This window comes from Bacillus sp. JKS001846 (genome assembly GCF_900176455.1).
Classification (GTDB): Bacteria; Bacillota; Bacilli; order Bacillales; family Bacillaceae_G; genus Bacillus_A; species Bacillus_A cereus.
Window position 1 is genome coordinate 4,967,501 of record NZ_FWYG01000001.1, and the last position, 230,686, is coordinate 5,198,186.

Here is a 230,686-nt window from a genome sequence, read left to right on the forward strand (position 1 = left end):
TCCATTATCTATTTTATTAACACTCTTTTTACTACATCAATCTAACATTACGCTTAACATTTTAACCCTCGGTGGTTTAGCTGTTGCGGTTGGACGTCTCGTCGATGATAGTATCGTTGTCATCGAGAATATTTTCCGCCGTTTACAAAAAGATTCTTTCTCTAAAGATATCATTCTCGATGCAACGAAAGAAGTCGCAGTCGCAATTACTTCTTCTACTTTAACAACGGTCGCTGTTTTTTTACCTATCGGCCTCGTAGCGGGAGCAATCGGAAAATTAATGTTACCTATGGTATTAGCAGTTGTATATTCTATACTATCATCCTTAATCGTTGCACTAACAGTTGTTCCACTTATGGCTTTTTTACTACTCAAAAAAACAAAGCATCGAAAGCCAAATTCTTCATCACGATATGTCGCTACATTAAAGTGGGCTCTTTCTCATAAATTCATTATTCTACTTACTGCATTTTTATTATTTGTAGGATCAATTGCAGCTTATATATTACTACCGAAAGCAAACATAAAATCTGAAGACGACACAATGTTATCTATTAACATGACATTTCCAGCCGATTATAATGCTGAATCTCAAAAACAAAAAGCATTTGATTTTGAAAAGAAATTACTTTCTAATTCAGATATAACAGACGTTATTTTACGAATGGGATCTAGCGCAGAAGATGCACAATGGGGGCAAACAACTAAAAATAACCTCGCTAGTATATTCGTAGTCTTTAAAAAAGGTTCTGATATTGATCAATATATTAAAGAGTTAAAAAAGGAAAATAAAACTTTTGAGCCTGCTGAACTTGATTATATAAAAACAAGTTATTCAAGCTCTGGCGGCGGCAATAACTTACAATTTAACGTAACAGCTACTAACGAAGCGGATTTAAAAGAGGCGGCTACTATCGTTGAAACAAAACTAAAAAGCATGGATGATCTTTCTAAAGTAAAAACAAATTTAGAAGACTCTAAAAAAGAATGGCAAATTCATATTGATCAAACAAAGGCTGAACAACTAGGTTTAACACCAGAAATAGCTGCGCAACAAGTAGCATTCCTTATGAAGAAATCACCTATTGGCGAAATTACAATTAATAACGAAAAAGCTACTATTATGATAGAACACAAAAAAGAAAACATTAATAAACAAGAAGATATTTTAAATACAAACATACTATCACCTATTAATGGACCAATACCTTTAAAAGACATCGCAACTATTTCAGAAAAACAAACGCAAACAGAAATTTTCCATAAAGACGGAAAAGAAACAATCCAAATTACAGCCGAAGCTTCAAATGAAGATTTGAGTAAAGTAAACACAGCAGTAAATAAAGCGATGACTGACTTAGATTTACCTAGTGGTGCAAAAGTAAATATCGCAGGAGCTACTGAATCTATGCAAGAGAATTTTACAGATTTATTCAAAATTATGGGGATTGCAATCGGGATTGTATATTTAATTATGGTTATCACCTTCGGGCAAGCACGTGCTCCTTTTGCAATCCTATTCTCCTTACCGTTAGCTGCTGTCGGTGGTATTTTAGGATTAATCATTTCACGAACACCTGTTGATGTAAATTCCTTGATCGGCGCATTAATGTTAATCGGGATTGTTGTTACAAACGCTATTGTATTAATAGAAAGAGTCCAACAAAATCGGGAACACGGAATGGAAACTAGAGAAGCCTTACTTGAAGCAGGTTCTACTAGACTACGCCCAATTATTATGACAGCTATTACAACAATCGTTGCTATGCTCCCACTCCTATTTGGCCAATCCCAAGCAGGAAGTATGGTATCAAAAAGTTTAGCCGTCGTCGTCATCGGCGGTTTGGCAGTCTCAACTGCTCTTACATTAGTAGTCGTTCCAGTTATGTATGAACTATTAGATAAAATCGGGAGAAAAAGACGCTCCCGTAGGAAAATAAGCACTTCTACAGAAACACCTGATATTTAAAAACAAAAGGCGTTACCTTCACAAATGAAGATAACGCCTTCTCTCTATTTATTCATAAAATCCATCATTTTTTCCACATATTGCTCTATAGGTTTACTAGAATCCACAATCCAAATTACATCTGTTCTTCTTTATAATTAATCACAAATTCAACAATCATTACATCCATTCCTTCTATATTAAAATACAAAAGAACCCCCTACCTATAAATAGAGAGTTCTTCTTTATAATTTATGCCGCTTTTACCTTTTTCGTTGTTTTACTTTTTCTTTTCGTTCCTGTAAAGCGCTTGTGTAATATAGATGCTATCAAGCGTGAAATAACATTGAATAGTAATACCATAATAATTAATACAGCTGCAGATTTTGTCGCAATCAACTTCGCATCTGGAATAACTCCTTCAGAATTTAATTTCCAAATGTGAACCGCTAATGTTTCAGCTGGTCTAAACGGATTTAAAGGATGCGCAGGACTTGATAAATCCGCTGCTGAATTTAAAATCGGGGATGTTAAACCCGCTGTGTAAATTAATGCTGCCGCTTCCCCAAATATACGACCCGCCGCTAAAATAATCCCTGTAATAATTTGTGGTAATGACGATGGGATAATAATACGAGCGATTGTTTGCCACTTCGTTGCACCTAATCCAAGACTTGCCTCTTTTACATTATGAGGAACTTCTGAAATCGCATTTTCACAAACACGCGTTAAACCTGGTAAATTTAAAATAGTTAAAGCAAGAGCACCACCCATTACTGTGTATCCCCAACCTGTCATTGTAACGAACACTAACAAACCAAATAAACCAACAACAATAGAAGGTAAAGACGCCATCGTCTCTATACATAGACGAACAAAATTTAAAAAACGTCCTTGTTTTGCGTACTCTGCTAAATATATTCCAGCACCTAATCCAAGAGGAATAGATATAATAAGCGTTATAACAAGCATGTAGAAGGAATTGAATAACTGCGGACCAATCCCACCACCAGCTCTTGTATTGCTTGGTTCTCCAAACAAGAAATTAGGATCCCAAAATCCCCATCCCTTTTGTAAAATTTCAAATACTAAGAACACTAGCAAAGCTACAACTAAAGCTGCAACCGCATAAAAGATACCTGTCCAAACTTTATTTACCGTTCTTGCATTCATTATTATCGCTCACCTCTTTGCCCAATCGCTCGAATTACTAAAATAAACAGGAATGAAATAACAAGTAAAATCATCGCTAAAGTCCATAGCGCATTGTTCCAAGCAGTTCCGTTCAATGTATTCGTCATGTCCATTGTTAAAATACCAGTTAACGTCGCTGTCGGACTATATATTCCTTCTGGTAATTTAATCGTATTCCCGATTACCATTTGAACCGCTAGCGCTTCACCAAAAGCACGCGCTAAACCTAAAACAACACCTGTTAAAATCCCTTTCTTCGCAGCAGGAACAATTACTCGGCTAATCGCTTGCCATTTCGTTGATCCTAGACCATAAGAAGCTTCTAAATAATCAAATGGAACAGAACGTATTGCATCAGAAGCGATACTAGCAATAGTAGGTAAAATCATAATACTTAATACAACAATACCTGCAATTAAGCTAAAGCCTACTCCCCCAAACGAATCACGTAATAGTGGTACTAAAATCGTAACACCTAATAATCCGTATACAACCGAAGGAATACCAACTAACAATTCTAGAACAGGCTTCAATACTTTATTTCCAAACTTTGGCGAAATTAAATTCATGAATATAGCAAGAGCTATAGCAATTGGTGCACTAATAATAACCGCACCTAACGAAACCACCGTTGAACCTACAATGAAAATTAAAGCCCCGAAGGATCCTTGATCAGCATTTGGATTCCATTTTGTCGATGTTAACATCTCAGTAAATGAGATACCACTTTGTGTAAAAGATTGAATACCTTTCCCACAAATAAACGCAATAATAGCTAATGTAATTAAAACAATAAAAATACCACAAAACGTAACAAGTGATCTTCCTATATATTCACTTTTTACGTAATTAATTTGTTTTTTCCCCTTCATCACAGGACAGACCCCACTTCACAGATTGAAATGAACAGGACTGGCCTTGCAGCCAGCCCCATAAAATTTTATTACTTATTTAATTTAGACATTGGAATGTAGCCCATATCTTCTACTTGCTTTTCAAAATCTTTACCTTTTACATAATCGATGTAAGCTTTCGTCGCTTCCTTCGCTTCACCTTTTGTTACCATATATTCGTAAGACCAGAATGGATATTTACCAGACGCAATGTTTTCAACTTTCGGTTCAGCACCATCAATTTTCACTGTTTGTAGTGCGCCTTTTTTCTCGCCGACCATGTAAGACATTGCTAAATAACTCACCGAACCAGGAGTAGAGTTAATCGCTTGCTCTACTGCACCGTTAGAATCTTGTGTTGTACCAGTTCCATCATTAATTTTCGCGTCTTTCATAATCGTTTTTTCAAATGTAGCACGTGTACCAGATGAAGCCGGACGATTAATTACATTGATTTTTTCATCTTTTCCGCCTACTTCTTTCCAGTTTGTTACTTTTCCAGTGAAGATATCTTGTACTTGTTGCATTGTTAAGTTATCAACTTTTACATCTTTATTTACGACAAGAGCGAATGCAATACCCGCTACCTTGTTATCTACTAATTCTTTCGCCTTTTCAGCATCTTTTATTTTATCTCCGGACGGAACATCCGAATTACCAATTTGCACTGCACCAGATGCTACTTGGTTAATCCCAGTTCCACTACCGCCACCTTGAACTTGAATAGAAACTTTTGAATTTTTCTCCATGAATTTCTTTCCAGCTTCCTCCGCAAGAGGTAGAAGAGCTGTAGAACCAGCCGCTGCAATCGTACCTGATAATTCTTGTTTTGTATTATCGCTTCCTTTAGCAGTTTCTTTACTAGTTGTATCTTCTGCTTTCCCACAACCAACTAATGCTCCTGCTACCACTAAAGCTGCTAAAGAAAATTTAATACCTTTTTTCATAACCATGTCTTGTACCCCCATTTGGATTATCACTTTTCGAATTCATTTTCTTTCGAACACAAATTCATTGTAGGACAACAATATTATGTGAGTGTTAAGCAATTTTTAATTTTAAGTAAATGACGATAATAATCCTTAAAAGCTAGAAATCCCAACATTTATAGTTAAATAACCCAACAAAAACCACACTAACTACGCTGCAATGTAAATATATTCTTAACAATGTAAATTCAATGTAAATGTTTTTCTCTCTTTTTCCCTTTTCGTTAAAGTTACATTTACAATTCCGCTGTATTTTGTAATTTTTACACACCTAATTTATGCACATTAAAAATAATTTCAGTAATATTTTTTAGTACAACTAAATAAATTGGAACAATTCTAAAAATAAATGAATATTTTTAAAGTACTAATTGACAACATAATCCAATGTAGTCTACTATATTACTAACAAAAAGTTTACCTTAGGAAACTTTTTAAACTCAAACTAAAAATATAGAGATGAGGTAACTTTTATGGTATCGGCTAATATAAAACCACTTTCCGAATTTAAAATAGGAGAGTTTGTACAAATTGAGAAGATACAATTAGAAGGAACTATGAAACGACGCTTATTAGATTTGGGATTTATCCCGGGGGCGACGATTAAAGTATTGCAACGCAGTCCACTTGGAGATCCGGTCGCTTATCAAGTGAGCAACACAACTATTGCACTGCGTAAAGAAGAAAGCTCCCTTATTTTCGGGGTATTAATAGGAGATGATTTCAGATGAGCAAACATCGTATCGCTTTAGCTGGTAACCCGAATACAGGGAAAAGTACATTATTTAATACTTTAACAGGCTTAAAACAACATACTGGAAACTGGACGGGAAAAACTGTTTTAAAAGCTGAAGGAGAATATGAACATAACGGAAGTAATTATACATTAATAGATTTACCGGGAACTTACTCACTATACTCAAATTCCGCAGACGAAGAAGTAGCGAGGGATTATATTATATTTGAAAAACCAGAAGTAACTGTAGTTGTTATAGACGCAACTGCTATGGAAAGAAATTTAAATTTAGCACTCCAGGTGATGGAGATGACAAATAATGTAGTCATTTGCATTAACTTAATTGATGAAGCCGAGAAAAAAGGGATTGTTATCGATGAAAAGAAATTAGCAAAATCACTTGGTGTACCTGTCGTTAAAATTTCAGCACGTAACCGAGTAGGTATTGGTCATTTGCTAAATGTTATTGCAAGAGTAGCAAATAAAAAACTAATTCCAACACCAATTAAAATTACTTACAGCGAAAAAATTGAAAATATGATTCAGGAATTAGAACCACAAATTTATAAAGTGTTCGGTGATACGTATCCAGCACGTTGGATTGCGTTACGTATATTAGATGGAGATAAAAATTTCTTAACTACACTTCAAAAACACCATAATGAACCACTTGTAAGGGAGGTCGTAATTAATGGAATCTCACTCAGCCAGTAAAGGTCTTCCATTAGACTATATTATTCAACATGCACAAACACTTTTAAAAGAAGATATACGAGATGATATAGTCGGAGATATTTACCGAACATCTGCAAGCATATGTAAAGAATCTGTCCAATATACAAATACTGATAAATTATATCGTTCTGAAAAACTAGATAAAATTTTCACATCTCCAATCTGGGGATTCCCAATTATGCTCGGTATTTTATCTATTATTTTTTATCTTACAATTGCAGGCGCTAACGTACCATCTGATATGATTGCCGAATTCTTCGGATGGGCCGAAGGATATTTAACATCTTGGTTCCAAGCAGCGCATGCACCTGAATGGTTACATGGCATTTTAATACTTGGTTTGTTCCGTGGTATCGGTGCTGTTATTAGCGTTATGTTACCACCTATGGCAATCTTTTTCCCTATGTTCGCGCTATTAGAAAACTACGGATACTTACCACGTGTCGCGTTTAATATGGACCGCTTATTCAAACGATCCGGCGCACACGGGAAACAATCTTTAACAATGGCAATGGGATTTGGTTGTAATGCAGCAGCCATTATGTCAACACGTATCATTGAATCACCACGTGAACGTATGCTAGCAATTTTAACGAACAACTTCGTTCCTTGTAACGGTCGCTGGCCTATGTTAATTTTAATGGCTTCACTATTTATGGCTGCTGGTTATACAGGCAGTATGCAAACATTGGTTACTGCTGGCGTTGTAGTTGGAATGGTTGTAATTGGTGTTATTATGACATTAACTGTTTCTTGGGTACTATCAAAGACAGCCTTAAAAGGGATTCCAACTCACTACACACTTGAGTTACCTCCGTACCGCAAGCCAAAAGTTTGGAATACCATTGTTCGCGCAACACTCGATAAATCAATCTATGTTTTAAAACGAGCTATAGTTGTTGCTGCCCCTGCGGCTGCATTAACTTGGTTACTTGCTAACATTTTTATCGGTGACACAAGCTTACTTATGTATTTTGTAAACTTCCTAGATCCATTTGCTAAAATGTTAGGACTTGACGGGTTTATTCTAGCTGCATTCATTCTTGGACTACCCGCTAATGAAATTGTAATCCCAATTTTATTAATGTCTTACTTATCAACTGGGGCTTTAACTGAAATAGATGATTTTAATCAAATTAAAAATCTATTCCTAGAAAATGGTTGGACTTGGTTAACAGCGTTAAACACAATGTTGTTCTCACTTCTTCATTTCCCGTGCGGAACAACACTTGTTAATATATACAAAGAAACAAAAAGTGCAAAATGGACATTCTTATCGTTTGCAATCCCTACCGTTATCGCCATTGTTGTTACATTCCTCTCTACACAATTGGTACATTGGTTAGGGCTTGTATAAAGCAAAGCATACATAGAAGGTATCCCCCTTCACATATGCTTTGCACGAAAGAAACCTGAAATTATTCAGGTTTCTTTTTTTGCACATCAGTATTCCACGGCTGTGCTCCATACGTTGTGAGTTTTTTATGAATAAAATATATAGTTCCTGGAAGAACTGCCATTAATATCGTGCAACTAATTCCTAATCCAGTAAACAACTTTCATCACCTTATTTCACTCTTTTCGGTAAAGCTGAACCTGAATGTTCAATTGTTGGATGAACATGAACAGTAATTTCAGCATTACTAAAGTAATTTTCGCCTTGATCCCAATTCTTACTTATTTTTGTCCACTCTTTATAATTATGTCGCTTATACACTTCCCCTAACTCTAATACATCTACCTTATATTTTTTTTGAACAAGCTTAATCGATTTTTGAATACGCTCCTCCATTTCTTCCGATATATCCTTCTCTAAACGCTTTTCATTCAAAACCTTTTTATGATCACTGAAATGCAACTCAGCCAATGTGCCTTCCAGAGATAAATGAATATCAAACTTTGGTTTTGTAGCATTCGTTGTAGATACTTTAATTTTTCGACGCAACTTATGAATTTCATATGTAATAAGTTGATTTTTTTTACGAATCGTAAAAAAACCTCCAATTTTTTTGCCTATTATATAATTCATCCCTAATGTTTCTTCCCCACTCAAATTGCCTACACATTTATTATCCTTTCCACGAAACAATGCTGCACCGTTCATTTGTACCCCTTGTTTTGTCAGTTCAAGAATAGGTAATACAAAACTGCGGTTAGAGATCATCTTCTCCTGTACCTCCCCAATTCTTGCAGCCTCAATCATTTGGGCATTTTTCGGAGGGTGTTCAGCTAACATATCAATATACTGCGCCGGTAAATTTTCAGGCTTGGCACTTTGTTTTAAAATAGCTTCTGCATTTTTCTTAGAAACGAACAAACGAATATTTCTTCTCATTTCATGATCGCGAATATATACATCTAACGTATTTTGTAAAATGTATGGATGTGAAAGTAATTCTTCAGAGAAAATAATCACTTGTATATGAGGGAAAAATAATGTACGGCTAATTTTTTTAGCGATTATTCTTATTTGTTCAAATACACTATCTGCTTTTGCACTAACATTAATATAATTTTCGCTATCCCCACCCCCTTGTCCACCCTGTTGAGACAATTTACTGGGGAGTACCATCTGATAGGTCCCTTTCATAATTGGATTCGCTTTCTTCTCCTTCACGATATCGTAAGCCGCTCCTACTACAAATCCTCTTTCTTCTATCTCTTCTAACTCAGAACACCCACTCATAAATCCAGTTAAAGCCATAACCATTATAATTTTAAGAAGGTGTTTCATTTCCACCATTCCTTCTTTTTATTTTATATACAATTAAAACAAGCAAAGGTGCTAACACAACACACCCCATATCTATCCAAGCTAAATAAGTCCCATAACTTGATAAAGCATTCAAACTACTAGGTATCATATTCGCCATAAAAATAATTGGGGCACTTACGAAAATAAAAATATGTTTCTTCACTTTCGGAAACATAGCACAAAACAATAAAGATGCGACATCATAGTACATTGCTGTCGTGTTATAAATAGTAATAATCCAAGTCGTAAAAAAAATCGCATCAAACCTTTCTAAAAATCCTCCACCAATTTCAATTTCTTTCCCTAATTCAATTGTTGGATATGTCAATCCACGTGTTGTCATATACGTAAAAACACTAATACAAGTTACATAAATTAAAATGTATGACAGCACGTTTACCATCACCGCTTTCGCGACTGCCATCGGCGCTTTTTTCGCTGTCTTATCATTCAGCAACACCGCATAAAATAAAGCTACTTCAAATCCAATAAACGTAAAAATAGAATTTTTAACTCCAACAGCATATTGACTTACTTTCGTTTGAAAAGCTGGTAGTAAATTATTTATTTCCATTAAATTTATATTCAATAAAGAAAGAAGTACTATCGCAATTAAAACAATAGGTAAGAATAAAACATTTAACCTTAATAAGGCTGCTCTTGATCCTGCTATTCCATAAATAACAACTAATAAGAAGAAGAAAGACAGTAGTTGTATTGGTGTATCACTAAATAAATACGTTTGAGAAATAACTGAAATCATTCGCGATTCATATGCTGTCAAAGCAGCAAACGTTAATACTAAAATACAACTAATTGTGTATGCAACAGGCTTCGTCAAATGCGCACTCGTATATTGAACAAAATTTTGTTTTGGAAATAAGATAGCCACTCTCGTCACAAACCAGCCTAAAACTGCGCAAATCAATCCACCCAAAAGCAAGATAATCCAACCGTCCGAAAATAAAGTTTGGTTAGCGATATCTCTCGGCATAGACAATGCCCCTATACCAATAATGGTCGATGATACCGCAAACCCAATTTCCCGAGATCCAATCTCTTCATCGCCATACTCAAATGGTTTCACTTATTTTCGCTCCTTTGGACGTATTGTAGAATCTTTTGTTTGTAAGTACTCTGGTCTATCTTTCAACATCGATTTTGGCATGCGAATAAATTCTTCTTTCCAATCTTTATAAAATGCAGGAGCAATGGGAGTTGTATACGGTATACCAACACTTGTTAAATTTGTAATATGAATAGCAAGTGCAATCAGAGCTAGAATGATCCCATACAGTCCAAAAGCCGTTGCAGCTAATACAAAGACGAAAAGTAAAATTCGGAACGTAATCGTAATACTATATACAGGAAGCGAGAACGTAGCAATCGCAGTAACTGCAATAATAATAACTAAAAACGGATTTACAATCCCTGCATTTACCGCAGCTTCTCCAATTACAAGACCTCCTACAATCCCTATCGTTTGTCCCATTGGTTTGGGCAATCGGATTCCAGCTTCTCGTATTAATTCCATAGTCAAGGCCATCATTAACGTTTCAATATATGCTGGAAACGGAACACCTTCCCTCGCACCTGCAATTGAATAAGCCAGTTTAGAAGGAATAAGTCCTTGATGATAAGATACAAGTGCTACATACATAGCTGGTAACAAAACCGCGATTATACCTGAACCCATACGTAAAAATCTTAGTAACGTTCCAATCACCCAGCGCTCGTAATGATCTTCTACAGATTGAAAAATATCAACAAACACAAGCGGTGCAATAAGAGCAAACGGAGATCCGTCTACTAAAATGGCCGCTTTTCCCTTCGCTAATGACGCTATAATATTATCTGGCCTCTCTGTATTCAAAAACTGTGGAAATGGAGATAAATTATTATCCTGAATTAATTGTTCAATCGTACCTGTTTCCAAAATAACATCTGTCACTATTGATTGAAGACGGCGATCTAACTCTTTTACAATGTGAGGATTAATAATATCTTCTATATATACTAGGGTTACTTCTTTCTGCGATCGCTTCCCCATAATATAAGATTGGAACCTCAACTTTGGATCGCGTAAACTGCGTCGGATTAACATTTTATTCACATTAATATCTTCATTTAATCCAACTCTTGGTCCGCGTATTAAATCTTCTGTCACTGGTGGCTCTAAACTTCTCTTCTCCCAAGCCCTACTATTAATAACGATAGCAGTTTGAATATTATCAATTAATATAACTGTATCTCCCGCTAAAATCGCATTTATAATATCCGGAAACGTTGTCTTCTTACCCACTTCCGCAATAGAAATAAAACGATCCAATAACGTCTGAACGACAGCCGCTTCATTTTGCACTTCTTCATATTGAAGAGTACGAACTACATATTTATAAACATTATCCTTGTCTGTTAACCCACATAAAAACACAACCGCACAACGTGTAAAACTCCCAGCAAGAACAACTTCTCTAATTGTTAAATCATTAGGTGAACCTAACTCATCCCTAATTTCTTTCATAACTTCAAATAAGTTACCTTCAAGCTCTAACAATTTCCCCACCTAACTTCCTTTTCAACAAGTTTTTAGTTAGATTCCGCTAATTGAAGAAAATATATACAAAAAAGAGCTATCTCTTTTCAAAGATAGCTCTAATAAAGTAAAACTTTAATCAGCCCTCACCAATCGGACTTTTACAGGCAGCAGGGCCCCTACCTAACTTCTTTGCTTCCGCTGAATTTTGAGTTGAGGGTCTTACTGCCCGTTAATGCGGGATAAACGAATTACTTTTCTACTATTATATTGTTTTTCTTTATAGATACACTTTTTGTAAATCCACTAACTACAAACATCACAATCATATTAATTAACAATGCGACTATGCCTACATTCAAATCTTTTATATACTGCGGGAAACTCGGAAACATTGTGGCTATAGTTGAACCAGATAAGGTAATATATGCGACCACTAACAGCCCAACTCCTATTCCTGCAATCGCTCCTTGCTTCGTAATAATTTGGCGTGGAAACAAGCTACATACAAGTGCAGGGAAAAGTTGTGTAACAATACTGTATCCCATTAATAGAAGCGCTCCTATCGTTTCTCCTCCTTTAAATGTAAATAAAACTGCCACGAGCGTTACTACAGGCACAAATAATTTTGCCATCTTAGCAACTTGTCTATCTGAAGCAGATGGAACTATCGTTCGATAAATATTTTTCGCTAACAGTGTAGAAGCCGCCATAACAAGCATCGAACCCGGAACCAATGCCGTTAATACTCCCGCACTACCAATAATTCCAATAAACCAAGGATCAAAAGTTTGTAAAGCAAGACGGAATAACGAAAGATCTACATCCGCTCCCTTTAACCCAGGAACTTGCAATATAGCAGCAAATCCTGCAAAAAATACGAAAAGTAAAACTAAAGAATACAATGGCATAATTGCTGCATTTTTACGAAATACTTTTTCATTTTTTGCAGAAAAAGCAGAAGCAAATGTATGAGGCCACATATAAAAACCGAGGGCCGTTAATATAATAGTAGAAACAAACCAAGAAATACTCATTCCTTCTTCAGGTAAAGATAAAAATCCCGGTTTCGCTGCCTCTACAGCCTCAAACATCGGCTGAAATCCTCCATAATAATGATACGGTAAATATATACCTAAAAACATAACGATAAACAGTATCATAATATCCTTCAAAGCAGCCGTCCAAGCCGAACCATGTATACCTGAAACCATTACATATATAGTTATAACAATAGCACCAATCCAAACCGCAACAACAGGTGACACCCTTCCGTAAGAAGCTTCTGAAACGATAATTCCCAGTCCTTTTAACTGTAAAACAAGATATGGGATGATGGAAACAACACCAACAATTGAAACAATAATCCCAAGCGCTTTACTTCTATATTTCTTCGCAAAAAAATCCGACTGTGAAACAAGGTTATGCTCTTTCGCATACTTCCAAATCGGTGGCAATAAAAAATACGATAAAAGATAAGCTAAAGCGCCATAACCTAAAATATAAAAGGTAGGTGCTCCTTTGCTATACGCCCAGCCACTTCCTCCCAAAAATGTAAACGTCGTATAAATTTCACCTGCCATAAGGAGAAAAACAAAAATAGTGCCAAACCCTCTTCCCCCAACTGACCATTGCTCTAAATTCATATCTTTTCCATGTTGTGCCCGAATCCCTAAAAATAGTGCGAGAAACAAAAATAAAATAATGATAAGTAATGCAGTCATTTTACATCCTCCTTATTAGCAGGATCAAACACGTACACAAGCCCCATACAAAAAGATGTAATAAACACTGATAATAATACCCAAAATAATAAAAATGGCATCCCTAATACGTAAGGAGTAACTGAATTCGCAAATATTGGCCCAACTACTAAACAAAGAACTGGGATAAGCGCTAGAATGTGTATTTTCTTCATCTCATTCTCCTTTACTTATAAAGTTCATAATGGCTGATACAAAGACTTCCACTCCAATCGGTAATGCATCTTCGTCAATCGTAAAACGAGGGTGATGGTGAGGATATATAATACCTTTCTCTTTATTTCCCGCTCCGATAAAAAAGAATGTCCCCGGTGCCTTTTGTAAAAACGCTGAAAAATCTTCTCCAGCCATCGTCGGCTGTAAACGAACAACTCTATCCCTTCCATAAAGTTGTAATGCCGTTTGTTCAATAAGCTCTGTAGCTTCATAGTCATTTACAACTGGTCGATACCCATATTCATATGAAAATGTATATTTCGCTCCGTAAGATTCCGTAATATGCTTCACAATCCGCTCAATCTTCTTCTCTGTTTCACCTCGTAATTCATGTCTTAAACTTCTCACTGTCCCTTCAATCTCGGCTTGCTCTGGTATTACATTATGAGTTGTCCCCGCATGAAATTGCGTAACAGATATTACGAGAGAATCTAATGGATTCGTGAGGCGAGATATAATTTGCTGAAGTTGCGAAACGACTTGTGTTCCGATTGCAATACTATCCACCGTTTCATGAGGGATTCCAGCATGTCCACCTTTTCCCTCTATCTTAATTTTAAAAACATCCGGTGCAGCCATTGCAGGACCATAAATAACACCTATTTTCCCAACCTCTAACGACGCCCAAAGGTGAGCACCAATAATATAATCCACACCTTCCATTACACCTGCAGCAACCATCTCCTCTGCACCACCAGGAAAATTCTCTTCAGCATGTTGGAATAGAAAACGAATCTCTCCTTTAATCTTCTCTCTTTCTTCTATTAACTTATGTACAACCCCAAGTAATATCGCTATATGTCCATCATGACCACATGCATGCATTACACCTTTATATATAGAAATAAAATCAAACTCATTTTCTTCATGAATAGGAAGAGCATCCATATCGGCTCGAATCGCAACTGTTTTGCCCGGATGTTTACCTACTAACTTTGCCATCACACTATATTTAGTCGGCCGTGACACTTCTAAATATGGGAATTTCCGAAGTATATCGAACACAAACTGCGATGTTTTCTCTTCTTGAAAAGATAACTCTGGATACTTATGAAAATGCCTTCTCCACTCAACTAACTGATTTTTTGACAAAACAAGTTCCTTTGCAACATCCATTTCTCTTCTCCCCTTCTTCACCAAGTTAAATGTTATTATAACGTGAATTGTTAACTTTTAAAAGAATCTTCTGAATTTTCAGTTATGATAAACTAAAAAGAAAAAGCCATCCAAAAGATGACTTTTTCATTATTATAAAATAGTAATTGCTTGTTTTCCCATTTGCTCCCAAGCTTTCTCAAATTCTGCTCGCGGAACAGCCAAGCGCGGATTATTTTTAAGAGGATCATTTACATATACAAAGTTTTGATCATATCCAATTACTACTGCACTATGCTCATAATATGTAATTTTCACTTCGCCTGAACTCGTATTCCATGTTTCAAAACTACTTTCAGCTAGCGGCTTAAACGTCGTATTAATAATGACCCATACCGGAGAACCAGAACTAATTACTTTATATATATCTTGCATGTCTCTACCTGTTAAATTAATTACTTTTTCAGGAACATATTTTTCTGCTAAATCAAAGATTGGTTTATTGTATACACCATATCCAGGCTCTGCCTTTGTATAAATATTTCCCACAAATCCCTCGTAAGGATTTCCACGCAAACCATTTTGTTCAAATGAAACACGATGAATTTCGCTAGCAAGTTGCATCTTATCTACTTGTACACCTTTATATTGCAGCAACATAGCTAAACTTGTCACTTCACATCCTCGAGGTAATTCTGGTAATTGTTTAATAAACGGAACATCTTCAATCATAGCTGCTTCTTTCATTTCAGATAGAAACTCTAAGCGTAGAACTTGCGCCTTTTGCATGATTTTATCTTTTCCTATAAAAAATGCAGCAGCAAGTATAATTCCAAAAACAAAAAGATATTTTAACTTTTTCATTATAAACAAAACTCCATTAATTATTATTTTACAGATACATCTCTTATCATTGTACCCTTCTTCTTACTAGTTTGCTAGAAAGATCATGTGAATTATCGCTCATAGAATTAATTATAAAAATTCTAATTATTTTTAATAAAAAGAAAAATAAATATACATTTACAGAATATTTTGCTAAAATAAAAATTGTTAACATAGTGAAGATATCACCATGTTAACAAACATTCTTAGAGTATTTAGTCATAGTTCGTTTTTTACATACTCCATTCATTTCATAGCAAATAAACCGAGTGTGTTTTGCATCCCCCACTAATGATTAAAAACTCAGAATAAAACGAAGTTTACACATTCAAGAAAATACGGGGTGAGGGGCATATGAATCAACAAATTGAACAAACAGATTTAAAACGAACAATGAAAAGTAGACACCTATTTATGATTGCACTCGGCGGTGTTATCGGAACCGGGCTATTTATGGGATCTGGTCAAATCGTCCATAATGCCGGACCTGGTGGTGCTATTCTTGCATTTTTAGTCGGTGGATTTGTTATGTATTTAACGATGTTATGTCTTGGTGAATTATCCGTTGCTATGCCAGAAGCAGGTTCATTCCAAAGTTATGCAAGCAAATTCATTTCACCTGGTTTTGGATTTGTTGTCGGTTGGATGTATTGGTTAAATTGGGCTGTTACAGTTGGCGTAGAGTTAACAACTGTAAGTATTTTAATGAAACGCTGGTTTCCAGACGTTTCTTCCTGGATTTGGTGCGTTACATTTGCAGCAGCACTCTTCCTCGTAAACGCTTTATCAGCAAAAGCATATGCAGAAGCAGAGTTTTGGTTCGCAAGTGTAAAAGTCGCGACAATTGTCATTTTCATCGTGCTTGGTGGCGCTGTTATGTTCGGTCTACTAGACTTTAATGGAAAGCCAGCTCCAATGCTTCATAATTTCACTGAAAATGGCGGGCTATTTCCCAACGGTGCATTAGCTGTTCTTCTTACGATGATTACAGTAAATTACTCCTTCCAAGGAACAGAATTAATTGGAATCGCTTCAGGAGAAAGTGAAAATCCTGAAAAAACAATTCCAAAAGCAATAAAAAATACAATTTGGCGAACTCTCTTCTTCTTCGTCTTAGCGATATCAGTTGTTGTAGGTTTACTCCCATGGCAAGAGGCTAATCTAGTTGAAAGTCCCTTTGTACTTGTATTTGATGTAGCCGGTGTCCCATATGCAGCAGATATTATGAACTTTGTTATTATTACAGCTGTATTATCCGTTGCTAACTCTGGTCTATATGCAAATTCTCGTATGCTGTGGGCGATGGCAAAACAAGGAATGGCAAGCCCAGCATTTACGAAATTAACTAAAAAAGGTGTACCGCTAAATGCATTAATTTTCAGCCTAATTTTCGCTAGCCTGTCCTTACTAACAAGTGTATTTGCGGCAGATACTGTCTTTCTAGTTTTAACATCTATTGCAGCAATGGCTGCCGTTGTCGTTTGGATGTCAATCGCCGCTTCACAGTTTTTCTTCCGTAGAAATTTCGTGAAAAATGGTGGCAACATAAATGATTTAAAATATCGTACACCGCTCTATCCACTCGTTCCAATCGTAGCGTTCTCGCTCAATTTCATTACATTTGTTAGTTTGGCTTTCATTCCAGATCAAAGAATTGCTCTTTATTGTGGCATTCCATTTATGATTATTTGTTACATTTTATACCAAGTTAAATATAAAAAAATTGTCACACGTGAACAGCCACGAACTGTCACACGAGAAATAAACTAAATATACAAAAAATTCAGCTATCTTCCTTATCATAAGATAGCTTTTTTCTATTTCTTGGATATCCTGGTATAACTTTATTTATCTTAAAATTTTCACAATCACGTTTTTCTCTGGAAAATAGTTTACAATGTAATCAAGTTACAAATGATATTCACCTTAAAAAGTGTGCATTTGTGTCTATTTTTTAACAATATATCAAAAACTATTGCCTTCTATAAATTAATAGGTTTATATTGTTTTATTGGCATAGTTTCAATCCAAGGAGAAAGGAGATTTTCAATCGTGCAACTAAAGAAAGCGTTTTGGAAGTTGGCTTCGCTTCTTCCGTTATCATTACTTCTGTTCCTCGGTGGCTGTGATAAAAAACTCGCAGTATTAAATCCGCAAGGACCTGTTGCAAAAGCACAGTATGATTTAATTGTTTGGTCATTCTTGCTTATGTCATTAATTATCGCAATTGTATTCATTCTGTTTACAGTCATCTTGATTCGTTATCGTGAAAAACCAGAGAATATGGACTATGAGCCACCTGAACAACACGGTAACACATTACTAGAAATTATTTGGACGCTTGTTCCTGTTATTATCGTTATCGCATTATCGATTCCAACAGTAAAAGCAACTTATGCTTCGGAAGAGGTTCCGAAAGAGTCCAAACATATTAAACCAGTTGAAATTTATGTTACATCTGCAAACTGGAAATGGTTATTCAGTTACCCAGAGGAAAAAATTGAAACCGTTAACTATTTAAACATCCCAGCTGGTGTACCAATTCAATTCAAACTGACTTCTGTCGGCCCAATGAATGCTTTCTGGGTACCAGAACTTGGTGGTATGAAGTACACAATGGATGGCATGATTATGGATCTTTATTTACAAGCTGATAAACCAGGTTCTTACCTAGGTCGTAGTGCGAACTTCTCTGGTGAAGGATTCACTCACATGGAGTTCGAAGTTGAAGCGAAAACTAAAGAGAAATATGACAAGTGGGTTAAAGAAGTACAACAAACTGCTGATAAGTTAACAGAACAGAAATACAACGAAATTATTAAACCTGGTGTAGTTGGACGCATGACGTTCTCTAGTCACCACTTAAGTTATGTAGATCCAAAATCACTTGAATATTGTGATTACAACTACTACAAAAACAAAAAATAATAGCTATTATTCCAACAGATTGGAGTGAACACAGTGAAGCTTGATGAATTCTTTGTCACAGGTGACCCGATTATTTACGGTGCAGACGCTTCTATCGTTCTTGTGACATTAGCAATCATTTTCGTACTAACAAAGTATAAAAAATGGAAATGGCTTTGGGACGAATGGTTGACAACTGTTGACCATAAAAAAATCGGAGCCATGTATATTATTTCTGCGGTTATCATGTTATTCCGTGGTGGTATGGATGGTTTAATGATCCGTGCACAGTTAACATTCCCAGAAACAACTTATTTAAACGCTGAACACTATAACGGAATCTTTACAACGCATGGTACAGTAATGATTCTTTTCATGGCAATGCCATTCGTTATGGGATTAATGAACCTTGTAGTACCATTACAAATTGGTGCTCGTGATGTTGCATATCCGTTCTTAAATGCTTTAAGTTTCTGGTTATTCTTTGTCGGAGCAATGTTATTCAACATCGCTTTCGTAATCGGTGGTTCTCCAGACGCTGGGTGGACTTCTTACTTCCCAATGGCAGGTACAGAGTTTACTTCAGGCGTAGGAAATAACTACTACGCAATTGCATTACAGATTTCAGGTCTCGGTACGCTAATGACCGGTATTAACTTCCTTGTTACTATCTTAAAAATGCGTACACCTGGTATGACTTTAATGAGAATGCCAATGTTTACTTGGTCAATCTTAATTACAACAATTATCATTATTTTCGCTTTCCCAGTATTAACAGTTGCTCTTGCATTAATGACATTTGACCGTCTATTCGATGCTCACTTCTTTACGATGGCGAGCGGCGGTATGCCGATGTTATGGGCCAACCTGTTCTGGGTATGGGGTCACCCTGAAGTATATATCGTTATTTTACCGGCATTCGGTATTTTCTCTGAAATCATTAGTACATTCTCACGTAAGCGTCTATTCGGTTACAGTGCGATGGTATACTCAATGGTTGCAATTTCTTTACTAAGTTTCGTCGTATGGCTTCACCACTTCTTCACGATGGGTGCAGGTCCAGCGGTTAACTCATTCTTCTCGATTTCGACAATGGCGATTTCGATTCCAACCGGTGTTAAGATCTTTAACTGGTTGTTTACACTGTATAAAGGACGTATCCGTTTTACAGTTCCAATGCTTTGGTCATTGGCATTTATTCCAAACTTCGTAGTCGGTGGGGTTACAGGGGTTATGCTTGGAATGGCAGCTGCTGATTATCAATACCATAACAGCTACTTCCTAATCGCTCACTTCCACTACGTATTAATCGCAGGTACAGTATTCGCTATGCTTGCTGGATTCACATTCTGGTATCCAAAAATGACTGGTCATATGTTAAATGAACGCCTAGGTAAATGGACATTCTGGATCTTTATGAGCGGATTCAACATCTGTTTCTTCCCAATGTACTTCTTAGGTTTAGACGGTATGACTCGTCGTATGTACACTTACTCTGAAAGTCTTGGATGGGGATGGCTAAACCAAATCGCATCTGTTGGTGCGGTAATGATGGGTATCGGCTTCCTACTTCTTTGCTACAACGTAATTTGGAGTGCACGTCACGGTGAACGTGACACAACTGGAGATCCATGGGATGGTCGTACACTTGAATGGGCAACTCACTCTCCTGTACAACATTACAACTTCGCGAAGCTTCCTGAAATTAAAGAAGCTGATGCTTTCTGGTACATGAAAAAACGCGGAGAAACAGTTACACCAGCAGCAGAAGATATCAAACCAATTCACATGCCAAGTAACTCTGGTGTGCCTATTATTGCGTCTGGATTCTTCGGTCTTGCAGGTTTCGCATTAGTATTTAGCTGGTTCTGGCTTGCAGCAATCGGTGGAGTTGGTATTTTAGCTTGCTTAATCTATCGTTCATTCGATTATGATGAAGGTTACTATATCAGTGTTGATGAAATTAAAAAAACAGAACATATAGCATGAGAGGTGAAATGACATGGCGGCTTTAGATAAAAGCTTACCTTTGGAATATCAATCCGAACAAAGCAGATTGAATATCCTAGGATTCTGGATTTTTCTTGGGGCTGAAATTATGCTGTTCGCAACACTTTTCGCCTCTTATCTAGTCCTTGCTGGTCGTACGGCAGATGGCCCAACACCAGCGCAATTGTTTGAACTTAAAACGCTTTTAATTCAAACATTACTACTTTTAACAAGTAGTTTTACATGCGGTATCGTAATTCATGAAATGCGTAAGCATAACCAAAAAGCGATGCTTGGATGGTTCGTCCTTACATTACTTTTAGGTGCAGGTTTCCTATTCTTTGAGATCGAAGAGTTCATTATGTACATTGGTGAAGGCGCAACAATTCAAACAAGTGCTTTCTTATCTGGATTCTTCGTTCTTCTTGGAACGCACGGAGCTCACGTAACAGGCGGTATCATTTGGGCAACTTGTGTTATTATCCAAATTTTAAAACGAGGTTTAACACCAGTTACAGCTCGTAAAGTATTCATTATCAGCTTATACTGGCATTTCCTTGATCTAGTTTGGGTCTTTATTTACACACTAGTTTACTTGAACGGGATGGTGGCGTAAATGGCTCAAAACAACAATCAAGCAAACGGGCATGCGCATAGCGGATTCCCTTGGTCACACGTTTTCGGATTTATTTTATCGCTTGCATTAACGTTTCTAGCGTTATACGTGGCACTTTACACAACATTGCCACTTTCAACAGTCTTAACAACTATTATCATAATGGCTGTTGCGCAAGCATTGTTACAATTAATTATGTTCATGCATTTAAAAGAAGGAGAAGGAAGAGTTCAAATTCTTACAATGATATACAGTTTCTTCGTTGCAACTGCAACAGTTGGTTTAACTGTATGGATCTTCTTCTCAATGTAATGTACATGAAAAAGACTGCTGAGATTCCTCAGCAGTCTTTTTTTATCCCCTCCCCTATTACATCCACATTACGGAATTAACAACAGAATCATGAAAAATATACTTATTATGACAAATGTTAAGAAAAATCTTTCTTTATGAAATCGAATCCATATGCGTTGCTTTTCTACCTATTATATGGCTAAATAGGTACTATATTTATTTGAAGGGAGAGAACGCAATGGAACATCATACTTCTGTTCTATCACTTATGGTTGTCGTTGCAATCGCGTTTTTCGTTCCCCTTTTGTTACAACGCTTTAAATTAAAAGCACTTCCTGTTGTCGTTGCAGAAATTATTGCAGGAATCTTTGTAGGTAAAAGTGGGTTTAATATTATTGAGCCAGATATATGGCTTCAAGTTTTATCAACATTAGGATTTATCTTCCTCATGTTCTTAAGCGGTTTAGAAATTGATTTTTCTATCTTTAAACAAAAAGGGAAAAAAAATACGACAAACGAGCCAAATACATTTCAAGTAGCAAGCATTATCTTCTTATTTATTTTCATCTTATCTTATGCCCTATCATTACTATTCGTATGGCTAGGATTTGTAGATAATGCAATGTTCATGACTTTAATTATTTCAACTATTTCTTTAGGTGTTGTTGTACCAACATTAAAAGAAAACAACCTAGGAAAAACTGCAATCGGACAAATCATTTTATTAGTTGCTGTTATTGCAGACTTAGTTACAATGATTTTACTCGCTGTTTTCGTCGGATTAAATTCCGAAAGCGGTCAAAGTATGTGGCTCTTACTTATTCTATTCGGTGCCGGTATTGTCATTTACTTTATTGCAAAACGCTTTAAAAACATTCCATACTTAGATAGTTTAAAAGCTGGTAGTGTACAAATTGATACACGAGCTGTTTTTGCACTCATTTTAATCTTAGTTGGGTTATCGGAATCTGTTGGAGCAGAAAATATTTTAGGCGCCTTCTTAGCAGGTGTACTTGTATCGTTATTATCACCAAATGAAGATATGGTGGAAAAACTTGATTCTATCGGCTATGGTTTCTTCATCCCTATTTTCTTCGTAATGGTTGGTGTAAATCTAGAGGTGTGGTCTATTTTCAAAGAACCTTCTAGCATGCTAATGATTCCAATCTTAATTGTAGGACTCTTTATTTCGAAACTCTTACCATCACTCGTCTTAAGAAAATGGTATCCACGTAATATCGTACTTGGAAGTGCAATCTTATTAACATCGACACTTTCTTTAGTTATTGCGGCTGCACAAATTGGTGAAAAACTGGAGATCATCAGTCCAAGTTTATCTGCCTCTCTTATTTTAAGCGCAGTTATTACTTGTATTTTTGCACCTATATTGTTTAAAAAAATGTTCCCAAAAGTAGAAACACCAAAACCAAAAGTAGCTATTATTGGCGCGAGCAGAATTACCCTTCCGTTATCACTAGATTTAAAACGAGAAGATTATGACGTAACGCTATATATGATGCGTCAAAACAAAATAAATGATGAAGAAGCGAAATCACATGACTTCCCTATCGTGAAATTAGATGACATCACAATCGCATCATTAACTGAACAAACAGCATTTGATGCAGATCGCGTCGTTGTTGCAACAAGCGATGATGAACAAAACTTATTATTGGCAGAACATGCAAAAGAGCTAGGTGTTGAACATGTTATTGCAAGTGTAGAAGATCCACTTCTACAAGAAAAAGCAACGCAAGAACATATCGCTGTATTCTCAACAATTAACTCTACACGTATTTTATTACGTGCACTTATTGATAAACCTAGTCTCGTTCGCTTAATTACAACAGCAAACGAAACAGTACGTGAAGTTGAACTGCGCAGCAATAAATATAACGGCGTTGCGCTTCGCCGCCTCCCGTTTTTAGGTGATGTACTTGTCATTCAAATCTACCGCGGTAACAAAGCATTAATACCGCATGGTGATACAAGACTACAACACGGTGACACATTACTTGTAACAGGTTCAAAAGAACATATCGATACACTAAAAAACATATTAGAGTAAAAAAATGCCCCTCACATAATTGAGGGGCATTTTTTTAACTTCATATGGTAAAATGTTACTATCACATATTATGAGGATGGATCACATTATGTCTATTGTAACTTTAGCTCTTTTATTATTAGCAGAAATACTCGTTGCCATTATTCTCATCGGTGTTAGTATTGAGATTTGTAGTTACGGATGGAAAAAATCGAATGGAATAAAATATTCTTGCCTCCTACTTTCACTCCTTCTCGGAACTGCTAGCATACTCGGACTTCTCGCCGCACCTGCTTATTTCTTTATACAATTAACAGAAAAGGCCTTATAAGAAAGGATGTTAATATGATTATCGTGAAAAATATTGAGGGATCTGAAACTTACGTATTACGTCAAAAAATTTTACGCCCCAATCAAACATTAGCAGATTGTAAATATCCTTCCGATTATGAAACAGACACCTTCCACTTAGGCGCATTTATAAACGATGAACTAATTAGTATCGCTTCCTTCTCAAAAGAAATATACCCTGACCTACCAGCCGGTATTCATTATCGTCTACGAGGAATGGCCACATTACCTGAGTTTCGAAACAACCACGCTGGAAGCTCCTTAATTCAGAATGCAGAACAAATCTTACAAGAGCGTCAAGCAAATATGTTATGGTGTAATGGCCGAATTACTGTAACTGACTATTACAAGCGATTAGGCTTTCAGGAGCATGGTGAAATTTTTGAACTTGAACCAATTGGCCTTCATAAAGTTTTGTATAAAAAGATATAAGAAAAGCTTTCCTCAATACGGGAAAGCCTTTCTTATATTTCAATCTTCTCTTTTTATTTTTTTCATATATATGTATATAAACAAACTAGGAACTAAAAAACAAGCAAACATAATAAGTCCTGTCATACTAATTTCCTTTATCGAAATATCTGGTGTTACAACGATACAAATAGCTAAAATCCCAATAATAATACCCACCGGAATGAATAATAGCTTCATAAAATAACGACGCGACACTCCGCCCGTATGCTCATACACTTCCACTGAATTTTTCAGATTTAAAAAGTTAATAATTATTATCCCGCCCATAAATACCATTAATAAATCCGAAACACTTTCATATCCTGCCCCTTGCAAGACATAGCGGTAAAAGACGATAGCTAGTATGACGATATTTTGTAAGATGAAAGCTAATCTAATATGTTTTAACCCTTCAATCATTAAACGTTCATCTTTCACGATTTTCATCCTACCACTCCTTTTCCTCCCAAAACAAATCATTCAACGTTTTATCTACTGCATAACAAATTTTTAAACATAAATCTAAAGATGGATTGTATTTCCCCTTCTCAATTAAACTAATCGTTTGCCTTGTAACGCCTACTTTTTCTGCTAATTGTTGCTGTGTTAAATCTAACTGAACACGCGCGACTTTTATTTTACTTACAGCCATTCATGTTCCTCCTCTATCTATATTGTAACATATATATTCCATTAAGTAATTTATATTTTACAAAACCAATTAAGTTTTCATCTTATCCCGATTGGTGCGGGCTAATACACAGTGAGGATATCCCCTACTGCTCATAGTTTCACTTTATTATACACAAAAAGGGAGCCTCCCATAAGAAGGCCCTCTCCTATATTTATATTATAAGAATAAATGACATCCAAATAAGAATGCAAATAAGTATAGTAATGGATGTACTTCCATCCCTTTACCCTTCACAATTTTCAAGACTGGATATACTAAAAATCCAATTGCGATTCCATTTGCAATACTAGATGTTAACGGAATACCTATAAAAATTAAAAATGCTGGTAACGCATCTTCAAATTCATTCCAATTAATATCTCGAATGCTTTGTGCCATTAAACTACCTACTATAATTAATGAAGGAGCTGTAATAGCGGCTACACTTGATAAAGAAGCAATAACAGGACTAAAAAATGCCGTTATAATTGTTAGACCAACAACTACAATCCCTGTTAATCCAGTTTTACCACCTGCAGCAATACCTGCTGACGATTCAATCGTCGCTGCTGTTGGGCTTGTTCCAAAGATAGAACCTGTAGTCCCGCCAATTGCATCCGCAATAAACGCTTTACCAAAACGCTTCTCTGTATTGTCTGTAATTAAACCTGCTTGTTTAATTAAACCGAGTAATGCACCTGTTGTATCGAATAAAAGTACAAGTAAAAATGAAAATACAACGCCGTATAATCCGTATTCAATTACATCTGAAAAGGCATTGATTGGGTTTGAAACGATGATACCCTCTGGTAAATGAGGCATCGCCACAATTTTATCAGCAAACTTCAATTGCCCTGTAAAGAAGGCAATAATTCCTGTCACAATCATACTAATAAATAATGCACCGCTCACACGCAATGTCATTAATACCGCCGCTAATATTAAACCAATTAAAGTTAAAATAACAGCTGGAGAATGAAAATCACCAATCGTAACTAAATTAGACGGATGATCCACGATAATTCCAGAAAGGCGCAATCCAATAAAAGCAATAAATAGTCCAATTCCACCTGCAATTGCATGCTTTAAACTATCAGGAATTGCTAAAATTAACTTTTGCCTAAACGAAGTAAAAGATAATAAAAGAAAAATAATCCCCGTTACAAATACAGCTGAAAAGGCAACTACATATGTAATCCCTTCTGCCTTCTGTACAACAGAATAAGCAAAATATGCATTCATTCCCATAGCTGGAGCAATAACAATCGGGTAATTCGCGAAAATCGCCATACCTACTGTTCCAACAACGGTTGCAATAATTGTTGCTGTAAACGCTTGGTCAAATGGCACACCTGCATCAGATAATATTTTTGGATTGATGACAAGAATATACGCAAATGTAAAAAAAGTTGTGATGCCAGCTAAAAACTCTTGCTTCACAGAAGTGTTATATTTTTGTAATTGAAACATGCTTATGTACCCTTCCTACACCTGAATTATTATCACACATTCTTTTTCTTACTAGTATGTGAGAAATTATAATACTTAATCTTAACAATCAATAAAAAGAAGAGTCAATATATTCCCTAATAGTTCGAATTTTAAGTTTAAGTCTGACAAGTACAGATGTAGTACAGTTCATTATGATTATTTTTGTAGCATAACAGATAGAAATGTTTTATAATTTGAAATAGTTAAATATTTAGTAAACGCATTCAAATATCGTTCACTCTACAAGGGGGATTCTTCTTATGCAGCACACAAACAAATCTGGAACTTTAAATCGTGGTTTAAAAGAACGACATATTACTTTAATGTCACTGGGCTCAGCTATTGGCGTTGGGCTATTTTTAGGATCCGCTTCCGCCATTAAACTAGCAGGTCCTTCTATTTTGCTAGGCTATATGATTGCCGGTCTCGTTATTTTTTTCATTATGCGAGCGCTTGGGGAAATGGCAATTGAACAACCTGTTGCTGGTTCTTTTAGTAAATATGCATATGATTATATTGGACCACTCGCTGGTTATATTACTGGTTGGAATTACTGGTTCTTATGGGTTGTTACTTGTATGGCTGAAATTACAGCAGCTGGCATTTACATGCAGTACTGGTTCCCTGATATCCCGCGCTGGACTTGGGCATTACTTGCTCTATTATTAATGAGCGCTTTTAACTTCTTATCGGTAAAAGTATTTGGAGAACTTGAGTTTTGGTTTGCTCTCATTAAAATTGTCACAATTATCTGTATGATAGTAGTCGGAGCTGGTATTATTTTATTCGGATTCGGAAACGGTGGTATCGCTACTGGTATTTCAAATCTTTGGTCACATGGTGGCTGGTTCCCAAATGGATTTTCTGGGTTACTACTCTCCATGCAGATGGTACTATTCGCTTATTTAGGCGTTGAATTAATCGGCGTTACAGCTGGTGAGGCTCAAAATCCGAAGAAAACACTCGCAAAGGCAATTGATAACGTATTTTGGAGAATTCTACTCTTTTACGTTGGGGCATTATTCGTTATGATGGCAATTTATCCATGGAACGAACTTGGTGAGAAAGGCAGTCCATTCGTATTAACATTCCAGCAAATTGGTATCGCAAAAGCAGCAGGTATTATTAACTTTGTCGTATTAACAGCAGCTCTTTCTTCTTGTAACGGTGGTTTATTTAGTACAGGCCGTATGCTATATACATTAGCTCAGCAGAAAAAAGCTCCTGAAAGATTTGGTCGTTTAAATAAAAATGGCATTCCAAGCCAAGGAATTGTAGCAACTGCTATCGTTTTACTAATTGGTGTTATATTAAACTATCTTGTACCTGCAAAGGTATTTACATGGCTTACTAGCATTTCAACTTTCGGTGCAATTTGGACTTGGGGCATTATATTAGTCGCTCAAATTAAATTCCGTAAAAGCTTGCCTACTCAAAATAAACAAAAGTTATCATATAAAATGCCTTTATACCCATTAAGCTCATATTTCTCGCTTGCCTTCCTTGCACTAGTCTTATGTATAATGGCGTATTCAGAAGATACACGAATTGCATTGATTGTCGGCCCAATTTGGCTTATCGGCTTAGCAATCGTATATTACATGAAAGGGTTTCATAAGATTGATGAAACACCTAACTCAAAAATTAGTTAAGCAAAACATCCTTTCCTTATTACTTGGAAGGGATGTTTTTATATCTATATAAATATTTCTCAACAAAATTCACGGTATTTTTACAATTTTTTAATATTTTTTATGTTTTCCGTCTTTATTTTTACAGAAAAATAAATTACATTATTAAAGCACATATATTTATTATTAGGGGGATTCTTCTATGAAGAATAAAAAATGGATTACATTTTCTTTAGCAACAGCAATTACACTAAGTATAGGGACCTCGTTCATACCGTCTACTTATGCGGAAAGCTCTGTAGACCCAGCTCCTGAAATTGCTGCAAAAGTTGTAAATCAAAACAATGGGAAGACAGTATTATTCGATAATACACACGGTCAAACTGCTGGGACAGCTGACTGGGTTATTGACGGCGGCTTTTCTGACTTCGGAAACGGCATTGCAAAAAACGGATATCACGTAAAGGAACTTCGTAAATCAACACCTATTACGTACGAAGATTTAAAAGATTACAATGTATTTATCGTTCCAGAAGCTAATATTCCTTACAAAAAATCTGAGCAGGACGCTATGTTACAATATGTAAAAAATGGTGGTAGTATCTTCTTTATTGCTGATCATTACAATGCAGATCGTAATAAAAATCGCTGGGACTCTTCTGAAGTATTTAATGGATATAGACGCGGTGCTTGGGATAATCCAGCAAAAGGAATGTCTAATGAAGAAGCAAATTCACAAGCTATGCAAGGAGTAGAAAGCTCTGATTGGCTCTCTGACAACTTTGGTATTCGCTTCCGCTACAATGCACTTGGTGATGTTTCAGCGAAAACAATTGTATCGCCTGAACAATCTTTCGGAATTACAAAAGGTGTTTCGTCTGTAGCAATGCATGCTGGTTCTACTCTGGCAATTACAAATCCAAAACTAGCAAAAGGACTTGTTTACCTTCCAGAAAATCCATCAAAATGGAATAACGCTGTTGATAGCGGCGTTTATAATGGCGGTGGTATTGCAGAAGGCCCATATGCTGCAATTGCAAAAGTAGGACTTGGAAAAGCTGCCTTTATTGGTGACTCTTCTCCTGTTGAAGATGCTACGCCAAAGTACGTTCGTGAAGATTCTGGCCAAACAAAGAAAACTTACGATGGTTATAAAGAAGAAAACGATGCTATCTTATTAGAAAACATCGTAAATTGGTTATCAAATAAAGAGACATTTACAAGTTTAGATCAAATAAATGGTTTACAACTTGATTCACCTACAGCTCTACAGACATTTGAACAGCCAAGCTTATCAACAGAACCACAACCTGAACCTTGGGGTGCACCAAATGCAGGTTATCAATGGTTTAATACAAATACTTTCAAACCAGGTTCATACGGTTATAACGGTGCGGTAACAACAAGCGACTACGTCGTTACACACCCTAGCATTCTACCAAACAATGAAATTTTCCAAATGAAGATTCAAGTAAACAACTTACTACCTAATACAACTTATAACAACTATTCTTTAGGTATCTTCACTACTGGAGGAACACAAGTGGCTAAAGTACAAAATGCAAACGGCACTTGGCCATCTACTTTTGGATATAGCAGTGCATTTTCTTTCACAACAAACAGCTTAGGCTCTGCTGAGAAAGTTGTAAATGTACAGATTGATTCAAATACAATTGGACAAGCAACGCTTCGTCTACGCCAAAATACAACAACGAAATATAATGAAACTGTAACAATTAATAAGAAATAATAAAAAAGGCAATCCATACATGGATTGCCTTCTTCTCACTTCTCTTCCTTCGAGAAAAACATTCTTGAAATAACGATACCTATACTACCGACGATTAGGAATAACACTGCCCTAATCATCATCGATACCTCTGGTAAGTCAAGTAAGAATAACTTCCCTACCGTTACGACTAAAACGACTAAACCAGCATATAATATTTCATTCATATTTCTATTTCTTCCAAACCAAACCGCAAATAATGCATATACCATCCATAATAACGATACTGATACACTAATTACGCTTCCATCTGTAGATAAAACTTCACCGATTCTCGTAATTGTAATAAATACAATTATCATAAACCAATAGAGCACTATAGAATACATATATTTGCCGAAGCTCGCTAATACTTCTTTCGCTTCTCTCATGCAATAATAGAACGTTCCTATTAAAATAAGATGAGCAACAAAGCCTGCCGAAATAAATTGATCAAACGGGCTAAAAATAGTCTGTATCATTCCAATTGCGTAAACCGTCGCACTAACATACAATTTTATCTGTTGTTTTACTTTAATAGAAGTGACCATGCCGAGGAAACCTTGTAATAATAGTACAATCGCTGCATTCACTAAACTATACTCATATAAAATTGCTAAACTAAATGCTCCCATTGCGAAACCAAATAAGAGATTTGTAAATGTAGAATGTCTATTTTTCCTATATTCAAATACGAACATAGCGGCATGCACGATTGCACTAATAATTAATCCCCATGTTGTAAAATCAGGTATTTTTGAAATAGCTAGTATAAAGAACACTGCATTTGCACTAAATATCGCCAAACGTGGTTCTAGTATAAAACTTCTCTCCGTAAACATATGCCAAAATAATAGTAAATGAATCAAACCATATACAATCGTTAACTGTATTTGCAAGTTCTCTACTAACATTGACATAACAGCAAAGAAAACGAAAAGGACAATGGCTGCAACAGCGTAAGAAATCATATATAAGTATTTATAACGATTTTTCAACGCATACCATAATAAACTAAGTGTTAATACTGTCTCATATCCAAAGAAAATATAAGGATTAGGAGTCGTACTATTTAACAAGAATGGTACGAAGAACGCTCCGACCGCTACGAAAATAGTGAGATATTCCGATTGATATCTTTTCGCTAAATAAATACCTAAAATAACCCATGCAATATTACAGAGAAACGCGACACTTGCCGGAATAAATCCATATAAATAATGTGCTGCAAACGTTGTTAGAACAATCCCGGTAATACTTCCTCCAGCTAATACTAACCCTAACGCCTGCCGCTCTCTTTTAATTTGAATATCTCCTATATAATACAATCCGATAGATAATACGATACCAAACACAATTCGTATCGCTGGTGTTAATAAGCCAGCATCTACCCCTGCTTTAAATAACCAGATCACTCCAAGCAACATAATACCGACAAATACACGCGGTAACCATGTTTGACAAAACTTAATAATATTAAATGGCTCTGGTTTAAAAGCAGATATATCTACTTGTTTTACCTGACGTTCTTGCAAAGGCTCTTTTATCTTAACTATTTCTTCTTTTGGCTTTTCCTCCATTACCGTTTCAATATATTCTTTCTTGTTCTTACTAACATGTTGCTGAGCGTTTTCTACTTCTATTTCCCTTTGCTTCACTTTTAATTCAGCAAGTGCTTCTTGAATTGTTTCAATTGCTGTTTCGAGTGCTTCTATTTTCTTATCCAAATCCTTCTTCATACGCTCCCCCCTCATTTGTAACTCTCATTAAATCTATATATTACCAATTATCTTTATCATACTCTTAGTCTATTCATTTTCAATAGTATTTTTCCAAAAAAAGAAAGGTGTCTTCCCAAAATAGGAAAACACCTTTTTACTCATTTATTCTTATTTAGAAAAATGCTAACGATAAAACCAAGACACATGCCTACAATAGCTGGAACAATCCACCCAACACCTTCTGTATAAAACGGAATGTATTTTAATGCTGACGTCCACTGATTCATCATTACATTTTTATTTAAAATATCAATTGCACTAAATATCGCTACAACCAAAACAGTTACTGCATATACGTATGCATACTTTCCAATATACTGATGGAATAACCCTAGAATAATAAGCGTTAACGCAATTGGATAAATAAATCCAAGAATTGGTACTGATACTTTTAAAATTTGAGTTAACCCTAAATTAGCTAAAATCATACTAACAACGCTTACTATAAATGCCCACAATTTATAAGATACTTTCGGAAATGCACTCGCAAAAAATTGACTACAAGACGTAACAAGTCCAATTGAAACACATAAACACGCGATAGTAAAAATAAGACCTAATAAAACGACTCCGCCCTGTCCAAATAATGTAATCATAACTTGTGCTAACACTTTCGCACCGTTATCGAATGTTCCTAATGAGCCACTAATTGCCCCCACATATCCAAGGATGACATAAATAATCGATAATAATAATCCTGCCCCAATGCCAGCAATACTCATATATTTCGCTAAACCTTTATCATCTTCAATACCCTTTGCACGTAATGCATTTGCAATAACAATTCCAAAGATTAAAGCAGCTAACGCATCCATTGTTAAATATCCATCTAAAAACCCTTGAAACATAGGAGCTTGTCCATAGTTCCCTATTGGTTCTTTCATATCTCCTACCGTTGTAAACATACTCTTTATAAAAATGAGTGCAATCATACATAATAATAACGGCGTCAAGACTTTTCCAAACAACCCCATTAATTTAGATGGAGATAAACTTAACCAGTAAACAATACTAAAGAAAATAACTGTGTAAAACAATAATAATCCGTTTCCTGCTTCAGGGAATAACTGACCTGGCCCCATTTCAAAAGCTAAACTTCCCGCACGTGGTATACCAAGCCCAGGTCCAATAAATACATACACGATACATGGAAAAATAATTGCAAATGAAGAATGAACCCTACCCGCTAACATTTGAAAACTTCCTGCTTTTGCAATAGAGATAACACCTAATATAGGAAGACCTGTTGCTGATATAATAAACCCTACTAATGAAATCCAAACATGTTCTCCTGCTTCATACCCAAGGAAAGGTGGAAATATAAGATTCCCTGCTCCAAAGAACATAGAGAATAACATAAGGCTAATAAGTAAAATTTCTTTTTTCTCTAACAATTTCATTTCTTTCTCCTTCTTTAATTTCATCTTTTATGAAATCAATTTCACATATAAAAAGTACAATAACCCGCTTCCTTACAAAGAAAACATAGTCCATAGTCTATCACAAAAGAAACACCCATTCTATAGCTATTCCTCTTTTCCAATTTCTTCTGAAAAATCAACCTTTATTGACTTATAATAGTTAATAAGGTAAAATATTAAATGTACAAAATTATTAACTTTGTTTTTGTTTGTGTCAGGAGGAAAATAACATGGAATCAGCGATACAACTAGAAAGAGAACAACAAAGAAAAAAGAAACATCCTCCAGGTTTATACTTACTCTTCTTTACAGAAATGTGGGAAAGATTTAGTTACTATGGATTACGAGGATTATTAACATTATATTTAACGACAGCTTTAGTAAGCGGTGGTCTTGGGTTTAGTCCCGCATGGGCACTCTCTATTTACGGATTTTATACTGGAGCCTGTTATTTCACACCAATGATTGGTGGCTACTTAACAGACCGTTTTCTAGGTAGACGAAAAGCAATCACAATTGGTGGTATAACAATGGCAATCGGTAACCTTACACTATTTGCCTTGCAAAACCAATTAGGCCTATACCTCGGATTAGCGCTTATTATTATAGGTAACGGATTCTTCAAACCGAACATCTCTACACTGGTTGGAGAATTATACGAAGAGAACGATCCAAAACGTGATAGTGCATTTACCATTTTCTATATGGGTATTAACGTCGGGTCATTTTTAGCTCCACTCGTTTGCGGATTTTTATCAGAAAATTTATTCAAAACAACAGTTGATGGCGTTGTACATTACGGATTCCGTTACGGTTTCTTAGCCGCTTCAATCGGAATGATCATTGGACAAATTTTATTTACAACACTATCAAATCGCTTCCTTGGTAATATCGGTAAAAAACCAACTCGTGATTTACAAACAGCTGCTGGACAACCATCAGTAGGAGATACACCGTTAACAAAAAAAGAAAAACAACGTACCGCAGTTATCGTCATTTTAACATGCTTCGTTGTCTTCTTCTGGGCTGGCTTTGAACAAGCTGGTAGCTCATTAACATTATATACAAACAAATTTGTAGACCGCTCTGTGTTCGGATGGGAAGTTCCAACATCTTGGTTCCAATCGGTCAATCCATTATTTATTATTTTACTTGCTCCAGTCATTTCTGCATTATGGGCAAAACTTGCAACTCGCAAGCAAGGTGATTTAAAAATCCCAACTAAAATGGGACTTGGTATGATCTTGCTCGGTATCGGTTATATCATTCTCGTTATCGCTACATTAAAAACAGGTAGTGATGAACATAACATTACAGAAAAAGCAAACTTACTGTTTATCGTCTTTACGTATCTTTTCCATACGTTAGGTGAGCTATTCTTATCACCTGTCGGACTATCAATGGTTAGTGCGCTTGCTCCGGTAAAATTAGCATCTTTATTAATGGGTGTATGGCTAGCAAGTTCAGGTATCGCCAACATTTTAGGCGGACAACTTGCAAGCTTCACAACTTCACTTGGATACGCTGAAGTATTCACAGTTATTGGCGCTGTGGCAATTGTATTAGGCTGTGTTTTATTATTAATTTCTAAGAAATTAGTAAAATGGATGGATTAAAAAAGATGAGGAATTTCTCCTCATCTTTTTTTATACTGTTTTACCTTTTTCTATTGCTTGTTCGTACAGCTCTTTATGTTCTTTATATTCACTTGGTACGAAACTCTTATAGAAAAATGAGAACCAGCTATCTCCTTTTTTATACCCTTCTTCTCGAATTTCCGCTGCTTTTTTATTCGATTTAAATCCTTCAGTAAACCATTTCTTTAACAATTCATTTCGTTCATACTTAGCAGGAACTTTTAAATCATAGTTTTCAAATGCATACTTATAGCCAGCCTTTTCTACTGCCTTTTTTGTAGACTTATAGCCTTTTTCATACGCTTTTTCATATGCCTTCACGTATACTTCTTTCTCTCTATTTCCAGGATTCTTTTCAGCTAGTTCTTTCCCTGTCTTTTCCCCTAATTCAGCTTGCTCTTTTTCAATTTTTTCTGTTCTTTCTTTATTCCCTACTTTGAATCCGTCTGCAAAGTTTACCTTAAACTCTGGAGCAACTTGACTATCGTCCATCGTCTCTTGTGCTAAACCTTGTTCTTTTCCTTTTTCAAAATGCGTTTTCTTCTGCTCTTCTAAAGACCATGCGGCTGCATAAGTCGCTTTAAACGCTTGTTTATATGCATCAGATTTTCCAGCTACATGCACTTCTGCATCATTTTTTCCTGCTTTAAAATCAGTTTCTCCATTCTTTTGACCTTCAAGTTGACCTTTTTCCATATCAGCTTGGCGCTGCGCTTCCTCTTGCTTACGTGCCTCTTCAGCTTTTCTTTGTTCCTCGGCTACACGTTGTCTCTCTTCTTCAGCTTTACGCTGTGCTTCTGCAGCACGTTGTTTTTCAGCCTCAGTATTGCGCTGTGCTTCTGCTTGTCTCTCAGCTTCTACAGCACTATTATTATTCTGACTAGGAGCTGGGCTCGTTGCGCCACTACTAGAAGCTGGTTTATTGTGATAATGATATTCCCCGTACTGTAATCCCCACTTCTCACAATTTGTACGACACGTATGTCCGCCATTAGCATCTGTACGCCCTGGATGCGCATAAGCTGAAATTGGAGCTACCAATAACGCTATACTCGTTGTTAAAAGAAGTTTCTTCACCTGTTGTCTCACTCTTGTTCCTCCCAAAATATAGAATTCTAACTTTATTATACATAAATAGAAGAATACTTAAATACGAACCGAAATATTCTATTATTTCTCAACATTAGTAAAAAAGAAGGTGAACTCTTTAAAGAGTTCACCTTCTTTTTTACTTCTTCGCCTTCGTTCCTACTAAATCACCAGCAACAACATAACGCTTAGAATTATCCTTTACAGATACACATGTAATAAGCGTTATCTCATCTTTCCCATGATCCTCTACAACTTCCCACTTATCAGGAGTCACTTCAGATACACCAGTAACCGCATACTCATATTCATTTTCATTGTCATACAAATAAATTTTATCGCCTTTTTTCAAAGAAGCTATATCACTAAATAAAACACCTTTTTTAGACATATTATGTCCTGCTAATGCGTAATTTCCTTTTCCCATAACTTGATTCTCTTTTACTGTCGCTGCACCTGATAATAAGTTTTTTTCAGTAGAAGCTTTTAAAACAGGCAGTTCTACTGAAACACTTGGAATCGAAATACGACCAATTACTTGTTTCTTATCTAATGATGCATTCGCTACTTCCGCCAAGTCTGGTTGATTAATTTTGGAAGCATCTACAAATTCCGTCTCATGCTTTTCATAATCCATCTTTTGAACAGCCTGCACATTTTCAGTCTGTTTCTTTTCAGCCTGATATCCATCATAAAATGGCTTTCCAATTAACACGCCACCTACAACAAATAGCAGAATTGCTACTATACTATAAATTCTTTGCTTATTCATACACAGTTCCTTTCCCTTACAAAATCTTACTCTATATAAAATGATAAAATAATATCGTCATATGTACAAGTATTAGCTGAAAAGAAACCTTCTTGCCGGTGCAAGAAGGTTTCTTTTTAAGCTAATTTATTTCTGTATAGTGATACGTGAAATACTGTCATTTGAATAAAGAAAATAGAAAATAGAATATATAATGGGTATCCAGGAAGATATTCATTAATAATAGGCGAAAAAGTTAAAAATCCAACTGCACAAGGTAACACAAACCATAACGATACAAATGTTGTTCTACAAGCTTTATCCGTAATCGCTTTTTCACGTTCATCTTCTAGTGGAAATAATAATGGATACATCCAAAAAGATAAATTCTTATATTTTTTCTTTTGAATTCTATAAAAAATTGTAACTATAATTGCTCCAATAAATAATAAAATGAATGGTACTCCATTAAACCATACTTCAAACGGGAATTTCTCGTTTTTAATTATATGTGCTAACTCTGTAATAACACTATAAAATTCAACAAATGTCCAACATGCTAGTGCAGTATAGAGTACATTTATAATATAAGAAAAAACAATTCTATTCATCCTCTTCTCCCTCCTTATTTAAAACAAACACATCTTCCATCTTTAACTGAAACACATCACAAATCGTAAGTGCTAATAACAACGAAGGAACGTAATCCCCTTTTTCAATTGCAGCAATTGTTTGTCTCGTTACTCCAACCTTTTCTGCTAATACACTTTGCGTAAAATTAAAACGAGCTCTTAATTCTTTTACTCTGTTTAAAATGGTCAAATTTACCACCTCTCACTATTATTGTATGCTATCCTTAACAAAATGTAAACTCAACTTAACATTATTATTATAAAAAAATCCAACTCTACGTATTGTAAAGTTGGATTACGTGTTAGTTTAAAATTGTAACTTTAACGATTTTTCTTCCCCATTGACTAGAAGACCCTTTATCAGGCATTAACACATCAATTCTGTTACCTTTAATCGCTCCACCAGTATCTGCTGCAATTGCGACTCCATACCCTTCAACATTTACAGTCTTACCTAATGGAATAACATTTGGATCTACAGCAATTAATTTCATTCCTGGGTTTGCAGTTAAGTTATAGTGTCCCCATGCAGAAAATACTTGTTGACCTGGTGCATAACCATTTTCCCCTGGATCAGCTGTATAAGCTGTAGCTTCTACATAAATTTCTTTCCCACCAGCAGTTGGCTTAGAAATTGGTTCAGGTTTTGCAGGTTCTACCTTCGAATTATTATTAGCAACTGGTTCAGCTGGTTTACTAGCTTTTTCCTGCTTTTGCTTTTCAGCAATTTCTGCTTGTGCTTTCGCTAAAGCTTCTTGCTCTGCTTTTGCAGCTGCTTCTGCTTTTGCACGCTCTTCCGCTGCGATTCTTGCTGCTTCTTGCTCACGAGCAATCGTTTCTTGTACTGTCTTCATATTTGATTCAATTTTAGCTTTTTCTTCCGCTGCTAAATTAAGTTGACTTGCAACTTCATTATATTTAGCTTGAACTGTTTGTAAGTTATCTTGACGCTTTTTCAAGTTATCTTGCAGTTCAGCTTGCGCTTTTGCTAATTTTTGTTTGTCTACTACTAAAGATGCTTCTTTTTCATCAATTGTTTTCTTATCTTCTTCAATTTGACGAAGATCTTGTTCTTGTAGACGTAAAATTTCTTTATCAGCTTCTAGAATAGTAGAAACTGCGTTCATACGTTGTAAGAAGTCTGCAAAGTTTTTTGATTCTACTACAACTTCTACTACTAAACTTGTATTTGAACTGTTTTGAACAGAAACCATACGTTTTCTCATAATATCTTTACGAGCAAGGACTTTATCCTCCAAAACGACAATTTCTTGCTTTTTTTGCTCAATCTGCTTATGTGTTTCATCGATTTTACGTTGAATAGCAGCTTGATCCTCTTTATTTTTTGCAATTGTATTATTTAAATTATGTAGTTCGTTTTCGATACCTTTAATTTCTTTACTAACAGCTTGCTTCTCTTGCTCTTTCTTTTGCATTTCTGCATCGTTTTGTTGCAATTGCTGTTGCATGTTGTTAAGTTTCTCGTCGTTTGACTCTGCTTTAACAGCGACTGTACTAGAAAGACCGATAATTCCTGCTAATACTAGACAGCTGATTCGCTTAAAATAGTTCATAATCCGACTCCCTTCTTATACAGTTATACATGATTTATTTTACAGTTTGTTTACAAAACGATTAAATACAGTTTATTTTTCGTGACGAAAAAAAGAGAATTATGAATAAAATGTAATAGATTCTTAAATATTTAACAATTCCTATATTTAAAAAATACAAAAGATGCTAAAATCCAAATATAGAGAAAATATAACTTTCGAAGGCGGTTGAAATAAATACATGTTTACTCAAAAAAAATCACTCCAACATACAATTGCTCAATTACAAGAGCGTATACAAGAATTAGAAGCAGAATTAAAACAAAAAGATATCGAAAAGCAGGAGACTATTTCTACTATCCACGATCGTGTACAAAGCGTTATCCAAGAGCATCAACTTGTAAATAACCAACATAATACACTTCAAAATTTAGTTCAACAATTAAGTTCATGTTTCGAAAATGTTTCAACACGTACGACACATTCCAATGAGTTAAATAATGAAATGTTACAAAAGGAACAAAGCTTAATTCAGTCTATTGCAGAAATTATTGACTGCTCTAATGAAGGAAAAGAATCCGTTCACCGCTTACTTATTGTAATTAATAAATTAGGTGAACAATCTCAACGCACGTCTAATAGTATGAATCATCTAAGCGAACGCTCAAAGGAAATCGAGCAAATTGTAGAAGTCATTCAAAACATTGCAGCACAAACAAATTTACTTGCATTAAATGCGAGTATTGAAGCCGCGCGTGCTGGAGAGCACGGTAAAGGATTCGCTGTCGTTGCCAATGAAGTAAGAAAACTAGCGGAAAGTACAGCAGAAAGTACAAAAAACATCGGCAACTTAACGAAAAAAATTCAAGAAGAAATTGAAAAAGCATATGATAACACAAAAGATAATTTACATTTAGTCGATGAAGGTGTAGAAATGAGCGCCGATACAAATGCTAGAATTGAAAATATTTTAGTTATGATTCAAACGTTACAAAATGGTGCTACAAATGTTATTAAGGCTATCGAAAACCAAAAGTCTTGTAATGATGACATATTACGAGAATTTGCTAACACACAACAAATGTTCCAAAAATTAAATACTACTATTATGAATCATATTCATGATGCTGAAAAAGTCGATGTTCAATTGTCTAAAAGTCTTCAAGGAACAGTGACTTCTTAATTAAAATTAAGAATCCCTTATACTGCTATAAGGGATTTTTATTTTATTTAGAATATTTATTTCTTTTCAATATTCATCCATATCTTTGTTATAATGGAAAAGTTGTTTCTTTCAACTAATAAACAAGGAGGTTATTATGGAACAATTTTACTACGTTTTAAAATATTTAATTCTCGGTCTGTTCCAAGGATTAACAGAACCAATTCCGATTTCTTCAAGTGGTCATCTCGTTTTAGCACAACATTTGCTAGGACTAAAAATAGAAGGGTTTAGCTTCGAACTACTTGTTAATTCAGCTTCATTATTAGCTGTATTACTTATTTATAGAAATGATTTAATTCGTCTAACGAAGAATGGTCTCTCTTATATATTTACAAGAGCAGAAGACGCAAAATCAGATTTCTTCTTTATTATTTATCTTGTTATTGCAACCATTCCAGCAGGTGTTATTGGTGTTTTATTTAAAGATTACATCGATCAGTACTTAAAAGGTGTGAAGATGGTTGGGATTTCCCTTCTTATTACTGCTGTCGGCCTTTGGATTATTAGAAATTTACGCGGTCGTAAAAATGATGGCGACCTTTCTATGAAAGATGCAATCATCGTCGGATTAGCACAAGCTTGCGCACTGATTCCCGGAATAAGCCGATCTGGTGCCACAATCGTAGCAGCAATGTTACTTGGTATGAAGCAAGAAACAGCTCTTCGCTTCTCATTCTTACTATACATTCCTGTTAGCTTAGGTGGCTTATTGTTAAGCATTACAGACATTGCAAATGATCCAAATCTAGACACATTATTCGTACCATATGTCGTTGCATTCATCGCAACATTTATCATGACGTATATTTCACTAAAATGGTTTATGAACATTATGGCAAAAGGAAATTTAAAATATTTCTCTTTCTATTGTATTATCGTAGGTGTACTTACTCTTATTTTCTTATAAAGTAAAACTTACAAATTAAAAGCGAGTCATCTAGTGTAATAGAATGACTCGCTTTTTTATACCTTTATTAAGTTAAAACCTATTATTTACTTATAATTTTCAGAATAGTATAATATTTATCAAGTTCACTATTACAGTAATTCTATCTTTCCTACTATTATCGTAAAAGAGGTGTTTATATGTTTATAGTTACTAAACTCATTCACATTAAGTACGAATATGAAAATGAGCTACTTTATGGGCTTAAACAATATTATCCTTCCCCCGGAACGAACGGTTGTATTAACATAGAGTTTTCACCTGTTCATCGTACAAATGATAAGGCAGAGTATATGATTCGTATGTTATGGAAAACACAACAAGATTACCATACATGGCTTTCTCAAAAAGAAGGCAATGAAACTTTGAAGCACAAAATACAAGGCTATATCCTTTCTTCCAAATCAAATGCTACCTATGTGCATTAATCCTTCTCTTTTTATTCCTTACGAGGGCCAAAATGATAAAGTTAAATTAATCAGCCCTCATCAATTGGGCTGTTCACAAATAACGAGATAAGGACCCTCTTACTTTTCATACTGTAAGAGGGCTTCTCTTATGCATACACTTTCTTCTCTTGACAATACAAACGAATAACATGTTTATTTTGTTGAAATACATCATGCGTCAGCCGAATAATAATAAAGTTTCGTTTTGTTTGATCATCATGAACAAAAATCTGTTCTCCCTCCTGAAAACGCCATGCACTTTCAAAAGTCGTAATATGATCCCCACTTACAGAAAAAAGTTCATATCGCATCTCTTGTACCCTCTCTCAACTTATATAATCACAATATCCTTATATTAAATTTATTATAACTTAATCCCTATCAAATTAGTAATTTTTTCTATTTCGAAAGGTTTTAACTTTGTATTTAAATATTTTTAGCGCTATAATGATAAACGAATTTTTATTGAAAGGAGTTTTACTTTGACTGCATATTTATTTCCAGTGAAAACAGCATTTATTTTATTTCCTTTTTTAGCAATGTTTCTTTTAATCCCTTTTTTAATATTTAATTATCGAAAATACGGTTATTTAAATAAATGGCGCTCATTTATTTTATACTCATTATTACTTTACTTATTAAATGCCTATTTTCTTGTTATTTTGCCGTTGCCACAAACGTTTGATACTTGTAGCCTACAACCGGCTAATACACAACACATGCAACTCGCACCATTTTATTTCATACAAGAGATTAGTAGTCATACATCGGCAGTTTTAACGAAACCAGCTACTTATTTCTACTTATTAAAAGAGTCTGCGTTTTTACAAGTTGCCTTTAACGTTCTATTAACTGTTCCATTCGGTATTTACTTACGTTATTATTTCCGACGTAGTTTCTTACAAACAATTTGCATTTCCTTTTTCCTTTCACTATTTTTCGAGCTAACACAAGTGACTGGATTATACGGTATATACAATTGTGCATACCGATTATTTGATATCGATGATTTGTTTTTAAATACATTAGGTGGCGTAATTGGTTTTATCATTGCACCAATATTTACGTACTTCCTTCCGAAGACAAACGAGTTAGATAGTCATATTGATTTGGAAACGAAACCAGTCGGATTCATTCGTCGCCTTATCGCGATGCAAATTGATTGGATTTTCTTATCTATCGTCGTACCTGTCGTTAAAAACAAAGGAAATTCTTTCTTCGTTTCTAATATGCAATCTTACACCAATATGTATGAACTCATTTTCATTACGTGTTCAATCCTTATTTACTTTATTATTATTCCATACTTTACTAACGGAAAAACAATTGGGAAAGCATTGCTTCGCATTCACGTGAAAGGAAAATCAAATCGTATTACATTAAAAGAACTATTTATTCGCTACGGTATATTTTATTTTGCGTTAGGCGGAATCAATTATATTCTTTCTAGTAGCTCTATTTTAAATCACACAGAGCCTTTAGTATTACTCGTTACATTGTTATTCTTATTCATCATTAACGGCCTATTTATTATTCATGTTTTACTACATGTATTTAGCCGGGATAAACTACTATTTTATGAACATATTAGTCATACAAGAAATGCAATTACACTAAAAAAAGCTGACAAATAATTATTTGTCAGCTTTTTCATATACATAATGTGAAACTTTAATCAGCCCTCCCCAACCGGGCGGTTATCTCCCACCGAATTTTGCGACGAGAGTGTTACTGCCCGACAAATAGCGGGATAAATAACTTTTCTGCATAAGGATTAAAAAACATTCCAAGTTCATCTAGAGATTTCCTCACCTGTAAAAACGAATGAAATTCTGGATATATATATTGTAATTGCTCATACGATAATGTATGCATTTTCCCCCAATGTGGACGCCCTTCATACTTTAGAAAAATCTTTTCCACTTCGCCAAAGTAAGCAGCATATTTCATACCTTTATACATATGAACAGCGATATATGCTGAATCTCTTCCATAGGCCGGACTAAGCCATATATCATCCCCTTTCACATAGCGGCATTCGATTGGGAAGTGCACCTTATACTTTTTCTTTTCAATAAGATTTGAGATTTCTTCTACAACCGTCCTCATATACTTTGAAGGAATGCTATACTCCATTTCATAAAATGGCACCGTACGTGATGTAGCAAATACTTCATAGCTCGGGCCAATTATTTTTGTGTTTGGTACAGCTTTAGCTGATAACCGACTCACGCCTTTACTTATAGAAGGAAACCATTTACATCCTTTAGATAGTAAAGAGAACATCCTATTTTCAAGTAACTCCACCTTTAGTTTATGCCATTTCAAATCACTGCCTTTATTCGTTGTTTCGTTCGTAAGTTTCACTTGTACTTCATCAGAATAAGGAAAAACGAAAAATTCAAAATGACGATGCTTCTTATATTCTTCTAGTTTGTTCATTACAGTGGATAATGACTGTTTTTCACTTTCATAAACGAGTGAATACGCTGGAATAACCTTCAATTTTATCTTTACAATGATACCTAACATTCCAAGTGACAACTGAAACGCTCTCCAATATTCTACGTTCTCAGCTTCCGAACAAACTATACTCTCACCATTAGATAGAACTGCCGTAATCTCTATAACTTGTGTTGATAAACTCCCAAAGGTAATACCCGTTCCATGAGTCCCCGTACTAATCGCTCCTGCAATAGATTGCGAATCAATATCCCCTAAATTTTCTTGCGCATAACCTTTTTCCTCAAGTAACTTCCCTAAATCATATAACTTTGTTCCTGCCCATACTTCAGCAACCATCTTCTCTGCATCAATATTCACAATACCCTTCAATTCATCTAAAGAAACTAAAACTTCTTCCGTTTGCACAAGGGGGGTAAACGAGTGTCCTGAACCGACAACACGAATTTTCTTTCCCTTTTTTCGCGCAAGCCCCACAACTTCTACTACATCTTGTATACTTTCTGGATACATCGTATAATGCGGCGTTCCTTCTACATTCCCTGTCCAATTTCTCCACTTTTGTCCCTTTATAGAAAGCATTGGCCATCCCCCCGATATGTTGAATACTCCCCGACAATCTCTCCTTTTTTAACACGATACAAAAAAGGAAAGCGTTCACATAATTCACCAGCCTTACTATGACGAAACAAAATGGTCTCTCCTATATCCACTCGTTCCTCGCCGTTATAAAAAATTGGCGTTTGTACCTCGCCAGCACCTTCTAAAGCTAATAATTTTGCACCCTTCGGTCTCCAAACTTCAGGCTCTTTATCTTTTCCAACTGCTCCTGAAGCAATATATCCACCACCTAGGCAAGTGTAAATAAACGGGACTGGTTTACGCACAACTGGTAAGGCAAATCCGACCGCTGGATGAAATTTCACCTCTTTATAATAATCAAACAGCTTCGGAGAATAAAAAGCAGAACCTATTGTAATCTCTGAAACTGAATTATCTTTCTCGGTTGTTTTTATGCTTCCTGTTCCGCCTCCATTTACAAACCTTAGCTCAATACCAATGTTTTGTATTGCTTTTACAATATGTTCTCTTCTTTCTTTAACTTCTAGCACTGATTTCTGCTTTAAATACGAAATCACTTTACTTTTCAACCATTGATTCGGTATATAATCGCCCACCCCGGCAATTTGAGCTTCATATCCCATTACACCATCTAACATTAAATATGATGACCTTCTCACCTTTTCTACTACTTTCAACGCATCCTGCACATTTTTTACTGGGGACCTTTGTACACCAAAATGAAATTGAAAGAAACGACTACTCATATCAATATCCAAACAAACACGAAAACATCCTTTGGATTTCTCAGCAATGTTTTCTAAATACACAATATGCTCTTCACAATCCACCATACAAGTTATAATGAAACCTTTCTTTGTTAACAAACTAATTTCATACAGAGCTCTTTCATCGTAAGCAGGATATCCAAGCAATAAATCATTAAATCCTTGTTCTATTAAAAATAAAATCTCTCTAGGTGAAAAGCACATAATACCTTGAAATCGATCATTTGCAGCTAGTATCTTTTGCATAATCGGAACAGAGCGTAACGATTTACTCGCTATACGAATCTTTTTATTTCCGCTTAACTCTATAATTGATTGAATATTTCTATCTAAAGCCACTTCATCCAAAAATGCACACGGTAATGGAACTTCTTTAAAAATTCCTCGATCCACATTTTTCTCTCCTCTTCTCAATATGTCTTATACATATTGGAAAGAAAGTGTGATTTTCCTGTTTGCAAATAAAAAAAGTTTCTTCTTTACGAAGAAACTTTTTGAAACTACTTCATAGAAATAGTCGCCTCTACCGGATAATGATCAGAGTAATCATTATACGTATATTTTTGGAACCATGATGTAACAGTCCATTGTGGAGATTTCGGCTGTAACACCTTATTCTCTATATACGATGGGTTCGCATGGTCTTTACTTGCAATAATATAATCTAAATACTCAGCAGGACTATCAGGGAAATTATATTTTGCAATACTGTTTGTCGTTGCGTCCCAAGTCGCTGTATGTCCAGTATAAGATGGTACAGAAGCGTTCAATGTTTTAAACATAGATGCATACTCTGAGTCATTCTTGTTCTCTGCATTTATTTTATTTACGTTCATATCACCACCAATTAACACATACTCATTATTTGGTATATTTTTATTTTTAATAAAGTCTTGAATTTCTTTTAATTGGTCTGTACGTACAGATGCAGGTGAAGTTTTTCCGCACATACTATCTTCCGCTTGCAAATGCGTACCAATTACATGAACAAAGCGATCATTTTTCTTAATTTTCGTGTATACAAATCCTTTATTCGATAAATTATCTGGCCCGCATCCTTTTGCAAATACATATTGAATCTTTTCAGCGATTGGCCATTTGCTCACAATCGCAACGCCACCATCTTCAGGAGTTGAAGATGAATAGTTTCCTAACGTTTTATCCCATTCACTTCCACTACTACGACCTAATACTGCTGTTTGATTTGGATATTCTTTCTTCAAATTCCCTAATAAACGATCTGATGCGCTATTATCAAACACTTCATTTAATATAACTACGTCTTGATTCTTTATATAATCTGCCGCCCCGATTAAATCAGCACGCTCAGTTTGTCCCCAGTTCGGATATAAGTTTGTTGATAGCATATATACATTATGCGTCATCACTTTTAATGTATCGTTTTGATTTGTAGACGCTTCTGCTTGAGCTGACGTTCCACTATATAAAGCTCCTAGACCAACACCTAAGCTAAGTACACCTTTTAGCAATTTACCTTTCACGTTTCATACCTCCATGTATTGTATAGTGATAAAAAGGCCAAATACTCTATTCTGAGATTTGACCTTTTTTAAATACTTAACGATTTCCGTACGTATCAAACCAAAGCTGAATATATCCAGCAGTAACACGTTGTGCATCCATTAAACGCTTACCTGTCATTGGTGTAACTTCAGCGCGCCATTTATCTGCATATTCTTGTGATACAGCAGCTCTCACGAACCAATCTTTCGTATTATCATTTACAATGCCAGCGTAATCTTGTTTCGCAACTACTGCCGCTCCATGAATCCAATCTTCTGGATTCGTACCTTTCCAGTTCCAATATCCATTTCCATCCGTTACTTTATAGTTATCTTTTATCGTATCTACAAAGTTTTCATATTTAGAATGGAACCCTTGTGGATACGAAAGGTTCGTAAAGTTTGCTGCATGCATCGGTTGGTTTACATCCCCTAGATAATGAAGAGATAATCCTAAATAGAAGAATGCTTGTTTCATATCTTTATTTTTGTAAGACTCACCAGCTAATTTAAAATACTTAGCTCCAGTTTCCTTTGCCTGCTTTGCATACGGAATATAAGTTTTCCCATTGTCAGGGTCATAGAAATGTGAAGCAAATGTGCTATTATCATAATAAGGATTTTCATAGTCAGCAGCATAAATACCGTTCTCTAACTCCGTACGCCATTCATTTAATAGTGCAACTCGATCTTGTTTTACAAGTGTTGTATTACGAGACATAATATCAATTGCACGGTTTACAATCCATAAATGAGAATTCACGCCTTCTTTATGTTTATCTTCAGCAGACCAGCGCGGAATAACTCCAAATCTCTGTCCCCCATCATTTTCATGAGCAAATGCAACACTTTGTAATGGAGCAACTAATGTAATAGCTGCCGCTAAAGCAAGTACTTTCTTTTTCATATAAAATCCTCCATTTTATAATTGAATTATTGTAAACATTTTGTTAGGATCCTATGATGTCGTCCGGTTAACCTATGACTAGAATATCCCACCTTTCACGAAATTTCTATCAATAAATTAAAATATGCAAATGTTCATATCATTATAACTTTATACACAGTGAATATAATGAATGAATACACTTTCATTTTAATAAACTATTATTAAGGCTTGTCTAAACTAATGTAAAAAAAGAGTAAAGCTGGTATTATCCCCTATAGGTAGACAGTAAAAAAAGAGTCCATCTGATATGATGGACTCAATACTGTTTTATCTGGAGGGGATTTTTTTATGGCAAGAAAAGGACAATCATTTCAAAAATATACAGAAGAACTAAAGCGAGAAGCAGTTCGTCTTCGATTAGAAGAGAGAAAATCATTGCGAGAAATTCGTGAACAACTCGGTGTGAAGAGCGATGCCCAGATTATTGAGTGGGTAAAACGTGCGCAACAAGGGGAGTCCTTTGATGATCAACGTGGTGTCTGGAATCGAAAGAATTTTAATAGTCTAGAAGAAGAAAATGCTTATTTGAAGGCACAGGTTGAGTATTTAAAAAAGCGCAATCCAAATCTACACGGGAAGGAATGGTCCTAAAGAAAGAACGATTTTCTCTTATCGATTCATTACGCCAAGCCTATCCACTCCGATGGTTGCTTCAAATCGCGGAAGTTTCTAAGGCTGGCTACTATAAATGGCGGAAATATCATAACGTGCAGCGTTTACGTCAGAAAAGGGATATGTGGCATAAAGAACATATTTTATCTATTCATCGTCAGCACCCTTACTATGGGTATAAACGTATGACTCGTGCTTTGGCTCGAGAAGGAATGGTAATGAATCATAAACGTGTTCGTCGTCTTATGAGAGAGCTGGGTATTCAATCTATCATTCGAAAAAAACGTCCGTTTTATGGAAGAAAAACATCTGTGGTATTTAAAAATCATTTGAATCGAGAGTTTCAAGCTGAAAAGCAAAATCAAAAATTCGTAACAGATATTACTTATGTACGAATCGGAGAACAATTTGCCTATTTGTCGGCTGTGTTAGATTTATACAACAATGAAATTGTTGCCTGGAAGCTATCTTCAAGAAATGATTTAGATTTAGTTTTAACTACATTACGTCAATTAGAAGGGAAGTCATTAACTACTAAGCCCCTTTTCCATTCAGATCAAGGGTTTCAATATACATCTAAATCCTACGCAAAACAGTTAGAGAAATTAGGATTTGTCGGTAGTCATTCTAGACGTGGAAACTGTTTTGATAATGCGTGTATCGAATCATTCTTCTCACATTTAAAAACAGAGAAGTTGTATTTAGTGTGCCCAAAAACATATGAAATGGCCTACCGAGCAATTCAAGAATATATTCAATTTTATAATACAGAAAGATTCCAAGAAAAACTTCACGGCCTTTCCCCGATAGAATATCGGGAAAAGGCCGTGGCATAATACTCTTTTTATTTCTGTCTACTTGACAGGGAGATGACCAAGCATCTGAACGCTTTACTCTTTTTTTCTATTCGATAATATACTTGGCAATTGTACATTAACTGCTAACTTATGAATAAATCCAAACACTAATCCAATCCCAATAAATATGTATAAGATTGTAAATATCTTTCCGAAATCAGTTTGCGGACTAAAATTCCCATCACCGACAGTCGTCAACGTGACCACACTAAAATATAAAGCGTCAATAGGACGTAATTCTTCAACTGTACTATAAAAAATCGTACCCGATATTAAAGTCAAAATTGTTAATACGAATAATACTTGAAATTCTTTATCTTTCCACGCTCGTAAACAGGCTCTTAACATTCGCTTTAAAGTTAACAAAAATGAAAGCATTAGATTCTCCCTTCCAAACAAAAATACATTTAGTCAAAGGAAAGTCTATCACCTTTCAGTATAGAAAAAAAGTAGCCCTCTTCTATTTCTAGAAAAGGGCTACTCTATTCGATTCTATCTTATTTAGGTGAAACAAGAATTTTCACTTGTGTTTTATCTTTTACAAGTGCTTCAAATCCTTCTTCAACAACTTGATCGACTGTAATTTTTTTCGTAATTAATTTCTCTGCTTGAATTTGACCAGAGCTAATTAATTTAATAACAGCTGGGAAGATGTGACGGTATCCTAAAATACCAATAACTTCTTTTTCTTTTAATACTAAGTTATTTGGAGTAATTGTTGCGTCTTTTTCCCATACGCTAACAATTACAGTTTGTCCTTCGAAGCTTGTACTTTCAATCGCTTGTCGTAGTACAACTTCAACACCTGTTACTTCAAAGCTAACATTTACACCTAAACCATTTGTTAAGTTACGAATTTCAGCTAACACATCTTGAGTTGCTGGATTTAATACATAATCCGCACCTGCTAATTTCGCTAACTCTTGACGTTCTTTAGAAAGTTCAACTGCAATAACAGGAGTCGCTCCTGCTGCTTTAGCTGCTTGGATAACAAGAAGTCCAATTGGACCGCAACCAAATACTGCTACAGCTTCCCCTTCTTTTAATTTACTTTGACGTACTGCATGAACTGCTACTGCTGCTGGTTCTACAAGCGCACCTTGTTCATACGTCATTTCATCTGGAATGTGATGAACCATATCTTCTGGTACTACTGTATATTCAGAGAAACCGCCGCCTTCTCCGCCAAGACCGTGGAAAACAAGTTGTTCACAAACATTGTAATGTCCATGTTTACAAGCTTCACATTTACCACAAGAATAAATTGGTTCTACAACAACGCGGTCTCCCACTTTATGAGATGTAACTCCTTCACCAATCTCTATTACCTCACCACTAAACTCATGACCTAAAATAACAGGTGCTTTCACATGTGTTAATGGATGTTCTTCTGTTGGAATAAAAATAGGCCCTGCTAAATATTCATGCAAGTCTGTCCCACAAATACCACACCATTTAACTTTGATTTTCACTGTTCCTGGTTTTACTGTTGGTTCTGGTACTTCTTCTACTCGTACATCACGTTGATTATGCCAAAGTAGTGCTTTCATTTTATACATCCCTCTCTATGTATATACTTAACCTGGTGAAGTTTACAATTCTATTATAATACTTCTATCCATATATTTCAAAAAAACAATCACATCCTTACTAATTTTTTACAAATAACGTTCAATATTTTGTCACTTTGTACTTTTTTCCACATCTGTTAATTCAATTTCATTGCAGGTGAAATTAGCATTGTGCCATAATAGCATAGGAGAGGTGAATATCACTTGAAATATTTTATTTACTTTATCGTTATCGTGGCTTTTTTAGATACATTTTCACAATTACCTATTATGAGTACTTTCGCTCAAAGCCTTGGAGGAACCCCTCTTATTATCGGGCTAGTTGTCGGTATGTACTCATTCGCTAATATGATCGGTAATATTATTGCTGGAGCAGCTGTCGATAAATTTGGTGCAAAAAAAATCCTTTATATAAGCATGGGAATTACGAGTTTCATAGTCTTGTTATACACCGTTGTTCAAAGTGGTGAACAACTATTAGTTGTTCGCTTTATGCATGGATTTAGTGATGGCTTTTTAATTCCTGCTGCCTTTACATTTTTATCAAAACAAACAAATGCAAAAAGACAAGGAAAAGCAATGGCTCTATCTGGTGCTGCTGTTGGAACAGCCGCAATCGTAGGACCGGCTTTCAGCGGTATTATGAAAGCAACAGCTGGCGTAGAATGGGTCTTCATTACTATTTCTATTTTAATGGCTCTTGGTACGATCGTATCTCTATTCTTCTTACCAAATAACGTATCAAGAAAAGATACATCAAGAACGCAAATGATGAACAAAGAAGATATGGTTGAACTTTTAAAATCAGAACCGTTATTACAAGCATATATTGGTGCTTTCACATTAATGTTTTCACAAGGAATTGTCACTTATATGTTACCAGTAAAAGTTGAGGCATTAGCGCTTAAAGCATCCACAACAGGCATGATGTTAAGTGTATTTGGTATAACTGCTATCCTCTTCTTCTTGCTTCCAACAAATCGTATTTACGATCGATTTAATCGTTCGAAACTAATGCTAATCGGAATTGCAGTTATGGCATTCGCATTATCTTTACTCGGATTATTTGCTACAAAAGGTATGCTCTTTATCGTAATGATAATTTATGGAATTGGATTCGCAATCCTCTTCCCGTCTATTAACGCTTTACTCGTTGAAAATACTACAGACGATAATCGCGGAAAGGCATTCGGATTATTTTATGCCTTCTTCTCATTAGGAGTTGTTGCTGGCTCCTTTACAGTCGGCGCAATCGGAGCATCACCTAGCATCAGCTTCATTATCGGGACAGCATTTTTATTAACATTTGCTGGGATGATTTATGTAAGAAGCAAAGTAAAAAAGACAATGATGGGATAATCCATCGTTGTCTTTTTTAAAATGCATATTGATATAATCCGTAATATAATGGAAGCGTTGGAATAATTCCAATTACTTTAAATATAAAAGGTAACGGCTCATCTCGCTCTTCATATAAACGAAAAACAAAAACTGCAGTTAAAGTCCAAATGACGCTAAACAAGAAGATACATTTCCAAACAATTGAGGTTAATATTTGTATATCAAATACAAAACCAAAGAGCCCTATCCACGTAATAATAGAAACTACAAAGTCAAACTTTTGAATTGGTGTTTGAAACATGCCCCTTACTAACGAAATAATAGCTAACATTGCTACAATAACTAAATATATTTTCCAAAGCATTATGATAATCTCCTATTCAATTCAACTTTTAACTTTCAATAAGCCGTATTTAATAAACAATATAGCATTATATTTTTCATAGAAATAATACAATGGATAACAAAATAAGAAGAAAATAAGTACAGTTGGTACATCATCTATAATAGAAAAATATTTTACTAGTAATTCCTTAATACTCTCTCCAATTATAATAAACAGTGGAATGATACAAATTGCTGCTAATATTAAGCACGGTGTGATTCTCATTTCTTTTAACCTCACCTTGCAGTGTGGACATCTGAATGAAAAAGGATGCGGGAGATCAATAATATGTTGCGCAGTAATCTCTCCTTCACACTGTGGACATTCAATTATTTCTTTCATTTAACTCAACTCCTTCCTATCTACAAAAAGAACACTATCCAATAGCGCTCTTTTACTGCCGAATATATTACTTTTGTGTATAACCAAATAACAATGTAAATAAATTGAGCCGTAAAGGCAATAATACATCTCTTCTTTTAAACAGAAAGTTTATAAATACTGACGATACTTCGACAATTTCCTCGGAAATATTTCCTTTCCCCACATAATTTGATACACTACACATGAATAAAAACTTGTATTACATAAACTAAAATAATAACTTACTGTACAAATTAAAAAGCACACTCTTCATATGAAGAATGTGCTTTTATGTTATTAACGTTTAATCCAAACAGCACCTGCCGATTTATCTTCTGCCTGTCCAACAACTTGGAATTTAAGTCCAAGGTTTGGAACTTTTCTTCCTGCGTCTGCAATTTGCTTGTTACTATATACTTTTGAATCATCAAAAGTTGTAACACCTTGTAATCCAGAATAGTTAAACTGACCACGTGTTAATGAATTTACACTCCATGCTGGTGTTTTATCAAATGAAAATGCAGCATCTGCAATTTGCATGCCCGTATTACCGTATGCTGGTTTCCCGTTTAAATTACCAACTAGCGCTTCTGGATGAGAGTCAACAACACCAAGGAATCCTTCACCTGGATGCATCCCAACCCAGTTATCTTTAAAACTATCATCTGCATACCAAACGACAAGACCTGTATTATACACTGGACCTTTTCCTGCTTTTAATCCATTATCTGATCCCGCATAGTTTCTCCATTCTAAGTAGTAGTAATGAGCTTTCTTCTCTGTCCCATCAGAAACAACAAAACCATTTAAATTCATTTTAGACTGTCCTTCTGCATCATCAGAAAATACAACTTGTCCATCAACAGTTACATTTACATTATCCATCGCAAAACCTTTATATGTTACAGCCGGATCTGTAATATAGTCGAATTGTAGTTTCACTTTTTTGCCTTTAAATTGACTTAAATCATATGATTTATCAATCCATTTCCCATCTGTTGTATCTTTATCTCCTTGGACTACTTTTTCTCCAAGTCTATCAATTAACGTCTTCGTTCCATCTTCTGTTACTGCATGTACTTCGACGAAATCGCACTCTGCTTCTAACTCATAATTTGCTTTATAATCGAATTTTGCATTTGTTCCCTTTGTTAAATCAAAGAATGGTGTCTCTAACGTTGTATGCATATCATCGCCTCTTGTACTATAATATGCATGCTTTCCAAACTCCGGTTTAATCGTTTCAACACTTTTACCTGGTAAGTTAACACGTACAACGCCTGGACGATTTGATTTCGTAACACTTTGATCAATATAGGTAGGAACTCCCACACCACTCTTAATTTTATCGTAATCTACTTCTAATATTTTTGCCCAGTTGCCACCCATATTCTTTTGTAAGAAGTCTTTATTTTGTGGTGAAAAACTAGTCGGCTCTGTTCCTGCGATTTTCCCTGTCCAACTACCTCCACTCATTAATGACCAAGCTTCGACTGGTGAACCATTTCCAGTATATTTCGTGTCATATTCATCTGGTAATCCAAGATCATGTCCAAATTCATGTGCAAACACACCTACAGCTCCATCTTCTGGTTCAATTGTGTAATCATGTGCTGCTACTTTACCACCAAAGTAATCTACCTTTGATTTCGTACCTTCAATCGCTACTGGATCTACTGCTAATTTTGAACGATGTGACCAGATCGCATCATCACCTAATTTACCGCCACCAGCTTCTTGACCAACACCAGCATGGATTACCATTAAATGATCAATTACACCGTCAGGTTCATTTTGATTCCCGTCCCCGTTTGTATCATATCTATCAAATTGATCAAACTGGGATAAATCTAGTCCTTTCTCAGCAGCTGCATGCAAAGCTTCTTTCACTAAATCACGTGCACCTTTCGGACCTTTATTATCGTGCCCACTGCTACCATCAGCTCCATAATCAGATGCTTTTCCTGGAACAGTTAGCCACTCCGTTACATATCCATCTGTCGTATAACTACCACCAGACTGCTCTTCATAGTATTGTTTAAACGTTTTTACTTTTGAACCATCAAATAAAGTATACGGCTCATTACCGAACAACATCTTTTGATAATGTTCTCTACTAAAGTCTTTCGAATACATATAACCTGGTGTTTGATCAATATTATTATGTTTATAATCACTAAATTCAACGAGTAGCACTAATACTTTATCTGATCGAACAGATCCCTTATATGGAGCTTGCTTTGCTTTTGAAGTTGGAACTTGCCCATTCAATTGATTTTTATTTGGTTCTGGCTTTTGCTCAAGGCTAACATTTTTTTCAGCCTTTTTTACATTTTCCTTTTCTTCCATCTTTTTCTCTTTTACTTTTTTTGTGAAATCAGACGTTTCTTGTGAGTGAGCATCTGGAAGAATTTCTTTATTCGCCTGATCTCCTTGTTTCTTTTCAATATATTGCTCAACAGCTTTTTTCGTCTCTTCTTTAGAAGATGATGGATTAATTGTTCCTCTTTCTTTCAGTGCTTCCGCTAAACGATCTTCTTGAATTAAATTGTAATCAATTGGTGTTGTAGATACATTATCTTTCTTTTTTGCTGCCGTTTCTGCATATGCTAACGGAGCACTCATTACAGATGTACATCCGATAATTGCCGCAATTGCTAATGATGACAACACTTTAAATGGTGCTTTTCTTCTCATTCCATTTCTCCCCTTTTATAAAACTTAAAATTCAGATAAATTAGTGCGTTTTTGTCGAAATCTCTGTTTACTACCCTCCCTATATAAAAAGACATAATTCTATAAACATTAAGCTTTTTGTTATAGAATCATGCCCTCCAGTTTTCTGGTCAGACCCTCTATCTTTTTATCCCTTGGTTCAATTAATAATCAGTGGGGGGATGAACAAAGCCCCCACTGATTAAAGTTTCACTTTATGTCGAAATATGAAAAATAAAGAGTTATGTGATATATATTAAATATCTTATATAACAAATTTAAAAGACAATATGCAAAATTGCATGAAAATTCTTTTAAATAAAAAAAGAATCCTAGTCAATTAAACTAGGATTCTTGCTTTTCTATTATTTCTCTTGTGTTTTTTCCCAATCAGCTAAGAATTTCTCAATTCCTTGATCTGTTAATGGGTGCTTCACTAATGAAGCAATTACGTTTGCTGGGATTGTTGCAATATGTGCACCGTTTAATGCTGCGTCAGTTACGTGAACACTGTGACGTACAGATGCTGCAATGATTTCTGTTTCGATGCCATGAATTGCAAAGATTTCTGCGATTTGACGAATTAAGTCCATACCGTTATGACCGATATCGTCTAAGCGACCTAAGAATGGTGAAACGTATGTTGCACCAGCACGAGCTGCAAGTAATGCTTGAACTGCTGAGAACACTAATGTAACGTTTGTACGAATTCCTAAATCAGAGAACGCTTTTACTGCTTTTAAACCTTCTGTTGTCATTGGAACTTTTACTACAACGTTTGGAGCAATCTTCGCTAGTTCTTTTCCTTCTTCAATCATCTTATCAGCTTCTAAGCTAATTACTTCTGCACTTACAGGTCCTTCTACAACGTTGCAAATTTCACGAATGCGTTCGTGGAAGTCTACGCCTTCTTTTGCTACAAGTGATGGATTTGTCGTTACTCCAGCTAATACACCTAATTCATTTGCCTCTTTAATTTCGTTAACGTTTGCTGTATCAATAAAGAATTTCATTTGTTGTTCTTCCTTCCTAATTTTCATTTTATATTTATTTATTTTTCTTAATAAGCTCTAATTCAATCGGAATAGATTTGTCCACTTTTTTACCTTGTGTTATCTCTTTTGCTGTTTGCATCGCCTTCTCCCCGATTAATTCCGGTTTTTGAGCAACTGTTGCAGCCATACGCCCATCGTTAACCGCTTTCACTGCATCGTCTGTTGCATCAAATCCAACAACGACTACATCTGTTTTTCCAGCAGACTTCAATGCTTCAAGTGCACCTAATGCCATCTCATCGTTATGCGCAAACACGGCTTTAATATCACCATTTGCTTGCAAAATGTTTTCCATAACAGATAATCCTTTCGCTCTATCAAAATCAGCTGCTTGTTTTGCAACTACTTTTAAAGACTTATCGGCTACGTTATGGAATCCTTTCCCACGTTCACGAGCAGCGGAAGATCCAGGGATTCCTTCTAACTCAGCAACGTTTGCTCCTTCGCCAACTAATTCACGAATGTAATCACTAGCCATTTGACCACCTTCGATATTGTTAGAAGCAATGTGAGAAACAACCTTACCTGAATTCGCAACGCGGTCTACTGTAATAACAGGAACATTTGCTGCATTTGCCGCACTTACTGCTGAAGCAACAGCATCTGAATCGGTCGGATTAATAACAACTACATCGACACCCTTTTGAATTAAATCTTCAACATCGTTCGTTTGCTTTGCTGCATCATTTTGTGCATCAACAGCAATTAATTCGATGCCACTATCTTTCGCTTTCTTTTCTGCACCCTTTTTCAAAGTTACAAAAAAGGGATTATTTAAAGTTGAAACAGAGAATCCAACTTTAATAGTTTTATTTCGACCTTTATCGCTAGAATCCTTTGCCCATTCTGGCGGTTCCATTGAACAACCAGCAGTAATGACCATAATACATGCAACGAGTATAAGTAACCATTTCTTCATGAACTGTCCCTCCATTACGCTTCTTTTCTGCGATCAATTAATACAGCTAGTAAGATTACAAGTCCTTTTACAACTTGTTGGAAGAAAGAAGATACACCTAATAAATTTAAACCGTTATTTAATACACCGATAATAAGTACACCGATGAATGTACCAACAATCCATCCTCTTCCCCCAGAAAGACTTGTTCCACCTAATACAACTGCTGCAATTGCATCTAATTCATAAGAAGTACCTGCAGTCGGCTGTGCAGAATCTAATCGTGATGTTAAAACAATACCTGCAAGCGCTGCCAAAATTCCGGAAAGACCGTAAATCATTACTTTAATTCTCGTAACATTAATACCTGATAGTGCTGCTGCTTCTTCATTTCCACCAATTGCAAATGTACGGCGACCAAATGTCGTTTTCTTCAAAATGAAGTACAGTACTGCGAAAGCGATCATCATTGTAACAGCTGGTACCGGAATACCAAGAAAATAACCGCGGCCAAACATTTGGAACATTAAATGATCACCAAGACCAGTGATCGGACGTCCGTCCATATAAACAAGCGTCAACCCACGAAAAATAGTCATTGTTGCCAAAGTTGCAATAAATGGAGCTACTTTTCCTTTCGCAATGATGATACCGTTTACAATTCCCATTACAAGACCTGCTAATAATCCAACTGCCATTGCAAGGAACGGATCCATGCCACTTGCCATCATTCCAGCAACAAGTGCACTTGATAATGCTAAAATAGAACCTACCGATAAGTCAATACCCCCTGTTAAAATTACGAAGGTCATTCCGAATGCAATAAGCGCATTAATCGATACTTGACGCAGTATATTAAATAAATTTGGAATTTCAATAAACGCTGGATTTAAAGCTGTAATTACGACGATAATTAATACTAAACCGATTAAAGAACCGAGTTGTTGTAATACATTCCCCTTCTTAGTCATCCTTACTCTCCCCCTGTAGCTAGTGCCATAATAGACTCTTGTGATGCCTCATCTTTCCCTAAAATTCCGCCTACTTTTCCTTCATGAATAACAAGAACACGATCACTCATCCCTAAAACTTCTGGAAGCTCAGATGATACCATAATAACGGCATCTCCTTGCTCCGTAAGCTTATTCATAATAGAGTAAATTTCTTTTTTCGCTCCAACATCAACACCCCTTGTTGGTTCATCTAAAATGAGTAACTGCGGATGAATGCCTAGCCATTTTGCGATTACAACCTTTTGCTGATTTCCACCAGAAAGAGATTTCACTGCCTGCTCTCCGCTAGATGCTTTCACATTAAGAAGTTTCATCATATCCGCCGTAAACTGTTGTTCTAGCTCGTTGCTTAGAACACTTCCCTTTGAAAGACTTTCTAAATTCGGTAAAGCTAAATTTTCTCGAATTGAAAAATCTAACACTAATCCTTCAGACTTTCTATCTTCTGTAATGAAAGCAATTCTTTGTCTAATTGCATCTATTGGACTATCAATCTTTACTTCTTGTCCATTTATAAAAATTTGTCCAGAGTCTAAAGGTTCATAACCAAATATCGCTTTCATAATATCAGTGCGACCAGCCCCCATCAAACCAGCTACACCAAGGATTTCACCTTTCCTCACTTGAAACGAAACATTTTCAAATTTCCCTTTCTTCGTTCCGTTACGCATTTCAAAAATGACATCACCAATTTGACTATTTCGCTCTGGGTAACGTTCACCAATGCTGCGCCCCACCATCATACTCACTACTTCATCAAATGATGTTTCTGGAATTAATCTCTTTCCGACGAATTCTCCATCACGCAAAATCGTAATAGCATCACATATTGAGAAAATCTCTTCCATACGATGCGAAATGTACACGAATGAAACACCTTCTTTACGTAACTTATTGATTACTGTAAAGAGCGTTTCGATTTCACGATCCGTCAGTGCCGCAGTAGGTTCATCCATAATAATAACGCTCGCGTTTGTCATTAATGCTTTCGCAATTTCGATAATTTGCTGTTGTCCAACCGATAATTCCTCTGCTAACATAGCGCCTCTTACATGCAACCCTAACTCCGCTAGTTGCTGCTGCGCAATCGCGTTCATTTGTCGAGTGCGTAAAATACCTGTTTTCCCATACATTAACTCTTTGCCGAGAAACATATTTTCAGCTACTGTTAAATTCGGCAATATGTTTAGTTCTTGATGTATAAATGCGATGCCGTACTCTTCAGCTTCTTTCGCATTTTTAAAGGTGCGCTCTTGCCCATCGATCGTGATTGTCCCACCATCTTTTTTGTATACACCTGTTAAAATCTTCATGAGCGTTGATTTACCCGCTCCATTTTCCCCCATCAATGCATGGACTTCTCCTGTTTCAATCATAAACTGTGCATTCTTCAAAACAGGATTTCCATTGAACGCCTTTGAAATGTTTTTCATTTCAATATGCATTCCCATCACTTCCCTTTATTAAAAAATCACGCCTGCATGTAAAATTACATTTGCATAAGGCGTAGCCTCGCCTGTACGAATAATCGCCTTCGCTTTCTTTGTATGCTCTTTAAATTGCTCATGAGATACATACTCAAATGCTGGCTCTATTAATTTCTGCTCTATTTCTTTATTTACTTCCGCATTATTTATAATAACTTCTTCTGCTAACGTCACTTTTTCGATTGCCATATCATCAGCTACCACTTGCAATACATCTAAAAAGCTAGGTTTTCCAATTTCAACAGCTAAATCAATTCTTTTTACTCCGTCAGGAATTGGTAAACCGCAATCAGCAATTACAATCGTATCCGTATGCCCAAGTAAAGCAAGGATTGATGCAATCTCACTGTTTAATACGCCGTGTTTCTTCATCCAACAATCACCTGCACTTCACGTACTTTATCTCTCGTTGGCATGCCGCCTTGCGCCCCAAGTTTCGTTACAGAAAGACCACCGGCAATATTCGCGAAACGAATTGCTTTTTGAAGTGTCTCTCCTTCAGAAAGTGCAACTGCTAACGCACCATTAAATGTATCACCAGCTCCAGTTGTATCCACTACATCAACAGCAATGCTAGGAACATGTACAATCTCCGTGCCATTATGGAAACGAACACCGTTAGAACCTTCTGTCATCAATAATTTATTGGGATACTTCGCCAATAAATCTTCAATTGGTGATGTAAAATCATCTAATACGATGCGGCACTCATGCTCATTTGGCGTAATATAAGTCGCCTTTTCTAAAATTCCTTCTGATAAAACTTGTGCTGGCGCTGGATTCAACATAACAGGAATATTATGTTCCTCACAAATAGCCAATACATATTTTACTGTTTCAAGTGGAATTTCTAGTTGAAGAACAACCATATCCGCTTTTACAAGAAGGTCTTTGGAGCGATCTACAACTGACTTATTTACAAGAGCATTTGCCCCTTGTACGACAACAATACTGTTATCTTCTTCTGCTAAAACGATATGAGCAATTCCTGTCGTTCTATCTGTAACCGGTACCACATAATCGATAAAAATGCGTTCGTTCTCTAGATTTTTTCTAACTACTGTTCCATAATCATCATTTCCTACCGCTCCAACCATTGCTACATTTGCTCCTAATCTAGCTGCAGCAACTGCTTGGTTTGCTCCTTTCCCTCCTGGGATTGTATGAAACGCTTCACCAATTACTGTTTCTCCTGCTTTCGGCCGTTTTTTTGAAACAGCCACTAAATCCATTGAAATGCTTCCTACTACTGCAATATTTGGCATCTGTTTCATCTCCTTACTTTGTTGTATTTCGTTCTATAATTTCGATCGGCAAACGATAGTGTTTCTCTTCTAATGTATTTCCTTCCATTTGCTCTAACAACAACTCTGTTGCAATTTTCCCCATTTCATATATCGGTTGTGCAACTGTTGTAATAGATGGATACATCATTTCCGTTAAAGAAATTCCATCAAATCCGATAATTTGTAAATCATTTGGAATGACAATCCCCTTTTGAAGTGCAGCCTTTACAATACCAATCGCAATTAAATCATTCCCAGCAACAATACCATCAATATGCGGGTATTCTTCTAATAATTCCATCGCTACACGCTCACTATTTGCTGGATCAAACGTACTCTCTGCAATCATATACGAAAGATTATTTTGCGTAATAACGTCTACAAAACCTTCAAAACGTTCATTTGCAGTACTCACATCACGTGGACCGCGAATATGTGCAATATGTTTACATCCTTTATCTAGTAACAACTTTGTCGCAGCCTGACTTCCTGCATAGTTATCTGCATATACAGTAGGAATACGCTCATTAAACATACGGTCAATCGCAACAATTGGAATAGATAAATTCATGTAATTAACACTATTTTGTGGATTCGTTGCTACAATAAATCCATCTACATTATTTTGTCTAAGCACATCAATATATTGTTTCTCTTTTTCTAAACTTTCATCAGAGTTACAAAGGACAACTGTGTAACCTTGTTTATGTGCTACATCTTCTACGGCACGTGCAACTTCCGGAAAGAATGGATTCACGATATTTGGAACAACTAAGCCAATTAAACGAGACTTTTTATTATACAGTGAACGCGCTACTGTACTAGGCTTATAATCTAACATCTCAATTGCACGTTCTACCTTTTTTAATGTATCTTCGTGAACATATCCATTTTTATTTAGAACTCTGGAAACGGTCGCAACAGATACTCCCGCTAATTTCGCAACGTCTTTGATCGTACTCATTCTCTTTTCTCCTCATTTCATGTAACCGTTTACAGAAAATAATATAACGTATTTCTAAAAATACGTCAATCATTTCTCACTAAAAAGCTTTTAAGGTTATACTCAAAAAAGCACCGCCATAAGGCGATGCTTCTTCATTACGAGTATGATACAGTTTTTTCTTTTTCTTCTACAGCAGGCTCTTTAGCATCTTTTTTACGATCTGACAATTTAATTTTTTGTAAGAAAATCGTAAAGATGGCACCTACTACGATAAATACTAATCCTGTTAAGAATACAGTATGAAGCGAGTCTACTAAAGAGTTTTTCAAAATAGGTACAATACTGTTAGCGAACGCTTCTGGCATTTGTTTTAATGCCTCTGGGCTAAATAGCATTGAATATAAACCTTGTGGATCTGTGTGAATCATATCTTTAAATTTCGTTACCATTTGTCCCGCTTCTTTCGGGAATGTATCTAATACAGGTACTAAATTCTTTGTTAATGTCGCACCTGAAGTGTTATTCATAATTGATCCTAAAATTGTAATACCAAATGTACCACCGATTTGTCGGAAGAACTGACTTGATGATGTTACAACACCAAGGTCTTTTTTCGGGAAGCTTTCTTGTAACGCTAATGTTAATGTCGGCATTACAAGACCCATTCCTAAACCGATAACCATCATATAAGAAGTAGCTGTAAGCTTCGTTGTGTGCATATCCATCGTTGTTAATAACCAGAAACCACCGGCCATAATAAGCATACCTGCGATAATTTGTGGTTTTACACCAACTTTTAATACAAGTTGCCCACCGATAATACTCATCACAATCATTGTAATCATCATTGGAGTCATAATTGTTCCTGATTCAGCAGCACTTACTCCTACAATACCTTGCATGAAGAATGGTACGAACATAATCGCGCCGAACATTCCAATACTCATAAAGAATCCAATCGCATTCAGTATTGTAAATGTGCGATTTTTAAAGAAATGCATTGGTAAAATTGGCTCTTCAGCTTTCGTTTCAACGATAACAAAGCTAACGATACCAATTACAGCTAGTGCAAATAAACCGATAATTTGCCAAGAATCCCATGCATAATCTTTTCCGCCAAACGTTAGCGCAAGTAATAAACTTACAACACCGAGAATCATCGTAAAGATTCCAGCGATATCGATTTTAATTGGTCCTGTTTGTTTATGCGATTTTAATCCCATTGCAATAAAGATTGTCGCTAAAATACCAACCGGTAAGTTAATGTAGAATACCCATCTCCAGTTCACTGCATCTACAATCCAACCACCAACTTGTGGTCCAATTACAGAAGCAAGACCGTATAACGCACCAAAAATACCTTGCCATTTCGCACGTTCTTTTCCCGTGAACATATCTCCAATAATAATCATAGCCATTGGCATCATAATACCGCCACCAAGACCTTGAATCCCACGGAAAATAATTAATTCTGTCATACCATTTGCCATACCACATAACGCCGAACCAATCATGAAAATAACTAGCCCTGTTATATATACGTTACGACGACCAAGTAAATCCGCTAATTTACCTGCAATTGGTACAACTGTCGTTGATGTTAACATATAAGCTGTCGTTAACCATGTCATTAAACTTAATCCGCCTAGGTCACCGACGATACGTGGCATTGCTGTACCAACAATTGTTCCATCTAATGCAGCAAATAGCATCGCGATTACTAAACCGATTAACAACAACTTTCTATTTTGATTTTCTTGTTGCTCCATGTAATCTCCTCAATTCCTCTTAGTTATTCTCTTTTTTCTCTTGTGTCCCGCAAATAATGGTTTCTAACTTCTCAAAGAGACGTAATAAATCTTCTCTTTCTTGCAACTCTAAATGTGAAAAGTATTTTGCAATATGCTCGTTACGAGCTGTCATTGCCTCTTCTACTCTAGCTTTCCCCTTTTTCGTTAACTCGATGATGACAACGCGACGGTCATCTTTGTCGTGATAGCGTTCTACAAGTTCTTGATCGATTAGACGATCAATCATCACTGTAATCGCGCTAGGCTTCACATACATCTTTTTCGCTAATGTTGTCGCTCTTGAAGCCCCATAATGATCTAAAATCTTTAAAATATAAAACTGCGGTGGTGTAAGTCCTGTCGCTTGCATTTGTTCTAATAACTCCGTCTGCATTTTCTTTCCAATCGAAAAGGCGAGAGCTTGAATTTTATCGATATGCGTCATATCATTTGGCATGTTATCCACCTCTTATTTAAACAATAAAATATTTAATGTATTTAAATATTAATCCCACGAACAAAATCCGTCAATACTTTTATTCATAAAAACGTTTACATTTTTGTCACAAAGTTGTATAATTTTCGACGAAGTTAATATTGACAGTCACGGAGAAACGGAGTACACGGCTATGAATCATAAAAAAGGAAACTTTTTTATATTTCATGGCCTTTTTATGTTCTCTGTCTTAAAACGCTTCGAATTAATTAGGGGAGGATTTTCATTTTATGTTTTTCACACAATTATTTAAACCTGCGCCCCACGCGGAACGCTTACCATCTGATCGCGTTGATAGCGAATACCGTAAATTACGTTTACAAGTATTCTTAGGTATCTTCATCGGTTATGCAGGTTACTACTTTGTTCGAAAAAACTTTTCACTAGCAATGCCATACTTAATCGAGCAAGGCTTTAGTAAAGGGGAACTTGGGGTTATCCTTTCAGCAGTTTCTATCGCTTACGGATTAAGTAAATTTCTTATGGGTATCGTATCCGATCGTTGTAATCCTCGCTACTTTTTAGCAGCTGGGCTATTTTTATCAGGTATCATTAATATTATTTTCGGCTCATTTTCTTTCATTACAACGAGCATTATACTTATGTTTGTACTTCAGTTTTTAAATGGATGGGTACAAGGTATGGGATGGCCTCCTTGTGGTCGTACGATGGTTCACTGGTTCTCTATTAGCGAACGTGGTACAAAAATGTCTATTTGGAACGTCGCTCATAATGTTGGCGGAGCGCTTATGCCTTCACTTGTAACATTAGGCTTATACTTCTTCGCAGATGACTGGAAAAGTATTTTTTACTTCCCAGGTATTCTTTCAATTTTAGTTGGTATTTATGTATTAATTACGATGAAAGATACGCCTCAATCTTGTGGACTACCTTCTATTGAAGAACATACTGGAGAATATCCACCAGATGAAAAAGTAAAAGACCGCGAACGCGAGCTTTCAGTAAAGGAAATTTTATTTAAATACGTATTAAACAATAAGTTTTTATGGTACATCGCTATTGCGAACGTTTTCGTATATTTCGTACGTTACGGCGTTGTAGACTGGGCTCCTACTTATTTAGTAGAAGAAAAAAGCTTTACTCATAGTAGCTCACGTACTGCTTACGCTCTATATGAATGGGCTGGTATTCCAGGTACACTTCTTTGCGGATGGATGAGTGATAAACTATTTAAAGGACGTCGTGCACCTGCTGGTATTCTATTTATGGTCGGTGTATTTATCGCAGTTCTTGTTTACTGGTTAAACCCTCCTGGTAATCCAATGGTTGATAGTATCGCACTTGTCGCAATTGGATTTTTAATTTACGGACCGGTTATGTTAATTGGTCTACACGCTCTAGACTTAGCACCAAAGAAAGCTGCTGGAACTGCAGCAGGCTTAACTGGATTCTTCGGTTACTTAGGCGGAGCTGCTTTCGCTAGTGCAGCTATGGGCTTTATCGTAGATGCATTCGGATGGGATGGCGGATTCATCTTATTACTTGCATCTTGCGTACTTGCAATGTTCTTCCTTGCTCTTACTTTAAATACAGGGTCAGTAAAACAAAAGCAAGCTTAAATAACATATAACAAGCATAAAAATAGCTCTTAGCATTTACATACATGCTAAGAGCTATTTTTTATTTTCATTGCTGTTCCTACTAATGATAACAACCAATTCCTTCCCTACTATAAAATTAAAAGATTTGATGAAACACCTTTATTAAAACAGCTAACGTAACAGATGCAGCAAATCCCCCTAGACAAATTAAGCTTACCCCTTGACTATATGACAAATTTTGAAATGATTTCATTACTTCCATCCTCCCTATCTCCCCTTTGATACTTTTATTTTACCAATGGGAAAAATCTCATAACATCGATTTCTCTAACAACTAACTTACAAATTTGTAAGTTAACATCTTTTCAACTTATATATCTAGTATTTCCACAAATAAGAGTCATTTATACATAAAAAAAGACCTCAGTTATACTAAGGTCTTCGTTACATTCTATTTCATTTTACAATCATCACCGGACATTTCACTCGTTTTGCTATTTTATGACTTACACTTCCAAGCACCATTTCTTGCAGTGTATTGAGCCCTCTACTTCCAGCAATGACAAGATCTATATCTCCTGTATTTACATATTGAACAATTGTATCTCCAGGATCACCATGTAATATCGTAATTGTATAAGAAATGTTCTCTTTCTTTAATAAACCTTCAATCTCTTTTAATTTATCTTTTCGACTAGCCGATATTGTTTCTAAATCTGTTTGACCTTGTATAATATCTGATTTTGCCGTTCTATTATCTACTACGTACACAACTTCAACATTTGTTTCTTCGCTACATTTCGCAATATATGTTGCATGCTCTGCTGCTCGAAGTGCATGTTCAGAACCGTCACATGCTAATATAATTTGTTTGTACATATGCTGAATCCCCTTTTCGTTATCCTACTCGTATTATATAATAAAGCCCTCTAAAAAGGAGGCTTTTAACTAGCAATTCTTTTATTATAAGTCGCTAAATTTGCAACAAGTTTTGAACTACGTTCATTTAATCCTGTTATAGTTACTTTCACACCACTTTGTTCATACTTCATGATAACTTTATCAATTGATGCCACTGCTGAATCATCCCATACGTGCGCATGAGTAAAATTCATTTCAATTCCTTTTACATCTTCTTTAAATGAAAAATTATTTATGAAATCGGCTGTAGCTACAAAGAAAAGTTGACCGTGAATTTCGTATATTTTCTTATTTTCAATATATAAATGTTTCACGTGAATCTTTGCCATATTGAATGCAAATAACACCGCACTAATTACTGTTCCGATAATTACACCTAATGCTAAATTATGTGTAATTAGGACAATCACAACTGTTACGATCATAACAAATGCGTTTCCTTTTGGTACTTTATGAATTGTTGTTACAGAGTTCCAATCAAACGTTCCGATTGAAACCATGATCTTTAACAAGCGTTACCATTAATAATGCCATTGCACCTGTTGCAGCTGAAATCATCCCAGTTCTTCCGCCAACAAATGAAATGGTAACTGCAATACAAAAGGCTGCGTATAGTCCAACTGTTGGATCCACGCCTGCAATAACAGAGAAGGCTATCGCTTCAGGGATTAATGCTAAAGCAACGACAATTCCTGATAACACGTCCCCTCTCACATTAGAAAACCAATCATTTTTTATCGTTTGAAACAAAATACCACTCCTCTACTCCTTTATCATTTGATTTTCTCCATAAGAAAATCTAGCCGACTGCACGAAAGCTATTATATAACGAGTAGAAGATTTTTTACTATGTAAAAGTTTCCTAAAGAAAAAGACGCTATATCAGTAGCGTCTTTGCTCATTTCATTAATGTCCACCGTGTCCTTGACTACTTTCCTGAACAATTTCTAACCTCTCATCTAGTATTCCTTGTATTTCAAATGAAATATCACTCGTACTTCCTAATAAGAAACCGTGATTATATGGTCCAAGTGTTGGATCATCTTTAAACTTCGGCTGAATGCTTGCAAGGAAGTCATACACTGGTTGGGAAGCTTTACCTTCTTCTAATAATACAACAGGTGCATGTTTACCCATATGTGAAAAAGATGCCCCAGCAACTGCTAAATCTGGTGTTTTACTTGAAACAAATGATAAACCGTGACCAGGTTTTGTGAATCCCCAGCCAAATTTTGTTTTTTCATCTTTAAATTTAGCGAACGCAATCGAGTTTTCTGTAGGGGTCTCTCCACTAATACGCGTTACTTTCCCGTATTTGCTTAGCTCTTTTTCTACTTCTTTTGAAACAATTTTTTCTGGCCCTAATACATATATATTTGCTTTATCTTTTCTCATTTTTAATGCCTCTATTGTCGCTTCTGGCACTTTATTCTTTTCTGTATAGAGTAGTGGTTCCGGCATATGAGAAATCCAATTTACAGCGGGGGTTGTATATAAACGTCCTTCTTCTGCAGACGAACCGATAATAACACTATTTGGGTAGCTTCCTGTTATATCGGCATACTCCTTATCAACATCCTTCGCAAATATAGCTGGGTCCGTTTCTTTTATTTGTTTTACTTTATAACCTTTTAATTGTTCAAGCGCGCTAGTACCTACATCTCCCATCACCATAATTTGTGTTCCATCTTTCGTTCCGATTGGATTTAATCGTTTTATTTCTTTTAACGTCATTTCCGGTATCTTTTCTTTTTCTATAAATAAAATCGGCCCGTTATTCGGATGATGAATAAGATCTGCACTCGCAATACCTAATTGCCACTCGCTTGCTGGTACTAAAATAACAGCACCTGGCTGGTTCTCCTTATGAGTTGCTGGCCATATCGTTTGCGAAGTTAATACTGCCATTTGCGAAGGATCATTTGTGTTTAATCTCGTTACATTTTTTAAACTTGTCGTTAATAAATCATTAGATGCACCTTGGTTCATTTCTTTTGGCGCCGTTACCTCCTGATTCATTTTCATTTCCTTTTGCTCTGTTTTCTTCTCTTTTGTAGATTCATGGTTTTTATGGTCTGTATTCGTTTGTCCGCATGCAGTAAGACCAACTGCTGTAATTATTGTTATCCCAAAAATTCGGGTCATTTTTTTCACTATACCGCCTCCGTATTAATCATTTTTGAGCCAATATGATTACCTAAAATGTAATTTCAACTCCACAATAACAAGCAATTCTGAAGAAATTATGCAGACGCATCATAATCTGCACCATTTCTTCATGATTTTGCATTACACTTTAAGTAACGATTATAAATATGGAGGGCTCTCTATGATTGATATACTGCTCGTAGACGATGAACCGAGAATGCTTGAATTATTAACGCTTTATCTTACACCAATTGGATATAACTGCGTATGTGCGACTTCAGGAGAAGAAGCTATTTTACATATAGAAAATCGAAACTTTAAATTTGTTTTACTCGATATTATGATGCCAAAGATGGACGGATGGGAAACGTGCAAAAAAATCCGATCTTTTAGTAACATTCCTATTATTATGGTTACAGCTCGTGATCAAACAGTAGATGTCGTTCAAGGATTAAAACTTGGAGCCGATGATTACGTAACGAAACCTTTCCATGAAGAAGAACTTTTCGCAAGAATTGAAGCCGTTTTAAGACGTACAAATGAACATAAACAAATCCAATATCACGGTATTGTATGGGATGAAACAAAACACTTCGTTTCTGTCCATAGTGAAGAACTCCTTCTCACACCAATTGAATTTTCTTTACTCGGATTATTTTTACGCCATGTGAACTACGTATTAAACCGTGATCAGCTCATCGAACGAATTTGGGGGTTAAACACAAATACAGAAGATCGCACAGTCGATTCACATATTCGTAATTTACGTGATAAATTGCGAAAAGCAAATTTCCCTATTGATCATCATTTAAAAACCGTGTATGGAGTAGGTTATCGATGGATTGATACTGAACAGTAAGGGGCAAAACGATGAAACGAATTTCAATTCAATTCGGATTTTATTTTTTAATTGTTACACTTTTAATTGAAAGTGTTCTCTTTATTTTGCTCTATTATAGTCTTGTAAACACTAGAGTAAATGAAGAAATGACAGCTTTATTAAAGCGAGGAAATAGTCATCGAGATGTACTTGAAAAATATTACGATGAGCAAACCATCTCTCACGTAGCATTAATGGAATCTGAAGCTGAAACAACTGTCGTTATTACAAATGCAAATAAAGAAATACTAGCTAAATCTAACGAAATAAACACGACTATAAACGATCATATTAGTAAAATGCAAACTCGAACAGACCATAACGGAGCGATTATAGAAAATCATTGGAAAACATCTAATTATATATGTACAGTTAGCCCCATTGTAGTAGATGGAAAACATGAAGGCTATGTGTACATGTTTCTTGGAACAGAATCAATTGAAGAGCTGGTTAATGGGTTAACGAAACAATTCATTATTGCCGGTATCATCACATTTCTACTAACAGTCATCACCATTTTTCTATTATCTCGATTATTAACAAAACCATTGTTACACATGAAACATGCCACTGAAAAAATGAGTAAAGGTGATTTGTCCGTTTCATTAACAACTACTCGAAATGATGAAATTGGTGAACTAGCATCATCTATCCAGACGCTCGCAAATGATCTACATTATATGAAAACAGAGCGAAGTGAATTTCTAGCAAGTGTTGCTCACGAATTACGAACACCGTTAACATACGTAAGAGGTTATGCAGACATTGCATTAAAAGAAAGCACCTCTCCTGAGCAACGTTTACGATATTTATCTATTATAAAAGATGAGTCTGATTACATTACAAACTTAGTTCAAGATTTATTTTCACTTGCACAAATGGAACAACATAACTTTTCTATTCAAGTAAAGGAAGTGCATTTACACACCTTCTTTACTCGCATAGCTGAAAAAGTAAACGCCATGTATAAAGAAAGATATATTAAGGTTTCTTTCTCTTGTCCTCCTACACTGCTAGTAAACTTAGATGAACAGCGATTTGAACAAGTTATAGTAACATTTTAAATAACGCTTATAGACATTCAAAAGAACATTCTCATATAAACATTTCTATTACAGAAGAACATAAACGTATCTCCATTACAATTGAAGATGAAGGCGAAGGTATTCCACCTGAAGACCTCCCTCACATTTTTGACCGCTTTTACCGTGTCGATAAAGCAAGAACACGATCTACAGGCGGAACTGGTTTAGGGCTATCTATCGTAAAAGAAATTGTAGAACTACACGACGGAAATATTACTGTAACGAGCGAAGTCGATTACGGGTCTTGCTTTATCATTTCATTGCCATCTATAAAGAAACACGACTACCATCAGTAGTCGTGTTTCTTTATCATTTTACTTTATAATATAAATTTACAAATTGCCCAAAACGTTTCGTATCCGTTAAAGTTAAATTAATTTCCGGATTCTTATCTTGAAATAACGGAACTCCAGAACCTAATATGTGAGGGGTAATCGTGACAACATATTCATCAATTAGATTATTCTTAAAGAATTCTCTCAGTAGATTCCCTCCACCGACCATCCATATTTTAGATCCTTCTTGCGATTTTAACCTTTTTGTAAACTCTACTACATCTTCATTTACAAACTCCACGTTTCCGTTTGAACCTTTTTCCGAATTAGAAAAAACATAACATTTTTTATCTAAGTACGGGAATGTTTCTGTATGCTCTACTACATAATTGTACGTTCTTTTTCCCATAATTATTGTATCAATCGTTTCGTACATTTCTGTATAACCGTTATCTCCCTCCCCTTCGGTTTCCATTAACCACTGTAAATCATCATCTTCTTTCGCAATATATCCATCTAAGCTCGCCGCAATAAATAAAACTATTTCACGTGACATATTTTTTCCTCCTTACATCTCATCTTGATAACATTATGCTGTAAACAATATACTAACAATAAAACACGACAATTTATGTCATGTTTAAAAAGAAAAAAGGTGATACATTTGTCAAAAGCTAAACGCTTATTAGATATTCTTATATTTGCTTCTGCGAAAAAAGCATTTACAGCGCAAGAAATAGCTGATGAATTTAATATTTCTGTTCGTACTGTCCATAGATACATTTTAGATTTAAGTGATATGGGATTACCCATTTACGCTGAACAAGGTCGCAACGGAGGATATAAAGTATTAACGAATAGAGTAATTCCACCTATTTTATTTACCGAAGAAGAAGCAGTCTCCATCTTTTTTGCCTTTCAATCTTTAAGCTACTACAGAGACTTACCTTTTAACACAGAAATAAATTCCGTTACACATAAACTATATAGCTCCCTACAACATGATGCGAAAGCGAAAGTTGACAAAATACGTTCTTATATCGCCTTTTGGAATCCAAAGAGAACAATTGATACACCACTTTTAAACGAAGTGTTAACAGCGGCTATTGAAAATAAAAATTTACACTTTCAATACGAATCTAAAACGGGGATAAAAACAAAACATGTTCATCCTATCGGTGTATATGCTCATGACGGGCTATGGTACTTACCGTCCTATGACTATGACAGGAAAAAAGTATTACTGTATCGCATCGATCGTATTCTTTCTATATTATCAACGAAAGAAAATGAGGATACATTCATGAATTTAGAAGAGTGGTTTTCCTCTAACTCTAACGTAGTACACATCCCTACTCAGTTACATGTTTTACTGACACCAGAAGGCGTACGCCAATGTAAAAGCGTGCCTTACCTTGAAGAATTCGTTGTAACAAACGAAAACGGGACAGGATATATACATTCAACAATTGATAAAGGAGAAATCAATTTTATTACCCCTTTATTTTATAGACTCGGAAAAGATGCAAAAGTTTTAGAACCGACAGAATTGATAGATGGTTTACGTATGCGTGCGAAAGAAGTTTTACATATGTATGAAGACGAAAAAAGCTGCTAAATATAAGCAGCTTCTTTGTCCTGTTGTTCCTATTGTTTTATTATTGACGAATATCAAACCACCAACGATTTTTCGAATTCATATTTTCAGTGTCACCAATCCCTCTGTAATTGAAAGCATCCAAAAAGATTGAATCTAATTTATCTTCATCTACAAAATAACCTAAATTAACTTTTACCGTTTCTCCTGGTGTAATACTGCCAATATTGTAAAAACTTTTTCCATCTCCGTGAGGTTCTAAATAATCAACTTCACCTGTCATAATACGCGTTGCGTCCATCCCCTCTTCTTTAGCGTATTTCCATGCATTCCCTTCAAATTTAAGCTGTTTTATGGATGGATGCATATAGATTTCTTCTGTCGACTTTTTGCCAATATTTTTCACTGTTGTTGTTAAGTAGACAAATTTAACATTAACTAATTTCGAATCTACTAATGTATCAATTGAATCTTTACCATTCCCTAATTTATATTCATCTCGTCTGTATGATAGTAATTTTCCCGTCTGATCTAAAGCCTTCTTCTTGCTTAATATCCCTAGGCCAAGTTCATTAAAGTTCTCTTGTTTAAAATCTTTAATCGAATCAAAAACTTCAACTTTTTCTATCACATATTCAATTTGGCTGTTATCCATAGATATCGTTACTGGAACCTTTTGCCCTATATGAAATAGTCGTTTGCTATCTTTTTTCAAAGGAATCACTTTAGATTTTTTAGGTTCATCTGCTTGGCTAAAATACTTTTTATCATAATTTGATATATGTGATGCCTTTTCTTTTGACGTGGGCTCAAGTGAAATATTCCCTAAGACATCTATCATTTGTTCTTCATTTATATCTGATCCAATAAAACTTTCTAACATAATCCCTTCTTTCTCAAAAAAGAGAAAGACCTTCCTATCAAACATTACATTGTTGTTTCCAGTTTCTTTATGAACAATTACTGCTTTCTTGCCACCTATCTCTTTTTCTTCGTAGCTTTTTGAATATAAAGTTTGAAAGTCCGCATTTTCCCCTACTCTCCAAAGACTAAATGAAAAGCCTCCATTTGCGTCGTTATCTTTAAATGAATATTTCATAGCAGAGTCATCAATTGCTTCCATATTTTCTGGTAATTTATCAATTTTCAGCTTATACCACTTATCAGCCTTTTTCGTGTCCTTATTTGTTACCGACACATTTACTTCATAATTTTGTTTTTGAACAATCATATTATAGACTTTTACTGCTCCAAAAACGGTTGTCGGCATGCCGATCAATAAGCAAGCAGCAGCGATTAACATACGATGTCTTTTACGCTTTTTCAGCGGTTGTCCATTTTGCGGCTTCATTTCCTCCATAAACAATTTCTTTTTGCGCGTATATGTATGTGAAAATTCATGTTGTTCTTCAAGTTTATCAAAATCATCTAAAGCAATTTTTTCAGCAAGTTCATATATTTCTTTGGTGTTCTTTGAATTCGTCATGTTGTATACCTCCTATCATATTTTGGACTCGTTTTCGAGCGCGTTCAAACTGCTTGCGGACATTTGCCTCGGTTATCCCCATGACACTTGAAATTTCTTGATACGTTAAGTTATAGAAGACTTTGTACTTAAACACCTGTCTATTAGATTCGTTTAACTCTTTTAGCAATGCATCAATTTGAACCTCAGACATTTTACGTTTTTCCCACTCTTCAATATTTTCATCTACTGCTTCTACAGATTCTCTTTCATATTCTTCTAAAAATGTTTCATGTCGTTTGTTTTTCCGGTAACTATCAATCGCCTTGTTTTTCGCGACCCTCAAAATGTAGCGTTTAAGCTCTTGAGTAGCCAAGCTATGGAGCTTTTCCAAGTTCTTATAAAGAGTAATAAACGTCTCTTGAACCGCATCTTCAGCCTGTTGAATATTATTTAAAATAGAATACGCTACATAATAAATCTTTTGTTCATACAACTCATATAGCTCTTCCATCTTTTCATAATCGTTGTTTGTAACTTTCATATAATTCCTCCTCTCACTCTATATAACGAATAAGCGCTATACTTTGTGACACTGCAAAATCTTTTTATGTATAAAATTTAATAATAGAATAAACAAAAGCCCAATTTCTCTATTTTAACTGAGAAATTGGGCTTTTTAATATTAGAATTTTCCTGACCGCTACGCCTTTTCAGTAAGCAGCATATGCTCTATCGCTTCTTTTAACAAATTCTGTGTCTCTTCCAAGTTATGATTCTGCTTTTCTCCTGGTTGTACCATATAAAACTCAGCAAACGAACGCTCTTTATATCTTGGTACGACATGCATATGATAATGTGTTAACTCGTTAAATACTCCACCATTTTGACAAACTGTAACTCCGTCAGGTTTATATACTATCTTAATCGCTTTTGCAATAAGCTTAGAAGCATCCATAACGGATTTTGCTACAACATCATTTAATTCATCTACTTCTACAACATGTTGCTTTGGCACAATTAAAGTATGTCCTGAGTAGAAAGGCGCATGATCTAAAAAGCAAGTTACATAATCATCTTCATATATTATATATATAATTTCCTCTCCGCCTGCTAATTTACACCCTAAACATTCCATCATATTTCCCCCTTTATTAAAAACATAAAAACGTGAGAGCCGTATTCTCACGTTTTTATGTTTCATTTTATTAGTTCAATTGTTTCCGTAACCTTTATACTATCTTTTACAGATTGAACAATCGTACAATTTTTCACTGCAAGTTGCAGCGCCTTGTCCAGCTGCTCTTCTGTAATATTTTGCGCTTTAATTTTATAGTGCAAATGAACACTTTCAACTGGCTTCGATAACGCTTCACTTCTACCAATTTCAGTTTCGATTGTAAACGTATCGTATGGAATACGTTTCTTTTCTAAAATCGTTCGAAAGACAATTGCACTACACCCTGCGATAGAAGAAACGAGTAATTGTAACGGTGAATAACCGTTTTCTTTTCCAATCGCTAATTGACCATACGATAAATCTGCTTCTATATCATCGTGTTTGATTGTTAGTTTCATTTGTTTTTTCCATCTCCACTTTCATCGGTTTCTGCCGTTTCTTACTAATATAATAATATATATAGCAGAAAATGATAAATGGAATACCACAGTATAACGCCATTCTTTGTTCTGGAATAAACGCTAAACTAATAACAACGATACTATTTGTAATTAAAGCTAAAATTGGAACGATTGGATATAGTGGTGTTCTATACTTTAAGTCCTCTAACTTTCCTCCGCCTTTTATATACTGACTTCTAAAGCGAAGTTGCGATAAAGCAATAATGATCCAACTTGAAACAGCTGATAAACCAGCTATAGATAATAAGTACATGTATACTGTATCTTCTGCAAGGAAGCTTGTTAATAAAGATAAAGCAGCTACAGCAATTGTTACAACTAACGCTGTAATTGGAATACCACGTTTATTTACTTTTTGGAAAGACTTTGGTGCCATTCCTTCATTTGCAAGTGACCATAGTATACGAGTTGCCGCATATAATCCTGAATTCGCTACAGATAGTAACGCTGTAATAATAACGAAATTCATAATATCAGCTGCATACGGAATACCGATTTTATCAAATACGACTACGAATGGACTTTCAATTACGCCAGCTTCTTTCCAAGAAATTAACCCTACTAAAATCGTCATTGTTAAAATGAAGAATAACATAATGCGCCATACTGTATTACGGATCGCGCGTGGAATTGTTTTTTCTGGATTTTCACTTTCTCCCGCTGCAATCCCGATTAACTCTGTTCCTTGGAACGAGAAGTTAACTGTAATCATCGTAAGTAATACGGCAGCTAGTCCATTCGGAAATAATCCACCATCGCTTACAAAGTTAGAGAAAAGAGGTGCTGCTTCTTTTCCGTCATATGATATAAACCCTAATAATGCACTACCACCAAGAACAACAAAGGCAAGAATGGTAACTACTTTAATACTAGAAAACCAAAATTCTAATTCAGCATAACTTTTTGCCGAAATTGCGTTTGAAGCATATAAAATAACACCGAATACAAGGCACCATACCCAAACATCAACATTTGGAAACCATCTTTTCATCATTAAACCTATTGACGTTAATTCTAGACCCACTGTTACTGCCCAGCCAAGCCAGTATAACCAGCCAATCATAAAGCCCGTTCCTGGTCCAATAAACTTCGTTGCATACTTTTGGAAAGAACCTGAAACTGGCATTGCTACCGTTAACTCTCCAAGACAAAGCATTGTTAAATACATAATAAATCCGCCTACTAAATATGAAAGGATGGCTCCCCCTGGTCCAGCCTGATTAATGGTGTAACCTGAACCTAAGAAGAAACCAGTTCCGATTACACCACCAAGTGCGATCATAAATAAATGTCTACTCTTCATCGTACGATGTAATTTCTCATTCGTTGGTTGCTGCATCTAAATCCTCCCCCTACCAATACCCCTATATCTTGTTAAAATTTTCTGATAATAAAAATATACACGAAAGCGATTACATTTTCTATATAAAATTAAAACTTTTCTGATAAAATAATATAAAAATCGAATTATTGCAAGATTTAGATTCTATTTAGAGGAAAATAAGGAGAAACAAGGAAAAAACCCTTACATATATTGTAAGAGTCAACGAAGTTCTAATCTTCTCGATAAAATTGATAAACTATAATTTACGATAAAGTACATACAAGCTACTAATATAAATGTTGGAATCATGTAATTCACATTTTGCCCGCTAATAATTTGAGCATTATGCATAAGCTCAGGGAGTGATATAACAACCGCTAGCGACGTATCCTTCAGCAATGAAATAAATTGACTGACAAGCGGCGGAACCATTCTCCTTAATGCTTGTGGCAAAATAATATGCCAAAGCGCTTGCACATAAGTTAATCCCGAAGATCTTGCGGCTTCAACCTGCCCTTTTTCAATAGACAATAAACCACTTCTAACAATTTCAGATATCATTGCTGCCTCAAATATTGTTAAAGCAACAATTGCAGCTGTTATAATTTCTAATTTCAAGCCTGCTTCTGGAAGTGCAAAATACGTGAAAAATATAATTAAAAGTAGTGGTAAGTTTCGAATCACTTCAACTATAACTCCTAATATTTGTGAGACGACAGGTATTTTCGTGTAGCGCAATATACCGATTACACTTCCAATAATAAAACTAAGTACAATTGCTATGAGCGCTACCTCTAATGTTATAAGTAATCCTTTTAATAAAAATAGAATATGATCTCCTGTAATTGCTCCCTTGAAATCCATTTACACCGCCTCCTTTGCTAAGCGTTTTTCTAAATAACGCACTAGCATACTGAGCGGAATTGTTAATATTAAATAAAACATCCCGACAAATATATAAACATCAAACGTAACAAACGTCTTCGTTGAAATTAAATCTCCTTGATACATTAAATCAGCACCAGCAATAATTCCAAGTATTGAGGAGTTTTTAACTAAATTGAGAAACTGGTTTCCTAAAGGGGGAATTACAATTTTCACTGCTTGGGGTAAGACAACATAATACATCGCCTGCACATACGTTAGCCCTGAAGAGCGAGCAGCTTCCATCTGCCCTTTCGCAACTGATAAAATACCAGCGCGAATTACTTCTGCAATAAAAGCTGCCGTATATACCGTAAGCGTAACTGTTCCTGCTACAAAACCATTTAAAGTAATTCCTATTACAGGTAAAGCAAAATAGAATATAAATGCAATTAATACGAGTGGAATATTTCTTACAAACTCCACAAAAGCTGATCCTATCCAATTTAAAATACGAATAGGTGCAATACGCATTACTGCCAAAATTACTCCTAAAATAAAACTACCTATCAATGCAATTACACTAGACATAACTGTATATTTAAATCCTTCTAAATACATATCAATGTTATTCGTTAATATAGAAAAATCAGGCACATATTCTCCCCTCTTTCTTTACAAGAAGAGGATGAGTACTCTCATCCTCTCACTTTTACTATCTACTTTTCTGGTTTTTGTCCAATCCATTTCTCATATAATTTGTCATACTCTCCGCTTGCTTTCATGTCTTTAATTAAAGTATTAATCTCTTTCGTTAAATCATCTGCCCCTTTTTGCACTGCAATTCCATACGGTTCATCTGTGAAAATTTTTCCTACTACTTCATAATTAGAATCTTGTTTTGCCATTCCGTAAAGGATCGCATTATCTGTCGTCAACACATCACCTTTACCTGCCTTTAACGCTGTAAATGCCTCACTATAATTTTCAAACTCTAATACAGTCGCTTCTGGTGACTTTTGACGAATGTTATTTGTAGATGTTGACCCTTTTACAGCTAATACTTTAACGCCTTGTTTTATATCATCGACACTCTTAATATTGCTTCCTTTTTTCACAAGTAACGATTGTCCTGCTTTAAAATATACATCTGAAAAATCCACTTCTTTTTTGCGTTCTTCCGTAATTGTCATTGTTGCAATAATTGCATCAATATCACCATTTTTCAGCATTGGAATACGTGTTTTAGACGTTACTTCTTTCAGCTCTAGCTTCTTTTCATCTCCAAGAATCTTTTTCGCAAGTGCCTTCGCGACATCAACATCGAATCCTTCTACCTGCCCTGTTGAAGGATTTTTTAATCCAAATAAATTCGTATCATTCTTCACCCCAACTACTAATTTCCCTCGTTTCTTAATTTGCTCAACAGCCCCGCCTTGCTTCGTATTTGTTTCCTTTGCCTCATCTTTCTTACTTCCGCAACCAGCAACAACAAGCACAAATAAACATGAAAATACGATTAAAGTAAATAATTTTTTCATTTTAAGCATGAAATTCCTCCTCTAATGATTTAGCACCCGACTTAAAAATAAACGAGCTCTTTCTTGTTCAGGGTTTGCAAAAAAGTGCGCCGGTGTTGTATCTTCAATAATTTGACCATCATCCATAAATAAGATCCTATCTGCTACCTCTCTAGCAAATCCCATTTCATGCGTGACAACGACCATTGTCATCCCTTCTTTAGCCAGTGCTTTCATAACATCAAGTACCTCTCCAATCATCTCTGGATCAAGAGCAGACGTAGGCTCATCGAATAGCATAATTTCCGGCTGCATTGCAAGTCCTCTAGCAATTGCCACCCGTTGCTGTTGTCCTCCGGATAATTGATGCGGATATACATTAGCCTTCTCCGGGATTCCTACTTTCTCTAAATAAAACATTGCTGTTTTCTCTGCTTCTTCTTTGGAAACTTTATTTACTTTAATCGGTGCTAATGTAATATTTTGAAGAACCGTTTTATGTGGATATAAATAAAAATGTTGAAAGACCATCCCAATATTTCGCCGCAATTCATTCATGTCCGTTTTTTTATTGTGTACCTCTGTATTTTGTACAATTAATTCTCCATCTATAATTGCCTCTAATTGATTTATACATCGAAGCAATGTACTTTTTCCTGATCCTGAAGGCCCGACAACTACTACCACTTCGCCTTTTTTCACTTGCACATTAATATTTTTCAAAACTTGAAAGTTACCATAATATTTATTTACATTACGAAATTCTATCAACATACTCCCCCTTCCCCTAACAATGCATGTACATTCTTTTTATATTCAAAAATAGTCCCAAAAATAACTTTTAGCTTCAATTTGTCCATAAAAAAAAGCAAAGAGTTTCCCCTTTGCTTCTTCATTTCTATTCTGTTAAGATACTTCTTCTTTCTTATCTTTCCCGTATTCATGCTCCCAAAAATCAGCATTTTTAATTCCTAATGGCCTTGGATCGAATACTGGATCTTTTCCTTCTTTTTTCTGTTTTTCATAATCCTTTAATGCGACTAATGCAGGTTTTTGTAATAGTAAAATCGCAATGATATTTACCCATGCCATAATTCCTACCCCAATGTCGCCTAAAGCCCAAGCCGTTGCTGCTGTTTTTATACATCCATAGAATACAGCTCCTAAAAATACAAACTTTAGTACCATAGACATCCAAGGACGGTCTTTATCACGATTTAAGTACGCAATATTCGTTTCTGCAATGTAGTAATACGCCATAATTGTTGTAAACGCGAAGAATAATAACGAGATTGCAACGAAACCGTTTCCAAATCCAGGGAAAACAGATTCTACCGCCGCCTGTGTATATCCTGGTCCTGGCTGAGCACCATTTAGTTTATTAACGATAAAGTTTTTTCCGCTTGCATCAAATACGTTATACATGCCTGTAATAATCATCATAAATGCTGTTGCTGAACAAACAAATAATGTATCAATGTAAACGGAAAATGCTTGCACTAAACCTTGCTTAGCTGGATGTGATACTTCGGCTGCTGCTGCTGCGTGTGGTCCAGTCCCTTGTCCTGCTTCATTGGAATAAATACCACGTTTTACCCCCCAAGAGATTGCTAAACCGATAATACCACCGAAAGCAGCTTCTAATGCAAATGCACTTCTTATAATTAACATAAATGCTTCTGGCAATTTTTCAATATTCATAGCAACAATGACGCAAGCTACTAAAATATAGCCTATTGCCATAAAAGGTACGACAACTTGCGCTACGTTAACAATTCGCTTTACTCCACCGAAAATGATAAGAGCTAATACGACAACTAATATAGCCCCTGATGCGGTAGTATTAATACCAAAAGCCGTTTCTAAACTTACAGCAATACTATTTGCTTGTACGCCTGGTAGTAAAAGTCCTGTTGCAAGAATTGTCGCTGCAACGAATACTAAAGCATACCATTTAACTCCTAGACCTTTTTCGATGTAATAAGCAGGTCCACCACGAAACTGCCCTTGATGTTTCGTCTTATATATTTGCGCGAGTGTTGATTCTACATAAGCTGATCCTGCCCCTAAAAAGGCTACTGCCCACATCCAAAATACAGCTCCTGGTCCACCGAATGCAACCGCTGTTGCTACCCCAGCGATATTCCCTGTTCCAACACGTCCTGATAACGAAAGTGCTAACGCTTGGAATGAAGAAACACCAGCCTCTGATTTTTCTCCTTGAAATGTCAGCTTCACCATTTCTCCTACGTGCCTTACTTGTAAAAACTTCGTTCGAATAGAAAAATATAAACCTACTCCTAAACATAAATAAACAAGTGCTGGACTCCAAACAATATTATTTAACCAATTTACGAAAGTTTCCAACATTCCCCCTCCTTCTTTATAAAGAATATTCAGAATATATATAAAATTATAAGTGCATACCGAATCTAGGACAATATTATTTTAATAAAGTAAACATATTTTTGTATAAAAAAACAAAGTATATATTTGTTTTATATACTTTGTTTTGAACTAAATGTATTATATATTCACAATTGCTTCTCTTTTAATAATTCTTTCGTATAGCTCTTCTGATAATTTCAAGAAGTTATCAGGCATATCTTTCCCTTTAAACTTCTTCTGAAGCGTTCCATATAAACCTATATCACGTAAACGTAAAAATAGTGGCAACGATTCATACCAACTATCCGCCAGCCTGTGCTCATACTCATATCCTTTTCGTAACACTTGTAACTGTTTACGAGCAAAATCTGTCTTCTCTTCTGCTGTCCACGTTGTAAATAGAACAGAGTAGTATAGAACCATCGCTAAATCATGTATAAAGTAATTATAAGCCGCATCATCAAAATCAAAGATTGTTAGCTCTTTACCATCATAATGAAAATTACCTTGATGGATATCACCGTGCATAAGACCGAACGTTTCTCTTTCAACTGGAAGGGCCTTAATTTCATCCATTAGTACCGCTGCAATCTTTTTCACTTGACCATCTTCTAATTCATTAACAATTCCACTTTCGTCTTCTTCCCACGTATCACGGTAGTCTGTTTTAGGATATTCCATTGTAAGGCGATGCAGTTGCCCAATCGCTTTTCCCCATGCTTCAAAGAGAGGCTCGCCCCAATAAGGCGATTCCTCTCCTTTTACTTGCTCACCTTTTGCATATGTAAATAAAGAAGCGGAAAAGAACGTTCCATCCTCTGCTACGATTTCTTCTACGAGATTTCGAGACGTTGAATAAAGAGGTCCTGCTACCTTTGCCCCATTCTCCGCAACATATCGTAAAAAATCTAGTTCAGCCTCTACCTCTTGTTTAGAACGATGAGAAGAATGTGTTAAACGTAATACGTAATCTTCATCATTATCACCCTTCGCCTTAAAAATATAATTCTCAAAATCTCCAAGTGGCTTTTCTTCCACTGTTACATGAAACAAATTCGCTGCTCTTTTTAAAATCTCTTTCGTAAAAACACGTTCTACAGCTATTTCCATATATATCCCTCCTATATATCTTCTTAATTCGACACAAATGTTAGAAGTACTGCTATGAAATTGAATAATGCACAAAAGACAATGTAACGTAACCTTCAATCCTCTTTTTTTAAAATAATTCAAGCATAAATTTCTCACAAACGACAAAAATTAACAGAAACAATTGCACTTTAAGAGAGGTGGAAATTATGACAGAGCAAAAAGAACAACAAGAGAGTAAAAAACAAAAGCATATGTTTCCATCACTTCCGGAGAACATTAATTACATTGAAAATAAACTTTCTCATTCTGATGATATAAAAAAATTAGATCTCCCTTTTCAAAACGGAAAAGGAGCAATCTTATATATCGAATCTTTAGCAGATCCAAATCTAATTCATCAGTTAGTCCTTGAGCCATTATTAACGCGATCAGATTTATCTTTAGATAAAGCTTTTTCTACGTTAAATATGAAAAAAGAAACGAATTTAAATTATGGGATACAACTTTTATTACAAGGTAAATCCTTATATTTTCATGAACACGTCGACAGTTTTTGTATTTTCGAAACAACCTTATCTTTAAAGAGAGATATAGCAGAGCCTGATAATGAAGGAGTTGTGCGCGGTCCACATACTGGTTTTGTAGAGGATCTAGCAACTAATTTAACCTCTATTCGTAAACTCATTAAGAGTCCAAATTTAGTTGTTAAGTATTTTACACTCGGTGAAGAAATGCACACGAAAGTGGCAATTACTTATATGCAAAATATAGCGAATGACGATTTAGTTATAGAAGTGAAAAGAAGATTGGAAACCATTAAAACGGATGCACTTATGCCACCAGGATACATACAAGAATTTATAGAGGATACGTCTTTCTCCCCATTTCCGCAGCAATTAAATACAGAGCGTCCAGATAGAACTGTTGCTAATTTAATGGAAGGGCGTGTTGCTATTTTATCTGATGGAGATCCAACAGCGCTCATCGTTCCTGTTACGTTATTTGCTTTCTATCAATCACCAGATGATTATAATAACCGTTGGATTGTCGGTTCTTTCGTCCGAATGATTCGCTTAGTAAGTTTTTTAATTGCCTTTCTCTTACCAGCTTTATATATTGCAACTGTTGCTTTTCATCCTGATGTGTTACCGCTCGAACTTGTGTATACGATTAAAGCTTCATTAGAGAAAGTACCGCTTCCTCCTATTTTTGAAGCTCTCTTAATGGAGTTAATTTTCGAGTTATTACGAGAAGCTGGTATTCGCTTGCCGAGCCGCGTTGGACAAACAATCGGTATTGTAGGTGGTTTAGTAATTGGGGATGCAATTGTAAAAGCTGGACTCGTTTCTTACACAATGATCATCGTTGTAGCTTTAACTGCAATCTCATCTTTTCTCGTTCCATCAAACGATATGAGTTCAGCAGTTCGGATTCTTCGTTTTCCATTAATGCTCCTTGCTGCCATATTCGGATATGTAGGAATATCATTCGGTCTCATTATAACTTTCGTTCACTTATGTCAGCTTCATTCATTTCATACACCATATCTTTCTCCTGTTGCCCCGATGCGGATTAAAGATATGAAAGATTCTTTCATAAGACTACCAATTTGGTCATTTTGGGAAAGACCACATGATCCAAAACCGAAAAAAATGCAGCGCCAACATGTAACGAGAGAGGATGAGGACGGTGACAAACACGCAAAGTAAAATTTCACTTGTTCAATTTACCTTTTTCGTTATTCAATGCCAAATTGGGGTCGGTATACTATCTCTACCTAACCGGCTTCATCCGATAGCAAAAGGTGGTGGTTGGATTTCTGCGCTCATCGCGGGGCTTGCCATTCAACTTATTATTTTACTTATGTGGCTTTTCTTAAAACGATTTCCTGATGCAGATATGTATAAAAGTGTTTGTATGCTATTTGGTAATAAGTTAGGAAAACTATTGGGCTTTTCTTATGTTTTTTATTTTACCCTTATCGGTATGACGGTTATGTTGAATGCTTGTAACGTCATTAAAGTATGGGTTTTACACGCAACTCCGTGGTCTGCAATTCTCATATTATGTACAGTAGCTTGTTGTTATGTAGCTTATAACACATTTAAAGTCATCGTACGATTTTATGTCATGGCCTCTATTCTCATTATTCCAATGGCCCTTTTAATTGCCCTAGGGCTTTCACGAGCTGATTTCTCTTATATTTTTCCTATTACAGAAGCCGGATGGTGGAATATAATTCAAGCATCCAAGGAAACAATTACAGCCATGTATGGTTTTGAAATTATTCTTATCGCTTTCCCAAAAGTAAATGGGAGTTCTATTGCAAAACTGAAGGCCATTTCTATCGCCAATGGATTTGTAACTCTTTTTTATACTTTTACCGTTTGGATTTGCTTTATCGTATTTAGTCCAAAGCAAATTGAGCTTATTCCAGAGCCAGTTGCTTACTTATTACGCTCCTTGCATATTGGAATTATAGATCGAACGGACCTAATCTTCATCCCAATTTGGATGATAACAGTTGTCGCTTCTATTGCTAGTTATTACTGCGCTGCTTCAATCGGAATTGGACATATATTCAACCTTGCTAATCATAAAAAGGCTGTTCCAATCGTTGGTATTATTGCTTTTAGTGTAGCCTTATTTATAGATACACCTGAAGAATTAAAAGTAATTTCAACTTTCACTGATAAGTTCACCTATATTTTCATCGTTGTCCTCCCTCTTTTATTTCTACTTTATTCAATAATAAGAAAGAAGAAAGGAGAACAGTATGTTCCCAAAAAGAGTTAAATTACTTTTAATATTATGTACTAGTTCCCTCCTTTCTGGCTGTTGGGATCAAGAACCATTAAGGGAGGCAAGTTTAGCTTATAGCGTTGGAGCTGATATTACGGAAGAGAATAAACTCCAGCAAACAATCGAGCTTGTAAAAAGTTCAAGCGGAGAGCAATCTTCATTTGAGAATGAAATATATTCAGCAACCGGGCATAACATAATGGATACAGGCGATGCCCTAAAAAAAAATGTGACTGGGAATATTCGCTATTTTAAATATGGTGTTCAATTACTCGGAACCAAAATTCTAAAAAAGGGTATACTCCCCTATTTAGATGTCAGCTTTCGAGATCCAACAAACCCAACTGCTTTAGTAAAACTTATTGCAGTAGATGGTGAAACATCGGAGATACTCGAAAAAAAGAAAATAGGAAATTTACTAATTGGAGATTTTCTAAAGAAAAAAGTGAAAAGCTTAGAAGATATGAGTGTATTTCCAAAAGAAACTTTAGAAACAGCTGCTACAAAAATGTTAGATCCCGGTAAAGACTTTACCCTTCCTTCTATAAAAATAAAAGGAAAAGAAGTAGTTACAAACGGGTTAGCTTTATTTAACAATGATAAATTAACTGGGCATTTACCTTTGCAACAATCTGTTTTATTCGTGTTATTAACCGGAAAAATGGGAACAAGTGCCCGTATAACCCAAAAACTGACTAGTGATGAATCTGAGAAGACATCTGATTATTTAACAATGGAAATTAGTAATCGAAAATTAAAACGCGACTTAAAAATAACAACAGATAAAAAAGGAAATGTTTATGCTCACATTAAGCTCCAATTAAAAGTTATAGCACTTGAATCTCCAAGAGATAATATGTATACAATGGACGATAGAGAAAAACTAAATAAAGAACTTTCTAAACAACTCACGAAAGAAGCGAAAAAAATAACACGAAAACTACAAAAAGCAAATTGTGATGCTTTCGGTATTGGAAGACATCTTATCGCTTATCATCCTAACTTATGGAAGAAAAAAAATTGGAATAAAGATTATGCAAAAGTAAAATTCAAACCTGAAGTAGAAGTAAGCATTTTGTATAGTGGTGTCTTAAAATAAAAAGGTTGTATGCCGCTCGGGCATACAACCTTTTTATTTCGTATATCGATACACAATTGATTCATATGGTCTTAAGTTAAGTTTTGCAATATCCTTGCTGGCATCTTTATAATTCGACAGTAGTACTTCTTGTTTCATTCCATCTAACTGAACGTGCGCTGGTACTGAATACGTTATTTCTTCTCCATAGAAGTTATTTATAACAAGTAGTACTTCACTTTCTGTAGTACGAGTATATGCCCAAATTTTAGGATCATTTTTATCCAAAATAGCATATTCTCCTTCTGTAATTACATCATACGTTTTTCTAAGCTCTATTAACTTTTTATAATGATAAAATACGGACTCTTTATCTTCTAATGCCTTCTCTACGTTTATTTCTTTAAAATTTTCAGCCGCTGAAATCCAAGGTATACTTGTTGTAAAACCACTGTTCATCTCTTCATTCCACTGCATCGGAGTGCGAGAGTTGTCACGAGATTTTTGCTTTAAAATCCCTATAATCTCTTCTTTTGATAGCCCTTCTTTTAGCTTTATATCGTATATATTTAACGATTCTACATCACGATATTGCTCGATGGACTCAAATTTAGGATTCGTCATACCGATTTCTTCCCCTTGATAAATATAAGGCGTTCCTTGCAGCATGTGCATGGCTGTCGCTAACATTTTTGCAGATTCGTTTCGGTACTTTCCATCATCACCAAAGCGTGACACGATGCGAGGCTGGTCATGATTACACCAAAATAACGCATTCCATCCTCCGCCCTTTTGCATTTCAATTTGCCAGTTAGACATAATCTCTTTTAATTTAATAAAATCAAACTCTGCTTTCGTCCACTTATCACCATTCGGATAATCTACTTTTAAATGATGGAAACTAAACGTCATGCTTAATTCATTACGCTCAGGATTAGAATATTTAATACAATTATCAATTGTCGTAGATGACATTTCTCCAACTGTAATGACATCTTTTCCTGCAAAAACATTTCGGTTCATCTCTTGTAAATATTCATGAACACGCGGGCCATCTGTATAATACTTGCGTCCATCACTTGTCGCAGTACTACCTTCATCGTTTAAAAAGCATTGGTCTTTTGAAATTAAGTTAATGACATCTAATCGGAATCCTGTTACCCCTTTATCCAGCCAAAAACGCATCATATCATATACTTCTTCACGAAGTTTTTCATTTTCCCAATTTAAATCAGCTTGTGTTTCATCAAATAAATGTAAATAATATTGCTCCGTCTTCTCATCATATTTCCAAGCAGATCCACCAAACTTAGACTGCCAATTATTTTTTTCATCACGCCAAATATAGTAATTACGATATGGACTATTTTTATCTTCCTTCGCTTCTTTAAACCACTTATGTTCAGTCGAACTATGATTTACAACAATATCCAGCATAATCTCAATGTTACGTACTTTCGCTTCTGCTAAAAGTTCTTCAAACTCTTCCATCGTTCCGTAAGATGGATCAATGCTGTAATAATCACTTACATCATATCCATTATCATTTTGTGGTGATTGGTATATCGGTGTTAACCAAATATAATCCACTCCGAGTTCTTTTAAATAATCTAGTTTCTCTGTAACCCCTTTTATATCACCGGTTTCTCTATTGTAATAACTATTAAAGCTCTTCGGATAAATTTGATAGACTACACTTTTATGCCAATCCTTCATGTTTAACTTCCTCCTACTTCTGTTTCACTCTTTTTGCAAATAACCATGTTAAAGTAAATGGGATTACAACTGCAATAATCATTCCGACAATAAACATTGGAATCGATTTCGGAATGATAGAAATAAATGCTGGCAATCCCCCAATTCCGATAGCAGGTGCTAATACACCATTTAATGTAATGAATATCGCTGCCACAGCAGACCCTATAATCGCTGCATAAAACGGGAACTTATTTCGTAAATTCACACCAAACATCGCTGGTTCTGTAATACCGAAGTATGCTGAAATGGCTGATGTTGATGCCATACTTTTATCATTTTGATTTTTAGAAATCCAGAACATCGCAAGTGCCGCACTACCTTGCGCAATATTAGAAAGAGCAATCATCGGCCAAATAAATGTACCGCCATGTTGTGCAATCAATTGTAAATCAATTGCAATAAACATATGATGCATACCTGTAATTACAAGTGGTGCATATAACGCTCCAAATAATACTGCTCCAACTACTGGTACTGTTTCATATACACCTACTAATCCTACTGTTAATAAATCTCCAATATGACGTGTAACCGGACCAATAATTCCTAATGCTAACACACCTGTCACAACGATTGTTGTAATTGGTACAACTAATAATTGAATTGCATTTGGTACATGTTTCTTTAAGAAAATTTCTACTTTACTTAACACAAATGCAGCTACTAAAACCGGCAAGATTTGACCTTGATACCCTACCTTTTCAATTTGGAACAGTCCTAAAATATCGAAGTACTCAATCTTTTGTCCGTCTAAACCAGTCGCTGCTTTTCCATAGTCCCAAGCGTTTAATAAGGCCGGGTGCACAAGCATTAGTCCCATAACAATCCCTAGTATTGGACTACCACCAAAACGCTTCGTTGCTGACCAACCGACAAGTGCTGGTAAGAATACGAATGCTGTATTGGCCATCATATTAATTAAATCCCAAAGCCCGCCTAAGTTCGGATAAACATCTAATAAATTTTTCCCATCAAAAAATAAGTCCTTTGCGCCTAATAGATTGTTAATACCCATTAGTAAACCAGCTGTTACGATCGCTGGTAATATCGGCATAAATACATCCGAAAATATTTTTACAAACTTTTGAGCTGGATTTAACTTCTGATTTCCAGAGTCTTTTACGTCAGCTACAGTCGATTCTTTCATACCTGCAAGCGTTATTAATTCAGCGTAAACACGATCTACATCCCCTGGACCAATTACAACTTGAAATATACCAGCGTTATGAAACGCTCCTTTCACTAATGAAACAGACTGTAATTTATCATTATCTATTTTACTTTCATCTTTTAAAGCGATACGGAGCCTCGTCACACAATGTGCAGCTTGTTCAATATTGTCTTTCCCACCAATATACTGCAACACTTCCTCTGCTGTTTTACGATAGTCTTTCCCCATATTCCCGTCCCTCTTTTCTTTTTTTGATACCGTTTACAATTACATATTAACTCGTATATATAAGTTAGTCAACACTCGTATATACGAGTTTGTGTTTTTTTTATAAAAAAAGAGATGAAACAATATTTTGTTCCACCTCTTTACTTCCTGCGTGCCACATCCGAAAAGTGAAAAATATCTAAACGGTGGCGTGATTCTGTATATTCAAACTGACTTCCATCATACAAATGTGTAAAGTTTTTCACAACGACAACATAGTCTGTTCCATTTAAATCTAAATACTTTCTGTCATCCTCTGTACATGGCTGTACTTCAATTACCCTCTGCGAATAACTAATATGTAGCCCAAGCTCTTTCTCGATGTATTTATAAATCGATGCAGTTGCAATTTCTTTCGTTAATCCTGGAATAAACTCAGATACAAAATGATTTATATCTAAAATTACTTTTTCTCCATCAATATTTCGTACACGTTTAATATGATCAATCTCTGTTTTTTCTTTTACATTTAATAATTTTGCAATTTCTTTTGTGGCTTTTTCTTTGTCCATTTCCACAACTTCCGTAATACAATGACGTCCTAAACGTTCATTTTCTTCTTGGAAACTTACAATACCGCCAAAATTAAATTCAATATTTTTTCGCTTTAAAACAAAAACACCTTTTCCATGAATTTTTTGCACATATCCACGCTCTTGCAGTAAATCTACAGCTTTTCTCACCGTGCCTCGGCTTGCCTCATACTGCTTCATTAATTCTGTTTCTGATGGGATTTTGCATCCCTCTTTTAATTGTTTATTATCAATAGATTTACTGATTTCTGTATAAATTTGTTCATACTTACTCATCATCTACAATAGCCCCTTGTCACCTTCTAATTCTATATGTATTATAACATGCTTCACTCTTCTGCCAATCTCTCACTTATTTTCCAGTACAAGAAAAATATAGGTAAATATTTAATCTTTAAAACGTATTTTTATAAAAATTTTTATATTTTTCTTTTCATTCAAAAAAACATGTAGTATACTAACTTCAAAATCAGAGGAGAAAGGGAGCAAAGAACTATGCTTACTTATACAACAACTGTAGTTACATTTGCACAAAAACATCATCATCATACGTAACCCTTGAAACCTAGCGGAAAAATTACGCGTAGGTACAAGGGTTATTCCCGTTGTACCTACGCTTTGGCAAAAGAGCCATGTAGGTATTTTTTTATCTACATGGCTCTTTTTTTATTGTCAAAAAGCTAGTAAAAAATGATGTTTAAGCAAAACTTACTACAAAGGAGTTAACAAAAATGGAAACGAAAAAATGGGGATTATGGGTTTTAACAGCATTTGTTATCGGGAATATGGTTGGCGGTGGCGTATTTATGCTTCCAGCAAATTTAGCACAAGTATCAGGTCCAATGGGTTCTACACTCGCATGGAGTATTACAGGCCTTGGCGTATTTATGATTGCACTTGTATTTGGAAATTTAGCGATTCGTAAACCAGAATTAAAAGCTGGACCACAAAGCTATGCTCAAGCGATGTTTCCTTCAAAAAAAGCTGGTAAAGTTGCAGGATATAGTATGGCATGGGGATATTGGGCTGCTAACTGGGCTGCAACAGCATCTGTTATTATTTCCTTTGCTGGATATTTATCAACATTCTTTCCAGTTTTACAAAGTAAGCAAATTCTTTTTTCAATAAACGGATTTTCACTAGAACTCGGAAAAGGGTTAACTTTCCTTGTATGTAGCCTTATGCTATGGGGAATTCAATATATTCTTTCTCAAAATATTGATCGAGCTGGAAATATGAATCTACTTGCTACTATTGCAAAAATTATCGGATTTACAATGTTTATTGTAATTACATTATTCATTTTCAATGCTTCTAATTTCGGAGACGGTCAAACCTTTATGAATGAAGCAGGACAATCTATCTCGTTAGGTGGCCAAATCAATTCAGCTGCTATTGCAACACTTTGGGCGTTTATCGGTATTGAATCAGCGGTTATGCTTTCTAACCGTGCAAAATCACAGCGTGATGTAAAAAAAGCTACGATTTTCGGATTAATTATCGCTCTTCTTATTTACATGTCAATTACTTTACTTACAATGGGAGCTCTTCCGCAAGATGCTTTAAAGGAGTCTCAAAAACCGTTAGTAGATGCATTAAATTTAGCAATTGGAAATAAAGGTGCATATATAATGGCCTTACTCGCTCTTATATCTTTATTTGGATCTACAGTTGGCTGGATTGTTGTTAGTTCAGAAGTACCTTACCAGGCAGCAAAAAATGGACTTTTCCCTAAGTTTTTCGGGAAAACAAATAAAAAAGGTAGTCCTTCAAAATCACTATTGATTACAAATATAATGACGCAAATTTTCTTATTTTCAACGATTTCTGGTACTGTTTCAGAAGCGTATAGTTTCGCTATCGTCGTAGCAACATTAGCCTATTTAATTCCATACCTTGTTTCTACCTTGTACCAATTAAAATTAGTTATTACAGGAGAAACGTATGATATACTGCCCGGATCTCGAGTAAAAGATGGAATCATTACGACATTAGCGTTGGTATACTCTATTTGGGTTATCAAAACGGGAACTGCTGATTTAAAAACATTCTTCTTAGGAATTGGATTGTTCGTATTAGGTCTTATTCTTTATCCAGTACTAATGAAAGACTCACAAAAAACGGATTAAATAAAGAGAAGCTGCTGGCTTCTCTTTTTTATTAAAAATCTGTAATTAACTTTTCTTTTAGCTCTCCTACAGATAAAGGTTTCGCATAATAAAATCCCTGTACATAATCACAGCTCATTGATTGTAACAAACTCTCTTGCTCTACTGTTTCTACTCCTTCTGCAACTACTGCTAAATTTAAACTATGAGCAATTTCAATAACGGATTTTACAATCGTTCGTTCTGGTTGTGCGTGATCATAATGAAATTCACGAATAAAATTACGATCAATTTTTACAATATCCAGTGGTAGTTGTTTTAAATAATATAAGGAAGAATAGCCAGTTCCGAAATCATCCAAAGCAATTAAAACACCCATATTTCTTAATTCTTGTAATGTAGCAATAATATAATCAAAATGGCGGACTGCTATGCTTTCCGTTATTTCTAATATTAAACGGTTCGGAGGAAAACCAGTTCTCTTTAAAATGCTACGTACAGAGAAAATAAAACGTTTCTGCATTAATTGTTGTATAGATAAATTCACTGATAACTTTAGTCCTTCTTGATAATTGGGCAATGTTTTAAACAATCGGCACGATTTTTCTAATACCCAGTCTCCTAGCTTTATAATAAGTCCAGACTCTTCAGCTACCGGGATAAATTCGTTTGGTGAAATAGGTCCGTCTTCTGTCATACAGCGTACTAGAGCTTCTATACCAGAATATCTCTTCGTTTTCAAATCAATAATAGGCTGCAATACTACATCTAACTCTTCATCACGAATTGCCTTTTGCAAAGCAAACTCAACTTTCATTCTACGATTTATTTTCGCGCGTAGCTCATCTGTAAAGAAACATGCAGCATTTCTCCCCTGTTCTTTTGCACTATACATAGCTAAGTCGGAGTTTTTCAATAATGTTTCCACGTCTTGTCCGTCTTGTGGATAAGAACAAAGTCCTAGACTAGCTGAAATATATACTTCATGGCCTTCAAGAATAAATGGTGCCTGGAAACATGACAACACAGATGTCGCTAACTGCCTCATATCATCTTGTCTATGATTTTTTGTTAACAGCACAAATTCGTCGCCACCTAGCCTAGCCAGAACATCTTTCTCTCCTAGTACATAATGCAACCTTGAAGCGACTTCGCTTAAAAGTAAGTCCCCTATCATATGACCTAACGTATCATTTACTAATTTAAAACGGTCCAAATCAAAGTAAATCATACCAAATTCTTTTTTATCTGCAATCAATTTATTAACGGTCGTTATTAATTGCAAACGGTTCGGCAAACTCGTTAAAGCATCATGATAGGCAAGTTCCCTATAACGACTTTCACTTAGCCGCAACCTCTGTTCCGCTTCTTTTCTACTACTAATATCATTTCGTATTGCGATAAACTGGTAAGGCTCTCCTTTTTCATTTAAAAATGGAACAATTGTTGTTTTGACCCAATAATATGTACCATCTTTTGCTCGATTCCGAATCTCACCTGTCCATACTTTCCCATTCAAAATACGTTTCCATAAGTTTTGAAAAAAGGTTTTCGGATGATGACCTGAATTTAAAATACGGTGATCTTTTCCAATTAATTCTTCTCTTTTGTATTTAGAGATTTCACAAAATTTATCATTTACATATGTAATAAGACCTTTTCGATCTGTAATTGCAACAATTGAAGACTCATCTAATGCTAACTTTAAATCTCGCAACGAAGAGTCATATAATGCATGACCTCTCTGTTCTAGCATGCGCATCTCTCCTTGCTTCTATCTGACTAAAACACAACCTGTTTCTCTTCATAGAAATAGAGATATTTCATTTTCTAATACTAGCCCTTTACATAAATTATCTTTTTAAATAAACCGATTAAAATAACATAATATTATTTGTAATAAAAAGCAATATTATACCGTTTCAATTATAACTGGTAGCTTCCCATATCTCTAATTACTTCGCGCCTTATTATACCGCAATCCTTTTAAGTAGCTCTATGCAAGCCTTGTTTCCAACTAATACCACTCATATCTGATCTCTTTGTTTTTAATAACGAAATAGAAATTAGATCATACTACATAACTATTCACAAATAATAATATGAAAATCTACATTAATGTGCATGTTTTTGAATTACAATAACAAAATATTAACATATTTCCACCTTAACTTTGGAATTATTTTATAAATAAATACTGTATTAAACTAAAAAAGAGGATAGCCTCTTTTTTAGTTTAATACGAATATGGTATTTGCTGATAACCTGGGTATGGCATTGGATACGTTACAGGGTATGGTGATGGATAAGCTACTGGATATGGAGCCGGATAATATCCTCCACTTGTTGCACCTGTTAATGCACCAGCTGTCAGTCCGCCTAACACTCCTCCTGCAAAGCTTCCAGGGAAAAATCCGCCTCCCCATGAACTACCACCACCCCAGCCCCATCCGCCTCCGTGATGATGATGGTGATCATAGTGATTGTGTCCTCCATGGTGATGATGTCCACCATGATTGTGTCCTCCATGATGATGATTTCGATAGTACAATCCATTATTTTCTATATAATTCATGTTTCTCCGCTCCTTTTCGATTTTTTCATTTTCATATGCGTTAAGAGTGGGATAAAAAATGGGATAGTACACTGTATGTAGGACAAATGCGGAAAGTATAGGTGAAATGTCTATATTTTGTAAAAAAAGCAAAACACCTTATAATAAAGATGTCATATTACATCTTCTATTTAAGAAGTCTATATTGAAAAAAGATTAGGGGAATTATATAGAAATGAAGAAGCCTATCGTTCAATTACTATTAATATTTACAATTGTATCTATCGTTCTGTTCCTATTAAATACATCGTATATTTCGTTATATACATTTGTCGGTGCTCTATGGTCCATCACAATTGTCGGAATTTCATTCGTTATTTTTATAGAAAATAGATCTCCACAAAGTACGTTAGCATGGTTTTTAGTATTAGCACTTCTTCCTATTATAGGTGTGCTTTTATACGCTATTTTCGGACGCAGCCGCTGGAGAAGAAAAAAACATCTCCATCGTTCAGAAGAACAAAGAAAATTATTCCGTGAAATATTAGAAGGAAGAAGACTAGAGTTATTACTCACAGTCCCACTAAATGAACGTTCCATACATTTAACAGAAGTCATACAAAAATTTGGAGGTGGTCCTGCCGCAGATAAAACAACTACAAAACTTTTAACAAACGGAGATCAAACATTTTCAGAAATTTTGCGAGCTATAGAGCAGGCAAAGCATCATATACATATTCAATACTACATTTATAAATCTGATGAAATTGGTACAAAAGTTCGAGATGCTTTAATACAAAAAGCAAAAGATGGTGTTATTGTACGCTTCCTTTATGATGGCCTTGGAAGTAATACGTTACGACGACGATTTTTGCAACCTATGAAAGAAGCTGGGATTGAAATTGTAGAATTTGACCCTATTTTTTCAGCTTGGTTACTTGAAACTGTCAATTATCGTAACCATCGAAAAATTGTTATTGTAGATGGAAAAATTGGTTTTACCGGAGGACTCAATGTCGGTGATGAATATCTTGGCCGTTCCAAGAAATTTCCTGTTTGGCGTGATAGTCATTTAAAAATAGAAGGAAAAGCATTATATAAATTACAAGCAATCTTTCTAGAAGACTGGCTCTATGCCTCTAGTGGTTTAAATACTTATTCCTGGGATCAATTCATGAATAGACAATACTTCCCAGGTAAAGAGATTTCAAATGCAGAAGGTGCTGTTCAAATCGTAGCAAGCGGACCAAGCTCCGATGATAAAAGTATTCGTAATACATTATTAGCTGTTATGGGCTCTGCAAAAAAATCCATTTGGATCGCTACACCCTACTTTATTCCAGATCAAGAAACTTTAACATTATTACGCTTAAGTGCAATTGCCGGAATAGATGTACGGATTTTATATCCAGGTAAAAGTGATAGCATCATTAGTGATCAAGCATCTCAATCCTATTTCACTCCGCTTTTAAAAGCTGGTGCTTCTATTTACAGTTATAAAGATGGTTTTATGCATGCAAAAATTGTACTCGTTGATGATACAATTGCAACTATTGGAACAGCGAACATGGATGTACGTAGCTTTGAATTGAATTACGAAATTATTAGCGTGCTTTATGAATCAAAAACAGTTCACGACATTAAACGTGATTTTGAAGAAGATTTTAAACATTCAACTGAAATTAAATGGAACTCTTTCCAAAAAAGAAGTATAAAAAAACGCATATTGGAGTCTTTCATGAGGCTCATTTCTCCTTTACTGTAGGCAATCAACTTCATCTTGATTGCTTTTTCTTTTCCCTTTATCCTCCTTCCTTTTCTTTGCATACCATATTAAAACAAGTTATCATAAGATGTATTACTTTATGAAAATAATGTTAGGTGGGAAATACATGTTAGAACAATTTCATATACATGCTGATTTAAAACAACAGCTTTCTACGATTCATGAAAAGAATAAACAAGAAGCTGGTGAAAATGCACATTTAATCGGAACGAAAATATATAAAGCGTCTGATAATAGCATTATTGAAGATGCGATTACAGCACTTCTTCTTGGCAAGAACATTCTATTAAAAGGACCGACTGGTAGTGGTAAAACAGTACTAGCGGAAACTCTTTCTTCTTTATTCCAAAAACCAATGCATAGCATTAACTGCTCTGTCGACTTAGATGTAGAGGGTATTTTAGGATACAACACACTACAAACGAAAGATGGTGCATCTGAAGTTTCATTCGTTAACGGTCCTCTTATGAAAGCAATGAAGAACGGTCACTTCCTATATATTGACGAAATCAATATGGCAAAACCTGAAACGTTACCACTTCTTCACGGCGCATTAGATTACCGTAAAATGATTACAAACCCATTTACACAAGAGGTTGTATACGGTGATGACGAATACCGTGTAATTGCTGCGATTAACGAAGGTTACGTTGGAACAAGTGAACTAAATGAAGCGTTAAAAAACCGTTTCGTTATTATTGAAGTTCCTTACATTCAAGGTGATACATTAAAAGAACTATTATTAGCAGAATCAAAATTAAATGATGTTGCAACAATTGAAAAGTTTGTTGCATTTGCAAGCGACCTTATGCCTTTAGCTCGCGATGGACGTGTAAGTGAAGAAGCAGCAAGTATTCGTGGTATTATCGACGCATGTGATTTAGGTGTATATATTCCTGTTATGCGAGCGATTGAACGAAGCATAATTGCAAAACTTAATGATGAAACAGAACAAATGACTGTCCGTGAATTAGCAGAAAGTTATTTCTTTGAGGGATAATTTATGAGACAAATTTTTAGTGACAAAAAAATTGATGCGTCGCTGTTTCTACAAATGGAAAACTTAATGTATGCCCTTCTAAAAGAAGACGATGCCTATCTTGAATATGGCTATAAAGCATACTACGACGAAATTGAAAAGAAAGTTGTCATTAGTCACTTTTGGGATGATCGAAAAGAAGAAGATACAGTAATCGGATTAAAAAGCGAAGTGTTCTTAAAAGCACTTGGTAATAAACATTACTCGGACATGACTTTAATTCGTTCTTATGCGATTGAATTGCAAGAATCGCCCCTAAAAAAGTTTTTAACACAATTATTTGTTCTATTAGAAGATTTACGCGTTGAGGAAATCGTAAAGAACTTACGTCCTGGCACGAAGCATGTTTTTAAACGTCGAAAAGAAATGTACCGCAATTATTTCGGCTCTCAAAATGAAATAAACCGTGTTCGTAATTATCACGGTGATCGTCTATTTTGCCTATGCTATCTTTCATTAACTAGCGATAAATACGAAATGTTTAATAATGAATATTTTGAGCAAATTGAAGCGATTTTACATGAAACATTCCAAGCACGTAATACAGAAGATATTATGTATATCGTTGAGAAAATTCGCTATCGCTTAGAGGCGCTTCTTGAAAGCGATATGCTTAACAACTATTTCGGACATGCTCCACTTTACTTATCTGTCCTTGCAGACGAAAAGAACTGTCGCGTCGAAGATTTAGCAAATGATGATACGCAGCTTATAGATGACGATGAAAATAAAAACAAAATGGATGAAAGTTTCTCCACATGGCATCGTGAAAATAAAAATAACGAAAACGAGAACTTTTTACGCTTTGAATTAGAAAGCGGAACAAAAACTAATATGATGGGTGATACTGCCCGTGAATCAGAAGATGGCGACCAAGCACTTGGTTCTGTACAAGGTACTTCACAAAAAAGTACACAATCCAACTTTGATGGCGCTGATACAGAAGAAGCAAGGGCTTCACACGCTTCTAGCCAGCACGACGGTGCATACGGTAAGTATAATGTAGGTGCTTCTCATACATTTAAAGAAGCTCGCAAACCAAACTCAGATGAGAAAAAAGATTACCAAGCTATCAAATCAGTCGTCAATAAAGATGTAAAAGAATTAAAGAAAATTATAGAAAAAACAATTGAAAATAAAACGAATGCGAATAGTGATAAATATTACGGAAGACTTCGTAAGAAATTCCTTCGTATTTATACCGAAAAACAACCGCGTATGTTTTATAAAAAAGGACAAGAGTCACAAGAACTCGATGTTGCATTCCAACTATTAGTTGACTGTTCTGGTTCTATGTATAACAAAATGGAAGAAACGAAGAAGAGTGTTGTACTATTCCATGAAGCTTTAAAGTCTTTAAAAATCCCGCACGCTATTAGCGGATTTTGGGAAGATGCCTCTAGCGCTAAACCTGAAGATAAGCCGAACGTTATCCATGAAGTTGTAAATTATAAAAACTCAACGTTGCCAAACGTTGGTCCAGAAATTATGCAACTTCGTGAAGAAGAAGATAACCGCGACGGATATATTATTCGTATCGTTTCTGAAAAACTTGCCAAAAGACCTGAGAAACATAAATTCTTACTAGTCTTCACAGACGGTGAGCCTTCTGCGCTAGACTATCAACAAGACGGAATTTTAGATACGCATGAAGCTGTTAAACTCGCGCGTAAAAGTGGTATGGAAGTAATCGGTATCTTCATCGAAGAAGGCGAAGCGAAAGAAGCAACTTATCAATTGATGAAAAACATTTATAACCATCACTTCTTAGTTGCAAATCATGCTGAAGATTTACGATTGAAGATTAAACCATTGCTGAAAAAACTATTACTGAAGACGATTGAATAGAAAATAGGAGCCTTGTGGCTCCTGTTTTTTCGTTCAATTACTTTGTTTCTGGTTGAAACTTGTATGGAATGGCTACTTCTAATAAAGATTCAAATCCTCCGTCATAGTATGGGAAACGCTCATTCGCAATTGTTCGATCTACCCACTCTATTGCAGAAATTTCACCTTCATCTTCCGCAATAAGTTCCCCTTCTACTACATTCGCTCGGAATGTAAAAAATAGTGCATGATTCCCTGATTCTTCAAAGAATTTTTCATTGATCGCAACAAGCCCCCCAGCCAAGGCGGTTAAACCTGTCTCTTCTTTCACTTCTCTTATTAGTGCTTCCTCTAATATTTCACCTTTTTCCACAGCCCCACCTGGCAATGACCAAACGTTTTGTTCTACATTATGTACCATTAATATTTTATCTGTTTCTTCGTCATGTATTAGTGCGTATACGACATCAACTCTTTGCATAAGACTTCTCTCCTCCCAAAAATAATGAAGAGCCGATTCCTAAGAATCGACTCTTCCTATTAATTCATCACTAACTCAGCTGTGAGCTTTTTTTTTAACTTAGCCAGCATGTCAGTTGTCATTTTGTCTAAATCGTATTCTGCTTTAAAGCCCCACTCTTTCATTGCTGCAGTTGCGTCAATAGAGTTTGGCCAGCTATCAGCGATTGTTTGACGAGCTGAATCTACTGCATAATCCATTGTAAACGTCGGAATGTGTTTACGAATTGACGCTGCAATTTGCTCTGGCTCGAAGCTCATTGCTGTAATGTTAAATGCATTTCTATGCACTAGCTTACTTGGATCAGCTTCCATTAAAGAAATGATCGCTTGTAAAGCATCAGGCATATACATCATGTCCATGTACGTTCCTTCAGCAATGTATGAGGTGTATGCACCTTTTTTAATCGCCTCATAATAAATTTCAACTGCATAATCAGTCGTTCCGCCTCCTGGAGGAGCTACGTAAGAAATTAAACCTGGGAAACGGACACCGCGCGTATCTACGCCAAATTTTTGATGATAATAATCACACAGTAATTCTCCTGCCACTTTGTTTACCCCATACATCGTAGTAGGACGCTGAATTGTATCTTGCGGTGTATTATCTTTTGGCGTCGATGGACCGAATGCACCGATAGAACTTGGCGTGAAGAATTTACAGTTTAATTCACGAGCTGCTTCTAATGCATTTACAAGTCCACCCATATTTAAGTTCCATGCGAATAACGGATTTTTTTCTGCTGTTGCTGAAAGTAAAGCTGCTAAATGAATAATTGTATCTACTTCATTACGCTTTGCGATATCATGTAGTTTTTGTCCATCTGTTACATCTAACGTTTCAAATGGACCAGACGTTACTACTTCACTATCTGTTTCACGAATATCTGTTGCAATAACATTTGATGCGCCGTATACATCACGAAGTTTCATTACTAGTTCAGAACCAATTTGCCCTAAAGAACCGGTTACTAGAATTTTTTTCATTTTCCCCACTCCTCATTTGCAAGCTATTCAAAAGATGTCGTTACTTAAATGATGCCCATTTCTTTTCCTACTTTTTCATACTTAAGAATTGCTTCATCTAACATTTCTTTCGTATGAGCTGCTGTAGGCATATTACGAACGCGCCCTGTTCCTTTTGCTACAGTTGGGAACACGATAGATTTTGCGTATACCCCTTCTTCATTTAGACGTTTACTAAATTCTTGTGTTAATACTTCGTCCCCAATGATACAAGGTGTAATTGGCGTTTCACTTTCTCCAATGTTAAAGCCAAGTTCTTTTAATCCTTGTTTCAAGTAGCGGCCATTTTCCCATAAGCGATCGTGTAACTCTGTGCTTTCCATTAAGATTTCAATTGATCTCATGCAAGCTGCTGCATCAGCTGGTGTTAATGCTGTAGAGAATAAGAATGGACGTGAACGAACTTTTAACCAGTCAATTAAGTTTTGTTTCCCTGCTACATATCCACCAATTACCCCAATTGCTTTTGATAATGTACCAATTTGGAAATCAACTTTATCAGAAAGACCGAAGTGCTTTACAGTTCCTGCACCTTTTCCAAGTACACCTGAACCGTGTGCATCATCTACGTATGTCATTAAATCTAACTCTTCTGCAATCTCAACAATTTCTGGTAGTTTTGCAACATCTCCATCCATTGAAAAGACACCGTCTGTAATTACCATTAATTTATTGTAAAGACCTGATTCTTTCGCCGCAATTGCTTTTTGGCGTAAATCTTCCATATCCGAATGTTTATAAACAATAATTTTTGCTTTTGATAGACGACTACCATCAATAATAGAAGCATGGTTTAATTCGTCTGAAAGAATTGCATCATTTTTATCCATAACAGCTGAAATCGCTGCCATATTACAGTTAAATCCTGATTGATAAGCAATTGCTGCTTCTGTATGTTTAAACTTTGCAATTGTTTCTTCTAACTTAATATGCAAATCTAAAGTACCGTTAATTGTACGAACAGCCCCTGCTCCAACACCGTACTTATGAATAGCACCAATTGCTGCTTCTTGCAAACGGCTATCTGTTGCTAATCCAAGATAGTTGTTTGAAGATAAGTTAATATATTCTTTTCCGCCAATTGTAATGATCGGTCCATTTGAACTCTCAAGTGGATCAATTACGTTATAAAGCCCCTTTGATTTTAAATCCTCTAAATTTTCTTCTAAAAATTTCGCAAGTGTTTTACTAGACATCGTGAAGCCTCCCATCGTTCATGTAAGCGGATTATTGTCTTAATAGTTCTAATAATCCCTCTACTAGCTTAACACGTTTTCAGAATTTATTATAGAAAAATAGTTTAAAGTAACCGCTTACAATTTTAGATTATATATGATTCATTACAATAAATCTATTATTTACTTTTCATATTTGATAGAATTAAAAAAATATTTCAGGAGGTTTCAAACATGGCATTTACAGAATCTGATGTATACAATAACACAGCATTTTTCGAACAATATATGAAACGAAGATACCGAGAAAATAGCCCAAATGAATCCATTGAAAAACCAATATTCTTTCAGCTCATTGGTCATGTACGAGGAAAACAAATTCTCGATTTAGGCTGTGGTGATGCTAAGTTTGGCGCGGAATTATTAGAAAAGGGATGCTACTCTTACACCGGCATTGAAGGCTCCGAACTTATGTATGAAAAAGCTAAAAAACAACTAGAAAATAAAAATGGAACTGTTCATTTTTTAAACCTCAAAGATTATACCTATCCCTCTTCCACTTTTGATTTAGTAACATCTAGACTCGCCTTACATTATATTGAACATCTTGATGCCATTTTTCAAAATGTGTTTCAAACTTTAAAAACAAATGGCACCTTTACCTTTAGCGTTCAACATCCTGTTATTACTTCTTCGTTTGAAAGCTTACAAACAAGTGGTAAAAGAATGAGTTGGCTCGTCGATGATTACTTTAAACTAGGCAAACGGGTTGAACCATGGATTGACCAAGAAGTTATTAAATATCATCGTACAACGGAAGATTATTTCACATTATTACAGCAAGCTGGATTTACCATTACATCATTAAAAGAAGCTACACCAAATCCAACCTATTTTCAAAATGAAGAAGAGTATAAACGTCGCTTACGTATTCCTCTCTTCCTCTTATTTTCTTGTACCAAATAAAAAAAACGATGAATCACTCATCGTTTTTTTATCTCATTACCTGAGCAACTTCTTTAACTACACGTCTTCCTCTTCCGTGAGGTATACAAAGCGGTGTTCCAAACAACGGATCCGTACTAATTTGACACTCCATTCGGAATACATCACGTACTAGTTTCTCATCTACCACTTCTTCAGGTTTACCTTGTGCATATATTTGTTTATCCTGAATGGCTACAATGTTATCTGCATAGCGACATGCTAAATTTAAATCGTGTAATACCATGACAATTGTTCTTTGTTCTGTTTCATTTAATTCGAATAATAAATCTAGCACCTCAATTTGGTGAGTCATATCTAAATATGTAGTAGGCTCATCCAGTAAAATAATATCTGTATCTTGTGCAAGCGTCATTGCAATCCAAGCACGTTGTCGTTGTCCACCTGAAAGAGCATGCACATCACGCTCAGCAAATTCTGTCATACCTGTTGCTGCAAGTGCCTTCTGTACCATTTCCTCATCTTTTTCTGACCACTGTTTCAGCCATGTTTGATATGGATAGCGTCCTTGTTTTACAAGTTGCAATACTGTAAGCCCTTCAGGTGCTTGCGGTCCTTGCGGTAAAATTGCCATTTGACGAGCAATTTGCTTAGTTTGCATACTTTGAATAGCTTGATTATCTAACAAAATGTCACCAGTTGTTGGCTTTAATAATCTAGCTAGTGAACGTAATAAAGTTGATTTCCCGCAACCGTTGGAACCGATAAAGATTGTAATTTCACCTTTTGGAATTTCTAAATTCAACTCATCAATAATAATTGTTTCACCATAAGACAACGTCAAACGTTTCGTCTCCAATGCTTTTTGCATATTCATCTCCCTTTATGAATTCCGACTTTTATAAAGTAAATAAATAAAATAAGGTGCACCAATTGCTGATGTAAATACCCCTGCTGGAATTTCAAGTGGTGTGAAAACTGTACGCCCAATTAAATCTGCAGCAAGTACTAGAATTGCACCAACAATAGCTGCAACTGGGAGTAATGCACCGTATAAAGAACCAACTAGCCTTCGTGAAATATGAGGTGCCATTAAACCGACAAATCCAATTCCTCCGGCGAAGGCAACTGCTCCCCCAATTAAAGCCGTACTAAGTAATAACATGAATACGCGTGACTTCGTTAAAGGAACACCAAGTCCTACCGCAATATCATCCCCTAGCTCTTGCGCATTTAAATGTCTAGCAGCTATAAATGATATTACCGTTAAAATGAGAACCCACGGTGCAAGCACCATAACGTTTTGCCATGAAGAACCATAAACAGTACCTGTAATCCATACATTCGCTTGACTCGCTTGATAAATTGGTGCTAACAACATAAACAAAGTCGTTGCCGCTTTCGTTAATGCCCAAAACCCCACACCAATTAAAACAAGACTAATCGGCGATAACCCGTCATTTCTCCATGCAAATAAATATACAAAAAGCGCCACAATCGTTGCCCCAACAAAGGCTGCTAACGGCATATAATGAATGCTTACAGTTAGCGCATTATTTTTATCACTAAATATAGCTAAAAACAATACAACTGCAACACTTGCCCCGCCCGTAATCCCGATGATATCCGGAGAAGCAAGTGGATTTCGAACGAGACCTTGTAAAATACATCCTGCTACAGCAAGCGCAATTCCTACGAGGATGGCAATTAAAATACGCGGCATACGAAACTTATTTACAACCATGTTAGACATCGCATCGCCATTTCCAGTGATCGCTTGCCATACATCATAAGGAGCAATTTTCATGTCTCCCATACCTGCACTTGCAAAAAATAATCCTATTAAAACAACTAGTAAACTCAACAAGACGAGACAAGCTCGTTTATACATTAAAAACGAGGGCCCGCCTTTCCCTATACGAAACGGAATATACTTCTTCATTTGCTAAGCCCTCTCTTACGTGCAATATAAATAAAGAATGGAGCTCCAATAAATGCTGTCATAACTCCTACTGGTACTTCTTGTGGCATAATGACATATCTTGCTGCTATATCAGCTAAGATTAATAGTATTGCACCTAATAAACCGCTATACGGTACTCTCCACCTATGATCTACTCCAACTAGAAATCTGGCAAAATGCGGGGTAACAATACCAATAAATCCAATTGGACCTGCGACCGCAACTGAACCACCAGACAACAGGACAATAATAAGTAGTACGAATGATTTCATTAAAATCGTTCGTTGTCCAAGCCCTTTTGCAACGTCTTCCCCCATCATTAATGTATTTACTTTCCCTGCCATCATAAGAGATGCAATCCATCCTATTAATAAATATGGGAATACAGATTGTAAAATTTCTAACTTTCTCCCTTGCACAGATCCAGCAAGCCAAAATAATACCTCTTCAAGTGCTTTTTCATTTAACACAAGTAATCCTTGTGTTAATGATGAAAATAACGCACTAATTGCGACCCCTGCTAACGTTAACTTAAGAGGAGTAGTTCCTTCTTTTCCTAAAGAACTAGAAGCAAATACAAGTACAGCTGCAACCGCCGCTCCTAAAAAGGCAATCCATGTGAAAGCTGATAATGATGTTACTGAAAAGATTACAATTGCTACAACTATGAAGAACGCAGCACCTGAATTTAATCCAATAAAATCTGGAGAAGCAAGTGGATTCTTAGTTAAAGTTTGCATAAGACAACCAGCAATGGCTAAACTAGCACCAACACTAGCTGCAATTAACGCCCTAGGCAGACGTACATTTTGAATAATAATATGTTCATTGGAACCGTTAAAATGGAAAAAAGCATCCAATGCTAGTTTCCAACTCGTATTTGTATATCCAAAAATAATACTTCCCCAAATACAAATAACGACTGCAATGATTCCAACAAATAATCCAATCCATTTTGCTCGATTTGTTTTTAATAACATGCAGCGTTTCCCCTTCAATGTATAATGATACGTTGTTAGTGTATTTCAACTTAATTCTCATTGTCAACGGAAATGAGAATTATTTTCATCCATATGTATTGACAATAAAAAGATAAAGACTTAACATCATGCTTGCTATTGAAAAAAATTCTCACTATGTAGGGGGTACATAATGAATTTCATGCGAAAAAATTCGTTTACAGTATTTGTATTTTTATTAGCCTTTTCACTACTTTTAAGTGCTTGTGGAAAATCAAATACGAAAGAAGATACAAAAGAAGATACAAAAAAAGAAATGATTACGGTTGAACATGCAATGGGTAAAACAGAAGTTCCTGCTAATCCAAAACGTGTAGTTATCTTAACAAATGAAGGAACTGAAGCTTTACTTGAATTAGGTGTGAAACCAGTTGGTGCTGTAAAGTCTTGGACTGGTGACCCATGGTATCCACATATTAAGGATAAAATGAAAGATGTAAAAGTTGTTGGTGATGAAGGACAAGTTAACGTTGAAACAATTGCTTCTTTAAAACCAGACTTAATTATCGGTAACAAAATGCGCCACGAAAAAGTGTACGAACAACTAAAAGCAATTGCACCTACTGTGTTCTCAGAAACATTACGTGGTGAATGGAAAGATAACTTCAAATTTTATGCAAAAGCATTAAATAAAGAAAAAGAAGGTCAAAAAGTTGTAGCTGATTACGAATCACGTATAAAAGATTTAAAAGGCAAACTTGGTGATAAAGTAAACCAAGAAATCTCTATGGTTCGTTTCATGCCTGGTGATGTTCGTATTTATCATGGCGATACATTCTCTGGTGTTATTTTAAAAGAACTTGGATTTAAACGTCCTGGAGAGCAAAATAAAGATGATTTTGCAGAGCGTAACGTATCTAAAGAGCGTATTTCTGCTATGGATGGTGACGTATTATTCTATTTCACATTCGATAAAGGAAATGAGAAAAAAGGATCTGAACTAGAAAAAGAGTATATAAACGATCCTCTATTTAAAAATTTAAATGCAGTAAAAAATGGTAAAGCATACAAAGTTGATGACGTTATTTGGAATACAGCTGGTGGCGTAATGGCCGCTAACCTACTATTAGATGACATCGAAAAACGCTTTGTTAAATAATATTTCCTTAACCAGCTCCCTTCTGTGGAGCTGGTTATTTTTCAATTCACTTAAATGTCACATTATTTCGTTTTGTATTTTTATTCCCAATATGTTATATTGAGAAAGTAAATAGAATATATTTTCTTTATATCAGAATAAATGTTTTAATCTAAATTTTCTGATTAATCACTATTTTATTTTCTTTTAGAATTCAATTATTACATTTGAAAACGCTTATCATCTCGTTTTCAGGGCAAAATACAGTAACGGTCGAAGAAAAATAGAACTTTTTTAGAAATTTTCTTTCTATTTCCATATAATTCTATTGACTTCTAAATATTTTGTAAATTAAAATGATTACATAAATATCCGTTATACAGGATTAGGGGGAAACAAAAATGGATGCAGCTTTAAAATTAGACAAAGCTGGAGAGCAACAATCACCAAAAAAACATCCACCAGGGTTATACTTGTTGTTCTTTACAGAAGCATGGGAAAGATTTAGTTATTACGGAATGCGTGGCTTATTAGTTCTTTATTTAACAACGAGCTTAGTAAGTGGCGGTTTAGGATTTGATAAAGCAGTTGCCGTTCAAATTTACGGTATTTTCACAATGTTAGTATACTTCACACCGATTCTCGGCGGTTGGTTAACTGACCATTTCATTACGAAACGACATGCCATTACTATTGGCGGTATCATTATGGCGATTGGTAACTTCGTACTATTTTCAATGAATACGAAAACTGGACTATTTTTAGGATTAGGCTTATTAGTTATTGGTAATGGATTCTTCAAACCAAATATTTCGACTTTACTAGGTCAATTATATAGCGACAACGATTCTCGTCGTGATAGTGCCTTCACTATCTTCTACATGGGAATTAACTTAGGAGCTCTTATCGCTCCATTCATTTGCGGTTACTTCACAGATTACAAATATGGATTCCTAACAGCTTGTATCGGTATGATCATTGGACAGGTTGCTTTTAATTTCTTAGCACCTCGTTACTTAGGAACAATTGGTACAACTGTTGTAGGTAAAAAGTCTAAAGAAAAGACTGCAAAAGTAATTGAGAAAAAACCTTTAACATCACAAGAGAAAAAACGTACAGCTGCAATTTTAATTTTAACTTGTTTCGTTGTATTCTTCTGGGCAGGCTTTGAACAAGCTGGTAGTTCTTTAACACTTTACACAGATAAGTTCGTAGATCGTACAATTGGTGGATTTACAATTCCAACACCTTGGTTCCAATCTGTAAACCCACTATTCATTATCTTACTAGCATTACCTGTTTCAGCTTTATGGATTAAACTTTCAAAAACAAAAAATGGTGATTTAAAAATCCCTACAAAAATGGCTTTCGGTATGATTTTACTAGGAATCGGGTACTTAGTTTTAACTTTAGCTGTTCTAAAAACTGGTAGCGATGAAGGTAACATTACAATGAAGGCAAACTTACTATTCATTGTATTCACTTACATGTTCCATACAATCGGTGAATTATTCTTATCACCAATCGGATTATCTATGGTTAGTGCAATCGCTCCTGTTAAATTAGCATCATTATTAATGGGTGTATGGTTAGCTGGTACTGGATGTGCAAACTTCTTAGCAGGACAATTAGCTGCTTTCACTCAATCTTTAGGATATTTAGAAGTATTCGCAAGCATCGGTATTATCGTAATCGTACTGGGATTAGTACTTCTTATGTTCTCTAAGAAAATTGCACATATGATGGAATAACAAAAAAGACGCTTCTAATTTTAGAAGCGTCTTTTCTATTACTTCTCCTCTAAAGCCGTCACGTTCACGTGAACGCTTTCTCCAGGATTAGATACATCATACACTTGAGCAACCCCGCTCTGCTCGTCACAGCTCTCAATCCATACTGGTACGCCCTCATATGTAACGTCAATTCTACTTGAAGAAGATAAAATTTGCTTCACACGTTTTACATCCATACTACTATCCCTCCTTTTGCTTACTACACTCCTTTCTATTTTTTCTTTTCCTTTTAGAATATATTCCGTAAGGCAGCATGTTGATTGATAGTCATTTCTTCCTAACATGCTAATATTTACTCTCTCGCTACCTTTCTGACAAATAAAAAAAGACGTATATTCTACACGTCTTTTTCCATAATATTCAAATTTTAAGAAAATAATGTTTTTACTACTGCACTTACTTTATCATTATGGATTTGATAATACACTTCTAATCCTCGTCTTTCAAAGCGTACTACTTTATTTTGCTTTAACTTCGTTAAATGTTGTGAAACAGTTGATTGCGGAATTTCTAATACTTCCTGTAGCTGTGTTACATTACATGTTCCTCTTTGCATAAGTTCCATTACTAGACGTAGACGAAGTGGGTGAGCTAACGCTCTTAACATTTGTACATCTTCTTCTGAAATACGACATTCGAATTGATTTTGGCTCATAAAGTTCCCCTCATTTTCGTTTTTATTTGCGTTTTTATGTTCTTTTTATTTATTTATATATCTGTTCTTATATTTCCTGTTACGACATAACTTTATCAACCTATAAAGCCGAAAAATTTTTCCATCTTCATCAGCAAAAATTCAGGAAAAAATCCTTGCTGATTTTGAATATTATACTATATGATATAACGAAAAAGCAAAATAATGGCCTACGAATACTTTGCTTGCAAACGTTGTTTTATCAGGCTTTTTGTTATATTTTCACCTCATTGAAATGCACAGTAACGGTATTGTAAAATACCGTCTATAATTGATAACCTATCGTAATGTAGTTGAACTATAATTAACCTCTTTGTTACGCTAAAAGGAATTTTCAGTAAAAAGAGATGATGTGATATTAAAAATTTGTTTCTTATTTTTTATTCGTATTGCAAGCGGTTGGATTGTTGTGCAAAACTTCCTATTAAATCCACTCACCGTTCCCCCCACTAGATCAAACAGGACAGATAATTGCATATATCAAACTTTATACTTAATATAAAAGACTTCATCTAATATACGCCTATAAGGAACATACCATCTGAATAAGCAAAATAATATGCACATAGTTTATACAGCACACTTAAATTCATTTGAGTGTGTTTTTTGTCTACTTTATGAACAAAGCTTTTCTTTTAACACTATTATGGAATAATTATACTTTTTTACGTTGACAATAGTGTTGAAGGAGAATATACTAAGCATGTAAGTTGATTGTGAATAGTTTCACAAATAATGTGAATTTCTTCACATATAATAGATAGGAGTTGTCATTATTATGAGTACTTGGACACAAATTTATGACCCGTTAAACAATATTTGGTTATCTGCACTAATCGCAGCACTTCCAATCTTTTGTTTCATCATTTGTTTAATGGGATTCAAAATGAAAAGTTACATGGCTGGTCTTTATAGTGTGATTGTCGCTATTATCCTTGCAATATTTGTTTATAAAATGCCAGCAACAGTAGCTGTAGCATCTGCCGGATTCGGTGTTTTATCTGGATTTTATCCAATTTGTACTATCGTTATCGCTGCAATTTTCCTTTACAAATTAACTGTTAAAACAGAGCAATTCAATATTATTCGCGATAGTATTTCAAGCATTACAAATGATCAACGTTTACAAGTATTATTAATCGCTTATTCTTTCGGTGCTTTCTTAGAAGGCGCAGCTGGTCTAGGGGTTCCAGTTGCTATTACAGCTGCACTACTTGTGGGTATGGGCTTTAATCCATTAAAAGCAGCAGGTATTTGTTTAGTAGCTAATATTGCTGGTGGTGCTATGGGTGCTATGGGTATTCCAGTTACAGTACCAGCACAATTAACTCAACTTGACGCATTAACTATTGGTCGTCAAACTGTTCTTATTTTACCTTTCATTAGTGTTATCTTACCTTTCTTACTTGTTTCAATGGTCGATGGAATTAAAGGTATTAAAGAAACTTGGCAAGGTATTCTTGTAAGTGGTGTTTCTTTCGCTATTACTCAATTCGCTGTAACTTACTTCTTAGGCGCAGAACTTACTAATATTTTCGCAGCCGTTGTAAGTATGATCTCTCTTGCATTATTCTTACGTGTTTGGCAACCAAAATCTTCTACTAAAGAAGAAAAACAAGAAACTAAAGTATCACATACATTCAATCAAATTTTATATGCTTGGTCTCCATTCGTATTCTTAACTGCATTTGTAACAATCTTTAACTTAAAACCGATTAAAGCTTTATTTGCTCCAGATGGTGCGTTAGCAAACTTAGTATTTAACATTCAGTTCCCTGGTCTTCATAATGCTGTTATGAAAACTACACCAATTACAAAAGCTGATACACCTTTCGCAGCTGTTTTCAAATTTGATGTATTCTCTTCTACAACTACTGCGATTGTACTAGCAATTATCGTTTCACTTATCGTTTACCGCGTAAAAGGTAAAATGGTTAAAGAATTAATGATTGAAACAATGAAAGAATTAAAAGCTCCAGTATATACAATTTGTAGCGTTATCGCGTTAGCTTACGTAGAGAACTACTCTGGTATGTCATCTACACTTGGACTTGCATTCTCTTCTACTGGTAATGCATTCCCAATTCTTTCTCCAATCTTAGGATGGATTGGCGTATTCATTACAGGTTCAGTAGTTTCAAGTGGTTCTTTATTCGCACCACTTCAAGCAGTAACAGCAGACCAGTTAAACATCGTCCCTTCTACACTCGTTGCCTTAAACGTAGTAGGTGGTACAATGGCAAAAATGGTTTCACCACAATCTGTAGCAGTTGCTTGTGCCGCAGTTGGACTAGTTGGTAAAGAATCTGCTCTATTTAAAACAGCAATGAAATACAGTTTAATCTTCTTAGCTGTTATTAGCTTACTTCAATTAAACGCTGTATTTAATATCTTTTAAAAATAAAACACCGATCCAAATGGACCGGTGTTTTTCACATTACATTTCTTTATTTTTTAATAAAGAAGCTCCAGCAATTTCAGGGTGAGTCATTTCGAATGGATCTAAAATAATATCCAATTCCTCTTCTGTCAGTACACCATGCTCTAAACATAACTCCCTAACAGATTTTCCTGTTTCAATCGCTTCACGTGCAATACGAGATGCTGCTTCATAACCAATATGAGGATTAACTGCTGTAATAATTCCAACACTTTTCTCAACATATTGCTTCAGCAATTCTTCATTTGCTGTAATTCCTTCAATACAATATTCACGGAATACACGGAATCCATTATTCATAATACTAATAGATTGAATTAAATTAAATACAAGCACAGGCTCCATTACGTTTAACTCTAATTGTCCCGCTTCTGATGCTAGGCAAATTGTATGATCATTTCCAATTACTTGGAATGCGACTTGGTTAATCACTTCTGCCATAACTGGATTTACTTTACCTGGCATAATCGATGAACCTGGCTGACGTGCTGGCAATTGAATTTCAGCCAACCCAACACGTGGCCCAGATGCCATAATACGAAGATCGTTTGCAATTTTAGACATGTTCATCATACATACTTTAAGTGCTGCAGATACTTCTGTGTATGCATCTGTATTTTGCGTTGCATCAACTAAATGCTCTGCACCAACAAGTGGGAACCCACTAAACGTTCTTAAATGTTTTACCACCTGTTCAATATACGTAGGATTTGCATTTAATCCTGTACCAACAGCTGTCGCCCCCATATTCACTTCATATAAATGTTGACGAGACTGTTTAATTCTTTTTATATCGCGCGCAAGCACTCGGCTATACGCTTCAAATTCTTGTCCAAGGCGAATTGGTACTGCATCTTGTAAATGTGTGCGTCCCATTTTAATAACGTGATCAAACTCTTTTGCTTTTTTAAGAAAAGCAGAATGAAGTTCCTCCATTGTAATAAGAAGCTTTTCTAACATCATAAGAGTTGCAATATGAATTCCTGTCGGAAACGCATCGTTCGTTGATTGGGCCATGTTCACATGAGTGTTTGGGCTAATTTTCGCATACGCCCCTTTTTCATATCCCATACGTTCTAACGCTCTATTCGCAATTACTTCATTTGTATTCATATTAATAGAAGTTCCGGCTCCGCCTTGAATAGGGTCTACGATAAATTGATCATGAAACTTTCCATCAACAATTTCTTGCGCTGCTTCTGCAATTTCATGTCCAATGTCTTTAGCTAAGTAACCAGTATCTATATTCGCAAGCGCCGCCGCTTTTTTCACAATTGCCATTGCTGTAATGAGTGATGGATGAATGCGATATCCTGTAATTGGGAAGTTTTCTACGGCACGTAATGTTTGTACACCATAATAAGCTGCACTTGGTACTTCTTTTTCACCTAAAAAATCTTTTTCTATACGTATATCCTTCGTTGCTATCATTTTTATCACCTATACTTTTTCATTCTAAATCCTTATCCAAAAAATCCGCCTTCGAAAAACACGAGTATCATTCAGAAGAATTTTTCAGTATCCACCTTCACTATATAGTACCTTTTTTGAAAGCGCAAACATTTATTTTTCTGTATATCCTTTTTATTAAAGTTTATAGAAAATCATTCTCCTACTTTCCTTATTTCCACTCGTTTAATTTGATGCATATCCTTTTCAAGGACTTTAAAATAAAAACCGTGTTTCTCAATAATATCTCCTTCAGCAACGATTTGTTTTTGTACCATAATCCAGCCACCAATTGTATCTACATCATCAGCAATTAAATGTATGCCAAGCAAATCATTTACTTCACTAATAAGCACTTTTCCCTCTACGATTTTATAGCCTTCACTTACATGCTCTATAGGTGGATTCTCATCTTCATCGTATTCATCTCGAATTTCTCCAACAATTTCTTCTAAAATATCTTCTAGTGTAACAATCCCTGCTGTACCACCATATTCATCATACAATACAGCTAATGGAATGTGTTTTCTTTGCATTTGTAATAGTAAATCATGAATTGGAATATTTTCTAGCACTTCAATAACTGGCCTTGTATATGGCATAATCGAGCACTCCTCGTCCCGACTACCATCCATATAACGAATAAATAAATCTTTTACATTAACCATCCCAATAATTTCATCTTTATCTTCACCAAATACAGGATATCTCGTGTACTTTTCTTGCGCGATTACTTTAATATGTGTTTCAAATGGTTCGTCCTCATATAAGCCTACAACTTCCGTACGAGGTACCATAATTTCTTTTGCTACTCTATTATCAAATTCAAAAATATTATTTACATATTTAAATTCCCTTTGGTTAATCTCTCCGCTCTCATAGCTCTCAGATAAGATTAACCTTAATTCTTCTTCTGAATGAGCTACTTCATGTTCAGAAGCTGGATGTAATCCAAATAAACCAGTTACAACCCTCGCTGAACCATTCAAAGCCCAAATAAACGGATACATAACTCGGTAAAAATAAATAAGTGGCTTCGATAACAATAAGCTAACTTGTTCTGCTTTTTGTATAGCAAATGTCTTTGGAGCAAGTTCCCCAATGACAACATGTAAAAATGTAATTACTGCAAAGGCAATAATAAATGAAACTGTACTGGAAATTGCAGGTGAGAATTGTAATTTTAAAAACAACGGCTCGAGTAAATGTTTAATGGTTGGTTCCCCTAACCACCCGAGCCCTAAAGCAGTAATTGTAATACCTAGCTGACAGGCCGATAAATATTCATCTAAATTTGTAGTTACCTTTTTAGCGGCCAGTGCACCTCGTCTTTTTTCGCTAACGAGTTGATCAATACGACTGCTACGTACCTTAATAATTGCAAATTCAACAGCCACAAAAAATGCTGTTAACCCAATAAGAATGACTACCATCAATAATTTTAAAATATCCACATATGCTCTTTAGCTTTCTTAGCTAAAGTTACACCTCCTTTTAAAAAGAAGTTTCACTTTAGTTTCTTCAATTATTGGAAAGCAACTCTATATAAAATCCACCAATTTTCAAACCTCATACAATTCTAAAGGTAAACCATCAGGGTCTTGGAAAAAGACGAATTTCTTCCCCGTTATTTCATCAATACGGATCGGTTCGGTCTCAACACCACATTGATTTAAATGCTTCACAGCTTCTTCTATATTTGTAACAGCAAATGCTAAATGTCTAAGACCGGTTGCTTCTGGAAAACTTTTGCGCTCAGGCGGATTTGGAAATGAAAATAATTCGATTTGATACTCTTCTCCTACACATAAATCTAATTTATAAGAATCTCGTTCCTTTCTATATACTTCATTCATTTCTTTAAACCCTAATATTCTATTATAAAAATCCTTTGACGTCTCATAATTCGAACAAATAATTGCAACGTGATGCACTCTACATATATTCATACTCTCTCTATTCCTTTCTTTACCAAAGATGCATATTCTCCCTTGAAATGAAAAACATATATAGCAGAATATCTCTTTTAGGGGGCTTACCATGAAATTCATTACTTTTTTCGTCGGATTAATTGTTGTTTTCTTGCTCGCTTATATTGCTAGCAATAATAAGAAGCATATTAAATTTAAACCAATTTTTATCATGCTTATTATACAGTTAATTTTAACCTATTTACTATTAAATACAGAAATCGGCCTCATACTTATTAGAATCATTTCCAGTTTGTTTACAAAGCTACTCGAGTATGCTGCTAATGGAATAAATTTCGTATTTGGTGGTCTTGCAAATAAAGGTGAAATGCCATTTTTCCTTACTGTATTATTACCAATCGTCTTTATTTCTGTTTTAATTGGTATATTACAACATTTCAAAATACTACCATTTTTCATTCGTTGGATCGGGTACTTTCTTAGTAAAATAAATGGTCTTGGGAAATTAGAATCTTACAACGCTATCGCTTCTGCCATTGTCGGCCAATCAGAAGTTTTTATTACAGTGAAAAAGCAATTAGCTCAAATTCCAAAACACCGTCTTTATACACTTTGTGCCTCCGCTATGTCAACCGTATCTATGTCTATCGTAGGTGCCTATATGACAATGATTGAACCTAAGTATGTAGTAACTGCACTCGTTCTCAATTTATTTAGCGGTTTTATTATCGTACTCATCATTAACCCTTACGACGTTAAAGATGACGAAGATATTTTAGAAATCAAAGGTGAAAAACAAAGCTTTTTTGAAATGCTTGGAGAATATATTCTTGATGGTTTTCGTGTAGCCATTGTTGTCGGCGCTATGCTCATCGGATTTGTCGCATTAATTAGTTGTATTAATGACTTGTTCCTCATTATATTCGGTATTACGTTCCAACAATTAATTGGCTACGTATTTGCACCTATCGCATTCCTTATCGGTGTACCAAGCTCTGAAATTGTAGCAGCTGGTAGCATTATGGCAACGAAGCTTGTAACGAATGAATTTGTCGCAATGATGGACCTTAGTAAAATTTCTAATAGCCTTTCTCCCCGTACAGTTGGTATTATTTCTGTTTTCCTTGTATCTTTTGCCAATTTTTCTTCCATTGGTATTATTTCAGGTGCGGTAAAAGGACTAAACGAAGAACAAGGAAACGTTGTTGCGAGGTTTGGCCTTAAATTACTATATGGAGCTACTCTCGTTAGTATTTTATCTGCAATTATCGTAAGCATTATGTTGTAATTAGGTAAAATTTTATCATTTTCTTATCCCTATCTTTTGTATACAATAACGAATAGGTGTCTTATAAAGTGAAACTTTAATCAGAGTGGGGCTATCCCCACTCTGATTATTAGCCTTCACCAATCGGGTATTTACGGGCAGTTATCTCCCACCTAACTTCATTGTATTCACTGGACTTTGAGGTGGGCGTTTTACTGCTCGTTAATACCGGATAAATAATCAAGACATCTATTTTTTATACATGTACAATCGCTTTTATTTAGCGTAAAATATTTTTTATGTGTTTGAATACACTTCTAAATGTATACACTTTGATAGTTTTAAAGGAGAAAAAATGATGAAATCCGACACGAACAACAATACGCGAGCCAAAAAAGGACGCTCAAAGAAAAAACGCCTACTTTGGTTCCTTCTTATTCCATTACTAATTGTAGCACTTGGAGCAGGAGGCTACTCCTTCCATATATACAGTAAAGCAAAGTCCGTCTTAAATAATGCTTATGCTGAACTAGGTCGAGGAGAAAAGTCCAGTAAACGTGAAAAAGCTGTTAAACCTATGACCGACAACATTTCCGTACTAATTATGGGTGTTGATGAAAGTGATATTAGGGAAAAAGATTATGGAAAAGCAACTCGAACAGATGCGTTATTACTTGCAACAATTAATAAAAACGATAAATCCGTTAAACTTGTAAGCATTCCACGTGACTCACGCGTCTACATTAAATCACGTGATAAATACGATAAAATCACACATGCGCACGTATTCGGTGGTGTAGACAGCACAATTGATACGGTAGAGAACTTTTTAGATGTTCCAGTTGATTATTATGTAAAATTCAATTTTAAATCCTTTATTAAAATTGTTGATTCTCTTGGTGGCATTACTGTGGACGTTCCAGTTGAATTCACAGAGCAAAATAGTAAAGATGAAGCAGATGCAATTCATCTAAAAAAAGGACGTCAACATTTAAATGGAGAAGAGGCACTGGCACTAGCTAGAACTCGTCACATCGATAGTGATTATATGCGTGGCCAACGACAACAGCTTGTATTAGAGGCCATTGCTGAAAAGGCACTATCTCTTAATTCCATTAATAAAATCGGTGGCCTACTAGACGCTGTCGATAAAGACTTAAAAACCAATTTAACTTTTGATGATATGATGACAATTACAAAAAATTCAATGGATTCAAATTTAAAGATGGAAAAAATGCAAGTAGAAGGTACAGATAAATATATAGGTGGTATTTATTATTACGTGCCAAATGAAAAAAGCGTCGATACTATTTCAACTACCCTTCAAAAACATCTCGGTGTTACGAATAAAAATGAACATAAAAAATTATAATAAAAAGGCTGCTAGATCATTCTAGACAGCCTTTTTATTATATTTTTCAACATATTTTTCATACACATTGTGACAAGAAGTGACAATTATTACAGCAATGTAACATTTTTTATGAAAACATTACACACACAGTGAAAATAATAGTATACTAGTACGTACATAATGTTATTTTCATCATTTTTATACAAAAAATGTAATACATATATTTATACATAAATTTCTGGGGGGAAATAAATGAAGCTAAGTAAAATACTGATTGGTTCTGCAATTGCTGGGGGCATATTACTTTGTGTAGGCGGTGTTGGGGGATATCAATATGTATCCAAATTAAATAATCAATTAGATACTACTGCATTACCAAATACTACATTTGAAGGTATTTCTCTCGATGGAAAAAATAAGAAAGATATTCAAGCAATCATTAATCAAAGGGTAACTGAATTAGATCAAAAATCCCTTACCTACATATTCCAAAACGATAAACAAACTTACACATGGAAAGATTTAGGGGTAAATTATAAAGAGAAAGATATTATTGACAAAATCTTCAAAGAACAAGAAGGAAACGTAATGAATCGTTACAAAATGCGCAAGCAAGCTGAAAACGGTGAATTAAAACGTGACTATAAATTAACACCACAATTAAATGCAACAGCTTATGAAACCTTTATAAAAGATAAATATAATGAAACATTAAAAAATCCTGTTAATGCAGAATTAAGCATTGAAGGCTCAACAGTAAATGTTAGTCAAAGCCAAAACGGAGAAAAAATTGATAAAGGAAAACTAAACAGTTTAACAAACGAAGCTATTACTACTGGTAAATCAGATGTTACATTACCAGTTACATTCATAAAACCAGAACGTTCTACAGAAGATATACAGAAAATGGGTATTAAAGAAGTCATTGCTGAATATTCTACTCCAATGGCTGGCCGTAACGGAAATCAATCATTTAACGTAAATAAGTCAGCTAATACTTTAAGTGGGGTTATTGTGGCACCTGATGAAACATTTAGTTTTAACGGCCGCGTTGGCGTAACTGATGCTGCACATGGTTACAAATCTGCAGCAGTATATTCACAAGGTAAAGTAATACAAAGTGCAGGCGGAGGAGTTTGCCAAGTCAGTAGTACTTTATACAGCGCCGCTTTAAGGGCTGATTTAGGAATTGTTTCTCGAAGCAATCATTCTATGCCAGTAAATTATTTACCACTTGGGCAAGATGCAGCAGTAGCAGATTATGGTCCAGATTTAAAATTTAAAAATAATACAGGCAATCATATTTATATTCAAGCATTTTCAAATGGAGGTAGTATTACTACACGCATTTTCGGTACAAATACTGGTAAAAATGTTGAAGTTTCTTCTCAAGTAATTAGTAGGACTAGTGATAAAATCACAGCGGTTACGTATAAAAAAGTAACACAAAACGGGGAAGTAATATCAAATGGACAAATTTCAAAAAGTGTATATAAAAGCGCCCCAAAGGAATAGATACTATCAACCGAATAGTATAAAGAAAAAGGCGTGATTAAATCACGCCTTTTTCTTTTGCAGTAATAGTAAAAAAGTTTCAAGATGGTCTTTCGTTTCTTCTAAAGACCACATACGATTTCCTTGCTTCGCAGCTAATACACACGCCTCTTCCCACGCGTTCTTTTTCTTCATATTTATTAATTCATCACGTAATTTCAAAACAATTTCTTCGTCTTCTTGTTCAATAAACTCTTCCATCACGCTTACTATTTCATCCTCATGAATACTTAACGTACAGTACGATTTAAGAAAGTATTGTAATGTCGTATACATAATGTACTCCCCCTTCTTATTTATCAGATGGATAAGAAGTAATAATCTTAAACCCTAATTCCCCTGACTTATCTCTTGCTAAAACAGTAACAGTTTTTACTAACTTGTCTTTTACACTCATATTTTTCTTTATTACCGTTTTTCCAACAGGGAATGAATGAGTTGTATTTAATACGAGACGAGCCTCTTTAGAATTTTTTAACCAATCTTGAATTTCCTTGTCATGTTGCTTCAAGCTATCTTTTACAGCTTTCGTCGCTGTTTCTTTATCATAGTATGTACTTGCGGCTGACACTTTATCTGTCTTCAAGCGATTCTTCAAATCCTCTTCTGACTTGCCTACATGTCTTTCAATCGTATGACCATTTTTAGGTGGTCCTTCCATTTCATCTAAAATATTATCACTAATTTTTTCTACCGATGCAGCTTGATTCCCTGTCTGTTTCTCTGATTTTTGTTCTTTTCCTGCACATCCACTTAAGATCAGCATTAATGCCAATAAACTACTGAAGAAAAGACTACTTATTCGTTTCATCATATCACCTCTTCCATGATTATTATCGCAACTTCACTAAAAGTCAATTTCACAACGAAAAAATCTATCATTTTTCATTTTTTTCATCTGTTTTTCCATATTTACCGCGCAATTTCATCAACCCTCTATTTTTCGCCTTTTATAATATATACCCCCTATATTTTATAATTATTTCCCAGATAAAATCGCCAATAACATAACTATAAAACTCTTTTATACAAAGGTTTTTATAGTGTTTTTAAAAATAATTTAAAATACCCCTATTTTTATATACATAATACCTGTATAAGGTATAAACACCATTCTTATCAACGTTTTTCTACATTATGTAAATTTACCCTTGCCTATACAAACGAAATGTGGTGTAATGCAAAAAAAGATAAAGGATTTTAAACAATGGCTGAAACGATTCAAAATTTCTTAACAGAATACTATTCAATCGCAATTCCACTTAGTATCTTAATTAACATCATCATTAGTCTTTTAGGTGTTATTCCTAGCATCTTTTTAACCGCCATTAACATACAGCTCTTCGGTGTAACCAATGGCACAATCATTTCGATCGCAGGTGAGGCCTTAGGGGCTATTATCTCGTTTTATATTTATCGCATGGGCCTTCAAAAGTTCACTCACGATAAAGTCAATAAGTACCCAAAGGTAGAGCGTCTTCTTTATGTAGAAGGTAGAGAGGCCTTTCTACTCGTTCTATCGTTTCGATTGATACCTTTCATCCCATCAAGTATCGTTACTTTATTTGCAGCTCTAGGGAAAATGTCATTACTCTCCTTCAGTATTGCCAGTACAATAGGTAAAATACCGGCCTTATTGATTGAAGTATATTCGGCATACCAAGTCATGAACGGAACAAATGAAGCGAAGTGGGTTGTAACAATCGCAGGCGTTATTGGATTGTTTTATTTGTGGAAAAAATGGAGAAAAAAATAAAGAAGGAGCATAGGCTCCTTCTTTATTTTTGAGGTATTTTATTAATAGCTATCCGTTAAGTCCTTAGTTAATACCAACAGCACTAAATGATTGCTTAACTGCTGCTACTTCAGCAGAATTTGCACCATATAAGTCTGCTGCAGCTTGTACTGCACCAGCACGAGCTTGACTAAATGTAGTAGATTGCGTGAAATACTGTGTATTTGCACGGTAGTAAATCGCACCTAATTTATCTTTGCCGATACCATTTACAGTTACACCGTAATGCGTACCGCCATTTGCTAATAAATAAGCTTGTTTATTAATAATGCCGCTGTTTGTATGAACGCCACCGTTATCACTTGAACCAGTGTAACGCTTAGAATAATGGTCTGGATCACCATACTTCGTAGGATCACTCATAGAGCGAAGCGCGTCTCCTGCTTTACCAGGTGTGTAAATATCTTCACCAATCTCCCAATCCGGGTTACGGTTATCATAGAATTCTACTAAAGTACCAAAGATATCAGAAATCGCTTCATTTAAAGCCCCTGATTCATTTTGATAAATTAGATTTGAACTATTTTCCGTAACAGCATGCGTTAACTCGTGACCAATTACATCAATTCCACCAGATAATGAAGTAAATGTTACACCATCACCATCTCCGTATACCATCTGTGATCCGTTCCAGAATGCATTGTTATAATTACTTCCGTAATGAACTGTTGATTTTAACGGCGCTCCTGCATCATTAATTGAATTACGATTAAATGTATTCTTATAGTAATCATACGTGATACCCGCATAGTAATGAGCATCTACCGCTGCTGCATCATACGCTGCATTGAAAACATTATCTGCATCTGCCCATAATGTTCCTGGTAATGTTGAACGGTTTTTCGCATCATATGTGAAAATCGTTGCCCCGCGTGTATTATCTTGTAAGTAGTAAGATGATCCAGATAACGTTGTATTAAGCGACTTCGTATCTCCTAGTACACCTTTACCAGTTCCTACTTTATTCGTTCCTGTTACAGGCTTTACAACAGCTTTCGCATCCTGTTTAGGAGCCTCTTGCTTAACTGGTGACTTATCATCATTCGTCACATGATCAATTGTATTAAACTTATTTAATACTTTACCGCTGTCTGCCTCAATGAAATAGTAGTAGTTTCCTGGGCTTGGATCTAAGAAGTTTAGATTTACAACATATGCATATGTTGTTTCCTCACCGTTTTGATATACATATAAGTCCGCTTTTGGTTCTACTTCATATTTCGGTGTTACCCCTAAATCTTGCTGCGCGATTTCAATTGCTTTTGCGCCTTCAATCTTATTTTTATTTTTCAACTTTTCCTTTTTGTCTAAATCAGGTGCAACTGTTCCAGACAATACTTTTAAAGAACCGTCCTTACTTACGTGAGCTACTTGAGTAGAACCCCATACAGGCACTCCTTCGTAAACTTGTTGCATACGTACTACTGTTGAATCAGTTACAGCATCTTTCTTCACTTGTTTCACTTTGAAAGAATCTTGTGCACTCTTTTCCCCTAGCTTGTAATCACCTTTTGCTGCGTTTAAGTAATCAAACACAACAGATTCTGCTTTCTTGCCAGTTGCTTCAGTTAGATCACCAGAAATAAACTCAGGTGACTGCACCGTCTCATTGTACTTCTTAGTAGAGAGCACATTTTTAGAATCCGCAAACGCAGAGCCTGTCCCTCCAAACGTTGTAACTGCCATTCCTGTCGCTAACACTAATGCTAAACTCTTCTTTTTCATATAACCTTCCCCCTAATAAAAAATTTTTTGAAAAAGAGTAGTTTCATATTAGCATTATGTTTCCACTATTAATATACTAAAAATTCAATTAATTTATTTCTCAAGTTTTGTAGAATTTTGAGGAACAAATATTGAAAAACCCCTTTCCTGTTGGAAAGGGGTTTCTGTTAAGAATTTATTAATTCTACTACTTTTTCTCCTTGACCATAAATATCCGATGTCCAAGCATATTGCGGTTCCAATACCACTAATACAGCTACCAAAGCCAAAGCACCAATAATTATTTTTTTCATATTATTTTCCTCCCTTTTCTTCTAATAAATTAATTGCTAATTTATAGTAGTTATTACTTTCCTTAAATTCTAGTAATTCCTCGTGATATCCTGCTAGTTCTAAATACACCATTTTTAATTCCTTTTTATTTTCTTCGCCTCTAAAAAATGGGATTGCCTCAACTTCTAAAAATCTTTTATAAACATCTTTCGTTTCAAAGTATTTATTCTTAAGCATTGAAAGTATATATAGCATACTTTTATACTTTTCATCCCTCTTGGCAACATCTATCCCTTTATTAATCCAATCTTTCGCTTCTTCAAATTCTTTTAATTCAATACACTGCAAAGCGATCTCATACACTGCATCAATATAATTTAAATCCTCTTCCTTTTTGTACTTTAGGCATTGTAAATAATAATCTTTTGCTTTTGCATAATCTTTTAAGTTATAGTACAAAAAGCCTAAATTATTTAAAGCAATAGCTGTTATACTTTCTTTATCAGCAAAAGAATTTGCTTCCCTCAAAATATTATTATAAATAGATAGTGCTTCATTATATTGCTTTTTTTGTATATAACTCAACGCAATAAGTAACTGGCAATTTATCACATAACGGAATTTATATTCATTCTTAAATCCTTCCATTGCTACATTAGCAAAATGTAAAGTCATATGTTCAACTTCTAATTCATTATAAACAAGAGCTAAATTGAAATATATTCCATTCTCATGATAACCTTGTTCCTTTGCCATTACTTCTGTTCGAGTCAAATACTCCAATGCCTTCTTATATCTATGTTGTAAAAAATAATATAACCCTTTGCTATACGTATATAATAATTTTTGGAATGGTGAATACTTTTTGTACATCTTCTTTAAGCTCTCTAACTCTTTTTCGACAGCAGGAAAATCCCTTTTCATAATTAAATAACGTGTATACAGCAGTTTATAATAATTTATAATTTCAAAATCCAACACATGCTTCATTTCACCTTGCAACTCTTCATATATACGTTCTACTTGTTGCTTGTCCAAATGAACTAGTGCATTCAACCATTCATCCAGCTTCCCCTTCACATCTTCTTCTACATCCCTCAAATCCGTCACAGCAATTTCTAATCTTGCGCAGAGCAATTGTAGAATTTCTTCTGATGCTTCGATCTTTCCATTTTCGATCTTACTTAAGTATGAGACAGAACAAATGCCCTGACATAATTCTTCTTGTGTCATTTTTTGCTGAAGCCGTTTGTAAAAGACTTGTTTGCCTATTTTTTCTAATGTTTGTTGCATTGTCCTCCTCCATTCTCATTACCCCATTACTCTAATAATACATAAAATTCGGAGAAATATAAATTGATAAATATAAATTTTCTAAAAAATATGCATAATTTCATTTTTTTCTCTCTTGACTTCACATCAATATCTCTTCTTTGCTACCAATGGTGAAAAATTGGTATACTATAACCAAATTATGGAGGTGTTCTCGCGATGACTCATTATAAAGACGATAGTTATGCCTTACATACAGACCTATATCAAATCAACATGGCTTATACATATTGGAAAGATGGTATTCATAATCGCCGTTCTGTTTTTGATTTATATTTTCGAAAGCTTCCATTTGAGAACGGTTACGCTGTTTTTGCTGGCCTTGAGAAAATTGTAGAGTACATTGAAAATTTCAGTTTTACTGAAAGCGATATCGCTTATTTAGCAGAATTACAATTTGAAGAAGAATTCCTTCATTATTTACAAAATATGAAATTCACTGGGACGATTCGTAGTATGCAAGAAGGTGAAGTTGTATTTAATAACGAGCCTTTATTACGTGTTGATGCACCACTTGGTGAAGCACAAATTATTGAGACTGCCCTCTTAAATATTGTGAATTACCAAACATTAATTGCAACAAAAGCAGCACGTATGAAACATGCTGCAAGTAATGATGAGCTTTTAGAGTTCGGCACAAGACGTGCCCATGAGTTCGATGCTGCCCTTTGGGGGACGCGTGCTGCCTTTATTGGTGGTTTCTCCTCTACAAGCAACGTTCGTGCTGGGAAACGCTTTGGGATCCCTGTAGCTGGCACACACGCTCACTCTTTCGTTCAAGCATATCGCGATGAATACGTCGCGTTTAAAAAATACGCTGAAACTCATAAAAAGTGCGTCTTTCTCGTTGATACATATGACACATTGAAATCTGGTGTTCCAAATGCAATTCGTGTTGCAAAAGAATTTGGGGATCGTATTGATTTCTATGGCATACGTCTTGATAGTGGTGATATGGCTTATTTATCGAAAAAGGCACGAAAACTACTAGATGAAGCAGGGTTTACAAATACAAAAATTATCGCTTCTAGCGATTTAGATGAATACACAATTATGCACCTTAAATCTCAAGGAGCAAAAATTGACGTATGGGGCGTTGGGACGAAATTAATTACGTCCTTTGAGCAACCTGCATTGGGGGCTGTTTACAAACTAGTTGCGATTGAAGATACTGACGGAAAATTAAATGATACGATTAAAATTTCATCTAACCCTGAAAAAATTACCACTCCAGGACTGAAACGAATTTATCGTATTATCAATCGGGTTAACGATCATGCAGAAGGCGATTATATTGCGTTAGATTCTGAAGAACCTGAAAAAGAAGAGCGCTTAAAAATGTTCCATCCAGTTCACACATATATAAGTAAATTCGTAACAAACTTTGAAGCCCGTGAACTGCATAAAGACATTTTCGTTAACGGTGAAAGAACATATGAACTACCAAGTATATTAGATATTCAAAAATATAATGAACAGAGCCTCTCTCTATTTTGGGAAGAATATATGCGAACTTTAAATCCTGAAGAATACCCTGTCGATTTAAGCCAAGAGTGCTGGGATCATAAAATGAATTACATTCAAACAGTTCGAGAACAAGTTGAAAAAGACATACAAAAGTAAACAGAGAAGTTTCCCCTTCTCTGTTTTTTCAATACTATATGGATATTTGTAAAAAATATACTAAAATAATAAGACGAATGTATTTTATTTGTAAATTTTAATATTTCACTATTTGAAAGTAAAATAATATTTGGTATTATTTTATTGAGTCAATTTCAACAAAATCACCAATAAAAAAGAGGACGCGGGTTGGTCATCTCCCTGTCAAGTAGACAGAAATAAAAAGAGTATTATGCCACGGCCTTTTCCCGATATTCTATCGGGGAAAGGCCGTGAAGTTTTTCTTGGAATCTTTCTGTATTATAAAATTGAATATATTCTTGAATTGCTCGGTAGGCCATTTCATATGTTTTTGGGCACACTAAATACAACTTCTCTGTTTTTAAATGTGAGAAGAATGATTCGATACACGCATTATCAAAACAGTTTCCACGTCTAGAATGACTACCGACAAATCCTAATTTCTCTAACTGTTTTGCGTAGGATTTAGATGTATATTGAAACCCTTGATCTGAATGGAAAAGGGGCTTAGTAGTTAATGACTTCCCTTCTAATTGACGTAATGTAGTTAAAACCAAATCTAAATCATTTCTTGAAGATAGCTTCCAGGCAACAATTTCATTGTTGTATAAATCTAACACAGCCGACAAATAGGCAAATTGTTCTCCGATTCGTACATAAGTAATATCTGTTACGAATTTTTGATTTTGCTTTTCAGCTTGAAACTCTCGATTCAAATGATTTTTAAATACCACAGATGTTTTTCTTCCATAAAACGGACGTTTTTTTCGAATGATAGATTGAATACCCAGCTCTCTCATAAGACGACGAACACGTTTATGATTCATTACCATTCCTTCTCGAGCCAAAGCACGAGTCATACGTTTATACCCATAGTAAGGGTGCTGACGATGAATAGATAAAATATGTTCTTTATGCCACATATCCCTTTTCTGACGTAAACGCTGCACGTTATGATATTTCCGCCATTTATAGTAGCCAGCCTTAGAAACTTCCGCGATTTGAAGCAACCATCGGAGTGGATAGGCTTGGCGTAATGAATCGATAAGAGAAAATCGTTCTTTCTTTAGGACCATTCCTTCCCGTGTAGATTTGGATTGCGCTTTTTTAAATACTCAACCTGTGCCTTCAAATAAGCATTTTCTTCTTCTAGACTATTAAAATTCTTTCGATTCCAGACACCACGTTGATCATCAAAGGACTCCCCTTGTTGCGCACGTTTTACCCACTCAATAATCTGGGCATCGCTCTTCACACCGAGTTGTTCACGAATTTCTCGCAATGATTTTCTCTCTTCTAATCGAAGACGAACTGCTTCTCGCTTTAGTTCTTCTGTATATTTTTGAAATGATTGTCCTTTTCTTGCCATAAAAAAATCCCCTCCAGATAAAACAGTATTGAGTCCATCATATCAGATGGACTCTTTTTTTACTGTCTACCTATAGGGGATAATACCAGGTCGCGTCCTCTTTTTTATAAATCTTTCACTCGTAATACACGCATTGCATTTAACACTGCAAGTAGTGTCACACCAACATCTGAGAAAACAGCTTCCCACATTGTTGCAATACCAAAGGCACCAAGTAATAAAACGATTCCTTTTACACCTAAAGCAAAGATGATATTTTGCCACACTATACTTCTTGTGCGTTTTGCAATTTTTACAGCTGTCGCAATTTTTGAAGGCTCATCAGTCATAATAACGATGTCTGCCGCTTCAATTGCTGCATCTGACCCTAAACCACCCATCGCAATACCAACGTCTGCACGGGCTAATACTGGTGTATCGTTAATACCGTCACCAACGAAGGCAATTTTTTCTTTTCCTTGCTTCGCTGCATCAATTTTTTCAATCTCTTCTACTTTTTGTTGCGGTAGTAATTCCGCATGAACTTCATCTAAGCCTAATTCTTTACCGACAGCTTCACCAACTGGTTTTGCATCACCAGTTAACATTACTGTCTTTTTAATACCTAGTTCTTTTAACTTTTGAATCGCTTGTTTCGAATCCTCTTTTACCTCATCAGAGATAACAATATAACCTGCATATCTTCCATCTACAGCAACGTGAACTAATGTACCTACTGTTTCTGGTTGCTTAAATTCAATATTTTCTTTTCTCATTAATTTTGCATTACCTGCAAAAATTTCTTTTCCTTGTACTTTTACGACTGTACCGTGACCAGAAATTTCGTTATAATCATCGATTATTTTTTCATCAATTGATTTTCCATATGCCTTTCGAATAGATTGGGCAATTGGATGGTTAGAATATACTTCAGCAAATGCCGCATACTCTAATAACTCTTCACTTGTAGTACCTTCGCTCGGTTCCATTTTTGTAACTTTGAAAACACCTTTTGTTAATGTTCCTGTTTTGTCAAAAACAATATATTTTACATCATTTAAAGCTTCTAAATAGTTACTACCTTTTACTAACACACCACTTTTAGATGCACCGCCAATACCTCCAAAGAATCCAAGAGGAATGGATACAACTAACGCACATGGACAAGAGATTACTAAGAACACTAAAGCTCTATAAATCCACTCAGAGAATGTAGCTCCTTCTAAAATAAGTGGTGGAATAAACGCCATGATCGCCGCTGTAATAACTACAACTGGAGTGTAGTAACGTGCAAACTTCGTAATAAAGTTTTCCGTTGGTGCTTTTTTACTGCTTGCATTTTGAACTAAATCTAAAATTTTCGATACAGTGGATTCACCGAATTCTTTTGTAACTTCAATTGTCAACACACCATTTTGGTTCACAAAGCCACTTAATACATCATTTCCAACTTCTACTTCACGTGGTACAGATTCACCTGTTAATGCTGAAGTATCTACCATTGATGTTCCTTCAATTACTTTTCCGTCTAACGGCACTTTCTCACCTGGCTTAACGATAATATAATCGCCAATTTGTACATCTTCTGGTGATACTTGCTTCGTTTCATTTCCAACCTTTACATTCGCATAATCAGGACGAATATCCATTAATGAAGTAATTGATTTTCGGGAGCGGTTTACCGCAATACTTTGGAATAGTTCTCCTACTTGATAAAATAGCATTACTGCTACAGCTTCAGAATATTGTTGAATTGCAAAAGCTCCTACAGTTGCAATTGCCATTAAGAAGTTTTCATCAAATACTTGGCCACGAGTTATGTTTCTTATCGCTCTCCAAACGATATCTCCACCTATTAATAAATAAGCAAGGACGAATAACGGAATTGTTACCATTTGTGGTAAGCCCGCTAATGCAGCAATTGCTGTCAAAATTCCGCCGACCACTAATCTCCCTACCATCTTTTTCACATTTGCTTCACCATGATCGTGACTATGTCCGTGGTCATGACCGTTCTTCTCTTCACGAACAACTTTCACATCTGGTTCTAACTTTTGAACGACATTTGTTATATTTGCTACAGTCGCTTCTAGTTCTCTTTTATTCGCAACTTCTACTCGTAATTTCTTCGATACGAAATCAACAGTTGCTTCTGAGACAGCTGGCATTTCCTTCACTTTATTTTCAATTTTCATTGCACAGTTCGCGCAATCTAAACCTTCTAATATAAATACTTCTTTAGCAATTTTATTTTTTTGTTCTTCTTGAACTTTAATATGCGGTTCTAATTTTGTAACGAGTTGTTTTGCTTCCGTAACAACTTCGTTTTCTTTATTTTGTGCTGTTTCTAAGATCATTGTCTTTGTTGCGAAGTTTACAGAACAAGAATTTACTCCTTCTATATTCCCAACACCTTTTTCAATTTTCATTGCACAGTTCGCACAATCTAAACCTTCTAACATCAGTTTCTTTTTCACCAATGCTTCAGCCATCGTTCTCCCTCCTCGCGTTCTTTTATTCTTCTTCGTTTACGTGTTCAAACGCTTGCTCGAAGATATGAATTACGTGCTGGTCAGCTAACGAATAATAAACAACCTTTCCTTCTTTACGATTCTTCACAAGTTTCGCTTGCTTTAACACACGAAGCTGATGCGAAATAGATGATTGTGTCATTCCTAATAAATAAGCTAAATCACAAACGCACATTTCAGCTTCAAATAGCGCATGTAATATTCTCGTACGTGTACGGTCACCTAATACTTTAAATAGTTCTGCTACTTTACTTAAACTTTCATCAGTTGGAATTGTTTGTTTTACTTGCTCTACAACTTCTTCATGAATTATCGTTTGAGAACATGTCTCTTGTGGTGTTTCTACTTTATTTCCAGCCATTATAGCTCACCTCTTTAATTGAACATATGAACAATCATTCATATATCTTATACTCTTATTATATGAGCGCCCACTCATATGTGTCAATGAAATCTGAATTTTTTTTATGAACATTCCGTTCACATTTTAATAAGTCGTATACATATTTTCCGCACTCTCTATATTCTCATACAAAAAAGGATGCACAATTCGCACACCCCTTTTTACTTACTTTTCATTTTTCACCGCATCCACAATTAAAGAAACAAATCCTAAATGATTATCCCGATTTCTATGGTCAAAACGTTTCGAACGATAAATAAATCCATCTTTCTCATTCCAATCATTATAGTGAAACTTACCATTCTCATCACAGTATTCTAAGAGCCTTACTTGAAAACCTGCTGATTCAAACATGGACGTGATTGTTTTATAGCTATGAACAATTTTATGACTTGCTGCAGGATGATCTAATGGACCAGGTCCACCTACTTGTACCCCTTGCTGATATTCTTCATCTGGAAAAAATGCATCTGGTACTGCACAACGAATATATCCATTCTCCATTAAAAACTCATAACAAATTTTTGCAGCTTCAATTCCTTCTTCATATGATAAATGCTCCCATACATGTTCTGCCAAAATTACTGATAAAGAATTAGGTTGAAATTTATCAAGCCAAGTTTCTCTCCGTAATAAATTTAATTCTTCTTCATTCGTATGTAACCAACCAGGGTTATTATTATAACCCTCTGCGCCAACAACAACTTTTGCTTCTTCCATTTCGCTCCCACCCTTTTTTCATATTCCGACAGAAAAATTCGACAAAATAATATACATTCCCTTTATTTCAACAAAAGAAAAAGCCTTGCGCGCTCCCTAGACGCACAAGGCTTACTGTGTTTATATCCCTTTAATTAGCTTGTTCTAAATTATCCTGCGAACTTCCATCGTCTTTTAAATGACTATGTTTTTTCGAATAAACAAAGTATACAACTACTCCGATTGCTAACCAAGCACCGAAGTACATCCATGTTTTTAATGGTAGGTTTACCATTAAGAATAGACAACATGCAATTGAAATAATCGGCAAGATCGGTACAAGTGGTACCATAAATCCACGTTGTAATTTTGGATGTGTTTTACGAAGAATAATAACTGACACACCAACCATCGCAAATGTTAACAACGCTCCAATATTCGCTAAATTCGACAATTCTTTCAAATCGATAAATCCAGCAATTAAAGCACTACCAATTCCTGTTAACCAAACTGTAAATGTTGGTGCTTCTGTCTTTTTATTAATTTTCGCGAAAGATTCTGGCAATAAACCGTCACGGCTCATAGCGAAGAATACACGTGTCGTTGCATAAATGTAAGCAAAAATTACTGCCATAATACCAATTACAGCTCCAATTGCGATTATACCAGCTACTTTATCTTGTCCTACAACTTCTAACACATACGCCATCGCTTCCGGTACATCTAGCTCTTTATATGAAACCATACCCGTCATAACGAGACAAACTACAACATAAATGATTGTACAAATGACTAACGAAGCGATAATACCAATCGGTAGATCACGTTGCGGATTTTTTACTTCTTCAGCAGAAGTTGCTAATGCATCAAATCCTAAGAAAGCAAAGAATACTGCTGCTCCCCCCGCGAAAACTCCACTTAAACCATACGGTGCAAATGGTATCCAGTTTTCTGGTTTCACGTAGAATACACCAACTGCAATGAATAAAACAACGATACCAATTTTAATTAATACCATTATGTTATTCACTCGTTTACTTTCTTTCGTACCTCTTGATAATAACCAAGTTATAACTAATGTAACGATAACTGCTGGTAAATTCACTATACCACCTTGAGACGGAATCGTTAGCAGTGCTTTTGGAATTTCAAGCCCTAATCCACTCACTAAGTTATGGAAGTAACCAGTCCATCCGCCAGCTACTGCGGCAGTCGTTACAACATATACGGATAGTAATGTCCATCCCATTAAATGAGCTACAAACTCACCAATTGTTGCATATGAGTATGTGTACACACTACCTGAAACAGGAAGTGTAGAAGCAACCTCTGCGTAACATAATGCTGCAAATCCACAAACGATGGCTGCAATCATGAATGAAAAAATAACTGCTGGACCAGCATCTCTTGCTGCTACTAATCCAGTTAATACTAGAACTCCTGTACCAATTATCGCACCAATCCCTAGCATTGTTAGGTCAAATGCCCCTAGCGTTTTCGTCAAAGTTTTACTTTTACTTTCCCCTAACAATTGCGTAACGGATTTCTTTTTAAATAGGTTGGCCACGATGTATGCCCCCTTTTGCCAAGAAGAGCTAAGAGATCTTCACTCTTAGCTCTTATCATGTTGTTTTATATATTGTTCGATTTTGTTTTGTATAATGCTTCTATTAGCAAGATACTGTTTCTGCTTCTAATAATTCTTTAGCACCTTTGTACTCTACACCGTGAGCTTCTGCAACTGCTTCGAATGTTACATAGCCATCTAATGTGTTAATACCTTTTAGTAATGCAGTGTTACCTAGGCAAGCTTCTTTGTAGCCTTTGTTAGCAATTTGTACTGCATATGGTACTGTTACGTTTGTTAATGCAAGAGTTGATGTACGTGGAACCGCACCTGGCATGTTTGCAACTGCATAATGAACAACGCCGTGTTTTTCATAAGTTGGGTTATCATGAGTTGTAATACGATCAGTTGTTTCGAAAATACCACCTTGGTCAATCGCGATATCTACAACAACAGAACCTGGTTCCATTGATTTAATCATTTCTTCTGTTACAAGTTTTGGAGCTTTTGCACCTGGGATTAATACTGCACCGATTACAAGATCAGACTCTTTAACAGCTTCTGCAATATTGTAAGGATTAGACATTAAAGTTTTTACTTGGTTTCCGAAAATGTCATCTAATTGACGAAGACGTTCTGCACTTAAGTCGATGATTGTTACATCCGCACCTAGTCCAACTGCAATTTTAGCAGCATTTGTACCAGCTTGTCCACCACCGATGATTGTTACTTTACCACGTTTAACCCCTGGAACACCTGCAAGTAAGATACCTTTACCGCCTTTGTTTTTCTCAAGGAATTGTGCACCAATTTGTGCAGCCATACGACCAGCTACTTCACTCATAGGTGCAAGTAATGGTAATGAACGGTTTTCTAATTGTACTGTTTCATATGCGATAGAAACAACTTTTTTCTCGATTAAAGCTTTTGTTAATTCTGGCTCTGGAGCTAAGTGTAAGTATGTGAATAAGATTAAGCCTTCACTGAAGTGTTTGTATTCGCTTTCAATTGGTTCCTTAACTTTCATAACCATTTCCATGTTCCAAGCTTCTTCAGCTGTATCAACAATTTTTGCTCCCGCTTCCACATACTGAGCGTCTGTGAAACCAGACCCTAAACCTGCACCCTTTTGAATGAATACTTCGTGATTGTTACGAATTAAATGTACAACACCTGCTGGTGTCATTGCCACACGGTTTTCGTTGTTTTTAATTTCTGCTGGTACCCCAATACGCATAATGAAATGCCCCCTTATAATTAACAGAAAAAAGAGATTCTTTTTTCTTTTTGTAATAATTAATAACTTATGTCCTTATTCTAGCATAACTTAAAAGTTATGAAAACGCTAACATACCATTTTCCTAAAGTTTATATATTTAGAATAGTGTAAATATATAAAACATTGATTCTATTAGGGGTTTCGTGTCATTTCATTATCTTTCACTCTATTTTTATTATACTGCTTCAAAATAAACAGCAATCATTTATTATTTGACAATAATGTAACAATGTAAGAAACCTAAGTGATAACGTATACATATACAGTTATTACTTTACTCAATACTTTAGAGATATATTCTTTTCACAAAAAAACAGCTGCTAGCATTTAGCCAGCAGCTGGGTAACTTATAAATAACTTAGAAAATAAATCATCTGTCGTTTCAGTAATTTTATCAAACAGATCACTTTCTTCCGCTTCTTGCTCTTTTAACATCTTAATTGTTTCACGTGCATCTTCAGGGTAATCGGTTATGATACCATCTACGTTCAACTTATAATATGCCTTTAAATTTTCCATATCATTTACTGTCCATACGTAAATTGGTTTGTTTAACTTCCTTGCTTCTTTTACTAATTTCTTATTTAACATATATTCTTCTGCTACGTAAAAGTCAGCCTTCACATTCTTTAAGTTAGCTCTACTTGCATACAATATATACCCTACTTTTATATCTGGATTTGCACGCTTAAACTCTTTAATAAGTGGATAGTGTAACGTTTGAATTACACATTGCTTCTCAAATTCATTATCTTTAATCGTTTTTAAGACTTTGTTTACAAAATCTTTTTCGCCCCCATGAAGCTTCACTTCTATATTAAGTTTGATTTTGCCATTTGCTAGCTTAATGATTTCATCAAGTGTACTTATTTGTCCTGAAAGTCCATCTTGACTAAGGGTAAGTTGCCTTAACTCCGCCATCGTTAAATCTGACACATGCACATTGGCATTTGCGAGACGTTTCAGCTTCAAATCATGTATAACCGCTAGTTCACCGTCTTTCGTTTGTAATACATCTATTTCAGCGTAGTCTGCTTTTGCATCAATCGCACCTTGCACAGCTTCTTTCGTATTTTCTACGCCTTTTGATATATACCCGCGGTGCGCCATAATAATCGGTTCTTTATACGAATTTGAAATAAACGTTACAATGAAGGCAACGACCATTCCGGCAGTAATAATTCCTACAATGTATACGCCAATGAATTTCCAACGATGTTTTTGGAAAAAACATTTATCTGCTTTCGTTTTCGAATAATCTAATCCTTCTTCTAATAAAACATCCTCAACCGGTACCTTTTGTAAGTATAATCGCGTAATCGCCATAATATAAAATGGCGTCACGATAAAGCTGAATAAATACAATGTGCTCGTTAAAAATACAGAAATCGTTGATTCAGCTAATAATGCAAATGTTCCTTTCGGGTTTGTAAATTCATAAACACCCCATAGGCACAATAAATATATTCCCAAAAACACGACATATACAATTCCAATTGAAATAAAAAACCCTACTAAAAAGAATAGTACTTTAAAAAAGCTTTCCTTTACTAAAGTTGCACTTTTACGTGCTGCCACGCGAAATGGTTTTTGCTCTAAAACAACAATAGGTAGAACGAAAATCCATCGAAGATTCAAATACGCGACTACAGCAAAGAACGTGTAATAACCAACTTGTCCCATCGTTGTCTTAAACAGTTCTCCTGTAATAAAGTTAGGAATTTGAATTTGCGGGATTAATGCCGTTTCATATCCCATATTTAAAAGAGGCAACAATACGACAGCATATAAAATAAATCCTGGTAAGCAATATGTAAAAAGAGTAGGTAAATACGTTACCGTTTTATATAAAATCGGACGTAATTTCACCTTCTGTCTTTTATGAGCGAAATACGAAATAATAATAAGCACCGCAAATTCTGTAAAGATAAGAAACAGTGCTAACAATGATAAAATTACGATTGCTAAGATCCCATAAGGCGTCTTTAAAAACGCTAATAATTCATCATTTGTCGCATTTGCATAACCACCAAAATACAATAACTTATTAAAAATGATTCCAAATAGTGGAACAAACACAATCGCTGCTAATAATTTATAAGCAAGTTGAAAAGTTAATACATTCCAAAAAGCAAATTTAACTGTTTGAAAGGAATGTCCTATTACTCCTGGTATAGATAGTTTTTTACGGTGTTGCATATATTCCTCCACATTCTAAAACGATATTTGAGATGGATTCCATATTTCCAGTTCTAATCCATCTTTTTAATAATAATAATAATATATTCCGCTTAACATGAACACTCTTATACATATAATGAAAAAAGTGATGGCTACTTCCCATCACTTTTTCATTTATTCTATTTTTTCTCTAGCCCTTGTCCAAATGCTTTCAAGAAGCTAAAACCGAATGTAATAGCTCTATTGATATCTGGATCTTTTAATACTTTAAAGAAATCCATCACTTTTGTTTTTTTACCACTATTTAATTCATCTGTTGCAAATTGCAATCCTGTAACTAAACTGGACGTAATTTGCTTCGTTATTTCTGGGTCAACTGAAGATAACGCTTCTCCTGCCCCCATCATATTGTTGAGTGCATTTTTAACTGGTTCACGATTTAATTGCTCCACAGCGATTTTTGAAACATCTTCCTTCGCAGCAAGTAAACTAATCGCTGCATCTAATATACCAGCCTTCTGCAACTGTGCTAAAAGCTGCATCGTTTCTTCTACTGCTTCACGATTATTAGATAGCTCATTTAGAAGTTCATCTGCTAATTGCTGTTTCTGTTCTTCCTCTGTTACAACTTTCTTTTTAATTATAGTAATTTCTTTCGCCACTATCTCCGCCCCCTAGTCCACAAGTGATACGTATTGTTTTCTTTGCCATTTTTGCTGGATTTCAACACCATTTTGCGGATTACGCTTTTTATCTCTCGGGTTTGAAGATGGTAACGGACGATTCCCTTTTTCACGTAGTACACGCATCTTTACCATCGTTTGTTTGTACGCTGGTGTACACGTATAAAGATCTGTCGCCGTTCCAGTTAAAATATTGATTGCCTCTTCATTTACCGTTGCATGCATCGGTAAATATAGCTCTTTCCCCGTTACACGATCTGTAACAAGTGCCTGTACTTTAATTTTCCCAAATGGTGATGCTAATTCTACAAGACCACCATCTTTCACATTGCGCTCTAGGGCAAGTTCAGGCGAGATTTCAACGAACACTTCAGATACTTTAGATAAAATACCAGCCGATTTATTCGTCATATTCCCTTCATGGAAATGTTCTAACATACGACCATTATTTAAAAGTAAATCATACTCATCTGGTGCTACAACTGGTGGTACCCATTCATCTAATGATAGACGAGCTAGTTTATCTGGGAAGTTAAATCCGTCCACATATAATAGCGGTGTATCGCTACCATCATGGCTACCCCAACATAAACTATTCCATCCTTCTAAACGATCGTATGTTGCCTGAGAATATAAAGGTGCAAGCGATGCAATTTCATCCATGATTTCACTTGGACTTTCATAATTCCAGTCCCCGCCAAGTGCACGAGCTACTTTTTGTAAAATCCACCAGTCTGGCTTTGAATCACCAAGCGGCTTCAATACTTCATATAATCTTTGAATACGGCGCTCTGTATTCGTAAATGTTCCCTCTTTTTCTAAGCTTGGTGCTGCCGGTAAAATAACATCAGCAAAACGAGCTGTTTTCGATAAGAACATATCTTGAACAACAAGGAAATCTAAATTCGCTAAAATATGTTGTACATGGTTGGCATTCGAATCTACTAAAGCCATTTCTTCACCCATAACATACATACCACGCAGTTTTCCTTCATCTGCCGCAAGTAACATTGCAATATTATTTAAACCTGGTGCTTTCGGAATTGTAGTACCGTATGCTTTTTCAAATTTCGCACGGAGCGCATCATCTGAAACCGCTTGGTAACCTGGAAGCCAGTTTGGTAATGTTGCCATATCACAAGCGCCTTGTACGTTATTATGTCCGCGTAATGGATATGCTCCTGCACCAGGACGACGATAGTTACCCGTAACAAGCAATAGATTTGAAATTGCTGCTGAAGTTGTACTTCCTCCAGTATTTTGAGTTACACCCATTCCCCAAAGTACACAAGTACCATCTGCTTCATATACCATACGAGCCATTTCTTTCAGATTTTCTTTCGAAATCCCCGTAATTTCTTCTGTATAATCAAGCGTATACTTTTCTACCATTTTGCTATATTCATCAAAATTCTTCACATTTTCAGCTATGAACTTTTTATCGTGCCAATCTTGATCAATAATATATTTCGTAATACCAGCGAGCCATACGTAATCAGTTCCTTGGCGCGGATGAATGAATAAATCCGCACGCTCTGCCATTTCATGTTTACGAAGGTCTGCCACAATTAATTTTTGGTCATGTAATTTATGAGCACGTTTTACACGCGTTGCAAGTACAGGATGTCCTTCTGTTGGATTTGCTCCAACGATAATGACAAGGCCTGCTTCCGCAATATCTTTCACTGTTCCAGCGTCCCCGCCCATACCGACAGTTTTAAATAAACCGTCTGTTGCTGGAGATTGACAATAACGGGAACAATTGTCTACATTATTCGTTCCATATATTTGACGGGCTAGTTTTTGCATAAGATAATTTTCTTCATTCGTTACTTTCGAAGAAGAAATAAATCCAAATGCATCACTTCCATATTCTGATTTAATATGCTGCATATTGGATGCAACAACTTCCAGAGCCTCTTCCCATGAAGCTTCAACAAACGTATCTCCTTGGCGAATTAATGGCTTTGTAATACGATCTTCACTGTTTACAAAATCCCATCCAAATTTGCCTTTTACACATGTGGAAATACCGTTAACCGGCGCATCTGAAACAGGCTGCACTTTCAAAATGTGGCGGTCTTTCGTCCATACTTCAAATGAACAACCTACACCACAAAATGTACAAACTGTTTTTGTTTTATTCACTTTCGTCTTACGCATCGCAGCCTCTACTTCTGAAACTGCTAAAATACTACTATATCCCGGCTCTACATCCTTTACAAAATCAATCATCGGATCTAACACATCCGGTTTCAATCCTGTCATGAATCCAGCTTCACCCAGCATTGTTTTTTCCATTAACGCATTACATGGACATACTGTTACACACTGCCCACAACTTACACAAGATGAGTCATTTATACTTACACCATTGTCCCATATAACACGTGGACGGTCTAAGCTCCAATCAATCGATATAGTTTCATTCACTTGTAAGTTTTGACATACTTCTACACACTGCCCACAAGCAATACATTGATTTGGATCATATCGATAAAATGGATGTGACATATCCACTTCACACGCACTTACTTTTGGCTCATACGGATATTTCTGTTCCTCAATTCCCATCATATGTACTGTATTATGGACTTTACAGTTACCATTATTGTTATCACAAACGGTACAATACAATAGATGATTCTCTAATATTCGATCCATTGCCTCAGTCTGTGCCTCTTTTGCACGCTGGGACTGTCTTTCGATATGCATACCGTTCTCTAATTTCGTTGAACAAGCACGCAATAACTTTCCATTTACTTCTACAATACACGTATCACAAGTTTGAATTGGATCTACTTCTGGTACATGACAAATTTGAGGATGTTCCAAATTACTCTCGTTAAATAATTGTAGTATCGTCTTTTCACCTGATGCAGAAAATTCTTTACCATCGACGGTTACACGGACTGTCTGTTCTGCCATAGTTTCCCCTCTCCTTACAACCAACTGTACAACACAATTATGAATCCGTTTTCAAAATCGCATTACTGTACATATTTTTGAAACGCTCTACCCAAATACTTTCTTATGAAGTCGATTCTAGATGTTATAAGGTATAACTACGAAAGCTTGAAAATATCACTATTCTACAGTTCTATTATATCGTACATATACAATAATAACCAAAATAATCTGTGATCTTCTTGTTAATAGGTGTTTTTATTTTTTCCATTGTTTTATGATAAATGTGGGAGAGAAATATATATAAAAGGGGAATTAAATATGGGGCCTACGCAAGAGACTTATACAATTGTACGTTATCAATCTGGTACATTTTCAAAACAACTTGATGAGATTGTTACAGAATCTCCTATTACTATTAAATTGAATGGTGAAGAATATGTAACAGTCGTATGCACACCAAATTATATTGAAGATATGGTAATTGGTTTTTTAATTTCTGAGGGGATTATTTCTTCCTATAAAGATGTTGAAGAACTATGGGTTCAAAAAGATAACGGAATTGTCCATGTAAAATCATCAAAAGTGAATCCGCTCTATCAAACTTTATATAATAAACGATACATCACTTCTTGCTGCGGAAAAGGTAGACAAGGTTTTATTTTCGTAAACGACGCAGCAAAAGCAAAAGACTTACATGATATACATGTAAAAATTACTCCTGAAGAATGCTTTCATTTAATGAATACCTTGCAACAATCTTCTACTACATTTCGCCAAACTGGCGGTGTTCACAATACCGCGCTATGTGATCGAAACAATATCCTCCTATCAAGAATGGATATTGGAAGACATAATGCATTAGATAAAATATATGGTTATTGTTTGCGTAACGATATATCCATTAAAGGAAAAATCATTGCATTTAGCGGGCGCATTTCATCCGAAATTTTACTCAAAGTTTCAAAAATCGGATGTGAAATTGTTCTATCTAAATCGGCCCCAACAAAACTAGCATTGCAGCTGGCTCACGATTTAGGTATTACAGTTGTAGGATTTATTAGAAATGACTCTTGTAATATTTATACACATCCACATCGAATTGATGGTTATCAATCGAATAACTAAAATAACTCCTCAATCGAGGAGTTATTTTAGTTATAAAAATGTAATATATTAAAGACTTGAATAGTTAATAAAGTTAATATATAATTTTATTACATATTAAAAAACAAAACATTGTAGCATATATCTTTTCATTCTTTTACAAATTAAAAGAGACTGCTAACAAAACGCATACAAAATTTTATAAAAGTAATGAATTTATTTTATTTGAAATCGACCAAGGAGGTTACACCTATGGAAATTCGCTTATTAACGACAGAGGACGCAGAAATATATTTAAAAGTTTGTATGGAAGGTTTAACGAAGAACCCGGAAGCTTTTAGCTCTTCTTATGAAGATGTTCTGAAACATGAAAATCCTGTGGCTGCTATGGCTAAACGATTAAGCAATCCGGATAAGTATACTCTAGGTGTCTTCAAAGATAATGATTTAATTGGTATCGCTACTTTAGAAACAAAACCATTTATTAAACAAGAACATAAAGCAAAAATCGGTTCCGTTTTTGTTTCTCCAAAAGCGCGTGGCCTTGGAGCAGGACGAGCTCTAATTAAAGCAATTATTGAAAATGCCGATAAATTACATGTAGAACAACTTATGCTCGATGTTGTAGTTGGTAACGATGCAGCCAAAAAATTATATGAGTCATTAGGTTTCCAAACTTACGGCGTACAAGAGCGTTCATTAAAACATAACGGTCAATATTGGGACGAGGAACATATGGTTCTGTTCTTAAATGATTAATACTTCAATATAAAGTGAAACTTTACTCAGTGGGTGATTTTTCCATCCTCCACTGAGTATTAGCTGAATCAATCGGGCTTTTACGGGCAGTTATCGCCCACCTAACTCCCTCGCATTCGCTGAATTTTAAGATGGGAGTTACTGCCCACAAATAGCGGGGTAGTTTTCCAAAAACATCTTTCTTAATAAGAAAGATGTTTTTTTGCATTACAACAATGTAATCTTCATGTCACCTTTATCGATCGTACCAATCCTTACCATTTATTATACTAAAAATATAAAGTGAAACTTTACTCAGTGGGGAACTACATCCCACGCTGATCGCATGTACTTGATATGTAGAGGAGAATGTGACATGAAACAAAACAAACGAGCTATGCTTTTAATATTTACTACAGCAATTGTAACTTCTGGGTTAGCAATTTTACCTTGGTTTATTATATAGAAAGATCCCCCTAACAATGAAAAAAGCTTATTGCTTCTTAAGAAGCAATAAGCTTTTTTCATATTATAAAATCCCCAAAATTTTATTTACACAACTTATAATAATAACCATAGATACGGCAACGCACATGACAACCGTATTACGATCTTGCTTTTCTTTTTTTGAAATTTCTTCTTTTGGATTCATGTGTATGATCTCCTTTTAAAAAAAGTGTGAGATAGGAAATTTTTCTTATCCGATGCGAGGTGAATACGAAAACCCTCTCTATCTCACATACACAATAGAATGGAATTGTCATTTTATAAATAAAATGACATGACGTTATGTCGCAACATAGGGTATTTTGTGTCGCTACGTTTTTTATTATAAAAAATAGTTGTGCAAAACTAGTGCATTTTTTATGTCAATTACTCCGAGCGAAAAAATCATCCCTCCATTCAATCACATAAAAAGAGTTTTTTATTATTTTCATGTAAACTATACAAGTAGAATGAACAGTTTGGGGTGCACAAGATTATGGTAAAAATTTTATTAGTAGACGATGAAGAACGTATGTTACGATTATTAGATCTATTCTTAAGCCCTCGCGGCTATTTTTGTATGAAAGCTACCTCTGGCCTTGAAGCACTAAAATTAATCGAACAAAAAGAATTCGATATTATTTTATTAGATGTTATGATGCCGAATATGGATGGATGGGATACTTGCTATCAAATTCGTCAAATTTCTAACGTTCCTATCATTATGTTAACAGCTCGCAACCAAAACTACGATATGGTGAAAGGCCTCACGATGGGCGCAGATGATTATATTACAAAACCATTTGATGAGCATGTATTAGTCGCACGAATCGAGGCTATATTACGCCGTACAAAAAAAGATGGCTTTGTTAGTTTCAATGGTATTGAGTGGGATAAAACGAAACATACCGTCACAGTGTACGATGAAAAAATCTCGCTAACTCCTATCGAATTTTCGTTACTCGGACTATTTTTGCAAAATACAAACCGTGCTTATAGCCGAGATGATTTAATCGAAAAAATTTGGGGCTATGAAACAGATATCGAATATAGAACAATTGATTCACACATTCGTAATATCCGTGATAAACTACGCAAAAAAGGATTTCCGATTGAAGATTACCTAGAAACGGTCTATAAAGTCGGATATAAATGGAAAAGTGAATAATTACTTCGGTCAGTGGGAAATCGTATACCACTGACTCTTTATTATGAATAAGGTATGGTGAGAAAATGAGTAAACTTTCCCTTAAAATTGGGACATACTTTTTAATATTAGCTTTATGTATTGAAACAATTGCTTTCGTATCTTTTTATAAAAGCCTTTCAACAATGCGTGTGAAAGAAGAAACCGATGCTCTATTAGAGAAAGGTAATCGGTATCGTGATAAGATTGTAAACCGTGCAAGATGGAATGATCATTCTAAACAACAGCAATACACAGAACGTCCTAAACACCCTCGGTATCAGGATTTCACTATCGAGCATGCGGCTGAAGATTTAATCGGTTCCGAATTAATTGCTAATACTGATATCACAATCATTATAACTGACAATAACGGCAAAATTATTTCTAACTCAGAACCCATAACGAAAGAAATGCAAAAACAACTTATTTGTAAAACAAAATCTATTCCAAAAAGCGGGTTAATTGTAGAAAGAAACTGGAAAAAATCAAAATTCATCTCAACAGTAAGTCCACTTGAAATTCAAGGATTTCAAGGTAATTTACATATGTTATTAAAAACATCTTTCTTAGAAAAGATGTTACTTAAACTCCTGCATCAATTTCTTATCATTAGTATTTTGACGATTATTTTAACAACTATTTCTGTCTTTGTTTTTTCTAAATTTATTACAGATCCTCTTATAAAAATGAAGAGAGCGACAGAAAAAATGTCAAAATTAAACAAGCCAATTCAATTAGGTATTAAACGAAATGATGAACTCGGAAGTTTAGCAAAAACAATTGAAGATTTATCGAGTGAGCTTACGTATATGAAAAAAGAGCGCAATGAATTTCTCGCTAGTGTCGCTCATGAACTATTAACTCCATTGACCTATATGAAAGGTTATGCAAAGGTAGCAAAGAGAGACTCTTTAACAAAAGAGGAGCGAGAAGAATACTTACAAATCATTGAGGATGAAACGGATAGTGTAACCGATCTCGTCCAAGATTTATTTATGCTTGTACAATTAGAACAACACCAATTTGTTATAAAAAAACAAAAAGTGCTTCTTCAGCCATTTTTAGAACGAATGGTTGAAAAGACAAAAACAACATTAACGAATAAGCAAATGCAACTTCATGTATATTGCAAAGATGATTTAGAAGTTTGTATAGACGAAAGACGTATGGAACAAGTTATGTTAAATTTATTACACAACGCTTATCAACATTCGCCAGAAAACACATCCATTACGATACGTGTACTCATGGAAACAGATTCTTTTACAATAAGTGTACAAGATGAAGGTGAAGGTATTCCTGAAGAAGATATCCCGCATATTTTTGACCGTTTTTATCGTGTTGATAAATCCAGAACACGAGCTACAGGCGGAAAAGGCATCGGGCTAGCTGTTGCAAAGGAAATTGTAGAATTGCATAACGGTTCTATTCTAGTAACAAGCCAATTAGGAGCGGGAACAAACTTTATAATCGAGCTACCTTTTGAATAATATGCGTGTGAAAACACCAGTAGTAGTAAACACTACTGGTGTTATTTTGTTCATAAAAACAGCTCATATAAGCTAAGCTTTTGAAATTATTCTTATTTCAATATAAAATAAAGGTACATTTGCAAAGATTTGGAGGGTGATATAATTGGATATCCATGTATTAACAAAAGACGAAGCAGAAATTTACTTAGAACTTCGCGTAGAAGGATTAAAGCAAAACCCTGAAGCATTCAGCTCTTCTTATGAAGATATTATTAATAAAGAGTGTGCGATTGAATATAAAGCACAAAAATTAGCACAAGATGAAAACTATACGCTAGGTGCATTTAAAGATGGAGAATTAATCGGGGTTGCAACACTGGAAACGAAACCATATGTAAAACAAGAACATAAAGCTAAAATCGGTTCTGTATATGTATCTCCAAAAGCACGCGGACTTGGAGCAGGAAAAGCACTTATTAAAGAATGTCTTGAACTTGCTAAATCTTTAGAAGTAGAACAAGTTATGCTTGATGTTGTCGTTGGCAACGATGGAGCGAAAAAACTTTATGAATCATTAGGTTTTAAAACATTCGGTGTACAAGAACGTTCATTAAAATATAACGGACAATATTGGGACGAAGAGCATATGGTCTTATTCTTAGATGAAAATAAATAATAAAAAACATCCTCATGTTTGGAGGATGTTTTTTACTTTCTTGTAAACCATGCCTTGTGTAATAATTGAATCGCTTTCGCAATCTCTTCCTCTGATAATATCGCAAACCCAAGTAAAACTACACTCTCAGGCGCCGTACCGTCTTTATAGTACGTAGACACAGGATATATTTTGATACTATATTTCGCAGCTTCTTGAATTAATTCTTCTTCCCGCATTCCATTATGCACTTTTAATAAAATGTGTAATCCCGAATCTTCTCCTATCACTTCAACACGATTAGAGAAATACTTCTCTATTTCAAAAACAAGTCGATCTCTCTTCTTTCGGTAGACGACACGCATTTTATGAATATGTTTTTCCCAATAGCCTTCATTTAAAAATCTTCTAATCACTTCTTGGTCCATTCTTGAAACACTTTGTGTGTAAAATAAATATTGCTGTTGATATTTTTTAATTAATTTCTTCGGCAACACCACATAACTCATCCGTAGCGATGGCAATAATGCTTTAGATAGCGTCCCCATATAAATAACTTTCCCCTCTGTATCTAACCCTTGCAGCGCCGGTATAGGCTTTCCAGAATAGCGAAATTCACTATCATAATCATCTTCAATAATATACCTGCTCTCTTCTTTCTTTGCCCATTGTAAAAGCTGCATCCTTCTCGTAATAGGCATAATCATTCCATATGGAAACTGATGGGAAGGTGTAACAAATACAACATTCGCATTGCTATTTTCTAAATCTGCAATACAAATTCCATCTCTATCTAAAGATAACATTTGGACTCTTGCTTCTCCCTGTTCAAAAACAACCATCTTTCTATGATACCCTGGGTTTTCAACTGCATAATTGCTTCCCTTTAACAATTGAAACAATAGTTTCACTAATATTTGTGTTCCCGCTCCTAATACAATTTGACTAGCTGAACAACGCACACCTCTAGATTCATACAAATAATTCGTAATCTCTTCTCTTAAGCTTGCTTCCCCTTGAGGGTGTCCTAGAAAGAGTAGTTCGTTATTATGCGGCTGCCATACTTCATTTACAATTTTCCGATACATATTGAATGGAAAAGCATTTGTATCAATTCCTGTTTGTGTAAAATCAAATTTATAACTCTTCTCCTGAAACGGTACTTCTTCTATTCTATCTCCGCTATCCTCTACATGAACCATTTGCTCAATCTTGCATACAAAATAACCTTTTCTCGATATCGACTCAATATAACCTTCTGCAAGTAATTGTTCGTACGCTGCCTCTACTGTATTTTTACTTACCTATAAATGTATCGCTAACTTTCGCTTAGCCGGTAATTTCGTAAAAGGGACAATTGATCCATCTTTAATCTCTTTTTTTATATACTCATACAATTGCACATACAATGCCTTTTTACTATTCATATTTAAATTAGGCGTTAATTCTAACATAGTATCTGACCCCTTAATAAAACTAAAATCTGATACTTTTTACAGTACCAGATTTTATATATAATTCCTTTTATCATGTCACACATCAAAAATCAAATACTGGAGAGGAGAAACATGATAATGAACAATGGTAGACGTATCGGACTTATTATGATTATTACAGGGGCTACATTATGGGGATTATCTGGTCCAATGATTCAGTGGCTATTTCAGCATACTAATGTATCCTCAATTGATTTTTTAACAATTCGATTGTTGCCTGCAGGAATATTTATTTTGTCTTTCTTACTTATAAAGAAACAAAACATATTTCAAATTTGGAAACACCCTAGATATTCTATACAACTTATTATTTTTTCTATTCTCGGCATGCTTGGTGCGCAATACGCCTTTATCGAAACGGTTCATATTAGTAACGCGGTCACAGCAACGCTATTTCAATTTCTAGGTCCTGTTCTTATTACCATGTATGTTGCATTTGAACAAAGAAAATTCCCTGCTTCCATGCAACTATTCGCAATTATAGCCGCGCTAATAGGAACATACTTTATTATTACAAATGGCTCAATTGAAAATATTGTTTTATCTAAAGAAGCTATTATTTTTGGACTATTAACAGCAATTGGATTTGCATTTTATACCCTTCATCCAGCTTCACTTATTAAAGCATGCGGAACAACTATAGTAATTGGTTGGGGGATGTTAATCGGAGGAATTGCACTACTTATTTATAATCATTCATTCGGGTGGAATCAATTTTCACAAACCTTTACACTAAAAACTTTTTCTATGCTTATTCTTATCATTATTAGTGGTACCCTTTCTTTCCTTCTGTATATCGGTAGTCTTAAATATTTAGCAGCAACAGAAACAAGCATTTTATCTAGCATTGAACCCCTTGTAGCTGCCATCGTTTCAATCACTTGGCTAAATGAAGCTTTTGGAGCATACCAATTATTAGGCGGCGTATGTATCGTTCTGTCCGTTATTTTTTTGACGATGCCTCAAAAAGAAACCGAACCAACCTATACAACGGAACAAATATAAAATGAAACTTTAATTAGTGGGGCTATCTCCCACTGATTATTAACCTACACCAATCGGGCTTTACGGGATAAAAAATGTCAAAAGAGGTCGTACAAAACTTACGACCTCTTTTTATACTTTAAAGGAATTGTCCCGCCTTCTAGCAAATACAATTACACTAACAATAAAAACTAGGAGTGTGGCACCATGAAAAAAATCGGAACTATGCTACTTCTCTCCTTCCTCATCACTGGATGCACACAAGCACAACCTGATTCAAAAGCATCTAAAACTGAAGCTGTCGCAACGTCCAATCAAGTGAACGCACCTTCCTTCTTTCACCTTAGTGTTTTAAAAGATGTAAATTGGGAAGAAGCCCCCTCATTCATAGACGGAAAAATACCTTTAAAAGGCATCGAAGGAAAAATCGCAATGGCTGATAGTCCTATTATCGCAAATGAACAAAATGAAATAATGTGGTACTTTCTAGATTCTGAAATACCTACTGGAAAATTGTCTATTATTGCGCTAAAACAAGGATCTGTAACGCCAACACCAGTACTCTTTCAAAAAGAAATTTCCAAACAAACTTGGACTACTTCAAATACAATCAATTCTACTACAAGCGAACTCCCTCTCGCTATGTCACTACCTTCATCTGGATTATGGTTATTAAATATCTATGTGAATGAAAAATATTATGATCAGTTTGTAATCACCGCTAAGTAAAGTGACAAAAATAAACCACTTTCTTACAACAATGTAATTTCTACGTCATGTACTTCGATAGTTGAATTATCTCTCTTCTCTTATACTTAAAGTAAGAAATGAAGCGAGGAGAGATGAGAGATGAAAAAAATGATAGAAGTAATCGTAGCAGTAACTGAGGTTTTAGTGAATGGTAAACAAGTTGCAATGGAATTAAATAAATAGTGAAGAAACATAAATAATTCTACACTTCTTCATTATTTTGATTTCTTATCTCAAAAAAGCAGTGCCTTTTAGGCACTGCTTTTAGCTATTAATAACGTGGTATTTTCGTAATTTGTGCCACGCCTGAATCAATAGCTGCTTTCGCTACTGCTTCCGCAACACTTGGAACAACTCTTTTATCTAATGGATTCGGGATTACATAATTCGCATTACGTTCTTCATCAGTAATGATGTTAGCGATCCCATATGCTGCCGCTAATTTCATCTCTTCTGTAATATCAGTTGCGCGCACATCTAACGCACCGCGGAATATTCCGGGAAACGCCAATACATTATTTACTTGATTCGCATAATCCGAGCGCCCAGTTCCTACTACAGCTGCCCCAGCCTCTAATGCATCCTCAGGGAAGATTTCTGGAATTGGATTCGCCATTGCAAACACAATTGCTTTCTCATTCATCGTCTGTACAAGTTCTTTCGTTAATACGTTAGGAGCAGATACGCCAATAAAAATATCAGCTTGGTTAATCGCTTCTTTTAACGTTCCACGCACATGTTCACGATTTGTCTTTTTTGAAACTTCAATTTGCGCTTCGTTCATCCATGTTTCACCTTCACAAACAATACCTTCTAGGCTAACTAGCGTAATGTGCTTTACACCAGCCTTTAATAATAATTTTCCAATTGCAATTCCTGCCGAACCCGCACCGTTAATAACGATTTTCACATTATCCATTTGTTTGCTAACAACTTTTAATGCATTAATAACAGCTGCTAAAACGACAATAGCTGTTCCATGTTGATCATCATGGAATACAGGAATATTCGTTTCTTCTTTTAATCGTTTTTCAATTTCAAAACAACGCGGTGCTGCAATATCTTCTAAATTAATCCCTGCAAATGTAGGCTCTAAATTTTTCACAAGGGTAACGATTTCATCTACATCCGTTGTGCCTAAACATAATGGGAAAGCATCTACATTCGCAAACTTCTTAAACAAAATACTTTTTCCTTCCATAACAGGCATAGCCGCTTTCGGTCCAATGTTTCCTAAACCGAGTACCGCTGTTCCATCTGAGACAACTGCCACCATATTACCACGTGCTGTATAGTCATACACCGTTTCTTCATCTGCCGCAATTGCTTTACAAGACTCCGCTACACCTGGTGTATACGTCAGGCTTAAATCATCCGCTGAATTTACTTCTACTTTACTTGTAATTTCAATTTTCCCTACTAATTCTTTATGCAATAACAATGATCTTTCATTAATTTGATTTGCTAACATACTTATAATCTCCCCTTAATTTGACAAGCTAGCTATATGAATATAGCTAGCTTGTTTGATCATGAAAACATCTTTAATAATATTGTCGCTGTTACAACCATTGCCGCTCCGCCTAAACGAGTCGAAATTTGCGCGAACGGCATTAATTCCATACGATTTGAAGCTGATAAAATAGCAACATCTCCAGTTCCACCTAAACCGCTATGACATCCAGTTACAATCGCTGATTCAACTGGATACATTTTCATCACTTTCCCTACAAGAAAACCTGATGCTACCATTGTAAGAACAACCGATGCGCACACAACAACATATCCTACTGAAAGAACTGCTGCTACGTCTTTTAACGGAATATATAGCAATCCTAATCCAACCATTAAAGGCCAAGTTAAGTTCTTCGAAATAAATTTATATAAATGGAATGCTCCTTGCTCCATTTTTGCTGGCATTAATTTAAAGTATTTCACAAGCGCTGCTGAGAAAATCATAATGATTGCCCCAGGAATACCGATGAACTTAGAAGCAAATCCTCCGAAGATGAAAAACGTACACGCAATTAATAAACCTGCTCCCATTAATGAGAAGTCAATTGGCTTCTCTGTATTTTGTTCTTTTAATAATTCTGCTTGATTGTCTGTTTTCACTAATACACCGTTACCACTAAGCTCCGGTTTCTTCTCACCTAAACGCTTCATATACCCTGCACTTACAATTGCGAACATATTTCCAATAATAGCTGCTGGAATAAGCTGTGATACAAACGTTGCTGATGATTCATTTAAAATATCACTATAAGCTAGCGACAATGGTAAAATCCCTTCCCCGATACCACCACTCACAATTGGTACGATGATAAAGAAGAATGTGTGCTTCATTTCAAATCCAAATAATGAACCGACCAATAATCCTACTGCTACAGAAGCTAACGTCCCTACTACTAAAGGAATAAACATACGAACGAAACCTTGTACTAACACTTTACGGTTCATTCCTAAAATACTTCCGACTACTAAACAAGAAATATATAAATATAAAAAGTTCGATTTTTTCATTAACATAGTCGCAGCTTCCATTGAAGCTGGATTCATCCAGTTAAAAAATACAAGTAATGATGGAATAAATAACGAAAGTATTGCTGGACCACCGATATTTTTTAAAATTGGAATTCTCATCCCAATATCGCCTAAGAAAATCCCCATGATCATAATAACTGCAAATCCACCAATCATATCTGCTGGCAATTTATTATATACAGATGCCCCATAAATAATAGCAGCCAATACTACATATAACGGTAAAGGTATAACACCGATTTTTACATTCATAATTTTAGAAGCGAAAGATTCTCTTTGTACTTCATTTCCTTCAGAAAATGATACCGCTTCCACATTCTTTTGAATTCCCATATGGCACCCCCTCGTTTTCTTAATAACAATATTAAAACGCTTTCAATAGTAAAAATAGTTTTTGTAAGTTTTGTAATTGATTTTGTAATTAAAAAAAGTATAAGCGACTTATGTTAAGTCGCTTATACGTAAAACTCTATTTTCTTTTGATCAACACATCTTAATTTACTTACAGGTCTTCCCACATGTTGGTACATCATTTCGTTTTCTAACACCCCAATGTCAGTCAGAAACATTACATATTTTCGAATAGAAACTCTTGAAATTCCAACTAATTGTGCCATTTCATCTGTTGTAAATACTCTTCCATTCAGAGACTCGATCTTCTGCCAAATTAATTGCAACGTTTGCTTCGTTAACCCTTTTGGAAGCTCTTTCGTCACAGTAGGCTCTCTTTTTTCTTTTTGTAAAATTAATGAATCTAATTCCGATTGACTAATTTTTTGTTGTTCTTTCATGAAAGTAAGTTTTTCTCGATATATAGTTAATGCCTCTTTAAATCGTTCAAATGTAAATGGTTTAATTAAATAATCTACTACGCCATATTGTAATGCTTTTTTTATACTTCCCATATCATGTACAGCTGAAATCATTATAATATCGCTTTCTTTTTCTTGGTTCCGGATATACATTAAAAGCTCAAAACCAGTCTCTTCAGGCATAAAAATATCAAGTAATACTAAATCTACTCGTGATTTCTCTAATATTTCTATCGCTGACTTTACTGAGTTAACTGCTTGAACAAGTTCAAATCCTCCTACTTGCTCTAAATAATGCGTATTTAACATTGCTACCATCGGGTCATCTTCTACAATTAAAACTTTAATCATATTTGCCTCTCATCCCTACCTTTAGGTATTTCAATCGTTATCGTTGTTCCCTTTCCTACTAATGAATGCATATGAATTTCCCCATTTATTCGCTGTATACTTTCTTTTACAAGATACAAACCATAACCGCGGTTATCTCCCTTTGTGGAATAACCTTTCGTAAATAATTCCTCTATTTCTTTTTCTTGTATACCTTTTCCCGTATCTTGCACTGTAATAGTTAGTATATCCCTATGTTGTATCTTAACTTCAACTCGCTTCTTTTCACAATTCGTAACTGCCTCTAATGCATTATCAATTAAATTTCCGACAATCGTAATAAGTTCATGAGTAATACTTTCAACATCTATTTCCGGCATGTAAGAATCTTCACTTATAATTAATTTTATATTTTTCTCTCTAGCATAGCTGAGCTTACCTAGTAAAAAACCAGCAAATACTGGACTTTTTATTCTTTTCATAACTCCACCAATTTCATATTGATGCTCTGATACCATGCCGCTTATATACTTCTGTAATTCTTCATACTGTTTCATATGTGTAAGCCCTAATACGACATGCATCTTATTCATAAACTCATGAGATTGTGCCCGTAATGCTTCTGCATATAGTCTAATACCAGTTAGTTCCTCTGCTAGTTTTCTAATCTCTGTTTTATCACGAAATGTTGCAATTGCACCAACTATTTCTCCTTTTACATATAAAGGAACTCGATTCGTCACAATCGTAATTCCATAAATATTTTGTTCTTCGTTTAATTGTACTTCTCCCGTTTGCAATACTTCTTTTATACGTGAATTTGGCATATACAACTCAACATCTTTACCGATAAAATCTTCTTCAAGTCCGCTTTTTTTAAATAGACGTTTCGCTTCATTATTAATTAACGTTACTCTAGCCTCTTTATCTACAGCAATAATACCTTCCTTTACAGATTGTAGCATCGTATTTCTTTCTTCAAGAATTTTTGCTATCCTGTGCGGCTCAAGACCGAATAAACTTTTCTTTATATGTCTAGCTAGCAATATTGCTCCTATAATTCCGACTAATACACCCACTCCGACACCAATATAAATAATATGTCTACTTTCCTTAACTCTCTCTTTTACATTATCTGCTGAAATACCAACAGCCACTGCTCCAAGTTGTTCACCTGTTTCAGAAAATATTGGTACAAACACTCGCATGGAAATACCTAAAGTTCCTTCTGCTAACGATACATGTTCTTTTCCTTTCAATGCAGGCCCTTCATCTCCCCCAATAAAATGATGCCCTATTTTTTGAGGATTTGGATGTGACTTTCTTATTCCATTCATGTCCATAACTACAATAAATTGAACACCTGTGTTTTGTAATATTCTATTTGTATACGTTTGGATTGCAGAGGTATCTGCTTTCCCAACCAAACCATCGATTACAATCGAATCATTCGCCACAATGTGTGCAATTGTTTTTGCTTTCTCTGCTTGGCTATCCTCCGTCGTCCGTTCTACATTATGACTAATTAATATATCTGTCACAAGTAAAGAAAAAATTACAACTGTACAAACTAACAATGTAATCGTTTTCCATAAATTCCATAGTCTTTTTCTTTTTTTCATCCTGTTAATGACTCCCCTAATTGCTGAATAGAAAAATAAGTAAGGTGATATTATTTTCACCTTACTTATCTGCTGTTATTATACTTTAAATTTACTAGTCATCGCTTGTAGTTCTTCTGCCATCTCAGCTAAGTTTTGCGAAGCTGAACTAATTTCCTCCATGGAATTAACCTGTTCTTCTGTTGAAGCTGCAACACTTTGCATACTAGCTGTATTTTCTTCTGCAGCAGCTGCAATTTCATCAATAGCATTTGTCACTTCATTTGCATCTCCAGCAATTCTCTTCGTTGTTTCTACCATTTGATTAACTTGAGAAACAATATGTGTAGTAGAACTTAAAATTTCCGTAAAACTTACTTTCGTTTTTGTTACAACATCAAGGCCTTGTTGAACTTCTCCATTCACATTATCCATCGCCTTAACAGTATGTTCAATATCCGCCTTAATTTCTGCAATTAAATTTGCAATCTCTCCAGATGACTCTCCTGATTGCTCTGCTAATTTTCTAACCTCATCTGCTACAATAGCAAATCCTCGTCCCTGTTCACCTGCTCTTGCTGCTTCAATAGCCGCATTTAAAGCTAATAAGTTTGTTTGAGTTGCAATGTTTTGAATTGCTTCAGAAATAGCTCCTACTTGCTTTGATTTCTCATCAAGAAGTTTAATAATAGCATCTGACTCGGATACCGACCTAGAAATAGACTGCATTTGTTTTGCGGTTTGTTCAACTAAATCTTCTCCCTCTTCAGCTCTTTCACGGGCATGTAATGAGGAAATAGAAATTGACTCTGCGCTTCCAGTTACATCTTGAATTGCTGTATTTACTTGTTGTAATGTAGCCGCACCTTCTTCAACACCTTGACTTTGTGACTCAGCCCCACCTGATACTTGTTCCATCGCAATTGTAATTTGATCTGTCGCATCATTTGCTTGCTGTACGCTCGCTGTTAACTCTTCAGCCGATGCTGCAACATGTTCTGCTGAAAAGCTAATTTGGGTAATAACATCCTGTAAAGACATAGACATTTCATTAAATGAATTCCCTAATTTCCCTATGTCATCCTTGGAATGGATTGTAATTTTCTCTGTTAAATCTCCCTTACTAATTTTATATGCCGATTCAGCTATTTTTCGTAATGGCCCTGTAATAGACTTTGTAATGAAATAAATTAATATACTACCAAATGCAATAGCAATAGCAATGACAATCAAAGTCTTATAAAACACTGGACTGGCAGCTTGGTTAATTTCTTCATCGAACATAACACCAACTACTTTCCAGCCTGTTTTCTCATTTGTTGCAAAGATTAAATTCTTTTTATCATCTTGTTCTGTATAAGACACATTTCCTTGTTTTTCTTCATAAATTGGTTTAATCCAAGGATCAGTAACTTTTGCACCTGGTTTTCTAGATGGATGACTAACAATTTGCTTATTTTGATCTAAAATAACTGCATAACCTTTTTCACCAATATTAATCATTTTGGAAATTTTTAAGATGTTATCTAAATTTAAGTTAATTCCTATAACACCTTTACCATCTTTTACTTCTTTAGCAATTGTCACTACCATATTTTTGGTAGATGCTGATTGATATGGTGAAGTAACAATTACTTTCCCTTTATTTTCATGTGCTTCTTTATACCAAGATCTATCTCTTGGATTGTATCCATCAGCCATTTGGATAAATGGTTCTCTTATAAACTTTCCCGTCTCTGTTCCAATATAAATACCTTCTACTTCTGGATGAAGTTTTATATATTGCGCTAGCTTCGTTCTTACTATTTCTTCCTGTCCATTTAGATATGTATCTTCTGTTAAGATGTCTGCAAAGTACGTCGCATCAACAAATTTCTCTTCTATATTTTGAGAAATAACAGTATTTAAAATCGAAATATTCTCCTTTGCTTTAGCTGTCATTTGATGTTCAAAATTTGTTTTGGCAGTTTGATATGAAACACCACCAATAATAATTCCTGGTATAGTTAAAATAATAAAGAATGAAATGATTAATTTTTTATTGATACTCATACATTTAACCCAGTTAAATATTTTTTGCATAATAAGCCTCCTTTATGTAATGTGGATACTTGTGTCATTTTATACAATTAACATGCATAAAACAATATATAATGATAACATGTAAATTTTTCGTCAATTATGCATCTTTGCATATCCACTCCTTATACGTATTTTAATCATAAAAATAAGAGAACTTTAGCATTATATATGCTAAAGTTCTCTTATTTCTTAACAGCTTCTACTCTATAAAACTTCTCTTATAATCCTTAAATCTTTACCCTTCGCCTTATAGTCATATTACTAAAACTCTTCGTCCTAATTTATTTGACGCTCTTTACATAACTAATTGCCTGACTTCCCATTTGTACCCATGCCTGTTCAAAGGTTTCTCTCGGTACTTTTACATCTAAGCTATCCTCAAGTGGATCTCGAATATATACAAATTCCTGATCATATCCAATAAGTACAACACAATGTTCATTATACGTAATAGAAACATCTCCACTATTTGTTTCCCATGTAGTAAATTCAGCTGCATCTAATGGTGCAAATGTTGCATTTGTGATCATGACTACAGGTTGCCCTGCTTTTATCCTCTTATAAATTTCTTCTATATTCTTCCCTGTTAAGTCTACAGCTTTATTAGGTAAATATTTTTCCGCTAACTGAAAAAGTGGCCCATGATATACACCATATCCCGATTCAGAAAATGTATAAATATTACCTACAAATCCTTCATTTGGATTCCCGCGCACACCATCGTCTATAAAATCAACTTTTTTTATTTCATTTGCTAATGTCATCTTATCCACTGAAACACCAGCGTATTGTAACATCATCGCTAAGCTTGTCACTTCACAGCCTCTATCTAGCTCTGGTAGTTGCTGAATTAATGGTACACTTGATAAAATGACCTTTTCATCATTATTACTAAATTCCGGTTCTTTCCCGTTTTGTATATTGAAGAATGTCCACTTCTCCCCATACTTTGTAATTCCATTTGTATATACACTCCATACCGCTATAGCTAGTAATGCTATACATATATACCACTTAAACCTCCGTATCACTCTCACGCCCTTTTTAGTTCGTTAAATAAGAATAAAATGCGTCAGCATCCGTTCGAATCACTGGTACAAAATTTAGTTCTTTTTCTCTCTCAGGTTGATCTTTTTTTATTTTTTCTGTTAGCTCTTGAATATTCATGTTCGCTTTGTCCATATTAAGCTCATCTGCCAATTGTAGCACCTTTTGTTCATTAATTTCTCTTAATACTTGATATATATCTTTCCCATATAAATCAATATGATATTTTTTTGCTTCTTCCTGCACTTTTTGTTCGTACACCTCTTGTGCTAACACTTCTATCTCTTTTCCTTTTGGTGAAATACCTAACTTCCCTGCTTCCTCTCTTACCTTCGTTCCATAGATTTCTTCTGCAATGTCCTCTATTTCTTTTCCATTTGTCGAAATACCTAATTTATCCGCTTCATCATTAATTTTAATCGTATTAATTTGATTAATTAAATTTACAATTGATGTATTTTCTATAGATATGCCTAGTTTTAACGCTTCTTGCTTTACTTTTGTTTCATAGATTTCTTCTGACAGCGTCCCAACATCTTTTCCTTCAATCGAAATTCCTAGCTGCTTCGCTTCTCTTCCTACTTCTGTCTCATGAATTTCTTTTTCTAACGTAATTTGTTCTTTCCCTTCCGTTTCAATACCTAGATTCTCTGCCTTTTCTTCTGTATGCACAGCATGTATCTTTCCATTATTTAATTGTTCTTTACTACGTTGTGTGTAATCTGTCTTTCCTTTTGATGTTTCAGAAGGAGAGGCACCCCCTAATATACTTAAGCTCATTACTCCAATAGTGAATACCGTCATCATTTTCTTTTTCAAAATTAATTCCTCCCTCTTATACTTTCTTTCCCATCATTCCCCTAGTTTTTTTAATACTATACATACATCTCATCGCTGCTTGAGATAACATTATGATTGATAAACCCCACTCACATACACCTAGTCTCTTCTTCATGTAACGAACTTTCTTCATGCCATATATAATATAAATAGTTTCTTAACTTTGTCTTAAAAAAAGACGACCTTGTAAAAACAAGATCGTCTTCTTACTTATATTTTTTGGTTTTTAGGGAAAATCACTTCAAAACAAGTGCCATCTCCCCATTTGCTCTCTACTGATATTTTTCCGTAATGCTTTTCTACAATCCAATTTGCGATTGAAAGACCTAATCCAGCTCCTTCTGACGTACTTCTTGCTCTATCCCCTTGATAAAAACGATCAAATAATTTCGGAATATCTTCTTCTTTCACTCCTATCCCGTCATCTTTCACCTGTATGCGAATCGAACTACTCGTCTGCGTGCAATCAATTTGAATATGCCCGCCTTCGTTTGTATACTTCATCGCATTATCTAACAGTATGACCATCATTTGATGAATCCGCTCTCTATCAGCCATAAAAGATACGTCACGTTCTACTTTTAGTATCATTTCTTTTTCTTGATAAGAAGCAATCTCTTTATATGGAGCTACTATTTCTTCTAACAATTTATCAAGTTCAAATGTTTTTTTATCCATCTCAATTTGATTAGAATCAGAACGTGCTAGTAATAATAAATTACTAACGAGTTTTGATAACCGCCTACATTCTTTTGAAATTGTAGAAATATCCATCGCTTTTTCTTCTATCGTAGCGGATGGTGACTGAAATAACACATCCGTTTTTGATTGAATAACTGCAAGCGGTGTCCTTAGTTCATGTGATGCATCAGAAACGAATTGCTGCTGTTTCTCCCATGAATTTTGAATAGGTACGAGTGCCCTACCAGCTAAGAAAAAGCCGATTCCTATTGCACATAAACTTCCTATGCTACAACCTATAATAAGAATTAAAAATAAAGTATTTAACATTCCTTCTTCCGCTGTTATATCTCGCACGATTTGAACTATTTCTCCATCTTTTTGAAGCGAAAATGCTCTAAAATATCGTCCTTGTACTTTGATATCTTGTAACTCCCCTATTTTTTCCGGAGAAAACTTTTCCAAATTCTCTTCAAAAATTGAACGGAATTTACGATTATCGCCCTCTATTTTCACTATTTTCCCATTCCAAGTTATTCTAGTTACTCGCGGATCTCCAATTTGGATATTCTCCATACGTTTTCTTGGTGGTATTTTAACATCTAATTTTTCTCTATACTGAGCCATCATTTTTATAGATTGATCCACTTCATTATAAATACGCTTATATGTGTATGAATAAATAATACTACCTAATATACCTATTAATAGGATAAATACTAATGAATTCACTATAGTCAAACGAATGCGTGTCTTTTGAAACATACTTCCCTTTTTCATTGTTCTTTTAATATATATCCAATACCTCGAACAGTTTGAATATCTTTCTGATAACCGAATGGTTCTAATTTTTTACGCAAATGATGCACATACACTTCCACAATGGCTACTGTCGTATCTGAATCAAATCCCCAAACACGATCAAAAATTTGTTCACGCATTAAAATCTTCCCGCTATTTTGAATGAGATACTCTAGTAGCTCATATTGTTTCAATGTCAACTTAATACTTTGTCCATCTACTTGAACGTCTTTATCTTTTCCGAACAATTCAATCCCTTTATAACGAATCGTTTGCTGCGTTGTTAAACTACCACTTCTGCGTAGTAAAGCGCGAATTCTCGCTTTTAATTCAGGGGCCTGAAATGGCTTAACGATATAGTCATCTCCACCAAAATCCAATCCCTTCACCCGATCTTCTAAAGAATCTCTCGCTGTCAAAAACAGGACTGGTGTTTCAATCTTTTCATCACGTATTTTTTGAATTACTTCAAATCCATCCATCCCTGGCATCATCACATCCAGCAAAATTGCATCATATATATTTTGAAGCGCTAAAAACAATCCATCTTCTCCATTTATTGCCGTATCTACTTCAAATTCATCACGCAAAATTTGTACGATAGACTCTAATAACGAGGCATTATCTTCTACTACAAGTAAGCGCATGCTCTCACCTTCCATCAAATAGTTCAATTCTATTTATTATTACATTTCTTCTCTTCATAACAAAAGAATGTAGTTACATTACGTATTTTCATTTTTAACTATTTCCTTCTAAAATTTTGAAATTTTATTATAAAAACTTTGTCTTAAATTTAGCTTAATAAAAAATTGAAAGAAATAAGATTCCTCTTATCTCTTTCAATTTTTTATTACATATACCTTTTTACTCGGCAATTCCAAACAATTTAGCTGACCACCGTACACAGCCCCGCCATCAATTCCAATAATACGATTACTACCAAAATACACTCCGCACTCCTCACTACCATGAAGCGTTTTTGTTTCCGTATGCCCAAATACAACAACCTTTTCACCGCTATATCCATTATGAAATTCATTACGGATCCACATTAACGTATATGGTTCAGATTCAGAAACTCGTTTCATCGGTTCAACCCCAGCATGTACAAATATATACTCTTCTGTTTCAATGTAATGATCTAATTCTTGAATAAACTTTATATGTTCCTCTAATACACGAGAGTGTAACATCGGTTTTTGGAAGTCTTTCTCATTAACCGCAATATCCTCTTCTACAAATCCATAGCTATATAATGTCTTATCTCCACCATTTCTTTTTACCCAATGGTTCCATGAACGTTCCTCATTTGTCGTTAACGCCTTAATCATCATATCTTCATGATTTCCCTTTAAAATAAGTGCTCCCTCTTCTTTCAATTCTCTTACCTTTTCAATTACAGCCCGCGCATTTGGACCACGATCTACATAATCTCCCAGTAAGATTAGTTGATCCTGTTTCGCATCATATTGAGCTTCTTCCAATAACTGTTCGAACTTTTCTATCTCTCCATGAATATCACTAATAACAAGAATTCTTTTCATATTATCCCCCCTCTTTCTAATTATAGTTCAAAACGACAGAAAGTTCAGAATTGAAATCCCGAATCATATTTATCTCGCATTAATGGGCCGTAAGACCCCCGCTGATTAAAGTTTCACTTTATTACAAACTAAACTATTATCCTTACAACAATGTAAGTCTCTTGTCATCCAATTCGATAGTTGTAATTACTGTATCTCCTTATACTGAAAGTAAGAAATGAAACAAAAAACAAGGAGAGATGAGAGATGAAAAAAGTAATGGAAGTTGTAGTAGCGGTAGTAGAGGTTTTCGTAAATGGTAAACAAGTCGCAATGGAGTTAAATAAATAATGAAAAGGACAACATTCACTCTAGACCCTTTACTCATATAAAAGAGATAAGACTTCATCATTTCTTTGATCCCTTATCTCCCTATAAAGAAAGCCGTATCCCTTTTAAGGATACGGCTTTCTCTTATTTTTGACTTGTACGAGCTGAAATGCTAATTGCTCTATCTGTTGCTTTGGCAGCTTCATCTAACGCTTCTTTACTATTCTTCCCGTCATACATCGCTTCTAATGCTTTTACAACTGCATCTCGTGATTCTGGGAATACACTAATTAAAGCCCCTTGTGTTGCTGGAGATTGCTTCGTTGCTTGCAGTTGATTTACTGTTACTTTCAACTGTGGGTATTTTTCATATTGCTCTTTTACTAATGGCTCATTATATGCATCTGGATTAATTGAGAAATAGCCTGTTGCAGTATGCCATTTTGCTTGTACGTCTGGCTTCGTTAAATATTTCATAAAGTCCCAAGCACCTTGTTGCGTTTCTTCTGAAACCATATTCGTCATCCATAATGATGCTCCACCAATAACAACACCATTTTGTTTCGAATCCTCTGGATATGGAATATATGAAACACCTACATTAAACTTAGATGCATCAATTAAATCACGAACACCAGCTGAAGAATCTAAATACATAGCAACTTGTCCAGACTGGAACGCGGCACGAATATCATCCCAACTTGCTCCATACTTTCCAAGGGCACCAGCTTTATTTAAATCATCTAACATTCCAAATACTTTCTGTCCTTCTTTACCATTAAATACTGCCTTTTTTGCAGCATCCTTACGACCGTTTTCGTTATCTACATATAAAGCACCTTGTGTCGCTAACAATTCTTCAAAGAACCAACCGTAGTTAAGCATGGAGAATCCATATTGTTTTACATTTCCGCCTTCTTTAATCGTTAACTTTTTCGCTGCTTCTTGTAATTCAGCATATGTTTTTGGAGCTTTCTCTGGATCTAAGCCCGCCTTTGCGAAAGCATCTTTATTATAAATTAATACTGGTGTAGATGAATTAAATGGCATAGAATACATTTTTCCATCAACTGAATAATAATTTGTAATTGCTTTTTCTAATTTTGACGTATCGTACTTATCTTTTTTTATCCAGCTATCAATTGGTGTGATTTTTTTACTATCAATCATATATTTCGTTGTAATTTCACTCGATTGAACAAGAGCTGGCGCTTCTTTCGTTGCAGACATCGTTCTAAATTTCGTTAAAGACTCTTCATATGTTCCTTGGAACTCTGCCTTTATCTCGTATTTATTTTGTGACTTATTATAGTCTGCAACAAGACCATCTAGTACTCCTTGTGTTTTTCCACCCATCGCATGCCAGAAGCGAATTACAGTTTTATCACCATTTTTTTCAACTGGTGCTACTTTTGCCTGTGCTTCAGGTTTTCCTTCTGTTTTACTATTTGAACAAGCGGCACTAGATAATGCCATTGTTGCTGCCATTAATAGAGCAGCACCTTTTTTAACTAGACTCATTTAAATCTCACCTTCTCTTAGTTATTTAATTGCACCTTTTGTTAATCCTTGTTGTAATTGCTTTTGCCCTAAAAATAGTAAAATCAATGTTGGAATAACGATAACCGTAACACCGGCCATTACGCTTCCCCAATCAGTTGCAACTTCTTGAGACTGAAGCTGCTTCACACCGATTTGCACTGTTCTTACTTTTTCATCAGTGGTCACTAAAAGTGGCCATAAATACATATTCCATGTTGTTAAAAAGCTATATACTCCAAGCGTAATAAAACTCGTTTTACAATACGGAATTACAACGCTGAATAAAAATCTTATATTTCCAATCCCTTCAATAAAAGCAGCTTCTTTCAGTTCATTCGGAAGTGTCATAAAATGTTGACGTAACAAGAAAATACCGAAAGCTGTTGCAAAAAACGGCACTGTCATCCCGGCGAAACTATTGATCCAACCAAAGTTTTGAATCGTTAAAAAGTTAGGCACCATCGTTGCTTCCCACGGAATCAGCATCGTTGAAATAAACAGGAAGAAAATTAAGTTTCTCCCTTTAAACTGAAGAAAAACAAAAGCATAAGCTGCTAAACTTGATACGATAAGTTGTCCAATCATAACGACTGTCGATACAATTAAACTGTTATATAAGTATGTAAAAAGTGGTACTTTTTGAAAAATATTAATGAAATTATCAAAAGTAAACTGGGTCGGAAATAACCTTCTCATTTGAATATCGTCTGGTGTCATAAAGCTTATTAAAAATGCATACAGTACAGGAAAAAATACCATTACTGCACTAATAATGAGCAGCATGTATAATAGGAAATTTTGTTTCCACTGTTTAACAATCATTTATAATGCACCTTTCTCTCAGCAAACTTAAATTGAAGTAATGTAGCAAGGAAAATGAAAACAAATAATACCATTGCTTGTGCACTTGCTGTTCCAAATTGATGATTCACAAACGCCTCTTTGTAAATCGAGTACACAATCAAATTCGTTGCATCATTTGGTCCACCGTGCGTTAAAATATCAATTTGCCCAAAGCTTTGGAACGCACTAATTAATGTTACTGTTACAATAAAGAATAAAGTTGGTGATAGCATCGGTAATGTAACACGGCGAAGTTTATATAAATAACTAGCACCATCTATAGATGCACTCTCATATAACGACGTATCGATATTTTGTAAACCACCTAATATAACTAAAAATGCAAAACCTGTATTCACCCAAACTGTTGTAACTGATACAGAGAATAGTGCCCAGTCCGGACTCGTTAACCATGCGATTGCAGGAAGGTTCATAGAGGCTAATATATTATTAAATAATCCTACACTTGGATGAAATAAAAATAGCCAAATCACTGCACTAGCAGCTACTGATATTCCCATCGTCGAAGAAAACAGAACTCGGAATAACCCAATACCTCTTACTTTTCCATTTGCAATCAATGCAAGAAACAAAGCAAATATAATACTCGTAGGCACTGTATATAAAACAAATAATAAAGTTGATTTTATACTTTTGTAGAAGGCTGGATCAGAGAATAAGTATTGATAATTTTCTAAGCCAACGAAAAGATTAGCTTCCCCATGTATATCGGTTAAATAAAAGCTATAGTAAATTGTCCTAAACAATGGATAGAACAAAAAAATCGAAAATAACAAAATAGATGGCGCCAAAAACAATAATCCTATTCTTAAATCTTTCGTTCTCCCCCATAATTTTTTCTTTTTTGACACCTTTGTTTGAACTGGTAACTTACTTACTTCGATCATTATTTCGCCACCACTTTCAACTCTTCTTCAGCTACCACTTTTAAGCGTTCATTCGTGTTTTCATTAAAGAAGCATAACTTTTCTTGCGAGAATAATAATTTTACTTTGTCACCTTTGTTCAAGAGTAACTGTCCGATGACTTTCGCACTCCAAGTTGTTCCATTTACCGCAAAGTTCAATATAGATTCATTCCCTAATACTTCTACAGATTGCAACGTCACTTCTTTTCCCTCCTCAGACAGTGCAATATGCTCAGGACGCATGCCTATGCGAATTGTTCCTTCTGGTAATTGCTTTAACTGTCTAATAGATAATGGAATTTGCAATTGCCCTATATGTAATACACCTTTTTCTTTATTTACTTCCCCATCATTTATATTCATAGAAGGAGAACCTATAAAGCTTGCAACAAATTCGTTTGCTGGTTCGTTATATATGTCAAGTGGTGTTCCAACTTGCTGTATACTTCCTTTATTTAAAACCATGATACGATCTCCCATAGTCATCGCTTCTATTTGATCGTGGGTAACGTAAATCATCGTAATTCCTAATCGCTGCTGAATTTCTCTAATTTCAATTCTCATTTGCGCACGTAATTTCGCATCCAAATTCGAAAGTGGTTCATCCATTAAACAGATTGGTGCTTGACTCACAATTGCCCTGGCAAGTGCAACACGCTGTCTTTGTCCGCCTGATAATTGGCCTGGTTTCATTTTCACATACTCTTTCAGTCCTACCATTTCAATAGCTTCCATTAATCGCTTTTGTCGCTCTTCTTTTTGTACTTTTCTTACCTTAAGTCCAAATAAAATATTTTCTTCTACAGATAAGTGTGGATATAATGCATAATTTTGAAATACCATTGATAGATTACGGTCTTTCGGCTCTAGATCATTTGCAACACGTTCATTAATAATTAAATCTCCTGAAGAAATCTCTTCTAAGCCAGCGATCATTCGTAATAATGTGCTTTTCCCGCATCCCGAAGGTCCAACTAAAACAAAAAATTCACCCTTCTTAATATGAACCGATACGCCTTTAACCGCTGTCTCTTCTGCATTTTTATATACCTTTGAAACATTTTTCAATTCAATCACAAGGTTGCACTCCTTTTTTCTTCTTGTATCCATACTTCATAATGACTTGTTGAAATCGCACTTGCTCCTGCATGAATTGCAATTTCCGCATCTTCTCGCGTTTGAATCAGCCCACCTGCAATAATAGGAAACTCTATTTCCTCTACTAGCTGTTTAATTATAGAAGGCATAATCCCCGGCATAATCTCTACTGCATTTGGTTTAGTCGTTTTACAATTTTCAATTGATTTAGTAAGGGATAAAGTATCTACAATAAAAATACGTTGAATTGTTTTCAATCCAATTTTATTAGCATTTCGAATTGTTGAACCCTTTGTTGAAATAATACCTTGTGCCCCGATAACATCTTGAATATACAAAAGCGCTTCCTCTGTATTCGTATTTAAGCCTTGTATAAAATCACAATGAAGAAATACATCATGTCCATGTTTCTGCAATTCATATACACGCTCTGGTAATTCCAGCATTGAACCAGTCATAAGAAAAACTGTTTTCGGCAATTTTTTGTATGCTTTGTATCCTTTCCAATCCTTTATCATCGCAATATAAGGTTCTTTAAACATTTTTTCCACCTAACTGTTCTATTTTTATCCAAACTAAAAACACCTACTTACATAGAACGCCTTTCTCCTTATTTGAACTCTAGGGAATAGAGCACACCTAAGAAAGTGGCACATTATATGTAAGTGGGTGTTCTCAAATGTTCTCTACCCTATTTATTTTGTTACCTTTACTATATTACGCATTTATTAAGTCAGTTTTGATAGATTGTTAATTAGGTGTTAACCGAATGTTAATATTCACCATATCACTATTTACATTAATCCATATATTTGAATACAAACGAATAGAACGAAACAATACTTAAAATTCAATCAATATGTAAATTCATTCCATATTTAATAAGTTTTAGTTTGCTTGCCACTGCTTGCGAAGCAAAGTTATCCCAAGCAGTACTATAAAGTGGAATGCGCTTTTCCTCTTGTATTGATAAGGCCCAGGCTGTAACAACATCAGTACCATATCCATTCCCTTGAAATTCCGCTAAAGTTTCCACACTTGCCTCAGCAGCTACGGGCGTACTTCTGGCACTGCAACAAACGGAAACTACCTTTTCATTTTTTACAATTGCAAAATAAGGTTTCCTCCATTCCATCTGTTCTATTAGATTAGGAAAATTTTCTCGCAAAAGCTCTCTATTCTTCTCAGTTATTTGTATTGTTCTAGTCGGCTTATGTAAATTACTATGAAACATGAAAGCAGGACCCATCCAAATATTTTCCACTGTTCTTTCTTCATTTAATATATTAATAATCTTTGCTATCTCTATATGCTTTGAAGGTTCTCGAATTAACTTCTCAATCTTACTTACCGTTTCATCGTCCACATTACAATGATATCTCGTTATACTCCCTTCACGAGTTCTGCCAAGAAAAAAACGTGGTGCTTTCGGATTTCCTTGTTCATTTACATATTTCATTTTTCCTACTTGATTATGAACAAATAAAACCTCTGCCTGAATTACTATTAAATCAAGTTTTGAGAGCCTCATTTTTATCCTCCTTATTTACTCCATATACCATCCATTCATAATCTATTTTTCATGTTCAAAATAAAAATCCCATTCAAATACACATTACTGAATCCATCATACTAACTGATTTCTTCATTCTGTCTATCTAAATGGGATTATTTTCCGTTTTTTACTCTACTGGTTGTTGTGGCTGTACTACTTCATTCGCTCCAGCTACCCTCAACATATTTACAATATCTTTAAAACCTCTTTTTTCAGCGTATTGCAGTGGCGTCAGATGTTCCTTGTTAGCCATGTTTACATCTGCACCGTGATCAATAAGCAATTGAATTACTTTCTTATGGTTTTCACTACCATTTCCTAATACAATTGCTTCTAATAACGCTGTTCCACCACGTTCATTTGTATAATTCACATCAATATCTGTATGCTCTAATAATTCTTTAACAACCTCTACATGGCCACGCTCAGATGCAGAAATAAGTGCTGTCCCACCTGACCTAGTCGTTTCTTTCGTATTAACTCCTGCATTAATTAATACTTTTACAATATCCGTATATCCTTCTCTACTTGCATAAAGAAGTGGATTACTTTTTTTCTCATCTTTAATTTCAATATTAGCACCTGCACCAATTAATGCTTTAACTGTCTCTACATGATTTTGGTACGTCGCTGCAAGGACAGGCGTTTCTCCGTTGTCACCTTCTACGTTTATATTCGCTCCATCCTGAATCAACTTCATAGCTGTCTCTGTGTCTCCAAGGGTAGCTGAAAGTAACAACTGTTTGTCCATTAAATTTATACTTTTCTCTTCTTTAGATTCTTCCTGTTCTTTATGCTTCTCTTTTTTCTTTTCATTTTTCACATGAACTGGTTTCGATTCTGGTTCTTCTTGCTTATCGCAAGCCACTACCGTCATTAAAAGTCCTAATAAAATACATAATAAAATTTTTTGTTTTCTCACAACTACAGCTCCTATGAAAGATAATGTTTTCTTAACCATTCCTCCATCACATACAATAACTCTTCTTGAGTACATTTATCCATAAGCCCTTTATATTCCTTCTTTAATCGGATTATCTTAAGCTTATACTATGTTTCTCAACCTATTGAAATGATACGCCTGATGGCCCCATCATTAACATTATGAAGCAATTAGTTTAGCACGTTTTTACCGCATTTGTATACATTTCTAAAAAGTACATAAAGTGAAACTTTAATTAGTGGGGGTTTTGTTCATCCACCACTAATTATTAGCCCACACCAATCGGGCTTTTACGGGCAGCCCGACTCCACCTAACTTCTTTGCTTTCACTAAATTTTGAGGTGGGGATCTTATTGCCCGTTAATGCGGGATAAATGATTGCTTTAGGTTACTATATTCCATTGTAACCGTTCTTCTAAAAATTTTACACCTTTTCTATATTTGCACCTGAGTAATAATAGAAAAAGACAACTATATAGTTGTCTTTTTCTATCATTAATGATGTCCACCATGATTTCCTGCTTTCGGTTTCCCCATCATCTCTTTATTCATTTCCCATTTATGCTCTGCTAGCTCTTTATATGAAAGAACTTTCCCCTTATAGTTAGATACAAAGCTCTCTGCATCTTTTTTATTTTTAAATGAAATGACATTATAAGCCATCGGTGTCGTTATTGTTTTATCATATACGTAAGTAGCGTCTTCTAACGAAATCCAATCTTTCGAATCATAATCTCGAACAAATTTCTCTTTCGTCTTTTCACCTGAGTTGATCTCCATCCATTTATACATACAACCGATATCATCAAACTTTAACGCTTTTCCATTTTCTAAAATAATTTCTGTTGCAAATTGATTATCTGTTACCCCAATTTGACAAATATCACATTTATCATGTTTCTCATCAATGGCAACAGCTGCTGTTTCCTTTTTCCCACACCCGACTACCGTAAATACGAAACATAAACATATAGCAAGTACGACATATTTTACTTTCATCAATATTCCTCCCTAGAAACCGTATACTCCACGAAAAGAATACCAAAAGGTTGTGTGAGATTTGTGAAAAAACAATGTGCTTTTTGTAATATAGGAAACAAAAAAAGATGTGTAGTTATTTCTACACATCTCTCATCACTCACAACCTGTAATTAATAAATCATCTTCTAATTTAACTAATAATGTATCCTCACTAATTTCCTGTCCAACTTCTACATTTACCAATCTTATATTTCCACTAATCCCGACTGCAATTTTTTTAAGCTCACCGTCATTTTTTCGGATCATCAGTAATTTCTCCCATTCATATACGTAAGAAGATTCATTAATAAAAATCTCCTCTACTTTTCCTTCATAAGAGCTATAAATCTCTTCAATTCTCGTTTTCATATAACATCTACTCCCTATTTCACACTTCACTATTTTCATCTTATTCTACCATTCTTACGAGGAGCAGCTTACTTTTTAAAAATTCAAATTAACTACCATGAACAAAATGAACAAAATAAAAATTATGCTTCTAATGATGTTATTTTTCAAATTATTTACCATTTGAATAGATGCTTTTATTATAAATAAAAAACCTTTTTCTGAATTTTTATTCTATTTTGAAAGCGCAATCATTCTTTTGAGGGGGAAATTACATGTTAGCACTACTTGGATTTGCGATGGTATTTGTCTTTATGTTTTTAATTATGACGAAACGTATGTCAGCGCTAGTAGCATTAATATTAATTCCGAGTGTTTTTGCATTAATTGGCGGATTCTATGCCAATATGGGGCCTATGATGTTAGAGGGAATTCAAAAATTAGCACCTACTGGTATTATGCTTATGTTCGCTATTTTATATTTTGGGATTATGATTGATAGCGGTTTATTCGATCCTGTCATTAGTAAGATTTTAAAATTTGTAAAAGGAGATCCTTTAAAAATCGTTGTCGGAACGGCTATATTGACTATTATCGTTTCTCTAGATGGTGACGGTACAACAACATACATGATTACAGTTTCCGCAATGTATCCACTATATAAGCGCCTTGGAATGAACCCCCTCATATTAGCTGGAGTTGTTATGTTAGGGGCGGGGGTAACAAATCTTACACCTTGGGGTGGACCCACAGCTCGTGTTATGAGCGCACTTGGACTTGAGGCTTCTGAATTATTTACACCTCTTATTCCAGGAATGATTGCTGGTGCAATTTGGGTTGTTTTCGTTGCTTACTATCTTGGAAAAAAAGAAAGAAAACGTTTAGGAATTATGGATGTACAGTATTTAAAACAAATGCAAACAATGGATGAGCAAGCTGCAACTGTCGAAGCCGCAGTGCATAAACGTCCTAAACTTCTATGGATTAACTTTTTATTAACCGCTACATTACTTGTCTGTCTCATACTAGAAGTTATGCCGTTACCTGTTTTATTTACAGTCGCTTTTGCTATTGCTGTTATGATTAACTATCCAAACTTAGAACAACAGAAAGAACGTATTGCTTCTCATGCAGGGAATGTATTAGCAGTTGTTTCTCTCGTATTTGCTGCCGGTATTTTCACTGGTATTTTATCTGGAACAAAAATGGTAGATGCCATGGCTAACAGTGTAGTAACTCTTATACCAGATGCACTTGGACCACAATTGCCAATTATTACAGCTCTTCTTAGTATGCCATTCACATTTTTCATGTCCAATGATGCATTTTACTTTGGGGTATTACCTATTTTAACTAAGGCTGCTGCTACTTACGGAATTAGTGCAGCTGAAATGGGACGTGCTTCCTTACTTGGGCAACCCGTTCACTTATTAAGTCCTCTTGTTGCATCCACTTATTTATTAGTTGGAATGGCAAAAGTTGATTTTGGTGAACATCAACGTTTTACTTTATTGTGGGCAGTTGGAACGACAATGGTGATGTTGATTACTGGCATTGTAATTGGGATTATTCCAATATAAGACGCAAAAAACAGTAGAAGAAATAAATCCTCTACTGTTTTTTATTATGAAGAAACAAGAAAATACCGTCTCTCCGGTCTCCCCACACTCCCATATATTAGCTCTGCGTGGACTTTCTTCCCAGATATTAAATACTCTAAATAGCGCCTTGCAGTTGATCGACTTACGCCTACCATTGAACTTAGTACCTCTGCTGTAATGCCTTCTTCATTAACTGTTAACATATGTTTTTTTATTTTTGCTAAAGTTAAGGGGTCTATCCCTTTCGGGGCATATTCCATTTCATTTCCCTTTACGCCTCTTTGAGACCATAAATGTTCTATTTGTTCTGTAGATAATTGATTATTTTTCTTCAGCTGCACAATCTTTTTTTGATAACTTTCCAAACTCGCCTTAAATCGATCAAACATTAGTGGCTTTACAATATAATCTGTTACTCCGCCCCGCAGGGCGTGCCTCACTACATCTGTTTCCGATGCCGCTGTAATCATAATAATATCTGTATCGTGCAAATGATGCCTAATATATGTGACAAGTTCCGTTCCTTGCATATCAGGTAAGTACACATCTAATAACACAAGCTGTGGCTTCACAAGCTCTAGCCATTCTTTCGCTTGTTCTCCAGTCGTTGCCGTTCCAATTACTTTAAATCCCTCAATTTTTTCAGTAAAACGACGATGAATGTCAGCAATCCGAATATCATCTTCTACAATTAATACTTCAATCTCCTCACCCATTACTATTCGCCTCTCTCTTTCGGTAGTGCAATAATAAATAACGCACCACCTAAATCCCCTTTTTCGATTGCAATACTTCCATTTAAATCTTCTACTAACTCTTTCACTTTTGCTAATCCATATCCTCGCTCTCCTCCTTCTTTCGTCGAAAAGCCTTTATAGAATATGCTAGTAATTATTTCATCATGAATCCCTTGCCCTGAATCTTCCACTTCAATTAATATTTCTTCTCCAATATCAGTTACAAACATCCTTACTCTCTTATCATTCTCTTCATTTTTTTCAATTGCTTCAAATGCATTCGTAATTAAATTTCCTAAAATAGAAACGACATAATTACTCTCAATATGTGGACTTAATTTGTGTAAACCACTTTCTCTATCTAGCATAAAATCAATCTTCAACTCTCGTGCTCTATTATAAAATCCAATTAAAATTCCACCTAGCCATGGATTTTGAATCCGCTTCATAATAAATTGAACAAAATCTTGATATACCGCTGTTTCCTTATGAATAAGCTCTAAAGCATCTTCGTATGATTCTAATTGGATAAGACCTGAAAGCGTATACAATAAATTGTTATATTCGTGCGCTTGCGCTCGTAATGCCTCTGTATATTGCTTCGTCTGAGATAATTCTGCTGTTAACTGATCCATTTCAGATTTCAAACGTAAGCTCGATACAACGCCAGTTACTTTATTCTTTACTTTAATAGGTAGACGGTTCGCAATAACAGCCTGTCCTTTTATATTTAATTGGCGATCAAACTGTTCTTCACCAGTTTGAAGTACATCTAGTATCGTTGAATTAGGAATTACATTTAAAATAAATTCCCCAATAATATTTTGTTGTTTATCTAGCGAAAGAATATCATAAGCTGCTTGATTGACTAAACTAATCATGCCATTTTTATCGATTACAATAATCCCTTCACGTACAGATTGAATCACTGTACTATGCTCTTCATATAAAGATGAAATTTCTTCTGGTTCCATACCGAACATCATTCTTTTTATACTTGCCGCTAAATATATAGAGCCGATTACTCCAATTAATAGGCCTATTATTGTAATCCAAAATACACGCTTTCCATACACCTCTACCGCTCCATGAATATCATCCATTGAAAATCCAACAGACACCACACCAATGATTTCATTTTCCTGATTACGGATTGGAACTTTTCCGCGTAATGAAGGGCCTAATGATCCAGTTGCTTTCGAAACATATGATTTTCCTTCTAATAAAACGCCTTTGTTATCTCCACCAATCATCGCTTCTCCTATTTTATCTCGCTCAGGATGTGCATATCGAATCCCCTCTTTATTTCCAACTACAATGAAGTCAGCCTCTGTATCCATTCGAATTCTTTCTGCAATCGGCTGAATAATAGAAGCTGGGTTTTCTTTTTGAAAAGCTTCCTTTATTTCAGGTATAGCAGCAACTGTTTTCGCAACATGCAAAGCCCTTTTGCCAATTTGCTCTTCTACCGTTTCAGATAATATGTAATAAAATAAATAACTCGTTAGCATAAGTACAACTAAAATAAGTGTACTAATAGTTAATGTAATTCTCGGTTGGAGTTTTAATTTTTTTAATTTCAAAACCATTCCCCTAACATGATTAAAGATAGAATTTAAAGAATATACAGTCTCTTTAATTATACTTAATCATAACACGGTTACTCTATATTTCTTTCTTTTTCTCTTCATAAAAAAAGAAACGAAGTAAAATTACTACCTCGTTTCTTAACATTCGTTATTACACTTTAAACTTACTAATCATCTCTTGTAATTCTTCTGCCATTTGTGATAAATGGACTGCTGCTGCATTTATTTCATCTACTGAAGCTAATTGTTCCTCAGAGGAACCAGCAATATTTTGAACGCTTGCTGCATTTTCTTCAATTGTAGCTGCAATTTCATTAATAGATGCACTTACTTGTTTTGCATCTACCGTCATTTGTTTTGCTACATCTACCATGTTATCAATTTGTACAACTGTATCATCCGTAGATTTCAATATTTCAGCAAAGCTTTGCTTCGTTTCATTTGCAACTACAAGTCCTGATTGTACTTCTACTCCAACTTGATTCATAGAGCTTACTGTTTCTTTTATATCAAATTGAATCTCTTTCACTAGTTTCCCAATTTCCGTAGAAGACTGTCCTGATTGTTCTGCTAGCTTTCGCACTTCATCTGCTACAATTGCAAATCCTCTTCCTTGCTCTCCAGCTCTCGCAGCCTCAATTGCCGCATTTAACGCTAATAAATTTGTCTGTTCAGCAATATGTTGAATCACTTCAAGGATTGCTCCAATTTGTTTCGACTTATCGTCTAACAAACCAATGATTTTGTCTGACTGCGAAACAGACTCATGAATTAATTGCATTTGATTCACAGTTTGTTCAACTAACTTCCCACCATTTTCAGCTTTTTTCTTCGTATACATAGAGGCTGTAGATACTAATGAAGAACTATCTGCAACACGCTGAATTCCTTCTGTAACTTCTTCTAACAATGTTGCTCCTTCTTCAACTTCTTTCGTTTGTATTTCTGCACCACTTGATACTTGCTCTATCGCCTGTGTAATTTGTTCCGTTGCTTCGCTTGTCTGCTTCATACTAGCTGTTAATTCTTCTGAAGATGCCGCTACATGACTTGCTGAAGTGTTTATATTGGAAATGACACTTTGTAACGATGCAGCCATCTCGTTAAAACTTTCTCCTAGCTGCCCAATTTCATCTTTAGAATGAACTGTAATTGACTCTGTTAAATCGCCTTCACTAATCTTTTTCGATGATATAACAAGTTGTTTTAACGGACTAATAATAGAAGCAATTATGAAGTAAATTAAAATCCCACCAATTACTAATGAAATACCAATAACAGTTATTGTTTTATAGAAAATAGGGTTAGCTGCTTCGATAATTTCTTTTGAAGGCATAATTCCTGCTATTTTCCATCCAGTTTTCTTATTCGTTTTAAAAGTGATATTGCGATCTTCACCATCTAATGAATAATAAAAATCTCCAGCTTCCTGTTTATACAATTCTTTACTAAGTTTCTCTTCTAATTTCTCTCCTGGCTTCATTTTCGGGTGCGCTACTACATTTTTATCTTGATCAAATATCGCTACATATCCTTCCTTACCGATATTAACCATCTTGGAAGTAGTAACAATATTATTAATGATTAAGTCAATCCCAAGAACTCCACTTTTATCCTCGTTTTGTTTTGCTAGTGTAATAACAATATTCCCTGTCGTTTTTGACTTATATGGAGCAGTTACAATTACCTCTCCACTTTTCTTCACGGCCTCTTTATACCAATCTCTTTCTGTAGGATTATATCCATCTGGCATCTGAATAGCTGGTGATTGAATGAACTGTCCATTACTAGATCCTGTATAGATTGCTTCCATTTCTGGATGCAGTTTATTGTATTCTTCTAGTTTATTTTGTATGTTTTGAATTTGATCTGCTTGGTAACTTGATTGTGTGAATAATTTCGTAAAATAAGTTGCATCTACTTTTTTACTATCCAATTCTTTATTAATTACATTATCCAAGATTTTTATATTATCTTTCGCCGAGTTTAAAATCGTTTCATTAAAATTCGTCTTCGCCTGTTGATAAGACGTCCAACCAATTACAATACTTGGAAGAATTAAAATGATAACAAATGACACAAGTAACTTTGTTTTTAAACTACTACTCCTTAATTTCCCTTGAAACATATTTCTACCCCTCCATACCGTTTTAAATGTAATTATCTCACATTTAATTTATTTATATAAATTACACGATTAATTGTATTAACTCTTTGTCTCTTTTTCTATTAAAGAGTTAATACATACCTTTTTCATTCTATATAAATTAAATAATTAAAACAATATATAAAAATGTATATTATTCGAAATATTATAATTCACAGAAGAACCTCCAGTATTTCACTTACTAGAGGTTCTTTCCACCTTACTATTCTTTATCTTTTTCTACTTCTTTTTTCTCATCTTCTACTACAGATACAACAGGTTTATCACTTGATAATTGTTGTACCGCTCCTTTTCCAGCAAATCCTTCTAATAGCTCTTTTAAGTCAATTCCAGAAGAAGCTTTTAACGTTTCTTGCATCGTTGCCATTAAATCAGTTGCATAACCCGCAACTTTTCCGGCGCCGCTATTTTTACCACCGCCGCCTGTATCAACAACTGTAATTTTATCAATGTTACTAAGCGGACTTGCAACTTCCTTCGCATAACTTGGAAGCATTTTAAGAACCATATCCATAATTGCCGCTTGGCCATATAACTCAAATGCCTCTGCAATTTTTTGCTTCGCTTCTGCTTCTGCTAAACCTTTTAATCTAATAACATCTGCTTCCGCCGTACCTTGTGCTTTTTGTACTTCCGCTTTCGCTTGACCTTGCGCTTTTTCGATTTCCGCCTTCGCTAAACCTTCTACACGTACTTCTTCCGCACGAGCTCTCGCTTCAGCTTCAATCTTATATTGATCCGCATCTGCCTTTTTAATTTGTTTTACTTTTTCTGCTTCCGCTGATTGCTCAACAGCATAGCGATCTGCATCTGCTTTTTTCTTAACTTCTGCATCATATTGCTTTTCACGACGCGCAATCTCTTTTTCTTCTAACTCGATTTGCTTTTCACGCTCAATGATTTTAACGCGCATTTGCTCTTCTGTAACACCTTGTTGTGCTTTCGCTTGTTGTAATTCGTAAGAAAGATCCGCATCTGCACGGGCTTGCTCTTGTTCCCTCTTATAGGACTGTACTTTTAATTCTTTATGTTTTTCAGCTTCAGCGATTTGTGCATCACGTTGATATTCTGCTTCTTTTGCCTCTTTTTCAGCACGTGCTTTTTCAATACGTGCTTCTTTTTCACGCTCTGCGTTCGCAATTGTTGCATCACGCTTAACGGTCGCAATTTGCGGCTGACCAAGCGCATCTAAGTATCCGTTTTTATCCATTATTTCTTTAATTGTGAAAGAAACAATGCGAAGTCCCATCTTCTTTAAATCTGTAGAAGCTACTTCATGTACCTTTTGAGCAAATTGCTCTCTATTACTATACGCATCCTCTACTGTCATAGAAGATAAGATTGCACGTAAGTGACCTTCTAAAACCTCTTTTGCTTCTACTTTTAACTCTTCCGTTTCTTTTCCTAAATATTGCTCAGCTGCAGTAGATACTTCTTCAATTGTAGAACCTACTTTAATAATAGAAACACCATTTACTGTAACTGGAACACCTTGCTTCGTATACGTATCACGTGTACCAACTTCTAATTTGTAGTTTAATAGGCTTAAAGGTTCTGCTCTTTGCATAATTGGAACTACGAAAGTACCGCCCCCGCGGATAATCTTAATCTTCTTTCCATCATCAGTGGTAACAACATTCTTTCCTCCACCAAGCCAGTTCCCTGTAACAATTAACGCTTCATCTGGACCAACCGTACGATACTTCGTAATGAATACTAAAATGAGTAGAATTAAAATTGCCAGTAAAACTCCACCGATAATTAATGGAATCGTCATGTAAATTCCCCCTTATAATTTTGGTTTCTTTAAAGAATAAGCGATGTTTTGTACAAGTAAAACACCATCTTGGACTCCCTCGATAATAACCTCTGTTCCTTGCGAAATATCTTTTTTTCCAACTGTTTTAGCTGGGATTGCATTACTTCCAAATTGGGATGAAATTAATACTTCACCAAATCCTTCTGTAGGAATTGTCGTAATGACTTCTCCTTTGCAACCGATAAATTCATCCATACGTTGTACGGTATTTTGCTCTGCTTCTGCAATCGGTTTTAAAATTAGTATTTTCATGATGAAAACACCGATAAAAGATATAGCAAATGCAGCCCCAAAAATAGTAATACTATTAAAGGAAAACAAATATTCTCCTATATAACTAAGCCCACATAACATGGCGAAGAAACTAAGTAATAAAGTAACAACGGATACAGCTCCGCCCCCAAAACTAAATATCGATTCAAATATATCTCCAAAGAAGATATAAATAACAGTGAGTATAGTAGCAATAATAAATCCATATAAATAAATTGTTTCAAGTGGATAACCAAACAAGACCATTTCTTATCCCCCTTTCTTAAACAATCCCTTTTTTGTTATATGTATGCCCCACCTCTTTCAAAGATTATAGTTCTTAATTTTCAGTTATTTACCTTTTAAAGAAAAGCCTGTAAGACAGGCCTCTAAAAAAGAACAGGAGAAACCTATTGTGACAGGCTCCTCCTAGAAAATAACCGATATATTATATATCTATATAATATACTATTTTCCACAAAAAGTAAAGTTAAACATACATTGGAAAGACACTTATTTTACTGATAATTTGTACGTTCCATCACCATTATCATATTTATATACATACAAGTAATACTTGCCTGGTTTTGCATTAAATTTCGCTTCTATATGATTCCCATTGGCTTGACCGTAAGCTGCATAATTTTGCATATCTGATTCATGGTGAAGTACCCATGTCATCCCAATTCCATACTCATTTAAAACAGAAATGTCGATATCTTTCGCTGATGCTACATTAAATGTATAAACATCAGTGTGGTCCCCGCCAATAAGACTGCCTTTTATCGTACTATTTAGCCCGATACGATTTGCTTCTTCTGGACGATTATTTGGTTCTGATTCTGTTAAACTTCCATCTTTAATCGTAACAGTTGTTTCGCTTCTGCTCTCTTTGCCTTTATCATCTTTTACTCTTAACGATACTTTATAAGAACCTTCTCTTTCATATACATGTACTGGATTCACTTCTGCACTTGTGCTTCCATCTCCAAATTCCCATAAATAAGAAACAATTTTTCCATCTTCATCGTTTGAGCCATCACTTTTAAATTGAATTCCCTCTTTTACAAGACCGCTATAAGGGCCATTTATATTAACCGTTGGAGCTTTATTTTCTCCATCATCTTTTGCGATTCCATGGAAGACTACATCATATTCAAATTCATTTGAACTATTCACACGATAATTGACGAAGTATGCTGTAACAGTTTTGTAGCCACTCCATTCTTTTTGCGCCAATTGTTCTAAAGATTCATTTACTCTTTTACTCATTGCTTTCCAATCTTCTGATTCACCTTTTGTGACACTACCTGTATACGTACCTTCTAATGTAAATGTATTAAAGAATTGAGAATTATGTTTTGTCATTTTTGTATCTTTCATAGGCAACGTACCACTAATTTCTTTTTTCACTTCAGTTAACGATTTCGGTGCATGTTCAGCTAAATAATCATCTGCTACTTCCGGTACATTATATTTATCTTGATTATCAATTAACTGCTGCATATACTCTTGATACTCTTTATTTAACTTAGGATCTTTACTTAGATTTTCACGATATGCATCATAATTTTTCACGTCATTCGCACGAATCAAATCTTGAATTTTATCAAATGTTTCAAACTGATGCGTATATAAGTAAGACTGCAATGCGAACGAGTAATTATAGAAATCCCAAGAACCGTATTTAGCAAATAGTGTACGCTCTGCTGTATAACGGCTTGCAGGATCAGATGATAATCCGCTAATTATACTCTTTCTTGGTACAACGTTATTCGTACGAGTAGATCCTGCGAAAAACTCTGCATTTCCTTCTTGGAACCAAGTTAGCCTTTCATTTTGATACATATCTCCTCTTCCAAATAAACCAGGAACTTCATATCTCCCTTGCAGATAATGAGTAAATTCATGACGGAATAACTCTTCTAAACTATAAATACTTTGCTCTGGTGTACGCTCATATGTAAAGAATGTACCTGTCTCTTCAATATAAATTCCACCGTTGTTTGTTTCATATCCATACAATTGTCTATTTAACTGATATTCATCTGGACTATTATAAATTACGATCGTTAATACATCATCCGCATTTCCTGGCTCTAACGCTTTGTCATTTCCAATTACACGGTGATACTGTGCCTTTACTTCCTTCGCAGCCCAATATAGTCTCTTAATTTTTTCTTCTGATACTTTATCTCCTGTTTTGAACACAATTGATCCATCGTCGAATGTATACGTTTTTGGTAAGTATTGCTCTTTTCCTTCTTTACGTATTTTCTCTAAATCTACTGTATTCCCGCTATAATCTTTACCATTATAATTTGTTGTAATTTGTTCTACCGCAACAAAATACGGTTCACTTAAGCGCGGGTACATATGCATTGCTTGTGTAACAACCTCTAATCCTTTATTTGGATTACTATGAAACTTCCCTAAACGGCTAGCAAAATAAATGCCATTATTAACAAGCCATTTATTTTCTGGCGTTACTCCATTTAGAAGAGCAATACGATTTATTTCATTAATAAACCCATCTACTTTTCCATACCACATCGTTTCATTCGCTTCTTTACGAGCTTCAGTTAAGTACGACTGTATATCATAGTCAATACCTTGCATGATATCGTATATTGCTTGTCCCTTCATTCGATCATTTACATAAGTAGTATAATTATCATTGTATTGCTTTAAAATATTCGATGCGTATTGAACCGTTTCAACATCGCTTGAAGCATTACTAATTAATTTACCGTATGCAGATACGACTGTATCTTGTTCAACTGTACCAAGCTTAAAGTTTGGATTGTTTGCGATTGCTTTTAAAGCAGGTAAACATTTATCCTGGAAGCTTCTTTCATTTAAGTCGCTTAATTCACTATTATAAAATGCAAGATAAAAAGCTGAACGCAGCACTTCAGTAAACGTTTGAATTCCTTTTGAATCATCTTTTGTAAATGTACTACCTCTATGAGCTAATTCATCTATAATGACTTGCATTTTTCCTTTATCTTTATAAAAAGCCTTTGCATCTTCATTAAACTGGAATAAGTCTGTAATTTGGTGCCACTTAATACTGCCTAACGTTTCAACTAATTCTCGATCATTCATTTTGTTTAAATCAGCCATTGAATAGCTTTCTTTAACTTGCTTTACTGCAGTTTTCTTCGTAATAGATGCTGGTCGCTGTGAAAAATCTCCTACTTTTAAACGTTCTTGAAATGATAAAGTTTCATCAACTTTTGAAATATGTCCAACTTCATCTACCGACTTTTCAATTCCAACCGGTTTCGTTTTCAACACGTTATACGGTACTTTTTCTTCCGCTGCTGCATGAGTTTGAAGTGCGCCTAACGATAAAGCCATTGTACTAATGCTAAGCATCACTTTATTGATCTTTGATTTCTTGTTCATATCCTTGCCCCCTATTTTAATATTCCATTCAAGAATTTAACATAAAATCTGGATGTAACAATATAAAATGCAATATTTCATATTATTTCTTCCTATAATTTGTACATATCGTGAACACATTGCTCTTTACCTCCCTAAAACAAATTGCATCCTTTCACATTATAAAAAGGTAATTTTTTGACAATTAAAAACTTAATTGTTATGATTATTATAATTGTTAACTTTATTAAATAAGGGTGGGATTCTATGATAAAAAAAGAAAACAGTGTATTTTATATCTCCTTCTTGCTAACAACATTATTCATTATATGGGGAATTACCCCAGCAAGTTGGATACAAGGCTACGATTTACAAAGTGTTACATCTTCTTTAAACTCATTTATCCTCAATAAATTTGGGTGGTTTTACTCTCTACTTATGACTACAATGATTATTTTGGCTGTTTATTTAGCATTTTCTAAGTACGGTTCTATTCGTCTTGGTAAAGATGGAGAAAAGCCAAAATATAATTATCCATCTTGGCTATCCATGTTGTTTGGGGCAGGAATGGGAATTGGACTCCTCTTTTATGGAATCGCTGAACCGATTTCACATTTTACAGATCCATTAACAGGAAAAGCGGGGACAGAGGAAAGTGCCAAACTCGCTATGCAATATTCATTTTTCCACTGGGGACTCTTTCCGTGGTCACTATACGCAATGGTCGCTTTAACAATTGCATATTTCACATTCCGCAAACAAAAAGGTAGCACTATCGGGGCTACAGTTACTCCATTATTTAATCGATCGAAAAATTCTCGTATCGGAAAGACAGTTGATATTCTAGCTGTTTTAGCCACAGTATTTGGCATTGTGCCATCTGTTGGGATTGGTGCTCAACAAATTGCTGGAGGATTAAGCTATTTATTCCCTTCCATTCATAACACTTTACTTACTCAGCTCGTACTTATAGCTATCTTCGCTGTTTTATATTTAACGAGTGCACAAACTGGCTTAGATCGTGGGATTAAATATTTGAGTAACTTGAATTTCTCTCTTGCAGGTATTTTACTCATCTCTTTCTTACTTTTAGGACCAACTGTATTTATTATGAAATATTTCACATCTACACTCGGTTCTTATATCGGCGCTTTACCTAGTATGGGATTAAATTTAGGAGCATTTAATGAAAAATCTTCTTCTTGGATTGAAAACTGGACTATTTTCTATTGGGGATGGTGGATTTCTTGGTCTCCATTCGTCGGTACATTCATCGCTCGTATTTCTAAAGGGCGCACAATAAAAGAATTTATTTTTGGAGTTGTATTAGTCCCGACTCTTATCTGTACATTTTGGTTTGCAGTATTTGGTGGTACCGCAATCCATATGGAAATGTTCCAATCGCTTGGAATAGCTGATGAAATTGCAAAAAATGGTACAGAGATTGGATTATTTGCTGTTATTTCACACCTACCATTCTCTACATTTTTAACGATTATCGGGTTGATTCTAGTAGCCACATTTTTCGTTACTTCTGCCGATTCAGCAACATTTGTCGTTTCCATGCAAACGAGTAACGGAAGCTTATCACCGAAAAATAGTTTAAAACTTATATGGGGATTAACAATCGCGATAATTGCCGCTATTTTATTACAAGCTGGAGGATTAAATGCACTACAAATCGCAGCTATAATTGCTGCGCTACCATTTTCTATTGTAGTCGTTCTTATGGTTACTTCACTCTTTAAAGAGCTACGAAAAGAAGATGTTAATTTGCAAACGAAAGAAGTGCCGAAAAAAATAAAAAAGGTTATGTAACGATTGGCGCCTCAAATCACTTCTAAATCCGTAATAAAACCCATTCATATGAAACATTTTCATATGAATGGGTTTTTCACTCTATTATATAGTGTTGTAAACATGCTTTTTCCTCAAAACCTACTTTCTTGTACAATTTCATCGCACGATCATTATTCGTATTCAAACATAGTACTATCTCTCTCATCCCTTGGAAGGAGAAAATATACTGAATTGCCCCTTGTAATATTCGCTCTCCGACACCTTTTCCATTTATATCCCCCTTAAAAAAGACATTATCATAAGCCTATTTCAAAATGAAACTGCCATGATAATGTCTTCTCAAAAACTTATACAATTATTTTACAATATAATAAGATAACACGTTATTTATTTCTTAAATAATCTCTTTCTAAATACAAACATACTCAGTGCTGAAAGAACTAATGCTACGCCTGAAAGTAACTTTGATGTATTCGCTTGTCCACCTGTTGCTCCTAATGATTTCTTACTTTCTTCCTGTTTATTAGCAACTGGTTTATTTTCTTTCACAACTTGATGATTCATGTTTTGTTCTTGGACTACTTCGGATGGATTTACTGCTTCTTTTGAACCTTCAATTTCTTTTCCTGTTTCTTTCCCCTCCGCTTTCGACTCTTCAACTCCTGTTGTTAGCTCGTCCACTTCTTCTTTTGGCTCTTCAACTTCTTTTGCCGGTTCTTTCACTTCTTCTTTCGATCCTTCAACTTCTTTTACCGGTTCCTTCACTTCTTCTTTTATTTCTTCAACTTCTTTTACCGGCTCTTTCACTTCTTCTTTCGATCCTTCAACTTCTTTTACCGGTTCTTTCACTTCTTCTTTCGATCCTTCAACTTCTTTTACCGGTTCCTTCACTTCTTCTTTCGATCCTTCAACTTCTTTTATCGGTTCTTTCACTTCTTCTTTTGCTTCTTCAACTTCTTTTACCGGTTCTTTCACTTCTTCTTTTGTTTCTTCAACTTCTTTTGTTGGTTCTTTCACTTCTTCTTTTGTTTCTTCAACTTCTTTTGTTGGTTCTTTCACTTCTTCTTTCGATCCTTCAACTTCTTTTACCGGTTCTTTTACTTCTTCTTTTTCCACTATATTCTGTATAACTGTTCCGTTAAACCTTATGCTAATTTCATCAGAATCTAAATCAAATTTATACACCTTTTCACCTGGGGTATTCCATTTTATTACTCCGTTATTAAACGTCCCTCCCTCACTTGCCAATTGAATATTTTCAATACTTTCTCCTTCTAAATCATATACAGGAACTTGAATTTCTTCGTTTATTTTTGCATCATTTAAAATGATATTTTGTCTTCCAACATCAATTGTAAACCACTGACCTAATTGTATTAACGGCCTTACATCACGAATCTCATTCCCAGCTAAATTTAAGCTAAATAAGTTTAGCATGGAACCAATAACCGTTACATCTTTAATATGATTGTCCGCAAGATTTAACCACTGTAAATTTTCCAATGAAGATAATGGTGTTATATCTTCAATTTGATTATGAGATACATTCACATTATTCAATTGTTTCAAGTTTGAGATGAACTCAATATTTTTCAGACCTACTCCTTCTAAAGTGAGTTTTTCTAAGTTCGTCATGTACTCTAAACCTGTTATATTTTTTATCTCATTTCCATTTTCTTTAAGTATCTCTAATTTTTTAATCTGTAATAAATCTTCTTTTGTAATAGGAGCGTTTAAATTCTCTCTACCTAAATTCTCTTTATTAATATGTTGTTGTAAAGTTTTATCGAGAATTACATTTTCCTTTTGTTCATTATCCTCTTTTATTGTTTCCTTGATTTCGTCTAATCTTTCAACAACATTTTGAATTACTGTTCCATTAAACTTAATACGGTTCTCTTCTGGCTTTATATCCAACGTAAATTCGTATGTTTTTTCACCAGTAGTCCCCCATTTAACAGAACCATTATTAACTATCCCATCTTCACTCTTCAATTGAATAGTATCAAGTGGCTCTCCTTGTAAATTATAGATAGGTATTTTAACTTCCTTATCTTTTTCTACATTATCTAAAAAGATTTTTTGTCTTTGAATATCGATATATATTCTTTTTCCTAGCTCTTGAACAGGTCTAACATCACGAATTTCATTTGAACCTAGCTTTAAATCATATAAGTCTGTTAAGTGACTGAGTGGCGTTATATCTGAAATATAGTTTTCTTCTAAATTAAGTGATTGTACAGTAGACAATCTTGATAAAGGTTCGATGTTTTCTAATTCATTTTTAGCAAGATCTAACTCTACTAATTTTTTCATTGATGTAATATGTTCAATATTCGTAAGTCCATTGTTACTTAAAGATAAGTTTTTTACATTTTTCAATTGCCCAATTCCAGCAAGGTTATCATTACTAATTTGATTATTTGCCACAGTCAAAGTCCTTAAAGATTTCACTGTAAATAATGGTTTAATATCTTTTATATAATTACTATTTAAATCTAGCATTTTAATCTTCTTCATTTGACTTAATGGGCTTAAATCTGAGATTTTATTGTTTCTCAAAGTTAAAAACTCAATATGCTCTAACTCAGCCAAAGGTCCAATATCTTCAAGTTCACCATAGGTTATACTTAATGATTTTAATTGTCTCAATTCCGAGATAAATTTTATATTTTTTAACTTAACTTCTTCCAAAGTTAAGTTTTCTAAGTTCGTCATATATTCTAGACCGCTTACGTCTTGTATTCCTTTATTTTTAGCTTCAACGACTATTAAAGATTTAACTTTTAATAAATCTTCCTTAGTTATTGGGGTATCTAGATTTTCTCTATTCAAATTATATTTATTAATATGCCTTTGTAGTTGCTTATCTACTATTACATTTCCAATTCCATCTTGTTGATCCACTTTATCCTCTTTATTTTCCTTTTGTTTTTCTGGAACATTGTTCTCTAAATTCAATGTATTTACTTCAAACTGTACTTGGTACTTATTATCATAGGTCATTGTTGGAATATAAATATGCATTCGCATATTATACCTTTTTCCTAATTCCCCTACTTCAAACTGAATCACTTTCGTTCCATTTTTCTTTTTATCTTCTGATATTACTTTCACATCATGAAACACACCTGGAGTATGAATATCCTCTGTTTTCAAGTATTGAAAGAAATCACTATCACTTAATGTTGCTGTTACAATTTTCTTTCCATTCTCAATTGTTAATTTCGGATCCTTTATATAAACAGCTGCCATAGACTCTTCATTCGTTTTATCTTTATACGCTTTAATAACAGCGTCATATGTACCATCTTCTAAACCTTGTCCAGTTTTATTCGCCTCAATTGCTACTGCCGCTAAAGCAGGTGTTGAATAAACAGCAAACGGAAGTGATAACGCTGCCGCTATAATCATTGCATTTATACGTTTTCTTTTATTTTGTTTCAACTTTACATCTCCTCCGAAATATATAATTCGAAATGTAATCATTTCTCGAATAAATGATAATGATTTTCATTATCATTGTCAACTAGGAAAATAAAAAGTTTACAAAAAAAGAACCTCTTTAAAAGAGGTTATGCCATTTTCTCACCTGATTCTTCTCTAAAAAAGCTTTTCATCGCATGAAATACGTCTGCTTTTTGCTTTAAAATATAGTATCTAAAGTTTTCATCTTTAATATTTTTATAGGCTGACATGAGTGTACTATGGCGGTTGTACTGGTTTAATTAGCAGGGATGTAACCAAATTTAAAAGTATACTTTATTGCAAAGACCTACCTGTAACTTTATAATTTTCACCTCAAGAAATAATGTCCTCCCATAAGTAACATTATATTTTAGATTAAATAATTATTAATTTCTCCTATCTCTTTACACCAAAAATAACAGCGTATTTTTTATATACTCAATTACCGAAATCTCAAATGTCTTAAATATTTTCTTATCCCTAATCACCGAGTACGTTTATTTCTCTAAATCACTGTCCATAATAATAAACAACGACAATCCCTTTATCCCTAAGATACAAGCTCTTTTCCAAGAGTATCAAACTCGGTGATTAGGAAGGAGTGGTATACCACTCCTTCCTAATCACCGAGTAGCAAAAGAATTTTCATCTACAGTTCAACCCAAATACCGATACATCAATAACGAAAAAACAGCCACCAATGTGTGATAGCTGTTTTACAAAATCAAGCTGATTTGTTTTTTTACATCACGCTTTGAAAAATCGGTTCGTAACTGTAATGAAATATCATACTCGTTACGCTTTTTATTTTCTTTAATGGATACAGATTGAATGAGAGGTAATAAAAATCGTCTTTTATCCATATCGCTTATTTCTTGAAGCTTGACATCATCTTGAAATACTTCATTCAAAGTATGTAACCATATTTCCTTACTTTTCTCGACTTTTTCTTTGAGGGTGATTTGCTGTTTAAAGTTGTTTATTTGTTGTATGATCCCATCTAGTTTTCGCTGTACATCCGAACGATAAATCGCCAAAGACTTCAAAAAACGTTTATCGTCATTATTTTTCATACGCTGTTTGAGTTCTTCTGTAATATTGTGAAGCTTGATGATGTGGTTTTCATAGAGACGCTGATGTTTTTGAATATTGTTATTCAGTTCTTGTATCTCATACTGAATTTTTTGTTCTATCGCATGATATACATTATGAAATCCACTTATTTTCACATCAGTAAGTGTTTGATTCACTACTTTATCATGAAGGAGGTTTGCCTCTATTCTTAATTTACAGTTAGGGCAGAAATAAATTTTCCCTCCATACTTTTTATTTGTAGAGCTTACTGTTTGTTGATTCTTTGTTTTCATTAATTCTTGGCACTTTTCACAAGAAAGCAGCCCTTGTAGCAGAAAACTTGTCTTATAATGCTTAGGCACCATGTTTCCATTACGTTTCTCTGAATATATACGCCAACATGCTTCCCATGTCGTTCGTGAAATAATTGGTTTCACATAGTGATTCGGGGCTTCAATCCAAATATCCCTTTCATTTTGCTTTCCATCTGTTTGTCGACGCCATGATAATAAACCACAATAAAAAGGATTAAGCACAATCGCCTTTACATTCTCTTTCCCCCAATCTTTTCCGCGGCGGGAACCGTTAGGGAGTGTATGAGCAATATACTGAAACCCATGACCATTTACATATAAATTGAAGATTTCTTTTACATAGCAAAGCTCTTCGGTGTGTTCAATAAATTGCTCACTATTCTTATCATATGTGTAACCAAATGGCGGCTTACCACCAAGCCATTTCCCTTGTTTTGCTTTGTTTTCTAAACCTGATCTTGTTCTGGCTATAATGGTGTCAACTTCATATTTAGTAAAACCATCTTCCATAAGTTGCACAATCAAGTCAGTATCAGTATTGTACACACTCTCGGTTGAACTAATAATGATGGGAATATCTAGTGTCTTCATGACAATACGTATCGTTTGATGCTCAAGAGGATCTCTGGCCAAACGATCACTTTTATAAACAATGACAAAATCAAATTCTTTTCTTTTTGCCGCTTCGAACATATTTTCAAGTTCTTTCCTACTTGTAATTTTATTTTTACGAGCAGAAACAGCCTTATCAAGAAAAGAATGAGTATGAATGCAATCATATTTGCGAATCACTTCCATAACCGAATTCAATTGCATATCCATGTCTTGTTTATCCGTAGAATGACGGCCATAAAAAGCAGCCTTCATATTTGGTTGTAATATATGAGAAAGCTTCATGATGTTAACACCTCTTGAGTACGTAAGAATGGGTGTTTAAAAACAATTTCGCAGTTCTTTCCGTCGGTTTTAACTTGTTGTATTAAATCTTGAAAAAAGGAACCTAACTGTCGATTCTCCTTTATATCATCATAGGACAATGAGATAGAGGATTGGTAATTACTTATCTTTTCACGTAATTGCTTTACATCACTTAATTCCTGTATTACCTGTTCTTTTTGTTTTTTATATTTTGCCAGCTCATCATACAGAGCCATAATTTCGATTTCTTTCTGTTCCTTATAAGGTGCATCAGTTTCGTGATACCACGTATCTACTTTTGTAATTAACTTTTCATTCATAAGCTTGATTTTCTCTTCAATGGTTTGTATTTTCTGTTTTACTTGCTTCTTAGCATCCTGTTCATATCGATCAAATAATTCATAGAAATGAGAAGTGAGTAGGCTATGAAAATATTCTTTGCAGCGTTCAAAGACTAATGGTTCAATTGTACTCTTAAAAACGTAAACTGAAGAATGGTTTAAACATTTATATTTTAAATTGTCTTTTCTTCTAGCCTTTACCTTTTGTAATGATTCATTACATTTCGAACAAATTAGTAAGTCTTGCAATGGAAATAACACTTGTTCGAATACATAATCTTGGTGAGTCTTTTTGGGAGATAAAACAGTGACAATACTACATGCTTTTTCCCATGTATTCTTATCAATAATGGAAAGTCTTTCATATTTACTAGTAACATCTTCATCAAAAAATATTCATAGTACGCAATCCAATATATGTCGGGTTTAATGCAATTTTTCTTATATCAGCCGAAGTCCAAAACTTACCGTTTTCCTTCAAGCCTAATACACTACAAAGTTCTTTCAAGGATTCATATTTTCCCGATACAAGCTCTTGATAAATCCTTTTAACAATTTGTACCTGTTCATCAATCAATTCAATTTCTTTCGTTTCTTTATTCCATTTGAAACCATACGGAAGACGTCCTGGGTTTTTACCACTTTGAAAATTTGACTTTAATGTTTGCTTTAAACGTTCAATAATTTGTTCGCCTTCACGTTGGGCCATACCCGCCATAATTAATTCAAGATACTCACCAATTGGTGTGTAGTAAACTGGTGGCTCATTTGGTGCAGTTAAAATAACATTTATCTTCTTATTTCTTAGTATTTGATAAATTTCATAATACTCCATTACATTTCTTACTAGTCGATCTCGCTTAAATACAAATAAGGTTTCGACATTATTATTTTTGATATCTTGTAATAATTTTTGTAGGGCTGAACGCTTTTTTAAACCGATTTTTCGGGCTGATACCGCTTCATCAATATATTCTTCATCGATAATCAATGCCATATCAATGGAGCGAGTAAGAACTGAATTTTGTTGCATTTCGATTGAGTTTTCCTGAGAATCAATTGAACTTCTATAATATGCAACGGTCTTCAATTCAGGACCTCCTCTCATGATGTTCTATTTACACTGTATGTATCAAAAATAGCAGCTAGTCCTTATTAATTGCTTTAACTAATTCTTTTTCAACAATCTTGATATATGCTTCAAACCACTTTCGAGCTGATTCTGGATCATGAACATAGCTTACTGATGTAATTGTAATTTTCTTTTGCTTATTCATTTTACATATTCCTTTCAATAAATCCGTGGAGGTTAGTCTTATGATAAATGAAATTGGTAAACACATTCGTACACTTCGCACTCAAAAAGGAATTGGATTAAACACTTTTGCAAAACAGCTTGGTGTATCACCAGCTTATTTAAGTAATCTTGAAACGGGAAAGACGGATACCATTCAACTTTCATTATTACAAAAGCTACAAGATGAGCTTCACCTCATTACAATAGATAATTCATCCTTAACCCTTGATGAAACAAAATATAGAATTGCTCGCGCAAGCACCCTATTACATAACTTGATACAACAGGATAAAGCACTTGGATATTACTTATTAGAAACTTTAGAGAAAGGTATTGATCTATCTCAAGCTTCACCTATCCTCCATAACAATGATCAAGATTATTATTTACAGAACTAAAAAAGCTATTCACAATAAAAAACAATTATTTATGTTGATGAATAATTTAACGAAAAAAAGAAGAGCATATCTCTTAAGAAAAGAGAATGCTCTTTTTATTTTTCATCTTCTTGGCAACTTATTGCTGCTTCAACTATAGACCTTAAAATTGGATTTTTCTTTTCCCATTCTTGTTGAAACCATTCTTTTTGTTCCTCTTTTTCCATTAATGCAAGTGGTGAATGAATAATGACTTTTGTATTACCAAATTGAAATTCTTTCATCATATCCCCCCTTGCATTATATGTATGCAAGACAGGAAAAAAGACGAACTATCATTTTCATAGGACAAGCTAGCCATACATATCTATAACAATAATAATAATAGACAAGTTGGTAGGTGAAACTAATGTACCATCCACAAGAACTTGATGTATTCATCTATTTACGTAAAAGTCGAAAAGACCTTGAAGAGGAAAAAAAGGCGATAGAACATGGACAACATTATGATACACTTGAACGTCATCGTACTCAGTTATTAGAACTCGCTCATAAAGAGCATCATAATATTATTGATATCTTTGAAGAAGTTGTTTCCGGTGAATATATATCTGAACGACCTATGATGCAAAAACTTCTTCGTGAAGTAGAATCAGGTATCGCTGATGCAGTTTTAGTAATGGATTTAGACCGTCTTGGTCGTGGGGATATGGTAGATCAAGGGACCATTTATCGTGTGTTTTGCTACTCAGAAACATTCATCATTACACCAACAGAAATTATTAATCCAAATGATGAAAATCAGGAATTAACCTTCAGTATCAAATCTTTAATTGCTCGAGAAGAATTAAAAACAATTGTTAAACGGATGCAGCGTGGTAGAAGAGCTTCTGCAAAAGAAGGAAAATCTATCTCTCGCGTGCCAGCTTATGGATACTTACGAGATAATAACTTAAAACTTTATCCTGACCCTGAAAAAAGTTGGGTTATACCGATAATCTTCAAACTAATGGTAAATGGAATGGGAAGACAAGCAATCGCTCAAGAATTAGACAGGTTAGGTATTTCTCCCCCCAAAGGTGAATATTGGAATCCTTCAACTATCTCTTCCATTACAAAAAACGAAGTATATCTTGGTCACATTATTTGGGGAAAGATACGTTATACCAAACAAAATGGGAAATACATTCGAAAGAAAGTGCCGAAAGAAAGATGGCAACGACATGATAACGCTCATCCTCCACTTGTATCAGAAGAGTTATTTCAAAAGGCCAATATGGCTCACAGTAAACGCTGGAGACCTCCCACAATCAAAACAAAAAAACTTTCCAATCCATTGGCGGGCATCTTATTATGCGAACTATGTGGTCATTCCATGCTTTATCAGCCTCGAAAAGATCGACCTAATCCTCAAGTGCGTTGCGTACAGCCATCGTGTAAAGGGATTCAAAAAGGGGCTGCTTTGGCACTCGTTGAACAACGCATACTCGATGGATTACAACAAATTATTGAAAGCTTTGAGATACAAAAAAATATGGTAGAAAAAAAGCAGTCAAAAAATAATATTCAACTACAACAAAAGGCTGTAGAAAGAAAGGAGCAACAAGTTAATGATTTACAAAAACAAAAAAATAAACTTCATGATTTATTGGAGAAGGGGGTATACGATATTGAAACTTTTTTAGAACGACAAAAATCTATTGTACTACGTTTAAAAACTACTCAAGAAGAAATTGAACAACTTGAGCAAGAAATTAAATATATAGCAGAAAAAGAGAAACATATGCATGAGTTTGTTCCAAAAATACGTAATGTATTAGAAGCGTATTATGTAACAGAGGACATTGACAAGAAAAATCATCTTCTCAAATCAGTACTTGAAAAAGCAACTTACTTAAGAAAAACAACTTGGAATAGAAGAGATGAATTTGTCATAGAATTATACACCAAGATTTAACTTAATATACTATTAAAATTAATAACCCCCATCATCGTTTTGATCAAAAGTTTATAACCTTCTCTTTATTTAGATATAAATTTACCTTAATAGTAATTTAGTACTTCAAACTCTTAGCACATAGGGAAAATATTTTATATTCAAAAAAAGAACCAACCTGTATAAGTTGGTTCTTTTTCGCTACTTATTACTATACAAACCCATGTTAATTAAATTTACCTTGCAATATTCTTATAAATTCAGTACGAGATGTTATAACTATACACATACCAAAACCTGTACTTTTAAATAAACATATAAAATTCATTTAACTATAAAGGAAACTTTCTCTTTTCAAGTAAATCTTATACATCTGGTAAATCTTTATCTTCACTACATAGATATTCCGTAGTATTAAGTTCAACACTATTTTGGACTGAAGCATCGATTAAATTTCCCACACATAAAAAAGAAAAACAGTATAGAAAATAACGAAACTTTTTCAATATTCCCCTCACTATATATACCCCTATCTATGATTTTGTTAAAGTTATTGCTAAATTAATCCCCTTTTTATATTGCCCAGTATTATTATAATAAACAAGTAATTCATGCCCACAATTTTCTAACTCCTCATATTTCCCTTTTTCTAAAAAAAAAGGGAAAGCAATTTGTTCTAGGTATTTATAATATGATTCATCATCTTCTAATTTTAAATAATATTTTTTCAACAAAACATTATAATATTCATTTTTTATTTTCTTAGAAATACCTAATCCTTTATTCAACATGGTTATAATTTCTTTTTTCGACAAGTCAATCATTAATCCAGATCTAATATAACCATGTAAAGATTTTAAATAGCTAACAGTATATTGATCTTTTAAAAATAAAGCCTGCCTGTAATATTGAATAGATTCCTCAAATTTTTCTCTTTTATATAACTGATAAGCTAAATTATTATATAATTTAGCTTTAGTAAAATCATCCTTAAAAAAATTACAGACCTCTAGTAATTTTTGATAATCATCAAAAATTACTGAAAAATCATCAATACACTCATCTTCTATTAACATGAGCATTAATATTTTCACATCATGAATTCTTTTAAAATGGTTAATTTCTCTAAAATAATCCAATGCCTTACTAGCATAAGAATAAGATAAGACTTTAAAATCTAAAGAAAAATAGGTAAGTGCCAAATGATAATAGTATTCTTTACAATTGTAAATATTTTCATTTATTTTCTTGAGATAATTTAAGGCCTCTTGATATTGATTACTCTTAATAAAAAAAATTCCGTATACATGATGCAGCATATCCATTTCAAATTGAGGTAATTCTTTGCATTTCCCCCTTAAAATCCCCAACAATTTTTCACATCTGTTAGTATCATTTTTATACAAATAATACCTAGATTCTAATATTTGATAAAGAGGATAGTAAATGGTTTTTTCTAGCAACTCTACTTGTTCTATTTCGATTTTTAACCTCTCTATTTGCTTATCATTTTCCTTAATAAGATAATCATGCCATTGATATATTTTTTTGTGTAAATCTGAAAATTTATTCTTTTCTAAAGATATATCAATCCCCAATCTTTTACACAAAAGTGTAATGATCTCGGAAGATACATCTGTCGTACCTTTTTCTATTTTGCTAATATGAGTTTTCGAACAGATACCTTCACCTAGTTTATCTTGAGTTAGACCTAGCTTTTTTCTATAAAAAGCTATGATTTCTCCTTGGTGCATTACATTCCTCCCATAACATTAATAGATTATTTTATAGAATAAAGAGATATGACTATTACTAAATTAGCTTTTAAATCAATGTAATAATAATACATTTTTGTTTATTATATCATGCTTTTTCACTATATTGATTATTAAATTTATGAATAAACGCATCATATATACTTTCTAAAAAGTTTTTTCTATTCCTTTATAAACATATTCAATGTTGCACTGTTAATCTACGTATAAAACTAGCCTTTTTAGAATGGCTTATTCTCTCTTAGATAGGACATTTTTTACATTCATCTCAAATCCTCTATTCAATAATGGTCGTCCTCCTAGACACTATACTCACTCATTAATTCCTTTTGATCAATTTGATTTAATAAGTAAGAGCATACGGAATAGTATATGCTTTGTTCTTTTAAACTATTAATCAAGATTTTTATATCAATTTTTTGATAAAAAATTTTACATACATAGTAATTAAACTCTATTACACTTGGCTCTACAGCAGCATACAAGCTGTTCATATTAATATTGAATTTTTTGAACAACACATCATTTTTATTGAACTCCGCAATTTTTTTATTCTCCAATCTCGCCTTAAATATACTCAAAATATTTAATAGCGCCATAACTTGTACTTCTTCAAATAAATATTTTACTACTACTATATAAAAGGGTTGCTCATTATTTGTAATTAATTCTTTTATTATATTAATTTGATACTTTATCAATTCTATTTCTCTATTTCTTTCCAGAATAATTCACTCCTTCTAAATCATATATGTGTACGAAGTACAATATTGATTTCTCTCCAAAGCGCGTGTTACCTTGGGATAAGAATTTGTTTAAACCAATAACCCTTTAATGTTGATAAAAATAAAATATTCATTCTCAAATTCACAAAAAAATCCAGCAGTCTTCTTTCATTAAGACTGCTGGACATACTAAAATTTCTTCTATAACCCCGATGAAATTAACTCAATGTACCCTTCTATAGATTAAGATAATTTTATATCCATTCTCTAGCTTTATTAGCCAATCTAACTATAAAGGATTCTTTCATAAAATTTATATTTAGTCTTATATGAATTTTAATTTTACTATCTGATCTATATATCCTTATTTATATATTATCGTTAAACTGTCTTTAGTGAATGACTAAAAGCAACTAGAAACCACCATTCCTAAAAAATTTCATAATTTAAAATTCCTTATAATTTCCATAATTAACTTTTCTTATTTATTTTACTATCAATATAATCAGCCATTTCTACTATACTTGGATACGAAAACATATCAGAAATATCAACTAGCCCAACAAATTCTTTATCAATTTCTTTAAATAATTCCATTGCAATAATAGAATCTCCCCCCATAGCATGGAAGCTTTCATAAATGTCAATTTCATTTAAATCTAATCCAGACGCATAAATATACGCTAATGTTCTTTCTGTTTTTGTATATTCTCCTTTTCCTTGAAGATTTACCTCTCCTTTAAAGTTTCTCTCCAAATCTTTATTCTCTACATGTAGATGACTGATTTTATTTAAAGACGTTTCGATTTGTTTAGATAAATGGATTGGTAATTGTTCACGTATAGAGTTTAATAATTCTAGATTAAGCTCTGCTGGAATAAAGTTTGATAAGTTTATATCCAAAATTTCATCTAAAACCTGATAAGCCCTATTGTTACTAATTGATTTAAATAAAACTACCTCCTCAGAAACTTTATGATCAACAGCCATTCCAACTTCATTCCAGGCTGGCCAATTGATTGTAATAGTCTTCTGTCCTCTTAGATTTCGATAGCTACTAAAAGCATCTAGATATGAATTAGCTGCCACATAATCTCCTTGTCCTCTTCCACCAAATAAAGTTGCAATAGAAGAAAATAGTACAAATAAATCTATATTATCTTCCATTGTTAAATGATCAATTAACCAAGTTCCTTCAATTTTTGGATGCGTAACTTCATCAAATACAACCTTTTCTTTTCTAAAAATAAAGCCATCTCCTGCAACACCAGCACAGTGAAACACGCCATTAATTTTACCGTAATTATCTCTAATACTTTTTAAAATATTATTTGTTTGCTCATAGTCACAAATATCTCCACTGTAACAAATGACATTCGCCCCTAGCTCTTCGATTTTTCTTATTTTTTCGATTTTAGAGAAAAGCCTTTCATTACCCTTCTCTTCTTGTCTAAGAATATCATCCCATTGATTACGATCCGGGAACTTAGAACGATTAACTAAGCATATATTTTTTGCATTATTTAAAGCTAAATACTCTGCAATAGCTAAGCCTATTCCTCCTGTTCCACCAGTAATTATATACGATCCTGTATCTTTAATTTTTATATCTTGCCTTATTGCCTTATCCCAATCTACTTTTTGAAGTTCTTCTATATAGCGTTTATTATTTCGATAAGCTACACAGAACAATCGTTCTGTGCTAGTGATTTCAGAAGCAATCTGCGAAATCTCAGTATTTCCATCCATATCAATACACTGAATCTCTAAATTAGGAAATTCTTGAGCCACAACTTTCGCTAAACCAAACAGAGCTGCATGGCTTGGAATAATTGATTCCTCTGTTTTTGTTACTTCATTGACATAATCAGAAATTAATGAAATACGAATTTCATTATTAACTTTTGCTTTACTTAACGCTTTACTTATATAAAATAAACTATCTAATGCCATCGTTTGATACTTTTTCATCCTGTTCAAACCTAATAAATCTGAAAATTCAAATATTGATTGTGTATGAATAATATGATTAATTTCTTTTATATCTTTAAATAAACGAGTGTAACTTTCTTCAGTACCATCAACTACATAATAATTTTCTGCTACTTTTTGATAATTGGAACCTAATTCCACTTCTATAATCTTAGTTGATTCATTTTTCAACAACGGGATAAGTTTTTGTGCAAAATCTTTCTGATCTTTTAATAAGACAACAGTTCCCTTAACAGATCTATTATTCACTTTTAATTTTTCATTTAATGTCCAATCCACTTGGTAATAATTATGAAGTTTAGTAGCTTGATCAAATGTGTGTATTTGCACTTTTTTCATTGTATAATCAGTGACTTCCGCAAAAGGCTTACCTTCTCCATCAATAAGTGAAACATCAAAACTTAAAGTTTCTAAGTTGTTATCCTTACTCTCTTTTTTTCTAATATGACTAAAGAAATGTTCCGGCATTGGGCCAAAGAGTTTTATACTCTTATATGAAAGTGGGAGATACAAACCGCCTCTTCCAAAGCTTTGCGTAGCAGCGTTAACTGCATTATCCATCATACCAGGATGCAAAGGATATTCCTTTAAATCATCTTTAAGTTCATTCGGTATATTAAGCTCCGCAAATACATTCTTTTCACTTCGTGATACATAGTTAAGGTTTAACCATCGCGGTCCGAAGTAAATATTTTTTTCTTTTGACAATTCTTCCTTATTAACTTCAATCTCTATCATGTCTTCCCCATTACGTATTCTCTCTAAATCACGCAGTCCAGTATTAGTATCAAGATTTGGCGAAATTTTCATAGAGACGTGTGTCACCCATTCATCATCCACTTCTGTTTGAAGTTGGTTGACTTGACTTACAATATTTAATTCAATATATTCTTTTTCTTTCTTTATAATATATTGGACCGTTTTCTCTTCATCCTTCTCTACAGAAATAGGCGTCAAGAAGGTAATATTTCTTAATTCAATATTTTTTTCGGGATAATACATAGATCCAAATTCTCTACCAATTTCAAGATAAGCAGTTCCAGGTAAAAGAGAATTCTCAAAAAACACATGATCACTTAATGTCCAATGACGGTCGATGCTAAGCTCAGATTCATAAATATCTATGTTCATTGATTTGACTATACAACGGTCTATCATAGGATGTGAAAATTCTTTTTTCATATTGTTCATATCTTTTAATTTAGATACTTTAACGTCACCCCAGTATACTTTTTTTTCAAAAGGGTATACCGGAAGGTTTACTTTTACTCTATTTTGATCTTTATATAATAAATCCCAATCAATATTTGCCCCCTTAATGTATAATTCACCTAATTCACCCATTAATTTATTATGATTTTCGTCATCTACTTCTAACATTTCGTTAATGATAGAATTTGCTAATTTGCTTAATTCCCTTTTTTCCCCTTCTGTAATCTCACCTTCTTCTTTTATTTTCTTTCTATCAGAAACCACTTTATTAAATCCATAATAAATCCCATGATCTTGTTCTTGTTCTAAACCTTTTTCTTGTAATAAAGTTATTTTTTGTTTAAAATCTTCAAAATCCTTTAATTTCAGTACTAATCGATAATCATAATGGCCGCGCCCTGTATTAGCTGTATAACAAATATTACCTAAATTATTTTGCTCTCTTCTTTCAACAAATTTATAGTATTTTTTGATAAGCTCCTGTAGTGAACTTTTACTTTTACCAGACAAAGTTAAGATATAATCTCTATTATCATTTGATTCAGTTTCTTGCACCATTTGAGGGGCCTCTTCTAAAACTATATGACAATTTGTCCCACTAAAACCAAAGCTACTTATACCCGCTCTACGAGGGGCTTCATTTGATTTCCAATCCCTTAATTTATCTATTACATATAAAGGAGACTCACAGAAGTTAATATGTGGATTTGGCTCATCAAAGTTCAAACTAGCAGGAAGTTTCTTTTCTTTTAAACTTAAAATTACCTTTAATGCTCCAGCTATACCAGATGCTCCAACCAAATGCCCCATATTTGTTTTTACTGAACCAATGCCACAGAATTGCTTTTTATTTGTATATTTTCTAAATGCTCCTGTTAACCCTTTAATTTCAATAGGATCCCCCAATAAAGTGCCTGTACCGTGCGCTTCAATATATGAAATAGTTTCTGGATTTATCTTTGCTTGTTCCCATGCTTTAACAATTACATCCTCTTGAGCTGCAGGGTTTGGAGCTGTAATTCCATTAGACGCTCCATCATTATTAATCGCACTTCCTTTAATTACAGCATAAATAGAATCTTTATCAGCTATTGCTTTATTAAGTGGTTTTAATAATACAGCAGTAACTCCTTCACCAAATACTGTTCCAGTGGACTTTCTATCAAACGTTCTGACCAGATTATCATTGGACGCAACTGATGTTAAAGCATCACCTTTTCCATCCTCATCTTCAGCGACCGCCGAAGTTCCTAGTGAAATTCCACCTGCAATAGCATAATCACATTCTTTGTTTCTAAGGGATTGACAAGCTGCATGGATGGACACTAATCCAGAGGAACAAGCTGTATCAATTACCATACTTGGACCACGTAAATTAAAAATATAATTAATTCGACTAGCTAAAATTCCCTCCCAGGTTCCTGTTAAATGCATAGGATCGCTTTCCGTAATGAATTTATAAAATGTACTTGAAGTACCATCTCGTCCAACAAATACTCCCGTATTTGTACCAACAATTTTCTTCCCACCGTATCCAGCATCTTCGATTGCACTCCATGCAGTTTGCAAAAATAATCTTTGAGAAGGATCCATAAATTTAGCTTCTCTTGGTGGAATATTAAAAAATGCTGCATCAAACTTATCAATGTCACTCAAAAAGCCAGCTTTATGACGTGCTTTTTCTTCATTTTCATCTCCTGACAAAATAGTAGTACCTAAAAATTCAGCATAATGTGGATTATCAAACACTGTTCTATAATAGTTGCTTCTCTCTTCTGTATAGGGTACAAAACAACTTTCCCCATTAAAAAGCTTATCCCAATACTCATATTGGTCTTCACAATCAGTGAATTTACAAGATATCCCAATTACAGCAATATCATTTTCACCTTGCTCGCTGTTCTGTTGAATTTCTAATAATAATTTCTTTGCTTCTGGTACTGTGACATTATTTTTTGCAGTTTGTTCTAGAATAAATTTTTTTATTTGTTCCATTTTTGAACCCCCATATAAAATTCCATATCTTTAAACGAGTACTTTCCATACTTATTAACAGAAAATACTCTTTATTTAAGAATAGCAATTTACTTATTTTCGGATGCTGAATTAAGTAGTTCACTCGCTTTATTTACTTCAATTTCACCTGATGTAAGCTTTTCTAAAATCTCATCAATTGCTATTTCCTTGTTTTCTTCCTTCACTTCAACTTTATTATTCTGGTACAATTTATCATCAATAAAGCTCGCCATTTCACATATTGTAGGGTATAAGAATACATCCGTAATATCAATTACATTAGGGAATTTCTTATTCAACTCTTTTATTAAATAGGTAGCTAATAAGGAATCTCCTCCAATTTCAAAAAACTTGTCATAAACATCTAATTCATTAACCCCTAAAACATTCGCCCATATGTAGCTAACTCTTTTTTCAGTTTCCGTTAGTACTTTTTGGTCTTTCCCCACGATGATAATATCTTTAATTTCTTCAGGAGTGGGATTGGTCATTTGTAATAAATCTGTTTTTTCCATATTTTCTTTTTGCTCATCACTTAGTTTAATTGGTACATATGATAATGACTCCTTCAAAACATCCATATCTATTTCTCCCACTAAAATCCGCGATATATCTTTTTGTAAAATATCCGCAAAGCTATTACTTCCATCTAAAGAAGAAATAGTTTTAAACAGACCTTTTACATTATTGCCACCATATTCTACTGCCATTCCAGTTTCATTCCATCCGCACCAATTAATAGTTGTTGCAGGTTTCCCCTTTCTTCTTCTGTAATCTGCAAAGGAATCTAAATATGCATTAGCAGCTGTATAATCACTTTGTCCTGGAGCACCAAATATTGACGTTAATGAAGAAAACATAATAAAAAAGTCTAACTCTTCTTGTTTTGTTAAATCATGTAACAACCATGTTCCATGTACTTTTGGCATAAAAACTTCATCGAAAATCTGCTTATCTTTAAAAAGGATAAATCCTTCTCCAGCAACTCCTGCACTATGAATGATACCGTTAATTTTTCCATATTTTTCACGTATCCCTTGCAAATTTATTTCTAACTCTTCTTTACGTGAAACATCACATTGTACTAGATTCACACTGGATCCAAGACTTTCTATCTCCTGGATTTTCTTAATTTTATTAATTAATTTTATATCTTTTGAACTCGTTAAAATATCATGCCATTCTTCACGTACAGGAAAACTTGAGCGGTTCATTAATATTAAAGTTATATTATTTTCAGTTGAAAGATATTTCCCGATTTCTAAGCCTATACCACCTGTTCCACCAGTTATAATATATACTCCTCGTTCCTTAATAATCACCTCTTGGTTTGAATAATTCTCCAATTGGTGAGTCGAAATTTCTTCGATATATCTAACTCCATCCCTATATGCAACTAGAAATTCTTGTTGATTCCCTGTTAATTCCTGAGCGATTTGCTCTACTGAGACCTGCCTATCAATATCTACACCTTTAATACATATATGAGGATATTCATAGCGTACTGCCTTACATAAACCATGAATACTCGCATAATGCGGATGAATTGAGGTTTCATCTCCTGTAATACTATAAGCATGATTAGTTATGATAGTCAGCTGTATACTCTCTTTATTTTTAATTTGCACGATGAATTTTATTAGATAAAATAAAGTATTTATTCCACGATTTATTTGCTCTTGAAGCTGGTTCTCATTATATATTTCTTGATTATCTAAACTCCATAAAAATAAGCAGTGTGTAATTTCTTCCTCATGCAAGTCCTTCTTTAAATATTCAAAATCTAATTCATTAATAGATATTCTATACTTCTGATCATTAATTTGTTCGTAATGCTTACCGAGCTCGATTTCAATTACTTTCATTCCTACACTGTCCAATGTACGAATAATTTCTTCACTCATAATATTACTATCTTTAAATACCAATATTTTACCACCAGAAGATTTTAATTCTTTTAATTGATTTAATTGATTTAAAGATGGTACCCATTCAACTTTATGATATAGTTTATTTAAATTTGAGTTATTACGTACCTTCTTATAAATATTTGTAGCATTTTTTATACAATAATTTTCTATTTCACCAAAAACTTCACCATTTTCATTTATTAACTTAATATCAAACTTTGCAATTTCACTGCTATCTATTTGTTTTCTTCTTTTTATATAGCTATAAAATTTAGCGGGAATAGGTTTAACAATACGTATCCCTTCATAATGAAATGGTAAGAATAATGTGTCATTCATTAATGCATTAGCAGCATTTACTGCTCCATCCAATAAAGATGGATATAAGTAATATTTCTCTAACTCTGTAGAAAATTCCACTTCAAGATCCAATTCTACGAGCATTTCATCATTGCCTATATGGAGCTTTCTCGTATTTTTCCACCTTGGTCCAACGCTAATCCTTCCCTCTGTATAATCATCATAATTAACAATTATATGTTTATCACAATTCCTTATAATTCCTTGAATATCATGTTTTTCTTCTATGGACTTGTTATTTCGATAAATACTTCCTTCAGCATGCGTTTCATATTCATATCCATCTGCTTTTGAACTAAAAATATAAAACTCTAAGTGATTATCTTTAACTTTGACATGCGTATGTACTTCCTTTAACTCACCTTCCTCAATCATTAAAGGGTTACTAAAGAGAATATTTTTAAGTTCAATATCCTGAGATTGGTAATGAGTCTTTCCAACCTCTCTTGCCATCTCTATAAAAGCAGTACCAGGCATTAAATGATGGTCATGTAACTTATGTTCATTAATTTCCCAATGACTACTGGTACTAAAGTTTGTAGTATATATTTCAGTATCCTTTGACCTTATTACAAGTTTATCGAGAAGAGGATGCTTAACATTTTTGTTGTTTACTCTCATCAAATTTTGTTGTTGCCTCTGAATCCAGCAACGTTTTTTTTCAAATGGATAGCTAGGTACACTTATTTTATTTACTTTAATCCCCGAATATTTTAATTTCCAATTAATATCTGCACCACGAATATATAATTGACATAAATAATTAAGTGACTCTTTATCATAATACTCTTTCCACTGTTTAATAATAAACTCTGCTTCTCGACTTAGATCTTGTTTCTCAAATTCTGTAATTTCTCCAGCTTTTCCTTGAAATCTTTTTTTACTAATCACTTTATTTTCCCCGTAGAAAACACCTTGTATTTCTTGAGTAAGTATATCTGTATTTTCTAACTGATTAATCTTATTACGTAAGTCTTCCATATCTTTAACGTTAATAATTAAACGATGATTATAATGACCTCTGCCTGTATTAGCTGTATAACAAACTTCTTTTAAATCTAAATCTCTTTTTTCTTCTAAAAAAAGACTATAATTATAAATTAACTGTTTTAACCCACTAAGACTTTTGGATGATAAAGCAAGTACTTCATCTTCTGTAGGGTACGTTTCCTTTCTAACTATAGGTGCTTCCTCCAAAACAACATGACAATTAGTTCCACTCAAACCAAACGAACTAACTCCACATCTTCTTGGAAAATCTTTTTTCTCAATCTCTCTTAAACAATCATTAATATAAACTGGAGAATTTATAAAATTTATATTGCGATTAGGTACCGAAAAATGTAAATTAGGTGGAATTATCCCTGACTTTAAAATTAGTATCGCTTTTATCAATCCAGCTATTCCGGCTGCTGCGTCTAAATGACCAATATTTGTTTTTACAGAACCTATAGCGCAAAATTGTTTCTTATTGGTAAACCTTCGAAAAGCTCCTTCAATTCCTCCAATTTCAACAGGATCTCCAAGTTTTGTAGCTGTTCCATGTGCTTCAATATATGAAATAGTTTCCGGGTCAATGTTTGCATTTTCCCACGCCTTAACAATCACTTCTTCTTGTGCAGTTGAATTTGGTGCTGTAATACCAACCGAACTACCATCTTGGTTTATTGCACTTCCCTTAATCACTGCATAAATTTGATCTCTATCCTCTAAAGCTTGACTTAAGGGCTTTAATAACACAGCAGCTGAACCTTCCCCCGCTCCAGTGCCATCTGAGTTATCATCAAAAGTTCTTGTTCTACCATTGGATGCATTAATGCCTATATCACTATCTGAAAGTTCCTGACTTTGAGCAGGAATGAGGCTAATTTTAACTCCACCAACAATCGCTTGATCGCATTCACCATTACGAATTGCTTGGCACGCTATATGTAGTGCAGTTAAAGATGAAGAACAAGCTGTATCAATTACTATGCTTGGTCCTCTTAAATCTAGTAAATAACTAATTCTACTCGCAATAATAGACCTTATATTTCCTGGTGCGGATATACCAACTAAAGAATGATTTGTTTTTTCAATCATAGATAAATAATTTTCTAATGCTATTGAACAAAAACCTAGATAAACTCCTGTATTTGTACCTACCAGTTTATCACCACCATATCCAGCATCTTCAATGGCTGCCCAAGCTGTCTCTAGAAAAATTCTTTGGTTTGGATCCATCGTACTCGCTTCCATTGGAGACAAAGAAAATAAATTATTATCAAATTGATCTATTCTATCCAAGTATGCTTTTTCTAAGAATGAAATTGGCTCTTTTATTTTTTCATCATTGCCAAATTTCAAAAAATCAATTATATCTTTTCTTCTTTCTAAAGGGAGAGGTCTAATGCCATCTCTCCCTTTCAATAGGTCATTCCAATATTCTTGAATTGAACTAGTTCTCCCAAATCTTCCTGACATTCCAATTACCGCAATGTCTTGATTTGATGTAGAACTAGATTCAATATTATCTTCAAAATTAAAATCAACTATTCCAATATTTTCTGAAAATAGGCTTTTTTTATCCACCTCTTTATCCCCACCTTCTCTTATAAAATTAACGTTTTATCTTCAAATTGCTGCTTAGTAAATAAATATTGTGTATTTGTATCCAAGAATAGTTGATTAAGTCTACTCTTTCGCTCCTCTATTGGAGTTTTTTTAGATTTAAAAATAAGCAACAACAAATCAATTGCTTCTTTCATATGAGAAATTTCAGCTTCTTTTCCTTCTCTTTCTAAATTCTCTTGAATTTCTTTCATCTTTCTATAAGGTTCAACTACACCTTGTTGATATTCCTCTTCATTCCAGTTAAAGTTTGGCGTACTTACCGCAATACCTAAACATCTCAAAATAAATTGAGGAACATATTTTCTCGATTTAATTTCCTTCTTTAAACTCTCAATATTTAAATCTATATCTGTCGGAATAGTTTTAATATACGGTATATTCTTTTTCATTAATTTTGTTAAAACTTCATTAGGCCCCATCTCAACAGCGAACTCAGTATTTTGACTATCTAAATAATCCATAGATTTCTTCCACTCCACTGGGTACACAACTTGTTTCACCAAATAATCAATTATAGAATCTTTATTTGGATATAGTTGCGCGGTTACATTTGAAATAACATTTACATTTAAGTTATTAAACTTATATTCCTGTAATTCGTAATAGAACTTATCTGCTGCAGGTTGCATTAAAGGACTATGAAATGGTGCACTAACTTTTACTGGGATTAACTTAGCACCTATACTTTGTAAGTACTTCCCAGCCTCTTCAATTGCAGTACTATGCCCCGAAATTACATGTTGTTCTGCTGAATTACTATTAGAAACCACTACTAGATTCCCTTTCTTAGAAAATTGTTTAGATGCCTCCTCTACTATTTTTCGACCTAACCCAATAATTGCTAACATTCCACCCTCTCTCGCCATAACAGCTTCCTGCATAAGCTGCCCACGACGACGAGCGATCTTCACAGCATCTTTAAAATCAATAGCTCCCGCACAGCTTAGGGCAGAAATTTCCCCTAAGCTATGACCGGCCATATAATCAGGCATAATACCTATTTCATTCATATATACCCGATAGGCTGCTGTACTTACTGTTAAGATTGCTGGTTGTGCATTTTCAGTTTGAGTTAATGTATCTATATCTCCTTCAAAACATAATTTTTTTAAATTAAAAGATAGCACATCATTTGCCTCTTCAAACGTCTGTCTTGCAATAGGAAAACTTTCATAAAGTTGTTTTCCCATTCCTACATATTGCGATCCTTGTCCTGAAAATAAGAAAGCTAATTTACCCATCTAGAACACCTCTTTTTTTATAATTTCCAAAATAATATAAAAGTAGTTTTGTATTATCTTTTCAATAGATTTTGTTTTTATTCTATTTTTATTATATTGACATATTAAATTCATACCTTGTTTAGAGTCATCAATAGTAATTGATAAGTCACAGTAGGAAGGTATATCTATATTTTTATTTTCTTTTTGATAATAAAAATACGGTATAATGCAATTTATTGTTTTATTAAATCCTATTTTGTCCCCATCATTTTCCCACTCTAATTCAATACTATTCTTTAATTGCCTATTAGTTTGTAGAAAAAGTTCTTTAAAGTCATATAAATCATTAAGATTTGCAGTTATTACCTTACTTTTATCTGCATCTATTCTTACTTGTATTGAGATTTTTTCTTGTCCAGATACCTTAGATAATAAATATAAATACGAAGATAACATCAATGTTTCTATACTCACCTGATAATCTTTAGAGGCTTGTGTCAATCCACGTACTATCTCTTCTTTTATTTGGAAATTAACAATTTGCGTTTCTGCTCTTGTATCCTTATTAACAATAACTGACTGAGGGAACTTTATTTGTAATTTCATTATTTCTTCTAATTTTTTATCACTATCTTTTTGCTTTGCAATAAAATAAGCTAATTTACGAACAGTAGAATATGCAAATAAATCTGAGACTGTAACTTTTCCAGGATATATAGCCGATAACTTAGAGTGTAAGATAATAATCATCATTGAGTTTCCACCTAATTCAAAGAAATTATCATCCATTCCTATATCTTCCGTGTTTAATAACTCCCGCCAAAGTGAAAATATACTATCCTCGATTTCATTACCACGAGATTGATACTCTATTTCTACAATTTCCTTAGGACTTGGCAAAGCTTTTATATCAATTTTCCCATGCACAGTCATTGGAAACTCATTAACTTGTATAAAGTCTTTTGGTACAAAATAACTTGGAAGATAATGTTCTAAAAATATACGTAATTTTGAGACAGGTATTTCTGCATCTGCTATATAATATGCAACTAGACTGTTATCTCCATTTACATTTTTATTTATTGTTACAACACAGTTTTTAATTTCTGGATATTTTGACAGTTGATGTTCAATTTCAGTTAATTCTACCCGATATCCTCGAATTTTAGCTTGATGATCATTTCTTCCTAAAAACTCAATATTTCCATCTGGTAGCCATCTTGCCATGTCACCTGTTCGATACATTATTTCGCCTTGCTGATATGGATTTGCAACAAATCTTTCTTTAGTTAAATCTTCCTTCTGCCAATAACCTCGTGCTATTCCAGCACCAGAAATACATAGTTCTCCAATAACACCAATAGGTTGCAGCTGCTTTTGCTCATCTAAAATATATACTTTAGTGTTAGCTATTGGTTTTCCAATTGGTATATTAGTTTCTACTTTACTTATTTCTCCAGTTGTCGTAACAACCGTATTCTCTGTAGGACCATAGTTATTAAATAATCTATATCCATTCTTTTTATATCTCCTTAACTGATCACCACCTGTTAGTAACACACGAAGAGAGTTATTCTCTAATTCAATAAATTGTTCACAAACCGGTGTTGGTAAGAAACTAATACTAATCTCGTTTTGCTCATAATAAGCATTCAAGCGTTGCATATCTAAACGAATCTCGTGTGGGATAATATGCAATGTTGCACCCTTTAAGATATACGGTAGTATTTCCCACGAAGATGCATCAAAACCAAATCCTGCATATTGAGTACTATTATCTTGTTCTGTAACCTGGAAATATTCTTGATGCCAGAAACAAAGGTTTATGACCGATTGATGCTCAACTACTACGCCTTTTGGTTTACCTGTAGAACCTGAGGTATAAATAATATAAGCTACATCATTTGATTGATTTATCCTTTCAGGATTCGAACAGTTTGAGCTATAACAAGCTGTATCTTGTAAATCTAATATCATTCTTTTAATATTTAATTTTTTTATTAAATGCGTTTGGGTCAATACTAATTGCGCTTGGCTATCTTCAAGCATATAAGTAATTCGCTCTTCTGGATATTCAGGATCAATTGGCAAATATGCCCCTCCAGCTTTTAAAACTCCTAAAATTCCCACTAACATTTCTACCGAACGCTCAAGCATAATTCCTACAATTTCTTCTCTTACAATTCCCTTACTTCTTAACATATGAGCAAGTTGATTTGCTCTTTCATTTAGCTCACGATAAGTTAATGATTGATCTTTATATGCTACGGCAATATTATTTGGCGTTTTCTTCACTTGCTCTTCAAACAATTGAGACAGTGTCTTCTCTTTTGGAAATTCTGTTTTTGTATTATTAAATTCATACAAAAGTTGATGCTTTTCTTTCTCTGTAATGATTTCAAGTTCTCCAATTGACTGATCAATATTTTGTACAATCGTTTCTAAAATTCTAATAAAACGTTCTTTAAATTTATTAATCGTTTCTTCTTTATACAACTTAGTTGCATATTCCCATTGAAAATGCAGTTGATTTCCTCGTTCCTGTCCAACAATCGTCATATCAAATTTAGAAATACCATGATTCCATTCATAATTTCTCATTTGTAATCCTTTATTTGGAATTGTTGGTACATCTATATTTTCTAAAACAAACATCGTATCAAATAGAGGATTTCTACTCGTTTCTCTTGGTAAAGATAGAGCTTCTACCAATTCTTCGAATTGATAATCTTGATTTTCAAACGCCTCTAATAGCTCTTCCTTCATTTCCTCAAGAAATTTTCTAAATGTTTTCTCTGCATTTACATCCGCTCGTATTACAAGTGTATTCACAAACATTCCGATCATTTGTTGTAAGTCTACATGAGATCTACCGGCCGAAACTGTACCAACAACAATATCTTCTTGCCCCGTATGTTTGGATAACCATACTTGATAAGCACTCATTAATAACATATACATTGTGACACCAGTTTCTTGACAAATTTCTTTTAATTGCCTTGTCAATTCCTGATTTAAAGTAAATGAAACCCGATCACCATCAAATGTTTGAACTGCAGGGCGCGCATAGTCAGTTGGTAATTCCACTACCGGCACACCATCTTTAAAACGATTCGTCCAATATTCTTTTTGTATCTGAATTGCTTCACTTTGTATAAATTCTTGTTGCCATTCAGCGTAATCTTTATATTGTAACTTTAATGCTGGTAATTCATTCTCATAATAGAGTTCCATCAATTCTTTCATAAAGATACCAATGGATACACCATCCGCAATAATGTGATGAATATCAAGCATTAATACATATCGATTTTGTTCTAATTCCGTTAATCCTACACGCATAAGTGGAGCTTCACTTAAATCAAAAGGACGTATAAAGTCTGTTTTTTCATATTGATTATCTATGTCCTTAGGAATTATTTCTATATTAAACGGAACTTCATCATGAACTTTCTGTAAAATCTCTCCATCCTTAGTAACAAATGATGTTCGAAGAACTTCATGACGATAAATTAACCCTTGTAAAGCTCTTTCCAATTTGACAATGTTTAAATCGCCTTTGATTTCCATGATACTTGGTATGTTATATGTGCTACCATTTAGATCTAAATTAGTTAAAGTATATATTCTTTGTTGGGCAGATGAAGCTGAATAATATGCTTTCTTTTCTATAGGTCTAATAACGCAATCAACATTCACATTAAGCTGTTCCATATATACAGATAGTTGACGTATACTTGAATGCATAAATAGTTCTTTTAAACCAAGTTTTATTTTTAACTCTTTTTGTATTTTAGCTAGAAGCACCATCGCTTTTAACGAATGTCCTCCTAATAAGAAGAAATCATCATGTACACTGATTTTTTCTATTTGTAAAACTTCTTGCCAAATTCGAACCAAGTGTTGTTCCAATTCATTATCAGCTTCTTCATAAATTGTATCTATTCCTATACGTTTCTCATCAGGTTCAGGAAGAGCTCTTCGATCTACTTTCCCATTTGTATTTAAAGGTAGATTATCCAGCTGCATAAAGAATGTTGGAATCATATACTCAGGTATTTGCTTCATAAGTTCAGATTTCACTTTTTGAATGTCTAATTCAGATTCTTGAATAATATAAGCTACTAAGTATTTCTCTCCTGTTACAGCTTCTTTAATTACTACAGCTACATCCTGTATTTCTTCCACATTCAATAGACGAGCTTCGATTTCTCCTAATTCTACTCGATACCCTCGAATTTTTACTTGTTGATCCATTCGTCCGCAATATTCAATATTTCCATCTGGCAACCATCTCCCTAAGTCACCCGTGCGGTATAACCTTTTCTTCATGCTATTATGATAAATAAATTTTTCTTTTGTTAATTCTGGACGATTTAAATATCCTTGTACTAGACCATCCCCAGCTATACAAATTTCCCCTATTACCCCTATCGGATTTAATTGTAGTTGGTGATTTAAAATATAAATCTCCGTATTAGATAATGGCTTCCCAATCGGTATTTCAGTTGTTTTTCCAACAAATGTATTCGCTTCAGCTGCAGTAGCAAATACAGTACTTTCTGTCGGACCATACCCATTAATAATTTTTGTTCCATACACATCAACTACTTGTTTCACATGCTTTTGTGATAATTTGTCTCCACCAACTATAACTGTATGCATTCCTCTAAAACAGTCTACTCTTATATCTACAATTGTGTGGAAAAGTCCCGTAGGAACAAACATCATAGTAATAGATTCTTTCTGTATTACTTCAGAGAGCTTTTCAATATCTCCTATTACCTCTTTATCTACTAATACTAGTTTTGCTCCATTTAATAAAGCACCATAAATATCAAATGTAGATCCATCAAAAGCATAATTGGCTATTTGTAACAATTGATCGTCTGCTTTTATGTTCACATAATTTGTATCCTTCACAACACGAGATACATTGTAATGCATAGTTAAATTTCCTTTTGGGGTTCCTGTAGAACCAGAAGTATACATAACGTATGCTAATGATGATGAATCTTTAGAAATGCCAGGGTTCTTCTTCTCTTCTAATACCTCTTCTTTTATAATTTCGTCTAAATAAATCGTCTTCCCTTGTAAACCACAACTAGCAAATAAAGAATCGGCCAATTCATTTTCTAGATTCGATGTCGTTAACAAAATTTCAGTTTTAGAATCTTCTAGAATATTCATGATTCTCTCTTGTGGATACTGAGGATCAATTGGTAAATATGCCCCCCAGCTTTTAAAATCCCTAAAATTCCTACAATCATTTCCACGGAACGTTCTACGACTAAACCAATAATCTGATTTTTAGTAACCCCTTGTTCCAACAACATATAAGCAAGTTCATTCGCTCTTGCGTTTAGCTCTCGATAAGTTAAACATTGGTCTTTATATACTACGGCAATATTCTCTGGTGTCTTCTTCACTTGTTCTTCAAACAATTGCGTTAATGTCTTTTCTTTTGGATATTCCGTTTTAGTATTATTGAAATCATTCAAAATTTTATGGTGCTCTATCTCTGTAATCATTTTGATATCTGCAATTTTCTGGTCTGGATTGTTTAGAATTTCTTTTAAAATTTGAATAAAGTGCTCCTTATACCTTTCTATTGTCTCTCTTTTATATAACTTAGTGGCATATTCCCAACGAAAAGATATTTGATTGATATTTTCCTCTGCCAACAAAGTCATATCAAATTTTGCAAATGCATAATTAGTTTTATGAGGCATAATTGTTAAATTACCAGTATTAAACTCTGAAATATCTATGTTTTCTAAAACAAACATTGTATCAAATAAAGGATTTCTACTTGTCTCTCTAGGCATTTCCAGTTCTTCTATTAATTCTTCGAATTGATAATCTTGGCTTTCAAATGCTTCTACAGTGTTTTCTTTTGTCTCTTGTAAGAATTGTCCGAATGTTTTACCACCCTTTGGATTTCCTCTAAGTGCAAGTGTATTCACAAACATTCCCATGACTTGATATAAATCAGTGTTATGTCTCCCAGCAGTAACTGTACCAACCATAACATCCTCTTGTCCTGTATGCTTCGATAACCATATTTGATAAATACTCATCAATGCCATATACAGCGTTACACCATTATCCTGACAGATTTGTTTTAATCTCTTTGTCAATGACACATCAATTTCAAAGAACACACTATCTCCTTCAAAACTTTGTATAGAAGGACGCATATAATCAGTTGGTAATTCTACTACCGGCACACCATCTTTAAAACGATTCGTCCAATATTCTTTTTGCATCTGAATTGCTTCACTTTGTATAAATTCTTGTTGCCATTCAGCGTAATCTTTATATTGTAACTCTAATGTTGGTAATTCATTCTCATAATAGAGTTCCATCAATTCTTTCATAAAGATACCAATGGATACACCATCCGCAATAATGTGATGAATATCAAGCATGAATACATATCGATTTTGTTCTAATTCCGTTAATCCTACACGCATAAGTGGAGCTTTACTTAAATCAAAAGGACGTATAAAGTCTGTTTTTTCATATTGATCATCTATGTCCTTAGGAATTATTTCTATATTAAACGGAACTTCATCATGAACCTTCTGTAAAATCTCTCCATCCCTAGTAACAAATGATGTTCGAAGAACTTCATGACGATAAATTAACCCTTGTAAAGCTCTTTCCAATTTGACGATGTTTAAATCGCCTTTGATTTCCATGATACTTGGTATGTTATATGTGATACCATTTAGATCTAAATTAGTTAAAGTATATATTCTTTGTTGAGCAGATGAAGCTGAATAATATGCTTTCTTTTCTACGGGCCTAATAACGCAATCAACATTCACATTAAGTTGTTCCATATATACAGATAGCCGGCGTATACTTGAATGCATAAATAGTTCTTTTAAACCAAGTTTTATTTTTAACTCTTTTTGTATTTTAGCTAGAAGCACCATCGCTTTTAACGAATGTCCTCCTAATAAGAAGAAATCATCATGTACACTGATTTTTTCTATTTGTAAAACTTCTTGCCAAATTCGAACCAAGTGTTGTTCCAATTCATTATCAGCTTCTTCATAAATTGTATCTATTCCTATACGTTTCTCATCAGGTTCAGGAAGAGCTCTTCGATCTACTTTCCCATTTGTATTTAAAGGTAGATTATCCAGCTGCATAAAGAATGTTGGAATCATATACTCAGGTATTTGCTTCATAAGTTCAGATTTCACTTTTTGAATGTCTAATTCAGATTCTTGAATAATATAAGCTACTAAGTATTTCTCTCCTGTTACAGCTCCTTTAACTACTACAGCTACATCCTGTATTTCTTCCACATTCAATAGACAAGATTCGATTTCAGCTAATTCTATCCGATATCCTCGAACTTTAGCTTGATGATCATTTCTTCCTAAAAACTCAATATTTCCATCTGGTAGCCATCTTGCCATGTCACCTGTTCGATACATTATTTCGCCTTGCTGATATGGATTTGCAATAAATCTTTCTTTAGTTAAATCTTCCTTCTGCCAATAACCTCGTGCTATTCCAGCACCAGAAATACATAGTTCTCCAATAACACCAATAGGTTGCAGCTGCTTTTGCTCATCTAAAATATATACTTTAGTGTTAGCTATTGGTTTTCCAATTGGTATATTAGTTTCTACTTTACTTATTTCTCCAGTTGTCGTAACAACCGTATTCTCTGTAGGACCATAGTTATTAAATAATCTATATCCATTCTTTTTATATCTCCTTAACTGATCACCACCTGTTAGTAACACACGAAGAGAGTTATTCTCTAATTCAATAAATTGTTCACAAACCGGTGTTGGTAAGAAACTAATACTAATCTCGTTTTGCTCATAATAAGCATTCAAGCGTTGCATATCTAAACGAATCTCGTGTGGGATAATATGCAATGTTGCACCCTTTAAGATATACGGTAGTATTTCCCACGAAGATGCATCAAAACCAAATCCTGCATATTGAGTACTATTATCTTGTTCTGTAACCTGGAAATATTCTTGATGCCAGAAACAAAGGTTTATGACCGATTGATGCTCAACTACTACGCCTTTTGGTTTACCTGTAGAACCTGAGGTATAAATAATATAAGCTACATCATTTGATTGATTTATCCTTTCAGGATTCGAACAGTTTGAGCTATAACAAGCTGTATCTTGTAAATCTAATATCATTCTTTTAATATTTAATTTTTTTATTAAATGCGTTTGGGTCAATACTAATTGCGCTTGGCTATCTTCAAGCATATAAGTAATTCGCTCTTCTGGATATTCAGGATCAATTGGCAAATATGCCCCTCCAGCTTTTAAAACTCCTAAAATTCCCACTAACATTTCTACCGAACGCTCAAGCATAATTCCTACAATTTCTTCTCTTACAATTCCCTTACTTCTTAACATATGAGCAAGTTGATTTGCTCTTTCATTTAGCTCACGATAAGTTAATGATTGATCTTTATATGCTACGGCAATATTATTTGGCGTTTTCTTCACTTGCTCTTCAAACAATTGAGACAGTGTCTTCTCTTTTGGAAATTCTGTTTTTGTATTATTAAATTCATACAAAAGTTGATGCTTTTCTTTCTCTGTAATGATTTCAAGTTCTCCAATTGACTGATCAATATTTTGTACAATCGTTTCTAAAATTCTAATAAAACGTTCTTTAAATTTATTAATCGTTTCTTCTTTATACAACTTAGTTGCATATTCCCATTGAAAATGCAGTTGATTTCCTCGTTCCTGTCCAACAATCGTCATATCAAATTTAGAAATACCATGATTCCATTCATAATTTCTCATTTGTAATCCTTTATTTGGAATTGTTGGTACATCTATATTTTCTAAAACAAACATCGTATCAAATAGAGGATTTCTACTCGTTTCTCTTGGTAAAGATAGAGCTTCTACCAATTCTTCGAATTGATAATCTTGATTTTCAAACGCCTCTAATAGCTCTTCCTTCATTTCCTCAAGAAATTTTCTAAATGTTTTCTCTGCATTTACATCCGCTCGTATTACAAGTGTATTCACAAACATTCCGATCATTTGTTGTAAGTCTACATGAGATCTACCGGCCGAAACTGTACCAACAACAATATCTTCTTGCCCCGTATGTTTGGATAACCATACTTGATAAGCACTCATTAATAACATATACATTGTGACACCAGTTTCTTGACAAATTTCTTTTAATTGCCTTGTCAATTCCTGATTTAAAGTAAATGAAACCCGATCACCATCAAATGTTTGAACTGCAGGGCGCGCATAGTCAGTTGGTAATTCCACTACCGGCACACCATCTTTAAAACGATTCGTCCAATATTCTTTTTGTATCTGAATTGCTTCACTTTGTATAAATTCTTGTTGCCATTCAGCGTAATCTTTATATTGTAACTTTAATGCTGGTAATTCATTCTCATAATAGAGTTCCATCAATTCTTTCATAAAGATGCCAATGGATACACCATCCGCAATAATGTGATGAATATCTAACATAAATATATACTGGTTTTTTCCAAACTCTATTACTCTCGCTCGTATAAGTGGTGCTTGTCCTAAATCAAAAGGACGTACAAACTCATCAATAACATCTTCAAAAGATTTATTTTTTATCAAACCTCTTTCTAATTCAAAAACAATTTGATCATTAATACACTGTATGACCTTATCATCTATAGAGTGAAAAGAAGATCTTAATATATCATGCCTTTGAATCAATGTTTGTAAAGTATCTTCTAATCGTTTGATGTCCAAATTCCCTTCTACTATCACTATATTTGGTATCTGATAAGTAGTATTTTCTAAGTCATATTGAGACAAAGCATATATTCGTTTTTGAGCAGATGAAACATTATACTTTTCCTTACGTCCTACAGGCTTAATACTCGAAAATGCATTTAACTCTGTAGAATAGATATATTTACATAATTCTCTAATATTACTTAATCTAAATATTTCTTGTACCTTAATTTCTACGTTAAACTCCTGATGAATACGCCCAGCTAAAATAACTGCTTTTAATGAATCTCCACCTAACACGAAAAAGTCATCAGTAACACTAATATTTTCAATTCCAAGAAGAAATTCCCATATATTAGCTAAACGTTCCTCATAATCGTTCTCTGGTGCTTCATACTTAGATCCAATCTCTAGATTTGCATCTAAATTTAATAATACTTTTCGATTTATTTTTCCATTAGTAGTAAGAGGCATCTCCTTTACAGCAACAAACATGGACGGAATCATATAATCTGGAAGACTCTTCATCAAGAATTTTCGCAATTGTGAAACCGTAAGTGCATCTCTTAATACTAAAAAAGCTGCCAAAATCTTATTTCCTTCATGATCTAATCTATCTAACACAACAACTTCTTGGATAGATTCATGTTTTCTTAAATGCTGCTCAATTTCTGCTAATTCTATACGGAATCCTCGAATTTTAACTTGTTGATCAATTCTTCCTAAATATTCAAGTTCTCCATCAGATGTAAATCTCCCTAAATCACCAGTCCTATAAAGATATGCATCAGTCTGTTCTATAAATGGATTTTTAATAAATCGTTCTAACGTTAATTGAGGACGATTTAGATAACCACGAGTAACACCTTCTCCACCAACATATATTTCACCTGGTACACATGTAGGAACAAATTGTTGATTTGAATCTAGAAGGTATACCTGTAGATCAGGAATAGGTTTGCCAATTACACTTCCTACTGTTTCCTCGACATCTTTCAGAGTAATTGGACGATATGTAACATGTACAGTAGTCTCTGTAATCCCATACATATTTACTATTTGCGGTTTCTGATCTCCATGATTCTTCATCCATCCTTTTAAACTTTTAGGGTCTAAGGCCTCTCCACCAAAAATGACATATCGAAGTAATAGCTCTCCACGTTCTTGTAATCCCTCTTCATACCTAGTTAATTGTCGAAAAGCTGATGGTGTTTGGTTTAAGATAGTCACTCTTTGATCAATTAATAAATTATAGAAAGCTTCAGGTGAACGACTTACTTCATAAGGTACTATAACTAACTTTCCTCCATAAATTAATGCTCCCCAAATCTCCCAAATAGAAAAATCAAAAGCATAAGAATGAAATAAAGTCCATACATCTTTTGCATTAAATCCATACCAATGATCTGTAGCAGTAAATAACCGAATAACATTATAATGAGTAACTAATACCCCTTTAGCTTTTCCGGTAGAGCCCGAAGTGTAAATAATATAGGCTAGGTCATTTGCTTGATTTATAATTTCAGGATTAGAATGATCATTGCTATAACTCTCCGGATTTTGTAAATCTAAAACACTATACCTATGGCTTAACTTTTCAATCAAATGTGTTTGAGTCAATATTATTTCCGACTGGCTATCCTCTAACATAAATTGAATACGTTCATGAGGAGAGTTTGAATCAATCGGTAGATACGCTCCGCCAGCTTTTAAAACCCCTAAGATTCCTACCATCATTTCTATTGAACGATCCACCATAATTCCTACAACGCACTCTCTTCCTATTCCCCTAGCTTGTAAAGTATGTGCTAATTGGTTTGCCCGTTCATTTAATTCTTTATAGGTTAAACTTTTATCTTCATATACTACTGCAACTTTTTCGGGATTTGTTTCTACTTGTTTTTCAAATAACCTTTGTAACGTTCCATGTAATGGATATTCTCTTTTTATTTCTTTCAATTCATCACTTAATTTAATTTGTTCTTTCTTTGTAAGCATATTTATATCACTAATCTTTTGATCCAAATCCCGCACAATGCTATTTAATATTTCTACATAATGTTCTGTAAATAATTCAATAGTCTTCTTTTTATATAAATTTCTTACATATTCCCAACGAAATGTTAATTTTCCATGATGCTCTTTAGCGGACACTGTCATATCAAACTTGGCAAAAGGATAGTCGACATTACATGGATTAATTTTCAAACCATTCAATTTTATATCTGATATATCCACATTTTCCATAACAAACATTGTATCAAATAATGGATTTTTACTTGCTTCTCTTGGTAACGCAAGTACTTCAACTAATTCTTCAAATGGATAATCCTGATTATCAACGGCCTCTAAAATTTTTAATTTTATCTCTCCTAAAAATTCACGAAATGTCTTATTACTATCCAATTCCCCTTTTATTGGTAAAGTATTAACAAACATCCCTACAATATTTTGTAAATCTGCATGCATTCTTCCGGCCGCTACCGTACCAACTATAATCTCTTCTTGTGCTACATATTTAGACAATAAAGTTTGATATGCACTTATTAATAGCATATATAATGTAACACCTGTTTCCTGACAAACTTCTTTCAATTTTCTCGTAAGTTCGGAATCAATTGTAAAATATACATTTTCCCCTTCAAAGCTTTGTACGTTTGGTCGTACATAATCAGTAGGCATATCTACTTTTGTAACCCCATCTTTAAATTGGCCTACCCAGTATTCTTTTTGCCTTTGAAACTCCTCACTTTGAATAAACCTTTGCTGCCATTCTGCATAATCTTTGTATTGTAATTTTAATTCTTTTAATTCTTTACCATAATATTCATCCATTAATTCTTCTATAAGAATACCAATAGATAGACCATCTGCAATAATATGATGAATGTCTAATATTAAAAGATGTTGCTCTTTTTCTAATTCTATTAACCCAACTCTCATCAAAGGTGCTTTAGTTAAATCAAATGGCTTTATAAAATTATTAAATATTACTTGAATATCTTTACTCCGAGCTACTTCTTTTACTAATACAAATGAGACCTCTTTCGATATATTTTGTACAATTTGATCATTATGCATTTTGAAAGAAGTTCTAAGTGAATCATGACGTTTAATAATCCTATCTAACGCTTTTTCTAATCGTTTTACATCAATGTTACCTTCAATCATCATTACAATCGGAATGTTGTAAGCTACACTTGTTGAATCATATTGAGATAATGTATACATTCTTTTTTGCACTGAGGAAACTACATAATTATCTTTACGCTCCGCACATTTAATAGATGAATATAAAGACTTTTTAGTTTTAGAGATACATTCAGCTAGTCCATGAATTGTAGGATTCTCAAATAATTGCTTTAAATTAATTTCTACTTCTAATTCTTTTTGAATTCTAGACAGTAAAGTCATAGCCTTTAATGAATGACCACCCAATAAGAAAAAGTCATCAAAAATACCAATGCTATCAGCCAAGAGTATGTCTTTCCAAATACAAACTAATTTTTCTTCTATATTGTTTCTAGGTGCCTCATAAGAAATGTTAGTTCCTATATTTGAATCTGGCTCTGGAAGTAACTTTCGATTTACTTTACCATTAGGTGTTAAAGGAATTTTATCCATTTGTACAAAATAAGAAGGAATCATATAATCAGGAACTTTATTAGATAACTCCACTCGTAGTTCTGAAAAGTTTACTGCTTTATTTAAAACTACATATGCACAAAGATAGGAAATACCATCTTGACCTTGTTTACCAATAACACTCGCTTCGGCAATAGCCTCTAGTGAACGTAAGTGGTATTCAACTTCGGATGTCTCAATACGATAACCTCTTATCTTTACTTGGCTATCCACCCTCCCTAAAAATTGAATATTTCCATCTTCTAAATATCTTCCTAAATCCCCTGTCCTATATAAACGTTCCGTCTTATCTAATAATGTATGCTGCAAAAATTTCTGTTCATTTAGTTCTTCATTATTTAAATAACCTTTTCCTAAGCCATCTCCTGCTAGATAGATTTCTCCTGTAATTCCCTTTGGCAAAACATTCATCTGCTTATCTAAAATATAGACTCTTATATTGTCAATACCTTTACCAATCGTAGGACATTCTTGATAAATTGAAAATTGATCAAATGAAATTACTTGAGCAATTGCCCCAATAGTTGTTTCTGTTGGGCCATAATGGTTCATAAATTGGATATGTGAGCAATTTTCATATATCTTTTCTATATCCTTTACATTAATTTCTTCTCCCCCTAAAACTATCAACCTTACATTCTCCAATACATTTGATACAAATGCAGGATCATTTATAGTAAAAGAAAATAATGAAGGCGTAAGCTTTAGATAGCTTAAGCGATGGTATTGAATATATTCTAATAATTTTGATGGAGAAGTATATGTTTCTTTTCTAATAATGTGCAACTGACAGCCATTTAAAAGTGCTGAAAATAGAGATGTATAACCTAAATCAAAAGAAAATGATGATAACAGCCCTGTTCGATCTTCATTTTTTAGTTGTGCGGTTTTGGTAAACCAATTGATATAATTTATAACATTTTTATGACTAATACATGCACCCTTAGGCTTTCCAGTTGTACCAGAAGTATAGATAATATACGCTGAGTCCGATTCCTTACTTTTAAAGTCACATATTACATTTACATTTTTATAAATTTGTTCATCATCTATATAAGTAATTTCTCCTTGAAAATTAAGATTTAACAATAACTCTTCTAAACATTTCTGTGTTAATAGCCTCTTAGCTTTAGTATCGCTAAGCATGTATTTTATACGATCTGGTACAAAAGTAGGATCTATAGGCAAAAACGTAGCCCCCGCCTTTAATATTCCTAATATACCAATGATCATTTCCAATGAAGGCTCAACCATAAGACCAATAATTTCTTCATGCTGAACACCTTTAGAGGATAGTGTTTTTGCTAATTTTATAACTTTATCATTCAATTCAGCATATGTCAGTTTCCGATTCTCAAATTGAACAGCAATATTTTTAGGAGTTTTAGATACTTGCTTTTCAAATAAATCAATAATTGTTTTTTGTTTACAATATTCAACTTGCTGAAACTCTTCCTTCAGTATTTCTTTTTCCTCTAAAGTTACAAAATCAATATCTTTTATACTAATATTTGGTTGAATAGATACCGTTTCGGCAATACTTTGAAAATGCTCTTTCATTCGTTGTACAAATGATTCCTGATACTCCAAAGCATTATACCCAAAACGAATATGTAGTTCTTCTTCTGGAATAACAACTACATTAAAATCATAATCAGTCTCCTCATATGCATCTATATTCTTAATGTTAAAACCTAGATATTCCTCATTATTTGAAGACATTATATTTTCTAACGGATAATTTTCAAAAACAACTACATGATTAATTAAATTACGATTCAATGCTGTATTTGCTTGAATCTCCGATAATGGAGAGAAATGGAAATCACTTAAACCTACAACCTCAGTACCCACTTTTTTTAATAACTTTGAGAATGGCATAGAACCATCGGCTTGAACCCGAATTGGAATACAATTAATAAGTAGTCCTACCATTTTATCTATACCATCTAAGGCTGAAGGTCTCCCCGATACAACAGATCCAAATACAACATCATCTAATTGATTATACTTTTGGAGAAATACCCCCCATAATGTATGAAATAGTGCACTTAGCGTAACTCCATTTTGTTGAGCAATTTTCTTCAATCTTTCGGTTACCTGTTTACTAAATCGAAAGTCAATTTGCTGTAAATCATATTCTTGACTTTGCCTGTTTTTTATTGCTTTAGGAATCCCCGCTACTTGTTCATATCCTTTAAGATACTGTTTCCAATATGTTAAATCATTTTCCCTCCCCTCTCGTTTTTCTAACCATTTAATATATTGACTATACGGCTTAGTTTCATCCAACTCTATCTTTTTATTATTTATTAAATTTCCGTATATCTCTCCAAACTCGCGTAATAATATTCCCACACTCCATCCATCTAAAATAATGTGATGGAAGCTACAAATAACAAGATATTCTTTAGAAGAAAGTTGAAAAATATTAATTCGAAAAGGCAGTTCTTTAGCTAAATTAAATTGATTTTCTCTATCTAATTCATAAAATTTTTTTACAAATTCTTCCTTATTGTTCTGATTGTATAAAGAAATGTCCTTAAGATTTATATCTATTTTTTCTTGTTTTAACACAATTTGAACTGGTCTTTTTACATTTTTATAGATAAACCTAGCACGAAGCACATCATATCTAGCAACTAAAACTTGAAGGGCTGCCTTAAAAGCTGAAAAATTAAATGTACCTTCAATTGAAAAAGTGATTTGCTCTAAATATGATCCTGCTTTTTCATTCATTGCATAATTAAATAACATCCCCTCTTGCATGGGGGTTAAGAAGTAAATATTTTGTATGTCTTTTTTTGAATACACGTTCCTTCACTCCTACAAATTTTCAATAATATTAAATACCTCATTTAAAGTGTCAAAATCTAAATCACAAGAAGTAAAGTCGCTTGGTGTTAATTCAAAATCTTCTTTATTTACACAGTGCTCAATAACTTGAAGAAGATAAGATTTGTATCTTTCCGCCATCCGTTCAATAGTATGTTTTTCAAATAGATTTCTATTATAATAAAAATCCATATATAGATGTTTATTCATAATACCGCCTTCTAAATTCAGAGAAAAATCTAATGGATAGTTTGAACTAACTTCTTGGCCCTTCATTTTCGAAAGCATATCAAAATCTTCCATATTTTCCAGTTCAAAATCACCCATGAAATTAAATCCAATCTCCGGACTTAAATTATCTATAAATCCTTCTTTATCCGTTAATCTTAAATATTTTAAAAGAAAATACCCTATTCCCTTATTTGGAACTTTGCGTATGGTTTCCTTCACTTTTTTTATATAATCACCAATCTCATTTACATTCTTCATTTGTAGAACAAGTGGATATATAGTAGTAAACCAACCAACTGTTCTCGTTATATCAATATCATCAAGAATATTTTCTCTTCCGTGACCTTCTACACCTATACAGATAGTTTCATTTGAATTCCATTCATGTATAGTTAAACCGAGTGCTGAAATAAGCAAATCGTTTATACTTGTGTTATATGTTCTATTTGCATATTTAATGAGATTTATTGTTTCTTCCGCTGTAAAATAAAGACTAGTCTTATCATAATCTTTCATAAAATACTCACCTGAAATGGCTTTCTTATTTATGAGAGCAGGCACATCCACCTTTGATAATTCTTCCCAATACGATATTTCTCTTCCTATTTCATCACTTTGTGCATATTCTTCCAGCTGTTTTGCCCAAGTTTGATAAGAATCCGTTTTATTGGGAAGCTGCATTTTTTCTCCATTGATTGCTTGACTATAAAGGGTTGAAAAGTCTTCAAACAGAATTCTCCAAGATACACCATCTACTACAAGATGATGTACCACAATTAAAAGATAATCTCCTTCTCCTGTTTGAAATAAACCTAGCTTTAAAAGCGGACCATCTTCAAGTGATATATTTCTTTGTATTCGATTACACTCATTCTCAATTTTTTCTTGCCTATTCACACCATCTGCTATTTGTAAAACCTCAAGCTCAAATAATGGGTTTTCCATTCCACGATTATAAAGATTTCCATCCTTTAAAATAATCCTTAATGCATCATGATGTGCTACAATTTTGGAGAATATCTCATTAATTATATTGACTTCAAATCCCTCTGGCGCATGCAATATATATGATTGATTAAAATGTTCGACCTCTTCAAATCTTTTTTCAAAAAACCATTTTTGAATCGGTGTACATGGTACTGAACCAGAAATAATCTCATTATTGTATTTTTGTTTTTTTTGCGTAACATACGCACTCAATTGACGAATATTTAAATTAGATAACAAATGTTTTACGTCCAAATAATAACCAAGTTGATTTAATCTAGATGACACTTGAATAGCTTTTATAGAGTCTCCACCAATATGAAAAAACAATTCATTTACTCCAAGTTGATCAATATTTAATACTTTTTTAAAAATACCTAATAACATTTCTTCCATTGAATTTTGAGGAAGCTCTATATTAAAACTTTCTTCTTTATCACTTATTTCGTGATTCAATAAAGCTACCTTATCAACTTTCCCATTAGAGTTTAGGGGGATAGCTTTTATTTGAATTATTTGTGATGGCATCATATAAACGGGAAGACTTTGCATTAATTTATTACGTAACTCAAAAATATTTAAAACTGTATCAGCTACCGTATAGGCAATTAAATTTTTATCTCCCTCATTTAATTCTTCAACTACTACAGCTACATCCTGTATTTCTTCCACATTCAATAGACGAGCTTCGATTTCTCCTAATTCTACTCGATACCCTCGAATTTTTACTTGTTGATCCATTCGTCCACAATATTCAATATTTCCATCTGGCAACCATCTACCCAAATCACCTGTACGATATAATCTTTTCTGCAGATTATTATGATAAATAAATTTTTCCTTTGTTAATTCTGGACGATTTAAGTACCCTTGTACCAAGCCATCCCCAGCTATACAGATTTCCCCTATTACCCCAATTGGATTTAATTGTAGTTGGTGATTTAAAATATAAATCTCCGTATTAGATAATGGCTTCCCAATCGGTATTTCAGTTGTTTTTCCAACAAATGTATTCGCTTCAGCTGCAGTAGCAAATACAGTACTTTCTGTCGGACCATACCCATTAATAATTTTTGTTCCATACACATCAACTACTTGTTTCACATGCTTTTGTGATAATTTGTCTCCACCAACTATAACTGTATGCATTCCTCTAAAACAGTCTACTCTTATATCTACAATTGTGTGGAAAAGTCCCGTAGGAACAAACATCATAGTAATAGATTCTTTCTGTATTACTTCAGAGAGCTTTTCAATATCTCCTATTACCTCTTTATCTACTAATACTAGTTTTGCTCCATTTAATAAAGCACCATAAATATCAAATGTAGATCCATCAAAAGCATAATTGGCTATTTGTAACAATTGATCGTCTGCTTTTATGTTCACATAATTTGTATCCTTCACAACACGAGATACATTGTAATGCATAGTTAAATTTCCTTTTGGGGTTCCTGTAGAACCAGAAGTATACATAACGTATGCTAATGATGATGAATCTTTAGAAATGCCAGGGTTCTTCTTCTCTTCTAATACCTCTTCTTTTATAATTTCGTCTAAATAAATCGTCTTCCCTTGTAAACCACAACTAGCAAATAAAGAATCGGCCAATTCATTTTCTAGATTCGATGTCGTTAACAAAATTTCAGTTTTAGAATCTTCTAGAATATTCATGATTCTCTCTTGTGGATACTGAGGATCAATTGGTAAATATGCCCCCCCAGCTTTTAAAATCCCTAAAATTCCTACAATCATTTCCACGGAACGTTCTACGACTAAACCAATAATCTGATTTTTAGTAACCCCTTGTTCCAACAACATATAAGCAAGTTCATTCGCTCTTGCGTTTAGCTCTCGATAAGTTAAACATTGGTCTTTATATACTACGGCAATATTCTCTGGTGTCTTCTTCACTTGTTCTTCAAACAATTGCGTTAATGTCTTTTCTTTTGGATATTCCGTTTTAGTATTATTGAAATCATTCAAAATTTTATGGTGCTCTATCTCTGTAATCATTTTGATATCTGCAATTTTCTGGTCTGGATTGTTTAGAATTTCTTTTAAAATTTGAATAAAGTGCTCCTTATACCTTTCTATTGTCTCTCTTTTATATAACTTAGTGGCATATTCCCATTGAAAAAAGAGCTTGGAATTATATTCTCTTCCAATTAAAGTGAGATCAAATTTGGACTTTTGATGATTAAATGTATCAAGACTTACTCTTAATTTTTCATTTTCAAATTCCAAAGTATCCATATTTTCTAAAACAAACACTGTATCAAATAAAGGATTTCTACTTGTTTCTCTTTGTATCTTCAGTTCTTCTATTAATTCTTCGAATTGATACTCCTGGTTTTCAAATGCTTCTACAGTGCTTTCCTTTGTTTCTTGTAAGAATTGACGGAATGTTTGACCACCCTTTGGATTTCCTCTGATTGCAAGTGTATTCACAAACATTCCCATGACTTGATATAAATCAGCGTTATGTCTCCCAGCAGTAACTGTACCAACCATAACATCCTCTTGTCCTGTATACTTAGACAACCATATTTGATAAATACTGATTAATGCCATATACAACGTTACACCATTTTTCTGACAAATTTGTTTTAATTGCTTGGTCAGAGTCACATCAATGTCAAAAAATACACTATCCCCTTCAAAACTTTGTACAGAAGGACGCATATAATCAGTTGGTAATTCTACTACCGGCACACCATCTTTAAAACGATTCATCCAATATTCTTTTTGTACCTGAACTGCTTCACTTTGTGTAAACTCTTGTTGCCATTCAGCGTAATCTTTATATTGTAACTTTAATGCTGGTAATTCATTATCATAGTAAAGTTCCATCAATTCTTTCATAAAGATACCAATAGATACCCCATCCGCAATAATATGATGAATATCAAGCATGAATATATATCGATTTTGTTCTAATTCCGTTAATCCTACACGCATAAGTGGGGCTTGATTTAAATCAAAAGGACGTATAAAGTCTGTTTTTTCATATTGATCATCTATGTCCTTAGGAATCATTTCTATATTAAACGGAACTTCATCATGAACCTTCTGTAAAATCTCTCCATCCTTAGTAATAAATGATGTTCTGAGGATCTCATGACGATTTATAAGCGTTCGTAATGATATTTCTAATTTTGCAACATCTAATTCCCCCTGGAAATTTAAAACGTTGGGTATATTATAAGTTGTATTATCGTTTCCATATTGTGATAATGTATAAATACGCTTTTGTGCAGATGAAGTAACATAATAACTTCTTTCTTCTACCGATTGAATATTCTCAAAATTATAATTTGATGATTCATACATCAAATTTGCAATACTTCGGATGGTTGGTTTCGCGAATAATTGTTTTAAACTTACTTTTAATCCTAATTCTTTCTGTATTCTAGACAACAGTAACATTGCCGTTAATGAATGCCCTCCCAATAAAAAGAAATCATCCTGAACACCTATTTTTTTTATTAGAAGAACTTCTTGCCAAATTTCAATCAACTTTTTTTCTAAAGCATTATTAGCTACTTCATAATTTCTTTCTAATTCTAGGATTTCCTGATCCGGTTCTGGTAAGGATTCTGGATCTATTTTCCCATGTACTGTTAGAGGAAAAGTATCCATTTTTACAAAATGTGTAGGTACCATATATTCTGGAAAGTATTTCCTCATTTCACTCTTTAACTGATTAATTTCAAAACTAGGATCGGTAATAATATAAGCGACTAAATATTTCCCACCTATTTCAGATTCTTTTGCCGTTACAGTTGCTTTCTCTATTCCTTTATAATTCAACAAATACGACTCAATTTCATCTAATTCAATTCGATATCCTCTAATTTTTATTTGGCGATCCATTCTTCCTATAAATTGGATATTCCCATCTGGAAGCCATCTGGCCATATCACCTGTCCTATACATTAATCTTCCTGGCTTATATGGGTTAATCACAAATTTTTCCTGTGTTAATCCCTTATTATTCCAATACCCTCTTGCCGTTCCAGCACCAGAAATACATAGTTCTCCTGGAATTCCAATAGGTTGTAAGCTTTCCTTTTCATCTAAAATATAAACTTCAGTATTATCAATTGGTTTTCCTATTGATATATTGCCGTCTAATTCGTTAACTTCTCCATTTGTTGTAACAACTGTATGTTCAGTCGGCCCATAGTTATTAAATAATTTATAATTATTTTTTTTATATTTTCTTAATTGGTCGCCCCCAGTTATTAATGCACGTAGAGAATTGTTTTCTAATTCCATAAACTGTTCACATACTGGCGTAGGTAAAGCACTTATACTAATTCTATTTTTTTCATAATAATTATTCAATTCGTATATGTCATAACGAATTTCATCTGGGATAATATGTAATGTCGCACCTTTCAATATATATGGAAATACCTCTAACGCCCATGGATCAAAACCAAATCCTACATATTGTCCACTTATATCCTTGTCACTAATTCTAAAGAAATTTTGTGCCCAAAAACACAAATTTATTACTGAATGTTGTTCTACCATTACGCCCTTGGGTCTTCCTGTAGAACCTGAGGTATAAATGACATAAGCCAAATCATTTGGTTGTGTTATTCCTTCTGGATTAGAGAACTCTCCACTCAATAGATCTAGTTTTTGTGAATCTAATATTATCTGCTCACAATTCAATCTTTCTGCTAAATGTACTTGAGTTAAAACTATACAAGCTTTACTATCTGAAAGCATATATTCAATACGCTCATTTGGATATTTAGGATCAATTGGTAGGTAAGTTCCTCCTGCTTTTAAAACACCTAATACTCCAACTACCATCTCCGCTGAACGCTCAACCATAATTGCTACAACTTTTTCCTTTTCTATCCCTTTATTTCGTAATATATGAGCGACTTGGTTTGCACGTTCATTTAATTCTTGATAAGTAATGTATTGTTCTTTATATACAACTGCAATATTCTCTGGAGATTTCTCTGCCTGCTCTTCAAACAACTGTTGCAATGTTTTATGAGATGGATAGTACTTTTTTGTATTATTAAATTCATAAAGAATTTGATGCTCTTCATCCTCTGTTAGAATATTGATATCATTAATAAGTAGATCCCTATTATCTAAAATAGATTCTACTATTTTTGTAAAATGTGCAACCATTCGTCTTATTTGTAGCTGATCAAAAATGTTACTATTAAAGCTCACTCTACCCTTAACATTATTTTCAATATTACTAATATGAAATAATAAGTATGGGGGATTTATCGGATTAATTACATAAGAGTCCCCTAACATTTGAATATTATTACTATATGTAAAATAAACTTTCGAGAAAGAATTCTCCAAATCGCTAAATAAATTATCTCTCATTAAGTTTTCTCTTAAAATTTCTTGATACCATAAATGGTCAGTAACACTTTCTTGAGTCTTCTGTAATAATTCTCGTATAGTCAATTGACCTATTTCAGTTACTCGCAAAGGCAATAATGATTTATTTAATTTTATATCTAAATATTTATTTTCACCTTGGGAAATACCTATTAAAAAATCGTTTTGTTTAGAATATTTATATAATAAAATTTGATATGCTGTTAACATAATCTGAAAAGTAGTATATTTTTGCTGTTTACTATGTAAATTGATTTTTTGATTAATTACCGAATTAAAGTCAAATAAAAAAGAATCTTCTTTATGTTTATATTGCAAAGGTCTCTTGTAATTAGAAAGCAGCTGCCATCCAGATAACTTTCCTTGCAAATATTCCTTCCAGTATGA

Annotated in this window: 178 protein-coding genes and 4 pseudogenes (2 of these 182 cut by a window edge); 52 read left to right on the forward strand and 130 right to left on the reverse strand. The window is 34.4% G+C overall.

Annotation, left to right across the window (positions count from 1 at the left end; translation table 11 throughout):
- On the forward strand, positions 1 to 1,969 hold the 3' portion of the coding sequence (locus B9A45_RS26700) for an efflux RND transporter permease subunit (protein ID WP_000375534.1). 1,076 nt of this gene lie to the left of the window's left edge; only the last 1,969 of its 3,045 coding nucleotides appear in the window; the start codon falls outside the window, past its left edge; it ends in the stop codon at positions 1,967 to 1,969.
- A 231-nt stretch (positions 1,970 to 2,200) separates the two neighbouring features.
- Here the strand turns inward: B9A45_RS26700 and pstA are convergent, their stop codons facing one another.
- The 3 genes from pstA to B9A45_RS26715 all read right to left on the reverse strand — a co-directional run bounded on the left by pstA (position 2,201) and on the right by B9A45_RS26715 (position 4,988).
- A complete protein-coding gene (gene pstA / locus B9A45_RS26705; RefSeq protein WP_000994140.1) occupies positions 2,201 to 3,121 on the reverse strand; it encodes a phosphate ABC transporter permease PstA in 921 nt (306 codons plus the stop codon).
- 2 nt (positions 3,122 to 3,123) lie between these two features.
- A complete protein-coding gene (gene pstC / locus B9A45_RS26710; protein ID WP_000676676.1) occupies positions 3,124 to 4,014 on the reverse strand; it encodes a phosphate ABC transporter permease subunit PstC in 891 nt (296 codons plus the stop codon).
- A gap of 71 nt (positions 4,015 to 4,085) precedes the next feature.
- Positions 4,086 to 4,988, reverse strand: coding sequence for a phosphate ABC transporter substrate-binding protein PstS family protein (locus B9A45_RS26715; protein ID WP_000245109.1), 903 nt, complete (start codon positions 4,986 to 4,988; stop codon positions 4,086 to 4,088).
- A gap of 509 nt (positions 4,989 to 5,497) precedes the next feature.
- Between B9A45_RS26715 and B9A45_RS26720 the strand changes: the two genes are divergently transcribed.
- Genes B9A45_RS26720 through B9A45_RS26730 form a run of 3 tightly spaced genes read left to right on the forward strand, consistent with a single transcriptional unit; the run spans position 5,498 to position 7,852 of the window.
- Entirely contained in the window at positions 5,498 to 5,755 is a 258-nt protein-coding gene (locus tag B9A45_RS26720) for a FeoA family protein (RefSeq protein WP_000252982.1), read from the forward strand.
- A complete protein-coding gene (locus B9A45_RS26725) occupies positions 5,752 to 6,474 on the forward strand; it encodes a FeoB small GTPase domain-containing protein (RefSeq protein ID WP_000033868.1) in 723 nt (240 codons plus the stop codon). Before B9A45_RS26720 ends, B9A45_RS26725 begins: the two co-directional genes overlap by 4 nt.
- Positions 6,452 to 7,852: a nucleoside recognition domain-containing protein gene (locus B9A45_RS26730; protein ID WP_084065487.1), complete on the forward strand. Its 1,401-nt coding sequence runs from the start codon at positions 6,452 to 6,454 to the stop codon at positions 7,850 to 7,852. The genes B9A45_RS26725 and B9A45_RS26730 overlap by 23 nt, the downstream gene beginning before the upstream one ends.
- 61 nt (positions 7,853 to 7,913) lie before the next feature.
- On the opposite strand, the gene B9A45_RS32375 is transcribed toward B9A45_RS26730, so the two are convergent.
- From B9A45_RS32375 to B9A45_RS26770, 8 genes are all read right to left on the reverse strand, one after another.
- Positions 7,914 to 8,051 carry a hypothetical protein gene (locus B9A45_RS32375; RefSeq protein WP_000493997.1) on the reverse strand — a complete coding sequence of 46 codons (138 nt, stop codon included), beginning with the start codon at positions 8,049 to 8,051 and terminating at the stop codon, positions 7,914 to 7,916.
- 11 nt (positions 8,052 to 8,062) lie between these two features.
- Positions 8,063 to 9,229: a spore germination protein GerLC gene (gene gerLC, locus B9A45_RS26740; RefSeq protein ID WP_000681627.1), complete on the reverse strand. Its 1,167-nt coding sequence runs from the start codon at positions 9,227 to 9,229 to the stop codon at positions 8,063 to 8,065.
- The gene (gene gerLB, locus B9A45_RS26745; protein ID WP_000801992.1) at positions 9,213 to 10,337 is read right to left on the reverse strand and encodes a spore germination protein GerLB; all 1,125 of its coding nucleotides are present in this window, start codon (positions 10,335 to 10,337) and stop codon (positions 9,213 to 9,215) included. Before gerLB ends, gerLC begins: the two co-directional genes overlap by 17 nt.
- Positions 10,338 to 11,816 (reverse strand): spore germination protein GerLA, encoded by a 1,479-nt coding sequence (gene gerLA / locus B9A45_RS26750; RefSeq protein ID WP_139147433.1) that lies wholly within the window; start codon positions 11,814 to 11,816, stop codon positions 10,338 to 10,340.
- A 221-nt stretch (positions 11,817 to 12,037) separates the two neighbouring features.
- The gene (locus tag B9A45_RS26755; protein ID WP_000125929.1) at positions 12,038 to 13,510 is read right to left on the reverse strand and encodes a sodium:solute symporter family protein; all 1,473 of its coding nucleotides are present in this window, start codon (positions 13,508 to 13,510) and stop codon (positions 12,038 to 12,040) included.
- Positions 13,507 to 13,704 (reverse strand): DUF3311 domain-containing protein, encoded by a 198-nt coding sequence (locus tag B9A45_RS26760; RefSeq protein WP_000719833.1) that lies wholly within the window; start codon positions 13,702 to 13,704, stop codon positions 13,507 to 13,509. Before B9A45_RS26760 ends, B9A45_RS26755 begins: the two co-directional genes overlap by 4 nt.
- Before the next feature lies 1 nt (position 13,705).
- A complete protein-coding gene (locus tag B9A45_RS26765) occupies positions 13,706 to 14,881 on the reverse strand; it encodes an amidohydrolase (protein ID WP_084065490.1) in 1,176 nt (391 codons plus the stop codon).
- Between the two features lie 132 nt (positions 14,882 to 15,013).
- The gene (locus B9A45_RS26770; protein WP_084065492.1) at positions 15,014 to 15,724 is read right to left on the reverse strand and encodes a C39 family peptidase; all 711 of its coding nucleotides are present in this window, start codon (positions 15,722 to 15,724) and stop codon (positions 15,014 to 15,016) included.
- 375 nt (positions 15,725 to 16,099) lie between these two features.
- Between B9A45_RS26770 and B9A45_RS26775 the strand changes: the two genes are divergently transcribed.
- The 8 genes from B9A45_RS26775 to B9A45_RS26810 all read left to right on the forward strand — a co-directional run bounded on the left by B9A45_RS26775 (position 16,100) and on the right by B9A45_RS26810 (position 24,381).
- Positions 16,100 to 17,515, forward strand: coding sequence for an amino acid permease (locus B9A45_RS26775; protein WP_084065495.1), 1,416 nt, complete (start codon positions 16,100 to 16,102; stop codon positions 17,513 to 17,515).
- Between the two features lie 282 nt (positions 17,516 to 17,797).
- Positions 17,798 to 18,673 (forward strand): cytochrome aa3 quinol oxidase subunit II, encoded by an 876-nt coding sequence (locus B9A45_RS26780; protein ID WP_001176166.1) that lies wholly within the window; start codon positions 17,798 to 17,800, stop codon positions 18,671 to 18,673.
- A 33-nt stretch (positions 18,674 to 18,706) separates the two neighbouring features.
- Entirely contained in the window at positions 18,707 to 20,641 is a 1,935-nt protein-coding gene (gene qoxB / locus B9A45_RS26785; RefSeq protein WP_000762367.1) for a cytochrome aa3 quinol oxidase subunit I, read from the forward strand.
- A 13-nt stretch (positions 20,642 to 20,654) separates the two neighbouring features.
- The gene (qoxC, locus tag B9A45_RS26790; protein WP_000729318.1) at positions 20,655 to 21,257 is read left to right on the forward strand and encodes a cytochrome aa3 quinol oxidase subunit III; all 603 of its coding nucleotides are present in this window, start codon (positions 20,655 to 20,657) and stop codon (positions 21,255 to 21,257) included.
- Positions 21,258 to 21,569 carry a cytochrome aa3 quinol oxidase subunit IV gene (gene qoxD, locus B9A45_RS26795; protein WP_000068425.1) on the forward strand — a complete coding sequence of 104 codons (312 nt, stop codon included), beginning with the start codon at positions 21,258 to 21,260 and terminating at the stop codon, positions 21,567 to 21,569. It abuts the gene before it with no gap.
- 220 nt (positions 21,570 to 21,789) lie between these two features.
- A complete protein-coding gene (locus tag B9A45_RS26800) occupies positions 21,790 to 23,619 on the forward strand; it encodes a monovalent cation:proton antiporter family protein (protein ID WP_000399972.1) in 1,830 nt (609 codons plus the stop codon).
- 52 nt (positions 23,620 to 23,671) lie between these two features.
- Complete coding sequence (locus B9A45_RS26805; RefSeq protein ID WP_044129536.1) at positions 23,672 to 23,929, forward strand: DUF4022 family protein; 258 nt, start codon at positions 23,672 to 23,674, stop codon at positions 23,927 to 23,929.
- 14 nt (positions 23,930 to 23,943) lie between these two features.
- Positions 23,944 to 24,381, forward strand: a complete 438-nt coding sequence (locus B9A45_RS26810) for a GNAT family N-acetyltransferase (RefSeq protein ID WP_000587682.1) — start codon at positions 23,944 to 23,946, stop codon at positions 24,379 to 24,381.
- 39 nt (positions 24,382 to 24,420) lie between these two features.
- On the opposite strand, the gene B9A45_RS26815 is transcribed toward B9A45_RS26810, so the two are convergent.
- The 3 genes from B9A45_RS26815 to B9A45_RS26825 form a co-directional block, all read right to left on the reverse strand.
- A complete protein-coding gene (locus B9A45_RS26815) occupies positions 24,421 to 24,849 on the reverse strand; it encodes a hypothetical protein (RefSeq protein ID WP_000706629.1) in 429 nt (142 codons plus the stop codon).
- Position 24,850: 1 nt separating this feature from the next.
- Positions 24,851 to 25,054: a helix-turn-helix transcriptional regulator gene (locus B9A45_RS26820; RefSeq protein WP_000301183.1), complete on the reverse strand. Its 204-nt coding sequence runs from the start codon at positions 25,052 to 25,054 to the stop codon at positions 24,851 to 24,853.
- A gap of 198 nt (positions 25,055 to 25,252) precedes the next feature.
- Positions 25,253 to 26,545, reverse strand: a complete 1,293-nt coding sequence (locus tag B9A45_RS26825; protein WP_000487191.1) for an NCS2 family permease — start codon at positions 26,543 to 26,545, stop codon at positions 25,253 to 25,255.
- 281 nt (positions 26,546 to 26,826) lie between these two features.
- Between B9A45_RS26825 and B9A45_RS26830 the strand changes: the two genes are divergently transcribed.
- Positions 26,827 to 28,218 carry an amino acid permease gene (locus B9A45_RS26830; protein ID WP_001164895.1) on the forward strand — a complete coding sequence of 464 codons (1,392 nt, stop codon included), beginning with the start codon at positions 26,827 to 26,829 and terminating at the stop codon, positions 28,216 to 28,218.
- 181 nt (positions 28,219 to 28,399) lie between these two features.
- A complete protein-coding gene (locus B9A45_RS26835; protein WP_084065497.1) occupies positions 28,400 to 29,947 on the forward strand; it encodes a DNA-binding protein in 1,548 nt (515 codons plus the stop codon).
- A gap of 35 nt (positions 29,948 to 29,982) precedes the next feature.
- Here the strand turns inward: B9A45_RS26835 and B9A45_RS26840 are convergent, their stop codons facing one another.
- Together B9A45_RS26840 and brnQ are read right to left on the reverse strand one after the other, a co-directional pair.
- Entirely contained in the window at positions 29,983 to 31,704 is a 1,722-nt protein-coding gene (locus B9A45_RS26840; protein ID WP_000710928.1) for a DUF2339 domain-containing protein, read from the reverse strand.
- 140 nt (positions 31,705 to 31,844) lie between these two features.
- Positions 31,845 to 33,146, reverse strand: coding sequence for a branched-chain amino acid transport system II carrier protein BrnQ1 (brnQ, locus tag B9A45_RS26845; protein WP_084065499.1), 1,302 nt, complete (start codon positions 33,144 to 33,146; stop codon positions 31,845 to 31,847).
- Positions 33,147 to 33,397: 251 nt separating this feature from the next.
- Here brnQ and B9A45_RS26850 point away from each other — a divergent pair, with 251 nt between their 5' ends.
- On the forward strand, positions 33,398 to 34,783 hold the full coding sequence (locus B9A45_RS26850; RefSeq protein ID WP_000443143.1) for a peptide MFS transporter: 1,386 nt from the start codon (positions 33,398 to 33,400) through the stop codon (positions 34,781 to 34,783).
- A 30-nt stretch (positions 34,784 to 34,813) separates the two neighbouring features.
- On the opposite strand, the gene B9A45_RS26855 is transcribed toward B9A45_RS26850, so the two are convergent.
- The 5 genes from B9A45_RS26855 to B9A45_RS26875 form a co-directional block, all read right to left on the reverse strand.
- Positions 34,814 to 35,893 carry a YHYH domain-containing protein gene (locus B9A45_RS26855; RefSeq protein ID WP_001249813.1) on the reverse strand — a complete coding sequence of 360 codons (1,080 nt, stop codon included), beginning with the start codon at positions 35,891 to 35,893 and terminating at the stop codon, positions 34,814 to 34,816.
- Between the two features lie 139 nt (positions 35,894 to 36,032).
- Entirely contained in the window at positions 36,033 to 36,665 is a 633-nt protein-coding gene (locus B9A45_RS26860; protein WP_001041724.1) for a class A sortase, read from the reverse strand.
- Positions 36,666 to 36,781: 116 nt separating this feature from the next.
- Positions 36,782 to 37,255, reverse strand: a complete 474-nt coding sequence (locus B9A45_RS26865; protein WP_001080044.1) for a hypothetical protein — start codon at positions 37,253 to 37,255, stop codon at positions 36,782 to 36,784.
- The gene (locus B9A45_RS26870; protein WP_000154019.1) at positions 37,248 to 37,466 is read right to left on the reverse strand and encodes a helix-turn-helix transcriptional regulator; all 219 of its coding nucleotides are present in this window, start codon (positions 37,464 to 37,466) and stop codon (positions 37,248 to 37,250) included. The genes B9A45_RS26865 and B9A45_RS26870 overlap by 8 nt, the downstream gene beginning before the upstream one ends.
- A 112-nt stretch (positions 37,467 to 37,578) precedes the next feature.
- Positions 37,579 to 38,850 (reverse strand): 3D domain-containing protein, encoded by a 1,272-nt coding sequence (locus tag B9A45_RS26875; protein WP_001105786.1) that lies wholly within the window; start codon positions 38,848 to 38,850, stop codon positions 37,579 to 37,581.
- A 220-nt stretch (positions 38,851 to 39,070) separates the two neighbouring features.
- On the opposite strand from B9A45_RS26875, the gene B9A45_RS26880 reads away from it, so the two are divergent.
- The 3 genes from B9A45_RS26880 (at position 39,071) to B9A45_RS26890 (ending at position 41,428) form a co-directional block, all read left to right on the forward strand.
- Entirely contained in the window at positions 39,071 to 40,012 is a 942-nt protein-coding gene (locus tag B9A45_RS26880; RefSeq protein ID WP_000495038.1) for a methyl-accepting chemotaxis protein, read from the forward strand.
- A gap of 136 nt (positions 40,013 to 40,148) precedes the next feature.
- Positions 40,149 to 40,961 (forward strand): undecaprenyl-diphosphate phosphatase, encoded by an 813-nt coding sequence (locus B9A45_RS26885; protein ID WP_000434794.1) that lies wholly within the window; start codon positions 40,149 to 40,151, stop codon positions 40,959 to 40,961.
- A 179-nt stretch (positions 40,962 to 41,140) separates the two neighbouring features.
- Positions 41,141 to 41,428 carry a hypothetical protein gene (locus B9A45_RS26890; protein WP_000471239.1) on the forward strand — a complete coding sequence of 96 codons (288 nt, stop codon included), beginning with the start codon at positions 41,141 to 41,143 and terminating at the stop codon, positions 41,426 to 41,428.
- A gap of 128 nt (positions 41,429 to 41,556) precedes the next feature.
- Here B9A45_RS26890 and B9A45_RS26895 read toward each other — a convergent pair whose 3' ends face one another.
- Positions 41,557 to 41,760 carry a hypothetical protein gene (locus B9A45_RS26895; protein WP_001268332.1) on the reverse strand — a complete coding sequence of 68 codons (204 nt, stop codon included), beginning with the start codon at positions 41,758 to 41,760 and terminating at the stop codon, positions 41,557 to 41,559.
- 171 nt (positions 41,761 to 41,931) lie between these two features.
- On the opposite strand from B9A45_RS26895, the gene B9A45_RS26900 reads away from it, so the two are divergent.
- Positions 41,932 to 43,083, forward strand: a complete 1,152-nt coding sequence (locus tag B9A45_RS26900; protein ID WP_000128013.1) for a VanZ family protein — start codon at positions 41,932 to 41,934, stop codon at positions 43,081 to 43,083.
- Between the two features lie 94 nt (positions 43,084 to 43,177).
- Here B9A45_RS26900 and B9A45_RS26905 read toward each other — a convergent pair whose 3' ends face one another.
- The 4 genes from B9A45_RS26905 to cerA all read right to left on the reverse strand — a co-directional run bounded on the left by B9A45_RS26905 (position 43,178) and on the right by cerA (position 47,691).
- Positions 43,178 to 44,494 (reverse strand): D-arabinono-1,4-lactone oxidase, encoded by a 1,317-nt coding sequence (locus tag B9A45_RS26905; RefSeq protein WP_000948949.1) that lies wholly within the window; start codon positions 44,492 to 44,494, stop codon positions 43,178 to 43,180.
- Positions 44,482 to 45,654, reverse strand: a complete 1,173-nt coding sequence (locus tag B9A45_RS26910; protein ID WP_016112155.1) for an amino acid deaminase/aldolase — start codon at positions 45,652 to 45,654, stop codon at positions 44,482 to 44,484. Before B9A45_RS26910 ends, B9A45_RS26905 begins: the two co-directional genes overlap by 13 nt.
- 107 nt (positions 45,655 to 45,761) lie before the next feature.
- Complete coding sequence (sph, locus tag B9A45_RS26915) at positions 45,762 to 46,763, reverse strand: sphingomyelinase C (RefSeq protein WP_000676796.1); 1,002 nt, start codon at positions 46,761 to 46,763, stop codon at positions 45,762 to 45,764.
- 76 nt (positions 46,764 to 46,839) lie between these two features.
- Positions 46,840 to 47,691, reverse strand: a complete 852-nt coding sequence (cerA, locus tag B9A45_RS26920; RefSeq protein ID WP_000730997.1) for a phospholipase CerA — start codon at positions 47,689 to 47,691, stop codon at positions 46,840 to 46,842.
- 330 nt (positions 47,692 to 48,021) lie between these two features.
- Here cerA and B9A45_RS26925 point away from each other — a divergent pair.
- Positions 48,022 to 49,181 (forward strand): IS3-like element ISBth8 family transposase gene (locus tag B9A45_RS26925; RefSeq protein ID WP_087874946.1). Its coding sequence is split into 2 segments (ribosomal slippage): positions 48,022 to 48,280 and positions 48,280 to 49,181, totalling 1,161 coding nucleotides; the frame shifts between segments, so codons are not numbered across the junction.
- Between the two features lie 54 nt (positions 49,182 to 49,235).
- Here the strand turns inward: B9A45_RS26925 and B9A45_RS26930 are convergent.
- Both B9A45_RS26930 and bdhA read right to left on the reverse strand, forming a co-directional pair.
- Entirely contained in the window at positions 49,236 to 49,580 is a 345-nt protein-coding gene (locus B9A45_RS26930) for a potassium channel family protein (protein WP_000948209.1), read from the reverse strand.
- 119 nt (positions 49,581 to 49,699) lie between these two features.
- A complete protein-coding gene (bdhA, locus tag B9A45_RS26935) occupies positions 49,700 to 50,752 on the reverse strand; it encodes a (R,R)-butanediol dehydrogenase (RefSeq protein WP_000645827.1) in 1,053 nt (350 codons plus the stop codon).
- A gap of 225 nt (positions 50,753 to 50,977) precedes the next feature.
- Between bdhA and B9A45_RS26940 the strand changes: the two genes are divergently transcribed.
- Positions 50,978 to 52,132, forward strand: coding sequence for an MFS transporter (locus tag B9A45_RS26940; protein ID WP_000873270.1), 1,155 nt, complete (start codon positions 50,978 to 50,980; stop codon positions 52,130 to 52,132).
- 16 nt (positions 52,133 to 52,148) lie between these two features.
- Here the strand turns inward: B9A45_RS26940 and B9A45_RS26945 are convergent, their stop codons facing one another.
- From B9A45_RS26945 to B9A45_RS27000, 12 genes are all read right to left on the reverse strand, one after another.
- Positions 52,149 to 52,478 (reverse strand): hypothetical protein, encoded by a 330-nt coding sequence (locus B9A45_RS26945; RefSeq protein WP_000964467.1) that lies wholly within the window; start codon positions 52,476 to 52,478, stop codon positions 52,149 to 52,151.
- A gap of 21 nt (positions 52,479 to 52,499) precedes the next feature.
- A complete protein-coding gene (locus B9A45_RS26950; RefSeq protein WP_000658667.1) occupies positions 52,500 to 52,841 on the reverse strand; it encodes a hypothetical protein in 342 nt (113 codons plus the stop codon).
- A gap of 318 nt (positions 52,842 to 53,159) precedes the next feature.
- Positions 53,160 to 55,559, reverse strand: coding sequence for a M6 family metalloprotease immune inhibitor InhA2 (gene inhA2 / locus B9A45_RS26955; protein ID WP_001252962.1), 2,400 nt, complete (start codon positions 55,557 to 55,559; stop codon positions 53,160 to 53,162).
- A 383-nt stretch (positions 55,560 to 55,942) separates the two neighbouring features.
- Positions 55,943 to 56,590, reverse strand: a complete 648-nt coding sequence (gene fsa, locus B9A45_RS26960) for a fructose-6-phosphate aldolase (RefSeq protein ID WP_000667698.1) — start codon at positions 56,588 to 56,590, stop codon at positions 55,943 to 55,945.
- Positions 56,591 to 56,624: 34 nt separating this feature from the next.
- Positions 56,625 to 57,551, reverse strand: a complete 927-nt coding sequence (gene rbsB / locus B9A45_RS26965; protein ID WP_000758974.1) for a ribose ABC transporter substrate-binding protein RbsB — start codon at positions 57,549 to 57,551, stop codon at positions 56,625 to 56,627.
- 14 nt (positions 57,552 to 57,565) lie between these two features.
- On the reverse strand, positions 57,566 to 58,501 hold the full coding sequence (rbsC, locus tag B9A45_RS26970; protein WP_000162129.1) for an ABC transporter permease subunit: 936 nt from the start codon (positions 58,499 to 58,501) through the stop codon (positions 57,566 to 57,568).
- A 2-nt stretch (positions 58,502 to 58,503) separates the two neighbouring features.
- On the reverse strand, positions 58,504 to 59,988 hold the full coding sequence (gene rbsA, locus B9A45_RS26975; RefSeq protein WP_002100767.1) for a ribose ABC transporter ATP-binding protein RbsA: 1,485 nt from the start codon (positions 59,986 to 59,988) through the stop codon (positions 58,504 to 58,506).
- An 18-nt stretch (positions 59,989 to 60,006) separates the two neighbouring features.
- Positions 60,007 to 60,402, reverse strand: a complete 396-nt coding sequence (gene rbsD, locus B9A45_RS26980; RefSeq protein WP_000716154.1) for a D-ribose pyranase — start codon at positions 60,400 to 60,402, stop codon at positions 60,007 to 60,009.
- The gene (gene rbsK, locus B9A45_RS26985; protein ID WP_001132867.1) at positions 60,399 to 61,295 is read right to left on the reverse strand and encodes a ribokinase; all 897 of its coding nucleotides are present in this window, start codon (positions 61,293 to 61,295) and stop codon (positions 60,399 to 60,401) included. The genes rbsD and rbsK overlap by 4 nt, the downstream gene beginning before the upstream one ends.
- 13 nt (positions 61,296 to 61,308) lie before the next feature.
- Positions 61,309 to 62,280: a ribose operon transcriptional repressor RbsR gene (gene rbsR / locus B9A45_RS26990; RefSeq protein ID WP_000104034.1), complete on the reverse strand. Its 972-nt coding sequence runs from the start codon at positions 62,278 to 62,280 to the stop codon at positions 61,309 to 61,311.
- Positions 62,281 to 62,417: 137 nt separating this feature from the next.
- The gene (locus B9A45_RS26995) at positions 62,418 to 64,031 is read right to left on the reverse strand and encodes an MDR family MFS transporter (protein WP_000437645.1); all 1,614 of its coding nucleotides are present in this window, start codon (positions 64,029 to 64,031) and stop codon (positions 62,418 to 62,420) included.
- Between the two features lie 19 nt (positions 64,032 to 64,050).
- Entirely contained in the window at positions 64,051 to 64,509 is a 459-nt protein-coding gene (locus B9A45_RS27000; protein ID WP_001132365.1) for a MarR family winged helix-turn-helix transcriptional regulator, read from the reverse strand.
- Between the two features lie 269 nt (positions 64,510 to 64,778).
- Here B9A45_RS27000 and glpT point away from each other — a divergent pair, with 269 nt between their 5' ends.
- Positions 64,779 to 66,128 (forward strand): glycerol-3-phosphate transporter, encoded by a 1,350-nt coding sequence (glpT, locus tag B9A45_RS27005; protein ID WP_084065500.1) that lies wholly within the window; start codon positions 64,779 to 64,781, stop codon positions 66,126 to 66,128.
- A 118-nt stretch (positions 66,129 to 66,246) separates the two neighbouring features.
- Here glpT and B9A45_RS27010 read toward each other — a convergent pair whose 3' ends face one another.
- From B9A45_RS27010 to B9A45_RS27025, 4 genes and pseudogenes are all read right to left on the reverse strand, one after another.
- Positions 66,247 to 66,363 (reverse strand): DUF4027 family protein, encoded by a 117-nt coding sequence (locus tag B9A45_RS27010; RefSeq protein WP_000834733.1) that lies wholly within the window; start codon positions 66,361 to 66,363, stop codon positions 66,247 to 66,249.
- Between the two features lie 203 nt (positions 66,364 to 66,566).
- Complete coding sequence (locus B9A45_RS27015; RefSeq protein ID WP_000277999.1) at positions 66,567 to 66,989, reverse strand: universal stress protein; 423 nt, start codon at positions 66,987 to 66,989, stop codon at positions 66,567 to 66,569.
- 65 nt (positions 66,990 to 67,054) lie between these two features.
- Positions 67,055 to 67,781, reverse strand: a pseudogene (locus tag B9A45_RS27020) (SulP family inorganic anion transporter).
- A 156-nt stretch (positions 67,782 to 67,937) separates the two neighbouring features.
- The gene (locus B9A45_RS27025; protein ID WP_084065501.1) at positions 67,938 to 69,185 is read right to left on the reverse strand and encodes an ArsR family transcriptional regulator; all 1,248 of its coding nucleotides are present in this window, start codon (positions 69,183 to 69,185) and stop codon (positions 67,938 to 67,940) included.
- Positions 69,186 to 69,360: 175 nt separating this feature from the next.
- Here B9A45_RS27025 and B9A45_RS27030 point away from each other — a divergent pair, with 175 nt between their 5' ends.
- Together B9A45_RS27030 and B9A45_RS27035 are read left to right on the forward strand one after the other, a co-directional pair.
- Entirely contained in the window at positions 69,361 to 70,038 is a 678-nt protein-coding gene (locus tag B9A45_RS27030; RefSeq protein WP_000565483.1) for a response regulator transcription factor, read from the forward strand.
- Positions 70,039 to 70,049: 11 nt separating this feature from the next.
- Positions 70,050 to 71,440 (forward strand): annotated as a pseudogene (locus tag B9A45_RS27035) (ATP-binding protein).
- Between the two features lie 13 nt (positions 71,441 to 71,453).
- On the opposite strand, the gene B9A45_RS27040 reads toward B9A45_RS27035, so the two are convergent.
- Positions 71,454 to 71,975, reverse strand: a complete 522-nt coding sequence (locus B9A45_RS27040; RefSeq protein WP_000085777.1) for a dihydrofolate reductase family protein — start codon at positions 71,973 to 71,975, stop codon at positions 71,454 to 71,456.
- A 75-nt stretch (positions 71,976 to 72,050) separates the two neighbouring features.
- Between B9A45_RS27040 and B9A45_RS27045 the strand changes: the two genes are divergently transcribed.
- Positions 72,051 to 73,037, forward strand: a complete 987-nt coding sequence (locus B9A45_RS27045) for a helix-turn-helix transcriptional regulator (RefSeq protein ID WP_042991513.1) — start codon at positions 72,051 to 72,053, stop codon at positions 73,035 to 73,037.
- Positions 73,038 to 73,077: 40 nt separating this feature from the next.
- On the opposite strand, the gene B9A45_RS27050 is transcribed toward B9A45_RS27045, so the two are convergent.
- From B9A45_RS27050 to B9A45_RS27105, 11 genes are all read right to left on the reverse strand, one after another.
- Positions 73,078 to 74,502 carry a DUF4367 domain-containing protein gene (locus B9A45_RS27050; protein WP_084065502.1) on the reverse strand — a complete coding sequence of 475 codons (1,425 nt, stop codon included), beginning with the start codon at positions 74,500 to 74,502 and terminating at the stop codon, positions 73,078 to 73,080.
- Positions 74,468 to 75,025: an RNA polymerase sigma factor gene (locus tag B9A45_RS27055; RefSeq protein ID WP_084065503.1), complete on the reverse strand. Its 558-nt coding sequence runs from the start codon at positions 75,023 to 75,025 to the stop codon at positions 74,468 to 74,470. The genes B9A45_RS27050 and B9A45_RS27055 overlap by 35 nt, the downstream gene beginning before the upstream one ends.
- Before the next feature lie 159 nt (positions 75,026 to 75,184).
- Positions 75,185 to 75,619, reverse strand: coding sequence for an HIT family protein (locus B9A45_RS27060; RefSeq protein WP_084065504.1), 435 nt, complete (start codon positions 75,617 to 75,619; stop codon positions 75,185 to 75,187).
- Between the two features lie 62 nt (positions 75,620 to 75,681).
- Positions 75,682 to 76,059, reverse strand: a complete 378-nt coding sequence (locus B9A45_RS27065) for an OsmC family protein (protein ID WP_000778834.1) — start codon at positions 76,057 to 76,059, stop codon at positions 75,682 to 75,684.
- Positions 76,034 to 77,461 carry an amino acid permease gene (locus tag B9A45_RS27070; protein ID WP_001187113.1) on the reverse strand — a complete coding sequence of 476 codons (1,428 nt, stop codon included), beginning with the start codon at positions 77,459 to 77,461 and terminating at the stop codon, positions 76,034 to 76,036. Before B9A45_RS27070 ends, B9A45_RS27065 begins: the two co-directional genes overlap by 26 nt.
- A 204-nt stretch (positions 77,462 to 77,665) precedes the next feature.
- The gene (locus tag B9A45_RS27075) at positions 77,666 to 78,310 is read right to left on the reverse strand and encodes an amino acid ABC transporter permease (RefSeq protein WP_000345955.1); all 645 of its coding nucleotides are present in this window, start codon (positions 78,308 to 78,310) and stop codon (positions 77,666 to 77,668) included.
- Positions 78,311 to 78,967 (reverse strand): amino acid ABC transporter permease, encoded by a 657-nt coding sequence (locus B9A45_RS27080; RefSeq protein WP_001112667.1) that lies wholly within the window; start codon positions 78,965 to 78,967, stop codon positions 78,311 to 78,313.
- Positions 78,968 to 79,029: 62 nt separating this feature from the next.
- Positions 79,030 to 79,860: a glutamine ABC transporter substrate-binding protein GlnH gene (gene glnH / locus B9A45_RS27085; protein WP_000916491.1), complete on the reverse strand. Its 831-nt coding sequence runs from the start codon at positions 79,858 to 79,860 to the stop codon at positions 79,030 to 79,032.
- A gap of 12 nt (positions 79,861 to 79,872) precedes the next feature.
- A complete protein-coding gene (locus B9A45_RS27090; protein ID WP_084065505.1) occupies positions 79,873 to 80,604 on the reverse strand; it encodes an amino acid ABC transporter ATP-binding protein in 732 nt (243 codons plus the stop codon).
- 132 nt (positions 80,605 to 80,736) lie between these two features.
- Entirely contained in the window at positions 80,737 to 82,197 is a 1,461-nt protein-coding gene (locus B9A45_RS27100) for an alanine/glycine:cation symporter family protein (protein ID WP_084065506.1), read from the reverse strand.
- Positions 82,198 to 82,356: 159 nt separating this feature from the next.
- Positions 82,357 to 83,328 carry a phosphotransferase enzyme family protein gene (locus B9A45_RS27105; protein WP_000401648.1) on the reverse strand — a complete coding sequence of 324 codons (972 nt, stop codon included), beginning with the start codon at positions 83,326 to 83,328 and terminating at the stop codon, positions 82,357 to 82,359.
- A gap of 188 nt (positions 83,329 to 83,516) precedes the next feature.
- Between B9A45_RS27105 and gerKA the strand changes: the two genes are divergently transcribed.
- Genes gerKA through B9A45_RS27120 form a run of 3 tightly spaced genes read left to right on the forward strand, consistent with a single transcriptional unit; the run spans position 83,517 to position 87,211 of the window.
- Positions 83,517 to 85,019 carry a spore germination protein GerKA gene (gene gerKA / locus B9A45_RS27110; protein ID WP_000139243.1) on the forward strand — a complete coding sequence of 501 codons (1,503 nt, stop codon included), beginning with the start codon at positions 83,517 to 83,519 and terminating at the stop codon, positions 85,017 to 85,019.
- Entirely contained in the window at positions 85,000 to 86,106 is a 1,107-nt protein-coding gene (locus tag B9A45_RS27115; protein ID WP_000185796.1) for a GerAB/ArcD/ProY family transporter, read from the forward strand. Before gerKA ends, B9A45_RS27115 begins: the two co-directional genes overlap by 20 nt.
- Entirely contained in the window at positions 86,087 to 87,211 is a 1,125-nt protein-coding gene (locus tag B9A45_RS27120; protein WP_000484128.1) for a Ger(x)C family spore germination protein, read from the forward strand. Before B9A45_RS27115 ends, B9A45_RS27120 begins: the two co-directional genes overlap by 20 nt.
- 33 nt (positions 87,212 to 87,244) lie before the next feature.
- Here B9A45_RS27120 and treC read toward each other — a convergent pair whose 3' ends face one another.
- The 3 genes from treC to treR form a co-directional block, all read right to left on the reverse strand.
- Positions 87,245 to 88,906, reverse strand: a complete 1,662-nt coding sequence (gene treC, locus B9A45_RS27125) for an alpha,alpha-phosphotrehalase (RefSeq protein WP_084065507.1) — start codon at positions 88,904 to 88,906, stop codon at positions 87,245 to 87,247.
- Positions 88,907 to 88,919: 13 nt separating this feature from the next.
- Complete coding sequence (gene treP / locus B9A45_RS27130) at positions 88,920 to 90,347, reverse strand: PTS system trehalose-specific EIIBC component (protein ID WP_000513940.1); 1,428 nt, start codon at positions 90,345 to 90,347, stop codon at positions 88,920 to 88,922.
- A gap of 140 nt (positions 90,348 to 90,487) precedes the next feature.
- Positions 90,488 to 91,198 carry a trehalose operon repressor gene (gene treR, locus B9A45_RS27135; RefSeq protein ID WP_000987242.1) on the reverse strand — a complete coding sequence of 237 codons (711 nt, stop codon included), beginning with the start codon at positions 91,196 to 91,198 and terminating at the stop codon, positions 90,488 to 90,490.
- 452 nt (positions 91,199 to 91,650) lie between these two features.
- Between treR and B9A45_RS27140 the strand changes: the two genes are divergently transcribed.
- Positions 91,651 to 93,048, forward strand: coding sequence for an amino acid permease (locus tag B9A45_RS27140; RefSeq protein ID WP_000448444.1), 1,398 nt, complete (start codon positions 91,651 to 91,653; stop codon positions 93,046 to 93,048).
- 31 nt (positions 93,049 to 93,079) lie between these two features.
- Here B9A45_RS27140 and B9A45_RS27145 read toward each other — a convergent pair whose 3' ends face one another.
- Together B9A45_RS27145 and B9A45_RS27150 are read right to left on the reverse strand one after the other, a co-directional pair.
- Positions 93,080 to 94,783 carry a putative bifunctional diguanylate cyclase/phosphodiesterase gene (locus tag B9A45_RS27145; RefSeq protein WP_000893350.1) on the reverse strand — a complete coding sequence of 568 codons (1,704 nt, stop codon included), beginning with the start codon at positions 94,781 to 94,783 and terminating at the stop codon, positions 93,080 to 93,082.
- A gap of 480 nt (positions 94,784 to 95,263) precedes the next feature.
- Positions 95,264 to 95,602 carry a hypothetical protein gene (locus tag B9A45_RS27150; RefSeq protein WP_001106403.1) on the reverse strand — a complete coding sequence of 113 codons (339 nt, stop codon included), beginning with the start codon at positions 95,600 to 95,602 and terminating at the stop codon, positions 95,264 to 95,266.
- Positions 95,603 to 95,816: 214 nt separating this feature from the next.
- On the opposite strand from B9A45_RS27150, the gene B9A45_RS27160 reads away from it, so the two are divergent.
- The 3 genes from B9A45_RS27160 (at position 95,817) to B9A45_RS27170 (ending at position 100,254) form a co-directional block, all read left to right on the forward strand.
- Positions 95,817 to 97,346, forward strand: coding sequence for a cardiolipin synthase (locus tag B9A45_RS27160; protein ID WP_000743031.1), 1,530 nt, complete (start codon positions 95,817 to 95,819; stop codon positions 97,344 to 97,346).
- A 127-nt stretch (positions 97,347 to 97,473) separates the two neighbouring features.
- Positions 97,474 to 98,367, forward strand: a complete 894-nt coding sequence (locus tag B9A45_RS27165) for an ATP-binding protein (protein WP_000892973.1) — start codon at positions 97,474 to 97,476, stop codon at positions 98,365 to 98,367.
- A gap of 3 nt (positions 98,368 to 98,370) precedes the next feature.
- Positions 98,371 to 100,254 carry a vWA domain-containing protein gene (locus B9A45_RS27170; protein ID WP_001248851.1) on the forward strand — a complete coding sequence of 628 codons (1,884 nt, stop codon included), beginning with the start codon at positions 98,371 to 98,373 and terminating at the stop codon, positions 100,252 to 100,254.
- Positions 100,255 to 100,291: 37 nt separating this feature from the next.
- On the opposite strand, the gene B9A45_RS27175 is transcribed toward B9A45_RS27170, so the two are convergent.
- The 3 genes from B9A45_RS27175 to B9A45_RS27185 are packed head-to-tail and all read right to left on the reverse strand — an operon-like array spanning position 100,292 to position 102,974.
- On the reverse strand, positions 100,292 to 100,714 hold the full coding sequence (locus B9A45_RS27175) for an NUDIX hydrolase (RefSeq protein ID WP_058840043.1): 423 nt from the start codon (positions 100,712 to 100,714) through the stop codon (positions 100,292 to 100,294).
- A 59-nt stretch (positions 100,715 to 100,773) separates the two neighbouring features.
- Positions 100,774 to 101,739: an L-threonine 3-dehydrogenase gene (locus B9A45_RS27180; protein ID WP_000723129.1), complete on the reverse strand. Its 966-nt coding sequence runs from the start codon at positions 101,737 to 101,739 to the stop codon at positions 100,774 to 100,776.
- 44 nt (positions 101,740 to 101,783) lie between these two features.
- Entirely contained in the window at positions 101,784 to 102,974 is a 1,191-nt protein-coding gene (locus B9A45_RS27185) for a glycine C-acetyltransferase (protein WP_000095905.1), read from the reverse strand.
- Between the two features lie 213 nt (positions 102,975 to 103,187).
- On the opposite strand from B9A45_RS27185, the gene B9A45_RS27190 reads away from it, so the two are divergent.
- Positions 103,188 to 103,919: a class I SAM-dependent DNA methyltransferase gene (locus B9A45_RS27190; protein ID WP_058840041.1), complete on the forward strand. Its 732-nt coding sequence runs from the start codon at positions 103,188 to 103,190 to the stop codon at positions 103,917 to 103,919.
- Positions 103,920 to 103,947: 28 nt separating this feature from the next.
- Here the strand turns inward: B9A45_RS27190 and B9A45_RS27195 are convergent, their stop codons facing one another.
- The 3 genes from B9A45_RS27195 to B9A45_RS27205 are packed head-to-tail and all read right to left on the reverse strand — an operon-like array spanning position 103,948 to position 106,841.
- The gene (locus B9A45_RS27195) at positions 103,948 to 104,769 is read right to left on the reverse strand and encodes an ABC transporter ATP-binding protein (RefSeq protein ID WP_001167963.1); all 822 of its coding nucleotides are present in this window, start codon (positions 104,767 to 104,769) and stop codon (positions 103,948 to 103,950) included.
- 12 nt (positions 104,770 to 104,781) lie between these two features.
- The gene (locus B9A45_RS27200) at positions 104,782 to 105,840 is read right to left on the reverse strand and encodes a FecCD family ABC transporter permease (RefSeq protein ID WP_000760071.1); all 1,059 of its coding nucleotides are present in this window, start codon (positions 105,838 to 105,840) and stop codon (positions 104,782 to 104,784) included.
- Complete coding sequence (locus B9A45_RS27205) at positions 105,837 to 106,841, reverse strand: FecCD family ABC transporter permease (protein WP_000925233.1); 1,005 nt, start codon at positions 106,839 to 106,841, stop codon at positions 105,837 to 105,839. The genes B9A45_RS27200 and B9A45_RS27205 overlap by 4 nt, the downstream gene beginning before the upstream one ends.
- A 172-nt stretch (positions 106,842 to 107,013) precedes the next feature.
- Here B9A45_RS27205 and B9A45_RS27210 point away from each other — a divergent pair, with 172 nt between their 5' ends.
- Positions 107,014 to 107,979: an ABC transporter substrate-binding protein gene (locus B9A45_RS27210; RefSeq protein ID WP_084065508.1), complete on the forward strand. Its 966-nt coding sequence runs from the start codon at positions 107,014 to 107,016 to the stop codon at positions 107,977 to 107,979.
- A 380-nt stretch (positions 107,980 to 108,359) separates the two neighbouring features.
- The gene (locus B9A45_RS27215) at positions 108,360 to 109,709 is read left to right on the forward strand and encodes a peptide MFS transporter (protein ID WP_000338318.1); all 1,350 of its coding nucleotides are present in this window, start codon (positions 108,360 to 108,362) and stop codon (positions 109,707 to 109,709) included.
- Positions 109,710 to 109,747: 38 nt separating this feature from the next.
- On the opposite strand, the gene B9A45_RS27220 is transcribed toward B9A45_RS27215, so the two are convergent.
- Positions 109,748 to 109,927, reverse strand: coding sequence for an acid-soluble spore protein H (locus B9A45_RS27220; RefSeq protein WP_000382683.1), 180 nt, complete (start codon positions 109,925 to 109,927; stop codon positions 109,748 to 109,750).
- A gap of 191 nt (positions 109,928 to 110,118) precedes the next feature.
- The gene (locus B9A45_RS27225) at positions 110,119 to 110,406 is read right to left on the reverse strand and encodes an ArsR/SmtB family transcription factor (RefSeq protein WP_000081428.1); all 288 of its coding nucleotides are present in this window, start codon (positions 110,404 to 110,406) and stop codon (positions 110,119 to 110,121) included.
- A gap of 817 nt (positions 110,407 to 111,223) precedes the next feature.
- Here B9A45_RS27225 and B9A45_RS27230 point away from each other — a divergent pair.
- Entirely contained in the window at positions 111,224 to 112,843 is a 1,620-nt protein-coding gene (locus B9A45_RS27230) for an L-lactate permease (protein ID WP_000109103.1), read from the forward strand.
- A 39-nt stretch (positions 112,844 to 112,882) separates the two neighbouring features.
- Here B9A45_RS27230 and aspA read toward each other — a convergent pair whose 3' ends face one another.
- The 3 genes from aspA to B9A45_RS27245 all read right to left on the reverse strand — a co-directional run bounded on the left by aspA (position 112,883) and on the right by B9A45_RS27245 (position 116,283).
- Positions 112,883 to 114,316, reverse strand: coding sequence for an aspartate ammonia-lyase (gene aspA, locus B9A45_RS27235; protein ID WP_000562127.1), 1,434 nt, complete (start codon positions 114,314 to 114,316; stop codon positions 112,883 to 112,885).
- A gap of 173 nt (positions 114,317 to 114,489) precedes the next feature.
- On the reverse strand, positions 114,490 to 115,788 hold the full coding sequence (locus B9A45_RS27240) for a hemolysin family protein (protein WP_070758224.1): 1,299 nt from the start codon (positions 115,786 to 115,788) through the stop codon (positions 114,490 to 114,492).
- 108 nt (positions 115,789 to 115,896) lie between these two features.
- Positions 115,897 to 116,283 carry an SMU1112c/YaeR family gloxylase I-like metalloprotein gene (locus B9A45_RS27245; RefSeq protein ID WP_084065509.1) on the reverse strand — a complete coding sequence of 129 codons (387 nt, stop codon included), beginning with the start codon at positions 116,281 to 116,283 and terminating at the stop codon, positions 115,897 to 115,899.
- A gap of 91 nt (positions 116,284 to 116,374) precedes the next feature.
- Here B9A45_RS27245 and B9A45_RS27250 point away from each other — a divergent pair, with 91 nt between their 5' ends.
- The 3 genes from B9A45_RS27250 (at position 116,375) to B9A45_RS27260 (ending at position 120,401) form a co-directional block, all read left to right on the forward strand.
- Complete coding sequence (locus B9A45_RS27250; RefSeq protein ID WP_000668870.1) at positions 116,375 to 117,553, forward strand: NupC/NupG family nucleoside CNT transporter; 1,179 nt, start codon at positions 116,375 to 116,377, stop codon at positions 117,551 to 117,553.
- A 334-nt stretch (positions 117,554 to 117,887) separates the two neighbouring features.
- A complete protein-coding gene (locus B9A45_RS27255) occupies positions 117,888 to 118,904 on the forward strand; it encodes an LCP family protein (RefSeq protein WP_053514408.1) in 1,017 nt (338 codons plus the stop codon).
- Positions 118,905 to 119,138: 234 nt separating this feature from the next.
- On the forward strand, positions 119,139 to 120,401 hold the full coding sequence (locus B9A45_RS27260) for a VanW family protein (RefSeq protein WP_000777362.1): 1,263 nt from the start codon (positions 119,139 to 119,141) through the stop codon (positions 120,399 to 120,401).
- Between the two features lie 42 nt (positions 120,402 to 120,443).
- Here the strand turns inward: B9A45_RS27260 and B9A45_RS27265 are convergent, their stop codons facing one another.
- The gene (locus B9A45_RS27265; protein ID WP_000288803.1) at positions 120,444 to 120,716 is read right to left on the reverse strand and encodes a hypothetical protein; all 273 of its coding nucleotides are present in this window, start codon (positions 120,714 to 120,716) and stop codon (positions 120,444 to 120,446) included.
- Between the two features lie 16 nt (positions 120,717 to 120,732).
- Positions 120,733 to 121,251: an RNase A-like domain-containing lipoprotein gene (locus tag B9A45_RS27270; protein ID WP_000822692.1), complete on the reverse strand. Its 519-nt coding sequence runs from the start codon at positions 121,249 to 121,251 to the stop codon at positions 120,733 to 120,735.
- 396 nt (positions 121,252 to 121,647) lie between these two features.
- Between B9A45_RS27270 and B9A45_RS27275 the strand changes: the two genes are divergently transcribed.
- The gene (locus B9A45_RS27275) at positions 121,648 to 122,196 is read left to right on the forward strand and encodes a TVP38/TMEM64 family protein (RefSeq protein ID WP_000852235.1); all 549 of its coding nucleotides are present in this window, start codon (positions 121,648 to 121,650) and stop codon (positions 122,194 to 122,196) included.
- Positions 122,197 to 122,259: 63 nt separating this feature from the next.
- Here the strand turns inward: B9A45_RS27275 and B9A45_RS27280 are convergent, their stop codons facing one another.
- From B9A45_RS27280 to B9A45_RS27285, 3 genes are all read right to left on the reverse strand, one after another.
- Positions 122,260 to 123,960, reverse strand: coding sequence for a M4 family metallopeptidase (locus tag B9A45_RS27280; protein WP_000730368.1), 1,701 nt, complete (start codon positions 123,958 to 123,960; stop codon positions 122,260 to 122,262).
- 167 nt (positions 123,961 to 124,127) lie between these two features.
- Positions 124,128 to 124,253, reverse strand: a complete 126-nt coding sequence (locus tag B9A45_RS31885) for an NprX family peptide pheromone (protein ID WP_000720172.1) — start codon at positions 124,251 to 124,253, stop codon at positions 124,128 to 124,130.
- 1 nt (position 124,254) lies between these two features.
- On the reverse strand, positions 124,255 to 125,526 hold the full coding sequence (locus tag B9A45_RS27285; RefSeq protein ID WP_001187937.1) for a helix-turn-helix domain-containing protein: 1,272 nt from the start codon (positions 125,524 to 125,526) through the stop codon (positions 124,255 to 124,257).
- Positions 125,527 to 125,724: 198 nt separating this feature from the next.
- On the opposite strand from B9A45_RS27285, the gene B9A45_RS27290 reads away from it, so the two are divergent.
- The gene (locus B9A45_RS27290; protein WP_016112134.1) at positions 125,725 to 127,188 is read left to right on the forward strand and encodes a nicotinate phosphoribosyltransferase; all 1,464 of its coding nucleotides are present in this window, start codon (positions 125,725 to 125,727) and stop codon (positions 127,186 to 127,188) included.
- 230 nt (positions 127,189 to 127,418) lie between these two features.
- On the opposite strand, the gene B9A45_RS27295 is transcribed toward B9A45_RS27290, so the two are convergent.
- The 9 genes from B9A45_RS27295 to fdhF form a co-directional block, all read right to left on the reverse strand.
- A protein-coding gene (locus tag B9A45_RS27295; RefSeq protein ID WP_087874946.1) for an IS3-like element ISBth8 family transposase occupies positions 127,419 to 128,578 on the reverse strand; the annotation gives its coding sequence in 2 pieces (ribosomal slippage) (positions 127,419 to 128,320 and positions 128,320 to 128,578; 1,161 coding nt in all).
- A gap of 104 nt (positions 128,579 to 128,682) precedes the next feature.
- Entirely contained in the window at positions 128,683 to 131,049 is a 2,367-nt protein-coding gene (locus B9A45_RS27300; protein WP_084065510.1) for a heavy metal translocating P-type ATPase, read from the reverse strand.
- A gap of 22 nt (positions 131,050 to 131,071) precedes the next feature.
- Positions 131,072 to 131,449, reverse strand: coding sequence for an ArsR/SmtB family transcription factor (locus B9A45_RS27305; RefSeq protein WP_000918378.1), 378 nt, complete (start codon positions 131,447 to 131,449; stop codon positions 131,072 to 131,074).
- Positions 131,450 to 131,656: 207 nt separating this feature from the next.
- The gene (locus B9A45_RS27310; protein WP_000390572.1) at positions 131,657 to 132,211 is read right to left on the reverse strand and encodes a class I SAM-dependent methyltransferase; all 555 of its coding nucleotides are present in this window, start codon (positions 132,209 to 132,211) and stop codon (positions 131,657 to 131,659) included.
- 130 nt (positions 132,212 to 132,341) lie between these two features.
- Positions 132,342 to 133,757, reverse strand: coding sequence for an amino acid permease (locus tag B9A45_RS27315; protein ID WP_001284887.1), 1,416 nt, complete (start codon positions 133,755 to 133,757; stop codon positions 132,342 to 132,344).
- A 103-nt stretch (positions 133,758 to 133,860) separates the two neighbouring features.
- Positions 133,861 to 134,994: an alanine dehydrogenase gene (gene ald, locus B9A45_RS27320; protein ID WP_001219744.1), complete on the reverse strand. Its 1,134-nt coding sequence runs from the start codon at positions 134,992 to 134,994 to the stop codon at positions 133,861 to 133,863.
- Between the two features lie 369 nt (positions 134,995 to 135,363).
- A complete protein-coding gene (locus B9A45_RS27325) occupies positions 135,364 to 137,235 on the reverse strand; it encodes a glycerophosphodiester phosphodiesterase (protein WP_001164700.1) in 1,872 nt (623 codons plus the stop codon).
- Positions 137,236 to 137,396: 161 nt separating this feature from the next.
- Entirely contained in the window at positions 137,397 to 137,879 is a 483-nt protein-coding gene (locus B9A45_RS27330; RefSeq protein WP_001040507.1) for a helical membrane plugin domain-containing protein, read from the reverse strand.
- Between the two features lie 12 nt (positions 137,880 to 137,891).
- On the reverse strand, positions 137,892 to 140,828 hold the full coding sequence (fdhF, locus tag B9A45_RS27335; RefSeq protein ID WP_084065511.1) for a formate dehydrogenase subunit alpha: 2,937 nt from the start codon (positions 140,826 to 140,828) through the stop codon (positions 137,892 to 137,894).
- A 300-nt stretch (positions 140,829 to 141,128) separates the two neighbouring features.
- Between fdhF and fdhD the strand changes: the two genes are divergently transcribed.
- Together fdhD and B9A45_RS27345 are read left to right on the forward strand one after the other, a co-directional pair.
- Positions 141,129 to 141,935, forward strand: coding sequence for a formate dehydrogenase accessory sulfurtransferase FdhD (fdhD, locus tag B9A45_RS27340; RefSeq protein WP_084065512.1), 807 nt, complete (start codon positions 141,129 to 141,131; stop codon positions 141,933 to 141,935).
- Between the two features lie 231 nt (positions 141,936 to 142,166).
- Positions 142,167 to 142,673: a GNAT family N-acetyltransferase gene (locus B9A45_RS27345; RefSeq protein WP_000405883.1), complete on the forward strand. Its 507-nt coding sequence runs from the start codon at positions 142,167 to 142,169 to the stop codon at positions 142,671 to 142,673.
- 508 nt (positions 142,674 to 143,181) lie between these two features.
- Here the strand turns inward: B9A45_RS27345 and B9A45_RS32950 are convergent.
- Positions 143,182 to 143,304, reverse strand: coding sequence for a hypothetical protein (locus B9A45_RS32950; RefSeq protein WP_001068392.1), 123 nt, complete (start codon positions 143,302 to 143,304; stop codon positions 143,182 to 143,184).
- Between the two features lie 330 nt (positions 143,305 to 143,634).
- On the opposite strand from B9A45_RS32950, the gene B9A45_RS27360 reads away from it, so the two are divergent.
- From B9A45_RS27360 to B9A45_RS27370, 3 genes are all read left to right on the forward strand, one after another.
- On the forward strand, positions 143,635 to 144,306 hold the full coding sequence (locus B9A45_RS27360; RefSeq protein WP_000238956.1) for a response regulator transcription factor: 672 nt from the start codon (positions 143,635 to 143,637) through the stop codon (positions 144,304 to 144,306).
- A 65-nt stretch (positions 144,307 to 144,371) separates the two neighbouring features.
- Positions 144,372 to 145,817 (forward strand): HAMP domain-containing sensor histidine kinase, encoded by a 1,446-nt coding sequence (locus tag B9A45_RS27365; protein ID WP_084065513.1) that lies wholly within the window; start codon positions 144,372 to 144,374, stop codon positions 145,815 to 145,817.
- A 145-nt stretch (positions 145,818 to 145,962) separates the two neighbouring features.
- Complete coding sequence (locus B9A45_RS27370) at positions 145,963 to 146,475, forward strand: GNAT family N-acetyltransferase (RefSeq protein WP_058840033.1); 513 nt, start codon at positions 145,963 to 145,965, stop codon at positions 146,473 to 146,475.
- Positions 146,476 to 146,507: 32 nt separating this feature from the next.
- Here the strand turns inward: B9A45_RS27370 and B9A45_RS27375 are convergent, their stop codons facing one another.
- Positions 146,508 to 147,656 (reverse strand): MocR-like pyridoxine biosynthesis transcription factor PdxR, encoded by a 1,149-nt coding sequence (locus B9A45_RS27375; protein WP_256891716.1) that lies wholly within the window; start codon positions 147,654 to 147,656, stop codon positions 146,508 to 146,510.
- Positions 147,657 to 147,758: 102 nt separating this feature from the next.
- Positions 147,759 to 147,908, reverse strand: a complete 150-nt coding sequence (locus B9A45_RS32955; RefSeq protein ID WP_256891717.1) for a hypothetical protein — start codon at positions 147,906 to 147,908, stop codon at positions 147,759 to 147,761.
- 120 nt (positions 147,909 to 148,028) lie between these two features.
- Here B9A45_RS32955 and B9A45_RS27380 point away from each other — a divergent pair, with 120 nt between their 5' ends.
- Positions 148,029 to 148,955, forward strand: a complete 927-nt coding sequence (locus B9A45_RS27380) for a DMT family transporter (protein WP_084065514.1) — start codon at positions 148,029 to 148,031, stop codon at positions 148,953 to 148,955.
- A gap of 186 nt (positions 148,956 to 149,141) precedes the next feature.
- Positions 149,142 to 149,663, forward strand: a complete 522-nt coding sequence (locus B9A45_RS27385) for a DUF4871 domain-containing protein (protein WP_084065515.1) — start codon at positions 149,142 to 149,144, stop codon at positions 149,661 to 149,663.
- A 292-nt stretch (positions 149,664 to 149,955) separates the two neighbouring features.
- On the opposite strand, the gene B9A45_RS27390 is transcribed toward B9A45_RS27385, so the two are convergent.
- The 19 genes from B9A45_RS27390 to B9A45_RS27480 form a co-directional block, all read right to left on the reverse strand.
- Positions 149,956 to 151,155, reverse strand: coding sequence for an NAD(P)-dependent malic enzyme (locus B9A45_RS27390; protein WP_084065516.1), 1,200 nt, complete (start codon positions 151,153 to 151,155; stop codon positions 149,956 to 149,958).
- Between the two features lie 59 nt (positions 151,156 to 151,214).
- Positions 151,215 to 152,561 (reverse strand): 2-hydroxycarboxylate transporter family protein, encoded by a 1,347-nt coding sequence (locus tag B9A45_RS27395; RefSeq protein ID WP_000512722.1) that lies wholly within the window; start codon positions 152,559 to 152,561, stop codon positions 151,215 to 151,217.
- Between the two features lie 122 nt (positions 152,562 to 152,683).
- A complete protein-coding gene (locus B9A45_RS27400; protein WP_000598668.1) occupies positions 152,684 to 153,391 on the reverse strand; it encodes a response regulator in 708 nt (235 codons plus the stop codon).
- Positions 153,388 to 154,992, reverse strand: coding sequence for a sensor histidine kinase (locus B9A45_RS27405; protein WP_084065517.1), 1,605 nt, complete (start codon positions 154,990 to 154,992; stop codon positions 153,388 to 153,390). Before B9A45_RS27405 ends, B9A45_RS27400 begins: the two co-directional genes overlap by 4 nt.
- A 78-nt stretch (positions 154,993 to 155,070) precedes the next feature.
- Positions 155,071 to 157,053 carry a methyl-accepting chemotaxis protein gene (locus B9A45_RS27410; protein WP_001169206.1) on the reverse strand — a complete coding sequence of 661 codons (1,983 nt, stop codon included), beginning with the start codon at positions 157,051 to 157,053 and terminating at the stop codon, positions 155,071 to 155,073.
- A 281-nt stretch (positions 157,054 to 157,334) separates the two neighbouring features.
- Positions 157,335 to 158,090 (reverse strand): C39 family peptidase, encoded by a 756-nt coding sequence (locus B9A45_RS27415; protein WP_070758240.1) that lies wholly within the window; start codon positions 158,088 to 158,090, stop codon positions 157,335 to 157,337.
- Positions 158,091 to 158,097: 7 nt separating this feature from the next.
- On the reverse strand, positions 158,098 to 158,919 hold the full coding sequence (locus B9A45_RS27420; RefSeq protein WP_000728596.1) for a hypothetical protein: 822 nt from the start codon (positions 158,917 to 158,919) through the stop codon (positions 158,098 to 158,100).
- A gap of 231 nt (positions 158,920 to 159,150) precedes the next feature.
- Entirely contained in the window at positions 159,151 to 160,401 is a 1,251-nt protein-coding gene (locus B9A45_RS27425) for a sensor histidine kinase (RefSeq protein WP_074643185.1), read from the reverse strand.
- Entirely contained in the window at positions 160,398 to 161,069 is a 672-nt protein-coding gene (locus B9A45_RS27430; RefSeq protein WP_001238623.1) for a response regulator transcription factor, read from the reverse strand. Before B9A45_RS27430 ends, B9A45_RS27425 begins: the two co-directional genes overlap by 4 nt.
- 195 nt (positions 161,070 to 161,264) lie before the next feature.
- Positions 161,265 to 161,969, reverse strand: coding sequence for a metallophosphoesterase family protein (locus tag B9A45_RS27435; RefSeq protein WP_084065518.1), 705 nt, complete (start codon positions 161,967 to 161,969; stop codon positions 161,265 to 161,267).
- A gap of 453 nt (positions 161,970 to 162,422) precedes the next feature.
- The gene (locus tag B9A45_RS27440) at positions 162,423 to 163,799 is read right to left on the reverse strand and encodes an ABC transporter substrate-binding protein (protein WP_084065519.1); all 1,377 of its coding nucleotides are present in this window, start codon (positions 163,797 to 163,799) and stop codon (positions 162,423 to 162,425) included.
- 21 nt (positions 163,800 to 163,820) lie between these two features.
- Positions 163,821 to 164,642, reverse strand: coding sequence for a carbohydrate ABC transporter permease (locus B9A45_RS27445; RefSeq protein WP_000635946.1), 822 nt, complete (start codon positions 164,640 to 164,642; stop codon positions 163,821 to 163,823).
- Entirely contained in the window at positions 164,639 to 165,571 is a 933-nt protein-coding gene (locus B9A45_RS27450; protein ID WP_000573803.1) for a carbohydrate ABC transporter permease, read from the reverse strand. The genes B9A45_RS27445 and B9A45_RS27450 overlap by 4 nt, the downstream gene beginning before the upstream one ends.
- Complete coding sequence (ugpC, locus tag B9A45_RS27455) at positions 165,571 to 166,668, reverse strand: ABC transporter ATP-binding protein (protein ID WP_141552485.1); 1,098 nt, start codon at positions 166,666 to 166,668, stop codon at positions 165,571 to 165,573. Before ugpC ends, B9A45_RS27450 begins: the two co-directional genes overlap by 1 nt.
- Complete coding sequence (locus B9A45_RS27460) at positions 166,665 to 167,231, reverse strand: glycerol-3-phosphate responsive antiterminator (protein WP_000472001.1); 567 nt, start codon at positions 167,229 to 167,231, stop codon at positions 166,665 to 166,667. The genes ugpC and B9A45_RS27460 overlap by 4 nt, the downstream gene beginning before the upstream one ends.
- 308 nt (positions 167,232 to 167,539) lie before the next feature.
- Positions 167,540 to 168,220 (reverse strand): GNAT family N-acetyltransferase, encoded by a 681-nt coding sequence (locus B9A45_RS27465; protein ID WP_084065521.1) that lies wholly within the window; start codon positions 168,218 to 168,220, stop codon positions 167,540 to 167,542.
- 151 nt (positions 168,221 to 168,371) lie between these two features.
- Entirely contained in the window at positions 168,372 to 169,241 is an 870-nt protein-coding gene (locus B9A45_RS27470; RefSeq protein ID WP_000287338.1) for an ankyrin repeat domain-containing protein, read from the reverse strand.
- 441 nt (positions 169,242 to 169,682) lie between these two features.
- Complete coding sequence (locus tag B9A45_RS27475; RefSeq protein WP_000865666.1) at positions 169,683 to 170,186, reverse strand: nitrous oxide reductase accessory protein NosL; 504 nt, start codon at positions 170,184 to 170,186, stop codon at positions 169,683 to 169,685.
- 135 nt (positions 170,187 to 170,321) lie between these two features.
- Positions 170,322 to 170,576: a hypothetical protein gene (locus B9A45_RS27480; RefSeq protein ID WP_000857377.1), complete on the reverse strand. Its 255-nt coding sequence runs from the start codon at positions 170,574 to 170,576 to the stop codon at positions 170,322 to 170,324.
- 254 nt (positions 170,577 to 170,830) lie between these two features.
- On the opposite strand from B9A45_RS27480, the gene B9A45_RS27485 reads away from it, so the two are divergent.
- Positions 170,831 to 172,135: a CitMHS family transporter gene (locus tag B9A45_RS27485; RefSeq protein ID WP_000880474.1), complete on the forward strand. Its 1,305-nt coding sequence runs from the start codon at positions 170,831 to 170,833 to the stop codon at positions 172,133 to 172,135.
- Positions 172,136 to 172,179: 44 nt separating this feature from the next.
- Here the strand turns inward: B9A45_RS27485 and B9A45_RS27490 are convergent, their stop codons facing one another.
- The 6 genes from B9A45_RS27490 to colA all read right to left on the reverse strand — a co-directional run bounded on the left by B9A45_RS27490 (position 172,180) and on the right by colA (position 182,131).
- Entirely contained in the window at positions 172,180 to 172,872 is a 693-nt protein-coding gene (locus B9A45_RS27490) for a response regulator (protein ID WP_000503463.1), read from the reverse strand.
- Positions 172,873 to 172,874: 2 nt separating this feature from the next.
- Positions 172,875 to 174,482, reverse strand: a complete 1,608-nt coding sequence (locus B9A45_RS27495; protein WP_080024498.1) for an ATP-binding protein — start codon at positions 174,480 to 174,482, stop codon at positions 172,875 to 172,877.
- A 151-nt stretch (positions 174,483 to 174,633) separates the two neighbouring features.
- Positions 174,634 to 176,610, reverse strand: coding sequence for a methyl-accepting chemotaxis protein (locus B9A45_RS27500; protein ID WP_000486213.1), 1,977 nt, complete (start codon positions 176,608 to 176,610; stop codon positions 174,634 to 174,636).
- A gap of 241 nt (positions 176,611 to 176,851) precedes the next feature.
- Positions 176,852 to 178,426, reverse strand: a complete 1,575-nt coding sequence (locus B9A45_RS27505; RefSeq protein WP_000155019.1) for a flotillin family protein — start codon at positions 178,424 to 178,426, stop codon at positions 176,852 to 176,854.
- 12 nt (positions 178,427 to 178,438) lie between these two features.
- Positions 178,439 to 178,987 (reverse strand): NfeD family protein, encoded by a 549-nt coding sequence (locus B9A45_RS27510; protein WP_000242433.1) that lies wholly within the window; start codon positions 178,985 to 178,987, stop codon positions 178,439 to 178,441.
- 246 nt (positions 178,988 to 179,233) lie between these two features.
- The gene (colA, locus tag B9A45_RS27515) at positions 179,234 to 182,131 is read right to left on the reverse strand and encodes a collagenase ColA (RefSeq protein ID WP_084065522.1); all 2,898 of its coding nucleotides are present in this window, start codon (positions 182,129 to 182,131) and stop codon (positions 179,234 to 179,236) included.
- 246 nt (positions 182,132 to 182,377) lie between these two features.
- Here colA and opuD point away from each other — a divergent pair, with 246 nt between their 5' ends.
- Positions 182,378 to 183,928, forward strand: coding sequence for a glycine betaine transporter OpuD (gene opuD, locus B9A45_RS27520; RefSeq protein ID WP_000591579.1), 1,551 nt, complete (start codon positions 182,378 to 182,380; stop codon positions 183,926 to 183,928).
- 76 nt (positions 183,929 to 184,004) lie between these two features.
- Here the strand turns inward: opuD and B9A45_RS27525 are convergent.
- From B9A45_RS27525 to B9A45_RS32970, 7 genes and pseudogenes are all read right to left on the reverse strand, one after another.
- Positions 184,005 to 184,175: pseudogene (locus tag B9A45_RS27525) on the reverse strand (GNAT family N-acetyltransferase); the annotation flags it as partial.
- A 122-nt stretch (positions 184,176 to 184,297) separates the two neighbouring features.
- Positions 184,298 to 187,357 (reverse strand): NEAT domain-containing protein, encoded by a 3,060-nt coding sequence (locus tag B9A45_RS27530; protein WP_084065523.1) that lies wholly within the window; start codon positions 187,355 to 187,357, stop codon positions 184,298 to 184,300.
- Positions 187,358 to 187,485: 128 nt separating this feature from the next.
- Positions 187,486 to 187,638, reverse strand: a pseudogene (locus tag B9A45_RS31890) (sporulation protein YhbH); the annotation flags it as partial.
- A 456-nt stretch (positions 187,639 to 188,094) separates the two neighbouring features.
- Positions 188,095 to 189,663: a recombinase family protein gene (locus tag B9A45_RS27535; protein WP_084065524.1), complete on the reverse strand. Its 1,569-nt coding sequence runs from the start codon at positions 189,661 to 189,663 to the stop codon at positions 188,095 to 188,097.
- On the reverse strand, positions 189,660 to 190,274 hold the full coding sequence (locus tag B9A45_RS32960; RefSeq protein WP_256891718.1) for a hypothetical protein: 615 nt from the start codon (positions 190,272 to 190,274) through the stop codon (positions 189,660 to 189,662). Before B9A45_RS32960 ends, B9A45_RS27535 begins: the two co-directional genes overlap by 4 nt.
- Before the next feature lie 136 nt (positions 190,275 to 190,410).
- Entirely contained in the window at positions 190,411 to 191,115 is a 705-nt protein-coding gene (locus B9A45_RS32965; protein WP_256891719.1) for a recombinase family protein, read from the reverse strand.
- Positions 191,116 to 191,170: 55 nt separating this feature from the next.
- The gene (locus tag B9A45_RS32970) at positions 191,171 to 191,302 is read right to left on the reverse strand and encodes a hypothetical protein (protein ID WP_256891720.1); all 132 of its coding nucleotides are present in this window, start codon (positions 191,300 to 191,302) and stop codon (positions 191,171 to 191,173) included.
- A gap of 40 nt (positions 191,303 to 191,342) precedes the next feature.
- Here B9A45_RS32970 and B9A45_RS27545 point away from each other — a divergent pair, with 40 nt between their 5' ends.
- Complete coding sequence (locus B9A45_RS27545) at positions 191,343 to 191,720, forward strand: helix-turn-helix domain-containing protein (protein ID WP_084065525.1); 378 nt, start codon at positions 191,343 to 191,345, stop codon at positions 191,718 to 191,720.
- A gap of 95 nt (positions 191,721 to 191,815) precedes the next feature.
- On the opposite strand, the gene B9A45_RS32380 is transcribed toward B9A45_RS27545, so the two are convergent.
- Positions 191,816 to 191,983, reverse strand: a complete 168-nt coding sequence (locus tag B9A45_RS32380; RefSeq protein WP_179135410.1) for a hypothetical protein — start codon at positions 191,981 to 191,983, stop codon at positions 191,816 to 191,818.
- A gap of 125 nt (positions 191,984 to 192,108) precedes the next feature.
- Here B9A45_RS32380 and B9A45_RS27550 point away from each other — a divergent pair, with 125 nt between their 5' ends.
- Complete coding sequence (locus B9A45_RS27550; protein ID WP_061885389.1) at positions 192,109 to 193,656, forward strand: recombinase family protein; 1,548 nt, start codon at positions 192,109 to 192,111, stop codon at positions 193,654 to 193,656.
- 512 nt (positions 193,657 to 194,168) lie between these two features.
- On the opposite strand, the gene B9A45_RS27555 is transcribed toward B9A45_RS27550, so the two are convergent.
- The 8 genes from B9A45_RS27555 to B9A45_RS27590 all read right to left on the reverse strand — a co-directional run.
- Positions 194,169 to 195,389 carry a helix-turn-helix domain-containing protein gene (locus tag B9A45_RS27555; RefSeq protein WP_084065526.1) on the reverse strand — a complete coding sequence of 407 codons (1,221 nt, stop codon included), beginning with the start codon at positions 195,387 to 195,389 and terminating at the stop codon, positions 194,169 to 194,171.
- 320 nt (positions 195,390 to 195,709) lie between these two features.
- Entirely contained in the window at positions 195,710 to 196,111 is a 402-nt protein-coding gene (locus B9A45_RS27560) for a hypothetical protein (protein WP_084065527.1), read from the reverse strand.
- 495 nt (positions 196,112 to 196,606) lie between these two features.
- Positions 196,607 to 201,334: a type I polyketide synthase gene (locus B9A45_RS27565; RefSeq protein WP_084065528.1), complete on the reverse strand. Its 4,728-nt coding sequence runs from the start codon at positions 201,332 to 201,334 to the stop codon at positions 196,607 to 196,609.
- A gap of 89 nt (positions 201,335 to 201,423) precedes the next feature.
- Entirely contained in the window at positions 201,424 to 206,196 is a 4,773-nt protein-coding gene (locus tag B9A45_RS27570; protein WP_084065529.1) for an SDR family NAD(P)-dependent oxidoreductase, read from the reverse strand.
- A gap of 20 nt (positions 206,197 to 206,216) precedes the next feature.
- The gene (gene fabD, locus B9A45_RS27575; protein ID WP_084065530.1) at positions 206,217 to 207,479 is read right to left on the reverse strand and encodes an ACP S-malonyltransferase; all 1,263 of its coding nucleotides are present in this window, start codon (positions 207,477 to 207,479) and stop codon (positions 206,217 to 206,219) included.
- Positions 207,480 to 212,651, reverse strand: a complete 5,172-nt coding sequence (locus tag B9A45_RS27580) for a non-ribosomal peptide synthetase (RefSeq protein ID WP_084065531.1) — start codon at positions 212,649 to 212,651, stop codon at positions 207,480 to 207,482. It abuts the gene before it with no gap.
- Positions 212,648 to 223,669: a non-ribosomal peptide synthetase gene (locus B9A45_RS27585; protein ID WP_084065532.1), complete on the reverse strand. Its 11,022-nt coding sequence runs from the start codon at positions 223,667 to 223,669 to the stop codon at positions 212,648 to 212,650. Before B9A45_RS27585 ends, B9A45_RS27580 begins: the two co-directional genes overlap by 4 nt.
- 12 nt (positions 223,670 to 223,681) lie before the next feature.
- Positions 223,682 to 230,686 carry the 3' portion of a non-ribosomal peptide synthetase gene (locus tag B9A45_RS27590; protein ID WP_084065533.1) on the reverse strand. Its footprint extends 48 nt past the window's final position, so only the last 7,005 of its 7,053 coding nucleotides appear in the window; its start codon lies beyond the right edge, outside the window — the gene reads right to left on this strand; it ends in the stop codon at positions 223,682 to 223,684.

Coding starts and splice junctions, on each gene's coding strand:
- B9A45_RS27345 (WP_000405883.1), top strand. CDS start 142,167: ATGGAAATTCGCTTATTAACGACAGAGGACGCAGAAATATATTTAAAA.
- B9A45_RS27365 (WP_084065513.1), top strand. CDS start 144,372: ATGAGTAAACTTTCCCTTAAAATTGGGACATACTTTTTAATATTAGCT.
- gerKA (WP_000139243.1), top strand. CDS start 83,517: ATGACAGAGCAAAAAGAACAACAAGAGAGTAAAAAACAAAAGCATATG.
- B9A45_RS27425 (WP_074643185.1), bottom strand. CDS start 160,401: ATGAAAAAGGGAAGTATGTTTCAAAAGACACGCATTCGTTTGACTATA.
- B9A45_RS32950 (WP_001068392.1), bottom strand. CDS start 143,304: ATGAATCCAAAAGAAGAAATTTCAAAAAAAGAAAAGCAAGATCGTAAT.
- B9A45_RS27200 (WP_000760071.1), bottom strand. CDS start 105,840: ATGAAGAAGTATATTCCGTTTCGTATAGGGAAAGGCGGGCCCTCGTTT.
- rbsD (WP_000716154.1), bottom strand. CDS start 60,402: ATGAAGAAACACGGCGTATTAAACAGTGAGATTGCATCAATCCTTGCT.
- B9A45_RS27430 (WP_001238623.1), bottom strand. CDS start 161,069: ATGCGCTTACTTGTAGTAGAAGATAATGCCTCGTTATTAGAGTCTATC.
- B9A45_RS26880 (WP_000495038.1), top strand. CDS start 39,071: ATGTTTACTCAAAAAAAATCACTCCAACATACAATTGCTCAATTACAA.
- B9A45_RS26890 (WP_000471239.1), top strand. CDS start 41,141: ATGTTTATAGTTACTAAACTCATTCACATTAAGTACGAATATGAAAAT.
- B9A45_RS27510 (WP_000242433.1), bottom strand. CDS start 178,987: ATGGTCTTGTTTGGTTATCCACTTGAAACAATTTATTTATATGGATTT.
- B9A45_RS27170 (WP_001248851.1), top strand. CDS start 98,371: ATGAGACAAATTTTTAGTGACAAAAAAATTGATGCGTCGCTGTTTCTA.
- B9A45_RS32380 (WP_179135410.1), bottom strand. CDS start 191,983: ATGAAAGAATTTCAATTTGGTAATACAAAAGTCATTATTCATTCACCA.
- rbsB (WP_000758974.1), bottom strand. CDS start 57,551: ATGAAGAAATGGTTACTTATACTCGTTGCATGTATTATGGTCATTACT.
- B9A45_RS27165 (WP_000892973.1), top strand. CDS start 97,474: ATGTTAGAACAATTTCATATACATGCTGATTTAAAACAACAGCTTTCT.
- B9A45_RS27065 (WP_000778834.1), bottom strand. CDS start 76,059: ATGAAACTAACAATCAAACACGATGATATAGAAGCAGATTTATCGTAT.
- B9A45_RS26720 (WP_000252982.1), top strand. CDS start 5,498: ATGGTATCGGCTAATATAAAACCACTTTCCGAATTTAAAATAGGAGAG.
- B9A45_RS27180 (WP_000723129.1), bottom strand. CDS start 101,739: ATGAAAAAAATTCTAGTAACCGGTTCTTTAGGGCAAATTGGTTCTGAA.
- B9A45_RS27150 (WP_001106403.1), bottom strand. CDS start 95,602: ATGAATTATATAGAAAATAATGGATTGTACTATCGAAATCATCATCAT.
- B9A45_RS27230 (WP_000109103.1), top strand. CDS start 111,224: ATGAGTACTTGGACACAAATTTATGACCCGTTAAACAATATTTGGTTA.
- B9A45_RS27220 (WP_000382683.1), bottom strand. CDS start 109,927: ATGGATGTAAAACGTGTGAAGCAAATTTTATCTTCTTCAAGTAGAATT.
- B9A45_RS27265 (WP_000288803.1), bottom strand. CDS start 120,716: ATGTATACGACATTACAATACTTTCTTAAATCGTACTGTACGTTAAGT.
- glnH (WP_000916491.1), bottom strand. CDS start 79,860: ATGCTTAAAATGAAAAAATTATTTACTTTAATCGTATTTTCATGTTTA.
- B9A45_RS26995 (WP_000437645.1), bottom strand. CDS start 64,031: ATGGAGCAACAAGAAAATCAAAATAGAAAGTTGTTGTTAATCGGTTTA.
- B9A45_RS26800 (WP_000399972.1), top strand. CDS start 21,790: ATGGAACATCATACTTCTGTTCTATCACTTATGGTTGTCGTTGCAATC.
- B9A45_RS27120 (WP_000484128.1), top strand. CDS start 86,087: ATGTTCCCAAAAAGAGTTAAATTACTTTTAATATTATGTACTAGTTCC.
- B9A45_RS27175 (WP_058840043.1), bottom strand. CDS start 100,714: ATGCAAAGAGTTGATGTCGTATACGCACTAATACATGACGAAGAAACA.
- B9A45_RS26850 (WP_000443143.1), top strand. CDS start 33,398: ATGGAATCAGCGATACAACTAGAAAGAGAACAACAAAGAAAAAAGAAA.
- B9A45_RS27145 (WP_000893350.1), bottom strand. CDS start 94,783: ATGCTAGAACAGAGAGGTCATGCATTATATGACTCTTCGTTGCGAGAT.
- fabD (WP_084065530.1), bottom strand. CDS start 207,479: ATGGGTAAATTAGCTTTCTTATTTTCAGGACAAGGATCGCAATATGTA.
- B9A45_RS27105 (WP_000401648.1), bottom strand. CDS start 83,328: ATGGAAATAGCTGTAGAACGTGTTTTTACGAAAGAGATTTTAAAAAGA.
- B9A45_RS27160 (WP_000743031.1), top strand. CDS start 95,817: ATGAAGAAGCCTATCGTTCAATTACTATTAATATTTACAATTGTATCT.
- rbsK (WP_001132867.1), bottom strand. CDS start 61,295: ATGCCAAATATTGCAGTAGTAGGAAGCATTTCAATGGATTTAGTGGCT.
- B9A45_RS32955 (WP_256891717.1), bottom strand. CDS start 147,908: ATGTTAGAATTAACGCCTAATTTAAATATGAATAGTAAAAAGGCATTG.
- B9A45_RS27485 (WP_000880474.1), top strand. CDS start 170,831: ATGTTAGCACTACTTGGATTTGCGATGGTATTTGTCTTTATGTTTTTA.
- bdhA (WP_000645827.1), bottom strand. CDS start 50,752: ATGAAAGCACTACTTTGGCATAATCAACGTGATGTACGAGTAGAAGAA.
- B9A45_RS26775 (WP_084065495.1), top strand. CDS start 16,100: ATGAATCAACAAATTGAACAAACAGATTTAAAACGAACAATGAAAAGT.
- B9A45_RS27030 (WP_000565483.1), top strand. CDS start 69,361: ATGATTGATATACTGCTCGTAGACGATGAACCGAGAATGCTTGAATTA.
- B9A45_RS27285 (WP_001187937.1), bottom strand. CDS start 125,526: ATGCAACAAACATTAGAAAAAATAGGCAAACAAGTCTTTTACAAACGG.
- B9A45_RS27050 (WP_084065502.1), bottom strand. CDS start 74,502: ATGACGAATTCAAAGAACACCAAAGAAATATATGAACTTGCTGAAAAA.
- glpT (WP_084065500.1), top strand. CDS start 64,779: ATGTTTTTCACACAATTATTTAAACCTGCGCCCCACGCGGAACGCTTA.
- B9A45_RS26755 (WP_000125929.1), bottom strand. CDS start 13,510: ATGACTGCATTACTTATCATTATTTTATTTTTGTTTCTCGCACTATTT.
- B9A45_RS27565 (WP_084065528.1), bottom strand. CDS start 201,334: ATGGAACAAATAAAAAAATTTATTCTAGAACAAACTGCAAAAAATAAT.
- B9A45_RS27505 (WP_000155019.1), bottom strand. CDS start 178,426: ATGACGATTCCATTAATTATCGGTGGAGTTTTACTGGCAATTTTAATT.
- B9A45_RS26840 (WP_000710928.1), bottom strand. CDS start 31,704: ATGAAGAAGGATTTGGATAAGAAAATAGAAGCACTCGAAACAGCAATT.
- B9A45_RS27205 (WP_000925233.1), bottom strand. CDS start 106,841: ATGTTATTAAAAACAAATCGAGCAAAATGGATTGGATTATTTGTTGGA.
- B9A45_RS27040 (WP_000085777.1), bottom strand. CDS start 71,975: ATGTCACGTGAAATAGTTTTATTTATTGCGGCGAGCTTAGATGGATAT.
- B9A45_RS27360 (WP_000238956.1), top strand. CDS start 143,635: ATGGTAAAAATTTTATTAGTAGACGATGAAGAACGTATGTTACGATTA.
- B9A45_RS27075 (WP_000345955.1), bottom strand. CDS start 78,310: ATGGATTTCAAGGGAGCAATTACAGGAGATCATATTCTATTTTTATTA.
- qoxC (WP_000729318.1), top strand. CDS start 20,655: ATGGCGGCTTTAGATAAAAGCTTACCTTTGGAATATCAATCCGAACAA.
- B9A45_RS26930 (WP_000948209.1), bottom strand. CDS start 49,580: ATGCTTTCATTTTTGTTAACTTTAAAGCGAATGTTAAGAGCCTGTTTA.
- B9A45_RS27465 (WP_084065521.1), bottom strand. CDS start 168,220: ATGAGGCTCTCAAAACTTGATTTAATAGTAATTCAGGCAGAGGTTTTA.
- B9A45_RS27270 (WP_000822692.1), bottom strand. CDS start 121,251: ATGAAACGAATAAGTAGTCTTTTCTTCAGTAGTTTATTGGCATTAATG.
- B9A45_RS26830 (WP_001164895.1), top strand. CDS start 26,827: ATGCAGCACACAAACAAATCTGGAACTTTAAATCGTGGTTTAAAAGAA.
- ald (WP_001219744.1), bottom strand. CDS start 134,994: ATGCGTATTGGGGTACCAGCAGAAATTAAAAACAACGAAAACCGTGTG.
- B9A45_RS27580 (WP_084065531.1), bottom strand. CDS start 212,651: ATGAATATTCTAGAAGATTCTAAAACTGAAATTTTGTTAACGACATCG.
- B9A45_RS27300 (WP_084065510.1), bottom strand. CDS start 131,049: ATGGCTGAAGCATTGGTGAAAAAGAAACTGATGTTAGAAGGTTTAGAT.
- brnQ (WP_084065499.1), bottom strand. CDS start 33,146: ATGAAATTGTTAGAGAAAAAAGAAATTTTACTTATTAGCCTTATGTTA.
- B9A45_RS27195 (WP_001167963.1), bottom strand. CDS start 104,769: ATGCAAAAAGCATTGGAGACGAAACGTTTGACGTTGTCTTATGGTGAA.
- B9A45_RS27070 (WP_001187113.1), bottom strand. CDS start 77,461: ATGCAGCAACCAACGAATGAGAAATTACATCGTACGATGAAGAGTAGA.
- B9A45_RS27245 (WP_084065509.1), bottom strand. CDS start 116,283: ATGAATATATGTAGAGTGCATCACGTTGCAATTATTTGTTCGAATTAT.
- aspA (WP_000562127.1), bottom strand. CDS start 114,316: ATGATAGCAACGAAGGATATACGTATAGAAAAAGATTTTTTAGGTGAA.
- B9A45_RS27545 (WP_084065525.1), top strand. CDS start 191,343: ATGATAAATGAAATTGGTAAACACATTCGTACACTTCGCACTCAAAAA.
- B9A45_RS26860 (WP_001041724.1), bottom strand. CDS start 36,665: ATGAATAAGCAAAGAATTTATAGTATAGTAGCAATTCTGCTATTTGTT.
- B9A45_RS27375 (WP_256891716.1), bottom strand. CDS start 147,656: ATGGTTCATGTAGAGGATAGCGGAGATAGAATAGAAGAAGTACCGTTT.
- B9A45_RS27090 (WP_084065505.1), bottom strand. CDS start 80,604: ATGTTGATAGAATTTCGTAATGTAAATAAATATTATGGTAACTTTCAA.
- B9A45_RS27435 (WP_084065518.1), bottom strand. CDS start 161,969: ATGAAAAGAATTCTTGTTATTAGTGATATTCATGGAGAGATAGAAAAG.
- B9A45_RS27275 (WP_000852235.1), top strand. CDS start 121,648: ATGGCTGAAACGATTCAAAATTTCTTAACAGAATACTATTCAATCGCA.
- inhA2 (WP_001252962.1), bottom strand. CDS start 55,559: ATGAGAAGAAAAGCACCATTTAAAGTGTTGTCATCATTAGCAATTGCG.
- fdhD (WP_084065512.1), top strand. CDS start 141,129: ATGGGGCCTACGCAAGAGACTTATACAATTGTACGTTATCAATCTGGT.
- B9A45_RS27260 (WP_000777362.1), top strand. CDS start 119,139: ATGAAGCTAAGTAAAATACTGATTGGTTCTGCAATTGCTGGGGGCATA.
- B9A45_RS26905 (WP_000948949.1), bottom strand. CDS start 44,494: ATGCTTTCTATAAAGGGACAAAAGTGGAGAAATTGGACAGGGAATGTA.
- B9A45_RS26825 (WP_000487191.1), bottom strand. CDS start 26,545: ATGTTTCAATTACAAAAATATAACACTTCTGTGAAGCAAGAGTTTTTA.
- B9A45_RS26885 (WP_000434794.1), top strand. CDS start 40,149: ATGGAACAATTTTACTACGTTTTAAAATATTTAATTCTCGGTCTGTTC.
- rbsR (WP_000104034.1), bottom strand. CDS start 62,280: ATGAGTACGATCAAAGACGTTGCGAAATTAGCGGGAGTATCTGTTGCG.
- B9A45_RS27470 (WP_000287338.1), bottom strand. CDS start 169,241: ATGTACTCAAGAAGAGTTATTGTATGTGATGGAGGAATGGTTAAGAAA.
- B9A45_RS27305 (WP_000918378.1), bottom strand. CDS start 131,449: ATGGCTGGAAATAAAGTAGAAACACCACAAGAGACATGTTCTCAAACG.
- B9A45_RS27225 (WP_000081428.1), bottom strand. CDS start 110,406: ATGAGCCAAAATCAATTCGAATGTCGTATTTCAGAAGAAGATGTACAA.
- B9A45_RS27500 (WP_000486213.1), bottom strand. CDS start 176,610: ATGTTTCAAGGGAAATTAAGGAGTAGTAGTTTAAAAACAAAGTTACTT.
- B9A45_RS26715 (WP_000245109.1), bottom strand. CDS start 4,988: ATGGTTATGAAAAAAGGTATTAAATTTTCTTTAGCAGCTTTAGTGGTA.
- B9A45_RS27395 (WP_000512722.1), bottom strand. CDS start 152,561: ATGGGAATTCAAAAGAATGTGGAAGCGGTATCATTTTCTGAAGGAAAT.
- B9A45_RS27215 (WP_000338318.1), top strand. CDS start 108,360: ATGGATGCAGCTTTAAAATTAGACAAAGCTGGAGAGCAACAATCACCA.
- B9A45_RS27045 (WP_042991513.1), top strand. CDS start 72,051: ATGTCATGTTTAAAAAGAAAAAAGGTGATACATTTGTCAAAAGCTAAA.
- B9A45_RS27290 (WP_016112134.1), top strand. CDS start 125,725: ATGACTCATTATAAAGACGATAGTTATGCCTTACATACAGACCTATAT.
- B9A45_RS26815 (WP_000706629.1), bottom strand. CDS start 24,849: ATGAAAATCGTGAAAGATGAACGTTTAATGATTGAAGGGTTAAAACAT.
- colA (WP_084065522.1), bottom strand. CDS start 182,131: ATGAACAAGAAATCAAAGATCAATAAAGTGATGCTTAGCATTAGTACA.
- B9A45_RS27480 (WP_000857377.1), bottom strand. CDS start 170,576: ATGAAAACGAGAATTGAAGAGATTTATAGCTCTTATGAAGGAAAAGTA.
- B9A45_RS27440 (WP_084065519.1), bottom strand. CDS start 163,799: ATGAGTCTAGTTAAAAAAGGTGCTGCTCTATTAATGGCAGCAACAATG.
- treR (WP_000987242.1), bottom strand. CDS start 91,198: ATGATGAGTAAGTATGAACAAATTTATACAGAAATCAGTAAATCTATT.
- B9A45_RS27405 (WP_084065517.1), bottom strand. CDS start 154,992: ATGAAAAAAAGAAAAAGACTATGGAATTTATGGAAAACGATTACATTG.
- B9A45_RS27010 (WP_000834733.1), bottom strand. CDS start 66,363: ATGAAATCATTTCAAAATTTGTCATATAGTCAAGGGGTAAGCTTAATT.
- B9A45_RS27410 (WP_001169206.1), bottom strand. CDS start 157,053: ATGCAAAAAATATTTAACTGGGTTAAATGTATGAGTATCAATAAAAAA.
- B9A45_RS27255 (WP_053514408.1), top strand. CDS start 117,888: ATGATGAAATCCGACACGAACAACAATACGCGAGCCAAAAAAGGACGC.
- opuD (WP_000591579.1), top strand. CDS start 182,378: ATGATAAAAAAAGAAAACAGTGTATTTTATATCTCCTTCTTGCTAACA.
- B9A45_RS27490 (WP_000503463.1), bottom strand. CDS start 172,872: ATGGGTGAGGAGATTGAAGTATTAATTGTAGAAGATGATATTCGGATT.
- B9A45_RS26805 (WP_044129536.1), top strand. CDS start 23,672: ATGTTACTATCACATATTATGAGGATGGATCACATTATGTCTATTGTA.
- B9A45_RS26835 (WP_084065497.1), top strand. CDS start 28,400: ATGAAGAATAAAAAATGGATTACATTTTCTTTAGCAACAGCAATTACA.
- B9A45_RS27060 (WP_084065504.1), bottom strand. CDS start 75,619: ATGGAATGTTTAGGGTGTAAATTAGCAGGCGGAGAGGAAATTATATAT.
- B9A45_RS26770 (WP_084065492.1), bottom strand. CDS start 15,724: ATGAAAAAGTTAAAATATCTTTTTGTTTTTGGAATTATACTTGCTGCT.
- B9A45_RS27385 (WP_084065515.1), top strand. CDS start 149,142: ATGAAAAAAATCGGAACTATGCTACTTCTCTCCTTCCTCATCACTGGA.
- B9A45_RS27250 (WP_000668870.1), top strand. CDS start 116,375: ATGAAATTCATTACTTTTTTCGTCGGATTAATTGTTGTTTTCTTGCTC.
- B9A45_RS26950 (WP_000658667.1), bottom strand. CDS start 52,841: ATGAAAGAAATAATTGAATGTCCACAGTGTGAAGGAGAGATTACTGCG.
- fdhF (WP_084065511.1), bottom strand. CDS start 140,828: ATGGCAGAACAGACAGTCCGTGTAACCGTCGATGGTAAAGAATTTTCT.
- treP (WP_000513940.1), bottom strand. CDS start 90,347: ATGGGGAAAGACTATCGTAAAACAGCAGAGGAAGTGTTGCAGTATATT.
- B9A45_RS26875 (WP_001105786.1), bottom strand. CDS start 38,850: ATGAACTATTTTAAGCGAATCAGCTGTCTAGTATTAGCAGGAATTATC.
- B9A45_RS27055 (WP_084065503.1), bottom strand. CDS start 75,025: ATGAAAGTTACAAACAACGATTATGAAAAGATGGAAGAGCTATATGAG.
- B9A45_RS26725 (WP_000033868.1), top strand. CDS start 5,752: ATGAGCAAACATCGTATCGCTTTAGCTGGTAACCCGAATACAGGGAAA.
- B9A45_RS31885 (WP_000720172.1), bottom strand. CDS start 124,253: ATGAAAAAAATAATTATTGGTGCTTTGGCTTTGGTAGCTGTATTAGTG.
- B9A45_RS27140 (WP_000448444.1), top strand. CDS start 91,651: ATGGAAACGAAAAAATGGGGATTATGGGTTTTAACAGCATTTGTTATC.
- pstC (WP_000676676.1), bottom strand. CDS start 4,014: ATGAAGGGGAAAAAACAAATTAATTACGTAAAAAGTGAATATATAGGA.
- B9A45_RS27555 (WP_084065526.1), bottom strand. CDS start 195,389: ATGCACCAAGGAGAAATCATAGCTTTTTATAGAAAAAAGCTAGGTCTA.
- B9A45_RS27185 (WP_000095905.1), bottom strand. CDS start 102,974: ATGTCTAGTAAAACACTTGCGAAATTTTTAGAAGAAAATTTAGAGGAT.
- B9A45_RS27445 (WP_000635946.1), bottom strand. CDS start 164,642: ATGATTGTTAAACAGTGGAAACAAAATTTCCTATTATACATGCTGCTC.
- B9A45_RS27380 (WP_084065514.1), top strand. CDS start 148,029: ATGAACAATGGTAGACGTATCGGACTTATTATGATTATTACAGGGGCT.
- B9A45_RS27475 (WP_000865666.1), bottom strand. CDS start 170,186: ATGAAAGTAAAATATGTCGTACTTGCTATATGTTTATGTTTCGTATTT.
- rbsC (WP_000162129.1), bottom strand. CDS start 58,501: ATGACTAAGAAGGGGAATGTATTACAACAACTCGGTTCTTTAATCGGT.
- B9A45_RS26730 (WP_084065487.1), top strand. CDS start 6,452: ATGGAATCTCACTCAGCCAGTAAAGGTCTTCCATTAGACTATATTATT.
- B9A45_RS27015 (WP_000277999.1), bottom strand. CDS start 66,989: ATGTACAAACAAATTATATTAGCATGTGACGGTTCTGAACATGCACTT.
- treC (WP_084065507.1), bottom strand. CDS start 88,906: ATGAAGGATTGGCATAAAAGTGTAGTCTATCAAATTTATCCGAAGAGC.
- B9A45_RS32970 (WP_256891720.1), bottom strand. CDS start 191,302: ATGAATAAGCAAAAGAAAATTACAATTACATCAGTAAGCTATGTTCAT.
- B9A45_RS27495 (WP_080024498.1), bottom strand. CDS start 174,482: ATGGTTTTGAAATTAAAAAAATTAAAACTCCAACCGAGAATTACATTA.
- B9A45_RS26865 (WP_001080044.1), bottom strand. CDS start 37,255: ATGAATAGAATTGTTTTTTCTTATATTATAAATGTACTCTATACTGCA.
- cerA (WP_000730997.1), bottom strand. CDS start 47,691: ATGAAAAAGAAAGTACTTGCTTTAGCGGCAGCTATTACATTAGTTGCT.
- B9A45_RS27390 (WP_084065516.1), bottom strand. CDS start 151,155: ATGTTAGCAAATCAAATTAATGAAAGATCATTGTTATTGCATAAAGAA.
- B9A45_RS27460 (WP_000472001.1), bottom strand. CDS start 167,231: ATGTTTAAAGAACCTTATATTGCGATGATAAAGGATTGGAAAGGATAC.
- B9A45_RS26765 (WP_084065490.1), bottom strand. CDS start 14,881: ATGGATGTTGCAAAGGAACTTGTTTTGTCAAAAAATCAGTTAGTTGAG.
- B9A45_RS26895 (WP_001268332.1), bottom strand. CDS start 41,760: ATGCGATATGAACTTTTTTCTGTAAGTGGGGATCATATTACGACTTTT.
- B9A45_RS27210 (WP_084065508.1), top strand. CDS start 107,014: ATGAATTTCATGCGAAAAAATTCGTTTACAGTATTTGTATTTTTATTA.
- B9A45_RS27190 (WP_058840041.1), top strand. CDS start 103,188: ATGGCATTTACAGAATCTGATGTATACAATAACACAGCATTTTTCGAA.
- B9A45_RS26820 (WP_000301183.1), bottom strand. CDS start 25,054: ATGGCTGTAAGTAAAATAAAAGTCGCGCGTGTTCAGTTAGATTTAACA.
- pstA (WP_000994140.1), bottom strand. CDS start 3,121: ATGAATGCAAGAACGGTAAATAAAGTTTGGACAGGTATCTTTTATGCG.
- B9A45_RS27325 (WP_001164700.1), bottom strand. CDS start 137,235: ATGCAACACCGTAAAAAACTATCTATACCAGGAGTAATAGGACATTCC.
- B9A45_RS27310 (WP_000390572.1), bottom strand. CDS start 132,211: ATGGAAGAAGCAAAAGTTGTTGTTGGCGCAGAGGGTTATAATAATAAC.
- B9A45_RS27535 (WP_084065524.1), bottom strand. CDS start 189,663: ATGAAGCTTTCTCATATATTACAACCAAATATGAAGGCTGCTTTTTAT.
- B9A45_RS27450 (WP_000573803.1), bottom strand. CDS start 165,571: ATGATCGAAGTAAGTAAGTTACCAGTTCAAACAAAGGTGTCAAAAAAG.
- B9A45_RS27550 (WP_061885389.1), top strand. CDS start 192,109: ATGTACCATCCACAAGAACTTGATGTATTCATCTATTTACGTAAAAGT.
- gerLC (WP_000681627.1), bottom strand. CDS start 9,229: ATGAAACACCTTCTTAAAATTATAATGGTTATGGCTTTAACTGGATTT.
- qoxD (WP_000068425.1), top strand. CDS start 21,258: ATGGCTCAAAACAACAATCAAGCAAACGGGCATGCGCATAGCGGATTC.
- B9A45_RS27400 (WP_000598668.1), bottom strand. CDS start 153,391: ATGATTAAAGTTTTAATTGTAGAAGATGACCCGATGGTAGCAATGTTA.
- fsa (WP_000667698.1), bottom strand. CDS start 56,590: ATGAAATTCTTTATTGATACAGCAAACGTTAACGAAATTAAAGAGGCA.
- B9A45_RS26760 (WP_000719833.1), bottom strand. CDS start 13,704: ATGAAGAAAATACACATTCTAGCGCTTATCCCAGTTCTTTGTTTAGTA.
- B9A45_RS26945 (WP_000964467.1), bottom strand. CDS start 52,478: ATGCTTTGGAAAATATATTTAGTTATTGTAGCAATGTTAGCTATTATT.
- B9A45_RS27000 (WP_001132365.1), bottom strand. CDS start 64,509: ATGCCAAATGATATGACGCATATCGATAAAATTCAAGCTCTCGCCTTT.
- rbsA (WP_002100767.1), bottom strand. CDS start 59,988: ATGCATATTGAAATGAAAAACATTTCAAAGGCGTTCAATGGAAATCCT.
- B9A45_RS27280 (WP_000730368.1), bottom strand. CDS start 123,960: ATGAAAAAGAAGAGTTTAGCATTAGTGTTAGCGACAGGAATGGCAGTT.
- B9A45_RS26810 (WP_000587682.1), top strand. CDS start 23,944: ATGATTATCGTGAAAAATATTGAGGGATCTGAAACTTACGTATTACGT.